Source organism: Pseudonocardia kunmingensis (genome assembly GCF_006716445.1).
Lineage (GTDB): Bacteria > Actinomycetota > Actinomycetes > Mycobacteriales > Pseudonocardiaceae > Pseudonocardia > Pseudonocardia kunmingensis.
This window is the reverse complement of record NZ_VFPA01000001.1, coordinates 682,501-910,373: the sequence shown is the minus strand read 5'-3', so window position 1 is coordinate 910,373 and position 227,873 is coordinate 682,501. Positions and strand designations below refer to the sequence as shown.

Annotated in this window: 215 protein-coding genes and 1 pseudogene (2 of these 216 only partly in view); 138 read left to right on the top strand and 78 right to left on the bottom strand. The window is 74.7% G+C overall.

The window, feature by feature from the left end; translation table 11 throughout:
* From FB558_RS04285 to FB558_RS04275, 3 genes are all read left to right on the top strand, one after another.
* A protein-coding gene (locus FB558_RS04285) for a lysophospholipid acyltransferase family protein (protein WP_142048300.1) crosses the window boundary here: on the top strand, positions 1-419 show its 3' portion. Its footprint begins 349 nt before the window's first position; only the last 419 of its 768 coding nucleotides appear in the window; the start codon falls outside the window, past its left edge; the stop codon is at positions 417-419.
* Positions 420-497: 78 nt separating this feature from the next.
* Entirely contained in the window at positions 498-1,280 is a 783-nt protein-coding gene (locus FB558_RS43070) for a hypothetical protein (RefSeq protein ID WP_211366076.1), read from the top strand.
* 62 nt (positions 1,281-1,342) lie between these two features.
* Entirely contained in the window at positions 1,343-1,831 is a 489-nt protein-coding gene (locus tag FB558_RS04275) for a polyadenylate-specific 3'-exoribonuclease AS (RefSeq protein ID WP_142048298.1), read from the top strand.
* A gap of 23 nt (positions 1,832-1,854) precedes the next feature.
* On the opposite strand, the gene FB558_RS43065 is transcribed toward FB558_RS04275, so the two are convergent.
* The gene (locus FB558_RS43065; RefSeq protein WP_170231178.1) at positions 1,855-1,998 is read right to left on the bottom strand and encodes a GPGG-motif small membrane protein; all 144 of its coding nucleotides are present in this window, start codon (positions 1,996-1,998) and stop codon (positions 1,855-1,857) included.
* Between the two features lie 156 nt (positions 1,999-2,154).
* Here FB558_RS43065 and FB558_RS04270 point away from each other — a divergent pair, with 156 nt between their 5' ends.
* Entirely contained in the window at positions 2,155-3,543 is a 1,389-nt protein-coding gene (locus FB558_RS04270) for a class II 3-deoxy-7-phosphoheptulonate synthase (RefSeq protein WP_142048296.1), read from the top strand.
* A 91-nt stretch (positions 3,544-3,634) separates the two neighbouring features.
* Here FB558_RS04270 and pknB read toward each other — a convergent pair whose 3' ends face one another.
* Positions 3,635-5,392, bottom strand: coding sequence for a Stk1 family PASTA domain-containing Ser/Thr kinase (gene pknB, locus FB558_RS04265; protein ID WP_170231177.1), 1,758 nt, complete (start codon positions 5,390-5,392; stop codon positions 3,635-3,637).
* A 66-nt stretch (positions 5,393-5,458) separates the two neighbouring features.
* Between pknB and FB558_RS04260 the strand changes: the two genes are divergently transcribed.
* A complete protein-coding gene (locus FB558_RS04260) occupies positions 5,459-5,815 on the top strand; it encodes an Rv2175c family DNA-binding protein (protein WP_142048292.1) in 357 nt (118 codons plus the stop codon).
* Between the two features lie 141 nt (positions 5,816-5,956).
* Here the strand turns inward: FB558_RS04260 and FB558_RS04255 are convergent, their stop codons facing one another.
* The 4 genes from FB558_RS04255 to FB558_RS04240 are packed head-to-tail and all read right to left on the bottom strand — an operon-like array spanning position 5,957 to position 11,246.
* Positions 5,957-6,898, bottom strand: a complete 942-nt coding sequence (locus FB558_RS04255) for a phytoene/squalene synthase family protein (RefSeq protein WP_142048290.1) — start codon at positions 6,896-6,898, stop codon at positions 5,957-5,959.
* Positions 6,876-8,519 carry a polyprenol phosphomannose-dependent alpha 1,6 mannosyltransferase MptB gene (gene mptB / locus FB558_RS04250; protein WP_246106244.1) on the bottom strand — a complete coding sequence of 548 codons (1,644 nt, stop codon included), beginning with the start codon at positions 8,517-8,519 and terminating at the stop codon, positions 6,876-6,878. Before mptB ends, FB558_RS04255 begins: the two co-directional genes overlap by 23 nt.
* Positions 8,520-8,547: 28 nt before the next feature.
* Positions 8,548-10,083, bottom strand: a complete 1,536-nt coding sequence (crtI, locus tag FB558_RS04245; protein ID WP_142048288.1) for a phytoene desaturase family protein — start codon at positions 10,081-10,083, stop codon at positions 8,548-8,550.
* Positions 10,080-11,246 carry a polyprenyl synthetase family protein gene (locus tag FB558_RS04240; RefSeq protein WP_142048286.1) on the bottom strand — a complete coding sequence of 389 codons (1,167 nt, stop codon included), beginning with the start codon at positions 11,244-11,246 and terminating at the stop codon, positions 10,080-10,082. The genes crtI and FB558_RS04240 overlap by 4 nt, the downstream gene beginning before the upstream one ends.
* A gap of 247 nt (positions 11,247-11,493) precedes the next feature.
* Here FB558_RS04240 and metF point away from each other — a divergent pair, with 247 nt between their 5' ends.
* A complete protein-coding gene (gene metF / locus FB558_RS04235) occupies positions 11,494-12,405 on the top strand; it encodes a methylenetetrahydrofolate reductase [NAD(P)H] (RefSeq protein ID WP_142048284.1) in 912 nt (303 codons plus the stop codon).
* A gap of 6 nt (positions 12,406-12,411) precedes the next feature.
* Here metF and FB558_RS04230 read toward each other — a convergent pair whose 3' ends face one another.
* Both FB558_RS04230 and FB558_RS04225 read right to left on the bottom strand, forming a co-directional pair.
* Positions 12,412-13,074, bottom strand: a complete 663-nt coding sequence (locus FB558_RS04230) for an LppM family (lipo)protein (protein WP_142048282.1) — start codon at positions 13,072-13,074, stop codon at positions 12,412-12,414.
* Positions 13,075-13,226: 152 nt separating this feature from the next.
* Positions 13,227-13,799 (bottom strand): GNAT family N-acetyltransferase, encoded by a 573-nt coding sequence (locus FB558_RS04225; protein ID WP_246106243.1) that lies wholly within the window; start codon positions 13,797-13,799, stop codon positions 13,227-13,229.
* A gap of 257 nt (positions 13,800-14,056) precedes the next feature.
* On the opposite strand from FB558_RS04225, the gene FB558_RS04220 reads away from it, so the two are divergent.
* Complete coding sequence (locus FB558_RS04220) at positions 14,057-14,371, top strand: hypothetical protein (RefSeq protein ID WP_142048278.1); 315 nt, start codon at positions 14,057-14,059, stop codon at positions 14,369-14,371.
* Positions 14,372-14,390: 19 nt separating this feature from the next.
* Complete coding sequence (locus FB558_RS04215) at positions 14,391-14,930, top strand: SAV_6107 family HEPN domain-containing protein (protein ID WP_142048276.1); 540 nt, start codon at positions 14,391-14,393, stop codon at positions 14,928-14,930.
* Positions 14,931-14,958: 28 nt separating this feature from the next.
* On the opposite strand, the gene FB558_RS04210 is transcribed toward FB558_RS04215, so the two are convergent.
* Positions 14,959-15,834 (bottom strand): ParA family protein, encoded by an 876-nt coding sequence (locus FB558_RS04210; protein ID WP_142048274.1) that lies wholly within the window; start codon positions 15,832-15,834, stop codon positions 14,959-14,961.
* Positions 15,835-15,919: 85 nt separating this feature from the next.
* Between FB558_RS04210 and FB558_RS04205 the strand changes: the two genes are divergently transcribed.
* The gene (locus FB558_RS04205) at positions 15,920-16,684 is read left to right on the top strand and encodes a class I SAM-dependent methyltransferase (protein ID WP_142048272.1); all 765 of its coding nucleotides are present in this window, start codon (positions 15,920-15,922) and stop codon (positions 16,682-16,684) included.
* A 365-nt stretch (positions 16,685-17,049) separates the two neighbouring features.
* Positions 17,050-17,430, top strand: a complete 381-nt coding sequence (locus FB558_RS04200) for a DUF3040 domain-containing protein (RefSeq protein ID WP_142048270.1) — start codon at positions 17,050-17,052, stop codon at positions 17,428-17,430.
* Positions 17,431-17,629: 199 nt separating this feature from the next.
* Here FB558_RS04200 and FB558_RS04195 read toward each other — a convergent pair whose 3' ends face one another.
* From FB558_RS04195 to FB558_RS04185, 3 genes are read right to left on the bottom strand one after another with little or no spacing between them, the layout of a single operon-like run.
* Entirely contained in the window at positions 17,630-19,975 is a 2,346-nt protein-coding gene (locus FB558_RS04195; protein WP_142048268.1) for a transglutaminase TgpA family protein, read from the bottom strand.
* A complete protein-coding gene (locus FB558_RS04190; protein ID WP_142048266.1) occupies positions 19,972-21,231 on the bottom strand; it encodes a DUF58 domain-containing protein in 1,260 nt (419 codons plus the stop codon). The genes FB558_RS04195 and FB558_RS04190 overlap by 4 nt, the downstream gene beginning before the upstream one ends.
* A gap of 2 nt (positions 21,232-21,233) precedes the next feature.
* On the bottom strand, positions 21,234-22,232 hold the full coding sequence (locus FB558_RS04185) for an AAA family ATPase (protein ID WP_142048264.1): 999 nt from the start codon (positions 22,230-22,232) through the stop codon (positions 21,234-21,236).
* A gap of 472 nt (positions 22,233-22,704) precedes the next feature.
* Between FB558_RS04185 and mraZ the strand changes: the two genes are divergently transcribed.
* From mraZ to FB558_RS04075, 22 genes are all read left to right on the top strand, one after another.
* Positions 22,705-23,136 (top strand): division/cell wall cluster transcriptional repressor MraZ, encoded by a 432-nt coding sequence (mraZ, locus tag FB558_RS04180; protein WP_142048262.1) that lies wholly within the window; start codon positions 22,705-22,707, stop codon positions 23,134-23,136.
* 220 nt (positions 23,137-23,356) lie between these two features.
* Positions 23,357-24,337 (top strand): 16S rRNA (cytosine(1402)-N(4))-methyltransferase RsmH, encoded by a 981-nt coding sequence (rsmH, locus tag FB558_RS04175; protein WP_142048260.1) that lies wholly within the window; start codon positions 23,357-23,359, stop codon positions 24,335-24,337.
* Between the two features lie 112 nt (positions 24,338-24,449).
* Positions 24,450-25,334 carry a cell division protein FtsL gene (ftsL, locus tag FB558_RS04170; protein WP_142048258.1) on the top strand — a complete coding sequence of 295 codons (885 nt, stop codon included), beginning with the start codon at positions 24,450-24,452 and terminating at the stop codon, positions 25,332-25,334.
* Positions 25,334-27,175: a peptidoglycan D,D-transpeptidase FtsI family protein gene (locus FB558_RS04165; protein WP_142048257.1), complete on the top strand. Its 1,842-nt coding sequence runs from the start codon at positions 25,334-25,336 to the stop codon at positions 27,173-27,175. The genes ftsL and FB558_RS04165 overlap by 1 nt, the downstream gene beginning before the upstream one ends.
* A 50-nt stretch (positions 27,176-27,225) precedes the next feature.
* Positions 27,226-28,836: a UDP-N-acetylmuramoyl-L-alanyl-D-glutamate--2,6-diaminopimelate ligase gene (locus FB558_RS04160; protein WP_142048255.1), complete on the top strand. Its 1,611-nt coding sequence runs from the start codon at positions 27,226-27,228 to the stop codon at positions 28,834-28,836.
* A gap of 53 nt (positions 28,837-28,889) precedes the next feature.
* Positions 28,890-30,332 (top strand): UDP-N-acetylmuramoyl-tripeptide--D-alanyl-D-alanine ligase, encoded by a 1,443-nt coding sequence (locus tag FB558_RS04155; RefSeq protein WP_142048253.1) that lies wholly within the window; start codon positions 28,890-28,892, stop codon positions 30,330-30,332.
* Complete coding sequence (gene mraY, locus FB558_RS04150; RefSeq protein ID WP_142048251.1) at positions 30,329-31,399, top strand: phospho-N-acetylmuramoyl-pentapeptide-transferase; 1,071 nt, start codon at positions 30,329-30,331, stop codon at positions 31,397-31,399. Before FB558_RS04155 ends, mraY begins: the two co-directional genes overlap by 4 nt.
* A gap of 103 nt (positions 31,400-31,502) precedes the next feature.
* Positions 31,503-32,915, top strand: a complete 1,413-nt coding sequence (gene murD / locus FB558_RS04145; RefSeq protein ID WP_142048249.1) for a UDP-N-acetylmuramoyl-L-alanine--D-glutamate ligase — start codon at positions 31,503-31,505, stop codon at positions 32,913-32,915.
* Positions 32,912-34,240 carry a putative lipid II flippase FtsW gene (gene ftsW, locus FB558_RS04140; RefSeq protein ID WP_246106241.1) on the top strand — a complete coding sequence of 443 codons (1,329 nt, stop codon included), beginning with the start codon at positions 32,912-32,914 and terminating at the stop codon, positions 34,238-34,240. The genes murD and ftsW overlap by 4 nt, the downstream gene beginning before the upstream one ends.
* Entirely contained in the window at positions 34,237-35,355 is a 1,119-nt protein-coding gene (gene murG / locus FB558_RS04135) for an undecaprenyldiphospho-muramoylpentapeptide beta-N-acetylglucosaminyltransferase (RefSeq protein WP_142048246.1), read from the top strand. Before ftsW ends, murG begins: the two co-directional genes overlap by 4 nt.
* Positions 35,352-36,749: a UDP-N-acetylmuramate--L-alanine ligase gene (murC, locus tag FB558_RS04130; protein WP_142048244.1), complete on the top strand. Its 1,398-nt coding sequence runs from the start codon at positions 35,352-35,354 to the stop codon at positions 36,747-36,749. Before murG ends, murC begins: the two co-directional genes overlap by 4 nt.
* Positions 36,746-37,552: a cell division protein FtsQ/DivIB gene (locus FB558_RS04125; RefSeq protein WP_211366074.1), complete on the top strand. Its 807-nt coding sequence runs from the start codon at positions 36,746-36,748 to the stop codon at positions 37,550-37,552. Before murC ends, FB558_RS04125 begins: the two co-directional genes overlap by 4 nt.
* A 230-nt stretch (positions 37,553-37,782) precedes the next feature.
* Positions 37,783-39,327 (top strand): cell division protein FtsZ, encoded by a 1,545-nt coding sequence (gene ftsZ, locus FB558_RS04120; RefSeq protein ID WP_142053672.1) that lies wholly within the window; start codon positions 37,783-37,785, stop codon positions 39,325-39,327.
* A 91-nt stretch (positions 39,328-39,418) separates the two neighbouring features.
* Complete coding sequence (gene pgeF / locus FB558_RS04115; RefSeq protein ID WP_142048242.1) at positions 39,419-40,111, top strand: peptidoglycan editing factor PgeF; 693 nt, start codon at positions 39,419-39,421, stop codon at positions 40,109-40,111.
* An 85-nt stretch (positions 40,112-40,196) separates the two neighbouring features.
* Positions 40,197-40,928, top strand: a complete 732-nt coding sequence (locus tag FB558_RS04110) for a YggS family pyridoxal phosphate-dependent enzyme (RefSeq protein ID WP_142048240.1) — start codon at positions 40,197-40,199, stop codon at positions 40,926-40,928.
* A 61-nt stretch (positions 40,929-40,989) separates the two neighbouring features.
* Entirely contained in the window at positions 40,990-41,730 is a 741-nt protein-coding gene (locus FB558_RS04105) for a cell division protein SepF (RefSeq protein ID WP_142048238.1), read from the top strand.
* 27 nt (positions 41,731-41,757) lie between these two features.
* A complete protein-coding gene (locus tag FB558_RS04100) occupies positions 41,758-42,051 on the top strand; it encodes a YggT family protein (protein ID WP_142048236.1) in 294 nt (97 codons plus the stop codon).
* A gap of 47 nt (positions 42,052-42,098) precedes the next feature.
* Positions 42,099-42,962 (top strand): DivIVA-like cell division protein Wag31, encoded by an 864-nt coding sequence (gene wag31, locus FB558_RS04095; protein WP_142048234.1) that lies wholly within the window; start codon positions 42,099-42,101, stop codon positions 42,960-42,962.
* A 72-nt stretch (positions 42,963-43,034) separates the two neighbouring features.
* A complete protein-coding gene (locus FB558_RS04090; RefSeq protein ID WP_142048232.1) occupies positions 43,035-44,435 on the top strand; it encodes a hypothetical protein in 1,401 nt (466 codons plus the stop codon).
* Between the two features lie 357 nt (positions 44,436-44,792).
* Positions 44,793-47,954 (top strand): isoleucine--tRNA ligase, encoded by a 3,162-nt coding sequence (gene ileS, locus FB558_RS04085; RefSeq protein WP_142048230.1) that lies wholly within the window; start codon positions 44,793-44,795, stop codon positions 47,952-47,954.
* A 333-nt stretch (positions 47,955-48,287) separates the two neighbouring features.
* Positions 48,288-49,046 carry a class I SAM-dependent methyltransferase gene (locus FB558_RS04080; protein ID WP_170231174.1) on the top strand — a complete coding sequence of 253 codons (759 nt, stop codon included), beginning with the start codon at positions 48,288-48,290 and terminating at the stop codon, positions 49,044-49,046.
* A 64-nt stretch (positions 49,047-49,110) separates the two neighbouring features.
* The gene (locus tag FB558_RS04075; RefSeq protein ID WP_142048226.1) at positions 49,111-49,701 is read left to right on the top strand and encodes a TetR/AcrR family transcriptional regulator; all 591 of its coding nucleotides are present in this window, start codon (positions 49,111-49,113) and stop codon (positions 49,699-49,701) included.
* A 40-nt stretch (positions 49,702-49,741) separates the two neighbouring features.
* Here the strand turns inward: FB558_RS04075 and FB558_RS04070 are convergent, their stop codons facing one another.
* Genes FB558_RS04070 through FB558_RS04060 form a run of 3 tightly spaced genes read right to left on the bottom strand, consistent with a single transcriptional unit; the run spans position 49,742 to position 52,494 of the window.
* Complete coding sequence (locus FB558_RS04070) at positions 49,742-50,521, bottom strand: DUF4097 family beta strand repeat-containing protein (RefSeq protein WP_142048225.1); 780 nt, start codon at positions 50,519-50,521, stop codon at positions 49,742-49,744.
* A gap of 3 nt (positions 50,522-50,524) precedes the next feature.
* Entirely contained in the window at positions 50,525-51,169 is a 645-nt protein-coding gene (locus tag FB558_RS04065; RefSeq protein ID WP_211366517.1) for a response regulator, read from the bottom strand.
* Between the two features lie 5 nt (positions 51,170-51,174).
* Positions 51,175-52,494 (bottom strand): sensor histidine kinase, encoded by a 1,320-nt coding sequence (locus FB558_RS04060; protein WP_142048222.1) that lies wholly within the window; start codon positions 52,492-52,494, stop codon positions 51,175-51,177.
* 204 nt (positions 52,495-52,698) lie between these two features.
* Between FB558_RS04060 and FB558_RS04055 the strand changes: the two genes are divergently transcribed.
* The 12 genes from FB558_RS04055 to FB558_RS04000 all read left to right on the top strand — a co-directional run bounded on the left by FB558_RS04055 (position 52,699) and on the right by FB558_RS04000 (position 65,007).
* On the top strand, positions 52,699-53,592 hold the full coding sequence (locus FB558_RS04055; protein ID WP_142048220.1) for a PhnD/SsuA/transferrin family substrate-binding protein: 894 nt from the start codon (positions 52,699-52,701) through the stop codon (positions 53,590-53,592).
* Positions 53,593-53,594: 2 nt separating this feature from the next.
* Complete coding sequence (locus FB558_RS04050; protein WP_142048218.1) at positions 53,595-54,365, top strand: phosphonate ABC transporter ATP-binding protein; 771 nt, start codon at positions 53,595-53,597, stop codon at positions 54,363-54,365.
* Positions 54,365-55,207 (top strand): phosphonate ABC transporter, permease protein PhnE, encoded by an 843-nt coding sequence (gene phnE / locus FB558_RS04045; protein ID WP_142048216.1) that lies wholly within the window; start codon positions 54,365-54,367, stop codon positions 55,205-55,207. Before FB558_RS04050 ends, phnE begins: the two co-directional genes overlap by 1 nt.
* The gene (locus tag FB558_RS04040; RefSeq protein ID WP_142048214.1) at positions 55,204-55,935 is read left to right on the top strand and encodes a GntR family transcriptional regulator; all 732 of its coding nucleotides are present in this window, start codon (positions 55,204-55,206) and stop codon (positions 55,933-55,935) included. The genes phnE and FB558_RS04040 overlap by 4 nt, the downstream gene beginning before the upstream one ends.
* A 399-nt stretch (positions 55,936-56,334) precedes the next feature.
* Positions 56,335-57,561 carry an alpha-D-ribose 1-methylphosphonate 5-triphosphate diphosphatase gene (locus FB558_RS04035; RefSeq protein WP_211366071.1) on the top strand — a complete coding sequence of 409 codons (1,227 nt, stop codon included), beginning with the start codon at positions 56,335-56,337 and terminating at the stop codon, positions 57,559-57,561.
* A 78-nt stretch (positions 57,562-57,639) separates the two neighbouring features.
* On the top strand, positions 57,640-59,133 hold the full coding sequence (locus FB558_RS04030) for a potassium/proton antiporter (protein WP_142048210.1): 1,494 nt from the start codon (positions 57,640-57,642) through the stop codon (positions 59,131-59,133).
* A gap of 7 nt (positions 59,134-59,140) precedes the next feature.
* Complete coding sequence (lspA, locus tag FB558_RS04025) at positions 59,141-59,785, top strand: signal peptidase II (RefSeq protein WP_142048208.1); 645 nt, start codon at positions 59,141-59,143, stop codon at positions 59,783-59,785.
* A gap of 37 nt (positions 59,786-59,822) precedes the next feature.
* Positions 59,823-60,707, top strand: coding sequence for an RluA family pseudouridine synthase (locus FB558_RS04020; RefSeq protein ID WP_246106480.1), 885 nt, complete (start codon positions 59,823-59,825; stop codon positions 60,705-60,707).
* A gap of 569 nt (positions 60,708-61,276) precedes the next feature.
* Complete coding sequence (locus tag FB558_RS04015) at positions 61,277-61,954, top strand: hypothetical protein (protein ID WP_142048204.1); 678 nt, start codon at positions 61,277-61,279, stop codon at positions 61,952-61,954.
* Positions 61,955-62,135: 181 nt separating this feature from the next.
* Positions 62,136-62,777 carry a DUF998 domain-containing protein gene (locus tag FB558_RS04010; protein WP_170231173.1) on the top strand — a complete coding sequence of 214 codons (642 nt, stop codon included), beginning with the start codon at positions 62,136-62,138 and terminating at the stop codon, positions 62,775-62,777.
* Entirely contained in the window at positions 62,774-63,793 is a 1,020-nt protein-coding gene (locus FB558_RS04005) for a DMT family protein (RefSeq protein ID WP_142048201.1), read from the top strand. The genes FB558_RS04010 and FB558_RS04005 overlap by 4 nt, the downstream gene beginning before the upstream one ends.
* A 38-nt stretch (positions 63,794-63,831) precedes the next feature.
* A complete protein-coding gene (locus FB558_RS04000) occupies positions 63,832-65,007 on the top strand; it encodes a glycosyltransferase (RefSeq protein ID WP_142048199.1) in 1,176 nt (391 codons plus the stop codon).
* A gap of 65 nt (positions 65,008-65,072) precedes the next feature.
* Here the strand turns inward: FB558_RS04000 and FB558_RS03995 are convergent, their stop codons facing one another.
* Both FB558_RS03995 and FB558_RS03990 read right to left on the bottom strand, forming a co-directional pair.
* Entirely contained in the window at positions 65,073-66,140 is a 1,068-nt protein-coding gene (locus tag FB558_RS03995) for a glycosyltransferase family 4 protein (protein ID WP_142048197.1), read from the bottom strand.
* Positions 66,137-67,039 carry an alpha/beta fold hydrolase gene (locus FB558_RS03990; protein ID WP_142048195.1) on the bottom strand — a complete coding sequence of 301 codons (903 nt, stop codon included), beginning with the start codon at positions 67,037-67,039 and terminating at the stop codon, positions 66,137-66,139. Before FB558_RS03990 ends, FB558_RS03995 begins: the two co-directional genes overlap by 4 nt.
* Positions 67,040-67,804: 765 nt before the next feature.
* On the opposite strand from FB558_RS03990, the gene dnaE reads away from it, so the two are divergent.
* The gene (gene dnaE / locus FB558_RS03985; RefSeq protein ID WP_142048193.1) at positions 67,805-71,347 is read left to right on the top strand and encodes a DNA polymerase III subunit alpha; all 3,543 of its coding nucleotides are present in this window, start codon (positions 67,805-67,807) and stop codon (positions 71,345-71,347) included.
* 5 nt (positions 71,348-71,352) lie between these two features.
* On the opposite strand, the gene FB558_RS03980 is transcribed toward dnaE, so the two are convergent.
* The 3 genes from FB558_RS03980 to FB558_RS03970 are packed head-to-tail and all read right to left on the bottom strand — an operon-like array spanning position 71,353 to position 72,903.
* Entirely contained in the window at positions 71,353-71,781 is a 429-nt protein-coding gene (locus FB558_RS03980) for a type II toxin-antitoxin system VapC family toxin (RefSeq protein ID WP_211366069.1), read from the bottom strand.
* Positions 71,774-72,001: an AbrB/MazE/SpoVT family DNA-binding domain-containing protein gene (locus FB558_RS03975; protein WP_142048191.1), complete on the bottom strand. Its 228-nt coding sequence runs from the start codon at positions 71,999-72,001 to the stop codon at positions 71,774-71,776. Before FB558_RS03975 ends, FB558_RS03980 begins: the two co-directional genes overlap by 8 nt.
* A 44-nt stretch (positions 72,002-72,045) precedes the next feature.
* Positions 72,046-72,903, bottom strand: a complete 858-nt coding sequence (locus FB558_RS03970; RefSeq protein ID WP_142048189.1) for a PaaX family transcriptional regulator — start codon at positions 72,901-72,903, stop codon at positions 72,046-72,048.
* 366 nt (positions 72,904-73,269) lie between these two features.
* Here FB558_RS03970 and FB558_RS03965 point away from each other — a divergent pair, with 366 nt between their 5' ends.
* Genes FB558_RS03965 through FB558_RS03930 form a run of 8 tightly spaced genes read left to right on the top strand, consistent with a single transcriptional unit; the run spans position 73,270 to position 79,737 of the window.
* A complete protein-coding gene (locus FB558_RS03965) occupies positions 73,270-75,399 on the top strand; it encodes a SulP family inorganic anion transporter (protein WP_142048187.1) in 2,130 nt (709 codons plus the stop codon).
* A gap of 53 nt (positions 75,400-75,452) precedes the next feature.
* Complete coding sequence (locus FB558_RS03960) at positions 75,453-76,604, top strand: 8-amino-7-oxononanoate synthase (protein ID WP_246106240.1); 1,152 nt, start codon at positions 75,453-75,455, stop codon at positions 76,602-76,604.
* Positions 76,601-77,302: a dethiobiotin synthase gene (gene bioD / locus FB558_RS03955; protein WP_211366063.1), complete on the top strand. Its 702-nt coding sequence runs from the start codon at positions 76,601-76,603 to the stop codon at positions 77,300-77,302. Before FB558_RS03960 ends, bioD begins: the two co-directional genes overlap by 4 nt.
* A gap of 2 nt (positions 77,303-77,304) precedes the next feature.
* Positions 77,305-78,306, top strand: coding sequence for a biotin synthase BioB (gene bioB / locus FB558_RS03950; protein ID WP_142048185.1), 1,002 nt, complete (start codon positions 77,305-77,307; stop codon positions 78,304-78,306).
* Positions 78,306-78,497 (top strand): biotin synthase auxiliary protein BsaP, encoded by a 192-nt coding sequence (gene bsaP / locus FB558_RS03945; protein ID WP_425467964.1) that lies wholly within the window; start codon positions 78,306-78,308, stop codon positions 78,495-78,497. The genes bioB and bsaP overlap by 1 nt, the downstream gene beginning before the upstream one ends.
* 42 nt (positions 78,498-78,539) lie before the next feature.
* Complete coding sequence (locus FB558_RS03940) at positions 78,540-79,025, top strand: type II toxin-antitoxin system PemK/MazF family toxin (protein ID WP_142048183.1); 486 nt, start codon at positions 78,540-78,542, stop codon at positions 79,023-79,025.
* Between the two features lie 42 nt (positions 79,026-79,067).
* Positions 79,068-79,337: a type II toxin-antitoxin system Phd/YefM family antitoxin gene (locus FB558_RS03935; RefSeq protein ID WP_142048181.1), complete on the top strand. Its 270-nt coding sequence runs from the start codon at positions 79,068-79,070 to the stop codon at positions 79,335-79,337.
* A 1-nt stretch (position 79,338) separates the two neighbouring features.
* On the top strand, positions 79,339-79,737 hold the full coding sequence (locus FB558_RS03930; protein ID WP_142048179.1) for a type II toxin-antitoxin system VapC family toxin: 399 nt from the start codon (positions 79,339-79,341) through the stop codon (positions 79,735-79,737).
* Here FB558_RS03930 and FB558_RS03925 read toward each other — a convergent pair.
* Both FB558_RS03925 and FB558_RS03920 read right to left on the bottom strand, forming a co-directional pair.
* On the bottom strand, positions 79,730-80,413 hold the full coding sequence (locus FB558_RS03925; protein ID WP_142048177.1) for an LON peptidase substrate-binding domain-containing protein: 684 nt from the start codon (positions 80,411-80,413) through the stop codon (positions 79,730-79,732). The genes FB558_RS03930 and FB558_RS03925 overlap by 8 nt on opposite strands.
* Before the next feature lie 5 nt (positions 80,414-80,418).
* Positions 80,419-81,132, bottom strand: a complete 714-nt coding sequence (locus tag FB558_RS03920; protein ID WP_142048175.1) for an NUDIX hydrolase — start codon at positions 81,130-81,132, stop codon at positions 80,419-80,421.
* A 154-nt stretch (positions 81,133-81,286) separates the two neighbouring features.
* Between FB558_RS03920 and nadA the strand changes: the two genes are divergently transcribed.
* Genes nadA through nadC form a run of 3 tightly spaced genes read left to right on the top strand, consistent with a single transcriptional unit; the run spans position 81,287 to position 84,728 of the window.
* Entirely contained in the window at positions 81,287-82,282 is a 996-nt protein-coding gene (gene nadA, locus FB558_RS03915; protein ID WP_142048173.1) for a quinolinate synthase NadA, read from the top strand.
* Entirely contained in the window at positions 82,279-83,871 is a 1,593-nt protein-coding gene (locus tag FB558_RS03910; RefSeq protein WP_142048171.1) for an L-aspartate oxidase, read from the top strand. The genes nadA and FB558_RS03910 overlap by 4 nt, the downstream gene beginning before the upstream one ends.
* Entirely contained in the window at positions 83,868-84,728 is an 861-nt protein-coding gene (gene nadC / locus FB558_RS03905) for a carboxylating nicotinate-nucleotide diphosphorylase (protein WP_142048169.1), read from the top strand. The genes FB558_RS03910 and nadC overlap by 4 nt, the downstream gene beginning before the upstream one ends.
* A gap of 27 nt (positions 84,729-84,755) precedes the next feature.
* Here the strand turns inward: nadC and FB558_RS03900 are convergent, their stop codons facing one another.
* Positions 84,756-85,559: an SDR family NAD(P)-dependent oxidoreductase gene (locus FB558_RS03900; protein WP_142048167.1), complete on the bottom strand. Its 804-nt coding sequence runs from the start codon at positions 85,557-85,559 to the stop codon at positions 84,756-84,758.
* 120 nt (positions 85,560-85,679) lie between these two features.
* Between FB558_RS03900 and FB558_RS03895 the strand changes: the two genes are divergently transcribed.
* From FB558_RS03895 to FB558_RS03865, 8 genes are read left to right on the top strand one after another with little or no spacing between them, the layout of a single operon-like run.
* Entirely contained in the window at positions 85,680-86,687 is a 1,008-nt protein-coding gene (locus FB558_RS03895; protein ID WP_142048165.1) for an Lrp/AsnC family transcriptional regulator, read from the top strand.
* A complete protein-coding gene (locus FB558_RS03890) occupies positions 86,684-87,595 on the top strand; it encodes a polysaccharide deacetylase family protein (protein ID WP_142048163.1) in 912 nt (303 codons plus the stop codon). Before FB558_RS03895 ends, FB558_RS03890 begins: the two co-directional genes overlap by 4 nt.
* Positions 87,592-88,914, top strand: coding sequence for an MFS transporter (locus FB558_RS03885; RefSeq protein ID WP_142048161.1), 1,323 nt, complete (start codon positions 87,592-87,594; stop codon positions 88,912-88,914). The genes FB558_RS03890 and FB558_RS03885 overlap by 4 nt, the downstream gene beginning before the upstream one ends.
* Entirely contained in the window at positions 88,911-89,432 is a 522-nt protein-coding gene (locus FB558_RS03880; protein ID WP_142048159.1) for an SDR family NAD(P)-dependent oxidoreductase, read from the top strand. Before FB558_RS03885 ends, FB558_RS03880 begins: the two co-directional genes overlap by 4 nt.
* The gene (locus tag FB558_RS43795) at positions 89,429-90,433 is read left to right on the top strand and encodes a ketopantoate reductase family protein (protein WP_211366060.1); all 1,005 of its coding nucleotides are present in this window, start codon (positions 89,429-89,431) and stop codon (positions 90,431-90,433) included. Before FB558_RS03880 ends, FB558_RS43795 begins: the two co-directional genes overlap by 4 nt.
* Positions 90,430-91,614, top strand: a complete 1,185-nt coding sequence (locus tag FB558_RS43790) for a M20/M25/M40 family metallo-hydrolase (RefSeq protein WP_246106239.1) — start codon at positions 90,430-90,432, stop codon at positions 91,612-91,614. The genes FB558_RS43795 and FB558_RS43790 overlap by 4 nt, the downstream gene beginning before the upstream one ends.
* Before the next feature lie 35 nt (positions 91,615-91,649).
* Positions 91,650-91,931 carry a toxin-antitoxin system HicB family antitoxin gene (locus FB558_RS03870; RefSeq protein ID WP_170231172.1) on the top strand — a complete coding sequence of 94 codons (282 nt, stop codon included), beginning with the start codon at positions 91,650-91,652 and terminating at the stop codon, positions 91,929-91,931.
* Complete coding sequence (locus FB558_RS03865) at positions 91,931-92,371, top strand: type II toxin-antitoxin system VapC family toxin (protein WP_142048157.1); 441 nt, start codon at positions 91,931-91,933, stop codon at positions 92,369-92,371. Before FB558_RS03870 ends, FB558_RS03865 begins: the two co-directional genes overlap by 1 nt.
* A 12-nt stretch (positions 92,372-92,383) precedes the next feature.
* Here FB558_RS03865 and FB558_RS03860 read toward each other — a convergent pair whose 3' ends face one another.
* Positions 92,384-93,364: an NADP-dependent oxidoreductase gene (locus tag FB558_RS03860; protein WP_342787279.1), complete on the bottom strand. Its 981-nt coding sequence runs from the start codon at positions 93,362-93,364 to the stop codon at positions 92,384-92,386.
* Positions 93,365-93,406: 42 nt separating this feature from the next.
* On the opposite strand from FB558_RS03860, the gene hisD reads away from it, so the two are divergent.
* From hisD to FB558_RS03840, 4 genes are read left to right on the top strand one after another with little or no spacing between them, the layout of a single operon-like run.
* On the top strand, positions 93,407-94,726 hold the full coding sequence (gene hisD / locus FB558_RS03855) for a histidinol dehydrogenase (RefSeq protein WP_142048156.1): 1,320 nt from the start codon (positions 93,407-93,409) through the stop codon (positions 94,724-94,726).
* Positions 94,723-95,850 (top strand): histidinol-phosphate transaminase, encoded by a 1,128-nt coding sequence (locus FB558_RS03850; RefSeq protein WP_142048154.1) that lies wholly within the window; start codon positions 94,723-94,725, stop codon positions 95,848-95,850. Before hisD ends, FB558_RS03850 begins: the two co-directional genes overlap by 4 nt.
* Positions 95,847-96,446 carry an imidazoleglycerol-phosphate dehydratase HisB gene (hisB, locus tag FB558_RS03845; RefSeq protein WP_142048152.1) on the top strand — a complete coding sequence of 200 codons (600 nt, stop codon included), beginning with the start codon at positions 95,847-95,849 and terminating at the stop codon, positions 96,444-96,446. Before FB558_RS03850 ends, hisB begins: the two co-directional genes overlap by 4 nt.
* Positions 96,443-97,294: a PHP domain-containing protein gene (locus FB558_RS03840; protein ID WP_281288613.1), complete on the top strand. Its 852-nt coding sequence runs from the start codon at positions 96,443-96,445 to the stop codon at positions 97,292-97,294. The genes hisB and FB558_RS03840 overlap by 4 nt, the downstream gene beginning before the upstream one ends.
* Positions 97,295-97,309: 15 nt before the next feature.
* Here the strand turns inward: FB558_RS03840 and FB558_RS03835 are convergent, their stop codons facing one another.
* Entirely contained in the window at positions 97,310-98,890 is a 1,581-nt protein-coding gene (locus tag FB558_RS03835; protein WP_142048148.1) for a BCCT family transporter, read from the bottom strand.
* 278 nt (positions 98,891-99,168) lie between these two features.
* Complete coding sequence (locus FB558_RS03830; protein ID WP_170231171.1) at positions 99,169-100,098, bottom strand: transporter substrate-binding domain-containing protein; 930 nt, start codon at positions 100,096-100,098, stop codon at positions 99,169-99,171.
* 121 nt (positions 100,099-100,219) lie between these two features.
* Between FB558_RS03830 and hisH the strand changes: the two genes are divergently transcribed.
* From hisH to FB558_RS03805, 5 genes are all read left to right on the top strand, one after another.
* A complete protein-coding gene (hisH, locus tag FB558_RS03825) occupies positions 100,220-100,855 on the top strand; it encodes an imidazole glycerol phosphate synthase subunit HisH (RefSeq protein ID WP_142048144.1) in 636 nt (211 codons plus the stop codon).
* Between the two features lie 137 nt (positions 100,856-100,992).
* On the top strand, positions 100,993-101,760 hold the full coding sequence (priA, locus tag FB558_RS03820) for a bifunctional 1-(5-phosphoribosyl)-5-((5-phosphoribosylamino)methylideneamino)imidazole-4-carboxamide isomerase/phosphoribosylanthranilate isomerase PriA (RefSeq protein WP_142048142.1): 768 nt from the start codon (positions 100,993-100,995) through the stop codon (positions 101,758-101,760).
* Positions 101,760-102,533 (top strand): imidazole glycerol phosphate synthase subunit HisF, encoded by a 774-nt coding sequence (gene hisF, locus FB558_RS03815; RefSeq protein ID WP_142048140.1) that lies wholly within the window; start codon positions 101,760-101,762, stop codon positions 102,531-102,533. The genes priA and hisF overlap by 1 nt, the downstream gene beginning before the upstream one ends.
* 11 nt (positions 102,534-102,544) lie before the next feature.
* Positions 102,545-102,895, top strand: coding sequence for a phosphoribosyl-AMP cyclohydrolase (gene hisI, locus FB558_RS03810; RefSeq protein ID WP_142053658.1), 351 nt, complete (start codon positions 102,545-102,547; stop codon positions 102,893-102,895).
* Positions 102,896-103,118: 223 nt separating this feature from the next.
* Complete coding sequence (locus tag FB558_RS03805; RefSeq protein WP_142048138.1) at positions 103,119-103,847, top strand: alanyl-tRNA editing protein; 729 nt, start codon at positions 103,119-103,121, stop codon at positions 103,845-103,847.
* Between the two features lie 30 nt (positions 103,848-103,877).
* On the opposite strand, the gene FB558_RS03800 is transcribed toward FB558_RS03805, so the two are convergent.
* Positions 103,878-104,792 (bottom strand): hypothetical protein, encoded by a 915-nt coding sequence (locus FB558_RS03800; protein WP_142048136.1) that lies wholly within the window; start codon positions 104,790-104,792, stop codon positions 103,878-103,880.
* A 109-nt stretch (positions 104,793-104,901) separates the two neighbouring features.
* Here FB558_RS03800 and FB558_RS03795 point away from each other — a divergent pair, with 109 nt between their 5' ends.
* From FB558_RS03795 to FB558_RS03785, 3 genes are all read left to right on the top strand, one after another.
* The gene (locus FB558_RS03795) at positions 104,902-106,164 is read left to right on the top strand and encodes a sensor histidine kinase (protein WP_246106238.1); all 1,263 of its coding nucleotides are present in this window, start codon (positions 104,902-104,904) and stop codon (positions 106,162-106,164) included.
* Positions 106,165-106,171: 7 nt separating this feature from the next.
* Positions 106,172-106,822 (top strand): response regulator, encoded by a 651-nt coding sequence (locus FB558_RS03790; protein ID WP_142048132.1) that lies wholly within the window; start codon positions 106,172-106,174, stop codon positions 106,820-106,822.
* A gap of 93 nt (positions 106,823-106,915) precedes the next feature.
* Positions 106,916-107,773: a hypothetical protein gene (locus FB558_RS03785; RefSeq protein ID WP_142048130.1), complete on the top strand. Its 858-nt coding sequence runs from the start codon at positions 106,916-106,918 to the stop codon at positions 107,771-107,773.
* Here FB558_RS03785 and FB558_RS03780 read toward each other — a convergent pair.
* Complete coding sequence (locus FB558_RS03780) at positions 107,754-108,374, bottom strand: TetR/AcrR family transcriptional regulator (protein WP_142048128.1); 621 nt, start codon at positions 108,372-108,374, stop codon at positions 107,754-107,756. The genes FB558_RS03785 and FB558_RS03780 overlap by 20 nt on opposite strands.
* A gap of 103 nt (positions 108,375-108,477) precedes the next feature.
* Between FB558_RS03780 and FB558_RS03775 the strand changes: the two genes are divergently transcribed.
* The 8 genes from FB558_RS03775 to pyk all read left to right on the top strand — a co-directional run bounded on the left by FB558_RS03775 (position 108,478) and on the right by pyk (position 116,926).
* Positions 108,478-110,118: an anthranilate synthase component I gene (locus FB558_RS03775; RefSeq protein WP_142048126.1), complete on the top strand. Its 1,641-nt coding sequence runs from the start codon at positions 108,478-108,480 to the stop codon at positions 110,116-110,118.
* Positions 110,115-110,768, top strand: a complete 654-nt coding sequence (locus FB558_RS03770) for a Trp biosynthesis-associated membrane protein (protein ID WP_170231170.1) — start codon at positions 110,115-110,117, stop codon at positions 110,766-110,768. The genes FB558_RS03775 and FB558_RS03770 overlap by 4 nt, the downstream gene beginning before the upstream one ends.
* A gap of 43 nt (positions 110,769-110,811) precedes the next feature.
* Entirely contained in the window at positions 110,812-111,636 is an 825-nt protein-coding gene (gene trpC, locus FB558_RS03765) for an indole-3-glycerol phosphate synthase TrpC (RefSeq protein ID WP_142048123.1), read from the top strand.
* A complete protein-coding gene (gene trpB, locus FB558_RS03760) occupies positions 111,633-112,994 on the top strand; it encodes a tryptophan synthase subunit beta (RefSeq protein WP_246106237.1) in 1,362 nt (453 codons plus the stop codon). The genes trpC and trpB overlap by 4 nt, the downstream gene beginning before the upstream one ends.
* Positions 112,991-113,785: a tryptophan synthase subunit alpha gene (trpA, locus tag FB558_RS03755; RefSeq protein WP_142048121.1), complete on the top strand. Its 795-nt coding sequence runs from the start codon at positions 112,991-112,993 to the stop codon at positions 113,783-113,785. The genes trpB and trpA overlap by 4 nt, the downstream gene beginning before the upstream one ends.
* Positions 113,786-113,812: 27 nt before the next feature.
* On the top strand, positions 113,813-114,802 hold the full coding sequence (gene lgt, locus FB558_RS03750; protein WP_142048118.1) for a prolipoprotein diacylglyceryl transferase: 990 nt from the start codon (positions 113,813-113,815) through the stop codon (positions 114,800-114,802).
* Complete coding sequence (locus tag FB558_RS03745) at positions 114,799-115,434, top strand: DUF2461 domain-containing protein (protein WP_142048117.1); 636 nt, start codon at positions 114,799-114,801, stop codon at positions 115,432-115,434. Before lgt ends, FB558_RS03745 begins: the two co-directional genes overlap by 4 nt.
* A 70-nt stretch (positions 115,435-115,504) precedes the next feature.
* A complete protein-coding gene (gene pyk / locus FB558_RS03740; RefSeq protein WP_142048115.1) occupies positions 115,505-116,926 on the top strand; it encodes a pyruvate kinase in 1,422 nt (473 codons plus the stop codon).
* A 4-nt stretch (positions 116,927-116,930) separates the two neighbouring features.
* Here the strand turns inward: pyk and FB558_RS03735 are convergent, their stop codons facing one another.
* Positions 116,931-118,067 carry a cytochrome P450 gene (locus tag FB558_RS03735; RefSeq protein ID WP_142048113.1) on the bottom strand — a complete coding sequence of 379 codons (1,137 nt, stop codon included), beginning with the start codon at positions 118,065-118,067 and terminating at the stop codon, positions 116,931-116,933.
* A 49-nt stretch (positions 118,068-118,116) separates the two neighbouring features.
* Between FB558_RS03735 and FB558_RS03730 the strand changes: the two genes are divergently transcribed.
* The 6 genes from FB558_RS03730 to FB558_RS03705 all read left to right on the top strand — a co-directional run bounded on the left by FB558_RS03730 (position 118,117) and on the right by FB558_RS03705 (position 123,864).
* A complete protein-coding gene (locus FB558_RS03730) occupies positions 118,117-118,629 on the top strand; it encodes a MarR family transcriptional regulator (protein WP_142048111.1) in 513 nt (170 codons plus the stop codon).
* A gap of 12 nt (positions 118,630-118,641) precedes the next feature.
* Positions 118,642-119,547, top strand: coding sequence for an acyl-CoA thioesterase (locus FB558_RS03725; RefSeq protein ID WP_142048109.1), 906 nt, complete (start codon positions 118,642-118,644; stop codon positions 119,545-119,547).
* Between the two features lie 146 nt (positions 119,548-119,693).
* On the top strand, positions 119,694-121,172 hold the full coding sequence (locus tag FB558_RS03720) for a hypothetical protein (RefSeq protein ID WP_142048107.1): 1,479 nt from the start codon (positions 119,694-119,696) through the stop codon (positions 121,170-121,172).
* A 176-nt stretch (positions 121,173-121,348) separates the two neighbouring features.
* Positions 121,349-122,050, top strand: a complete 702-nt coding sequence (locus tag FB558_RS03715; RefSeq protein WP_142048105.1) for a dienelactone hydrolase family protein — start codon at positions 121,349-121,351, stop codon at positions 122,048-122,050.
* A 33-nt stretch (positions 122,051-122,083) separates the two neighbouring features.
* The gene (locus tag FB558_RS03710) at positions 122,084-123,388 is read left to right on the top strand and encodes an O-acetylhomoserine aminocarboxypropyltransferase/cysteine synthase family protein (protein WP_142048103.1); all 1,305 of its coding nucleotides are present in this window, start codon (positions 122,084-122,086) and stop codon (positions 123,386-123,388) included.
* Positions 123,385-123,864 carry a CoA-binding protein gene (locus tag FB558_RS03705; protein ID WP_142048101.1) on the top strand — a complete coding sequence of 160 codons (480 nt, stop codon included), beginning with the start codon at positions 123,385-123,387 and terminating at the stop codon, positions 123,862-123,864. The genes FB558_RS03710 and FB558_RS03705 overlap by 4 nt, the downstream gene beginning before the upstream one ends.
* On the opposite strand, the gene FB558_RS03700 is transcribed toward FB558_RS03705, so the two are convergent.
* Positions 123,839-124,702, bottom strand: a complete 864-nt coding sequence (locus FB558_RS03700; RefSeq protein ID WP_142048099.1) for an alpha/beta fold hydrolase — start codon at positions 124,700-124,702, stop codon at positions 123,839-123,841. The genes FB558_RS03705 and FB558_RS03700 overlap by 26 nt on opposite strands.
* A gap of 73 nt (positions 124,703-124,775) precedes the next feature.
* Between FB558_RS03700 and FB558_RS03695 the strand changes: the two genes are divergently transcribed.
* Positions 124,776-125,348 (top strand): TetR/AcrR family transcriptional regulator, encoded by a 573-nt coding sequence (locus FB558_RS03695; RefSeq protein WP_142048097.1) that lies wholly within the window; start codon positions 124,776-124,778, stop codon positions 125,346-125,348.
* Positions 125,349-125,369: 21 nt separating this feature from the next.
* Here the strand turns inward: FB558_RS03695 and FB558_RS03690 are convergent, their stop codons facing one another.
* Both FB558_RS03690 and FB558_RS03685 read right to left on the bottom strand, forming a co-directional pair.
* Positions 125,370-125,801: a hypothetical protein gene (locus FB558_RS03690; RefSeq protein ID WP_142048095.1), complete on the bottom strand. Its 432-nt coding sequence runs from the start codon at positions 125,799-125,801 to the stop codon at positions 125,370-125,372.
* Positions 125,802-125,908: 107 nt separating this feature from the next.
* Positions 125,909-127,111, bottom strand: coding sequence for a DUF418 domain-containing protein (locus tag FB558_RS03685; RefSeq protein WP_142048093.1), 1,203 nt, complete (start codon positions 127,109-127,111; stop codon positions 125,909-125,911).
* A 117-nt stretch (positions 127,112-127,228) separates the two neighbouring features.
* Between FB558_RS03685 and FB558_RS03680 the strand changes: the two genes are divergently transcribed.
* Positions 127,229-128,224 (top strand): malate dehydrogenase, encoded by a 996-nt coding sequence (locus tag FB558_RS03680; RefSeq protein ID WP_142048091.1) that lies wholly within the window; start codon positions 127,229-127,231, stop codon positions 128,222-128,224.
* 69 nt (positions 128,225-128,293) lie between these two features.
* Here the strand turns inward: FB558_RS03680 and treZ are convergent, their stop codons facing one another.
* Complete coding sequence (treZ, locus tag FB558_RS03675) at positions 128,294-130,033, bottom strand: malto-oligosyltrehalose trehalohydrolase (protein ID WP_142048089.1); 1,740 nt, start codon at positions 130,031-130,033, stop codon at positions 128,294-128,296.
* Between the two features lie 456 nt (positions 130,034-130,489).
* Here treZ and FB558_RS03665 point away from each other — a divergent pair, with 456 nt between their 5' ends.
* Positions 130,490-130,936 (top strand): type II toxin-antitoxin system VapC family toxin, encoded by a 447-nt coding sequence (locus tag FB558_RS03665; RefSeq protein ID WP_142048085.1) that lies wholly within the window; start codon positions 130,490-130,492, stop codon positions 130,934-130,936.
* Positions 130,937-130,963: 27 nt separating this feature from the next.
* On the opposite strand, the gene treY is transcribed toward FB558_RS03665, so the two are convergent.
* From treY to FB558_RS03650, 3 genes are all read right to left on the bottom strand, one after another.
* Complete coding sequence (gene treY / locus FB558_RS03660; RefSeq protein ID WP_142048083.1) at positions 130,964-133,330, bottom strand: malto-oligosyltrehalose synthase; 2,367 nt, start codon at positions 133,328-133,330, stop codon at positions 130,964-130,966.
* Entirely contained in the window at positions 133,327-135,489 is a 2,163-nt protein-coding gene (glgX, locus tag FB558_RS03655) for a glycogen debranching protein GlgX (protein WP_142048081.1), read from the bottom strand. Before glgX ends, treY begins: the two co-directional genes overlap by 4 nt.
* 142 nt (positions 135,490-135,631) lie before the next feature.
* Complete coding sequence (locus FB558_RS03650; RefSeq protein ID WP_142048079.1) at positions 135,632-136,093, bottom strand: PPOX class F420-dependent oxidoreductase; 462 nt, start codon at positions 136,091-136,093, stop codon at positions 135,632-135,634.
* Positions 136,094-136,134: 41 nt separating this feature from the next.
* On the opposite strand from FB558_RS03650, the gene FB558_RS03645 reads away from it, so the two are divergent.
* From FB558_RS03645 to FB558_RS03595, 11 genes are all read left to right on the top strand, one after another.
* Positions 136,135-136,560, top strand: coding sequence for an HIT family protein (locus FB558_RS03645; RefSeq protein WP_142048077.1), 426 nt, complete (start codon positions 136,135-136,137; stop codon positions 136,558-136,560).
* A 933-nt stretch (positions 136,561-137,493) separates the two neighbouring features.
* The gene (locus tag FB558_RS03640) at positions 137,494-138,132 is read left to right on the top strand and encodes a histidine phosphatase family protein (RefSeq protein ID WP_142048075.1); all 639 of its coding nucleotides are present in this window, start codon (positions 137,494-137,496) and stop codon (positions 138,130-138,132) included.
* A 15-nt stretch (positions 138,133-138,147) separates the two neighbouring features.
* Positions 138,148-139,278: an alanine dehydrogenase gene (gene ald, locus FB558_RS03635; protein ID WP_142048073.1), complete on the top strand. Its 1,131-nt coding sequence runs from the start codon at positions 138,148-138,150 to the stop codon at positions 139,276-139,278.
* A 157-nt stretch (positions 139,279-139,435) separates the two neighbouring features.
* Positions 139,436-140,686 carry an MFS transporter gene (locus FB558_RS03630; protein ID WP_142048071.1) on the top strand — a complete coding sequence of 417 codons (1,251 nt, stop codon included), beginning with the start codon at positions 139,436-139,438 and terminating at the stop codon, positions 140,684-140,686.
* A gap of 759 nt (positions 140,687-141,445) precedes the next feature.
* Positions 141,446-142,720, top strand: coding sequence for a GGDEF domain-containing protein (locus FB558_RS03625; RefSeq protein WP_142048069.1), 1,275 nt, complete (start codon positions 141,446-141,448; stop codon positions 142,718-142,720).
* A gap of 185 nt (positions 142,721-142,905) precedes the next feature.
* The gene (locus tag FB558_RS03620; protein WP_142048067.1) at positions 142,906-144,195 is read left to right on the top strand and encodes a GGDEF domain-containing protein; all 1,290 of its coding nucleotides are present in this window, start codon (positions 142,906-142,908) and stop codon (positions 144,193-144,195) included.
* Positions 144,196-144,665: 470 nt separating this feature from the next.
* Entirely contained in the window at positions 144,666-146,006 is a 1,341-nt protein-coding gene (locus FB558_RS03615; protein WP_170231169.1) for a GGDEF domain-containing protein, read from the top strand.
* 134 nt (positions 146,007-146,140) lie between these two features.
* Positions 146,141-147,445, top strand: a complete 1,305-nt coding sequence (locus FB558_RS03610; protein WP_142048063.1) for a sensor domain-containing diguanylate cyclase — start codon at positions 146,141-146,143, stop codon at positions 147,443-147,445.
* A 48-nt stretch (positions 147,446-147,493) separates the two neighbouring features.
* On the top strand, positions 147,494-149,428 hold the full coding sequence (dxs, locus tag FB558_RS03605; protein ID WP_142048061.1) for a 1-deoxy-D-xylulose-5-phosphate synthase: 1,935 nt from the start codon (positions 147,494-147,496) through the stop codon (positions 149,426-149,428).
* Positions 149,428-150,093: a response regulator transcription factor gene (locus FB558_RS03600; RefSeq protein WP_142048059.1), complete on the top strand. Its 666-nt coding sequence runs from the start codon at positions 149,428-149,430 to the stop codon at positions 150,091-150,093. The genes dxs and FB558_RS03600 overlap by 1 nt, the downstream gene beginning before the upstream one ends.
* 90 nt (positions 150,094-150,183) lie before the next feature.
* Positions 150,184-151,326 (top strand): sensor histidine kinase, encoded by a 1,143-nt coding sequence (locus tag FB558_RS03595; protein WP_142053654.1) that lies wholly within the window; start codon positions 150,184-150,186, stop codon positions 151,324-151,326.
* A 68-nt stretch (positions 151,327-151,394) separates the two neighbouring features.
* Here FB558_RS03595 and FB558_RS03590 read toward each other — a convergent pair whose 3' ends face one another.
* From FB558_RS03590 to FB558_RS03580, 3 genes are all read right to left on the bottom strand, one after another.
* Positions 151,395-152,621, bottom strand: a complete 1,227-nt coding sequence (locus FB558_RS03590) for an HRDC domain-containing protein (RefSeq protein WP_142048057.1) — start codon at positions 152,619-152,621, stop codon at positions 151,395-151,397.
* Positions 152,618-153,271 (bottom strand): LuxR C-terminal-related transcriptional regulator, encoded by a 654-nt coding sequence (locus FB558_RS03585; protein ID WP_075949948.1) that lies wholly within the window; start codon positions 153,269-153,271, stop codon positions 152,618-152,620. Before FB558_RS03585 ends, FB558_RS03590 begins: the two co-directional genes overlap by 4 nt.
* Before the next feature lie 347 nt (positions 153,272-153,618).
* The gene (locus FB558_RS03580) at positions 153,619-154,200 is read right to left on the bottom strand and encodes a DUF3000 domain-containing protein (RefSeq protein ID WP_142048055.1); all 582 of its coding nucleotides are present in this window, start codon (positions 154,198-154,200) and stop codon (positions 153,619-153,621) included.
* Positions 154,201-154,327: 127 nt separating this feature from the next.
* On the opposite strand from FB558_RS03580, the gene hemE reads away from it, so the two are divergent.
* Both hemE and hemG read left to right on the top strand, forming a co-directional pair.
* Positions 154,328-155,392, top strand: a complete 1,065-nt coding sequence (gene hemE / locus FB558_RS03575; protein ID WP_142048053.1) for a uroporphyrinogen decarboxylase — start codon at positions 154,328-154,330, stop codon at positions 155,390-155,392.
* Positions 155,389-156,942: a protoporphyrinogen oxidase gene (gene hemG / locus FB558_RS03570; RefSeq protein WP_142048051.1), complete on the top strand. Its 1,554-nt coding sequence runs from the start codon at positions 155,389-155,391 to the stop codon at positions 156,940-156,942. Before hemE ends, hemG begins: the two co-directional genes overlap by 4 nt.
* 47 nt (positions 156,943-156,989) lie before the next feature.
* On the opposite strand, the gene FB558_RS03565 is transcribed toward hemG, so the two are convergent.
* The 3 genes from FB558_RS03565 to FB558_RS03555 all read right to left on the bottom strand — a co-directional run bounded on the left by FB558_RS03565 (position 156,990) and on the right by FB558_RS03555 (position 159,245).
* The gene (locus FB558_RS03565) at positions 156,990-157,226 is read right to left on the bottom strand and encodes a ketohydroxyglutarate aldolase (protein WP_142048049.1); all 237 of its coding nucleotides are present in this window, start codon (positions 157,224-157,226) and stop codon (positions 156,990-156,992) included.
* 12 nt (positions 157,227-157,238) lie between these two features.
* Positions 157,239-158,525 carry a S8 family serine peptidase gene (locus FB558_RS03560; RefSeq protein WP_246106236.1) on the bottom strand — a complete coding sequence of 429 codons (1,287 nt, stop codon included), beginning with the start codon at positions 158,523-158,525 and terminating at the stop codon, positions 157,239-157,241.
* A gap of 87 nt (positions 158,526-158,612) precedes the next feature.
* Positions 158,613-159,245: an NAD(P)-dependent oxidoreductase gene (locus FB558_RS03555; RefSeq protein ID WP_142048047.1), complete on the bottom strand. Its 633-nt coding sequence runs from the start codon at positions 159,243-159,245 to the stop codon at positions 158,613-158,615.
* A gap of 84 nt (positions 159,246-159,329) precedes the next feature.
* On the opposite strand from FB558_RS03555, the gene FB558_RS03550 reads away from it, so the two are divergent.
* Entirely contained in the window at positions 159,330-159,935 is a 606-nt protein-coding gene (locus FB558_RS03550) for a TetR/AcrR family transcriptional regulator (protein WP_142048045.1), read from the top strand.
* A gap of 24 nt (positions 159,936-159,959) precedes the next feature.
* Entirely contained in the window at positions 159,960-160,655 is a 696-nt protein-coding gene (gene hemQ / locus FB558_RS03545) for a hydrogen peroxide-dependent heme synthase (protein ID WP_142048043.1), read from the top strand.
* 392 nt (positions 160,656-161,047) lie between these two features.
* Here the strand turns inward: hemQ and msrB are convergent, their stop codons facing one another.
* Positions 161,048-161,473: a peptide-methionine (R)-S-oxide reductase MsrB gene (msrB, locus tag FB558_RS03540; RefSeq protein ID WP_142053650.1), complete on the bottom strand. Its 426-nt coding sequence runs from the start codon at positions 161,471-161,473 to the stop codon at positions 161,048-161,050.
* A 1,514-nt stretch (positions 161,474-162,987) separates the two neighbouring features.
* Here msrB and FB558_RS03535 point away from each other — a divergent pair.
* A complete protein-coding gene (locus FB558_RS03535; protein WP_142048040.1) occupies positions 162,988-164,241 on the top strand; it encodes a sensor histidine kinase in 1,254 nt (417 codons plus the stop codon).
* Positions 164,238-164,924: a response regulator gene (locus FB558_RS03530; RefSeq protein WP_142048038.1), complete on the top strand. Its 687-nt coding sequence runs from the start codon at positions 164,238-164,240 to the stop codon at positions 164,922-164,924. Before FB558_RS03535 ends, FB558_RS03530 begins: the two co-directional genes overlap by 4 nt.
* On the opposite strand, the gene FB558_RS03525 is transcribed toward FB558_RS03530, so the two are convergent.
* On the bottom strand, positions 164,908-165,213 hold the full coding sequence (locus FB558_RS03525) for a hypothetical protein (protein ID WP_142048036.1): 306 nt from the start codon (positions 165,211-165,213) through the stop codon (positions 164,908-164,910). The genes FB558_RS03530 and FB558_RS03525 overlap by 17 nt on opposite strands.
* A 32-nt stretch (positions 165,214-165,245) precedes the next feature.
* Between FB558_RS03525 and ligD the strand changes: the two genes are divergently transcribed.
* Both ligD and FB558_RS03515 read left to right on the top strand, forming a co-directional pair.
* The gene (gene ligD / locus FB558_RS03520) at positions 165,246-166,289 is read left to right on the top strand and encodes a non-homologous end-joining DNA ligase (protein ID WP_142048034.1); all 1,044 of its coding nucleotides are present in this window, start codon (positions 165,246-165,248) and stop codon (positions 166,287-166,289) included.
* Positions 166,290-166,463: 174 nt separating this feature from the next.
* Positions 166,464-167,654 carry a zinc-dependent alcohol dehydrogenase gene (locus FB558_RS03515; protein ID WP_142048032.1) on the top strand — a complete coding sequence of 397 codons (1,191 nt, stop codon included), beginning with the start codon at positions 166,464-166,466 and terminating at the stop codon, positions 167,652-167,654.
* A 3-nt stretch (positions 167,655-167,657) separates the two neighbouring features.
* Here FB558_RS03515 and FB558_RS03510 read toward each other — a convergent pair whose 3' ends face one another.
* Positions 167,658-168,278: a maleylpyruvate isomerase family mycothiol-dependent enzyme gene (locus FB558_RS03510; RefSeq protein ID WP_142048030.1), complete on the bottom strand. Its 621-nt coding sequence runs from the start codon at positions 168,276-168,278 to the stop codon at positions 167,658-167,660.
* A gap of 84 nt (positions 168,279-168,362) precedes the next feature.
* Between FB558_RS03510 and FB558_RS03505 the strand changes: the two genes are divergently transcribed.
* Positions 168,363-168,848, top strand: a complete 486-nt coding sequence (locus tag FB558_RS03505) for a flavin reductase family protein (protein ID WP_142048028.1) — start codon at positions 168,363-168,365, stop codon at positions 168,846-168,848.
* A gap of 38 nt (positions 168,849-168,886) precedes the next feature.
* Here the strand turns inward: FB558_RS03505 and FB558_RS03500 are convergent, their stop codons facing one another.
* Together FB558_RS03500 and FB558_RS03495 are read right to left on the bottom strand one after the other, a co-directional pair.
* Entirely contained in the window at positions 168,887-171,175 is a 2,289-nt protein-coding gene (locus tag FB558_RS03500) for a S9 family peptidase (RefSeq protein ID WP_142048026.1), read from the bottom strand.
* A 36-nt stretch (positions 171,176-171,211) separates the two neighbouring features.
* Positions 171,212-171,742 (bottom strand): DUF4097 family beta strand repeat-containing protein, encoded by a 531-nt coding sequence (locus FB558_RS03495; protein ID WP_246106235.1) that lies wholly within the window; start codon positions 171,740-171,742, stop codon positions 171,212-171,214.
* Positions 171,743-172,103: 361 nt separating this feature from the next.
* Between FB558_RS03495 and FB558_RS03490 the strand changes: the two genes are divergently transcribed.
* Positions 172,104-172,886 (top strand): GbsR/MarR family transcriptional regulator, encoded by a 783-nt coding sequence (locus FB558_RS03490; RefSeq protein ID WP_142048022.1) that lies wholly within the window; start codon positions 172,104-172,106, stop codon positions 172,884-172,886.
* Here the strand turns inward: FB558_RS03490 and FB558_RS03485 are convergent.
* From FB558_RS03485 to FB558_RS03470, 4 genes are read right to left on the bottom strand one after another with little or no spacing between them, the layout of a single operon-like run.
* Positions 172,858-174,549, bottom strand: a complete 1,692-nt coding sequence (locus tag FB558_RS03485) for a glycerol-3-phosphate dehydrogenase/oxidase (RefSeq protein WP_142048020.1) — start codon at positions 174,547-174,549, stop codon at positions 172,858-172,860. The two genes, FB558_RS03490 and FB558_RS03485, sit on opposite strands and share 29 nt — an antisense overlap.
* Positions 174,546-176,018 carry an FGGY-family carbohydrate kinase gene (locus FB558_RS03480; RefSeq protein WP_142048018.1) on the bottom strand — a complete coding sequence of 491 codons (1,473 nt, stop codon included), beginning with the start codon at positions 176,016-176,018 and terminating at the stop codon, positions 174,546-174,548. The genes FB558_RS03485 and FB558_RS03480 overlap by 4 nt, the downstream gene beginning before the upstream one ends.
* Positions 176,015-176,662, bottom strand: a complete 648-nt coding sequence (locus FB558_RS03475; protein WP_142048016.1) for a class II aldolase/adducin family protein — start codon at positions 176,660-176,662, stop codon at positions 176,015-176,017. The genes FB558_RS03480 and FB558_RS03475 overlap by 4 nt, the downstream gene beginning before the upstream one ends.
* A gap of 31 nt (positions 176,663-176,693) precedes the next feature.
* Entirely contained in the window at positions 176,694-177,497 is an 804-nt protein-coding gene (locus FB558_RS03470; RefSeq protein WP_246106234.1) for a DeoR/GlpR family DNA-binding transcription regulator, read from the bottom strand.
* 244 nt (positions 177,498-177,741) lie between these two features.
* Between FB558_RS03470 and FB558_RS03465 the strand changes: the two genes are divergently transcribed.
* From FB558_RS03465 to FB558_RS03430, 8 genes are all read left to right on the top strand, one after another.
* On the top strand, positions 177,742-179,286 hold the full coding sequence (locus tag FB558_RS03465; RefSeq protein ID WP_142048012.1) for an FGGY-family carbohydrate kinase: 1,545 nt from the start codon (positions 177,742-177,744) through the stop codon (positions 179,284-179,286).
* Positions 179,283-179,951 (top strand): histidine phosphatase family protein, encoded by a 669-nt coding sequence (locus tag FB558_RS03460; RefSeq protein ID WP_142048010.1) that lies wholly within the window; start codon positions 179,283-179,285, stop codon positions 179,949-179,951. Before FB558_RS03465 ends, FB558_RS03460 begins: the two co-directional genes overlap by 4 nt.
* Positions 179,948-181,381 (top strand): ABC transporter substrate-binding protein, encoded by a 1,434-nt coding sequence (locus FB558_RS03455; protein ID WP_142048008.1) that lies wholly within the window; start codon positions 179,948-179,950, stop codon positions 181,379-181,381. Before FB558_RS03460 ends, FB558_RS03455 begins: the two co-directional genes overlap by 4 nt.
* A gap of 3 nt (positions 181,382-181,384) precedes the next feature.
* Entirely contained in the window at positions 181,385-182,326 is a 942-nt protein-coding gene (locus FB558_RS03450) for a carbohydrate ABC transporter permease (protein WP_142048006.1), read from the top strand.
* Between the two features lie 163 nt (positions 182,327-182,489).
* On the top strand, positions 182,490-183,359 hold the full coding sequence (locus tag FB558_RS03445; RefSeq protein WP_142048004.1) for a carbohydrate ABC transporter permease: 870 nt from the start codon (positions 182,490-182,492) through the stop codon (positions 183,357-183,359).
* Positions 183,360-183,373: 14 nt separating this feature from the next.
* Positions 183,374-184,486, top strand: coding sequence for an ABC transporter ATP-binding protein (locus tag FB558_RS03440; RefSeq protein WP_246106233.1), 1,113 nt, complete (start codon positions 183,374-183,376; stop codon positions 184,484-184,486).
* Positions 184,483-185,565 carry an ABC transporter ATP-binding protein gene (locus FB558_RS03435; protein WP_142048000.1) on the top strand — a complete coding sequence of 361 codons (1,083 nt, stop codon included), beginning with the start codon at positions 184,483-184,485 and terminating at the stop codon, positions 185,563-185,565. The genes FB558_RS03440 and FB558_RS03435 overlap by 4 nt, the downstream gene beginning before the upstream one ends.
* On the top strand, positions 185,562-186,647 hold the full coding sequence (locus FB558_RS03430; protein WP_142047998.1) for an NAD(P)-dependent oxidoreductase: 1,086 nt from the start codon (positions 185,562-185,564) through the stop codon (positions 186,645-186,647). Before FB558_RS03435 ends, FB558_RS03430 begins: the two co-directional genes overlap by 4 nt.
* Positions 186,648-186,665: 18 nt before the next feature.
* Here FB558_RS03430 and FB558_RS03425 read toward each other — a convergent pair whose 3' ends face one another.
* From FB558_RS03425 to FB558_RS03410, 4 genes and pseudogenes are all read right to left on the bottom strand, one after another.
* Positions 186,666-187,082, bottom strand: coding sequence for a globin domain-containing protein (locus FB558_RS03425; protein ID WP_142047996.1), 417 nt, complete (start codon positions 187,080-187,082; stop codon positions 186,666-186,668).
* Positions 187,079-187,927: a phosphotransferase gene (locus FB558_RS03420; protein ID WP_211366057.1), complete on the bottom strand. Its 849-nt coding sequence runs from the start codon at positions 187,925-187,927 to the stop codon at positions 187,079-187,081. The genes FB558_RS03425 and FB558_RS03420 overlap by 4 nt, the downstream gene beginning before the upstream one ends.
* 41 nt (positions 187,928-187,968) lie before the next feature.
* Positions 187,969-189,204, bottom strand: a complete 1,236-nt coding sequence (locus FB558_RS03415) for an NAD(P)/FAD-dependent oxidoreductase (RefSeq protein ID WP_142047994.1) — start codon at positions 189,202-189,204, stop codon at positions 187,969-187,971.
* 28 nt (positions 189,205-189,232) lie between these two features.
* Positions 189,233-189,478: pseudogene (locus FB558_RS03410) on the bottom strand (GTP cyclohydrolase I); the annotation flags it as partial.
* A gap of 37 nt (positions 189,479-189,515) precedes the next feature.
* Here FB558_RS03410 and FB558_RS03405 point away from each other — a divergent pair.
* Both FB558_RS03405 and FB558_RS03400 read left to right on the top strand, forming a co-directional pair.
* A complete protein-coding gene (locus tag FB558_RS03405) occupies positions 189,516-190,226 on the top strand; it encodes a helix-turn-helix transcriptional regulator (protein WP_342787278.1) in 711 nt (236 codons plus the stop codon).
* 99 nt (positions 190,227-190,325) lie between these two features.
* A complete protein-coding gene (locus FB558_RS03400; RefSeq protein WP_142047992.1) occupies positions 190,326-191,198 on the top strand; it encodes an NAD(P)-dependent oxidoreductase in 873 nt (290 codons plus the stop codon).
* Here the strand turns inward: FB558_RS03400 and FB558_RS03395 are convergent.
* The 6 genes from FB558_RS03395 to FB558_RS03370 are packed head-to-tail and all read right to left on the bottom strand — an operon-like array spanning position 191,195 to position 197,187.
* Positions 191,195-192,031 carry a fumarylacetoacetate hydrolase family protein gene (locus tag FB558_RS03395; protein WP_142047990.1) on the bottom strand — a complete coding sequence of 279 codons (837 nt, stop codon included), beginning with the start codon at positions 192,029-192,031 and terminating at the stop codon, positions 191,195-191,197. The genes FB558_RS03400 and FB558_RS03395 overlap by 4 nt on opposite strands.
* Before the next feature lie 38 nt (positions 192,032-192,069).
* A complete protein-coding gene (locus tag FB558_RS03390) occupies positions 192,070-193,590 on the bottom strand; it encodes a tripartite tricarboxylate transporter permease (RefSeq protein ID WP_142047988.1) in 1,521 nt (506 codons plus the stop codon).
* A gap of 15 nt (positions 193,591-193,605) precedes the next feature.
* Positions 193,606-194,154 carry a tripartite tricarboxylate transporter TctB family protein gene (locus FB558_RS03385; RefSeq protein ID WP_170231167.1) on the bottom strand — a complete coding sequence of 183 codons (549 nt, stop codon included), beginning with the start codon at positions 194,152-194,154 and terminating at the stop codon, positions 193,606-193,608.
* A complete protein-coding gene (locus tag FB558_RS03380) occupies positions 194,151-195,140 on the bottom strand; it encodes a Bug family tripartite tricarboxylate transporter substrate binding protein (protein WP_142047984.1) in 990 nt (329 codons plus the stop codon). The genes FB558_RS03385 and FB558_RS03380 overlap by 4 nt, the downstream gene beginning before the upstream one ends.
* A 48-nt stretch (positions 195,141-195,188) precedes the next feature.
* Positions 195,189-195,971 carry an enoyl-CoA hydratase-related protein gene (locus tag FB558_RS03375; RefSeq protein ID WP_142047982.1) on the bottom strand — a complete coding sequence of 261 codons (783 nt, stop codon included), beginning with the start codon at positions 195,969-195,971 and terminating at the stop codon, positions 195,189-195,191.
* A gap of 1 nt (position 195,972) precedes the next feature.
* Positions 195,973-197,187, bottom strand: coding sequence for a CaiB/BaiF CoA transferase family protein (locus FB558_RS03370; protein WP_142047980.1), 1,215 nt, complete (start codon positions 197,185-197,187; stop codon positions 195,973-195,975).
* A gap of 84 nt (positions 197,188-197,271) precedes the next feature.
* Between FB558_RS03370 and FB558_RS03365 the strand changes: the two genes are divergently transcribed.
* From FB558_RS03365 to FB558_RS03350, 4 genes are all read left to right on the top strand, one after another.
* The gene (locus FB558_RS03365; RefSeq protein ID WP_142047978.1) at positions 197,272-198,117 is read left to right on the top strand and encodes an IclR family transcriptional regulator; all 846 of its coding nucleotides are present in this window, start codon (positions 197,272-197,274) and stop codon (positions 198,115-198,117) included.
* Positions 198,118-198,294: 177 nt separating this feature from the next.
* The gene (locus tag FB558_RS03360; RefSeq protein WP_142047976.1) at positions 198,295-199,266 is read left to right on the top strand and encodes a glycosyltransferase family 9 protein; all 972 of its coding nucleotides are present in this window, start codon (positions 198,295-198,297) and stop codon (positions 199,264-199,266) included.
* Between the two features lie 66 nt (positions 199,267-199,332).
* Positions 199,333-200,139 (top strand): ArsR/SmtB family transcription factor, encoded by an 807-nt coding sequence (locus FB558_RS03355; protein WP_142047974.1) that lies wholly within the window; start codon positions 199,333-199,335, stop codon positions 200,137-200,139.
* A 92-nt stretch (positions 200,140-200,231) separates the two neighbouring features.
* Complete coding sequence (locus FB558_RS03350) at positions 200,232-201,017, top strand: IclR family transcriptional regulator (protein ID WP_142047972.1); 786 nt, start codon at positions 200,232-200,234, stop codon at positions 201,015-201,017.
* Here the strand turns inward: FB558_RS03350 and FB558_RS03345 are convergent.
* The 5 genes from FB558_RS03345 to FB558_RS03325 all read right to left on the bottom strand — a co-directional run bounded on the left by FB558_RS03345 (position 200,983) and on the right by FB558_RS03325 (position 207,141).
* Complete coding sequence (locus FB558_RS03345) at positions 200,983-201,933, bottom strand: beta/alpha barrel domain-containing protein (protein ID WP_142047970.1); 951 nt, start codon at positions 201,931-201,933, stop codon at positions 200,983-200,985. The genes FB558_RS03350 and FB558_RS03345 overlap by 35 nt on opposite strands.
* Positions 201,930-203,168 carry a CaiB/BaiF CoA transferase family protein gene (locus FB558_RS03340; RefSeq protein ID WP_142047969.1) on the bottom strand — a complete coding sequence of 413 codons (1,239 nt, stop codon included), beginning with the start codon at positions 203,166-203,168 and terminating at the stop codon, positions 201,930-201,932. Before FB558_RS03340 ends, FB558_RS03345 begins: the two co-directional genes overlap by 4 nt.
* Positions 203,169-203,208: 40 nt before the next feature.
* Positions 203,209-204,666, bottom strand: coding sequence for a GntP family permease (locus FB558_RS03335; RefSeq protein ID WP_142047967.1), 1,458 nt, complete (start codon positions 204,664-204,666; stop codon positions 203,209-203,211).
* Positions 204,667-204,877: 211 nt separating this feature from the next.
* A complete protein-coding gene (locus FB558_RS03330) occupies positions 204,878-206,566 on the bottom strand; it encodes an urease subunit alpha (RefSeq protein ID WP_142047965.1) in 1,689 nt (562 codons plus the stop codon).
* A complete protein-coding gene (locus tag FB558_RS03325; RefSeq protein ID WP_142047963.1) occupies positions 206,563-207,141 on the bottom strand; it encodes an urease subunit gamma in 579 nt (192 codons plus the stop codon). The genes FB558_RS03330 and FB558_RS03325 overlap by 4 nt, the downstream gene beginning before the upstream one ends.
* A gap of 264 nt (positions 207,142-207,405) precedes the next feature.
* Here FB558_RS03325 and FB558_RS03320 point away from each other — a divergent pair, with 264 nt between their 5' ends.
* Together FB558_RS03320 and FB558_RS03315 are read left to right on the top strand one after the other, a co-directional pair.
* A complete protein-coding gene (locus FB558_RS03320) occupies positions 207,406-207,837 on the top strand; it encodes a DUF5709 domain-containing protein (RefSeq protein ID WP_142047961.1) in 432 nt (143 codons plus the stop codon).
* A gap of 21 nt (positions 207,838-207,858) precedes the next feature.
* Positions 207,859-209,118 (top strand): aminotransferase family protein, encoded by a 1,260-nt coding sequence (locus FB558_RS03315; protein ID WP_142047959.1) that lies wholly within the window; start codon positions 207,859-207,861, stop codon positions 209,116-209,118.
* On the opposite strand, the gene FB558_RS03310 is transcribed toward FB558_RS03315, so the two are convergent.
* Positions 209,111-210,031, bottom strand: a complete 921-nt coding sequence (locus tag FB558_RS03310) for a TIGR03564 family F420-dependent LLM class oxidoreductase (RefSeq protein ID WP_142047957.1) — start codon at positions 210,029-210,031, stop codon at positions 209,111-209,113. The genes FB558_RS03315 and FB558_RS03310 overlap by 8 nt on opposite strands.
* Before the next feature lie 94 nt (positions 210,032-210,125).
* On the opposite strand from FB558_RS03310, the gene FB558_RS03305 reads away from it, so the two are divergent.
* Complete coding sequence (locus tag FB558_RS03305; protein WP_142047955.1) at positions 210,126-210,674, top strand: TetR/AcrR family transcriptional regulator; 549 nt, start codon at positions 210,126-210,128, stop codon at positions 210,672-210,674.
* Between the two features lie 93 nt (positions 210,675-210,767).
* Here FB558_RS03305 and FB558_RS03300 read toward each other — a convergent pair whose 3' ends face one another.
* The gene (locus FB558_RS03300; RefSeq protein WP_142047953.1) at positions 210,768-212,408 is read right to left on the bottom strand and encodes a glycoside hydrolase family 13 protein; all 1,641 of its coding nucleotides are present in this window, start codon (positions 212,406-212,408) and stop codon (positions 210,768-210,770) included.
* Positions 212,409-212,488: 80 nt separating this feature from the next.
* Here FB558_RS03300 and FB558_RS03295 point away from each other — a divergent pair, with 80 nt between their 5' ends.
* Both FB558_RS03295 and FB558_RS03290 read left to right on the top strand, forming a co-directional pair.
* Positions 212,489-213,700, top strand: coding sequence for an ROK family transcriptional regulator (locus tag FB558_RS03295; protein WP_142047951.1), 1,212 nt, complete (start codon positions 212,489-212,491; stop codon positions 213,698-213,700).
* Positions 213,701-213,957: 257 nt separating this feature from the next.
* A complete protein-coding gene (locus tag FB558_RS03290; RefSeq protein WP_142047949.1) occupies positions 213,958-216,849 on the top strand; it encodes a DUF732 domain-containing protein in 2,892 nt (963 codons plus the stop codon).
* Positions 216,850-216,948: 99 nt separating this feature from the next.
* Here the strand turns inward: FB558_RS03290 and FB558_RS03285 are convergent, their stop codons facing one another.
* The 9 genes from FB558_RS03285 to FB558_RS03245 form a co-directional block, all read right to left on the bottom strand.
* Positions 216,949-218,541 (bottom strand): alpha/beta hydrolase, encoded by a 1,593-nt coding sequence (locus FB558_RS03285; RefSeq protein ID WP_142047947.1) that lies wholly within the window; start codon positions 218,539-218,541, stop codon positions 216,949-216,951.
* 68 nt (positions 218,542-218,609) lie between these two features.
* A complete protein-coding gene (locus FB558_RS03280; protein WP_246106232.1) occupies positions 218,610-219,275 on the bottom strand; it encodes an alkaline shock response membrane anchor protein AmaP in 666 nt (221 codons plus the stop codon).
* Entirely contained in the window at positions 219,272-219,811 is a 540-nt protein-coding gene (locus FB558_RS03275; RefSeq protein WP_142047945.1) for a DUF6286 domain-containing protein, read from the bottom strand. The genes FB558_RS03280 and FB558_RS03275 overlap by 4 nt, the downstream gene beginning before the upstream one ends.
* 10 nt (positions 219,812-219,821) lie before the next feature.
* Positions 219,822-220,196 carry an Asp23/Gls24 family envelope stress response protein gene (locus FB558_RS03270; RefSeq protein WP_142047944.1) on the bottom strand — a complete coding sequence of 125 codons (375 nt, stop codon included), beginning with the start codon at positions 220,194-220,196 and terminating at the stop codon, positions 219,822-219,824.
* The gene (locus tag FB558_RS03265) at positions 220,193-220,372 is read right to left on the bottom strand and encodes a hypothetical protein (protein ID WP_094926930.1); all 180 of its coding nucleotides are present in this window, start codon (positions 220,370-220,372) and stop codon (positions 220,193-220,195) included. The genes FB558_RS03270 and FB558_RS03265 overlap by 4 nt, the downstream gene beginning before the upstream one ends.
* 19 nt (positions 220,373-220,391) lie before the next feature.
* Positions 220,392-220,637, bottom strand: a complete 246-nt coding sequence (locus tag FB558_RS03260; RefSeq protein WP_142047943.1) for a hypothetical protein — start codon at positions 220,635-220,637, stop codon at positions 220,392-220,394.
* Positions 220,634-220,924 (bottom strand): hypothetical protein, encoded by a 291-nt coding sequence (locus FB558_RS03255; RefSeq protein ID WP_142047942.1) that lies wholly within the window; start codon positions 220,922-220,924, stop codon positions 220,634-220,636. Before FB558_RS03255 ends, FB558_RS03260 begins: the two co-directional genes overlap by 4 nt.
* Entirely contained in the window at positions 220,921-221,412 is a 492-nt protein-coding gene (locus tag FB558_RS03250) for an Asp23/Gls24 family envelope stress response protein (protein WP_142047940.1), read from the bottom strand. The genes FB558_RS03255 and FB558_RS03250 overlap by 4 nt, the downstream gene beginning before the upstream one ends.
* Before the next feature lie 77 nt (positions 221,413-221,489).
* A complete protein-coding gene (locus FB558_RS03245; RefSeq protein ID WP_142047938.1) occupies positions 221,490-222,215 on the bottom strand; it encodes a pyrimidine reductase family protein in 726 nt (241 codons plus the stop codon).
* Between the two features lie 84 nt (positions 222,216-222,299).
* Between FB558_RS03245 and FB558_RS03240 the strand changes: the two genes are divergently transcribed.
* The 5 genes from FB558_RS03240 (at position 222,300) to FB558_RS03220 (ending at position 226,980) form a co-directional block, all read left to right on the top strand.
* Positions 222,300-223,334: a FecCD family ABC transporter permease gene (locus tag FB558_RS03240; RefSeq protein WP_425468017.1), complete on the top strand. Its 1,035-nt coding sequence runs from the start codon at positions 222,300-222,302 to the stop codon at positions 223,332-223,334.
* Positions 223,334-224,422, top strand: coding sequence for a FecCD family ABC transporter permease (locus tag FB558_RS03235; protein WP_142047934.1), 1,089 nt, complete (start codon positions 223,334-223,336; stop codon positions 224,420-224,422). The genes FB558_RS03240 and FB558_RS03235 overlap by 1 nt, the downstream gene beginning before the upstream one ends.
* On the top strand, positions 224,419-225,264 hold the full coding sequence (locus FB558_RS03230) for an ABC transporter ATP-binding protein (RefSeq protein WP_142047932.1): 846 nt from the start codon (positions 224,419-224,421) through the stop codon (positions 225,262-225,264). Before FB558_RS03235 ends, FB558_RS03230 begins: the two co-directional genes overlap by 4 nt.
* 66 nt (positions 225,265-225,330) lie before the next feature.
* Positions 225,331-225,948, top strand: coding sequence for a Uma2 family endonuclease (locus FB558_RS03225; protein WP_170231166.1), 618 nt, complete (start codon positions 225,331-225,333; stop codon positions 225,946-225,948).
* A gap of 174 nt (positions 225,949-226,122) precedes the next feature.
* Positions 226,123-226,980, top strand: coding sequence for a PPK2 family polyphosphate kinase (locus tag FB558_RS03220; protein ID WP_142047928.1), 858 nt, complete (start codon positions 226,123-226,125; stop codon positions 226,978-226,980).
* Positions 226,981-227,435: 455 nt separating this feature from the next.
* Here the strand turns inward: FB558_RS03220 and FB558_RS03215 are convergent, their stop codons facing one another.
* Positions 227,436-227,873, bottom strand: partial view of an acyl-CoA dehydrogenase family protein gene (locus FB558_RS03215; RefSeq protein ID WP_142047926.1) — the 3' portion only. 705 nt of this gene lie beyond the right edge of the window; the window shows 438 of its 1,143 coding nt (coding positions 706-1,143); its start codon lies off the right edge, out of view; its stop codon occupies positions 227,436-227,438.

Below are 227,873 nucleotides of genomic sequence, written 5' to 3'. Positions count from 1 at the left end.
ACCCCGAGGGCACCCGGTCGCCGGACGGGCGGCTGTACAAGGGCAAGACCGGCGTCGCGCGCATGACGCTGGAGGCGGGCGTGCCCGTCATCCCGGTCGCGATGATCGGCACCGACCGCGTCAACCCGATCGGTTCCCGGATCTGGCGGCCGCGGAAGGTGCGCATCAAGATCGGCGCGCCGCTGGACTTCTCGCGGTACGCCGGGATGGCGGGCGACCGGTTCATCGAGCGGTCGATGACCGACGAGATCATGTACGCGCTCATGGAGCTCTCCGGGCAGACCTACGTGGACCTCTACGCGGCCTCGGTGAAGGAGCGGGCGGCCGCGGCGGAGCAGGCGCCCGCCGAGCCCCCGGCCCCCGACGAGGGCGGGGACGGCCGCGACGCAAGCCGCGTCCCGGGGACGCGCGCCGGCTAGCTCCGGGAACCGCCGCCGGCGCTCGGCTCCGCCGAACGCACGATGTAATACGCCGATCGCACGCGGCGATGAGGGGGTGTGGCAGTGTCGGACGATCCGCTCCGGGAGGATGCAGCCGTCCCGGCACCCGCGGAGGACTTCCTCCGCGACGACATCCGCCTCGACGACCTCCGGGACGATCCCGCGGACGACACCCGTGGCGACGCGGTGGGCGAGCCGGGTTACGTCGGGGACGGCCTGGACGAGCCCACGGCCATCGCCGGGGACGACGACCGGCCCACCACGAAGCTCCCGCGGGTCGTGCAGGAGCAGGCCCCCGTCGCGCCGCGCTCCTGGATCGCGGGCGTCGCGCCCTGGGCGGTGTTCGGCGTGGTGGCCGTGGTGGTGGTCGCCGCAACGTCGGCATGGGCGTCCTGGTTGCGCGGTCCCACCACCGACCAGCACGCCGCGACCCCGCGGATCGCACCGGTGCAGACCTCGGCGCCCGCACCGCCCGCCCCCGAGCCGACCGCGGAGCCGAGCCCCGAACCGAGCGCCGAGCCGGAGCCGGTCGCGCGCGCCACGCAGCCGCCGGTCACCCGGGAGCGCACCCGCGCGCCGCGGACGCAGACGCAGGCCCCGCCCCCGCGACCGCCGGCGGCCGCGGACGACGCCGGGCCGACGAACCCACCGCCCGCGGCCTCGAGCGCTGCGACTCCGCCGCCGCCCGCGGCCGAGGCCGCGAGCGGCGCCGCCGCCGCGGAGATGGCGGGCGACGAGGACTCCGACGAGGACGAGAAGTCGAAGGACGCCGCGAAGGACTCCTCGAACGACTCCGCGACCGGCTCGTCCGAGGACTCCTCGGACGAGGGCGACGACTGACGACCGCACCGACCGGCGGCCGCACCCGCAGCGTCGGGAGCGGCGTCCTCTAACCTGCCGACGTGCGGTTCTTCTACGACTGCGAGTTCATCGAGGACGGGACGACGATCGACCTGGTGTCGATCGGCGTGGTCGGGGAGGACGGACGCGAGTTCTACGCCGTCTCCACGGAGTTCGACCCCGACCGGGCCGGCCCGTGGGTGCGCGCCCACGTGCTGCCGAAGCTGCCCTCGCCTGCCGACCGGGCGTGGCGGTCGCGCGCGCGGCTGCGGGCCGACCTGCTGGAGTTCCTCACCGGTGCCCCCGGCGAGGTGGAGCTGTGGGCGTGGATCGCGGCGTACGACCACGTGGCGCTGTGCCAGTTGTGGGGCGCCATGCCGGCGCTGCCGCGGGCGCTGCCCCGGTTCACCCGCGAGCTGCGGCAACGGTGGGAGGACGCCGGGCGTCCTCCCCTCCCGTCACCGACCCCCGACGCCCACGACGCGCTCGCGGACGCCCGGTTGAACCTCAGACGGTGGGACGCGATCGAGGCGGCGGTGGCCGCGCGCTAGGAGCGCAGACCACGCCGCCCGGATCAGGCGAAGATGCTCACCCCACCGGGGCCGACCAGCAGGCCGACGATGATGAGCACGATGCCCCAGATGAGCTGCTTGCGCAGGATCGCGAAGACGCCGGCGACGACGAGGACCACTGCGAGGATCCACAGAAGAGTTGCCATGGCGACGGAGTGCCCCGTGGAGTCCCCTGTGGAATCGGGCCGATCGGGTGATCACGGCCACGTCGGGTCGGCCGGAGGCACCGGGGGAGGGGGCCGTCCGGCCCAGCGCAGGTCCGACGCGGAGGTCTTCCGGCGCACGGCCTACCCTTGGACCTCGTGAACTGGACGGTCGACGCACCTGTCGAGGTGCTGCCCGAGCTGCCCCCGCTGCCCTCGGACCTGCGGGCCCGGCTCGACGACGCGCTCTCCCGTCCGGCCGCTCAGCAGCCCGACTGGCCCGACGCCGCGCACGTCGCGCACGTCCGCACGGTGCTGGAGAGCGTCCCGCCGGTGACGCTGCCGCCGGAGGTCGACCGGCTGCAGGAGCGGCTGGCGGCCGTGGCCAACGGCGAGGCGTTCCTGCTGCAGGGCGGCGACTGCGCCGAGACGTTCGTCGACAACACCGAGCCGCACATCCGCGCCACGATCCGCACGATCCTGCAGATGGCGATCGTGCTGACCTACGGCGCGTCGCTGCCGGTCGTGAAGGTCGGTCGCATCGCGGGGCAGTACGCCAAGCCGCGCAGCGCCCCGCTGGACGCGCTCGGCCTGCCCTCCTACCGCGGTGACATCGTCAACTCGCTGGTGGCCGACCCGGCCGCGCGGGTGCCGGACCCGTCGCGGATGGTCCGGGCGTACGCCAACGCCGGCGCGGCGATGAACCTGGTGCGCGCACTCACCGCCACCGGCATGGCCGACCTCACGATGGTCCACGACTGGAACAAGGACTTCGTGCGCACCTCGCCCGCGGGGGAGCGGTTCGAGGACATCGCCGCGGAGATCGAGCGCGCGCTGCGCTTCATGGACGCGTGCGGTGTGGACGACCACAACCTGCACAGCGTGGAGTTCTACGCCAGCCACGAGGCCCTTCTCCTGGACTACGAGCGGGCCCTGCTGCGCCTGGACGCCTCGCGCCCGGAGCCGCGGCTCTACGACCTGTCCGCGCACTTCCTCTGGATCGGGGAGCGCACCCGCCAGCTCGACGGCGCCCACATCGCGCTGGCCGAGCTGCTGTCCAACCCGATCGGGCTCAAGATCGGCCCGAGCACCACGCCGGAGCTGGCCGTCGAGTACGTCGAGCGGCTCGACCCGCACGCCACGCCGGGCCGCCTCACGCTCGTCAGCCGCATGGGCAACGGGCGCGTCCGCAACGTGCTGCCGGCGATCGTGGAGAAGGTCGAGGCGTCCGGCCACAAGGTCATCTGGCAGTGCGACCCGATGCACGGCAACACCGTCGAGTCCACCACCGGGTACAAGACGCGCCACTTCGACCGGATCGTCGACGAGGTGCAGGGCTTCTTCGAGGTCCACCGCGCGCTGGGCAGCCACCCCGGCGGCATCCACGTCGAAGTCACCGGCGAGGACGTCACCGAGTGCCTCGGCGGCGCGCAGGAGATCTCCGACACCGACCTGGCGGGCCGCTACGAGACGGCCTGCGACCCGCGCCTGAACACCCAGCAGTCGCTGGAGCTGGCCTTCCTGGTGGCGGAGATGCTGCGCGGCTGACGCACCTTCCTGCCCGCACCTTGGAGCCGTACTGCTGTCTTTTCGGCCGCTGAACAGCAGTAAGGCTCCAAGGTGCGAGCTGGGCTGCCGCTTAGACCGTGCTCAGGTGGATCGTCGTTCCCCTGTCGACCGTTGCGCCTGCCGGGGGGTCCTGGCCGATCACCCGGCCGTTCTCGCGGCCGATGAGGAACGCGGTCTCCTCCTCGGCCTCGAGGTCCAGCTCCTCGAGGATGTCGGCCGCGTCCTCGTAGTCCTCGCCGATCACCATCGGCACCCGGACGGTCTCGGGCTCGCCCTCGCCGCTGCTCACCACGATCGTGACGGGTTCACCGGTCGCGACCTCCTCGCCGGCCTCCGGATCGGTGCGCACGACGGCGCCCTCCGGCACCGAGTCGCTGTCCTCGGTGGCCTCGGAGCTGCGGACGGGCGTGAGGCCGGCCTCGCGGATCGCCTGTTCCGCCGCGGCCACCGACGTGCCCGGCGCGACGTCCGGGACCGTCGGGCGACCTGAGGAGACCGTGACGGTCACCGTGCTGCCGCGCAGCAGCCGCGCGTCCGGCGGCGGGTCGGTGGCGCTGACCAGCCCGGCGTCGACGTCGTCGTGGTGGGCCTCGGTGAGGCGCCCGACGAGGTCGGCGTCGGCGAGCACCCGTTGGGCCGCCGACTCCTCGAGGCCGACCAGCCGCGGCATCGCCGTCCACCGGCCGCTGCCCAGCCACCACGCCGAGACGCCGACCAGCATCGCCAGCACGAGGACGATCGCGATCCACACCGCGAAGACCCGCCTGCTGCGCCTGCGGGCACGCAGGTGGGGCGGTGGGCCGTCGTCGACAGGGCGGGGCATCGCGCGGGTGCCCCCTGGCCCCGCGTGCGCGCCGGTCGCGGCACCCGAAGTGAGGCGGCGCGGCGCCGCGGGGACCGTGTCCTGGTCCTCGACGGGTCGGGCGGGTGGCACCGGCGGCGGAACCCGCGGCACGTCGAGCCGCACGGCCACCCGGTGCAGCTCCGCCAGCAGGGCCGCCGCATCGGCGGGGCGGGCGGCCGGGTCGCGGCGGGTGGCGCGCAGCACCAGCGCGTCCAGCTCGGGGGGTACGTCCCCGGCGATCTGCGACGGCGGCGGCACGTCCGAGTTCACGTGCCGGTAGGCCACCGAGATCGCCGTGTCGCCGGTGTAGGGCGGGGCGCCGGTGAGCAGCTCGTAGAGCAGGATGCCGGCGGCGTAGACGTCGCTTCGGGCGTCGGCGGCACCGGTGGCGACCTGCTCGGGGGACAGGTACGCGACCGTCCCCATGATCATTCCCGCGCTGCTGGCGCGCGACTGGGCGGCCGCGGTGACGAGCCCGAAGTCGGCCACCTTGACCTCGCCGGTGCGGCTGATCAGCACGTTCTCCGGCTTGACGTCGCGGTGCACCATCCCGAGGCGGTGCGCCTCCGCGAGCCCCGCCAGTACCGGCTCCATCACCGCGAAGGCGGCCGGCACGCCGAGGGCGCCACGGGCGCGCAGGACGTCGCGCAGCGTGCCGCCCTCCACCAGCTCCATGACCAGGAACAGCAGCGGGCCGTCACCGAGGCCGAGGGCGCTGTCGTGCCCGGTGTCGCTGACGTGCTCGCCCTGGTCGTGGACGTCGACGACGGCGGGGTGGTCGATGCGCGCCGCCGAGCGGGCCTCGCGTTCGAACCGGGCCCGGAATGCGGGGTCGGCCGCGAGTCGCGGCTCCATCACCTTGATCGCGACCGGCCGGTCGAGCCGGATGTCCGTGCCCCGGTAGACCGCGGACATGCCGCCGCGGGCCAGCAGCGGGCCCACCCGGTAGCGCGCGTCGAGCAGCGCGGCGGGCGGGGCGTTCACGCGATGACGGTACCGCTGCGGTGCAGCCTTCTCCGACGCGCCGCGCCTGTGGCAGGCTATCGCCCCGTGAACGAGGTGTTCGGGCTGTCCGAGGATGTTGCGACGCTCCCCGTCGCGGAGGTCGCCCAGCGGTTGGACCAACCCGTGTCACGGGTGCACCAGCTCGTCAAGGACGGCCAGCTGTTGTCCTTCCGGCGCGAGGGCGAGGTCGTCGTCCCGGCCGACTTCCTGGGCGAGGACGGCGTGGTGATCAAGGGTCTGGCCGGGACGATCACCGTGCTGCGCGACGGCGGCTACGCCGACCCCGACATCCTGCGCTGGCTGTTCGAGGAGGACGACTCGCTGCCCGGCACGCCGGTCGCCTCCCTGCGCGCGGGCCGGCACCGGGAGGTCAAGCGCCGAGCCCAGGCCATGGCCTTCTGACCCGGAGGCCGAACGGGAGACTCACCCCGTCCGGACGGGAGACTCGCGCTGTCCGGACGGGAGACTCGCGCCCTCAGAGCGCGAGTCTCCCGTTTCGTCCGGGTGAGTCTCCCGTCTCGACAGGGTGAGTCGCGCGCGGCGTCAGGTGCGGGCGCGGGCGGCGAGGGCGCGGACCAGGCCGGGGACGGCCACGGCGGCGCGGGTGCGGGCCGGGACCGACACGCGGCGGTGCAGGACGTCGTACCCGGCGGACTCGATCTCGTCGAGGATGCCCCGGTAGAGGGTGAACGCGCACGCCACGCAGGCCCGGGAGACCGGCTCCAGCATGCCGACGCCCGGGGCCGCGCGCCGGTAGACCGCCCGCGTGTGCGCCACGAGGTGCGCGAGGGCCCGGCGGACCCGGGGGTCCTGCCGACGCGTGCGCCGGCACCAGGTGAGCAGCTCCCGGTCGACGCCGAACGCGGCCAGCTCGGCGGCGGGCAGGTAGATGCGGCCGCGGTCGAGGTCCTCGCCGACGTCGCGCAGGAAGTTGGTGATCTGGAACGCGACGCCCAGCGCGGCCGCCGGGGCCTCGGCCTCGGCGCGCGGCACCGTCGTGCCCAGTACCGGGAGCATCTGCAGCCCGATCACGGCGGCCGAACCGTGGACGTAGACGGCGAGGTCGTCGAACGTGGCGTAGTCGGTGACCTCGGTGTCCATCCGCATCGACGTCATGAACGCGGTGAAGTGCGCAGGGTCGATCGTGAAGCGCCGGGCCGTGTCGGCCACCGCGGCGAGCACCGGGTGGGCGGCGGGGCCGCCCGCCAGCGCCTGGCGGAGCTCGGCGTCCAGCGCGTCCAGCCGCGCGGCCCGGTCGGGGGCGGGCCGCCCGTCGCGCAGGTCGTCGACGATCTCGTCGGCGAAGCGCGCGAACCCGTAGAGGGCGTGCACGGCCGGCCGCCGCTCCGGCGGGAGCAGGCGGGTGGCCAGGAAGTACGTGCGGCCGTGGTGGGCGTTCAGGGCGCGGCAGGTGGCGTAGGCGGCCCGCAGCCCCGGATCGGTGACGCCGGCGGCGTCGAGCTCAGCGCGCCCCGGGCTCGGCACCGGCGGGCACCGGCTCGGACGCCTCCCGGGGACGCCGGCGGGCGCCCGCGGAGAGCCGCAGCGGGTCCGGCCGTCGCAGCGACACCGCGGCGAGGACGGCCACCAGGGCCCACGTCAGGAGGTAGGGCCCGTCGTAGAGGGCGTCCTCGCCGTGGGAGTAGTACGCGATCGTGAGCATCACCGAGAGGAACACGGTGACGGTCAGGCCGCGCACGGTCCACGCCGCCGCCGCGAGCAGCGCCATGCCCCAGCTCACGTACCACGGCAGGGTGGCGGGGGAGAGCACGGCGACGGCCAGCAGCACGATCCCGGCCCGGCGCACGGCATCGGGCCCGCCGTCCCGGGCCGCCCACCACTGCGTGACGGCGATGTAGGCCAGCAGGAGCCCGCCGAGCGCACGGGCGACGTTGATGAACGGCTGCATCGGCACGTTCACGAGGTTGGCCACGAGGGTGTGCGTGAACTGCCCGACCGCCGTGGGGATCGACATCCAGTTCACGATCATCGACGGTGCGCTGAGGGCGGGAAGCCAGCCGAGCCCGACGCCGGCGGCCACCGTGCAGGCCGCGAACACCACCAGGAACACACCCACGCCCGCCGCGGTGGCCTTCGCGATCCGGACCCGCTGCGAACCGGCCAGGTGGGCCGCCCACACCAGCACGAGGAACGGCAGGGCCACGGCGGCGCTCGCCTTGACCGCCATCGCGGCGGTGACCATCGCGATCCCGCCGATGTGCCCGCCCCGCAGCGCGACCAGCGAGCCCGCGGCGAGCAGGCCGACCACGAGCAGGTCGTTGTGGCCCCCACCGACGAGGTGGATGACCATCAGCGGGTTGGCCACGGCCACCCACAGCGCCACCGGGACGCGCCCGCCGAGACGCCGGGTCAGCTCCGGCAGGGCCCAGATCAGCAGCAGCAGCCCCGGCAGGAGCGCGAGCCGCATCAGGATGACGCCGAGGATCATCGCGTCGCCGGTCAGCCAGGCCACGAACTTGGCGATCAGGATGAACAGCGGCCCGTACGGCGCGGGGGTGTCCTGCCAGAAGTAGTGGACGTTGTCGGCGAAGAGCCCCGGCATCGCCTCGGGGCCCACCGCGTAGGGGTCGAAGCCGGCCAGCGGCAGCCCGCCCTGCGCGAGGTAGCTGTAGACGTCCCGGGTGAAGAGCGGGGGCGACACCAGCATCGGCGCGGTCCACACGCACGCCACGGTGAGGACGGCCCGTCCGCCGATGCGGTGGGCCAGCACGTCGCGGCCCAGGCGCACCCACGCCCACACCATCAGCGCGACACCGGCGTAGACGGTGAAGGCGGCCAGTTCGCGACCGTGGCCGTAGCGCCAGAAGCCCAGCGGCGAGTTCGACAGCAGCGGGTCGTGGACCAGGACGCCGCCCGCGCCGAAGCCGCCGACGACCATCAGCAGGGACGCGGCGAGACCGAGCAGCAGGGGGCCGCGGGGCGGCCGCCCGAAGCGGTCCCGCCAGGACCGCGGCTCGGTGGCGGGCTGGTCGGGGGCCGCGGCGGGCAGCGCGTCGCGCACCGTGGGCGCGTCGTCCTGGGCGGGTGCGCGCTCCGCTGCCGCGTCGGGGAGCGTCGGCCCGTCGACCGGTGGTGGTGGCTTCATGACGCGATCCATGCTCGCATGCCTCGTGTCACGAGCCTGTGGGTACCCTGCGCCCCCGCGGGAGCGGCCCCGTGACGCGCTCGGCCGCCAGCCGACCGGAGATCAACACCGGCGGGATCCCGACGCCGGGAGTGGTGCCGCAGCCTGCGAGCACCGCGTTGGACAGCCCGCGGACGAGGTTGCGCGGCCGGAAGGGGCCGGTCTGCGCGAACGTGTGGGCCGCGGAGAACGGGGTGCCCGCGGCGTGGCCCGCCGCGGCCCAGTCGGCGGGCGTCACGAGGTGGGACACCTCGACCTCGCCCGCCACGTCCAGCCCCCGGTCGGCGAGGACGCCGAGCAGCTCGTCGCGGTAGGCCGGTCCGACGCGGGCCCAGTCGATGCGGCCCCGTTCGAGGTTGGGGCAGGGCGCCAGCACGAACAGCAGGTCCGCACCCACGGGCGCCAGCGCGGGGTCGGTGGCGGTGGGCCGGGTGACCAGCAGCGACGGGTCGCTCATGAGCCGGCCGTCGTCGATGATCTCGCGGAACGTGCGCCGCCACGCCGTCCCGAACGAGATCGTGTGGTGGGCGAGGTCCGGGCGGGCCCGGCGCAGGCCCGCGTGCAGCACCACCGCACTGGGGGACCACCGCAGCGGCACCGGCCGGCGCGGCGCCCGGCCGACGAGGCGGTGCACGACGGGGAGGTCCGGGGTGAGCACCACCGCGTCGCAGGGCAGCCGGTCGCTGTCGCCGCCCGCCACGCCCTCGTGCCGGACCGCGGTGACCCGCCCACCGCGGCGTTCGAGCCCGGTGGCGACGCGCCCGTGGACGATCTCGGCGCCGGCCTCGACGGCCGCGTCGGCCATGGCCCGCCCGACCTGGCGCATCCCCCCGCGGGGGAAGAAGACGCCGCCGATCGTGTCCATGTAGGCGATCACGCCGTACGCGCCGAGCGCGCGGTGCGGCGGCACCCCCGCGTACAGGGCCTGGAAGGAGAAGATCCGCTGCAGCCGCTCGTCGGGCAGCATCCGCGCCACCCGCGGGCCGAGCCTGCCGAAGCCGCCGAGCCGGGCCAGCCGCACCAGGTCCCGGCCGAGCAGGTCGAGCGGCGAGTCGAGGTTGGCGCCGATGAACGAGTCGATCTCGGCGCGGTAGAGCTGCGTGAGCCAGTCGCGCATCCGCACGTACCCCTGCGCGGCCCGCGGCCCGCACACCGCCCGGACCTCCTCGGCCATCGCCTCGCCGTCGGTGTGCACGTCGATCGTGGAGCCGTCGGCGAAGCGCGCGCGGTAGGCGGGGTCGAGCGCGACGAGGTCGAGGCGCTCCTGCACCTTCTCGCCGACGGCGGCGAACGCCTCGTCGAGCAGGTCGGGCATCGTCAGCACGGTCGGCCCGGTGTCCACCCGGTAGGTCCCGCGGACGGTGTGCAGGTCGAGCCGTCCGGCCCGGCCGCCGGGGTGCTCCTCGCGTTCCAGGACCGTGACCCGCCGGCCCGCGCCGAGCAGGTGCAGCGCGGCGGACAGCCCGGCGAGCCCGGCGCCGACGACCACCACGTGGTCGGTGCGCCCCGGGACCCGGTGGGTCAACTCCGGCGCCGCGTCGCCGTGACGGCCAGCTCGGCGAGCTGCGCCGCGGCCGGCTCGGCGACGTCGGCGGCGGACAGCGCGTCGAGTGCCGAGCCGGTGAGCGCCGCGATCCGCTGCTCCACCGCCTGCACGGCGCCGAGCTCGGTGAGCAGGCCGCGCACCCGGTCGACGCCGTCGGCGTCCAGCCTCGGGTCACCGACCGCGTCGAGGATCGCGTCGCGCGCCTCCGGCCTGCCCCGCTGCTCCGCGCGTTCCACGGCGAGCGCCACGAGCAGCGTGCGCTTGCCCTCGCGCAGGTCGTCGCCCGCGGGCTTGCCGGTGACGGCCGGGTCGCCGAACACGCCCAGCAGGTCGTCGCGGAGCTGGAACGCGACGCCGATGTCGGCGCCGAAGCGCCGGTACGCGGCCACCAGCTCGGCCGGCGCGTCGGCGATGGCGGCGCCCAGGTGCAGCGGGCGCTCGACGGTGTACGCGGCGGTCTTGTAGCGGTCGATCTGCAGGGCGGCGCGGGCCGAGGTGTCGCCGGTGGACTGGTGCAGCACGTCGAGGTACTGCCCGCCGAGCACCTCGGTGCGCATCGCGCGCCACGCGGGCGCCGCCCGCCGCTCCGCCGCCGGGGACAGGCCCGCGGCGTGCATCATGTCGTCGGCCCAGGAGAGTGCGAGGTCGCCCAGCAGGATCGCCGCGGCGGCCCCGAAGCGCGCAGGCTGCCCGCGCCAGCGCGCCGCGGCGTGCCTTCGGGCGAACTCGACGTGGACCGTGGGCCGGCCGCGCCGGGTGGCCGAGGCGTCCATCAGGTCGTCGTGGACGAGCGCGCACGCCTGGATGAGCTCCAGGGCGCTGATCGCCCGCAGCACGGCGAGCGCTTCCGGCGACTCGACAACGCCGCCCGCGCCGCGCCAGCCCCACCACGCGAACGTCGGCCGCACCCGCTTCCCGCCGCCGAGGACGAACGAGGCGAGCGCCTCGGCCGCCTCGCCGAACGCCGGGTCGATGCCCGCGGCTTCGGCGGTGCGGGCGTCGAGGTAGGTCGTGAGCGCGGCCTCGACCGCGGCGACGAGCCCGGCGTCGTCGGGCGGCCCGTCGGCGGGTGCGCCCGCTGCGCGGGCCGTCGGACCACCCGGTGTCGAGGCGTCGCCCCGCACCGCCCCCGCGCGGCTCATCGCCCGCCCCCGCCCCCGCCGACGCTCGCGCGGGCGCGGTGTCGATGGTTCGCTCGCCGGCGCTCGCTCACGTGCCCCGTCCGGGCACGTCGTGGGCAGGGGAGCCGAGGTCCTCGTGAGCGGGCCACGGGGGCGAGCCTAACGGCGGGAGCGGCATCCGGCGCGGTGGCTGCGGCCGACCAGGCCCGCGAGCTCGCCGGAGCGGAGCGGAGGCGGGAGCGCGGAGCACCCGACTACGCTGCACGGCGTGAAGGTCACCCAGCGGATCCGCGGCGACCGGCCCGTCTTCTCGGTGGAGTTCTTCCCACCCAAGGACGAGGCCGGTGAGGCCGAGCTGTGGCGCGCGATCCGCCGCCTCGAACCGCTGGACCCCGCGTTCGTCTCCGTCACCTACGGCGCCGGCGGCTCCAGCCGGGACCGCACGATCCGCACCACCGCGCGGATCGCCACCGACACGACGCTCGTGCCGATGGCCCACCTCACGGCCGTCTCGCACTCGGTGGCCGAGCTGCGGCAGGTGATCGGGGCGTACGCCGCCGCGGGGATCCCCAACGTCCTCGCGGTGCGCGGCGACCCGCCCGGCGACCCGCTGGGCGAGTGGGTGGCCCACCCGGAGGGCCTCACCTACGCCGACGAGCTCGTGCGGCTGGTGCGCAGGCTGGGCGACTTCTGCGTGGGGGTGGCGGCCTTCCCGTACGGGCACCCGCGCTCCCCGGGCCCCGAGGCCGACCTGGCCCGGCTCGTCGCCAAGGTTCGCGCGGGCGCAGACTTCGCGATCAGCCAGCTGTTCCTCGAGCCCGAGGGCTTCCTGCGGCTGCGCGACCGGATGGCCGCGGCAGGCTGCGAGGTGCCGTTGCTGCCCGGGATCATGCCGCTCACCACGGTGCGCACGCTGCGCCGCGGCCCGGAGCTCTCGGGCGCGCCGCTGCCGCCCGCCCTCGTCGAGCGGATGGAGCGCTACTCCGACGACCCGACCGCGTTCCGGGCCGCCGGGATGGACGTCACCGCCGAGATGTGCAGCCGCCTGCTCGAGGAGGGCGTGCGCGGCCTGCACTTCTACACGCTGAACCGGTCCACGGCCACCGTGGAGCTGGTGCGGCGACTCGGGCTGGGCGCCCGCCGCGACGAGCTGGTGGACGCCGCGCCCGTCGGTGGGTGACCCCCGTCAGTGGCTGACCGGCGGGTTGCGGGTGCGGTGGGCCAGCAGCACCACCGCACCCGAGGCGAGCGCCACGATGGCGAACAGCCCCAGCGTCCAGTTGACCGGTGACGGTGCGCCCGGGTCGGGGTAGGCCACGACCGCGGAGAAGTCGCCCACCTCGCCCGGGGTGAAGGTCCAGCTCACCTCGCTGGAGTCGCCGTCGCCGTTGGACTCCAGCACCTGGCCGGGGAAGCCCATCTTGAGCTGGAAGTCGGCCCGGTCGACGGCCACCGTGGTGAGGTCCACGGCGCCGTTCACCAGCACGCGGCTGCCGGCCCGGCGCATCTCGAACCGGACCGCGTCGCGCCCGGGGCCCGCCGCCCCGATCAGCTCGCCCATCTGGGCGAAATCCAGCCCGTCGAAGCGCAGGACCGATCCCGCGTAGCCGTCCTGCCGGTACTCCGAGACGTCGACCCGGGACTCCAGGTCCGGGGGCAGCGTGATCGGCGGCCCCGGGTCGTCCGGGCCGGTCTCCGGGGTGGCCACGACGATCTGCCCGGTGACGGTGTCGTCGGGCTGCACCGCGAGCGCGGCGCGCACCCGCGCGCACCCGCTCAGCGCGACGGTGGCCACCAGCAGCACGAGCAGCAGCGACAGGACGCGGTGGCGGGAGGCGGTGGTCGGCACGCGTGCATCGTGCCAAACCCCACCGACGCCTCCCGCGCCGCCGCGCAGCGGCGACCTCGATCGTGCACGTGCAGGACGGTCTCCCACCCCGACGAACGGCACTCTCGTCGGTGCCTAGCCGACGAGAGTGCCGTTCGTCATGCGAATCCTGCTCAGTGGGTCTCGAGGGGGAGGTGGCGGCCGAGCACCGCGAAGGGGCGGGCGTCACCGGTGAAGCGGTGCTGGCGCAGCACGTCCTGGAATCCCGCCCGGCGGTAGAGGCGCCAGGCGCGGCCGGGCGCGTCGGTGCCGTACTCCGGCGTGGAGAGCAGGACGCGCGAGCTGGGCACGCCGGCCAGCAGCGCGCGCAGCAGCGACTCACCGAGCCCGTGACCCTGGGCGTCCGGGCGGACGTGCAGCTCGGTGAGCTCGAAGTAGTCGTGCAGCCAGAGCTGGGCGTCCGGACCTGCGGGGAGCAGCCCGCGGCGCACCTCCTGGTACCACCACTGACCCGGTCCGCCGGTGTACCCGTAGGCGATGCCGAGGAGCGTGTCGGCGGCGTCCACCCAGCCGACCGCCCGCCACCCCGGTCGCTGGACGTGCTCCAGCCAGAGCGTGCGCCGGTGCCGGGCCGTGCTGGGGGGATAGCCCATCGCCGCCACGTAGACGTGCAGCGCCTCGGTGAGCCGGTCGGCGAGGTCGTCCGGCCCGAGCTGGACGAGCTGGCGCGCCGGTGCCCTGGTCACCCGTCCATCACACCACGTCCGGCGCCGCGAGTCCCGCTCCGGTGCCCCGGACTTGACGTGGAGGGCGGAGAGCGCTGTACTGGACATCGATCGAACATGTGTTCGATCTCGACGCCCCGGTCGGTGGGGCGGGGGAAGCGCCCCGCCACCGGGTGCGGCGGAACCGGTCGGGAGGAGCGTATGCCGGTGAACGAGCTGGTGAGGTCACGGTCCGGAGCAGCCGCGCGGTTCCGGCCGAGCGTCGGCGAGGCGGTGCGATGAGCCCGTTCAGCCTGTTCGGATCGCGCCAGCCGACTCCCGTCCAGGTGCGGTGGCAGGACGGCGAGCCCGTCGAGTTCCAGCGCAGGCCGATGCGCCGCAGCCCGCGCTACCTCGTCACCGACGTGCGGGAGCGCTGGATCGAGGAGTCGCCATGGCCGTTCCCGTCCCCGATGCCGGTCGGGGGCGACCGGATGCGCTGCTGGCGGGTCGTCGCCCGGTCGGCGGGGGAGCCGGAGGCTCCGGCCCACGAGTTCGTGTTGCGCATGCGCGCCGGCCCCGGGGTGTGGGACCTCGTGCGGGTTGCGGAGTGAGAGACCTCGGGAGGCGATGATGACGACCGCCACGACCAACGGCAGGGCCACGACCAACGGCAGGACCGGCGGCAGGTCCGCGGCCCCGGCACGGGTGCCGCAGCCGCGCACCCCCGTCGCGCCGCGGTCGCGGGCCGCCGGTGCCGGTCCCGCCCCGGCGCGGCCGGCCCCGCGCGCGGCGCCTGCGCCCACCTCGCGCGCGGCGCTCGGCCTGCTGCGCCAGGCCGCCGACGGGCTCGCCGAGGCCCACCGCGTCGACGACCCGCTGCTGCGTTACCCGGCGGCGTACCTCGCCGCGCTGCGGGCCGGGGCCGCCGTGCTCGCGGTGCGCGCCCGGCCCCGCCCGCGGCGGGGGTCCACGCGCAACGTCTGGCAGCTGCTCGCCGAGGTCGCGCCCGAGTTCGCGGAGTGGGCGCTGTTCTTCGCGTCCTGCTCCGACACGCGCGCTGCGGCCGAGGCCGGCATCGCCCGGCTCGTCGGCCGTCGCGATGCCGATGACCTGCTGCGGCAGGCCGAGCAGTTCGTCGGCATCGTCACGGCGTCGGTGCCGCTGCGCTGAGCGCCGCGCGCCGGCGTGGCCTCCGCGGTCAGCGGGTGGCGGGTGGGGCGATGGGGGCGGCGTCGGGGGCGGCGCCGTCGCGGCGGGCCCGCTCGCTGCGCAGCACCCGGCCGAGCAGCAGAGTGAACACCGCGGACGCCTCGCGGGCGCCGGGGGTGTCCCAGCGTTGGATCGGCAGGCACGCGCCCTGGGCCTGCTGGATCGCCGAACGGTCCGGGAGCACACCGGTGAGCACCAGCGGGCCGAACAGCTCGCGCAGCTCGCCGATGCGGAACTCGTGCTCGGTGTTGCGGGGGCGCACGCGGTTGATGAGCACACCGAGCGGCTGCAGCTCGGAGTTGCCGCGCTGGCGCTCGGTCTGCACGGCGTCGAAGGCGCGTTGCACCCCGGACACGGCGAACATCGTCGGATCCGTCACGAGCACGGCGCGGTGCGCGGCGGCCAGTGCGCTGCGGGTCAGCTGTCCCAGCGACGGCGGGCAGTCGATGATCACCAGCCGGTAGGGGTCCTCGCCGCCGTCGTCGGGGTCCACCGCGTCGCCGAGCAGCCCGTCGTGCTCCACGAGGCGCTGCAGGGCGCGGCGCAACCGGCCCAGCTGCTTGGGGCTGGGGTCGGGGTTGTTGTGGCGCTCGGTCTGCTCGGCGCCCACCAGGACGTCGAGCCCGTCGCCCCACCCGCTGGGGGCGATCGCGCGGTGCAGCACGGAGCGGCGCGGCTCGTCCAGCACGTCGGCCACGGTGGCCGTGGTGGGCGCGGTGTCGAGGGCGATCGTCGAGTTGGCCTGTGGATCGAGGTCCACCAGCAGCGTGCGCACGCCGTGTTGCTGGGCGGCCCCGGCCAGCCCGAGTGCGACGGTGGTCTTGCCGACCCCGCCCTTCAGGCTCAATGTGGCCACCACCAGCACGGCGCCAACCTACCCCCTTTCCGGTGAACGCCCGGCCGTGCCCCGTGATCGGCCGCACGCTCTACGCTGCCGCCGTGAGGCGAGCATGCTGAGTGGTCCGACGGGGGAGGTTCCCGGCGTCGCCGGTGGTGGCCCCGTCCACCGGGCGATCACGGCCGAGGTGTCGCGGGTGCGCGACCGGACACCGGAGCGCGCACCCCGCGTGCTGGACGTCGGTGGTGGCAGCGGGGCGTGGGCGGTGCCGCTCGCCCGGCTGGGCTGCGCGGTCACCGTCGTCGACTACAGCCCCAACGCCCTCGCGGCCCTGCACCGCCGGGCCCGGGACGCCGGCGTGCACGAGCTCGTCACCCCGGTGCAGGGCGACGTCGACGCGCTCGCGGACGTCGCGCCCGCCGGCGGGGCCGACCTGGTGCTGGGTCACGGCCTCCTCGAGGTCGTCGACGACGCGGCCGCCGCCCTCGCCGCGCTCACGGCCGCGACCGTGCGGGGCGGTGCCGTCTCCGTGCTCGTCGCGGGCCGTTTCGCCGCGGTCCTCTCGCGCACGCTCGCCGGCCGGCTCGGCGAGGCGCGGGCGGTGCTCACCGACCCCGACGGGCGGTTCGGCCCGGACGACGCCCTGCGCAGGCGCCTGGACGCCGCCGCGCTGCGCGCGCTCGTGGAAGCGAGCGGGGACCTGCAGGTGGAGGTGCTGCAGGGCGACGGCGTGCTCGAGGGCTGGACGCCGGGGTCGGTGCGCGACGGCGGCCCGGCGACGGTGCGCGAGGTGACCGAGCTGGAGAACCTGGCCGCGGCGGCCACACCGCTGCTGGACGTCGCCGCACGGCTGCACGCGCTGGCCCGCCGGCGCTGAGACCGCGGCGCGCGAGCGCGGTCGCGCCGTGGCCTGCTGATCGTCACGCTCCGGACACCGACGCCATCCTGCTCGTCCAACCGGGTGTGATGAGGTCGGCACGTGCTGTGCGCACGCGCCCGGCCTGCCGCCGCGGTACCCCTCATACCAGCGATGACGTCGTCCGGGTGATCGCGAACCGCCTGTCGCCACGGTCCGCGCACACGGTCCGGGGAAGATCGACCCGTCCGCTCGACGAGTCCGGGTGGTCGCCGGGCCCTCCGACTCGTATCCTCTGCACTAGACGCCCAGCCTGGGCGCTCGTCGCGTCGTTCCGGCACCATGGAAGATGACCCGACAGGATGACCAGTGCCGGAGGTGAAGCCGTGGCCCTCTCCGAGCACGAGCAGCGGCTGCTCGAACAGATCGAGCGCGCGCTCTACGCCGAGGACCCGAAGTTCGCGTCGACCGTCCGCGGTGGGCGGTTGCGCAAACCCACGCGCCGCCGTCGGCTCCAGGGCGTGGCGCTGTTCGTCGTCGGCCTCGTGCTGCTCGTCGTGGGTGTCGCCGTGCCCCAGCTGTGGCTGGGCAGCTTCCCGGTGCTCAGCGTCGTGGGATTCCTGATGATGCTCGGGGGAGCGGTGCTCACCGTGACGTCGGTGGGCTCCGGCGCGCAGGCGCAGGAGGCGAAGCCCGCCGAGCCCGACAAGAACCGGTTCACCGGGCGGATGGAAGAGCGCTTCCGCCGCCGCTTCGAGCAGGAGTAGCACCCAGCGGCACGACCCGCCCCGGGCGGATCGCGCACCCGTAGCGGGGCGCGGCCCCGGCGGCGGGTCTTGGCGCGTCGCCGGGCGGTCGGTCGGCTGCCCGGCCGGAGCGCCCAGGGCCGTCACGGCACGCCGCGGTCACCTCGGTGCACGGACCCGTCCCGGCGCCGTCACCCCGTTCTGGCGTCCGTCACCCGTCTCAGCGCTGGGAGACGACCTCGGCGCGCTCGCGCTCCGGTGTCGCGCCGCCACGCGCCTGCGCCCGCGCCCGTGCCCGCTGCACCACCGAACGGGGCAGCAACCGGCCCCGCAGCGAGAGCGCACTGCCGGCCGCGATCCCCGCCGCGACGGTGCGCACGGGCTCGTCCAGCCGGCCGGGAGCGGGGTGCGTGCCGCCGTACCAGCTCGCTTCCACCGCGCCCACGACGTCGCGCAGCGCCTGCTGGGCGTCCGGGTCCAGGCGGTGCTCGCGCACGAGGCGGCGGGCGGCGGCCCGGACGGTGTCGCTGGGCGGGCTGTCGGCCCCGCGGTCGGCCGACTCGGCCAGCAGCTCGTCCCAGCCGGCTCCGGCGGCGTCCGGCCCGCCTGCGGCCACGGCGGAGAGCCGCCGCCGCCGGTCCCGGGACCGGACGAGGGCGGGCACGAGGGTGGCGAGCACCACGACCAGCGCCGCCCCGAAGGGCCAGAGCGGGATGCCGAGGCCCGTCGACGGCGCCGGGGATGCGGGCTCCTGGGACTGCGGCTGCGGCGAGCTGGGCTCGGGCTGCTGCGCCTCGCCCGGCAGCTCCTCGGGAACGGGCGCCTCCTCGGCGGGCTCGACCTCGTTGCCGGCGAGCTCGGCCTGCGCCTCCTGCACGTAGGGCGGGTCGATGGCGCGCCCGTCGTCGAGCGGGGTGGGGTCGAAGGCGGTCCAGCCGATGCGGGGGAACCACGCCTCGACCCACGCGTGCGCGTCCGCGGTGGTGATCGTGCGGTGGTCGCCGCGGTCGGAGCCCGCGGTGAACCCGACGGCGACCCGCGCCGGCACGCCGACCGTCCGCAACATCACGGCCATCGCGGAGGCGAACTGCTCGCAGTAGCCCGTGCGCCCGACGGTCAGGAACTCGACGAGGGCGTCGTCGCCCCCGCCGGGTGCGGTCTGGAGGCTGTAGGTGAACTGGGATCCCGGCCCGGCGAACCAGTTCTGGATGGCGAAGGCCCGGTCGAAGCCGGGACCCGCGCCGCCGACGACCTCCGACGCGATCTGCCCGACCCGCGGGTCGACGCCGGTCGTGTCGAGGTACTCGAGGCCGACGCCCTCGATGCCCTGGCTGGCGCGCAGCTCCTGCATCGTCGGCATCGGGAGCACGGCGCGCTGGTGCCAGCTGTCCTCCTCGCGGGGGCGCCCGGTGTACCCGGTGCCGGTGCCGACGTCGTAGAGCCACTCGTCGCCGGGCACGCCGGTGACGTCGAGCACCTCGCCGTAGAGGGGGAGCCAGTAGTCGCGGAACGAGAGGTTCGTGATCTCCACGTCGACGAACTCGCCCGGGACGGCCGGCAGCTGCTGCACCGGGCCGGGCAGCGGGATCCCGGGGGCCGGGCGCGTGGCCTGCCACCCGGAGTCGGGGACGTACTGCTGCAGCGTGAGTGCGCGCAGGTAGGCGGGCCGGGTGAGCCCGCTGACCTCGAACAGGTCGACGGGGGCGGCCTGGTCGAGCTGGCCGCGCAGGGCGGTGAACGGGGTGAGCCCGATCGAGCCGGCCGCGGGGCCCGAGCTGCCGCCGCCCGCGAAGCGCCCCGCCGTGCCGATGAAGGGGGTGGCCACGCCGACGCCGAGCGCCAGCACGACGGCCACGGCCACGAGCGCGGCACCGCCGGGCAGCCGGCCCCGCATCCCCCCGGCGGCCACCAGCAGCAGGCCGAACCCGGCGGCCGCGCCGACGATCGTCCACCACGGCAGCAGCTGGTCGGCCAGCGCCGCAGGCACCGCGAACACGGCCAGCAGCGGCACGCCGGCCGCGGCGGGCGCGACGGAGACGACGGCCGCGAGGTGCACGCCCAGCGCGAGCAGCCCGAACGCGGCCGTGACGAGGAAGTGGATCTCGGGAGTGGCGGCGACGGGCGCCGTGCTGGCGTCGATCTGCTGACCGGCCCCGGCGAGGAGCTCCCCGAACCGGCCGAACGTCGCGGGCCCGGGCAGGAAGCCCAGCAGCGCGCCGTCGCCGAAGGAGACGGTGAGCACTGCCACGACGGCCACGGCCTGGGCGAGCGCGGCGACGACCGGACCGGCGCGGTGCGCGAGCAGGCCCGCGGCGACCACGGCGGCGACGGCGGCGACCGCGTGGAGGATCCAGGCGCTGCCCTGCACGACGGAGGAGACGGGGGCACCCGCGAGCAGGACGGCGGCGCCGGCGGCGAGGGACGCGGCCCAGGGCACGGCGGGCCGCGCCGGTGGCTCCGGCTCCGGCTCGGGCGGGGTGGGCGCGGGGGTGCGGGGGCGCGGTACCTCGACCGCAGGTGTGCGGGAGTCCCGCCGGGTGCGCTGCGGGCTGGCGGAGCGCGTCACGACAGGCTCACCCGGACCGCGTCGGGGGCGGCGCCGAGCACGAGGTCGTCCCACACCCGGGCCGGGCTCGTGCCCGCCGTCGCCACGGTGACGCGCCAGCCCGCGCGCCGCAACGCGGCCGCGTGCGCGCCTGCGGAGCCGCGGGCGCGGTCGGCGGCCGGGTCCCACGTGGCGGTGTCGAGCAGCACCGCGTGCCCGACGCCGCTGCTGCGGGCGAGCAGGGCCTCCACCTGCCCGGGGCCGAGCGCCCCCAGCACGGCCAGCACGTCGGTGCCCGCGGCGAGGTCCTGGCCGCTCAGGTCGGTGCGCGCCGAGGGGCGCAGCGCGGCGAGCGCGTCGAGCAGCGGTTCCTGCCCCGCGACGGCGCCGGGCGGCACGAGCGCGGTGCCGTCCTCGGTGACCAGCGTGAACGGCTCGCCGCGACCGACGAGGTGCACGCACACGCTCGCCGCGAGGCTCACCGCGAACTCGAGGCTCGAGTCGGCGCCGCGCCCGCGGTGGGCGGCGTCGCGGCGGTCGAGCAGCAGCGTCATCCCGCCGCGCCACGGCCGCTCCTCGAGCCGCACCATCAGCTCGTCGTGCCGGGCCGAGCTGCGCCAGTGGACGCGGCGCAGCTCGTCGCCCTGCCGGTAGGGGCGGATCAGGACGTCTGACGCGCCCTGGCCCTGGTGGGCGAGCGCCGCGCCGGGGGTGCCCTCACCGGTGCCGACGGCAGGCGGGAGCCCCCGCAGCGGCACGACGCGCGGCAGGACGAGCAGCCGGTCGGGGCCCGCGAGCTCCCGCTCGAACTCGGCGAGCCCCAGCGGGTCGCTCGCCGTGCCCGTGAGCGGACCCACGCGGTGCACGCCGCGCAGCACCGGGCGCAGCGGGTAGGTCAGGGCGGCGGTGCCGCGGCTGGAGAGCCGGTGCACGGTGAACCGCGGGGGAGCATCGGCCTGCGGCCCCGCGGCGTCCGGGACGGCGTCGACGAGCCGCAGCGCCCCGAGCAGCGCCCCGCCCTGCAGCGCCACGGCCACCGAGACCTCCGCGTCGACCGGCACCCTGGCGGGCTCGAGCTCGCGCTCGACGCGGACGATCCGCCGCGTGCGTGCGGCCAGGACCAGCGCCAGCAGCGGCAGCAGCGCGACGAAGACGCCGACGCGCAGCAGGTCGCGCTCGTCGAGCACCACGGCGCACACCGCCGTGGCCCCGCCGCCCGCGAGGAGGCAGCGGCCGCGGGTGGTGAGGCCGGCCAACCGGCCACCGGCGACGGGCACGCTCAGCCCCGCGGCGGTGCGGGCACCGGGTGGCGGCCGAGCAGGCTGCGCACGATGTCGACCGCCGACCGGCGGGAGGCCAGCGCGTCGGGGGTGAGCAGTAGCCGGTGGGCCAGCACCGGCACGGCCACGGCCTGCACGTCGTCGGGCACGACGAACATGCGCCCGGCGAGCGCGGCCTGGGCGCGCGCCGCCCGCACGAGCTGCAGGGTGGCGCGCGGGGAGGCGCCGAGGCGCAGGTCGGGGATGCGGCGGGTGGTGCCGACGAGCTCGACGCAGTACTGGCGCACCTCGGGGCCGACGCGCACCCGCCGCACGGCGTCGATCGCCACCCGCAGGCGGCGCGCGTCGGTGACCGGGCGCAGGACGTCGAGCGGGTCGGTGGCGCTGTGCTCGTCGACCATGGCCAGCTCGGCGGCGAGGTCGGGGTACCCCACGCTGACGCGTGCGGTGAAGCGGTCGCGCTGGGCCTCCGGCAGCGGGTAGGTGCCGTCCATCTCCACCGGGTTCTGGGTGGCGACGACCATGAAGGGGCTCGCGAGCGCGTAGGTGGCGCCGTCGACGGTGACCTGGTGCTCGGCCATGCACTCCAGGAGCGCCGACTGCGTCTTCGGGGACGCGCGGTTGATCTCGTCGGCGATCACCACGTTCGCGAACACCGGGCCGGGGCGGAACTCGAACTCCGAGGTCTGCCGGTTGTAGATGGACAGCCCGGTGATGTCGGCGGGGAGCAGGTCGGGGGTGAACTGCACGCGGCTCACCGAGCAGTCGATCGACCGGGCGAGCGCCTTCGCCAGCGACGTCTTGCCCACGCCGGGCACGTCCTCGACGAGCAGGTGCCCCTCGGCGAGGAGCGTGACGAGGGCGACGCGCACCACCTCCGGCTTGCCGACGAGGACGCGCTGCACGTTGGCGGCGATCCGGCCGCACAGCTCCGTCACCTCGGCCAGTGCGCCCCCGGTGTCGCCGTCCAGTCCGGCACGGCTGCTCGTGGTGGTCACGACCGCTCCTCACCGGCGTTCGTCGCCGTCGTGCCCGACGGGCCTGTGTCCGTCGGTGACCCCGCAAGCTCGGCCACGTGACCTCCTCGCGCTCGTCCTCCTCGTCCCTGGCGGGGCGGGACGAGGCACCAGTGTGTCAAACACCTGCGCAGATACTCCCGTGATGGGGTACCGCGGAGATCCCCCACTGTGCCCCACCGGGCTGTGGGGCGGGCGTGTTGTCCCGGTCGGGGGCCGCTGATCGGGGCGCGGTCCGCCGGTTCCGGCACCCAGCGTCGTCGCGGAGGCACCGTCCGTAGCTGGGCGCGCGTCCCGCGAGCGGGTGGTCCCCCACCTTCCCCCACCGTCGTTGACCTGGGCTTTTCCGCGATCTTTCCGCGAACGGGCCGGGTCTCCCGAGTTGACGGTGGGGGAGAGTGGGGTAATGTGGTGATCGCTGGGGCACAACGGGCCGCAGGTGGAGGTGGGGCCGGTGTTCCTCGGCACCTACACCCCGAAGCTGGACGACAAGGGGCGGCTCACGTTGCCCGCGAAATTCCGCGACGAGCTGCGAGGCGGGCTGATGATCACGAAGGGGCAGGACCACTGCCTGTACGTGTTCACCCGTGACGCCTTCACGGAGCTGGCGCGCAAGGTGGCGTCCGCGCCGCTGACGAGCGAGTCCGCCCGCGTCTTCCAGCGCAACCTCTTCTCCGGCACCGACGAGCAGAACCCCGACTCCCAGGGTCGCATCGCCATCACCCCCGAGCTGCGCCGCTACGCCGGGCTCAGCAAGGAGTGCGTGGTGATCGGCGCGTTCACCCGCGCCGAGATCTGGGACGCCGAGGCCTGGCAGCGGTACCAGGACCAGCACGAGGACACCTACGCGCAGGCGCAGGAGGAGGTGCTCCCCGGACTGATCTGACGCAGGGAGGCGGGACGCGGGGTGGAGATGGACCCGGCGGTGCCCCCACCCGGTGGCCCTGGCGCACCTTCCCCGGTGCCAGGTCTGCCGGGTGGAGGCATCGCCGGCCGGAGGACGGCGGCCGGCGGAGCCTTGCGAAGCCGGCGGGCGGCACGGTGTGGGCCCGGCTGGGAGCCCGGGCCTGCGGGGGTCACGGCGACACGGGGCAGGGAGGTGTGCGGTGGGGCAGCACGACCACGAGGACGGGCCAGCTGGGGCCAGGCACGTCCCCGTGGCCCTGCCCCGGGTCGCCGACCTGCTGCGGCCGGCGCTCGCCGATCGGCCCGCGGTCCTCGTCGACGCCACGCTCGGCCTCGGCGGCCACGCCGCGGCCCTGCTCGCGACGCACCCGCAGCTCACCCTCGTCGGCCTCGACCGGGACCAGGACGCACTCGCGATCGCCCGGCGGCGCCTCGCCGCCCACGCCGATCGCATCCACCTCGTGCACGCCGTGTACGACCAGATCGCCGACGTCATGGGGGAACTGGGGCTCTCCCGGGCCGACGGCGTGCTGTTCGACCTCGGCGTCTCGTCCCTGCAGTTGGACGCCGACGAGCGCGGCTTCTCCTACTCCCGCGACGCGGACCTCGACATGCGGATGGACCCCTCCCGGGGCCCCACCGCGGCCGACGTCCTCAACACCTACCCGGTGCCGCAGCTGGCGCGGGTGCTGCGCGAGTACGGCGAGGAGCGGTTCGCGAGCCGGATCGCCTCCGCCGTCGCGCGCAGGCGGGAGAAGGCGCCGCTGCGCCGCAGCAGCGAGCTCGTCGAGCTGCTGTACGACGCCGTTCCGGCGGCGTCGCGGCGCACCGGCGGCCATCCCGCCAAGCGGACGTTCCAGGCGTTGCGGATCGAGGTCAACGGCGAGCTGGACGCGCTGCGGGCCGCGTTGCCGGCCGCGCTCGACGCGCTGGCCGTCGGCGGGCGGATCGTCGTGCTGGCCTACCACTCGCTGGAGGACCGGATGGTGAAACGGGAGCTGGCGGCGCGGGCGTCGTCCCGGACACCGGTGGACCTCCCGGTGGAGCTGCCGGGACACGGTCCGGAGCTGCGCCTGCTCACCCGCGGGGCCGAGCAGGCGACCGAGGAGGAGATCAGCGAGAACCCGCGGGCGGCGCCGGTCCGCCTGCGTGCCGCGGAACGCATCCGGGAGGTGGCGTGATGGTGCTGGAACGGGTCCGTGCGCGGCACGCCGATCGTCAGGAGGAGCCGATGCTGATCGAGACACCGCTGGTCCGGGCGCTGCAGGTCCGAGCAGGGAACGGGGAGCTGTCGTGAGCGCGCCGGTGACGGAGCGGGTCCGGAGCACCACCCGGTCCCGCACCGCCACGATCCCGGCGCAGCGGGGCACCCCTGCGGGCCTGCGGCCCACGCCGACCGTCGAACCCGCGGGGGGCAGGCGGTCGGCGCAGCAGAAGGCGTACGCGCGCCGCGACGACCGGCTGCGCAGGCTCGTCGGTGGCCGGCCCGCCCGCACCGCCGCGCCGGCCGGGCGGCCGCAGTTCGTGCTGCTGATCATGGTGCTGCTGGCCGTCGGGCTGGTGGCCACCCTGTGGCTGTCGACGGCGGCCGCGGCCGACTCCTACCGGCTCAAGGACGCCACCGCGGAGGCGCGGGCGCTGTCCGAACAGGCCGAGCGACTGCACCGCGAGGTGGCCGTGCTGGAGTCGGCGCCCGAGCTGGCGCGCCGGGCCACCGAGCTCGGCATGACCCCGGTCCAGGACCCGGCCCGGCTCGTGGTGGCGCCGGGCGGCGATGTGGAGGTCGTCGGGGAGCCGCGAGCGGCGGTCGCCCCGGCCCCGCCGGTGCCGGCGCAGCCGCTGGTTCCGGGCACGCAGCAGCCGGGTGCGGCACCGGAGGGCACGGCACCGGAGGGCACGACACCGGGTGCGACCGCCGGGACGGACCCGCTCGCGGCGGCCCAGAGCCAGGTCGGCGCTCCGGTCGACGGCGCCCCGGCCACCGCTGGGGACATCGCTGGGGACACCGCTGGGGACACCGCTGGGGACACCGACGCGTCCGCCCAGGGGACGGGCGCGGCGGCCGGGACGGACACCGGCACCGGGGACACCAGCGCTGAGGACACCGGTGCTGAGGAGAGCAGTGCTGAGGACACCAGTGCCGGTGGGGCCGACGGCGGCGGGACGGACGCCGGCTGATGACGACGGCCCCGCCCCGGCCCCGCGCCGCTGGTGCGGCGGCCCGCAGACCGCCACCCCCGCGCACCCCGGAGGCCGGGATCGCGCTCGGTCAGCGGCGGTTGAAGGTCGGCCGGATCCTGCTCGTGGTCGTGCTGGCGATCGCGACGCTGAAGCTCGTGGCCGTCCAGACCGTGCAGGCGGGCGAGCTCACGGCTGCCTCGGAGCGCCAGTCCACGACGAACATCCGGCTGCCCGCCGAGCGGGGCGCGATCACCGACCGGGACGGCGCCCCGCTCGCGTTCAGCGTCGACGCGCGCGCCCTCGTCACCAACCCGCGGTTGATCGCGCAGAACAAGGGGCCCGAGGCGGAGCGGTACACGGCGGAGATGGCCACCGCCGTCGGGCAGGCCACCGGGCAGGACCCGAACGCGCTGCTCGAGCAGCTGCGCAGCGACCGCGGCTACGTCGTGCTCGCGCGGCTGGTGGCCCCGGAGGTCGCGCGCGACCTCGGTGAGCGGTTCCCCGAGATCGCGCAGGAGCGCCGCGAGGACCGGCAGTACCCGGCCGGCATGCTCGCCGCCAACGTGGTGGGCTCCTCCACCTGGAACGCCGACGAGCGGAAGCTGACCGGCCGGGTGGGCCTGGAGAGCTCCCAGGACAACCTGCTGTCCGGGTTCGAGGGCCTGCGCGTGGTCGACACCGCCGAGGACAGCAACGCCGTCATCCCCGGCAGCACGCGGTTCGAGCGGGCCGCGGTGCAGGGCTCGGACATGCGGCTCACCCTGGACTCCGACCTGCAGTTCACCGTGCAGCAGGCGCTGACCGAGTACGTGGCGCGCACCGGCGCGGACGTGTCGTCGTCCGCCGTGGTGCTCGACGCGCGGACGTCCGAGGTGCTCGCGATGGCGAACGGGCAGACGTTCGACCCGCGCGACCTCTCGTCGGCCACCCCGGAGCAGCTGCGCAACACCGCCGTGCAGGGCACGTTCGAGCCCGGCTCGGTCATCAAGGTCATCACGATGGCCGCGGCGCTGGAGTACGGCGTGGCGAAGCCGGACGACGTGCTCACGGTGCCCGGCAGCATCCGCGTCGCGGACCGCACGATCGGCGACTCGTGGGACCACGGCACCGAGCGCTACACGCTCACCGGCGTGCTGGCGAAGTCCTCGAACGTCGGCACGATCATGACCGCGCAGGAGGTGGGGGAGGAGCGCTTCGCCGACATGCTCTCCCGCTTCGGCCTCGGCGAGCAGACCGGTGTGGGGCTGCCCGGCGAGGAGCCGGGCCAGGTGCCGCCGCGGGAGTCGTGGTCCGGGTCGACGTTCGGCAACCTGCCGATCGGGCAGGGCCTCACCGTCACGACCCTGCAGATGGCGTCGATGCTGCAGACGGTCGCCAACGACGGGGTGCGCGTGCCACCGCGGATCGTCGCGAGCACCACCGGGCCGGACGGCGTCCCGGTGGCGCCGCCCCCGCCGGAGCCGGTGCGGGTGGTCTCCCCGGAGACCGCGCAGCAGCTGCGGACGATGCTCACCGCCGTCACCCAGGACGCCCGCGGCCAGCGGGGCACCGGCCACCAGGCGGCGGTACCCGGCTACGCGGTCGCCGGCAAGACCGGCACCGCGCAGCAGGTCAACCCGGCGTGCGGCTGCTACTCCTCGTCGCTGCACTGGATCAACTTCGCCGGGATGCTGCCCGCCGACGACCCCCGCTACGTCATCGCGATCATGCTGGACGCCCCGGACCCGGGCACGAGCGCGGCGCCGCTGTTCCACGACATCGCGACCTACCTCGCCCAGCGCGAGCGGCTGCCGGTGAGCGACGAGCCCCCGCCCGTCCAGACCCTGCAGCTGCCCTGACCGTGCTCCGGCCGAAGGCCTGCGACGGTCCGTGCTGGTCCGGGGAGCCGATGACGCGGAGGAGTGACGTGCGGGCGGTGCGCGCAGGGCCCGGCGGGGGCCCGCCGGTAGCCTTCCGCGACGTGTCGCCCGCCAGCTCCGCTCCTCCCGTGCCGGCCGCCGCGCCGCCGCGTCCCCGGTCGGTGCGGCCGGTCGAGCTGAGCGCCGTCGGCGCCGCGATCGGCGTCGCCGCCACCCGGTCGGCGACGGTCACCGGCATCACCCAGCGCGCCTCCGACGTGCGGCCGGGGGACCTGTTCGCGGCCCTGCCCGGAGCGCGGGTGCACGGTGCCGACTACGCGGCGGGCGCGCTCGCCGCGGGCGCGGTCGCCGTCCTCACCGACCCGGCCGGGGCCCGGCGGCCCGCGCTCGCCGACGCCCCGCTGCTCGTGCACCCGCATCCCCGGGAGGTGCTGGGCGCGGCCGCCGCGCTCGTCCACGGCGACCCGACGGCGCGGCTGTCCGTGATCGGCGTGACCGGCACCAGCGGCAAGACGACCACCGCGCACCTGGTGGAGGCCGGGCTCACGGCGGCGGGCCGCACCGCGGGGCTGGTCGGCACCGTCGGCACGCGCGTGGCCGGGCGCGTGCTGCCGAGCGCGTTCACCACGCCCGAGGCCCCCGACCTGCAGGCGCTGTTCGCCGCGATGCTCGAGGACGGGGTCACCGACGTCGCGATGGAGGTGTCCAGCCACGCGCTCGCCATGGGGCGCGTCAGCGGCGCCCGGTTCGCCGTGGCCGCGTTCACCAACCTGTCGCAGGACCACCTGGACTTCCACCGCGACATGGAGGACTACTTCGAGGCGAAGGCCGCGCTCTTCGACGGCCGGGCCGAGCACGCGGTGGTGTGCGTCGACGACGAGTGGGGGAGGCGGCTCGCCGCCCGCACGCCGGGCGCGGTGACGGTGTCGACCACCGGCCCCGCGGCGTGGCGCGCGGTCGACGCGAGCACCGGCGCCGACGGCACCCAGACCTTCACGGCGGTCGCGCCGGACGGTGCGCAGCTGCCCGTGCGGCTGCAGCTGCCCGGCTCGTTCAACATCGCCAACGCGCTGGTCGCCCTCGCGTGCCTGGACGCGGCGGGGGTGCCCGCGGCCGTCGCCGCGGAGGGTTTCGCCGCGCTCGCCGTCCCCGGCCGGATGCAACGGGTCGAGGAGGGGCAGCCGTTCCTCGCCGTCGTCGACTACGCCCACAAGCCCGCGGCCGTGGCGGCGCTGCTCGACGCGCTGCGCCCGCAGGTGCCCGGACGGCTTGTCGTGGTGCTCGGCTGCGGCGGCGACCGCGACCGCGGCAAGCGCCCGCTGATGGGCGCGGCCGCCGCGGCGCGCGCGGAGCTGCTGATCGTCACCGACGACAACCCGCGCAGCGAGGACCCGGCCGCCATCCGCGCCGCGATGCTCGCAGGCGCCACCGCGGAGCCGCACGCGGGCGACCTGATGGAGATCGGCGACCGGCGGGCCGCGATCGCGGCAGCGGTGGCCTTCGCGAAGCCCGGGGACGCGGTCGTCGTCGCCGGCAAGGGGCACGAGGCGGGCCAGGAGATCCAGGGCGTGAAGCACCCCTTCGACGACGCCGCCGAGCTCGCCGCCGCGCTGGTCGCGGCCGGGCACGGCACGCGGTAGCGGGCCCCGCGCCCACGGATGATCGGATACTCCCCGATGAGCAGGACGAGAGCATGATCGAGATGCGGCTGGCCGACGTCGCCGCCGTCACCGGTGGCCGGTTGCACCGCGCCACCGGCGAGGAGCGCGTCACCGCCGTCGAGTTCGACTCGCGCGCGGTCGGGCCGGGCGGGCTGTTCGTCGCGCTGCCCGGCGAGCGCGTCGACGGGCACGCGTTCGTGCCCGCTGCGGTCGCCGCCGGGGCCGCGGGCGTGCTCGCGGGGCGCGAGGTCGACGCCCCGGCCGTCGTCGCCGCACCGGTCGCCCGGCAGAGCGGGACGTACCTCGACGCCGCCGACCACGACGGCTCCGGCGCCGCGGTGCTGAGCGCGCTCGCGGCGCTCGCCGGGCACGTGGTGCGGTCGCTGCCGGGCACGGCGGTGGTCGGGATCACCGGCAGCTCCGGCAAGACCTCCACCAAGGACCTGCTCGCCGCCGTGCTCGCCCCGCTGGGCGCCACGGTGGCCCCGCCCGGCTCGTTCAACAACGAGCTCGGCCTGCCCTGGACGGCCCTGCGCGCCGACGCGGGCACCCGCCACCTCGTGCTCGAGTTCTCCGCGCGCGGGCCGGGGCACATCGCGCGGCTGGCCGCCGCCGTCCCGCCGCGGATCGGGCTGGTGCTCAACGTCGGGCGCGCGCACGTCGGCGAGTTCGGCTCGGTGGCCGGCACCGCGGCGGCCAAGGGGGAGCTGGTCGAGGCCCTGCCGGCCGGTGTCGATGCTCGCTCCGCTGACGCTGCGCTCGGCGGGACCGCGGTCCTCAACGCCGACGACCCGCTCGTGGCCGCGATGGCCGCGCGCACGCGGGCGCGCGTGGTGACGTTCGGGCGCGGGACCGCGGACGTCCGCGCCGAGGACGTGACCCTGGACGGCGGGTGCGCCCGCTTCACCCTCGTGACGGCGGCCGGGCGCGCGCCGGTGGCCCTGCGGCTCGTGGGGGAGCACCACGTGAGCAACGCGCTCGGCGCGGCCGCGGTCGCGCTGGAGCTCGGCGGCACGCCCGAGGGGGTCGCCGCGGCCCTGAGCGCCGCGGAGCCGGCCTCGCGGTGGCGGATGGAGGTCACGGAGCGCGAGGACGGCGTCACGGTCGTCAACGACGCCTACAACTCCAACCCGGAGTCGATGCGCGCGGCACTCGCTGCCCTCGCCGCGCTCGGTGGTGGCACGCGGCGCACGTGGGCGGTGCTCGGCCGGATGGCCGAGCTGGGCGATGACGACGCCGCGGTGCACGCCGAGGTCGCCGCCGCGGCCCGCGAGCTCGGCATCGACCGCCTGGTCGACGTCGGCAGCGCGGGCTACCCGGGCGCGCAGAAGGCCGCGGACGTGGACGCGGCGCTCCAGCTGCTCTCGGCCGAGGCCCGCCCCGGTGACGTGGTGCTGGTGAAGGCGTCGCGGGCGATGGGGCTGGAACGCGTGGCCGAGGGTCTGCTGCGGGCGCCGGGAGCGGTGCCGCGGTGAGAGGAGTCTTCATCGCCGCGGGCGTGGCGCTCGCGGTCTCGATCCTGCTGACCCCCTACCTCATCCGGTTCTTCGCCCGGCAGGGCTTCGGCCAGGAGATCCGCGCCGAGGGCCCGCAGAGCCACCAGGCCAAGCGGGGCACGCCCACGATGGGCGGGGTCGCGATCCTGATCGCCATCTGGCTGGGCTACGTGCTCTCGCACCTGCTCACCGGCGACCCGATGTCGGCGTCGGCGCTGCTGGTGCTCTTCCTGACCACCGCGCTGGGCGTCGTCGGGTTCCTCGACGACTTCATCAAGCTGCGCCGCGCCCGCAACCTCGGTCTCAACAAGACCTCCAAGATCGTCGGGCAGGTGCTGACCGCCACGATCTTCGGCATCCTCGCGCTGCGGTTCGCCAACGCCGACGGGCTCACGCCCGCGTCGGACAGCCTGTCGTTCGTCCGCGACATCACGGTGCTCTCGTTCGGCGCCATCGGCTTCGTGCTGCTGGCCAACCTGGTGGTGGCCGCCTGGTCCAACGCGGTGAACCTCACCGACGGCCTCGACGGCCTCGCGGCCGGCACGGCGGCCATGGTGCTGGCCACCTACACGATCATCGGGTTCTGGCAGTTCCGCAACAACTGCGCCATCGCCAGCGCCGCGGGCTGCTACCAGGTGCGGGATCCGCTCGACGTCGCGCTCGTGGCCGCCGCGGCCATGGGCGGCTGCATCGGCTTCCTCTGGTGGAACGCCGCCCCGGCGCGGATCTTCATGGGCGACACCGGCTCGCTCGCACTGGGCGGGCTGCTCGCGGGCCTGTCGATCGTGACGCGCACCGAGCTGCTGCTCGTGGTGATCGGCGGCGTGTTCGTGGTGGAGGCGCTGTCGGTGGCCGTGCAGATCGCGGTGTTCCGCACGACCCGGCGCCGCGTGTTCCGGATGGCGCCCTTCCACCACCACTTCGAGCTCGCCGGCTGGGCCGAGACCACGGTGATCATCCGCTTCTGGCTGCTCGCGGCCATGTGCGCGGCCCTTGGCCTCGGGCTCTTCTACCAGGAGTGGCTGACGGCGGCGGGCGGCAGCTGACCCCGGCCGCCCGCGCCGCCCGGAGTAGGCTCCCCGGCGCCGCTCGCCCTCCTGCAATCCGACCGATCCTCCGACCGACCACCCGCCGGGAGCGTGACCGACGATGACGCCCGACGAGCTGTCCGGCGCGCCGGTGCTCGTGGCCGGGGCCGGGGTCTCCGGTCTCGCCGCCGCCGCCGCGCTGGTCGAGGTCTGTGCCCGCGTCACCGTCACCGACGCGCGCGAGGCCGCGCTCGCCGACCTGCCGCCCGGCGCGCAGCCGGGCGGGGACCCGGACGCCGTGCCGGACGGCACCGCGCTCGTCGTCACCTCCCCGGGGCGCCGTCCCGACCACCCGCTCGTCGCGGCGGCCGCCGCCGCGGGGGTGCCGCTGGTGGGGGAGCCGGAGCTGGCCTGGTGGCTCGGGCAGGCGCGGGAGCGGCCGCCGGTCTGGCTCGCGGTCACCGGCACCAACGGCAAGACCACCACCACCGGGATGCTCGCCGCCATCCTGCGCGCCGCCGGACGTGACGCCGTGGCCTGCGGGAACATCGGGTACCCGGTGGTCGAGGCGGTCCGGATGGGCCACGAGCTGCTCGCCGTGGAGCTGTCGAGCTTCCAGCTGCACTGGTCGCCGTCGATCCGGCCGCACGCGGGCTGCGTCCTCAACGTCGCCGACGACCACCTCGACTGGCACGGCTCGTTCGCCGCCTACGCCGCGGCCAAGGCGCAGGCGCTGCGGGCGGACGTCGCCGTCGCCGGGATCGACGACCCCACGGCGGCGGCCCTGCTCGCCGAGGCACCCGCGCCGCGCCGGGTCGGGGTCACCCTCGGCACGCCCGGACCGGGCCAGCTCGGCGTCGTCGACGGGGTGCTCGTCGACCGCGCCTTCGGCGACCACGGCGACCGCGACGGGCGGGCGCTCGTCGACGCCGCCGCGGTGCACCCGGGCGGGGCGCCCGGCATCGCCGACGCGCTCGCCGCCGCCGCGCTGGCCCGCGCCGCGGGCGTCGGCCCGGACGCCGTGCGCGCCGGCCTGGACGACTTCCGGCCGGGGCCGCACCGCGGCGGCGTGGTCGCCACGGTCGACGGGGTGCGCTACCTCGACGACTCCAAGGCAACCAACCCGCACGCCGCCGCCGCCTCGCTCGCCGCGCAGGCGCCCCACCCCGTCGTCTGGGTCGTGGGCGGCCTGCTGAAGGGCGCCTCCGTGGACGAGCTCGTCGCGCGGCACGCCCGGGGCCTGCGCGCGGCCGTGGTGATCGGCACCGACCGCGCCGAGATCCTCGCCGCCCTCGCGCGACACGCGCCCGACCTCCCCGTCGCGGAGGTGGTGCCGGGTGACGATGACGGCATGAGCGCCGACGTCATGACGACCGCCGTGCGGCGCGCCGCCGCCCTCGCCCGGCCGGGCGACGTCGTCCTGCTCGCCCCGGCCGCCGCGTCGATGGACCAGTTCTCCGACTACGCCGAACGGGGCCGGCGCTTCGCGGAGGCGGCGAGCGCGCTGGGATCCGCGCGGGAACCCGCGTCGTGAGCGTGCCGTGGCCGCGCGGGGGGAGCCGGACCCGGCGGGGCCGCGCCGGCACCCGCCCGCACGGGCTGCGCCTCGCGGTCGGCCGCACCGTCATCGCGCTCGGGCAGTGGCTGCGCCGCCCGCTCACCTCGCTGCACCTCGTGCTCGGCGTGTTCGGCCTGCTCACGCTGTTCGGGCTGGTCATGGTGCTCTCGGCGTCGTCGGTGGAGTCGCTCACCGCGGGCGGGTCGTCCTACTCGGTGTTCACCCGGCAGCTGATGTTCTGCGTGCCCGGCCTGCTGATGTTCTGGCTGGGCCTGCGCATCTCCCCGCGCCGGCTGCGATCGCTCGCGCCCGCCGCGCTCGTCGTCGGCGTGCTGTCGCTGGTGGCGGTGCTGTTCCTCGGCGAGACCCGCAACGGCTCGCGCGCCTGGTTCGCCGTCGGCTCGTTCTCGGTGCAGCCCTCCGAGGCGGTGAAGGTGGCGCTGACGATGTGGGGCGCGCACGTGCTCGTCGCGCGGGTCGCCGTGATGCACCGCTGGAAGTACGCGCTCTCGCCGGTCGTCCCCGTCACGGCAGTGCTGCTCACGCTGCTGGTGCTGCAGCCCGACCTGGGCATGACGATCTCGCTGGGCATCGTGCTGATCGCCCTGCTGTTCTTCGGCGGCGCCCCGATGCGGCTGATCCTCACCCTCAGCGGGGGCGCGCTCGCGGGGGCGGTCGTGCTGGCGCTCACCGCGGAGTACCGGATGAGCCGCATCACCGCCTTCCTCTCGCCGGAGAGCGCCGACCCGCAGGAGGCCGGGTTCCAGGCCCGGCAGGCGCTGTACTCCCTCGCCGACGGCGGGCTGTTCGGCCAGGGGCTGGGGCAGGGCCGCGCCAAGTGGAGCTACCTGCCCAACGCCCACAACGACTTCATCTTCGCGATCGTCACCGAGGAGCTCGGCTTCCTCGGCGCATTCGCGGTGCTGGCGCTGTTCGCCACGCTCGCCTACACCGGCTTCCGGATCGCCGCGCGCAGCAACGACCCGTGGCTGCGCCTGGTCGTGGCGACGTCCACCACCTGGCTGGTGGCGCAGGCCGCCATCAACATCGGCTACGTCGTGGGGCTGCTGCCGGTGACCGGGCTGCAGCTCCCGTTGATCTCCTCGGGAGGCACGTCGCTCGTGGTCACCATGTTCGTCTTCGGGGTGCTCGCCAACGCGGCGCGCCACGAACCCGAGGCCATCGCGGCGCTCAAGCAGCACGGCCAGGGCCGCCTGGCCCGGTTCGTGGGGCTGCCGCTCCCGCAGCCCTACCGGGCGCCGGTCGCGCGCTCGGCCCCGCAGCGGGGGCGGGTCCGATGACCGGCCCTTCCATCGTCATCGCAGGCGGCGGGAGCGGCGGGCACATCGAGCCCGCCCTGGCCGTCGCCGACGCCGTGCGCGCGCTGCGGCCCGACGCCCGGATCACGGCGCTGGGCACCGAGAAGGGCCTCGACACCACGCTGATCCCGGCCCGCGGCTACCCCCTCGAGCTGATCCCGCCGGTGCCGCTGCCCCGCAAGCCCACGGCCGACCTGCTGCGCCTGCCCGGCAAGGTGCGCGCCGCGGTCTCCCGGGTCCGGGAGGTGCTGGCCGCCGTCGACGCGGGCGCGGTGGTCGGCTTCGGCGGCTTCGTCGCGCTACCCGCCTACCTGGGCGCGCGCGGCCGGGTGCCGATCGTCGTGCACGAGGCGAACGCGCGGGCCGGCCTGGCCAACAAGGTCGGCGCCCGTTTCGCCGACATCGTCGCCACCGCCGTGCCGGACACCGGCCTGCCGAAGGAGCAGCTGGTCGGCATGCCGCTGCGGCGCTCGATCACCGGGCTCGATCGCCAGGCGCTGCGCGCGCAGGCCCGGCAGTTCTTCGGGCTGCCGCCGCAGGGGCCGGTGCTGCTGGTGTTCGGCGGCTCGCTCGGCGCGCGCACGCTCAACACCGCCGTCGCCGCCGCGCTGCCCGAGCTGCTGCGCGCCGGCATCGCGGTGCTGCACGCCCACGGCAAGAGCGGCGAGCCGGCCCCGCCGGCCCGCGGGTACCTCGGGGTGCCCTACATCGAGCGGATGGACCTGGCCTACGCGGCGGCCGACGCCGTGCTCTGCCGCGCCGGGGCCACGACCGTCGCCGAGGTGTCGGCCGTCGGGCTGCCCGCGGTCTACGTGCCGCTGCCGCACGGCAACGGCGAGCAGGCGCTCAACGCCCGCCCGGTCGTGGCCGCGGGCGGGGGCGTGCTCGTCGACGACGCCGACCTGACCCCGCAGCGGGTGGCGTCCGAGCTGGTTCCGCTCCTGCACGACCCGCGCCGGCTGGCCGACGCGGGCCGCGCCGCACGCTCGTCCGGGCACGCCGACGCGGCCGACCGGCTGGCGCGCATGGTGCTGGAGCTGGTGGGCGCGGCACCGGAACCGCAGACCGAGGTGATGCGGCCGTGGAGGGAACGATGACAGCCCAGCTCGCGGACCGCGTGCACCTGATCGGGATCGGCGGTGCCGGGATGAGCGGCATCGCGCGGATCCTGCTGGCCAGGGGCACAGCGGTGTCCGGATCGGACGCGAAGGACTCCGGCACCGTGCTCGCGCTGCGCGCCCTGGGCGCCGACGTGGCGGTCGGGCACGACGCCGCGCACCTGCCCGAGGCGCCGGCCACCGTCGTCGTGTCCTCGGCGATCCGCCCCACGAACCCCGAGCTCAGCGCGGCCCGTGAGCGCGGGCTCGCCGTCGTGCACCGGGCGCAGGCGCTGGCCGCTCTCACCACCGGGCGGCGGCTCGCCGCCGTCACGGGCACGGCGGGCAAGACGTCGACCACGTCGATGCTCACCGTCGCGCTGCAGCACAGCGGGCTGGACCCGTCGTTCGCCATCGGCGGGGACCTGGCCGCGTCCGGATCCGGCGCGCACGAGGGCAGCGGTGACGTCTTCGTGGTGGAGGCCGACGAGAGCGACGCGTCGTTCCTCGCCTTCTCGCCGTCGGTCGCGGTGGTCACGAACGTGGAGGCCGACCACCTCGACCACTACGGCAGCGCGGAGGCCTACGTCGCCGCGTTCGACGAGTTCCTGGGCCGCATCGCGCCCGGTGGCGCGCTCGTGGCCTGCGCCGACGACCCGGGCGCCGCCGCGCTCGCCGACCGGGCGCAGGAGCGCGGCATCCGCGTGCGCCGCTACGGGCGGCACGCCGCGGCCGACGCCCAGCTCACCGACTTCCGCCCGGACGGCTCCGGTGCCCGCGTGGCGTTGCACCACGACGGCCGCGAGTACCTCCTGCGCCTGGCCGTGCCCGGCGAGCACATGGCGCTCAACGCGCTGGGTGCCCTGCTCGCCGGTGTGGAGCTGGGCGCCGGGGTCGACGGCCTGCTGGCCGGGCTGGCGGCCTTCGACGGGGTGCGGCGCCGGTTCGAGTTCCGCGGCCGGGCCGCGGGCGTGGCCGTCTACGACGACTACGCCCACCACCCGAGCAAGGTCGCGGCGCAGCTGCGGGCCGCGCGCGAGGTGGCGGACGGGCGCGGGCGCGTCCTCGTGGCGTTCCAGCCGCACCTCTACTCCCGCACCCGCCAGTTCGCCGCCGAGTTCGGGTCCGCGCTCGGGATCGCCGACGAGGTCGTCGTCCTGGACGTGTACGGCGCCCGCGAGGACCCGGTGCCCGGGGTGAGCGGCGCGCTGATCGCCGAGGCCGTGCCCCTCCCGGCGGAGCGGGTCCGGTTCGTGCCCCGGTGGGAGGACGTGCCCGCCGTGGTGGCGGGGCTGGCCGCGCCCGGCGACCTCGTCGTCACGATGGGCGCCGGTGACATCACCGTGCTCGCTCCGGAGATCCTGCGGGAGCTGGAGCAGCGGGAGGGTTCGTGACGCGGCCGGGCGGCACCCGCGGCCGCCGCGGCCCCGAGCGCGCGGTCGCCGAGCGGCCCGCCGCGCGGCCGCCGCGCGACCCGGAGCGCCCCCCGGCCCGCCCGGTGTCGAAGGCGCGGTACCGGCGCAGGCGGCTGGCCGCGCTGCTGATCGGGCTGGTGCTGCTCGTCGGGCTCGGGCTCGGCGCCCGCGTGCTGCTGTACGACGCGGGGCTGTTCGACGTCGAGGAGGTCCGCGTCGCGGGCGCCGCCACGGTGGCGGAGGCGGACGTGCGCGCCGCGGCCGCCGTCGCGCCGGGCGGCCCGCTCGCCGCCGTCGACACCGCCGCCGTGGCCACGCGGGTGGCCCGGCTGCCGCCGGTGGAGTCGGTGCACGTCGATCGGTCCTGGCCGCACACCCTCACGGTCACGATCACCGAGCGGGTGCCGGTGGCCACCGTCACCACGGCGCAGGGCCCCGCGCTCGTCGACCGCACCGGCGTCGTCTACCACGGCGCCGGTCCTGCCGACCTGCCCCGCCTCACGACCGCGCCGCGATCCGGCGACCCCGCCACGGTCGCCGCCGTCGGGGTGCTCGCGGCGCTGCCCGACTCGCTGCGCGCGCAGGTCGACTCCGTGGGCGCCACCGTGTCGGTGCCGGGCGCCCCGGGCCAGGTGACGCTCGTCATGGCCGGTGGGGAGGAGGTGCGCTGGGGCGCCCCGGAGCGGGCGGGCGAGAAGGCGGCCGCGCTCAGCGCCCTGCTCACCCAGCCCGGCACCGTCTACGACGTGACGAGCCCCGACCTGCCCACGATCCGCCGCTGAAGCGAGACCCCTGCGCCCAGCGCCGCACCACCCGACGTGGTGATGACACGCCCCCGCCGGTGCGTCCGCGGCGGGTGCAGGGGAAGATCAGGACGCGAAGATCGACCCGGTTGGGGGCTGGCGCGCGTGCGGCGCGCCTGCTGGACCGAGACCGGTACGAGACCTAGCGTTCCCCCCTGATGGCCCGGACCCCCGGGGACGGACCCGAGCTGGACTGGAAGGTGCGCCATATGACGCCCCCGCACAACTACCTGGCCGTGATCAAGGTCGTCGGCATCGGTGGCGGCGGCGTGAACGCCGTCAACCGCATGATCGAGGTGGGCCTGAAGGGCGTCGAGTTCATCGCGGTGAACACGGACGCACAGGCCCTCCTGATGTCCGACGCCGACGTCAAGCTCGACATCGGTCGCGAGCTCACGCGCGGCCTCGGCGCCGGCGCCAACCCCGAGGTCGGCCGGAAGGCCGCCGAGGACCACCGCGAGGAGATCGAGGAGGTCCTCAAGGGGGCCGACATGGTCTTCGTCACGGCGGGGGAGGGCGGCGGCACCGGCACCGGTGGCGCGCCGGTGGTCGCGTCGATCGCGCGCAAGCTCGGCGCGCTGACGATCGGCGTGGTCACCCGGCCGTTCACGTTCGAGGGTCGCCGTCGCGCCGGGCAGGCCGAGGACGGCGTCCAGTCGCTGCGCAACGAGTGCGACACCCTCATCGTGATCCCGAACGACCGGCTGCTGCAGCTGGGCGACGTGGGCGTGTCCCTGATGGACGCGTTCCGCTCCGCCGACGAGGTGCTGCTCTCCGGTGTCCAGGGCATCACCAACCTGATCACGACGCCGGGTCTGATCAACCTCGACTTCGCCGACGTCAAGTCGGTCATGTCCAACGCGGGCAGCGCGCTGATGGGCATCGGGTCCTCGCGCGGCGAGGGCAGGGCGGTGCAGGCCGCAGGCAAGGCCATCAACTCGCCGTTGCTGGAGGCCTCGATGGACGGCGCGCAGGGCGTGCTGCTCTCCATCGCGGGCGGCTCCGACCTCGGGCTGTTCGAGATCAACGAGGCGGCGTCGCTGGTCCAGGAGGCCGCCCACCCCGAGGCCAACATCATCTTCGGCACGGTGATCGACGACTCCCTCGGCGACGAGGTGCGCGTCACGGTCATCGCGGCCGGGTTCGAGGCAGGCGGTCCCACGCACAAGAAGCTGGAGCCCACCGCGTTCCGGTCCCCGGAGAAGCAGCAGTCCTCCGGTGCGGGCGTGATCGCGTCGGGGGTGAGCGGGAACACCGCGCCCGCGGGCCAGCCCGCCGGCAACGGCGCGGCGCCCGCGGCGGGCGCCTCGGCGTCCACGGGCACGGGGACGCCGCCGGGCACCGCGGCCCAGAACGGGAACCCGGGCGGCACCGGCTACGGGAACGGCAGCCCCGCCACCGCGGGCAACGGGCGTCCCGCTGCCGCGCCGGCGCCGCAGGCCGCACCCGCGCCGCCGACCGCACCGGCCGCCCACGTCCCGCCGCCGGTGCACCAGGCCCCGGCGCCGCCGCCCGCGGCGCCGAGCGCTCCGCCCACGCCGAACCAGGCCGGCACCCTGCCCCCCGCGGCCCCGGCCGCCCAGCCGGGCGGGTACGCCCCTGCGCCCCGCCAGCCGGAGCCGCTGCGCCGGGAGGCCGCGTACGAGCCCGAGCCGCAGCGCCACCCGGCGCCCGAGCGCCCGGTGTACACGCAGCCGGTGGACGTGACCGATCTCGACGACGACGTCGACGTGCCGCCGTTCATGAAGCGCTGAGCGGGTCCGACCGACGACCCCGGGCGAAGCCGTGCGCAGCGAACCGACGACGCCGGGCGGAGGCGTGAGCCGGGGTGGGCGGGTCCGGCGCGTGGTGAGCACGCGTGCGGGCGGCCGGTCCCGGGGAGGCTTCGCCTCGTTCAACCTCTCCGCCTCCGTGGGGGACGAGCCTGCGGCCGTGGCCGCCAACCGGGCACGGCTGCGCGCCGAGCTCGGGGTGCCGGTCGTGTTCCTCGAGCAGGTGCACGGCACGCGCGTGGCCACGATCGACGCCGTGCCCGCCGCCGACGCCGCGGACGTCCCGGCCACCGACGCGGCCGTCACCGCCCTGCCGGGTGTCGGGCTCGCCGTACTGGCGGCCGACTGCGTGCCCGTGCTCCTGGCGGACCCCGGCGCCGGGGTGGTGGGCGCCGCCCACGCCGGGCGCGTCGGGGCGGCGGCCGGGGTGCTGCCGGCCACGGTGGCGGCGATGGAGGCGCTCGGCGCCCGGGCGGGCGCGCTCGAGGTCCTGCTCGGTCCCGCGATCTGCGGTGGCTGCTACGAGGTGCCTGCCGCCCTGCGCGCCGAGGTGGACGCGCGCCTGCCGGGCAGCGCCGTGCGCACGAGGCGCGGTACCCCCGGACTCGACCTGCGGGCCGGCCTGTACCACCAGCTCACCGAGCTCGGCGTGGCCCGCATCGGCGGCGACCCGCGCTGCACCCGCGAGACCCCGGACCTCTACAGCCACCGCCGCGACCCCCGCAGCGGCCGTCAGGCGGCGATCACCTGGCTCGACCCGCGGTGAGGTGCACGCCCGGCGTTGGACGAACGCGCCGCCCGTCCGATAGGTCTGTACGGGTGTGCCGTTCGTACGAGCCGGAGCCCCGCCCGTGAGCGCCGAGCGCCGTGATGAGCTCGCGCGGCGCCTCGCCGCCGTGCGGGAGCGGATCGCCGCCGCCTGCGCTGCCGCGGGCCGTGACCCCGCCTCGGTCGAGATGCTGGCCGTCACGAAGACGGTGCCCGCCGAGGACGTCGCGGTCCTGCTGGACCTCGGTCTCACCGCGTTCGCGGAGAACCGGGTGCAGGAGGCCGGGGCCAAGGTCGAGGCCGTTGCCGGGCTGCGCCCCGACGCGCATCCCCGATGGCACTTCGTCGGGAGCCTGCAGAGGAACAAGGCGCGAGCGGTGGTGCGCTGGGCCGACCGGGTGGAATCGGTCGACTCGGTCCGGCTGGCCGACGCCCTGGACGCGGCCGTACGGCGCGACCAGGAGACCGGTGGGCGCACCGATCGGTTACCGGTTCTGGTGCAGTTCAGCGTCGACGGGGACCCGCAGCGCGGTGGGGTGCCCCGGGACGGGCTCGGCCCGCTCGCCGAACACGTCGCCTCGTGCGCCGGGCTGCAGCTCGCCGGGATGATGGCCGTCGCGCCGCTCGGCGCTGACCCGGACGTGGCGTTCGGAGCCATCGCCGCGGCCGCCGCCCGCCTGCGCGCCGAGTTTCCGCAGGCCACGGTCCTCTCGGCCGGCATGAGCGGCGACCTCGAAGTCGCGATCAGGCACGGATCGGGTGTCGTGCGTGTCGGAACGGCCCTTGTGGGGGACCGACCGTTAACCTCGCGGTGATCGTCGGCCGCCGCCCACCTGCGCGGCCGGCTGTCGGGGGCAGTCGATGATGGGAGCGCGGATGGGCGCGATGTACCGGCTCAAGGCCTACTTCGGCATGGTGCCCGCCGAGGAGCTGGGCGAGTACGCCGACGAGCCGTTCGCCGACCGCTACGCGGATCCGCGCCGCGACCGGAGCCTCCGCGACTACGCCAACGAGCGCTGGGACGACCGGTTCGCCTACGAGGACGAGGCCACCGGTGACCGGCGCGACCGGCAGGACCGGCAGGACCGGCAGGACCGCTACGACGACGAGTGGGACCGGCGCTCGCCGCACCCCGTGGCGGCGGAGCGCGCGGCCTCGCGCGGCCCGTCCGCGGCGGGGCCGTCGCCCGTGCGGGGCGCGCTCGCCATCGACCCCGAGGTCGGGCTGCAGGAGCCCCTGCGGTCGGTGGCGCCGGTGCCGACCGCCGTCCCTGAGCAGCGGGAACGTCCCGCCACCGGGGCCGCCGCCCTGGGGCGCATCACGACGCTGCAGCCCCGCAGCTACCGGGACGCCCGCACCATCGGCGAGCGCTACCGCAGCGGCGTCCCCGTGATCATGAACCTCACCGAGCTCGAGGCGGCCGAGGCCAAGCGCCTGGTCGACTTCGCCGCCGGACTGGTGTTCGCGCTGCACGGCGGGTTCGACAAGGTCACCAACCGGGTATTCCTGCTCACTCCCGCGGACGTCGAGGTGTCGGCCGACGACGCCCGCATGCTCGCGCAGCGCAGCGTCTCGGGCACCCGCGGCGACACGGAGCGCGGCTTCCGGGCGGAGTGACGAGCAGGCGCCGCTAGGATCGGCGACGTGCCCCTCGCCATCCAGTTCGTCCTCTACTACGTGCTGTTCTTCTTCTGGCTCCTGCTCATCGGGCGGATCGTGGTGGAGCTCGTACGGAGCTTCGCGCGCCAGTGGGTGCCGGCGGGTCCGAGCGCCGTCGCTCTCGAGCTGATCTTCACAGCCACCGACCCGCCTGTGAAGTTGTTGCGGAGAGTGATCCCCGTCGTCCGGATCGGCGGCGTGGGGCTGGACTTGTCGATTATGGTTCTACTGCTGGTCGTGTTCATACTGATGAGCGTTGCCCAGCCGACGCCGATGTGAGCCCCAGTCACACGGTGCCGCCGCCGAGGACTGCATGAGGTGATCCGATGCCGCTGACGCCCGCCGACGTTCACAACGTCGCGTTCAGCAAGCCCCCGATTGGGAAGCGGGGGTACAACGAGGACGAGGTCGACGCGTTCCTCGACCTGGTCGAGGCCGAGCTGGCTCGCCTGATCGAGGAGAACGAGGACCTGCGCGAGCAGGTCTCCCAGCTCGAGCAGCGACTCGGGAACGCACAGGCCGACCTGGAGGAGGCGCGGTCGCGGCCGCCGGCGACGATGTCGCCGGTCTCCCCGCCCACGCAGCAGATCCAGCGGCAGGAGCCGCCCCTGCGCCAGATGGAGCCCCCGCGACCGGCCATGGCCGGTCCGTCGCTGGGCGACACCGGCGAGGGGGGTGGCGACAGCCACGTGCAGGTCGCGAAGGTCCTGAGCATGGCCCAGGAGATGGCCGAGCGGCTCACCGCCGAGGCCAAGTCCGAGGCCGACGCGATGCTCACGGACGCGCGCACCAAGTCGGAGCAGCTGCTCTCCGAGGCACGCAGCAAGTCCGACGGCCTCGTCAACGACGCCCGCTCGCGGGCCGAGACGATGCTCAACGACGCCCGCACCCGGGCCGAGACGCTCGAGCGGCAGTCCCGGGACAAGGCCGCCACGCTGGTCGGTGACGCCGAGCGCAAGCAGGCGGAGATCATCGGGACGATCACCAGGGACAAGTCCGTCCTGGAGAAGAAGATCGACGAGCTGCGCACCTTCGAACGCGAGTACCGCACCCGCCTCAAGACCTACCTGGAGTCCCAGCTGCGGGACCTCGGGGAACGCGGCTCCGCGGCTCCGTCCGAAAGCCGGTCCAGCTCGAACGGCGGGTACGCCTCCACCGGTTACGGCCAGCGCGCCGACGCCGGGAGCTGAGCCCCCCTTTCGACGACGACCCCGGGCGGTGCGGGCCTGATGGCGCCGCACCTCCGCAACACGGAGTGAAACGTGCTGCTGCTGGTCCTGATCCTCGTTCTGATCGCCTTCGGCCTGCTGGTGGTGGCGCTGCTGTCCGGCAGCGTCCTGTGGGCCTGGGTGTCCGTCGGTGTGAGCGTCGCCGCCGCGGCGGTGTTGCTCATCGACTGGCTGCAGCGGCGGAGCGCGGTGAGGGCAGGTGCCGATGCAGCCGCCGGGGCATCCTCCGCGGCAGCGCCGCCGCGGGGCCGCACCACGCCTGACCTGGAGCCGGTCACCGAGGTGCTGCCGGTCATCCCGCGGTCCGGCGCGGAACCGGGCGACGCCGAGAAGGAGGAGCCCGGTAACCGGTTCGACCACGTCGGCGACTCCGCGAAGACCGTTGTGATGCCGGTGGTGCAACCGTCCGCCTCTGCGGACCGACCGTCCGGCGCTTCCGGTGACACCACCCCCTCGGGCGGAGATTCATCACCGACCGTAACCAAATCGGGTTCCGATCGTTCTCCGTCCACCCCTCCGGTGGCACGCGGGGAGGACGGCGTCCGAGGCCCCGAGAGCAGCCCCGCCACGGGCGCCGACGCCGCACCGACCACGGCGGCGCCCACGGCCGCCGGTGCGGCCGCGCCACCGACGGCGGCCACGCCCACGGGCGAGGCCCCGGAGGACCCCACCGCACTGGCACCGGCCACACCGCCGACCACGCCACCCCCGGGCGCCCCGTCCGGGTCGAGCGCGGCAGGGGCGAGCACTTCGGAGGCGGGACCGACCGGCTCCCCGTCCGCCGACACCGCGTCGGCCGGATCGACGCCCGCCGGGTCGGCGGCGTCGGGATCCGCGCCAACGGGATCCGCGCCGTCCGGGTCCACGCCGTCCCGGAGCGGTGCCCCTGACGGCGAGCAGCCGGGGGCCACTGCGGCCGAGTCCGGCACGCCGGGCACACGCGGCGCGGACACGGCCGACGGACCGCGCGGGGACACACCGGATCGCGGCACCTCGGAGCGCCCGGCCGACGCCGGGACCGGCGCCGCCACGGCCGGAGCGGCAGGCGCCGCTGCCGCCGGTGCGGCCGCGGCGGCCGGGTCGCCGGAGCGGGCCGCGAACGCAGGCGCCGCGGGCGCCGACACCACGGGCGCGGACGCCCCGGGCGCCGGCGCCACGGGTGGATCCGAGCCCGACGCCGCACCGCCCGCCGCCGACGAAGAGCCTCCGGAGGAGCCGCGTGACCCCGCGGCCGCTGCGCTCGTCGCCAACCTGGAGATCGAGGTGCTCGTGATCGACGAGCAGCCGCGCTACCACGTGGTCGGCTGCCGGTCGCTCACCGGGAAGGCGCTGATCCCGCTGCCCGCCCGGGAAGCCGTGGAGCTGGGATTCACGCCGTGCGGCTGGTGCACGCCCGACCGCACCCTGGCCGCGCAGCAGCCCGCCACGCGCTAGGCGCACGAGCCGGCACCGCCCCCGGCCCCCGCTGACGGACGGCACGCTCGTCGCTACCTAGCCGACGAAGGTGCCGTTCGTCATGCGAATCCCGTTCCGGAGCCCCACATCCGGCCCCGTCGGAATACCGGGTGGCGCGTGGGCGCTACCCTGGTGGCACAGGCACCGATCCGGCCATCACCGGGGAGCCTCCGGAAGAAACGCCCGGCCACCGGGCGGAGTAGAACCGGACGGGAGCGGCCCGTCACAGCCGTCCGATGAGAGGCCGTCCGCAACCGGGCGGCAAGCGGGGTGGTACCGCGGCGTTCACGTCGTCCCCGTGCAGGCAGCAGCACGAGCCAGCACGAGGAGCACCTGATGAGCGAATCCGCGGCACCGCGCGAGGAACGCTACCCGCCCGTCCCGGCACACCCGTCGTTCCCCGCCGTGGAACGCGAGGTCCTCGACGCCTGGGATGCCGACGACACCTTCCGCGCCTCCGTCGAGGCCCGGCCGTCCGGCGAGAACGGCAGCAACGAGTTCGTCTTCTACGACGGCCCGCCCTTCGCCAACGGCCTGCCGCACTACGGGCACCTGCTCACCGGCTACGTCAAGGACGTGGTGCCGCGCTACCAGACGATGCGCGGGCGCCGGGTCGAGCGCCGCTTCGGATGGGACACCCACGGCCTGCCCGCCGAGGTCGAGGCCGAACACCAGCTCGGGATCAAGAGCAAGGCCGAGATCGACGAGATGGGCGTGGCCGCGTTCAACGAGGCCTGCCGCACCTCGGTGCTGCGCTACACCGGCGAGTGGCGCGACTACGTCACGCGCCAGGCGCGCTGGGTCGACTTCGACAACGACTACAAGACGCTCGACCTGGACTACATGGAGAGCGTCATGTGGGCCTTCAAGTCCCTCTGGGACAAGGGCCTGATCTACCAGGGCTTCCGCGTCCTCTGGTACTGCTGGCACGACGGCACGCCGCTGTCGGCCACCGAGACCAAGATGGACGACGTCTACCTCGACCGGCAGGACCCCGCCGTCACCGTCGGGCTGCGGCTGCAGGCGCAGGGGAGCGACCTGGACGGCGCGCTCGCCCTGGTCTGGACCACCACGCCGTGGACGCTGCCGTCCAACCTCGCGATGGCCGTCAACCCCGAGGTGGAGTACTCGCTGGTCGCCGTGAACGGGGAGCGGTACGTCATCGCGAGCGCGCGGGTCGGCGCCTACGCCCGCGAGCTGGGCGAGGAGCCGGAGGTGCTGCGGCGCCTGCCCGGCACCGAGCTGCTCGGGCTCTCCTACACCCCGCCGTTCGACTTCTTCGCCGGCTGGGAGAACGCCCACCGCGTGCTCGCCGCCGACTACGTCACCACCGACGACGGCACCGGGATCGTGCACATCGCGCCCGCGTTCGGTGAGGAGGACAAGGTCGTCACCGACGCGGCCGGGATCCAGGTCGTCGTGCCGGTGGACAGCAAGGGCGAGTTCGACGAGCGGGTGCCCCCGTACGCGGGCATGCAGGTGTTCGACGCCAATCCGCACATCATCGCCGACCTCAAGCGCGGCGCCCCGCACGCGAAGGGTGTGCTGCTGCGCCACGAGACCTACGACCACCCGTACCCGCACTGCTGGCGCTGCGGCAACCCGCTGATCCAGCGCGCCGTGGACTCGTGGTTCGTGCAGGTCACGAAGTTCCGCGACCGGATGGTGGAGCTGAACCAGCAGATCACCTGGGTTCCGGAGCACATCCGGGACGGCCAGTTCGGCAAGTGGCTCGAGAACGCGATCGACTGGTCGATCTCGCGCAACCGGTACTGGGGCTCGCCGATCCCGGTGTGGGTGAGCGACGACCCCACCTACCCGCGGACGGACGTCTACGGCTCGCTCGACGAGCTGGAGCGCGACTTCGGCGTGCGGCCGACGGACCTGCACCGCCCGCACGTCGACGAGCTCACCCGGCCCAACCCGGACGACCCCACCGGGAAGTCCACGATGCGCCGGGTGCCCGAGGTGCTCGACTGCTGGTTCGAGTCCGGCTCGATGCCGTTCGCGCAGGTGCACTACCCGTTCGAGAACCGCGACTGGTTCGAGCACCACTACCCGGGCGACTTCATCGTCGAGTACAACGGGCAGACGCGCGGCTGGTTCTACACGCTGCACGTGCTGGCCACGGCGCTGTTCGACCGGCCGTCGTTCCGCTCCTGCGTGGCGCACGGGATCGTGCTGGGCGACGACGGGCTGAAGATGTCCAAGTCGCGCAAGAACTACCCGGACGTCAACGAGGTGTTCTCCCGCGACGGCTCGGACGCCATGCGGTGGTTCCTCATGGCCTCGCCGATCCTGCGCGGCGGCAACCTGGTCGTCACCGAGCAGGGCATCCGCGAGGGCGTCCGCCAGGCGATCCTGCCGCTGTGGAACACCTGGTACTTCCTGTCGCTCTACGCGGGGCGTCGCGGGGTGCGGCGCACCGACTCGCCGCACGTCCTGGACCGGTACGTGCTCGCGCGCACGGCCGCGCTCGTCGACGACCTCACGGCGGCGATGGACGTCTACGACATCGCCGGCGCGTGCGAGCGGATCCGCGACCACGCCGAGGCGCTGACCAACTGGTACGTGCGGCGGTCGCGCGACCGGTTCTGGGCGGGTGACGCCGACGCGGTCGACACCCTGCACACGGTGCTGGAGGTGACCTGCCGGGTCGCCGCGCCGCTGCTGCCGCTCACCACCGAGCGGATCTGGCAGGGGCTCACCGGGGAGCGGTCGGTGCACCTGACCGACTGGCCGACCTCGGAGGTGCTGCCCCACGACGATGCGCTCGTCGCGGCCATGGAGCGGGTGCGGCAGGTGGCCTCGGCCGCGCTGTCGCTGCGCAAGGCCCGGGGGCTGCGGGTGCGCCTGCCGCTGGCGCGGCTCACCGTGGCCGCGGCCGACGCCGAGTCGCTCGCCCCGTTCGCCGACATCCTGCGCGACGAGGTGAACGTCAAGGACGTCGTGCTCACCACGGACGTCGCCGCGCACGGGCGGTTCGAGGTGGCCGTGAACGCCCGGGCCTGCGGGCCGCGGCTCGGCGGCGACACGCAGAAGGTGATCCGCGCCGTCAAGGCGGGGGAGTGGTCGCGCGCGGACGGCGGCACGGTCGTCGCGGGCGGCATCGAGCTGTTCGAGGGCGAGTTCACCGAGAAGCTCGTGGCCGCCGACCCGGACTCCACCACCGCGCTCCCGGGCAGCACCGGCCTCGTCGTGCTCGACACCGCGCTCACGCCGGAGCTGGGGGCGGAGGGCACGGCCCGCGACGTCGTGCGCGTCGTGCAGCAGGCCCGCCGCGACGCCGGCCTCGATGTCGCCGACCGGATCGCGCTGACCCTGGACGGTCCGGCCGCCGTCCTCGACGCCGTGCGGGTGCACGAGGAGTTCGTGGCGGGGGAGGTGCTCGCGACGTCGGTCGCCTACGCCGGGGCCGCCGACCCGACCCTGCGGGGTGGCGTCGCCGCCCCCGACGGCACGGCCGCGGAGATCGCCGCCCTGGTGGCCAAGGCCTGAGCCCCGCCAGTCTCCCGTCCGAACGGGGCGAGTCTCCCGTGAGCCGCACGTGGTCGTGGCTTCGCCAGCCGCGGTGTGCGGCTCGCACGGATCGTGAGGGGTGATCGTTGCGAGGCGCGCGGGCCGGTTGTCGTGGCAGCGGTGGTGTGCGGGTCGGAGTGATCGTGGGCCGGTGATCGTTCTGGGTCGCGCACCAGCGCTTGTGGCGCGACCGTGGTGTGCGGCTCGGACCGATCAACCGCGGTCGGTGGGCGGAGGCCGAACGTGGGCCGGATCGCCCCTCGTGGGCCGCATCCCGCCCGCGGCTGTGGCGCGCGGGCCATACTCGCGGACGTGGACGACGCAGCCGCGGTGTGGAGGCAGCGGCAGGAGGGCCGGGGCATCCCGGCGGACATCCTGGCGACGGCCGCGACCAACCCCTGGCACCACGACGTGGGCCTCTTCGCCGCACCACCGGAGCCCGTCGACTCCCCGTCGCGGCGGGCCGCCCTCGCGCTGCTGCCCGACGGCGGCACCGTGCTCGACGTCGGCTGCGGTGGGGGGCGCGCGGCGTTCGCGCTGGCGGGCCGGGTCGGCCACGTCACCGCCGTCGACCAGCAGCAGGACATGCTCGACGCCTTCGCCGCCGACGCCCGCGCGCGCGGCGTGCCGCACCGCACGGTCCTGGGCCGCTGGCCCGACGTCGCCGCGGATGCCGGCACCGCGGACGTCGTGACCTGCCACCACGTGCTGCACAACGTCGTCGACCTCGTGCCGTTCGTGCGGGCGCTGACGGAAGCGGCTCGCCGCGGCGTCGTCGTCGAGATGATGGTCGAGCACCCGATGGCCTGGCTCGACCCGCTCTGGCTGCGGTTCCACGGGCTGCGGCGCCCGCCGTCCGCGACCACCGACGACGCGGTCGCGGCGCTGCGGGAGATCGGCGTCGACCCGGCCGTCCAGCGGTGGGAGCGGGGGAGCCCGGGCCCGCGGGACGCCGCGTGGGTGGCGCGGCGGCTGTGCCTGCCGCCGGAGGCGGTGCCCGAGGTCGCCGGTGCGCTGGAGGGACTGGAGCGGCCCGGGGTCGCCGCCACCCTCAGCTGGGCGGCGGCCTGACCGTCCGGGCCTACGGCCCTGTGAGGCCATCGCTCGTTCTCCTAGCGCTGCTAGCATCCCGCGCATGTCCGTGCAGCAACGCCGCGAACGCGAACGGGACCAGCGCCACCGCCTGATCCTGCGGGCGGCTCGCGAGCTGGCCGAGACCGAGGGCTGGGACGCCGTCACGACCCGCCGGCTGTCGGAGCGGATCGAGTACAGCCAGCCGGTGCTCTACAGCCACTTCTCCGGCAAGAACGCGATCGTCGCCGGGGTGGCCCTGGACGGCTTCGCCGAGCTGGCGGCGGCGCTCGCCGCCGCACGGTCGCGAGCGGGCACGCCGAGGGAAGCCGTCGCCGGCGTGTTCGGGGCCTACGTCGAGTTCGCCGGGGCCAACCCGGCGCTGTACGAGGCGATGTTCACCCTCGCCACCGAGCTGCCGTTCGCGCAGCCGACCACCCCGGAGCCGCTGCAGGCGGGGTTCGGGCACATCCAGGAGGTCCTCCGCCCGTTCGCCGGTGACCGCGACCCCGCCACGCTCGCGGAGGTGGCCTGGAGCGCGGTCCACGGCCTGGTGAGCCTCACCCGGGGCGCCCGCCTGTCGGCCGGGGACGAGCAGGAGCGCCTCGGGATGCTGGTTGGCATGCTGGCCGACCCGGGGCACGCGGCGGCGTAGCGCGCCGTGGCACGAGCGGCCACGCCACCCGTGAGCCGGGTCAGCGGGAGGGACGCAGGCTCACGTCGCCGCTGGAGCCCTCGGCGCGGATGATCCGCGGCGATGCCGGGTCGACCGGCACCAGCACGCGCTCATCGCCCGAACGCGTGCGCGCGTCCACGCGGTAGCCCACGTCGCCCGGCACCGCCAGGTCGATCTCGCCGGTCTCGCTGCGCGCGTCGAGCGAACGCGGGGCCGCCAAGAGTTCCAGCCGGACGTCGCCGGTGTCGGACACGGCGCGGACCACCTCGCTGCGCAGGCCTTCCGCGGTGATCTCGCCGGTCGAGGTGCCCAGGTCCACCGGGCCTGCCATGTCGAACACGGCGATGTCGCCCACCCGCCGGTCGATGGTGACCGAGCCGGTGAGCCGGCTGGCGGTGACGTCGCCCGCGACCCCCTCCACCCGCACCTCGAACGCGGGGGGCACCTCCACGACGTACTGGACGTCGCAGTCGTCGGCGAGCGGGGCGTCGCAGTCGACGTCGAGCCGCACGCCGGTGGGCGTGGACTCCTCGACGAGCTCCGGCTCGCCCAGCCCGTGGTGGACGACCGTGCGCACGTGCACCTGCCCGTCCGCGCTGGGGGTGAGCGTGATGTCGCCGACGTCGGCGTCGAGGACGAAGCGGTCGGTGGCGGGGGCGATCGTGCTCGTGCGTTCCAGCGTGGCCCGCGCCACCTGTGACAGCCACTCCACGGCCCCGATGCCGCACACCAGGGCGACCAGCAGGACCGCGGCCGTGACGACCGCGGGGTGCGCCTTCGCGGGCGCGGGGGTGGTCATCGCTCAGCCCCCCAGGTAGCGCAGCACGGCGAGCACGCGGCGGTGGTCGGTGGGGGCGGAGGGGAGCGCGAGCTTGCCGAAGATCCCGCTGATGTGCTTCTCGACCGCTCCTTCGCTGACGACGAGCGCCTCGGCGATCCCCGCGTTCGACCGGCCCTCTGCCATCAGCGCGATGACATCACGCTCCCGCGGGGTGAGCCCGGCCAGCGGCGCGGCGCGGCGCGAGCGGGCGAAGATCTGCGAGACGACCTCCGGGTCGAGGGCCGTGCCGCCGCCCGCGACGCGGTGCAGCGCCTCGACGAACGTCTCGACGTCGGCCACGCGGTCCTTGAGCAGGTAGCCGACCCCGCGGGTGTCACCGGCGAGCAGCTCGGTGGCGTAGCGCTCCTCGACGTACTGGGAGAGCACCAGCACCGCCACCGACGGCCAGCGCGAGCGGATCACCAGTGCCGCGCGCAGGCCCTCGTCGGAGTGGGTGGGTGGCATGCGGACGTCCGCGACGACGACGTCGGGCTGCTGGTCGCCCACGGCCCGCAGCAGCGCCTCACCGTCGCCGACGGCGTCGGCGACGGTGAACCCGGCCTCGGTGAGCAGCCGGCACAGCCCTTCCCGCAGCAGCACCGAGTCCTCGGCGACGGTGACGCGCAGCGCCGTCATCGGGCCTCCGTCCCGGGCCCGCACGGCAGCTCCACCGTGAGCACGGTGGGCCCGCCGACGGGCGAGTCCACCCGCAGCTGGCCGTCGACCCCGGACACCCGGTCGGCCAGCCCGCGCAGGCCGGTGCCGCGGTCGGGATCGGCGCCGCCCACGCCGTCGTCGACGATGGTGATCCAGACCGACCCGCTGCCCTCGCGGCGCACCGTGACCGACGCGTGTGCCGCCCGGGAGTGCCGGGCCACGTTGGTGAGCGCCTCGGCCACCACGAAGTAGCCGATCGCCTCCACGGTGGAGCTCGGGCGCTCGTCGATGTCGACGCTCAGCTGCACCGGCACCGGGCAGCGCACCGCGATCGCCGACAGCGCCGCGTCCAGCCCGCGGTCGCTGAGCACCGGCGGGTGCAGCCCGCGGATCAGGCCGCGCAGCTCCGTGACGGCGTCCTTGGCCTGCTGGTGGGCGTCGTCGAGCAGCGGCCCGATCGCCGTGGGGTCCTGCTTGTAGCGCGTCTTGGCCCGCCCCAGGGTCATGCCGAGGGCCACGAGCCGCTGCTGGGTGCCGTCGTGCAGGTCGCGCTCCAGCTTGCGCCGCTCGACCTCGCCCGCGTCGACGACGCGCGCGCGGCTGCGCTCCAGCTCGTCGACGCGGCGCGCGAGCTCCTCCGGGACCGGCCCGAGCAGCGCGCGGGCGACGGTGACGTCCAGCGTGCCCAGCCCGCGCAGCACGGCGGGTGCGACGAGCAGCAGCACCAGCCCCAGGCCGGCGAGCAGGGCGCGCCCGCCGCCGGTGTCGGCGAACGGGATGGCGTACACGGTGGTGCCGGTGCTCGGCGCGACCCACGTGAGCAGCGGCATCGAGAGCAGCGTGAGCGCGCCGACCAGCAGCGTGTAGGTGATCCCCGCGGTGAGCAGGCCCAGCGGCGCGGCGACCAGCTGGTGCGCGGCGCGCCGCCGGACCCCCGGGTCCTGCCAGAGCGCGGCGCCGTAGCGCAGCGGGTTGCGCTGGGCGGGCGGCATGGGCTGCGCCTCGATCTCGACGCCGAGCAGCAGCCGGTAGCGGGCCCGCTCGATGCGGGCCATCGCGGCGCTCACCCACGTGGTGACGATCCACACCGGCAGCCCGAGCAGCGCGACCGGGAGCAGCACGACGGTGAGGAACAGCCCGAGCCCGAGCGTGAACGCGTAGGCCGCGCCCAGCACGACGTCCAGGAGCAGGTGCGCGGCGGTGAGCCACGTCGACGGCGCCAGCAGGGCGCGCAGCGGGTCCGGCTGCGGCCCGCGCGCCGGCGGGAGGCGCTCCGTGGGGGAGGCGATGACCATGTGAGCAGGCTAGGGAACCCCGACGGGCCGCCACCATCCCGCGAGTCCCCGCACCGGGGTGGGGCTACCCCCCCGGGTCCCGCACAGCACCGTCACGATCTCTTTCGGATGTACGCCGAGCGGCCAGTGCGCCGTCGCCCCTGGTTCATCCTAGATATCTAGACATCTCGTCGTCAGCCTTCTCCTCCTTGAACGGGGCTCACGATGGATCGACAGACGAGGTGGCGGCGCTGGGGCGGGTCGCTGCTGGGCGCGACGCTGGTGGCCGCGACGGCCGCGTGCGGCGCGCCCGCCGAGGGCGGCGGCGCGTCGACGCTGCGCTTCGCGGTGACGGACCTGCAGGGGCTCGAGGAGCTCCAACGGGAGTTCGGTGCCTTCGAGACGACCTTCGAGGAGCGGTCCGGGCTCGACCTGGAGTTCTTCGCCGTGAACGACCGAGCGGCGGCGGCCGCGGCCCTGGACTCCGGTGACGTCGACGTCGTGCTCACCGGCCCGGCCGAGTACGTCGCCATCCACGAGCGCACGAACGCGCAGCCGGTCGTCGCCATCGCGCGGGACGGCTACCGGTCGTGCGTCTACACATCGGCCGGGAGCGGCGCCCGGTCGCTGGCCGACCTGCGGGGCAAGAAGATCGCGATGAGCGACATCGGTTCGACCAGCGGCCACCTGGGCCCGTCGCAGATGCTCGTCGACGCCGGCATCGACCCGCTGGAGGAGGTCGAGGTCCTGACCGTCGGGGACGCCGTGCACCAGGCGCTCGAGCGTGGCGACGTGGACGCGGTCGGCATCGGGTGCCACGACTACGAGGAGTTCATGGCCGGGGAGGTCCGGACCGACTACCCGGTGCTCGCCGAGGGACCTGCGCTCCCGCCCGACCTGCTGGTCGCCCGCGAGGGTCTGAGCGAGGAGACCGTCCGAGTGGTGCGGGCGACGTTCCAGGAGAACTTCGACGCCCTCCTCGCCGCACTCCTCGAGGGCAAGGACAACGCCAAGTTCACCGGTGCCACCCTGGTCGACGTCACCGACCGCGACTACGACGTCGTGCGATCCATGTACCGCGCCATCGGTGCCGACGACTTCTCCGAGTTCGTCGGGTGACGATGACGGCGAAGATCGTCACCACCGGTCTCGCGCTGCGCTACCGCAACGGGCACGAGGCCCTGCGCGGAGTGGACCTGGTCGTCGGTCCCGGTGAGCTCGTGGCGCTCGTCGGGTCCAACGGGGCGGGCAAGTCCTCGCTCCTGCGTTGCCTGGTCCGGCTCCAGGAACCGACCGGTGGGTCGGTCGTGGTGAACGGTGTGAACGTGCGCAAGGCCGGAGCGCGTCAGCTGCGCAGGCTCCGCCAGGACGTCGGCGTCGTGTCCCAGCGCTTCAACCTGGTGGAACGCATCGGCGCCTTCCACAACGTCGTCCACGGCGCGATCGGCCGTGAGGGCAGCCGGTGCCTCGTGCCGGCGTTGTGCACGACGGCGCTGCGCGCGGAGGCGATGGAGTGCCTCGACCGCGTCGGGCTGGCGGATCTCGCCCGCCGGCGGGTGGACACGCTGAGCGGCGGCCAGCGCCAACGGGTCGCGATCGCCAGGGCGCTGATGCAGAAGCCGTGGCTGGTGCTGGCCGACGAGCCGGTCGCGAGCCTCGACCCGTCGGCGGGCCGGGACGTGATGGAGCTCCTGCGATCCATCGCCGTCGAGCGCGAGCTGACGGTCGTGGCGGCCCTGCACCAGGTCGACTTCGCGTTGACCTACACCCAGCGGATCGTCGGCATGCAGGCCGGGAAGGTGGTCCTCGACCGGCCCACGCCCGGGTGCACGGTCGAACAGCTCTCGGCGGTCTACGGCGCCGACCCGGGCCGGTTGGAGGCGGTGAACTGATGCCCCTCCGCCTGGGCAGATCAGCTCCACCACCGGCGGTCACCTCGGGGCCGCCGGAGCGCTTCGCCCGCCCGAGCGCCGCGGGCTTCCTGGCGGTCGTCGTCGTGGTCGCCTTCGTCGTCCACGGCTGGATCGGTGGGGTGGCGCTCCGCCCCGCCGACCTCGTCGAGGGCGTCGGGCGCCTGGGCGAGTTCCTGGCCGACGCCTTCCCCCCGGATCTCGACCGCATCGGCGCGATCGGGTCCGCCCTGCTCGTGACGTTCGAGATCGCCCTGCTCGGGACGCTGATCGGGGTCGTGCTGAGCGTGCCCCTCGCGGTGGCGGCCGCTCGCAACACCACGCCGCACCGCCTGGTCCACCTCGTGACCCGGGCGTTCATCTCGGTCTGCCGCACGATCCCCGACCTCGTGTGGGCGCTGATCTTCGTCGTGTCCGTCGGCCTCGGGCCGCAGGCGGGTGTGCTCGCCGTCGCCGTCGACGTGCTCGGACTGTGCGGGCGGTTCTTCGCCGAGTCCATCGAGGAGATCGACGACGGCGTGCTCGACGGCCTGCGTGCCGGCGGTGCCCCGGGGCACGCGGTCATCGCCGGGGCGGTGCTGCCCACGTGCCTGCCGTCCTTCGCGGGGACGTCGATGTTCGCGATGGAGTCCGCGTTGCGTTCCTCGGTGACCATCGGCCTGGTCGGAGCGGGCGGCATCGGCATCGAGCTGTCGGTGTCGATGTCGCTGCTGCGCTACGACGAGGCGCTCACGATCATCCTCGCGATCTTCGTGGTCGTGCTCTGCGTCGAACGGATCTCGGCCGCGCTGCGGCGCCGCATCATGGATGGAGCCTCCCGATGAAGGGTGTCGCCGGCCTCAACCGCCATTCCGGGGTGCCGCTCTACGGCCAGATCGCCCAGGACCTCGAGGCCCAGTTCGCCGGGGCCTACGAGCCGGGCGACCGGCTGCCGTCGGTGGCCGAGCTGGCGGAGCACTACGCGGTCAACCGGCTCACGGTGCACGAGGCACTGGACGTCCTCGTCCGCCGCGGCCTCGTCACCACCGTCAGGGGCAAGGGCTCGTTCGTCGCGCTGCCGATCATCCGGTGGGACGTCCGCGCCGGCCAGGACGCGAGCCTCACGCAGGTGATGGGGGCGCGTGGGCACGCGGTGGTGAACCGCGTGCTCGGAGTCGTCGAGGACGCCGATCCCGGGCTGACGGGCGAGCTGGGGGCCGCGGGGGCACTGCAGCGGTTCGCGAGCATCCGGTACGTCGACGACGAGCCGTGGTCGATCACGTCGACGTGGTTCGACCCCGACCGGTTCCCGCGCCTGGACGTGCTGTGGCGCGACCGGTCGTCACTGCACCAGGTGCTCCTGCAGGAGTACGGCGTGCAGATGAAGCGCTCGACGCGCACGTTCGCCGCCCTCGCCGCCGACGCGACAGAGGCGGAGATCCTCCGGGTGCCGGTGGCGTCGCCGATCCTGCAGGCCCGAGGCCTCAACGTCGACGAGCACGGGGTGGCGATCGCCGCCGTCGAGCACCGCTTCCGCGGTGACCGGATCCAGTTCTCGGTGGAGCTCGGATGAAGACCGAGCACCGCTGCACGGCGCTCTCGACGGTGGCGTCGGCCGACATCGAGGGACTGGCCGACCGCATCCTCGCGGCGGGCCCGTCGATCCGGGTGATCGCGGGGCCGCAGGTGGTCAGCACGCCGATCCGCTACCCCATGGCGGTGCCGGGCCGTCCGACGTGCGTGGTCGGTCACGTCGCGCCTCACCGCTGTGGCCAGGGCGGCAGGGTCCCTCGCGAGGACGCGGTGCTCGCCCTGGATCGGCTCGGGACGGCTCGGTTCGCCGATGTCGCACTCGGGCGCCTGCGGCCCGCGCAGCGCCACGCGGTCGCACTCGCCGCGGCCCGGCCTGGCCCGGCAGTGCCTCCCACACCTGCGCCACCACGGTGCTCCAGCTCAGCGAAGGGCAACAGCGATGACGGCAACAGCGATGACGGCAACAGCGACGACGGCAACAGCGACGACGGGAACGACCGTCCACGACGTCACCCTCGTGCCGGGCGGCGGACGCGACCCGATCGCGGGCGCCACCGTCGATCTGGACGCGGACGGCACCGTCGTGGCGATCCGGGACGGCGATCCCGCGCGCAGTGATGGCCGGTTCCTCGTCCCCGCGGCGGTCGACCTGCACCTGGACAACCTCGCCGAACGCCGTCGGCCCCGGGCCACCGTCCGGCTCGACCAGGCGGCGGTGATCGCGGTGCTGGACGCCGAGTGCGCGGCGGCCGGCATCGGCACCGTCTGCATCGCGGCCCGGTGCGAGGACGCCCCCGGCAAGGGCGTGGTCGTCGAGGACGCCGTCGAGCTCGCCCGCGTCCTCGAGGACCTGGCCCCCCACCTGGCCTGCGACTGGCGCATCCACGCCCGGGTCGAGGTGACCGACGACCGCGCGCTGGGGGCGCTGGCGTCGATCCTCGAGATCTCCAGCCGGGTCGCGATCATCTCGGTGATGGAGCACTCGGCCGAGCGGAGCCGGTTCGCCTCGCGGGAGGAGCACCGGGCGTTCTACGCGGCCGACTGGGGGGTGTCGCTCGACGAGGTCGACCGGATCCTGGAGGCGAAGGCTGCCGGCGGCACGGATCGCGAGTCGCGGCGGGCGGAGGTCGCGCGGCTCAGCCGGGCCGCCGGCATCGTGCTGGCCAGCCACGACGACCGGTCGCCGAGCGACGTCGACGCCGCGCACGCCCTCGGGGCGACGGTCGCGGAGTTCCCGCTCACGATCGACGCGGCGCTGCACGCGAGGCGACGGGGCATGGCGACCGTCCTGGGCGCCCCGAACGCGATCCGCGGCCGGTCCACCTCGCCGGGCAACGTGCTGGTCGCCGACGCGGTGGCGGCCGGGGCCTGCGACGTCCTGTGCTGCGACTACCTGCCCTTCGCGCTGCAGGCGGCGCCGCACGCCCTCGCGCGGGCGGGAGTCGTCGGCCTGGGGGACGCGGTCGACCTGGTCTCCACGGCGCCCGCCGCCGCCCTCGGCCTGCCGAGCCCCGCCATCGAGGTCGGCAGGCCGCTGACCGCAGCGCTCGGGACCGTCTCGGGTACGACGTTCATCGGGACCGGGCTGTGGCGCGCGGGGCGCCGGACGTTCCGGCGCGACAGCGGGGCGCCGACCGCGCGCGAGCGGACGCCGATGACCACGTGACGGAGGTGCCCGCCGGCCCGATCCCCCGTGAGGAGGCCGCTCACCTGCGCCGATACCGTATCCCGGGCGGAGGTGGGCATGGCGAGCCTGGAGATCACGCTCGGCGTCGTGGCCGCCGTGGTGCTGCTCGGGGTCTTCGCCGTGCGCGTGTCGGTCCGGCTCGGGCTGCCCTCCCTCCTGGTCTACCTCGGCATCGGGATCCTGCTCGGCGAGTCCGTGCTCGGGATCGAGTTCTCCGACGCGAAGCTCACCGAGTCGATCGGGTGGGCGGCGCTGGTGCTGATCCTCGCCGAGGGCGGGCTCACCACGCGCTGGACGGCCGTGCGCCCCTCGCTCGGCGTCGGGGTGGCACTGGCGACGGTGGCCGTCGCGGTGAGCATCGGCGTCGTCGGTGTCGCCCTGCACCTGCTGCTGGGCCTGGACTGGCGGGCCGCGTTCCTGTGGGGCGCGGTGCTCTCCTCCACCGATGCCGCCGCCGTGTTCAGCGTGCTGCGCGGGGTCGGCGTGTCGCCACGGCTGGCCGGGATGCTGGAGCTGGAGTCCGGCACCAACGACGCCCCGGTCGTGCTCACGGTGATCCTGCTGGCCTCCACCGACCCGATCACCTGGCTCACCCCGCTGCTCGTGGCCTACGAGCTGGCGGCGGGCGGGATCATCGGCGGGCTGTTCGGGCTGGGCGGGGCGTGGGCCCTGCGCCGCGCTGCGCTGCCGGCGACGGGCCTCTACCCGGTCGCGGCGCTCGCCGTCTGCGTCCTCGCCTACTCCGCGGGGCAGCTCGCGCACGCGTCCGGCCTGCTCGCGGTGTACGTCGCGGCGCTGGTGCTGGGCAACTCCGACCTCCCGCACCGGGCAGGCGTCCGGTCGTTCGCCGAGGGGATGGGCTGGCTCGCCCAGATCGGGTTGTTCGTGCTGCTGGGGCTGTTCGCCTCGCCCCCGCGGCTGGTCGAGGCGATCGTGCCGGCCCTCGTCGCGGGTGTGGTGCTCATCGTCGCGGCCCGGCCGCTGTCGGTGCTGGCGGCGGCCTCGCCGTTCCGCGTCCCCTGGCGCGAGCAGGCCTTCCTGTCCTGGGCGGGGCTGCGCGGCGCGGTGCCCATCGTGTTCGCGCTGATCGCGTTCATGGAGGGCGCGCCGACCGGGGCGGCGCTGGTGGACGTCGTCTTCGTGCTGGTCGTGGTCCTCACCCTGATCCAGGGCACCACGCTGCCCTGGGTCGCGCGGCGCCTGGGGGTGTCGCGCACGGCCGAACCGCGCCAGATCTCCGTGGAGGTCGCCCCGCTCGACGAGCTGAGCGCCGACCTGCTGCAGGTCCGCGTCCCGGTCGGGTCCCGGCTGCGCGGGGTGTACCTGCGCGAGCTGCGGCTGCCCCGCGGCGCCACCGTCAGCCTCGTCGTGCGCGACGGCGAGGGTTTCACCCCCTCCGCCGAGACCCGGTTGCGCGAGCGCGACCAGCTGCTCGTCGTCACGACGGTGGAGGCGCGGCAGGCCGCGGAGGACCGGATCCGCGCCGTCGACGAGCGCGGGCGCATGGCCCGCTGGCACGCCGGACCGGACGCGGCGGGCGGTAGGGGATGATGGGTCCGTGAGCGAGCACCCGAGTCAGCGGTCCGGGTCCGGCGTGGCGCCGGACCGCGCGACCGGACCCAAGGTCATGCTGCTGTCCCTGATCGCCGTGACCCTGCTCGCCGCCGACATCGTCACGAAGGTGGTCGCGGTCGCGCAGCTGGAGGACCGCGCCCCCGTGGAGCTCCTCGGTGGCCTGGTCTACCTGCAGCTCGTGCGCAACCCCGGGGCGGCGTTCTCGTTCGCCACCGGCTACACGTGGGTGCTCACGCTCGTGGCGTGCGCCGTCGTCGTCGTGATCATCCGGGTGGCCCGGCGGCTGCGCTCCACCGGCTGGGCCGTGGCGCTGGGGATGGTGCTCGGCGGGGCGCTGGGGAACCTGGTCGACCGGTTCTTCCGCTCGCCGGGCCCGATGCGCGGCCACGTCGTCGACGTCGTCTCGGTGTTCGCGCCGGACGGTCGCGTGTTCCCGGTGTTCAACCTCGCCGACTCCGCGATCGTCTGCGGTGGCGCGCTGCTCGTGCTGCTCGCCCTGCTCGGGCGGGAGCTCGACGGCACGCGCGCCCCGGCCCGTGGCGAGAGCAGGCCGGTGCCCGATGCCCCGGACGCGCCGGACCGCGTCGAGGGCCGCTCCGACGAGCGGGGCGGGCCCGCCGGTGGGTGACACCCGACAGCTGCCGGTGCCCGACGGCCTCGACGGCATGCGCCTCGACGCCGGCCTGTCGCGGCTGCTGGGCCTCTCGCGCACCGCCGTGGCCGCCCTCGCCGAGGACGGTCGCGTGGCCCTCGACGGGCGCGCGGCCGGCAAGTCCGACCGGCTGACCGCGGGGTCGTGGCTGGAGGTGGACCTGCCCGAGCCCGAGCGTGCCGCCCCGATCACCGGCCCGCAGGAGGTGGTCGCCGGGCTCACGGTGCTGCACGCCGACGACGACATCGTGGTGGTCGACAAGCCCGTCGGGGTGGCCGCGCACCCCAGCCCGGGCTGGACCGGGCCGACCGTCATCGGCGGGCTCGCCGCGCTCGGCTACCGCGTCTCCACCTCGGGTGCGGCCGAGCGGCAGGGCATCGTGCACCGGCTCGACGTCGGCACCACCGGTGTCATGGTCGTCGCCGCCGCGGAGCACGCCTACACCGCGCTGAAGCGCGCGTTCAAGGAGCGCACGGTCGACAAGCGCTACCACGCGGTGGCGCAGGGCCACCCCGACCCGTCCAGCGGCACGATCGACGCCCCGATCGACCGGCACCCGCGCCACGACTACAAGTTCGCGGTCGTCGCGGGCGGCAGGCCGAGCGTCACGCACTACGACACGATCGAGGCGTTCCGCGCCGCCTCGCTGCTGGACGTGCGGCTGGAGACCGGGCGCACCCACCAGATCCGCGTGCACCTCGCCGCGCTGCGCCACCCGTGCGTCGGCGACATCACCTACGGCGCCGACCCGGTGCTCGCCAAGCGGCTCGGCCTGGCGCGCCAGTGGCTGCACGCCCGCAGGCTCGGCTTCGAGCACCCGGGCGACGGCCGCTGGGTGGAGTACACCAGCCCGTACCCGGCAGACCTGGAGCGCGCGCTCGAGCTGCTGCGCGACTAGGAGAACTCGATCTCCGTGCCTCGAGGCGCGCGGGCGCGCCGTTCCCGGCTCGAGGCGAGCTGCCCCATCCCGTCGCGGCCTTCCGCGCGATCGCTCCGGGCCCGTGCCCGACCCGCCCTGCGGCCACCTCGCCGACGCGCGAGGTCGGGCCGAGGTGGGTGATCGGGCCGCAGACCCTGAGCCGGGGCGGGAGGCAGAGGGAGCGAGCCGGGTACGGCGCGCCCACCGGAACGTGTCCATGGACAGGTAGACCTGACGGTCGTCCAGGCGCGGGGGAACAGGCGCTGAGGTCGATCCGATCATGCATGATCGCGCAAGTGGTGTGAGAGCGACAGATCTGACGCCGTGACACCACTCCTGGCGACCATGCAGCGCGCCGGCCCGCGAGACGTACAGGAGTGCGGTTGCGGGGTCGCTCACGTACGTCTCGCACCGATCACGAAGCCCGTCGGAGCGCCGGGTCCGGACCCGCTGCCACCGCCGTCGGCGCGACCGCCGACACTAGGGGACCGGGCGCGCCGTCGCGCCCGCGCGAGCAGGGGGGCGACGAGAGGCCGCAGGGGGTGGACGTGACCGGGCGAGTTCGAGCGGGTGTGCTGCTCGCCTGCGCGGTCGTCGTGCTGCTCACCGCCTGGTACGCGGGCTCCCGCGTCCCGCAGAGCGCGCCGGCTCCGGCACCGGGCTCGGTGTTCCTCGGCCCCGAGCCGGGGGAGGAGGTGAGCGCCTACCTCGCCCGGCTGCCCGCAGAGCTGCCCGCGCCGGGCACGGTGGCGCTCGCGCTGGTGCAGTTCGAGGCCGCGCTGCCGGTCCCGGACGCGATGGCCGCCGTCGGCGCGGCCACGCCGGTCACCGCGGTCCTGCGGGTGCCCGTGCCCCGCGTCCAGACGGCGCTGCGGTTCGAGCCCCTCGAGACGGGCGCGCCGGCCCCGGCCGCGCTGGCCACCGCGCGCGAGCACGCCCGCCGGGAGGCCGAGGCCGCCGCGCAGCGGCTGTCCGGCCGGCCCGCCGACGTCGCCGCCGTGGAGGCGCGGGCGCTCGCCGACCCGGCCGCACCGTGCGTGCTCGCCCTCGTCGTCCGGGCCGACCGGGCCGGGCTCGACGCGGTGGCCGTCGCGCAGGCGGTGCGCGCCGTGCACGCCGCCCCGGCGGGGGTCACCGCCCGCGAGCTGGCACTGGCCCCGCTGCTCCCCGAGCAGGTCCGGCGGGCCGACCCGCCGCCCGACGACGGGGTGGTGGCCCCCTCGTGAGCGGTGCGGCACCGGTGCCCCCCATCGGGTACTGGGGGATTTCCCCCGGTCGGACTCGGTGGAGATCCTGATGTCCGTCTCAGTGCGGTGCTGGCACGGTGTTCCCATGACGCCGACCGGGGGGTCCGCAGGAGAACCTGCGGGGGGCACGTGGGCGGGTGAGGCGATCGTCATCGCATGCGTGACGGCCGCGCTCCTGCCGCTGGGTCTGCTGCACCTGTCCGGCAGCGGGTCGATCGACCCGATGACCGACGTGATCAGCGACTACGTCTTCCTCCCCGGCGGCTACGCCCTGCTCGGGGCGGCCGCGCTCGGTCTCGCCGTGGCCTGCCTCGCGATCGCCGCCGGCCTGCGCCGGGCCGGGTTGCCCGCCCCGCGCGTGCCGGCCGCGCTGTTCGTCTCCGCCGCCGTGGCGCTGGTGCTCGTGGCCGTGTTCCCGACGCATCCGGCGGGCACCACGCCGGGGCTGGTGTCCACCGTGCACCGGGCCGCAGGGGGCTGGGTGTTCGCGGTCCTGCCTCTGGCCTCGTGGCTGGTGGCGCGCCGCGCCCGGTCGGTCCCGGTGTGGGCGCCCGCCGCACCCGCCCTGTCCCGGGGTGCCGGGGTCGCGGGCGTGATCAGCACGTTCTTCGTGCTGAACCATGTCCCGATCGTTATCGCCGGTTCACCGGTATTTCCACTCATCGGCGGGGTCCAGCGTGTTCTCTGTGCGGCGGTGATGGTGGTACTCGTGATGACGGCCCGGGCGACCCGGCTCGCGGTCGACCGTGTCGACTGCACCGGGCCGGTACCGGTGCCCGGGCAGCTGCGGGGCGCGGCATGATCAGCGCATTGGAAGGCGGCGGCTTCGCGACCGTCCTCGCGATCGTCCTCGCGGTGCTCGGCGCCGGTTGCTTCGCCGGGGCCGCGGTGCTCCAGCACGGTGCGGTGAACGCCGAGTCGCGGCCCGCCACCGACGACCGTCCGGGCAAGGCGGTGTCGATGAGCGGCCTGCGGGCGATCACCCGCAGGCCGGGCTGGCTCGCCGGTCTCGCGCTCGCCGCGGGCGGGTCCGTGCTGCACGCCACGGCGCTCGTGCTGGCGCCGCTGTCGGTCGTGCAGCCGCTGGGCGTGCTGGCGGTCCCGATCGCGGTCCTGCTCACGGCCGTCCGCACCGACCGCAGGCCCGCGCCGGGCGTGCTCGTCGGGGTGCTGCTGAGCGTGGCGGGCGTCGCGGTCTTCGTCGGCGCCACGGCAGGCACCGCCGTGAGCTCGCCCCCGCCCGACCAGGCCACCCTGGTGGCGAGCCTCGTCGTCGCGGGCGTCGTGCTCGTGCTCGCCGGCGTGGGCTTCGCCCGCTCCGGCTGGGTCCGCTGCGTGGCCTGCGCGATGGCGGGCGCCGTGGCGTTCGGCCTCGTCTCCGCCCTCGTCCGGGCGGTGTCGCAGTCGGTGGTCGCCGGCGACGTCGGCCCGCTGGAGCTGCCCGTGCTCGCCGCCGTGGCGGGCATCGCCACCGCCGTGCTCGTCGGCGGCTGGCTCGTGCAGCAGGCGTTCGCCTCCGGTCCGCCGGAGGTGGTCATCGCCTGCCTGACGGTCGTCGACCCGATCGTGGCCGTGCTGCTCGGCGCGGTGCTGCTCGGTGAGGGCGTCGCCACCCCCGCCGAGACGTGGCTGCTGCTCGCGGGCGCGGCGATCACGGCGACGGCGGGCGTGGTCGCGCTCGCCCGCCACCACCCCGACGCGGCGGCCGCCCGTGCCGCCCGCAACGGCCCCGGAGCCGCGGCCGGCCCGCTGCCGGCCCCGCAGACCCCACAGCCGGCCGCGGCGCCGCGACCGGCCGATCCCGTGCACCGCCGGTGAGCCCCAGCGCCGGCACCCACTCGAGAGGACCAGATCCCGTGAAGCCGCTTCGGATCCTGATCGGCGCGGAGACCTACCCACCCGACGTCAACGGCGCGGCGCGCTTCGCCGAGCGCCTCGCCACCGGGCTCGCCGGACGGGGGCACGAGATCCACGTCGTCGCCCCGTCCCCCACCGGGCCCGCGGTCCGCGAGGTCCGCGACGGCGTCGTCGTGCACGGCGTGCGCTCGCACCGCTACTACCAGCACGACGGCTTCCAGGTCTGCATGCCGTGGGAGGCGTTCCCGGCCGTCACCGCGCTGATGGACGAGATCGACCCGGACGTCGTGCACACGAACGCGCACATGGTCGTCGGGCGTGGCGTCGTCCGGGCGGCGCACCGGTCCGGGCGGCCGCTCGTCGCCACCAACCACCTGATGCCGGAGAACCTCATCGGCTACAGCCCGATCCCGAAGCCGCTGCAGCGCGTGTTCAACACGTGGGCGTGGCGCGACCTCGGCCGCGTCTTCGGTAAGGCCGCGGTGGTCACCGCGCCGACGCCCCGTGCGGTCGAGCTGCTCGTCCGGCACGCGGGGCTGGTGGACGCGTTCCCGGTGTCGTGCGGCATCGACGCCGACCGCTACCGCAGCGTGCCGCACTCCCCGGGGCCCGAGCCCACGGTGCTGTTCGTCGGCCGCCTCGACCAGGAGAAGCGGGTCGACGAGCTGGTCAGGGCGTTCGCCGCGCTGCCGGACGGGCTGCCCGGCCGGCTGGAGATCGTCGGCGACGGCGCCCGGCGCGAGGAGTGGACGGCGCTCGCCGACGCGCTCGGCGTCGCCCACCGGGTGCGCTTCCGCGGGTTCGTCTCCGAGCAGGAGCTGCTCGAGGCGTACGCCGGCGCGGACCTGTTCTGCATGCCCGGCGTCGCCGAGCTGCAGAGCCTCGTCACGCTCGAGGCGATGGCCGCCGGGCTCCCGGTGGTGGCCGCCGACGCGATGGCGCTGCCGCACCTGGTGCGCCCGGGCCGCAACGGCTGGCTCTACACACCGGGCGACGTGCCGGAGCTGACCACCCGGCTGGCGGCCCTGCTGGGCGACGCGGACACGCGGCGGCGGATGGGCGCGGCCAGCCGCGACATCGTCGCCGCGCACGCGATCGACGCCACCCTGGACCGGTTCGAGGGCATCTACGACCAGGTCCTGGGCCGCGAGCAGGTGACGGCCCGGGCGGCCTGACCCCGTCCCGTGCAGCAAAGCCACTTCCATGCCACGTAGTTGCGTGGAAGTGGCTTTGCTGCAAATCAGGGGCGAGCGGGCGTCACTCGCTCCAGCAGGGCCAGCAGGATCCTCGCCGAGGCCTCCCAGGTGTAGTGCTGCGCGCGGGTCCTCGCCGCTGCCGAGCGCCGGTCCCAGACCTCCGGGTCGTCCAGCTCGCGGACGGCGCGGGCGAACCCGCCGACGTCGTCGGGCTCGACGTAGGCCGCGGCGTCGCCGCCGACCTCGCGGAACACCGGGATGTCGCTGACGACCAGCGGCGTGCCGAGCGCCATCGCCTCGACCAGGGGGATGCCGAACCCCTCGTCGCGGGAGGCGGAGACGAGGGCGGTGGCGCCGCGCAGCACGTCGCGGTAGGTCTCGTCGCTCGCGCCGTCGTGGAAGACGATCCGCCCGCCGGGGGCGAGCGCGGGGAGCCGGGCCCGCTCCTCCGGTGGGACGCGGCTCATCAGGTGCAGCTCGTGGTCGGGCAGCGACGGCATCGCGCTCGCCAGCGTCGCCACGTTCTTGTAGGGCATGAACGAGCCCATGTAGACCAGCGCCCCGGTGCGTGGGAGGCGGGGCAGGTCCGGCGCCGGCTCGGGGGCGTTCGGCACGACCGTGACGGGGCGGCGGGTGAGGCGGTGCGCCGCGATGAGCCCGGCGGTCGTCTCCGAGACCGTGACGACGGCGTCGGCCCGGTTCAGCAGCACGCGCTGCGGCCACCACGCCAGGTGGTAGAGCCGCCACAGCAGCCGGATCGGGAGCGCGAACTCCGGGGGCGGGGTGCGGTTGCGGTAGTAGATGAGGTCGTGCAGCGTCAGGACCAGGGCGTAGTCGCGGCCCCAGCTGCCCATCGTCTGCATCGGGGAGAACACCACGTCGGCGCCGATCCGGCGCACCTGCCGCGCCACCAGCGGCTCGCGGATGCTCGTGGGGGCGCTCACCCGGTGCCACGGCAGGTCGGGCAGCGCGGCCAGCTGGCGCTCGTCGCTCACGAGCAGCTCGACGCCGGGGTGCAGCCGTGCGAGCTCGCCGACGAGCCCGACGGTGTAGCGGCTGATGCCGTCGTGGTGCCCGGTGCGGACGTACCGGCAGTCGAACAGGACCTTCACCGCAGGGCCGCGAGGAAGGCGTCGACCTCGCGGGCGACGGCGGCCGGCGCCTCGTAGTGGGCCAGGTGCCCGGTGGTCGGCACCACGGCGAGGCGGGCGTCGGCGAACCGCCCGGCCAGCGCCTGCTGGGCGGGAAGCGGGGCGATGTCGTCGCGCTCGGCCGCCACCAGCAGCGTCGGCACCCCGATCGCGGCGGCCGACTCTCCGACGTCGTGGCGCACCGACGCGTGGAACGCCTCCAGCAGCGTGCGCCGGTCGGCGAACGTGGAGAAGTAGCGGTCGTGCTCGGCGTGGATCCAGCGGCGCAGCTCCGCATCCCGCGTGGTGGCCATGGCGACGCTCGCGATGCGCGTGACCAGCGGGTGGCGCAGCAGCCACGTGCCCGCGCGCTCCGGCAGGGCGGCGGCGACGCGGTGGTGCAGGACGGTCAGCCCGGTCATGACGCGGCGCGGCCCGGTGAGCGCCGACGCGGCGATCGGGTTCACCAGGACCAGGCCGCGCACCGCGGGTGCGGCGTCGCCCGCCAGCGCGGCCGCGGCGACGATCGAGCCGAACGAGTGCCCGGCCAGCACGGCGTCCCCGCTCGGGGCGACCGCGATCAGCAGGTCGCGGGCCCAGGCGGCGTAGCCGGCGACGTCGTGCCGGTCGCCCGGCAGCGGCGGGGAGGCCCCGAACGCCGGCAGGTCCGGCACGAGCACCCGCACCCCGTCCAGGTGGGCGAGGATCGGCTCGAGGCCGTGGTGGTCGCCGCGCAGGCCGTGCAGGAACACCACCCGGTGCGCGGCGTCCTCGGGCCCGTACACCCACAGCCGCGTACGCCCGCCCCGCACCGCGATCTCGTCCTCGCGGACCGGGACGCGCGCGACCCGTTCGGCGTAGGGGGAGGGTTGGGCAGCCATCACGGGGAGTCTAGAGCTGCGTCGACCACGTACGTTCGGCGGCTTTGATCATGTGGCGAGCCGTCGCGCCCCAGGGTCCTTGTGGTCGCGCCCGTTCCACCCATTGCCTGTGATCATCGGCCCGGTCCGAGGTCGTTCCAGGCTCTTGATCGGCGGAAATGGGACATGCCCTGCGTGGGCGCGGTTGCCAAGTCCGTGTCGGAGGGGTTCTTGAACGGGACCCGGGCCGCGCGGCGGCCGGTCCGCGCCCGCCGCCCACGCCCCCCGAGTTCGGTCCGGTGCCGCGTCCTGCTTCCGTGGCCGGGGTGGCTGGGGTGGCACAACTACTGGGTGACGTGGTCGCCCAGCCGACCACGATGTTCGGTGGTTCCACCAACCCGGCCGTCCCGCTGACGGGGAGGTTCGGGCGGAACGGGGTGACCGCGACGAAGACCCCGGGCGCGGGGCGAGAGGCGGTGGTCGCGAGCCGGGAACGGCGCGCCCACAGGAGAATCCACCGCCACACGGTCGGTCACGCACCCGGTCTCGGCTCGCGCTACGCGTCGGCCGGAGGAGGCGCCTGGCGCCTCCGACACGCCGGTCGGCGGGATGAGCAGGGGGTTCGGCGCAGGCCCGGACCGGGTTCGCGGAACTGTCGGGGGCCGGAGCTAATCTGAGCCGTCCCCAGCGTCCTCGTCGGCCGACGGCTCTTCAGGGCTGGCGACGTAGGCAGGTTCTGCGTGATCGCGCGCCGCCCCGGCGGTGCCAGGAGGGAGCTCCCCACCCATGGCGGCCGGCAGCACCGACAGCTTCGTCCACCTGCACACCCACACCGAGTTCTCCATGCTCGACGGGGCGGCGCGGCTCGACGACCTGTTCAAGGAAGCGTCCCGGATGGAGATGCCGGCGCTGGCCATGACCGACCACGGCAACGTGTTCGGTGCCTACGAGTTCTGGCGCAAGGCGAAGGCGCACGGCGTCAAGCCGATCATCGGTATGGAGGGCTACCTCGCGCCGGGCAGCCGCCACGAGCGCAAGCGCGCCACGCTCGGCGGGCAACAGGTCAGCGACGACAACCCGGGTGAGATGTACACCCACATGACGCTGCTGGCCGAGAACCAGGAGGGGCTGCACAACCTCTTCCGGCTCTCGTCGCTGGCGTCGCTGGAGGGCTACTACTACAAGCCCCGCATGGACCGCGAGCTGCTGGAGACCTACGGCAAGGGGATCATCGCCACCACCGGCTGCCCGTCCGGTGAGGTGCAGCGGCTGCTGCAGCAGGACCGCTTCGACGACGCCTGCCAGGCCGCGAGCGACTACCGCGACATCTTCGGCAAGGACAACTTCTTCTGCGAGCTGATGGACCACGGCATCGAGATCGAGAAGAGGGTGCAGGACGACCTCTTCCGGCTCAAGAAGCTGCTGGACCTGCCGGGCCTGGCCACCAACGACCTGCACTACACCTACGCCGAGGACGCCAAGCCGCACGAGGTGCTGCTCTGCGTGCAGACCGGTAAGACCCTCGCCGACCCGGGTCGGTTCAAGTTCGACGCGCAGGACTTCTACCTCAAGTCGGCCGCCGAGATGCGGGCCCAGTGGGACCCGCAGTTCCCGGAGGCCTGCGACAACACGCTCCTCGTCGCCGAGCGGGTGGACGTCGGCTTCGTCGAGGGCCAGGACCTCATGCCGCGCGCCCCCGTCCCCGAGGGGGAGACGGAGGAGAGCTGGCTCGTCAAGGAGGTCGAGCGCGGCCTGCACATGCGGTTCCCGAAGGGGATCACCGAGCGGTACCGCAAGCAGGCCGAGTACGAGGTCGGCGTCATCATCCAGATGGGGTTCCCCGGCTACTTCCTCGTCACGGCCGACCTCATCCAGCACGCCAAGTCCGTCGGCATCCGGTGCGGCCCCGGTCGCGGTTCGGCCGCGGGCTCGCTGGTGGCCTACGTCCTCGGGATCACCGACCTCGACCCGATCGAGCACAAGCTGATCTTCGAGCGGTTCCTCAACCCCGAGCGCATCTCGATGCCCGACATCGACATGGACTTCGACGAGCGCAGGCGCGGCGAGATGATCCGCTACACCACCGAGAAGTACGGTGAGGACCGCATCGCGCAGATCATCACCTACTCCACGATCAAGGCGAAGGCCGCGATCAAGGACTCGGCGCGCGTGCTCTACGGCCAGCCCGGCTACGCGGTGGCCGACCGGATCTCCAAGGCCATGCCGCCCGCCGTCATGGGCAAGGACATCCCGCTCTCGGGCGTGTTCGACCCGTCGCACAAGCGGTACTCCGAGGCCACCGAGGTCCGGGCGCTGTACGAGGTCGACCCGCAGGTCAAGGAGATCATCGACACCGCCCGGGGGCTGGAGGGCCTCAAGCGGCAATGGGGCGTGCACGCCGCCGGCGTGATCATGTCGAGCAAGCCGCTGATCGACGTCATCCCGATCCAGCGCCGCGAGGCCGACGGCGCCATCATCACGCAGTTCGACATGGGCGCCTGCGAGACGCTCGGGCTGCTGAAGATGGACTTCCTCGGCCTGCGCAACCTCACGATCATCGACGACGCGCTGGAGAACATCGAGCTCAACGGCAAGCCGAAGCTCGAGATCGAGTCCGTCCCGCTCGACGACCCGAAGACCTACGAGCTGCTCGGCCGCGGCGACACGCTCGGCGTGTTCCAGCTGGACGGCGGGCCGATGCGCGACCTGCTGCGCCGCATGGCACCCACCGAGTTCGACGACATCTCCGCGGTCGGCGCGCTGTACCGGCCGGGTCCGATGGGCGCCAACGCCCACAACGACTACGCCGACCGCAAGAACGGGCGCCAAGAGGTCACGCCCATCCACCCGGAGCTGGCGGAGCCGCTCAAGGACATCCTCGGCGAGACCTACGGCCTGATCGTCTACCAGGAACAGGTCATGGCGATCGCCCAGAAGCTCGCGGGCTACACGCTCGGCAAGGCCGACCTGCTGCGCCGCGCCATGGGCAAGAAGAAGAAGGAGATCCTCGACAAGGAGTACGAGGGTTTCGCCCAGGGCATGAAGGACCACGGCTACTCGGCCGCCGCGGTCAAGACGCTGTGGGACATCCTGCTGCCGTTCTCCGACTACGCGTTCAACCGCGCCCACTCGGCGGCCTACGGCCTGGTCTCGTACTGGACGGCCTACCTCAAGTCCAACTACCCGGCCGAGTACATGGCGGCCGTCCTCACGTCCGTGCGCGACGACAAGGACAAGGCCGCCGTCTACCTGGCCGAGTGCCGGCGCATGGGCATCACGGTGCTGCCGCCCGACGTCAACGACTCGGTGCGCAACTTCGCCCCGGTCGGCGACGACATCCGGTTCGGGCTGGGCGGCATCCGCAACGTCGGTGTCAACGTCGTCGACGCCATCGTCGCCGCCCGCCGGGAGAAGGGCGCGTACACCGACTTCTCCGACTTCCTGCGCAAGGTCGACGCCGTCGTCTGCAACAAGAAGGTCATCGAGTCGCTGATCAAGGCGGGCGCGTTCGACTCGCTCGGCCACCCCCGCAAGGGCCTGCTGCTCGTGCACGCCGACGCCATCGACGCGGTGATGAGCACGAAACGCGCGGCGTCGATGGGGCAGTTCGACCTGTTCGGGTCGATGGACGGCTCGGCCCCCTCCGAGCTCGACTCCGTGTTCGACGTGAAGGTGCCCGAGGACGAGTGGGACACCAAGCACGAGCTCGCCGTCGAGCGGGAGATGCTGGGCCTGTACGTGTCCGGGCATCCGCTGCACGGCGTGGAGCAGGCGCTGCTGTCCAAGTCGGACATGTCGATCTCCACGATCCTCGAGGGCAACGTGCCCGACGGCCACCAGGTCACCATCGGCGGCATCCTCACCGGCGTGAACCGGCGGGTGAACAAGAACGGCGAGCCGTGGGCGTCGGCGCAGCTGGAGGACCTCGCCGGCGGCATCGAGGTGCTGTTCTTCCCGCGGTGCTACCAGGTGGTCGGCGTCGACGTCGCCGAGGACGCCATCGTGCTGGTGAAGGCACGGGTCAACAAGCGCGACGACCGGCTGTCGCTGATCGTCAACGACCTCGCGGTCCCGGACCTCTCCCAGGCCGCGGGCGGCGCGGGCGCGCCGGTGAAGGTGAGCATGCGCACCGAGCTGGTCACCCCGCAGCGGGTGTCGAAGCTCAAGGAGGTGCTCACCAACCACCCGGGCACCTCCGAGGTGCACCTGTCGCTGGTCAACGGCTCACGCAGCACGATGCTGCGCCTCGACGACAAGCTGAAGGTCACCCAGTCCTCGGCGCTGATGGGTGACCTCAAGGCGCTGCTGGGTCCGGGCTGCTTCGGCTGAGGCCGTCAGGCGTTCTCCGGCGCCACGAGCTGCACGGACGGGAAGTACGTCCGGTAGCGGGCGGTGTCGCGGGTGAGCACAGTGAGGCCGAGCACCGCGGCATGCGCGCCGATGAGGAAGTCCGGCAGCGTCGACGTGCGGGTGCCGCCGCGACCGCGGTAGGTGCGGAAGCAGCGGGCGGCGAGGAACGCCGCTGCCCACGGCAGATTGGCCCGCACGAACCGGTCGGGCGCGAGCACCGCGTCGAGGTCTTCGATGCGCGAGAACCTCAGGGAGACCTCGCCGTACACGACCTGGTTGATCACTACGGGGCCCTGGTCGAGGGCTTCTGCCAGCCGCTCGGCCGACCACTGCGCCCACACCGGGTCCTGGGTGAAGATGTCGAGCAGGACGTTCGAGTCGACCAGTGTGCCGCCCCGCGCCACCTCAGTCACCGCGGGTGAGCGCCATGATCTCGTCGGTGGTCAGATCGACGTCCCCGCGGCCGAGGAGCGCGTCCACGACGCGTCGCCCGCGGCCGGAAGGCCCACGAGCAGGCACGATCTTGGCAGCCCCGTCCTGCACGACGATCTCCACCTCGTCGCCCGGCTCGAGCCCCAGCTCCCGACGCACCTCCTGCGGGATCGTCACCTGGCCTTTGCTCGTGATGCGCACCCGGTAAGAATAGCGCCAGTATTACCAGCTGCCCCGTGGATCGCTCACGGGGAGGAACTCCTCGCGAGGTGCTCCCACTGTCGCTGGGCGGTCTCGGCCCACCGGTCGTGCAGCGTGTCGAACAATGCGGCGGCCCGGGCGCCTGCCCAGCCGTCGGGCAGCAGCTCGGCCGGCAGCTTCGGGTCGAGGAACGGGAACCGGCGCCAGGCGTGCACCAGGTGGATCTGGTGGGTGAGCACGTCCGCGGGGGTCACCGGCGAGGCGTCGGTGAACGCGTCGAGGAACTCCTCGTAAGCGGCCTCCACCTCGGCGAGGTCCCAGGCCTGCTCCACCACCTGCCGGGGGGTGCCGATCCCGCCGAAGGGCCCGACGAACGAGCTCGTGACGGCGCCGAGCCCGAGGTCGTCCACCACGCCGGCCACCTCGTCCTGCTTGTCCGGGTCGGGCGTCAGCCACACGCCGGGGGCCGGTGAGCCCAGGCCGGCCCATGCCAGGCGGGTCCGCAGCCGGTGCCGCAGCCGGCGGCGCGACTCCGGCACGCTGACGAGCAGCACCAGCCACCGCCCGTCCCAGGCGTGCCCGGCGGCGCCGAAGCCGTAGATCCGCTGCGCGCCGTCGGACAGCAGGCGGCGGCCCTTCGCGGTGAGCGACCACCGGACGCGGCGACCGGCGCGGTCCGATGCGAGCATGCCCTCGGCGGCGGTGCGCGCGAGTGCCTGGCGGGCGGACTTGGCCTCCACGCCGAGGCGGCCCAGCACGTCGACGAGCACCTGGGTCCAGACGGGCTCGTCACGGGGCAGCACGAACTCGCCGAGCACCGTCAGCAGCAGCGAGCGGGCGCTGGTGGCCCCGAGCTCGCGACGGCGCGAGAACGCCGGGTGAGCGGTGTCGGCTGCGGTCATGGCGGCCCAGAGTAGTGCGACGGGGTGTGCGGACGGAGCAGCGCCGACGTGGCGCGCACTCGGCCGTCGCGCGGGTCATGCGCAGCGCAGGGCGCACACCACCCGACCGAGTGTTCCGGCAATACGCCCGAAAGGGGCAAAGCGCCCGGCTTCCCGCCTTCCGGCCCGCGCTCCCGACCAGTATGGATCACGCCATCCAGATGAACATGAATGCCGGGTTACGGCGGGTGCGGTGAGCGCGGATCGGACGAAACCGGCGGAACGGACAGCCGATGGAGATCGTTGCCCCACCGCCGCGCACTGCCGCCGGTTGTCCCCGACTCGCGCACCGCCGCCGGTCGTCCCGACGTCTGTCCGGAGCCTGAGATGACCACCTCCCCGCCCCGCCCCGACCAGCACTCCCCGCCGCGCCGCCGCGACACCGTCCGCGCGGACGTGCTCGCCTCGCTCGTCGTCTTCCTCGTCGCCGTGCCCCTCTCGTTGGGCATCGCCCTCGCCTCCGGCGCGCCGCTCATGGCCGGGCTGATCGCCGCTGTCGTCGGCGGGATCGTCGCCGGCCTGCTCGGCGGCACACCGCTGCAGGTCAGCGGGCCGGCCGCCGGTCTCACCGTGGTGGTCGCCGAGATGGTGGCCCGGTTCGGCTGGCAGGTCACCTGCCTGATCACCGCCGGTGCCGGGCTGCTGCAGATCCTGTTCGGCCTCGTGCGCATCGCGCGGTTCAGCCAGGCCATCCCGCCTGCCGTCGTGCACGGCATGCTGGCCGGGATCGGCGTCACGATCGCGCTCTCCCAGCTGCACGTCGTGCTGGGCGGTTCGCCGCCGACGGGCGCGGTGGCCGCGCTCGTCGAGCTGCCGGGCGCGCTCGCGGGGATCGCCCCGGGCCCCGCGCTGGCCGGTCTCGCCACGATCGCGCTGCTGCTGCTGTGGCCCCGGCTGCCGCGGCGGATGCGGCTGGTCCCGGGGCACCTCGTCGCCGTCACGGCGGTCACCGCGCTCGCCCTGCCGTTCACCGGCATCCCCCGGGTCGACCTGCCCGGCGGGCTGCTCGAGGCGGTCACGCTGCCGACGCTGCTCCCCGACGTGCCGTGGGCCGCCGTGCTCGGCGGCATGCTGACGATCGCGCTCGTCGCGAGCGTCGAGAGCCTCCTGTCCGCCGTCGCGGTCGACCGCATGCACTCCGGCCCGCGGAGCAACCCGGACCGGGAGCTGATCGGGCAGGGCGCGGCCAACACGCTCTCCGGTGTGCTCGGCGGCCTGCCCGTGACCGGCGTGATCGTGCGCAGTTCCACCAACGTCGCGGCCGGGGCGCGCACGCGCGCCTCGGCGGTGCTGCACGGCCTCTGGATCGCCCTGTTCGGGATCGTGCTGGTGGGGGTGATCGAGCTGATCCCGATGGCCGCGCTCGGTGGGCTGCTCGTCGTCGTCGGCGTCCAGCTCGTGAAGCCGTCGGACATCCGCGGGGCCCGCGCGCACGGCGAGCTGCTGGTCTACCTCGGCACGGTCGCCGGCGTGCTCCTGCTGAACCTGCTGGAGGGGGTGATCATCGGGCTGGTCCTCGCCGGCCTGGTGATGCTGCACCGCGCCGCGCGGGCCCGCGTCCGGATCGTCGAACCGGACGGCGCTGCGCCGTGGCGCGTGGTCGTCGAGGGCAGCCTGAGCTTCCTGTCGGTGCCCGCGCTCTCCCGCACGCTGGCCGGGGTGCCCGCCGACGTCCCGGTCCGGCTCGAGCTCGTCGTCGACTACCTCGACCACACCGCCTTCGACCACCTGGACGCCTGGACGGCTCGGCGGCGCGCGAGCGGTGGCGAGGTCACCGTCACCGAGCCCGGAGCGCGGGACGGGCTCGACGGGCCGACCCTGCACCGGTACGCGACGTGGTCGCAGTGGCAGGAGGTCGACCACACGCCGCACGCCCCGCTGCTCGCAGGCGTCGCCGCTTACCACTCCGACGCGGCGGAGCTCGTCCGCCCGACGCTCGAAGGGCTCGCCCACGGCCAGGCGCCGAAGGGGCTGCTGCTGTGCTGCGCCGACTCGCGAGTCCAACCCAACCTGATCACCCGCAGCGGGCCCGGTGACCTGTTCACCGTCCAGAACGTGGGCAACCTCGTGGCAGGCACCTCGGTGCACGCCGCCCTGCAGTACGCCACGGAGGTGCTGCGCGTCCCGCTGATCGCGGTGTGCGGGCACTCCGGGTGCGGGGCGATGCGGGGGCTGCTCGACGGGGCGCCCGAGCCCGGCGACGCCCTCGGGGACTGGCTCAGCGCCGGTGTGTCCAGCCTGGAGGCGCTGCGCGCCGGGCACCCGGTGGCGCGCCACGCGTTCGCGGCCGGGTACGGCGAGGTCGAGGCGCTGGCCATGGTGAACGTCGCGGTGCAGCTCGCGGTGCTGCGCGCCCGCGACGTCGACGCGGCGCTGATGGGGCTGTACTTCGACATCCCCACGGCCCGCGTGCTGGTGCTCGACGAGGAGGCGCAGGAGTTCCGCGCGGCGGAGTGACCTGCACCCGGACGGCGTGTGTCGCGGCGGTTGCCGTGGCTACCGTCTGGTCCGTGACGTCCCCCCATCCCGTGCACCCGCTCGCCTGGCTCGCCCCGCACGCCGCCCGCAGGCGCGCGGCCGGGCTGCGCCGGGAGCTGCGTCCGCGTGCGGCGGACGAGCCGCTGCTCGACCTCGCCGGCAACGACTACCTCGGCCTCGCCACCGACCCCCGCGTGATCGACGGCGCGGTGCGGGCGGCCCGGACCTGGGGGGCGGGCGCCACCGGGTCGCGGCTGGTGACCGGCACCACGGCGCTGCACGCCGAGCTGGAGGCCGAGCTCGCCGCGTTCACCGGGGCCGAGGCGGCGCTCGTGTTCTCCTCCGGCTACGCGGCGAACCTCGGCGTCCTCACGGCGCTGTCCGGGCCGGACGCGCTGATCGTGTCCGACGCGGCCAACCACGCCTCGCTCGTGGACGCCTGCCGGCTCTCGCGGGCGCGGGTCGTGGTGGTGCCGCACGACGATCCGGACGCCGTCGACGCCGCACTCGCGGCCCGGACGGAGGCGCGCGCCCTCGTCGTGACCGAGAGCGTCAACAGCGTCGACGGCGGGCTCGCGCCGCTGCACGCGCTGCACGGCGTCTGCCGCGGGCACGGCACCCTGCTGGTGGTGGACGAGGCGCACGGACTGGGCGTCGTCGGGCCGGGCGGGCGCGGGTTGCTCGCCGAGGCCGGGCTGGCCGGCGCCGACGACGTGGTCGCCACGGTCACGCTGTCGAAGGCGCTCGGGAGCCAGGGGGGCGCCGTGCTCGCGCCGGCGGCCGTCGTCGCGCACCTGGTGGACACGGCGCGCTCGTTCATCTTCGACACCGGCCTCGCGCCCGCGTCCGCAGGCGCCGCGCTGGCCGCCCTGCGCGTCCTGGGCGACGAGCCGCGCCGCCCCGACGCGGTGCTGCGGGCGGCGGCCGCGCTGGCCGCCGCCGCGGGCGTGCCCGCTCCGCCGTCGGCCGTGGTGGCTGTGGTGCTCGGGGAGCCCGACGTCGCCGTGGCCGCGGCCCGGCGCTGCGCCGAGCGCGGCCTGCGGGTGGGCTGCTTCCGCCCACCGTCGGTCCCGGAGGGGACCAGCCGGCTCCGCCTGACCGCCCGGGCCACCCTCACCGAGGCCGACGTCGCGCTCGTCCGCGGCGTGCTCGCGGAGGTGCTGACGCTGGTGGCCGCGCCGTGACCGGCCGCGTCCTGGTCGTCACGGGGACCGGCACGGGGGTCGGGAAGACGGTGGTCACGGCCGCGCTGGCCGCGGTCGCCGCGGCACGGGGGGAACGGGTGGCCGTGCTCAAGCCCGCGCAGACCGGGGTGGCCCCCGGGGAGCCGGGGGACCTGGCGGACGTCGCCCGGCTGGTGCCCGGCACCACCGGGCGCGAGCTGGCGCGCTACCCGGACCCCCTCGCCCCCGACACCGCCGCCCGGCGCGTGGGCGCGGCGCCCGTCACCCCGGCCGCCGCGGCGCAGGCGGCCACCGCGCTCGCCGCGGAGCACGACCTGGTGCTCGTCGAGGGCGCGGGCGGGCTGCTGGTGCGCTTCGACGCCGACGGCACGCTCGCCGACGTCGCCGGGCTGCTCGCCGCGCCGGTGCTCGTGGTGGCCGCCGCCGGGCTCGGCACGCTCAACGCCACGGAGCTCACGGTCGCCGCGCTGCGCTCCCGCGGGCTGGGCTGCGCGGGCGTCGTGATCGGCGCGTGGCCCGCCGAACCGGACCTCGCGGCCCGCTGCAACCTCGCCGACCTGCCCGCCACGAGCGGTGTGCCGCTGCTCGGCGCCCTGCCCGACGGGGCGGGCGCGCTCGCGCCGGAGCGGTTCGCGACGGTCGCGCGTCACAGTCTGGCTGCGGAACTGGGTGGCGTTTGGCAGACTCCGCAGCTGTGACGATGACCCGATTCGACATCCTCGACACCGCACGGCAGCAGGTCCTGGAGGCCGGCGAGGGGCTGTCGGGCGAGCAGGTGCTCGAGGTGCTCCGCCTGCCCGACGACGCGCTCGACCCGCTGCTCGCGCTGGCCCACGAGGTGCGGATGCGCTGGTGCGGCCCGGAGGTCGAGGTCGAGGGCATCATCTCGCTCAAGACCGGCGGCTGCCCGGAGGACTGCCACTTCTGCTCCCAGTCGGGCCTGTTCGACTCGCCGGTGCGCTCGGCGTGGCTGGACGTCCCCTCGCTGGTCGAGGCGGCCAAGCAGACGGCGAAGACGGGCGCCACGGAGTTCTGCATCGTCGCGGCCGTCCGCGGGCCGAACGAGCGGCTGATGGCCCAGGTCGCCGCGGGAATCGCGGCGATCAAGGACGAGGTCGACATCAACATCGCCTGCTCGCTGGGCATGCTCACCCCCGAGCAGGTCGAGCAGCTCGCCGCGATGGGCGTGCACCGCTACAACCACAACCTGGAGACCGCGCGCTCGCACTTCCCGAACGTGGTGACCACCCACACCTGGGAGGAGCGCTGGGAGACGCTGCGGCTGGTGCGCGAGGCCGGCATGGAGGTCTGCTGCGGCGGGATCCTCGGGATGGGGGAGACCCTCGAGCAGCGCGCCGAGTTCGCCGGCCAGCTCGCCTCGCTCACGCCGGACGAGGTGCCGCTGAACTTCCTCAACCCGCGCCCCGGCACCCCGTTCGGTGATCTCGAGCCGGTGTCCGGGCCGGACGCGCTGCGCGCCGTCGCGGCCTTCCGGCTGGCGCTGCCGCGCACGGTGCTCCGCTTCGCCGGCGGGCGCGAGATCACCCTCGGCGACCTCGGCGCCCGGCGCGGCCTGCTCGGCGGCATCAACGCGGTGATCGTCGGCAACTACCTCACCACGCTGGGCCGCCCGGCCGAGACCGACATCGACCTGCTCGGCGAGCTGCAGATGCCGATCAAGGCACTGAGCGAGACGATCTAGTGGAGCTCGTGGTGGCCTTCTGCGACCAGTGCGGGAACCCCGCCGCGGAAGGCGAGCACGCGCGCTGCGCGGACCGACGCGCGCTCGAGCCGCCGCGGTACTGCCCGGACTGCGCGCGCCGGATGGTCGTGCAGGTGACGCCGGACGGCTGGACGGCCCGCTGCAGCCGCCACGGCGAGCGGCACTCCTGACCCACCGTCGGGCCGCCGGGAGCGGGCGTCATGCTGTAGGGCATGGCGGACTGGGGCAGGGTGCTGCGGCAGGCAGTGCGGATCGGTCAGGACCTGCTCTCGGGGCGGTCGTCGGGTACGGCGCAGCGGGCGCGGGCCCGCAGCGCGCCGACGGGCGAGCGCACCCGCACGATCATCTACTCGCCCGACCTCGACGGCGTCGCCGATCCCGGCGAGATCGTCTGGGCCTGGGTGCCGTACGAGGAGGACGACGGCCGCGGCAAGGACCGGCCGCTGCTCGTCGTCGGGCGCGAGGGTGCGGAGCTGGTCGGGCTGATGCTGTCCAGCCAGGAGGACCGGGCCGGGCACCGCGAGTGGGTCTCCGTCGGCACGGGGGACTGGGACCGGCAGGGCCGCGAGTCCTACGTCCGCCTCGACCGCGTGCTGGCGGTGGAGGAGCAGGGCATCCGTCGTGAGGGTGCGGTGCTGGACCGCCCCCGGTTCGACCGGGTGGCGCAGCGGCTGCGGGAGCAGTACGGCTGGCACTGAGGGCCCGCGTCCGCCGTAGCACATTCAGTGCTACGGTGGGGCATGCCCGAGACCATCGGCCAGCGCCAGCTCCGCAACGACAACGCCGAGATCATGCGGCGGGTCGAGGCGGGGGAGGCCTTCGTCATCACCCGCAACGGCAAGCCTGTCGCCGACCTCGTGCCGCACGCTAGTAACCCGAGGAAGCGGCAGTACACCGGTCGTGAGCTGCAGGAGCACTTCCGCACCCTCCCCCCGATCGACGTCGAGCAATGGCGCCGGGATCGTGAGGCAGATGATTTGATCTTCGGCGACGACCGTATCGAGTACTGAGTTGGCGTACGCGCTGCTCGACACGTGCGTGCTGATCGATCTCGAGCGCATTGACCTGGGGGACCACCAGGGCTCGGTCATGGTTGCGAGCGCGATCAGCGTCGGTGAGCTCGCTTTCGGAGCCACCAGCGGACCCGATCCAGGAGCTCGGCAAGCTCGCCTTCGCACCGTGCTGACCGACCTGGAGATCATTCCGTACGGGATCGAGGAGGCGAAGCTCTACGGTGTGCTCGCCACGTTGGTTCGGGCTGCCGGCCGCAACCCGCGGCCCCGTCGTCTCGACCTGCAGATCGCGGCGACCGCGGCCGCGGCCCGTATACCGCTGCTCACGATGAACCCGGACGACTTCCGCGGCATCGATCAGCTTGTCGACGTCGTGTCGGTGCACTGCATCAATTGACGCTGTGATCCACCGCGTAGGTGGTGATCGGCGTCGGCACGGCGCGCAGCTGGGCGAGCAGGCCGGTCTCGCGCGCGAGCAGCACCCGCACCAGCCGCAGCCGCTCCACGGGTGAGGTCTGCTCGAGCAGCCGCTGGCGGTCGCTGATCGGCAGCAGGCAGTCGGCGGCGAGCACGTGCGGCAGGGCGGCGGGCTCGACGTCGGGTTCGGGCTCGGTCCAGTCGCCGGTCTTCCAGGCGGTGCGGCAGTAGCGCCGGTGGGCGGCCCGGGCGGCGGTGGCGAGGACCTCCGTCATCTCCGGAGGGGCCGCGTCGGCAGGCGCGTCGTCGGGCAGGAACTCGACCGAGCCCAGCAGGTAGGGCTTCGAGTCCTCGTCCAGGTCGAGCAGGCGGAACCGCCGGGCGCCGCGCGTGACGACGTCGAACCGCCCGTCGGGCAGCCGGTGCACGTCGCGCAGGTGCGCGGTGCACCCGATCGCGTGCAGGCCGGCGATGCCGTCGTCGTCGGGGACGAAGCCCTCGCGGACGGCGACGACGCCGAACTCCCGGTCGGGGACGGCGCCGGTGACGAGGTCGACGACGAGCTGGCGGTACCGCGGCTCGAAGATGTGCAGCGGCAGCGTGGCCCCGGGGAGCAGCACGGTGCCCAGCGGGAACAGCGGAAGCGACTCGGGCACGGGCGCTACGGTACGGCGGTGCGCGCGCCCTCGCCCGGCGGTCGCAGCACGGCGAAGGCGTCGGTGACGCGCAGGGTGCGCTCGGTGAAGCGGAAGAGCGCGGCGGGGCGGCCGCCCGCGGGCCCGGGCGGGGCCATCGCGCCGGTCGGTTCGAGCACCCGGCGCCGGGTGAGCACGCGCTGCAGGTTCGTGGCCGAGACCGGGTGGCCCAGCGCGGCGGCGTAGAGGTCGCGCAGCGCGGAGATCGTGAACTCGCGCGGCGCCAGTGCGAAGCCGAGGTTGGTGTAGGAGAGCTTGGCCCGCAGCCGGTCCCGGGCGTCGTCGACGATCGCGGCGTGGTCGAACGCCGCCTTCTCGAGCGCCGTGGCGGGGGGTGCCGCCAGCGGGTGCCACGCCGTGTCCGCCGGGACCGCCGGGTCGGCGTCGGACGGGACGAGGCCGAGGAAGGCGGTGGCGATCCGCCGGGTGCCGGGCACCCGGTCCGGCCGGCTGAACACCGCGATCTGCTCGACGTGGGTGACCTCCCGGACGTCGACCTTCTCGGCGAGCTGGCGGCGGACCGACCGCTCGACGTCCTCGTCGTCGCCGAGCAGGCCGCCGGGCAGCGCCCAGCGGCCGGAGTCCGGCGGCCGGGCCCGCTGCCAGGCGAGGACCTGCAGCGCGCCGCACCGGATCTGGAGCACCGCGGCCAGCACCTCGTGCTCGGTCGGGCGCGTCATGTGACGGATCGTAGGGTGCCGACCACCCCGGCGAGCGCGGTGAACGTCGGGTTGCCCCGGGATGAGGTCCCGGTCACGCGGAGGGGTTGCGGTGGCGTTGCCGCTGTTACGATCGCCCTCGTTTACGACTCATAGTCGAAAACCAGGAGGGGTCATGACCGCCAGCCCGACGATCGCCCGGTCCGGGCTCGAGCCCGGATGGGCCGACGAAGTGCGCGCACTGGCCCGTCGCCGCGACGCGGTGCTGCTCGCGCACAACTACCAGCTGCCGGAGATCCAGGACGTCGCCGACCACACCGGCGACTCGCTGGCCCTGTCCCGGATCGCGGCCGAGTCGCAGGCCTCGACGATCGTGTTCTGCGGCGTGCACTTCATGGCCGAGACCGCGAAGATCCTCAGCCCTGGCAAGACGGTGCTGATCCCGGACGCCGCCGCGGGCTGCTCGCTGGCCGACTCGATCACCGTGGACCAGCTGCGGGCGTGGAAGGCCGAGCACCCGGGCGCCGTGGTCGTCTCCTACGTGAACACGACCGCCGCGGTGAAGGCCGAGACCGACATCTGCTGCACCTCCTCCAACGCCGTCGAGGTCGTGGCCTCGATCCCGGCCGGCAAGGAGGTGCTGTTCCTGCCCGACCAGTTCCTCGGCGCGCACGTCCGCCGCGTGCTGCAGCGGGAGAACATGCACGTCTGGGCGGGGGAGTGCCACGTGCACGCCGGGATCAACGGCGCCACCCTCACGGCGCAGGCCGAGGCGAACCCCGACGCCGAGCTGTTCGTCCACCCCGAGTGCGGCTGCGCCACCTCGGCGCTCTACCTCGCCGGGACCGGCGCGGTGCCCGCGGACCGCGTGAAGATCCTCTCGACCGGGGGCATGCTCGACGCGGCGCGGGAGTCGCGGGCCTCCTCGGTGCTCGTGGCCACCGAGGTCGGCATGCTGCACCAGCTGCGCCGGGCCGCGCCCGAGATCGACTTCCGGGCCGTGAACGACCGCGCCTCCTGCCGCTACATGAAGATGATCACTCCGGAGAAGCTGCTGCGCGCGCTGCGCGAGGGCCGCGACGAGGTGCACGTCGACCCCGAGCTCGCCGCCCGCGGCCGCGCCGCCGTCCGGCGGATGATCGAGATCGGGCAGCCGGGGGGTGCGGAGTGACCGCGGTCCTCTGGGAGGCCGAGGCGGACGTCGTCGTCGTCGGGTCCGGGGTCGCGGGGCTCACGGCCGCGCTCGACGCCGCCGAGCTCGGCATGCGCGTCGTCGTCGTGACCAAGGACGCCGTCGACGCCGGTTCCACCGGCTACGCGCAGGGCGGCGTCGCCGTCGTGCTGGGGGACGTGCCGGGCGACAGCGTGGAGGCGCACGTCGCCGACACCCTCACCGCGGGCGCAGGCCTGTCGGACGCCGCCGCCGTCGCGGAGATCCTCGCCGACGGCCCGGCCGCCGTCGCCCGGCTGCGCGCGCGCGGCGCGGTGTTCGACTCCGCTCCCGACGGCCGCCCGGCCCGCACCCGCGAGGGCGGGCACTCGGCGTTCCGCGTGGTGCCCGCAGGCGGTGACGCCACCGGCGCCGAGGTGGAGCGCGCCCTCGTGGCGGCGGCGACCGACCGGCGGCTCCCGCTGCTCGTCGGCCACGTCGCCGTCGACGCGCTGCGGGACGGCAGCGGCACCGTCACCGGGCTCGCGGTGCTCGACGACGCCGGCCGTCCCGGGGTGCTGCGCGCGCCCGCCGTCCTGCTGGCCACCGGCGGGTACGGGCAGCTGTACCTGAGCACGACGAACCCGGCGACGGCCACCGGCGACGGGCTGGCGCTCGCGCTGCGGGCCGGCGCGACGGCAGCCGACCTGGAGTTCGTGCAGTTCCACCCCACGGTGCTCTACACCGGGCCCGCGGTGGGCAGGCGGCCGCTCGTCACCGAAGCCGTGCGCGGCGAGGGCGCGGTGCTGCTCGACCGCGCGGGCCGGCGGTTCATGACCGGCGTGCACCCGCTCGCCGACCTCGCCCCGCGCGACGTCGTGGCGGGCGCGATCACCCGCACGCTCGCCGCCACCGGCGCCGACTGCGTGCACCTGGACGCGACGGCGCTCCCCGACTTCGCCCGGCGGTTCCCGACCGTGCACGCGGCCTGCCGCGCTGCGGGCATCGATCCGGCCCGCGAGCCGATCCCCGTCACCCCGGCGGCGCACTACGCGTGCGGCGGGGTGGTCACCGACCTGCACGGGCGCACCGCCGTGCCGGGGCTCTACGCCGCGGGCGAGGTGGCGCGCACCGGCCTGCACGGCGCCAACCGGCTGGCGTCGAACTCGCTGCTCGAAGGGCTCGTCGTCGGCGCTCGCGCGGCGCGGGCGGTGGCGGCCGACGCGCGCACCCCGCGGCCCGCCGCGGGGGAGTGCCTGGTGGCCGCGCCGGCCGTGCCGCTTGCCCCGCGCGGGGTCGTGCAGCAGGCGATGACCGTGGCCGCCGGGATCGGTCGCGACGCCGCAGGGCTCGCCGCGGCGTCGGACCGCGTCGAGGCCGCCGCCGTGGTGGGGGTGCCGGTCGACCGGGCCGGCGTGGAGGACGCCGCGCTCACCCTGCTCGCGCAGGCCGTGCTCGCGGCGGCCGGCACCCGCACCGAGAGCCGGGGCTGCCACGTGCGCACCGACTTCCCCGAGCGCGACGACGTGTGGCAGCGCGCGAGCCTGGAACTGACCCTCGACGCCGCCGGACAGCCGGTGGTGCGGACCGGAACGGCGGTGGCGGCATGATCGGTGCACTGGTGGAACCGGACGTCGCGGACCTGGACCGCGTCGTCGCGACGGCGCTGGAGGAGGACCTGCGCTACGGCCCCGACGCGACGACCGCGGCCACCGTGCCGGCCGACGCCGTCGCCGTCGCGGCGTTCGCGGCCCGGGAGGCGGGCGTGCTGGCCGGGCTGCCCGCGGTGCGCGCCGTACTGGACGAGGTCGTGGACGGCTACGAGGTGCTCGACGCCCGCGCCGACGGCGAGCGGCTCGCGCCGGGTGACGTGGTGCTGACCGTCCGCGCGCCGGTGCGGGCGCTGCTCACCGCCGAGCGCACGGCCCTGAACCTGCTGTGCCACCTCTCCGGTGTCGCCACGGCCACGGCCGCCTGGGTGGACGCGGTCGCCGGCACCGGCGCGCGGATCCGCGACACCCGCAAGACGCTTCCCGGGCTGCGGCTGCTGGAGAAGTACGCGGTGCGCTGCGGCGGCGGGGTGAACCACCGGCTCGGACTCGGCGACGCCGTCCTGATCAAGGACAACCACGTGGCCGCCGCCGGTTCGGTCGGCGCGGCGCTGACGGCGGCCCGGGCGCAGGCCCCCGACCTGCCGTGCGAGGTGGAGGTGGACACCCTGGAGCAGCTCGACGAGGTGCTGGCCATGGGCGCCGAGCTGGTGCTGCTGGACAACTTCGACGTCGAGCGGACCCGCGAGGCGGTGCGGCGGCGGGGGAACGGGCCCACGCAGCTCGAGTCGTCCGGCGGGCTGGCGCTGGCGAACGCGCGGGCGTACGCGGAGACCGGGGTGGACTTCCTGTCGGTCGGAGCGCTCACCCACTCGGTCCGCGCCCTGGATCTCGGCCTGGACCTGCGCGCCGGCTGAGCTCGGTGGGGTGGGTGCCGGCGCCGGTCAACGCAGGCGCAGCACGCTCCCGTTGAGCAGGTGCGCCTCCTCGGAGGCCACCCAGGCGATCACCTCGGCCACTTCCTCCGGGGTGGCCACGTGGGTGAGCTCCCGGCTCGCCGCGACGCCGGCCCGCACCTCGTCGTTGACCCAGCCGGTGTCGGTCACCGGCGGGTAGACGATGTTGGCGGTGACTCCCAGGTCGGCCAGCTCCACCGACGCCGACATCGTGTAGTTCTCCTGGGCCGCCTTGGCCGCGCCGTAGGACACCTCGTCCGGGAACCCGTGCTGACCGCCGGAGGTGAGCCCGACGATGCGTCCCCAGCTGCCCCCGCGGGCCCGCAACCGGCGGGCGAACTCCGCGATCAGCAGGGCGGGCGCCATCGCGTCGACGGCGAACTGCCGCCGGAAGGTCTGCGCGGTCACCGGTTGCATCGGGCGGCCGAACTTGTCGACCTCGGCGGGGGCGAAGGTGTCCTGCACCCAGCCGCTGGCGTTGTTGACGAGGACGTCCACCGGGCCGAGCCGTTCCTCGGCGGCGTCGAAGAGCCGGGCCGGGGCGTCCGGGTCGGCCAGGTCGGCCTCGACCGCGTGCGCGCGCCCCCCGGCGTCCTCGATCCGCGCCACCACGTCGGCGGCGTCGCCGCGCCGCAGGCGGTTGTACTCGTCGGACTGGCCCGCGTCGTCGCCGGGACGGAAGTAGGACACGAGCACCGCGGTGCCGCGGCGGCCGAGGGCGACGGCGGTGGCGGCGCCGATGCCCTGGTTGGCGCCGGTGACCACGGCGACGTGCGTTCCGCTACCGATCATGCGCCTACCCTGGCAGGTCGGCGCGTTCGACGACATCCGATTGTTGTGCCGGTGCTTTTTGGGAAGATCCACCAGAAGATCGGCTTGACTTGGGAGAATCCGGCAGCAGATAGTGGCGCGGTGAGGGAGACGCCCAAGCTGAGCGAGCTGGACCGGAAGCTCGTCGCCGCGCTGCAGGTGAACGGGCGCGCGTCCTGGAAGCAGGTCGCGCGGGCCCTCGACGCCACCGAGTCCACGGTGGCCCGGCGTGGCCAGCAGCTGCTCGAGTCCGGTGTCGTCGGGGTGACGGGCGTCCTGGACCACCTGCGCTGCGGGCTGGGGATCTCCCTGCAGGTCCGGATGCGGTCCCGGCCGGGCACGGCGAACGCGGTCGCCGAGGCGCTCGCCGTCCTGCCCGAGACGCGCTTCGTCACCGTCGTCACCGGCAGCGCCGACGTGGCCGCAGAGTTCGTGGTCCGCGACCACCACGAGGTCACCCGGGTGCTCGTGGAGGAGCTCCCCCGCCCGGACGACATCGTCGAGACCGAGTCGATGGTGGTCGTCCGCAAGTTCTCCGCGGTCGAGGAGTGGGACACCGGGCTGCTGGCGCCCGAGGCCACGGCCCTGCTCCGGGCGGACCGGGCGCGCACCGGCCACCGGGAGTGGAGCGAGCCCGAGCGGCTCACGCCGCAGGAGTTCGCGATCGCCCGGCTGCTCGCCGACGACGGGCGGGCCGGCTACGCGCAGCTCGCGGCCGCGGTCGGCGTGAGCGAGTCCACGGCGGCCCGGCGCGTCGAGTCGCTGGTGCGCCGGGGCTGCCTGCGGTTCCGCACGCTGTTCGAGACGCCGCTGGTCGGGCTGGACGTCGAGTTCATGCAGTGGCTGGTCGTCGAGCCCGGCGAGCTGGAGAACGTGGGAGCGCGGCTGGCGAGGCTGAGCTCGACGCAGTACGTGAGCGCGACGACCGGCCGGTTCAACCTCTGCCTGCACGGGGTCCTGCCCGGGTACGGGGATCTCTACCACTACATGACCGAGGCGGTCGGGGCGCTCCCCGGGGTGCGCACCGCCGACCTGACGTTGCAGGCCCGCGCGCTGAAGCGGGCCTACGTGCGCATCAGCGCCGATGGGACGAGGGAGCGGAAGACATGACCGAGCAAGGCGCGCCGGAGCCCTGGCAGTGGGACGAGCCGACGTGGCGCGGCCACGTCGACCGGGTCCGCGCCGGGCAGCGGCTGGTGCCGGAGAGCTGGCCGGGCGGGGCGCGGGTCGCCGTCGCGCTGTCCTTCGACTCCGACCACGAGACGATCCCGCTGCGCGACGGCGAGACCCGCCCGGGCAAGCTCGCGCAGGGCGAGTACGGCTCCCGGGTGGCCGCGCCCAAGATCCTCGCGTTGCTGGCCGAGTACGGCGTGCCCGCGAGCTTCTTCATGCCGGCGGTGTCGGCGCTGCTGCACCCGGACGAGGTCGAGTCCTACGTCGCGGGCGGGCACGAGCTGGCCGTGCACGGCTGGATCCACGAGCGGAACATGCTGCTCAGCCGGAACGACGAGCTCGACCTCACCGGTCGCGCGATCGAGACCCTCGAGCGGCTCTCGGGCGTGCGCCCCGTCGGTATCCGCACGCCGAGCTGGGACTTCTCCGACCACACGCTGGAGATCATCGCGCAGCTCGGGCTGCGCTACGACTCCTCGCTGATGGCCGACGACGACCCCTACGAGCTGCTCGCCGACGGTCGCCGCACCGGGATCGTGGAGCTGCCGGTCGAGTGGATCCGCGACGACGCCCCCTACCTGATGATGGAGCGCTACGGCGGGCTGCGGCCCTACACGCCGCCGCGGCGGCTGTTCGAGATCTGGCGCGACGAGTTCGACGCCGCCCACCGCGAGGGCGGGCTCTTCCAGCTCACCCTGCACCCGCACATCATCGGCCACCGCTCCCGGCTGGTCGTCCTGCGCGACCTGCTCACCCACATCAGCGCCCACTCGGACGTCTGGTTCGCCACGCACGCCGAGATCGCCGCCCTTGCGGCCGCCCAGCTCGAGGAGACCCGACCATGACCGACCCGACGACCGACTCGACCACCGGGGCGTCGTTCGAGGCCGGCACCAAGCTCACGCCGCGCCAGCGCAAGGCGATCGTCGCCGGGGCGATCGGCAACACCGTGGAGTGGGTGGACTGGGCCGTCTACGCCACCCTCGCCCCGATCTTCGCCTCGCAGTTCTTCGCGCCAGGGGACGAGACGGTCGCGCTGCTGTCCACGCTGGCGGTGTTCGCGGTGGGCTTCATCATGCGCCCGATCGGCGGCGCCGTCCTCGGCGCCTACGCCGACCGGCACGGCCGCAAGAAGGGGCTGATGCTCACCATCAGCCTGATGGCCGGCGCCGCGTTCGTCATCGCGATCACCCCGACCTACGCCGCCATCGGCATCGCGGCCCCGTTGATCCTGCTGCTCGCCCGGCTCGTGCAGGGCTTCTCCGCAGGCGGCGAGTTCGGCTCGTCCTCGTCGTTCCTCGTGGAGTCGGCCGCGCCGAAGCGGCGGGCGTTCGCGGGTTCCTGGCAGCAGGTGTCGGTCGGGGCGGGCGCGCTCATCGCGTCGTTCATGGGCTTCGTGCTCACCTCGACGCTCGACGACGCCGCGATGCAGTCCTGGGGGTGGCGCGTCGCCTTCGCCGTGGGCGGCCTGCTCGGCCTGGTCGGGCTGTGGCTGCGGGTGAGCGTGGAGGAGACCGAGAGCTTCCAGCGGGCCAGCGGCGAGGGGCGCACCAGCGGCAAGCACCCGATCATCGGCATGCTCACCGAGCACCCCGTCGCGGCGCTGCGCGTCGTCGGCATCACGATCGCGGGCACGCTGACCTACTACGTGTGGATCAGCTACATGCCCGGCTACGCCAGCACGACCATCGGCATCCCGCTCGAGGAGGCGCTGCTGGCCAACACCATCGCGATCGCCTACTTCCTGTGCCTGCTGCCGTTCGTGGCCCTGCTGTCGGACCGGTACGGGCGCAAGCCCACCCTGCTGGCGTTCGCGATCGGGTTCCTCCTCCTCGCGTGGCCGTTGTTCCAGCTGCTGTCGCTCGGCGGGTTCGGGACGCTGCTGGTGGTGGAGCTGATCGGCGTGACCCTGATCGCCGGGTACTCCGCCAACTGCGCGGTCGTGATGGCCGAGCAGTTCCCCGCCGAGGTCCGCAGCACCGGGATCGGGCTGCCGTACGCGCTCGCCGTCGCGATCTTCGGCGGTACCGCGCCCTACATCCTCACCTGGATGAGCTCGAACGGGCTGGCCGACTACGTGTGGCTCTACGTCGCCGCGGCCGCGCTGATCGGCGTGGCCGTCTACGCGACGATGCCGGAGACGAAGGGCCAGGAGCTGACGTGAGGCACGTCCTCGTCACCGGGGCGGCAGGCGGCATCGGGCTCGCCGTCGCCGAGGCGTTCGCGGCCCGGGGCGACGCGGTCAGCGGAGTCGACGCCCGCGCGCCGGAGTTGGAGGTGGCGATGGCCCGACTCGGCGGCCGGGCGCTCGTCGCCGACCTGGCCGACCCCGGACGTGCCGAGGTCGTGGACCGCGCATCGGCGCTCGCCGGGCCGGTCGACGTGCTGGTCAACGCGGCCGGCCTCTACCCGGCCACCCCGCTCGCCGACATGACGGCGGCCGAGGTCGCGAGCCCGGTCAACCCGGTCACCGACGAGTACGCGTCCGCCGTCGCGGTCAACCCGCTCGGCCGGCCCGGGCAGCCGGACGAGATCGCCGCCGCCGTCGTCTGGCTCGCGGGCGACGACGCCCGGTTCGTCACCGGCGCGGTGCTGCGGGTCGACGGCGGCGCCACGGCGGGCACCACCGCCCTGCCGGTCCACCACCCCACCACCACAGTCCTGCAGGAGGGTTCGCTGTGAACTACGTGATCGTCGGGGCCGGGGCCATCGGCGGCACCCTGGGCCACCACCTCGCCCGCGCCGGGCACGAGGTCACCGTCGTGGACGCCGACGCCGAGCACGTGCGCGCCGTCCGCGAGCACGGGCTGGTCGTGCGGCGCGGCGACGAGCGCACCGCCGTGCCGGTGGCGGCCGCGCTCACCCCCGACGAGCCCGGCCCGGAGCGGATCGGGCGCGTGCTGCTCGCGGTGAAGGCGCAGGCCACGGGCCGGGCGCTGGACTGGATCGCGCCCCGGCTCGCCCCCGACGGGTTCGTGGTGTCGCTGCAGAACGGGCTCAACGAGCAGGCGATCGCCGACCGGGTCGGTGCGGAGCGCACCGTCGGCGCGTTCGTCAACCTGTTCGCCGACGTCGTCGGTCCGGGGGAGATCCGCGACGGCGGCCTCGGCGCGCTGGTCGTCGGGGAGCTCTCCGGGCGGGACTCGGCGCGGGTGCGCGAGGTCGTCGCGGACCTGCAGGCGTGGGGGCCCGCGCAGGCCACGGCGAACGTGTCGGGCTACCTGTGGTCGAAGCTCGGGTTCGGCGCGATGCTCGTGGCCACCGCGCTCGCCGACGCCCCGATGGCCGAGCTGATCGACCGGCACCGCGGCGTGATGCACGCGCTCGCCGCCGAGGTCTACGCGGTCGCGGCGGCGGAGGGGATCGCGCTGGAGCCCTTCGACGCGTTCGACCCGCTGCCCTACGCGGGCGACGACGCGGCCGCCAAGGACGCCGCCACCGACGCCCTCGTCGCGTGGCTGCGCACGCAGGCCAAGGACCGCAGCGGCATCTGGCGCGACATCGCCGTGCGGCACCGGCCCACCGAGGTGCCCACCCACTACGGCCCGGTGCTGGAGCGCGCCGCGCGGCTGGGGATCGCCGTTCCCGGCCTGGAGCGGCTCGTGGCGCAGATCGGCGAGCTGGAGGCCGGGGCGGCGATGGCCGAGCACCGGATCGCCGACCTCGCGGGGGCGCGGCGGTGAGCGGTGTTCCCGACCCGTCGGTGCTCGGCGGCCTCGACGTCCCCGCCCTGCACCGGTGGCTCGCGCAGCAGCGGGCCGACCTCGTCGCGGACCTCGTCGCCTACGCCGAGCACGAGACCCCCAGCGACGACCTCGACCTGCTCGCCGCCGGTCTGGCGTACCTCGAGGGGTGGCTGGGTGAGCGGCTCGGGGCGCCCGCCCGGCGGACCCACCACGGCTCGGACGAGCGCGGCGACGTCGTGGTCCTCGACCACGACGGGGTGGGCGACCGCACGCTCACCGTGCTGGCCCACTACGACACCGTGTGGAGCGCAGGCACCCTCGCGCAGCGGCCGGTCGGGGTCGACAGCGACGTGGTGCGCGGGCCCGGCGTGTTCGACATGAAGGCAGGGCTCGTCCAGGCCGTCTGGGCCGTCCGCGCGCTGCGCGCCGCCGGGCTCCCGCACCCGCCGCTGCGCCTGGTGCTCACCGGCGACGAGGAGATCGGCAGCCCGTTCTCCCGCCCGCACATCGAGGCGGCCTGCGCGGACGCCGCGGCCGTGCTGGTGTTCGAGGCGAGCGCCGACGGCGGCGCGGTCAAGACCGCGCGCAAGGGCGTGGGGCTGTTCGACGTGCACGCCGACGGGCTCGAGTCGCACGCCGGCCTGGACCCGACGGCAGGGGCCAGCGCGATCGACGAGATCGCCCGCGCCGTCCGCACCCTGCACGACGCCACCGACCTCGGCGAGGGCACCACCGTCAACGTCGGGGTGCTGCGCGGAGGCACCCGGCCGAACGTCGTCGCGGGCTCGGCCGAGGCGCGGATCGACGTGCGCGTGCCGTCGGTGGCCGCGCAGGACCGCATCGACGCGCTGCTCGCCGGCCTGCGCCCGCACGACCCCCGCGCCGCGATCCGCGTCGAGGGCCGCTGGAACCGGCCGGTGATGGAGCGCAGCGCCCCGATCGCGGCGATGTACGCGCTCGCGCGGGCGGCCGCCGCCCCGCTGGGCGTGGACCTGCCCGAGACCGCGGTCGGCGGCGCCAGCGACGGCAACTTCGCCGCGGCGCTGGGCCGGCCCGTGCTCGACGGCCTCGGTGCGGTCGGCGGTGGGGCGCACGCGCGGCACGAGCACGTCAGCATCGACGGGATGGTGGAGCGGGCGGCCGTGGCGGCCGGGGTGGTGGCGGCGTTCGCGAGCTGATAGCACTTCGGCTTCAGATTGCTATCATCGTCGCCGTGAAGCAGCTGATCGCCCGGATCGACGACGACCTGCACCGTCGCCTCAAGCAGTGCGCGGCGGAGCAGGACCGTTCCCTGAACGACCTCGTCGCCGGCGTGCTCGCGGCCGCGGTGGAGGACGACGCGCAGTCCGTCCGGCGCCGGATCGACCGGTCCGGGCTGCGGGTCCTCCCGCCCCGGCCCGTCACCGCGCGTCCGCGGCAGGAGGTGCTCGCCGGCCTGGAGGGGCTGGGGACGCCGGTGAGCGACGCGCTCGCCGCCGACCGCGACGCCCGCTGATGCTGCGCTATGCCGACACGTCGGCGCTCGTGCGCTGCTACTTCCCCGACGAGCCGGACCACGAGGAGCTGCGCGCCCTGCTCCTGGAGGGGGCCGATCCGGTCGTGACGAGCGAGCTGACCCGGCTGGAGCTGGCGAGCGCGGCCCACGCCGCCCACCGGGCCGGCCGACTGCCGGACCCGGCGGCGCTGCTCACCGTGGTCGACGCCGACTGCGCCGAGGACGGCCCGGTCGCGCTGCTGCGCCTGCAGCCCGAGGCCGTGTTCGGGCTCGCCACCGCGCTCGTGGCGCAGCACCCGCTGCGCAGCCCCGATGCCCTGCACCTCGCCGTCGCCCGCACCACGGCAGCCGAGCTGGCGGGGGGAGAACCGGTGGTGCTCGTGACGCGGGACCACCGCCAGGCCGCCGCAGCCGCAGCCCTCGGGATGGCGGTCGAGTAGCGCAGAGCCGCGTCAGATCGTCAGCACCACCTTGCCCTGCACCTCGCCCGCCTCCTGCACCCGCTGCGCCTCCGCGGCCTCGGCGAGCGGCAGCGTGGCCCCGACGTCGATCTGCAGGTGCCCCTCGTCCACCCACTCGGCCAGCCGGGTCAGGTGCTCGCGGTCGGGTCGCACGAACAGGTACTGCCCGCCCATGTCGAGCACGCCCGGATCGACGACCGAGGTGATCCGGAAGCGGTCGCGGACGACCTCCGGGCTGTCCTCGAGGGCCCGGCCACCGGCGAGGTCGAGCACGGCGTCCACGCCGTCGGGTCGCAGCGCCCGCACGCGGTCGACGAGCCCGTCGCCGTAGGTCACCGGAGTGGCGCCCAGCTCGCGCAGCCGCTCGTGGTTGCGCCCACCCGCCGTCCCGATCACCTCGGCGCCGAGCACGCGCGCGATCTGCACCGCCATCCGCCCGACGCCGCCGGACGCGGCGTGCACGAGCACGGTCTCGCCCGCCCGCACCTCGAGCCGCTCGACGAGTGCCTGGTAGGCGGTGAGGCCGGCCAGGGGGAGCGCCCCGGCCTGCTCCCAGGTCGCCGCGGACGGTGCCGGGGCCACGGTGCGCAGCGGGGCGGCCACCAGCTCGGCGTACGTGCCCCACTGCAGGTGGTCCTGGCGGTTGTAGGCGACCACCTCCTCGCCAGGGCGCAGGCCCGTCACCGCGGGCCCGACCCGCTCGACGACCCCAGCCACGTCCCAGCCGGGGACCACCGGGAAGTGCGCCGGGATGAGGGCGTCGAGCCCGCCCTCGCGGACCTTCCAGTCCACCGGGTTCACCGACGCCGCCTTCGCGCGGATCAACACCCAGTCCGGGCCGACCTTCGGCTCCGGGAGCTCCATCGGCTCGAGCACCTCGGGGCCGCCGTACCGCCGGAACGCGATCGCCTTCATGCCCGCGGCGTACCCGCGGGGCGGGCCGCGACGCGTGATCAGCCACCCCCGGCGCACGTCACGCCGGTACGCCCGCTGGACCGCATTACCCTGGGGCCCATGCTCCGTCGCCTCGACCTGCGCTCCGCACCCCTGCCCCGCACCGCCCGCCTCCGGGGGCTGCTGCCGCGGGCCGAGCAGGACGTCGACGCCGTGCTGCACCAGGTGCGGCCGATCGTGGAGGACGTGCGCGAGCGCGGCGCCGAGGCGGCGCTGGAGCTCGCGGAGAGGTTCGACCGGGTGCGGCCGAGCGCGGTGCGGGTGCCGGCCCAGACGCTGCAGGGCGCGCTGTCGGCGCTCGACCCGGGCGTGCGGGAGGCGCTGCAGACCTCGATCGCGCGGGCGCGGGCCGTGCACGGCGACCAGCGCCGCACCGACCTCGTCACGCAGGTGGCGCCGGGCGGCACCGTCACCGAGCGGTTCGTGCCGGTGCGCCGGGTGGGCCTCTACGCCCCGGGTGGGCTGGCCGTCTACCCGTCCAGCGTCGTGATGAACGTGGTGCCTGCGCAGGCCGCGGGCGTCGAGTCGATCGTGCTCGCGTCCCCGCCGCAGGCCGAGCACGGCGGGCTGCCCCACCCCACGGTCCTGGCCGCGGCCGCGATGCTGGGCGTCGAGGAGGTCTGGGCGGTCGGCGGAGCGCAGGCCGTCGCGCTGCTCGCCCACGGCGGCACCGACACCGACGGCGCCGAGCTGGAGCCGGTCGACATGGTCACCGGCCCGGGCAACATCTACGTCACCGCGGCCAAGCGGCTGCTGCGCGGCCTGATCGGCATCGACGCCGAGGCCGGCACCACCGAGATCGCCGTGCTCGCCGACGACACCGCCGACCCGGTGCACGTCGCCGTCGACCTGATCAGCCAGGCCGAGCACGACCCGGCCGCCGCGTCGGTGCTGGTCACCGACTCCGTCGAGCTGGCCGACGCGGTCGACCGCGAGCTGGCCACCCGGGTCGCGGCCACCAAGCACACCGAGCGCATCCGGGAGGCGCTCGGCGGGCCGCAGTCGGGCACCGTGCTCGTCGACGACATCGACGCCGGGCTCACCGTCGTGGACGCCTACGCCGCCGAGCACCTGGAGATCCAGACCCGCGACGCGCGCGAGGTCGGCTTCCGGGTGCGCAACGCGGGCGCGATCTTCATCGGCCCCTACGCCCCGGTGTCGCTGGGCGACTACTGCGCCGGCTCCAACCACGTGCTGCCCACCGGTGGGTGCGCGCGGCACTCCGCGGGCCTGTCGGTGCAGACCTTCCTGCGCGGCGTGCACGTCGTGGAGTACACGGAGGAGGCGCTGCGCGAGGTGGCCGACCAGGTCGTCACCCTCGCCGGCGCCGAGGACCTGCCCGCGCACGGGGAAGCGGTCACGGCGAGGTTCGCCCGATGACCGCGGTCCAGAACGCGGTCGGGGGCGAGGTCACCCTCGACGACCTGCCGCTGCGCGAGGACCTGCGCGGTCGCAGCCCGTACGGCGCCCCGCAGCTGGACGTCGCGGTGCGGCTCAACACCAACGAGAACCCCTACCCGCCGCCGCCGGAGCTGGTCGCCGACATCACCAAGGCCGTGCACACGGTCGCGGAGGAGCTGCACCGCTACCCGGACCGCAACGCGGTCGGGTTGCGCACGGACCTCGCCGCGTACCTGTCCGGGGCCACCGACGTGGCGCTGTCCTGCGCCAACATCTGGGTCGCGAACGGTTCGAACGAGGTCCTGCAGCAGCTCATGCAGGCGTTCGGCGGGCCGGGCCGGGTAGCCGTCGGGTTCGAGCCGTCGTACTCGATGCACCCGATCATCGCCTCGGGCACGCGCACCGAGTGGCTGCCCGCGCCCCGCCGCTCGGACTTCTCCCTCGACGTCCGCGAGGCCGCGTCCGTACTGCGCGAGCAGGCTCCCGACCTGACGTTCCTCACCAGCCCGAACAACCCCACCGGGCAGAGCATCGAGCCCGACGAGCTGGCCGTGCTGGTCGACGCCGCCCCCGGGCTCGTGGTCGTCGACGAGGCCTACGCCGAGTTCTCCGACCGGCCCAGCGCCATCTCCCTGCTGGCCGGCCACGGCCACAAGCTCGTGGTGTGCCGCACGATGAGCAAGGCGTTCGCCTTCGCCGGGGGGCGGCTGGGCTACCTGGCCGCCGCGCCCGCCGTCGTCGACGCGCTGCAGCTGGTGCGCCTGCCCTACCACCTGTCCGCGCCCACGCAGGCCGCGGCGCGGGCCGCCCTGCGCCACGCGGACGCCACCCTGGGTTCGGTGGCGCTGCTGCGCGCGGAGCGCGACCGCGTGGTCCCGGCGCTGGCCGCGGCGGGCTACTCCGTGGTGCCCAGCGACGCCAACTTCGTGCTGTTCGGCCGCTTCGCCGACGCCCCGCGCGCCTGGCGCGCCTTCCTCGACCGCGGGGTGCTCATCCGCGACGTCGGGATCGCCGAGCACCTGCGCGTCACGATCGGCACGCCGGAGGAGAACGACGCGTTCCTGCAGATCGCAGTCGACGTCGCGGACAAGGAGCTGATGTGAGTCGGATCGGGCGCGTCGAGCGCGTCACCAAGGAGTCGAAGGTGCTCGTCGAGATCGACCTCGACGGCTCCGGCACCACCGAGATCAGCACCGGCGTCCCGTTCTACGACCACATGCTCGACGCGTTCGGCAAGCACGGCGCGTTCGACCTCACCGTCCGCGCCACCGGTGACATCGAGATCGACGTCCACCACACCGTCGAGGACGTCGCGATCGTGCTCGGCCAGGCGATCCGGGAGGCGCTGGGGGACAAGAAGGGCATCCGCCGCTTCGGCGACGCCTGGATCCCGATGGACGAGGCGCTCGCGCAGGCCGTCGTCGACGTGTCCGGGCGCCCGTACACGCTGCACACCGGCGAGCCGGACGTGATGCAGGGCTTCGTCGTCGGCGGGCACTACCCCACGGTGCTCAACCGGCACGTCTTCGAGTCGCTGGCCTTCCACGGCCACCTCGCGCTGCACGTGCGCGTGGCGGGCGGGCGGGACCCGCACCACGTCACCGAGGCCGAGTTCAAGGCGATCGCCCGCGCCCTGCGCGCGGCGGTGGAGCCGGACACCCGGCTGACCGGGATCGCCTCGACGAAGGGCACGCTCTGAGCGAGGTACCGGATCTCCCCGGTGACAATCACGTCCACACCGAGTGGTCCTGGGACGCCGTCGAGGGCGCCATGGACGCCACCTGCGCGCGGGCGGAGCAGCTGCGGCTGCCGTCGGTGGCGTTCACCGAGCACGCCGACCTGACGCCCTGGGTCGTGCGGCCCGGCGACGCGATGCCCGACGTGCTGGCGCGCTGGTTGCGTCCGGACGGCCGGGTGGCGCCGCGCCCGCTCGACGTCGAGGGCTACCTGGCGTGCCTGCAGCGCTGCCGCGAGCGGTATCCCGAGCTGCGGATCCTGTCCGGCGTCGAGCTGTCGGAGCCGCACTGGCACCCGGAGCAGACGGCGGCACTGCTCGCCGGCGGGCGGTTCCACCGCGTGCTCGGGTCGGTGCACTCGGTCGGCGGGCGCGCTGAGCCGCGCCTGGTCGACCACGCGATGGGCGACACCGCGGCCGCCGACGTGGTGCGCTCCTACCTGGCGGAGGCCGCGGTGATGGCCGCCTCGGACGCCCCGTTCTCCGTGCTCGCCCACATCGACTACCCGGTGCGGCACTGGCCCGTGGACGCCGGCCCGTTCCGGCCGGCGGACTTCGAGGAGGAGTTCCGCGCGGTCCTGACCGTGCTCGCGGCGAGCGGGCGCGCCCTGGAGATCAACACCCGGGTGCCGCTCGCGCCCGAGCTGGTGGCCTGGTGGGCCGACGCCGGCGGCGACGCGGTGTCCTTCGGCAGCGACGCGCACCGGCCCGCCGACCTCGCGAACGGGTTCGCCGCCGCCGCGGACGTGGCGTTGGGCTGCGGGTTCCGGCCCGGCACCGACGCGGCGGGCCTCTGGTCCCGCCGGGCCTGACCGGCCGCCGGCCCCTCAGGCCCGCCCGCGGGTCCGCGGGGCGAGCGCCGGATCCGCCCGCACGTCGCGGCGCAGGTCGACCATCAACCCGGCGCACATCGCGACCAGGATCAGCACGAACGGTGACGCCGCCACGATCGCGCCCCACTGCAGGGCGTCCAGGCCGCCGATGACCAGCAGCGCGAGCGCCACGAGACCGATCAGGGTGCCGAACACCAGCACCAGCCACCGGTGCGGGTCGGGATCGCCCTTCGAGGAGAACGTGCCGAGCACGATCGCGCCCGCGTCGGCACCGCTGACGAAGAAGACCGCGGCGAGGATGATCACGGCGATGCTCGTGACGGTGCTCGCGGGGAACTCCTCGAGCACGGTGAACAGCGCAGCCTGCGGGCTCTCCGCCGCCGCGGCGCCCACGTCGCGCTGCCCGGTCAGCTGCAGGTTCAGCGCCGTGCCACCGACGACCGCGAACCACACCACCGTGGCCACCGTCGGAGCCACCAGCACGCCGAGGACGTACTCCTTGATCGTGCGTCCCCGGGAGATCTTGGCGAGGAACGAGCCGACGTAGGGCGCCCAGGAGATGCCCCACGCCCAGAAGAAGACGGTCCAGTTCTGCATCCACGTGCCGTCGTCGAACGCGCCGGTCTCGAAGGCCATCGGGATGAGGTTGAACAGGTAGCCGCCGATCACCTCGGACATCAGGTTGAGGATGAACGCGATCGGACCGAGCACGAACAGGTACACCAGCAGCGCCATGGCCAGCAGTGAGTTGAAGTCCGCGAGCCGCTTGATCCCCCGGTCCACGCCGGCCACGGCGGAGAACAGGAAGCCGACCGTGAGGACACCGACGACGACCACCAGCAGCCACGTCGATCTCTGGAGGCCCGCGACGAACCCGAGCCCGGCCACGATCTGCAGGGTCCCCAGCCCCAGTGTCACCGCGTTGCCGACGAGCGTGGTCACGATGACCCAGGTGTCGATCGCGCGGCCCGTCGCCGTCTCCGTGCGGGACCCGAGCAGCGACCGCAGCGTCGAGGTCACCAGCGACGGCCTGCCCTTGTTGTGGACGGAGTAGGCCAGCGCGAGCCCGGCCACCCCGAAGAACGCCCACACGTGCAGGCCCCAGTGGAACAGCGAGTACTGCATCGCCACGGTCGCGGCCTCGTCGGTGCGCGGCGCCGGGCCGCCGGGCGGGGGCGCGGTGTAGAGCAGGGCGGGTTCGGCGGCCCCGTAGAAGATCAGTCCGATGCCGACGCCGAGCGCGAACATCATCGAGATCCAGGAGAACGACGAGTACTCCGGCCTGCTGTCCGCGCTGCCGAGCCGGATCCGCCCGTACCGGCTGAACCCGATGAACAGGATGAAGGCGACGAACCCCGCCGTGGACAGGACGTAGACCCAGCCGAACTTCTCGGCGATGAACGTGTAGATGTGCGAGGCACCGACCCGGACCTCGTCGGTGAACAGCAGCCCCGCCAGCAGGAACAGCAACGTCAGCGCGACGGCGGCCACCGCGACCGGGAGGTCGACGCCCGAGCGCCACCCCGCGGCTGCGGGGCGCTGCGGGGCGCCCTGCTCGGACTCCTCCACGCTCATGGAGCGAGGTTAGGCAGCCGGGGTGGCGGGCGCAGCGCGGCGTGTCACCCGGTCGCAGTGCGGATGTTGCGCGCTCCGCATCCAGGAGGGGCGAGACCGGCTCCCCAAGCTCATGATCGGCAAATCGGAGGGCTCCCACCCGGACGAACGGCACTCTCGTCGGTACCTAGCCGACGAAAGTGCCGTTCGTCATGCGGATCCCGTTCCGGAGCGGCTCCCCGGCGCGCGCCCCGCCCGCGCGCTGACCTCCGGCGAGCGGATTCACGGGTGGTCACCCGCTAGCGCGGTAGCGGGTCCAGCTCCGTCCCCGCGCCGTGCTCGACCCGGCAGAGCTGTTCGGTGGTCACCCCCGGATCCGGCATCTCGTCCCGGGTGAACCCGAACGGCGCCATCAGCTCCAGCAGGGCGCCCTCGTCCCGCAGCGCGGCCAGTACGTCGTCGAACTCGGCGCGCAGCGTCTCGTCGGGCCTGCGGAAGGCGGCCGCTCCGCAGCCGAGCCGCGGTTCTCCACCGATCACGGGCGCGAACGGCGCGAGCAGCTCGACCCCGGTCGGTGCCGGACCACCGGGGGGTGCGAGCAGGCTGCGCAGGGAGATGGCGGTCAGGGCGAGCGCGTCGACATCGCCGTCCGCGACGGCCGCCAGCCCGTCCTCGGGTGTCCCGACCAGGATGATCCTGTCCGCCGGCACTCCGGCGGCCAGGGCGTACTCCCGCTCGACGGCACCGGCGAGCACGGCCAGCGACGCCCCGGTGCGGGCCACGGACCCGAGGTCGTCCAGCCCGAGCGGGTTGCCGGCCGCGACCAGCAGACCCGTCGGGGCGCAGTAGACGGGTGCGGAGAACGCCACCAGCTCGCAGCGGTCGGCGGTGACGAACATGCCGGCCGCGACGACGTCGACCGTGCCTCCGTTGAGCGCCTCGACGAGTTCGCCGAACGGCGTGACCACCGCGTCGATCTCGATGTCGCCGATCCGCCGGAACACCTCGCGGTGCACCGCCGCGATCGCACCCTCGACCCGGTCGCCCTCCAGGTAGGAGTAGGGGCGTTCGTCCGCGATCCCGATCCGGACCACCTGCTCGTCCCTGATCCGGGCCAGGGTGTCGCCGAGCCCGAGGGCCGAGCAACCGCCGGTGACCGCGAGGGAACCGGTGAGGAGGGTGCCCCGCAGGAACCCGCGCCGCGAGCAGCGGCCCGTCCGCTCGTCCACACCGTGAACGGTCGTCCATCCGACCGGATCCCGCCACCGCAGCGATCGTCCGTTCGGTGGTCCGCCGGGTTGCGGCTCCGGCCCGCTCGCCGGTCCCGGGCGACGCCGTACCCTGGAGGGCGTGTCGAGGATCGTCGTGCTGGACTACGGATCGGGCAACCTGCGTTCCGCGGAACGCGCGCTGCAGCGCGTGGGTGCCGATGTCACGGTCACGGCCGATCCGCATGCCGCGCTGGAGGCCGACGGCCTCGTCGTCCCCGGGGTCGGCGCCTTCGCCGCCTGCATGGCGGGCCTGGCCGGGGTCGGCGGTCCGCGGATCATCGAGCGCCGACTCGCGGGCGGCCGCCCGGTGCTGGGGATCTGCGTGGGCATGCAGGTGCTGTTCGACCTGGGCGTCGAGTGGGGCGAGCGCACCGAGGGGTGCGGGCAGTGGCCCGGCACCGTCGAGCAGATCAAGGCCGACGTGCTGCCGCACATGGGCTGGAACACCGTGCGGGCCCCGGCCGGCTCCACGCTCTTCGCCGGCATGGACCCCGACACGCGCTTCTACTTCGTGCACTCCTTCGGCGTGCGGCGCTGGGAGCTGGAGGAGTCCGACGTCTTGGCGCCGCCGCTGGTCACCTGGGCCCACCACGGCGAGGACTTCGTGGCCGCGGTGGAGAACGGCCCGCTCGCGGCCACGCAGTTCCACCCGGAGAAGTCCGGCGACGCCGGCGCCACGGTGCTGCGCAACTGGCTGCGCGACGTCGTCGGATAGCCCTCTCCATCGGACGAACGGCGCGCTCGTCCGACAGGGCTGTACGGGTGTGCCGCTCGTCCAACGGCTTGCCCCCTTTGCGCGCAGCCACGGCGCGCGGCCCGGGTCGCCGCGTACCCGGTCGGTAGGCTTGACCGGTGAGTTTCACGTTGCTTCCCGCCGTCGACGTCGCCGACGGTCAGGCCGTCCGCCTGGTGCAGGGCGAGGCCGGCACCGAGACCGGTTACGGCGCCCCCCGTGAGGCGGCGCTGCAGTGGCAGCGCGACGGCGCGGAGTGGATCCACCTCGTCGACCTCGACGCGGCGTTCGGCCGCGGGTCCAACGCCGAGCTGCTCGCCGGGGTCGTCGGTGAGCTGGACGTCGCCGTGGAGCTCTCCGGTGGCATCCGCGACGACGCGTCCCTGGAGCGCGCGCTGGGCACCGGATGCGCCCGGGTCAACCTGGGCACCGCCGCGCTCGAGGACCCGCAGTGGTGTGCGCGGGCGATCGCGCGGCACGGCGAGCGGATCGCGGTCGGGCTGGACGTGCGGATCGTCGACGGGCAGCACCGGCTCGCCGCCCGCGGCTGGACCCGCGACGGCGGTGACCTGTGGGAGGTGCTGGAGCGGCTGGACCGCGACGGTTGCGCCCGCTACGTCGTCACCGACGTCAGCAAGGACGGCATGCTGCGCGGCCCCAACCTCGACCTGATGCGCGACGTCGCCGCGGCCACGTCCGCACCGGTGATCGCCTCCGGCGGCATCTCGGAGGTGGCCGACCTGGTGGCGCTGGCCGAGCTGGCGGCCACCGGCGTCAACGTGGAGGGCTCGATCGTGGGGAAGGCGCTCTACGCCGGCCGGTTCACCCTCCCCGAGGCCCTCGAAGCGGTGCGCGCGGTGCGGCCGGCGGGACGGGCGGCGGGCTGATGGGGGTCGCCGTCCGCGTCATCCCCTGCCTGGACGTCGACGCCGGGCGGGTGGTCAAGGGCGTCAACTTCACCGACCTGCGCGATGCGGGCGATCCCGTCGAGATGGCCGCGGTCTACGACGCCGAGGGCGCCGACGAGCTGACCTTCCTCGACGTCACCGCCTCCTCCGGGGAGCGGGCCACGATGCTCGACGTCGTGCGGCGCACCGCCGAGCAGGTGTTCATCCCGCTCACGGTCGGCGGTGGCGTGCGGTCCGCCGACGACGTCGACACGCTGCTGCGGGCCGGCGCCGACAAGGTCGGCATCAACACCGCGGCGATCCTGCGCCCGGAGCTGCTGCACGAGGCCAGCCGCCGGTTCGGGGCCCAGTGCATCGTGCTGTCGGTCGACGCCCGCAAGGTGCCCGAGGGCGGTGAGCCCACGCCGTCGGGCTGGGAGGTCACCACGCACGGCGGGCGCCGCGGCACCGGCATCGACGCCGTCGACTGGGCGGCCCGCGGCCAGGAGCTGGGCGTGGGGGAGATCCTGCTCAACTCGATGGACGCCGACGGCACCCGGGCCGGCTTCGACCTGGAGATGATCGCCGCGGTGCGCGCCCGGGTGGACGTGCCGGTGATCGCGAGCGGTGGGGCGGGCGCTCCTGCGCACTTCCCGCCCGCGGTCCGCGCCGGGGCCGACGCGGTGCTCGCCGCGAGCGTCTTCCACTTCGGACAGCTGCGGATCAAGGACGTCAAGGACGGCCTGCGCGCCGCGGACGTGGAGGTGCGGTGATGCCGCGCGTGGTGGAGTCGGCGCTCGACGCCGGGATCGCCGCCCGGCTCAAGCGCACCCCGGACGGCCTGGTCTGCGCGGTCGTCCAGCAGCGCGGCACCGGCGAGGTGCTGATGGTCGCCTGGATGGACGACGAGGCGCTGCACCGCACCCTGACCACCGGCCGGGCCACGTACTGGTCGCGCTCCCGCGAGGAGTACTGGGTGAAGGGCGCGACCTCCGGCAACGTCCAGCACGTGCACGAGGTGCGCCTGGACTGCGACGGCGACGCCCTGCTCGTGGTCGTCGACCAGACCGGCGCGGCCTGCCACACCGGCACCCGCACCTGCTTCGACACCGACGTCCTGCTCGCCGCCGGCTGACCGCGGCCACGCGGCGCGCTCGCACACCGACTTCAGCCCTCACGCACCGACTGCAGTCGGTGCGTGAGCACCACGATCGGTGTGCGACCGGCGTCGGCCGTCGCGTCCGCGCCGCGCCGATCGCTCGCACACCGACTTCAGCGCTCGCACACCGACTGCAGTCGGTGCGTGAGCACCACAACCGGTGTGCGAGCCGGGGTGGCCGACGTCCTAGTGTCGCGGCGTGACCGAGGAGCTCTTCGCCACCGACGCCTACCGCCGCTCGTTCGAGGCCGCGATCACCGAGGTCGACCGGGACGCCGGGCGCGTCGCGCTCGCCCGCACGGCGTTCTACCCGGGCGGCGGCGGCCAGCCGCACGACCTCGGCACGCTCGACTGGGGTGGCGGCGCGGTCGCCGTCACGAGGGTGAAGCGCGAGGGCGGCCGGATCTGGCACTGGGTCGACGCGCCCGAGCTGCCGGGCACGGGCGCCGAGCTGGCCGGGGAGATCGACTGGTCGCGCCGGCACCTGCTCATGCGCACCCACACGGCCCTGCACGTGCTGTGCGGGGTGGTGTGGTCGGAGTTCGCGATCCCGGTCACCGGCGGCAACATGGAGCCCGGGTCCGGCCGCCTGGACTTCCCGCTCGAGTCGATCTCGACCGAGCTGGGCAAGCGGCTGGAGAGCCGGATCAACGAGGAGCTGGCGGCGGCGCGGGCCGTGGTGGTCGAGTTCCTCGGCCGCGACGCCGCGGACGCCGACCCGGCGCTGATCCGCACGGCCGCGAACCTGATCCCCCGGGAGATCGACCCGCTGCGCGTGATCGACATCGTCGGGCTGGACAAGCAGGCCGACGGCGGCACGCACGTGGCGAGCACCGCCGAGGTCGGGGCCGTCCGCGTGACGGGCACCGAGTCGAAGGGCAAGGGGAACAAGCGGGTGCGCCTGCAGGTGGTGGACGCGCCGGCCTGACCGCTGCGGGAGTGGGCGACGTTCCCCCCGCTACCCGCGCCGGCCCTCCCCGGAACCGACGAGGGCGAGCATTCCGGCCACGGCGAGGGCGAAACCGCCGAGCAGGCCGGTGACCTGCGCTACGCCGCCCGCCGCGTCGAGTTCGGTGAAGCCGTCCGCGGTGAGCCGCACGACCACCGTGTAGAGGCCCCAGGAGAACATCGCGGCGCTGCCGGTCCAGGCGGCGGCGGTGGCGGCCCACCGCCTCGAGGCCCGGGCGCGGACGAGCGCGACCACGCCGACCGCGCCGGCGACCGCGAGCGCGGCGTCGACGGTCTGCATCCCCAGCGTCACGGCCGAACCGGCGGTCAGGCCGACGCCGAGGTGCGCCGCGGCGCTGGCACCGGCCATCACGCAGCCCCCGACGGCGATCACGCGCAGCAGGGGGAGGAACGGCGGGGCGGGCGGTGCGGACGCCGTGACCACGCCCGCCCACCGCCGTACCGCGTACGCGACGAACGCGGCCCCGAGGAAGACGCCCTGCCAGGCGAAGCCGCCGTAGACCACCGGCTGCAGCCACGGCTCGAACACCGTGGGCTCCGGCGTGGTGGTGAGCACCGTGACCGCGGTGGCCGGCAGGACGGACACGGCCATCGGCACCAGGAACCCGGTACCGACCCACACCGGCAGCAGGACCAGCCACGCCGGGAGCCGCTCGCCCCAGCGGGAGGTGAGGGCGAACGCCAGCCCGATCACGGCGAGGTCCATCGCGAAGGTGACGGCGTTGGCGACCACGACGGCCGGCTCGGCGAGGAACGCGGGTTCGCGCGCGCCGAGCGTGGCGCCGGACAGCCAGCCGAGCTTGATCGTGAGATAGGGCAGGGTCCCGGCGGCGGCGAGCCGGCCCAGTACCCGGACGCCGACGGGGACCGCGGTCGGCGGTGCGGTTGCCGCTCCGGTGGTCATGGCGATGACGATCCGGGACCGGATCGTCGCGCGACTCCCGCCGCGGGACGATCCCGCTCCCTCTGGCGGGGGAGGGGTGCGCCGGGGGTGCTCTGCGACGATCGGTGGCGTGCCCCGCCCGCTCCGGCGCTTCCTCGCCCCGCTCACCGACGGGCTGACCTACCGCCGGTTCGTGCACCTGCTGCTGGGTGCCGTGATCCTGCTGCCCTACGTGGGGCTGGGTGCGCTCATCACCACCAGCATGACCAGCGGCGACCTCGACGTGTTCGGTGCGTTGCTCGTCGTGGTCCCGGGGGTGGTGATCGCGTTCGGGGTCGCGCTGGTGCCCGGTGTGCGGGCGCTGGCGATCACCGCCGCCCGCGCGCTGCTGGGTGCGACCGTGCCCGAGCCGGACCCGGCGACGGCCGACAGCTGGCCGGCGCGGCGCCGGGCCGCGGGCTGGCTGGTGCTCAACGCCGCCGCGGGCGCGGTGACCGCGCTCGTCACGCTCGCCGTGCTGCCCATCACGATCGGCTTCCTGTTCGCGCCGTGGCTCGCACTGCGGCCGTTCCCGACCGGCGGCGGGGCGTGGTGGCTGCCGCCGGTGGGGCTGGTGCTGCCGGTGCTGCTGCTGCACGCGGCGTCGGCGTCGGGTGCGGCGCTGGCCCGGCTCGCCCCCCGCGTGCTCGGGCCCACGCCCACCGAGCGGATGGCGGCCGAGCTCGCCGAGGCGCACGCCGCGGAGCGTGCACTGGCCGAGCGCAACCGGCTCGCGCGCGAGCTGCACGACTCCGTGGGCCACGCGTTGACGATCACGACGCTGCAGGCCGGGGCGGCGGCCCGGGTGCTGGAGACCGACCCCGCGTTCGTCGCCCGCGCGCTGGACGCGATCGCCGAGGCGGGGCGATCCGCGCTGGCCGACCTCGACCACGTGCTCGGGCTGCTGCGCAACGGGTCGGACGGGACCGACGGCGCCGACGACCGCGCCCCGCAGCCCGACCTCGGCGACCTCGACGCGCTCGTCGACGGGGCCCGCTCGGCGGGCGTGGCCGTCGAGCTGCACCGCGACGGCGCGACCGACGCGGTGCCGCGGGCGGTGTCGCGCGAGGCGTACCGGATCGTGCAGGAGGGGTTGACCAACGCGTTGCGCCACGCCGGGCCGGTGCCGGTGGCCGTGCGGGTGGCGGTGCGCGACGACGCCGTGGAGCTGGAGCTGACCAACCCGCTCGGCGACGCCCGGGCGCGGCCCCGCACCGGCGGCGGTCGCGGGCTCGCCGGGATGCGCGAGCGGGTCACCGTGCTGCGCGGCGAGCTGTGCGCCGGCGGCGACGAGGAACGCTGGCGGGTGACCGCGCGGCTGCCGCTGGCCGGGACGCGGCGGATGCCGGGATGATGTCGCGATGATCGGCGTGCTGCTGGTGGACGACGAGGAGCTGGTGCGGGCCGGGCTCAAGGCGATCCTCGACGCCGAGCCGGACATCGAGGTCCGCGGCGAGGCGTCGGACGGTGCCGAGGTGCCCGGGCTCGTGCGCCGGTTCGCGCCCGAGGTCGTGCTGATGGACGTGCGGATGCAGGCCGTCGACGGCATCACCGCCACCCGGCACCTGGTGACGGCGCTGACGCACCCGCCCCGCGTGCTGGTGCTCACCACGTTCGGCAACGACGGCTACGTCTACGAGGCGCTGCAGGCGGGGGCCACCGGCTTCCTGCTCAAGCGGGCCCGCCCGGCCGAGATCGTGCAGGCCGTGCGCACGGTCGCGCAGGGGGAGTCGCTGCTGTTCCCGGCGGCGGTGCGCGACCTCGTCGCCACCCGCGGCACCCGCGGCGGGGACGCGCTGCGCGGCGCGGGGCTCACCGAGCGCGAGGGTGAGGTGCTGCGCTGGATGGCGCGGGGCCTGTCCAACGCCGAGATCGCGCGCGAGCTGGTGGTGGGCGTGGAGACGGTCAAGACCCACGTGGGCAACGTGCTCGCCAAGGTCGGGGCGCGTGACCGGACCCAGGCCGTGGTGGCCGCCTACGAGTCCGGCTTCATCGACCCCCGCCACCCGTGAGTGGATACGAGTGCGGGAGCACTCGTATCCACTCACGACCGGTGGGGGCCCGGGGCCTTTCGCGGCCCGCGTCGATCAGGTTAGCCTCGCCTCATGAGTGCGTTGGCTGCCACGACCGCGCGGCTGCGCGAGCTGCGCCCGGCCTACCCGGACGCCTACGCCGTGCGGATCGGGGTGCCCGCAGAACCCGGCTGGCGGTCGCTGGCCGTCGCGGTGCCGGACGTCGCCGAGTGGTGCGCGCGTGCGCGGCAGGAGGACAACCCGGCCGGGCTGGCCTCGGTGGCGGCCACCTCCGTGGCCGGCACGCTCGTGCACGCCGTGCTCGGCCGGGTGAGCGCCGCGCTCCTGCTCGAGCGCCGGGCATGGGACGTGCGCGCCGGGAACCTCCTCGTGCACCCCGGCACCGGCGGGGTCGCCGTGCGGGACGCCACGCTGCTCGTGCTGCCCGACGACCCTGCGGCGGGTGACCGGGACGTGGAGGTCGTGGCCGACACCACCGTGCTGCTCGACCGCGTCGCCGAGGCAGCCGTCGCGACCCTCGGACCGCTGCTGGACGCCGTGCGCGCCGCCACCCGCTACGGCCTGGTGCCGCTGTGGAACGGCGTCGCCGACTCGGTCCGCAGCGCCGCGACCTACGTCCCCCTCTACGCCGGCACGGACCGCACCGCCGCCGCCGAGCTCGGAGCCGCGCTGGTGGACGCGCTCGTCGCCCACGGGGCCCGCATCCGGCACCGCGGCGGCACCGAGGCGGTGCAGCGCGGGGCCGACACCTACGCGGTGCCGGTCCGCGCCGCCTGCTGCCTGTACTACAAGACCGAGCCGCAGGTGGAACGCGCGTCCGACGCGTACTGCATGACGTGCCCGTTCCTGTGCTCGCCGGAGCGCGCGCAGCGGTTCGGCGCGTTCGTGGACGGGCTCGCGCCCGCCGCCGTCACGGCAGGGGGCCCGTGAGGTAGCGCTGCAGGTTCGGGGCCACCGCGGACACGATCGTGGCGTGGTCGGCGGAGGCCAGCGGCTCCACCTTCAGCACGTACCGCACGAACGCCAGCCCGAACATCTGCGTGCCGCACAGGGTGGCGCGCAGCTCGGGGCGATCCGGGGCGACCTCCCGCAGCACCTTGCCCACCAGGACGCGGGCGATGAACTCGCGCAGCAGCGCCGCCGCGACGTCCTGGGTGGCGATGCTCTGCAGCAGCGCCGCGAACTGCGCGCCGCCGGTGCTGTCCCAGACCTCCAGGAGCCGGCAGAGGATCCGCTCGGCCAGCTCGTCGGGATCGCCGGACACCGCCTCGCCGAGGATCGTGGCCGGGTCGGCCGGGAGGTTCAGCGCGGCGACGAACAGCGGTTCCTTGCCGCCGAACCAGTGGTTGACCATCGCCGGGTCCACGCCCGCGCGCTCCGCGATCACGCGCACCGTCGCGCCGTCGTAGCCGCGCTCGGCGAAGACGGCGCGGGCCGCGTCCAGCAGCGACGTCCGCGTGTCGGCGCCGCCGGGCCTGCGCCCGCGGCGTCGGGGGGCGGTGTTCTCGTCGGCTGCGGCCACGATTCCCATTCTCCCGGTCCCCGGCTGAGAACCCGGTGGGTGGTGCCGCGACCGGCGTGGCGGCGCCGAACGCCGCGGTGGCCGCCGGGAGGGCGTGCCGCACAATGGCGCCATGACCGTCACCGCGCCTGCCGGCGCCCTCGGCACTGCGGCGAAGGGCGCCCTCGGCACGGTCACCCCCAGCCGCGAGGAGTTCCGCGCGCTGGCCGCCGGGCACCGGGTGATCCCGGTGACCCGGCGGCTGCTCGCCGACGACGAGACCCCCGTCGGGGTCTACCGCAAGCTGGCCGGTGACCGGCCCGGCACGTTCCTGTTCGAGTCGGCGGAGAACGGGCGGTCCTGGTCGCGGTGGTCGTTCGTGGGTGCGCGCAGCCGGGCGACCATGACCGCGGTGGACGGCGAGCTCACCTGGACCGGCGAGGTGCCGGTGGGCCTGCCCACGAGCGGCGACCCGCTCGCGGCCCTGCGCACCGTCGTCGACGAGCTGCGCAGCGAGCGGCTGCCCGGGCTGCCGCCGCTCACCGGGGGCATGGTCGGCTACCTCGCCTACGACGCGGTGCGGCGCCTGGAGCGGCTGCCCGAGCTGGCCGAGGACGACCTGCGGGTGCCCGAGCTGGTGATGCTGCTGGCCACCGACCTCGCCGCGGTCGACCACCACGAGGGCACGATCACGCTGATCGCCAACGCCATCAACTGGGACGCCAGCGACGAGCGGGTGGACGAGGCCTACGACGACGCGGTGGCCCGGCTGGACCGGATGACCGCCGACCTCGCCGCCCCGTCGGCGTCGACCGTGGCGGTCTACCGGCCCGTGCAGCCGGAGTTCACGCGCCGCCGCTCGCCCGCCCAGCACCACGCCGCGATCGAGGAGGCGAAGGAGCAGATCCGCGCGGGCGAGGCGTTCCAGGTGGTGGTGTCGCAGCGGTTCGAGGCCGAGTGCGAGGCCGACGCGCTCGACGTCTACCGGGTGCTGCGCGCCACCAACCCGAGCCCGTACCTCTACCTCCTGCGCCTGGAGTCTGCCGACGGTGAGCGGTTCGAGATCGTCGGCTCGAGTCCCGAGGCGTTGGTCACGGTGCGGGACGGCCGGGCCACAACGCACCCCATCGCCGGCACGCGGTGGCGCGGCGAGACCGAGGAGGAGGACCTGCTCCTGGAGAAGGAGCTGCGCACCGACGAGAAGGAGCGCGCCGAGCACGTCATGCTCGTCGACCTGGGCCGCAACGACCTGGGCCGGGTCTGCGAGCCGGGCACGGTGAAGGTGCACAGCTTCTTCTCGGTGGAGCGCTACAGCCACGTCATGCACCTGGTCTCCACGGTCACCGGCGTGCTGCGCGGCGACTGCACGGCGTTCGACGCCGTGGCGGCCTGCTTCCCGGCGGGCACCCTGTCGGGCGCGCCCAAGCCGCGGGCGATGGCGATCATCGAGGAGCTGGAGCCGACGCGGCGCGGGCTCTACGGCGGGATCGTGGGCTACCTCGACTTCGCGGGCGACGCCGACACCGCGATCGCGATCCGCACGGCCCTGGTCCGCGACGGGGTGGCGTACGTGCAGGCGGGCGGCGGCATCGTCGCCGACTCCGACCCCGTCGCCGAGGACACCGAGTGCCTCAACAAGGCGCGGGCGGTGCTGTCGGCGGTGGCGACCGCGGGGACGCTCGCGGACCCGCGCACGGGCGCGGGAGCGGGGCCGGCCGAGCCGCTGGCGGCCCGACCGGGCGTGGCCTCGTCGGCGTCCAGCACGCCGCGGTGACCGCACGCCCCCGCCCGCGGGCGCTCGTGACGGCGTGCGCGGGCCTCGCGCTGGCGGCCGGCCTGCTGTGGATCGGCGGGACGGCGGTCTGGTACCGCGTGCCGTCCGCGACCGGCGCCCCCGACTCGGTGACCGGCGCCCAGGTCGCGCCGTGGCTGGGCGGGGTGGCGCTGCTGGCGCTGGCGGGGATCGCGGGGCTGGTGGCCAGCGGCGGTGTGCTGCGCCGCGTGGTGGGGGTGGTGCTGGCGCTGGCCGGCGCGGGCGTGCTGGCGTTCGCGCTGACCGCGTTGTTCGCCGACCCCGGCGCCACGGACGTGCCCGCGTCGGCGCTGCCGCAGTCGCCGCACGGGGAGTCCGTCGACGACCTGCGCCGGCAGACCGCGCAGGGCACCCCGGCACCGCTGCTGCCTGCGGCGGGCGGGCTCCTGCTGCTCGGGGTGGGAGCGCTGGTCGCGGTGCGGGAGAGGAGCCTGCCGCGGCTCGGCGCGCGCTACGCGGCACCGGGGGAGCGGCGGGTCGTGCAGGACCCGGACCGCGCCGCCTGGCAGGCGCTGGACGCAGGGCAGGACCCCACCACGGACCCCCCCGACGGCAGGCCGGAGGACAGGGGAGACGATCCTGGCGACGGGCCGCGGAACGCGGCTGTCTAGCATGATTCGCGCCCGGCCCTATCCGGAGAGGGGGACAGCTGCCATGGCGAACGGCGGAGCGAGTGTCCTCGATTCCATCGTGGACGGTGTCAGGGCCGATCTCGCGGTGCGTGAGGCGGAGGTCGACTTCGCGGAGATCAAGCGGCGGGCGGCAGCGGCCGCGCCCCCGCGGGACGTGATGGCCGCGCTGCGCGCGCCGGGCATCGGGGTGATCGCGGAGGTGAAGCGGCGCAGCCCGTCGAAGGGCGACCTCGCCGCGATCGCCGACCCGGCCGACCTGGCCGCGTCCTACGCCGAGGGTGGGGCACGCGTGATCAGCGTGCTCACCGAGCAGCGCCGGTTCGGCGGGTCGCTGGCCGACCTCGCGGCCGTGCGCGCCGTGGTGGACGTGCCGGTGCTGCGCAAGGACTTCGTGGTCAGCCCGTACCAGGTGCACGAGGCGCGGGCGTACGGTGCCGACCTGGTGCTGCTGATCGTCGCCGCGCTGGAGCAGAACGCGCTCGACGCGCTGCTCGACCGCGTCGAGTCGCTCGGGATGACCGCGCTGGTCGAGGTGCACACCGAGGAGGAGGCCGACCGCGCGCTGGAGGCGGGCGCGCGGCTGATCGGCGTCAACGCGCGTGACCTGCACACGCTCGAGGTCGATCGCACGGTCTTCGGTCGGATCGCGCCCGGCCTGCCCAACGACGTGCTGCGGGTGGCCGAGTCCGGCGTCCGCGGGCCCGGTGACCTGCTCACCTACGCGGGCTGGGGCGCCGACGCGGTGCTCGTCGGCGAGGGGCTCGTCACCAGCGGCGACCCGGGCGGAGCGGTGCGCAGCCTGGTGGCTGCGGGCTTCCATCCGTCGTGCTCCAGAATGGTGCGGTGACGACGAGCAAGGCGGGCACCGCCCGAGCGAGCGACGGGATCGAGACCCCGTCCGGGCACGAGCCGGACGCGCGGGGCCACTTCGGGCGCTACGGCGGGCGGTTCGTCCCGGAGGCGCTGATCGCGGCGCTCGACGAGCTGGAGACCGCCTACGACAAGGCGCGTGGCGACCGGGAGTTCCTCGACGAGCTCGACCGGCTGCACCGCGACTACTCGGGGCGCCCGTCCCCGCTCACCGACGCGCCGAAGCTGGGTGGGCACGCGGGCGGCGCGCGCATCCTGCTCAAGCGCGAGGACCTCAACCACACCGGCTCGCACAAGATCAATAATGTGCTGGGTCAGGCGCTGCTCACCAAGCGGATGGGCAAGACGCGGGTCATCGCCGAGACCGGTGCGGGGCAGCACGGCGTGGCCACGGCCACGGCCTGCGCGCTGCTCGGCCTCGAGTGCGTGGTCTACATGGGCGAGGTCGACACCGAGCGGCAGGCCCTCAACGTCGCCCGGATGCGCCTGCTCGGCGCGCAGGTGGTGCCGGTGAAGACCGGCTCCCGCACGTTGAAGGACGCGATCAACGAGGCGCTGCGCGACTGGGTCACCAACGTCGACGAGACCCACTACCTGCTCGGCACGGTCGCGGGCCCGCACCCGTTCCCGGTGATGGTGCGCGACTTCCACCGCATCATCGGCCTGGAGGCGCGCGAGCAGGTGCTGGAGCGCACCGGGCGGCTGCCGGACGCGGTGGCCGCGTGCGTCGGAGGCGGCTCGAACGCGATCGGGATCTTCCACGCCTTCCTCGACGACCCCGGCGTGCGGCTGGTCGGCTTCGAGCCCGGCGGCGACGGCATCGAGACCGGCCGGCACGGCGCCACCCTGACGGAGGGGTCGCCGGGCGCGCTGCACGGGGCGCTGTCCTACCTGCTGCAGGACGAGGACGGGCAGACCTCGGAGTCGCACTCGATCTCCGCGGGCCTGGACTACCCGGGCGTCGGCCCGGAGCACGCCCTGCTCAAGGACCTCGGCCGTGCCGAGTACCGGCCGATCACCGACGCCGAGGCGATGGACGCGTTCGCGCTGCTCACGCGCACCGAGGGGATCATCCCGGCGATCGAGTCCGCCCACGCCGTGGCCGGCGCGCTGCGGCTGGGCCGCGAGCTCGGGCCGGACGCGGTGATCCTCGTGAACCTGTCCGGGCGCGGGGACAAGGACGTCGACACCGCGGCGAAGTGGTTCGGCATGATCGCGAGCGACGAGAGCGCCGAGGACGCGAGCGGCACCGCCATCGCCGAGGCCTCGCTCGCGGGTCCCGGTGCCGACGCGCCGGAGGACCGGCCCAGCGGCGTGACGGAGGAGTCCCGATGAGTGGCGTGCAGGAGATCTTCGCGTCCGCGAAGGCGGAGGGTCGCGCCGCGCTCGTCGGCTACCTGCCCGCCGGCTACCCCACCGTCGACGGCTCGGTGGAGCTGCTCACCGCGATGAGCGAGGGCGGCTGCGACCTGCTCGAGGTCGGCATCCCGTACTCGGACCCGGTGATGGACGGGCCCACGGTCCAGGCGGCCGCCGACACCGCGCTGCGCGCCGGGTTCCGGCTGCGCGACCTGTTCTCGGTCGTGGAGCGGGTCAGCGCGGCGGGTGGGCGCGCGGTCGTCATGACCTACATCAACCCGGTGCTGCGCTACGGCGTCGACGCGTTCGCCCGCGACCTCGCCGCGGCGGGCGGCCTGGGCGTGATCACCCCGGACCTCGTGCCCGACGAGGCCGACGACTGGCTCGCCGCGTCCGACGCGCACGGGCTGGACCGGGTGTTCCTGGTCGCGCCGTCCTCCACGGAGGAGCGCATCGCCTCCACCGCGGCGGCCACGCGCGGGTTCCTCTACGCCGCCTCGACGATGGGGGTCACCGGGGCCCGCGACACCGTCGCGAACGCGGCTCCGGCACTCGTCTCCCGCTGCCGCGCGCACACCTCGCTGCCGATCGGGGTGGGGCTCGGGATCCGTTCGGCCGCGCAGGCCAGCGAGGTCGCGGGGTTCGCCGACGGCGTCATCGTCGGCTCGGCGTTCGTCACGGCGGCCGAGGCGGCCGGCGCGGACGGGGTGCGCCGGCTCGCAGCCGAGCTCGCGGACGGCGTCCGCCGGGCTCCCGCCCCCGCCTGAGCGGCCGGCACTCGCTACCGTGGCGTCGTGAGTCCTGCCGTCGTCACCGTGCTGGCGAACATCCCGAGTCCGGACCGCGGTGTCTGGATGCTCGGGCCCGTCCCGATCCGGGCCTACGCGCTCTGCATCATCGCCGGCATCGTCGTGGCGGTGCTCTGGGGCGAGCGGCGCTTCGTGGCGCGCGGCGGCGAGCCGGGCACGGTCACCGACGTCGCCGTGTTCGCGGTGCCGTTCGGCCTGGTCGGCGGCCGGCTCTACCACGTCATGACCGACTGGCAGACCTACTTCGGCCCCGGCGGCGACCCGTGGGGCGCGCTGCGGATCTGGCAGGGCGGCCTGGGGATCTGGGGCGCTGTCGCCCTCGGCGCGGTCGGGGCGTGGATCGGCTGCCGGCGCCGCGGCGTGCCGCTCGGGGCCTTCGCCGACGCCGTGGCGCCCGGGATCGTGGTGGCCCAGGCCATCGGGCGGCTGGGCAACTGGTTCAACCAGGAGCTGTACGGCGCTCCCACCACCCTGCCGTGGGGCCTAGAGATCTACGAGCGGGTCGACCCGGCCACCGGGCTGCCCGACGCGCTCGGCGGCGTCGCGGTCGACCACACGCCGGTGGAGGTCGTGCACCCCACGTTCCTCTACGAGCTGCTGTGGAACCTCGCCGTCGCGGGCCTCGTGGTCTGGGCCGACCGCCGGTTCCGGCTCGGTCACGGCCGCGCGTTCGCCGTCTACGTCGCGGGCTACACCGCGGGGCGGTTCTTCATCGAGCAGATGCGCACGGACTACGCCACCCGCGTCTTCGGCGACATCCGCATCAATGTGGTGGTCTCCGTCGTCGTGTTCGTGGCCGCGGTGCTCTACATCGCGCTGGTCCGCAAGCCGCGGGAGGTGCTCGAACCGCCCGAGCCCGCGGCCGGGAAGGCGGCGGCCGAGCCCGCGGGCGCCGGCACGGAGGAGAGCGATGAGGAGCCCGCCGATGCCGACGCCGGCGTCCACCGCCCGTCCTCGGGAGACCGCAGCACGTGAGTTTCACCGGCTTCGGTGACGGCGCCGTCGAGTTCTACGACGGGCTCATCGCCGACAACTCGAAGGCCTACTGGACCGACCAGCGCGCGGTGTACGAGGCCGACGTCCGCGCCCCGATGCTGGCGCTGCTCGCCGCGCTCGAGCCCGAGTTCGGGCCCGGCAAGATCTTCCGGCCCTACCGGGACGTCCGCTTCTCGCACGACAAGACCCCGTACAAGACCCACTGCGGGGCCACCGCCGGGCCGTTCTACGTCGAGGTCGGCGCCGACGGGCTGATGGCCGCAGGCGGGTACTACCGGATGGCCCCCGACCAGCTCACCCGCTACCGCACCGCCGTCGACGACGAGCGCCGCGGCACCGACCTGGAGAAGCGCCTGGCCGCGCTCACCGCCGAGGGGCTCGAGGTGGCGGGGGAGACGCTCAAGACCGCTCCCCGCGGGTTCGACCGCGACCACCCCCGCATCGGACTCCTGCGGCACAAGGGCCTCTACGCGTGGCGCGGCTGGGAACCCGACGACGTGCTGCACGAGCCGGGGACCCAGGAGCGCGTGGCGGCGACGTGGCGCGCGCTGCGCCCGCTCGTCGAGTGGCTCGCCGACCACGTCGGACCGAGCGAGTTGCCCCGGCGGTAACGCCGAAGGATGCGAGATTTAAGGCAAACCTCAACCTGATCGTTTCAGTAGCCGCGCTAGACTGCCCCGCGTGAGCCGACGTACCAAGATCGTCTGCACCATCGGTCCCGCGACCGCGTCGCCGGACCGGATCCGCGAGCTCGTGCAGGCCGGGATGGACGTCGCCCGCCTGAACTTCAGCCACGGCAACCGCGACGACCACAAGCGCGTGTACGAGATGGTCCGCAACGCGGCCGACGCCGAGGGCCGTGCCGTCGGGATCATGGGCGACCTGCAGGGCCCCAAGATCCGGCTCGGCCGCTTCGCCGCGGGCCCCGTCGAGTGGCGCACCGGCGAGGAGGTGCGGATCACCGTCGAGGACGTCGCCGGCACCCACGACCGCGTGTCCACCACCTACTCGGGCCTGGCCAACGACGCGCGCCCGGACGACCGGCTGCTCGTCGACGACGGGAAGGTCGGCCTGCGCGTCGTCGGCGTCGACGGCCTCGACGTCGTCTGCAAGGTCACCGAGGGCGGCCCGGTCAGCGACAACAAGGGCATCTCCCTGCCCGGGATGAACGTCTCGGTGCCGGCGCTGACCGACAAGGACTGCTCCGACCTCGAGTTCGCCCTCGACCTGCGCGTCGACACGGTCGCGCTGTCGTTCGTGCGCAGCCCGGCCGACATCGACATCGTGCACAAGATCATGGACGGCCGCGGAGGGCGGCTGCCGGTGATCGCCAAGCTGGAGAAGCCCGAGGCGGTCGACAACCTCGAGGCCATCGTGCTGGCGTTCGACGGCGTGATGGTCGCCCGCGGCGACCTCGGCGTCGAGCTGCCGCTGGAGCACGTGCCGCTGGTGCAGAAGCGCGCCATCCAGATCGCGCGCGAGAACGCCAAGCCGGTCATCGTCGCCACCCAGATGCTCGACTCGATGATCACCAACTCGCGTCCGACGCGGGCGGAGGCCTCCGACGTCGCCAACGCCGTGCTCGACGGCGCCGACTGCGTGATGCTGTCCGGCGAGACGAGCGTGGGCCGTTACCCGATCAAGTCGGTCAGCACGATGGCCACGATCATCGAGGCCGTCGAGGACGGGCCGGTCAACGTCCCGCCGCTCAACCACGTGCCGCGCACCAAGCGGGGCGTGCTGTCCTACGCCGCCCGCGACATCGGCGAGCGGCTCTCGGCCCGCGCGCTCGTGGCGTTCACGCAGTCCGGCGACACCGTCCGGCGGCTCGCCCGCCTGCACACCCGGCTGCCGCTGCTCGCGTTCACGCCGGCCGCCGAGGTGCGCAGCCAGCTCGCGATGAGCTGGGGCGTGGAGACGTTCCTCGTCGACCAGGTCGACTCCACCGACGCGATGGTGCGCCAGGTCGACCACGCGATGCTCTCGATCGAGCGCTTCCAGCCCGGCGACCTCGTGGTGATCGTCGCCGGCTCGCCCCCCGGCACCGTCGGCTCCACCAACCTCATCCGGGTGCACCGCCTGGGCGAGGAGGACCACGCGTGACGGATCAACCGCGCAGGAGCACGGGCAGCGTGATCAACCTGCTGCCCTGCATCCCGCGGTCGGTCCGCCGCAGGTCCGCGTAGGGCACGGCGAGCCGCGCGTCCGGGAAGTCGGCCGCCAGCACCTCGGCCACGGCGCGCAGCTCCAGCTGGGCGAGCTGCGCGCCCACGCAGAAGTGCGCGCCGGCACCGAACGTCAGGTCCGGCCCGCCGGCCGCGCCCGGGGCGGTGTTGATGCCCGCGATGTCGACGAGCACCGGCGCGCGCTCCGGTAGCGCCACCCCGCCCAGCTCGACGGAGGTGCGCGTGAACCGCCAGAGCGTGAACGGTGCCGGGGGGTGGCGGCGCAGGCCGTCGCGGACGATGTCGTCGATCTTGTCGGGACCGGCCGGGCGGTCGCCGAGCACCCGGGCGAGCAGGAAGCCGAGCGCGGCGTCCGTGGTGATCTGGCTGGCGAAGATCAGCCCGAACAGCAGGTAGTGCAGCTGCCGGTCGTCGATCTCCTCCGGCGTGCGCTCGCGCAGCTCCACGGCCGTGCCGCCGCCGCTCGCCAGCGCGGCCGCGGCCAGCTCCGAGAAGGCCGCCATCGCCGCGGCGAACGCCGCCGGGTCGGTGCCGTTCAACCGCCGGCACGCCGCCACCGCCTGGTCGAGGCGCTCGCCGGGCACCCCGAGCACTTCGCAGATCACGGCGAGCGGGAACCGGGTCGTGAACTCCACCATCAGGTCCACCGGACCGGGCGCCTCCGCCGTGAGCAGTTCGCGCGCGAGCGTGGCGATGCGGTCGGCGTAGCCCTGCACGCGGCGGGCCGTGAGCAGCGGCGTGTGGGCCCGGCGCAGCATGGTGTGCGCGGGCCCGTCGAGGGTGGTGAGCGACGGTTGCTCCGCCGCCGTGGGCTCGAGGCCCGCCGACCAGCGGTCCCAGGACAGGGGTGCCCAGGCGGGGTCCTTCACCAGCCGCTCGTCGGACAGTGCCCGCCGCGCGAGCGCGTCCTCGGTGATGATCCAGACCGGCCCTCCGGCGGGCGCCTCGGCCCGGACGATCGGCCCGGCGGCGCGCAGCGCGGCGGAGGTGCCGGGCTCGTCCAGGGCGCGGACGGCGGGGGTGAAGGGATCGACGGGGGCGAGCGGCGAGTCCGACATCTGCGGCTCCTCAGATAGCTAGGCAGCCTAGCTACCGTAGCGTGGCCGGGTGGCCGACGAGATCGAGACGCGGGAACGCAGGCGCTGGCAGGCGGCCGAGGCGACCTGGGCGCTGTGGGAGGTCCTGCGCGCGGCCGACGACGCGGGGCACGTGCTCGCGCAGCGGCTGGGCCTGCCCGACAACGACGTGCGCGCGATGAGCCTGCTCGTCGAGTCCGAGGCCCCGCTCGGCCCGGTCGAGCTGGGGAACCGGCTCGGGATGCGGTCGGCGTCGGCCACCGAGCTCGTCGACCGGCTCGAGGGCGCGGGTCACGTCCGGCGCGTGCGCCACCCGCGCGACCGGCGGCGGGTCGTCGTCGAGGTCACCGAGTCCGGACGGAGCGCCGTCCTGGCCGAGCTCGGCCCGCTGCTCGCCCGGTTCGACCGGGTCGCGGAGGAGCTGGGCGCCGAGGGCAGCGCGACGGTGGTGTCCTACCTGCGCGCCATCGCGGGGGAGCAGCGGGCGTTCGGCACGCGGGGCAGCTCCGGAGGGAGGCGGGACCGCGCGCCCGGCACGTCCTGAGAGGATGCCGCGGTGACCCGTCCGCCCGCTCCCGAGACCGCTCCCGACGGCGACCTGCACGGCCAGGCCGTCCTGGACGGGCTGGTGCAGCTGCTCGACCTCGAGCAGCTCGAGGTCAACCTGTTCCGCGGCGTGAGCCCGCCGCAGAGCCCCACGCGCGTGTTCGGCGGCCAGGTGGCGGGCCAGGCGCTCGTCGCCGCGGGCCGCACGGTGCCCGACGACCGGCTCGTCCACTCCCTGCACGCCTACTTCATCCGGCCCGGCGATCCGCGCGTGCCGATCGTCTACGAGTCCGAGCGCGTGCGCGACGGCCGCTCGTTCACCACCCGTCGGGTCCTCGCGATCCAGCACGGTGAGGCGATCTTCTCGCTGTCGGCGTCGTTCCAGCTGCCCCAGGACGGGCTGGAGCACAGCGAACCCGCGCCCGCGGACGTGCCCGCCCCCGACGAGCTCCCGACGATCAGCGAACGGATCGCGCGCGGCGACGACGCGGGCTGGCACGCCCGGGCTCCGCGACCGATCGACATGCGCTTCGTCGACGAGCCGGTCTGGTCGTCGGCCCGCACCGGCTCCGACGCGCCGGTGCGGGTGTGGATGCGCGCCGACGGCTCCCTGCCCGACGACCAGCTCCTGCACGTCTGCCTGCTGACCTACGCGAGCGACATGACGCTGCTGGGCTCGGTCGTCGCCCGCCACGACCTCGCGGGCCAGCCCCTGCAGATGGCCAGCCTCGACCACGCCATGTGGTTCCACCGCCCCTTCCGCGCCGACGAGTGGCTGCTCTACACCTGCTACTCGCCCACCGCGTCCGGGTCGCGCGGGCTCGCCACCGGCCGGTTCACCACGCAGGACGGCCGCCTCGTCGCCACCACCGTCCAGGAGGGCCTGGTCCGGCTGCCCCGCAAGGGCAGGGCCTGACCGGCCGCCGCACCCGAGGCGTCACCGGAGCGGAGCAACTCCGTTCGCGATCGCACACGAAACAGGGCGATCGGGCCTGTTCGGCGCCCCTGCCCTCGTAGCGTTGCCGACGTCGCGGACCGAGGGGGCGCAATGGGCAGGCCGGCGTGAGCGACGTGCGGTGGGAGGGCTTCAGCCACCAGGAGATCTACGACGCCGTGCACCGCGGTCCTGGCCGGGGGATCTCCGAGACCGCGGAGCTGGCGTGGGCGGAGTCCGAGGCGTTGATCCAGCGGATCGACCAGCGGATCGCCGGCGCCGTGGCGGCGGGGGCCTCGGCGGGCTGGGAGGGGGCGGCGGCCGACGCCACGCGGGGCGCGATGACCCCGTTGGGCCGGTGGGCCCTCGACGCGGCCAACGACGCCAGGATCACCGCGCAGGCGGTGTCGGCGCAGGGGGAGCAGGCGCGGGAGCTGCGCGTCACGATGCCGGAGCCGCTCACGGCGCAGCGCGACGCCGAGATGGTGAAGGCGCAGACCGATCCGCTGTACCTCTTCCACGGGCTCGACGACCTGCACGCGGTCGAGCAGGACGCGGCCAACCGGTCGGCGCGGGCCGTCGAGCTGATGAACACCTACACGCAGAACTCCTACGAGAACCGCCGCAACATGGACTACTGGACGTTGCCGCCGCAGGTCACGGTCGTCTCCGGGGTGGCGGGTGCGGCCGGTGCCCCCGCGGGCCCCGGCGTCGCGGAGGCCACTCCGGGCGCTCCCGCGGCGGCGGGGCTCGCTGCGGCGCCGTCGGCGCCCGCGGCCCTCGACGCCGGTGCCGCCCCCGCGTCGGTGCCCGGCCCGCCGTCCGGGCCCGGCACCGGCCCGGCGGGCACCGCGCCCGGGGGGAGTGTGCCCGTGCCGGCGCCGGCCGGCGCGCCCGGCGGTAGCGGACCCGCAGGCGCGGGTCCTACCGGCGGTGGGCCGGGCGCGGGTCCGGGGAGCGTCGTGCCACCGGTGCCGGGCACGGTGCCGAACGCTCCCGGCGCGGCGACGCCTGCTGCCCGGACGCCCGCACCGGCGCCGCGTCCACCGGCCGCCCCGGCGCCGTCGCGGTCGGGCGGCGCCGCACCCGCGGGCGAACCGGGGCGTCCGAACGGCACGTCGCCTCCGCCGAGTCCCCGCCCGGTCGTTCCGGCCCCGCCGCCCCGTGGCGCCCCGCCGCCGAGCTGGCGCGACCTCGTCCCCCGGCCCGCGGCGCCGGGGGAGGGCGCAGGCCGCCCGCCCGTCCCCGGCGCGCACCCGGAGCGCGCCCTGCCGCCGGGCGGCGGCCGCCCCGTGCCCGAGAGCGCGCCGCCACCCGGCGGCGTCCGGAGCGCTCCCGAGGCGCCGCTGCGCGGCGGCCCGGCCCCGTCCACCGTCGGCACCGAGCCGGCGCCGCGTGCCGCGCCCCGCTCCCCGCTGACGGGGCACCCGGCCGGGCTCTACCCGCCGCCGATCGCGCCGGGGATGGCCGGCGGGCAGGAGCGCGAGCACCGCAGGCCCGACTACCTGCTCGACGACTCCGACGCCTTCACCGACGACCGCTGGTTCCCGCCCGCGGTGATCACCCCGGACGACGACCCGCCGATCCGGAAAGCAGGATTCGCATGACGAACGGCACTTTCGTCGGCTAGGTACCGACGAGAGTGCCGCTCGTCCGGGTGGGAGCGATTCCGCCCGTGCCGCGTCGACGGGGTGCGTCGGCGCTCGCGGACCGCCGGCTGCGTTGCTCGGCGAACCCACCGATCCCCGACGAACTCCCGGCGGGAAGCGCTAGCGTCGGCACGGTGCAGACCGAGATCAGCTTCCCCGCCGACGACGGGACGTCGCTGCCCGGCGTGCTGACCGTCCCGGACGCCGCGGGCGCGCCGGGTCCCGCGCTCGTGATGATCTACGAGGCGTTCGGGATGACCGACGAGATGCGCCGTGTCGCCCGTGACCTCGCCGCCGAGGGGTTCGCGGTCCTGATCCCCGACCTGTTCGCGCGCGGCCGGATCACCGCGCTGTGCGTCGCGCGTGCGGTGCGCACCGTGCGGCGGGGCGCGGGACGGGAGCTGGAGGACATCGAGGCGGGTCGTCGCTGGCTGGCCCGGCGGGCCGAGGTCGATGCGGACCGCATCGGCACGATCGGGTTCTGCATGGGCGGCGGCTTCGCGCTCCTGCTCGCCGGCACCGGGCGGTACAAGGTGAGCGCCCCGTTCTACAACCTCCCCCTGCCGGTCGCGAGGGCGTGCCCCGTGGTCGCCAGCTACGGCGGGCGCGACGTCTCCACCCGCGGCTACCCCGAGCGGCTCGAGGCGCGCCTCGACGAGCTCGGCGTGCCGCACGACGTCGCGACCTACCCCGAGGCGGGCCACTCGTTCTTCACCCGCACACCCGGTGTCAAGGGCGCGATCGCGGCCCGCTCGCCCATCCACGCGGAGTACCACGCGGAGAGCGCCGCCGACGCCCATCGCCGCGTCGTCGCGTTCTTCCGCGAGCACCTCTGACGACCCCGGGGATCGAGGGGGCAGGATGGGGGCATGAGCGAGCAGGACCGGAGCTGGGGCTTCCGTACCCGTGCCGTCCACGCCGGCCACGTCCCCGACGCGGCGACCGGCGCGCGAGCGGTGCCGATCTACCAGTCCACGAGCTTCGTGTTCGAGGACACCACCGACGCGGCCAGCCTGTTCGCGCTGCAGAAGTACGGGCTGATCTACAGCCGGATCGCGAACCCCACCGTGGCCATCCTCGAGGAGCGGCTGGCGAGCCTCGAGGGCGGGCTCGGAGCCGTCGCGACCGCCACCGGGCAGGCCGCGGAGTTCCTCACCTTCGCCTCCCTCGCCGGCGCGGGGGACCACATCGTGGCGTCCGCCGGCCTGTACGGCGGCACGATCACCCAGCTCGACGTGACGCTGCGCCGCTTCGGTGTCGAGACCACGTTCGTGTCGGGCGGGAACCCCGAGTCGTTCGCGGCGGCCCTCACGCCCCGGACGAAGCTGCTGTTCACCGAGGTGGTCTCCAACCCGGGCGGGGAGGTCGCGGACATCGCCGCGCTCGCCGACGTCGCCCACGCCGCCGGGGTGCCGCTGATCGTCGACGCCACGCTCGCCACGCCGTACCTGTGCCGTCCGCTCGAGCACGGCGCCGACATCGTGATCCACTCCGCCACCAAGTTCATCGGCGGGCACGGCACCACGCTCGGTGGGGTCGTGATCGAGTCGGGCCGCTTCCCGTGGGGCAACGGCAACTTCCCGCAGATGACCGAGCCGGTCGCCTCCTACGGGGGGCTCACCTGGTGGGGCAACTTCCAGGAGTTCGGCTTCCTCACCAAGCTGCGCGCCGAGCAGCTGCGCGACGTCGGCGCCTCGCTGTCGCCGCACAGCGCGTTCCTGCTGCTGCAGGGCGTGGAGACGCTGCCGCAGCGCATGGAGGCGCACGTGGCGAACGCGCGGGCGGTCGCGGAGTGGCTGGACGCCGACCCGCGCGTGTCGTACGTGCGGTGGGCGGGCCTGCCGGATCACCCCCACCACGATCTCGCCGCGCGCTACCTGCCGCTCGGGCCCGGCGCCGTCTTCGCGTTCGGGGTGCGGGGCGGGCGCGAGGCCGGGCAGCGGTTCATCGAGTCGGTGCGCCTGTGCAGCCACCTGGCCAACGTGGGCGACGCCCGCACGCTCGTCATCCACCCGGGCTCGACCACCCACCAGCAGCTCACCGACGACCAGCTGCGCGACGCGGGAGTGCCACCGGACCTGATCAGGATCAGCGTCGGGCTCGAGGACGTCGAGGACATCCTCTGGGACCTCGACCAGGCCCTCGCCGCGGCCGAGAAGGGAGCATCGGCATGACCTGGGAGAACCCGTCCGCCTCGCGGCGCCAGCAGATCCTGCGCGGGACCCGGACCGTCGCGGTGGTCGGAGCGTCCCCGAACCCGTCGCGCGCGAGCAACTTCGTGGCCACCTACCTGCTGGCCAGCACCGACTACGACGTGTACTTCGTCAACCCGAACGCCAGCGAGATCCTCGGCCGGCCCGTGCACAAGAGCCTGGCCGACCTGCCTGTGGCGCCCGACCTCGTCGACGTGTTCCGCCGTCGCGAGGACCTCCCCGGGGTGCTCGACGAGGTGCTGGCGGTCGAGGGGGTCCGCACCTTCTGGACGCAGTTCGGCCTGTTCGACGAGGAGGTGGCGCACCGCGCCGAGGCCGCGGGGCTGGAGGTCGTGATGGACCGCTGCCTGAAGGTCGAGCACGCGCGCTTCCACGGAGGGCTGCACATCGCGGGCTTCGACACCGGCGTGATCAGCTCGCGGCGGCGGGCCCGGTGACGGCGGTCTCGGCGAGGAACCCGCGCATCGCGGAGGTGAGGGCCGCGGGCTGGTCCTCGGGCACGAGCGTGTAGCTGTCGCTGAGGGTCACGAGCCGGCCCTGCGGGTAGAGCGCCGCGAGCCGCTCCCCGTGCGCGACGGGCATCACCCGGTCCTCGGCGGCCCAGGCGACGAGGACCGGGCCGGTGAACGCGCGGTTGCGCTCGGCCCACTCCAGGAGCACCTCGCGCGACGGGAGGCCGAGCCCGTACGCGGCGAGGTCGCGGCGGACACCTGCCTGCTCCCGCAGCGGGCGGAACCACTCGTCCATGATCTCGTCGGGCACCGGGCGCTTGCTCATCCAGCCCCATCCGCCGGGAGCGCGCCGGCTCGCGCGCAGCCGCAGCAGCTGTGCCAGTGCCGCGAGCCCGCCCGGCACCCGGGCGGTGAGCGTCAGCAGGCGGCCGGGCAGTCCCGGCGGGTAGTTGTCGAAGGCCTCGCACGGGGTGAGCACCATGCGGGAGACCCGTTCGGCACCGCCGTGGGCGACCAGGACCTGGGCCCCGCCCCAGTCGTTCTGCACGAGGGTCACCTCGCGCAGGTCGAGCCGCTCCAGGAACTCGCCGATGAGCATCGCGATACCGCGCAGGGACAGGTCCGCGCCGGGCCGCATCGGACGGCGGTGCGACCCGAGCGGCAGGTGGGGGAGGACGCAGCGGTACTCGCCGCGCAGCTCGGCGACGACGTGCCGCCACACCGAGGGAGCCACCGCGACGCCGTGCAGGAAGACGAGGACGGGCCCGTCGCCCCCCGTGTCGGTGTACTCGATGGTGCCGGCCGACAGCTCGATCTTCGTCATGACGCCCTCCGACTTGATAGATCGCTCTACTGAGAGGCTAGGGTGTGGGGAGCGGACGGGCAAGGAGGAACGGGTGGCGGACACGAAGGCGCGGATCCTGCACGCCACGGGCGAGCTGTTCCGGCGGCAGGGCTACACGGGCACCGGGCTGAAGCAGATCGTGGCGGAGGCGGGGGCGCCGTTCGGCTCGATCTACCACTTCTTCCCGGGCGGGAAGCAGCAGCTCGCCGCCGAGGTGATCCGCTCCTCGGGGCGCGCCTACCAGGACCTGGTGGTGGCGCTGCTCGACGCGTCACCGGACCCGGTCGTCGCGATCGAGACGTCGTTCGCCGCGGCCGCCGAGACGCTGGTGGCCACCGGCTACGCCGACGCCTGTCCGATCGCGACGGTCGCCCTGGAAGTCGCGAGCACCGACGAGACGCTGCGCGCGGCCACGGCCGAGGTCTTCGCGGGCTGGGTCGACGCGGGCACCGACCGGTTCGTGCGGTGGGGCTTCGCCACGCCGGACGCCCGGCGCCTCGCGATCGCGCTGATCACCAGCCTGGAGGGCGCGTTCCTCCTGTGCCGGGCGGCACGCAGCACCGAGGCGCTCGACGCCGCCGCGGGCGCGGTCGTCGCCGCGGTCCGGGCCGCGCAGCAGACCTGAGGTGGCGAGCGAACCGGAGGGTCAGGTCGTCGCCGATGCCGCGAGCAGGACCGCGCGCAGCACCCAGAACAGCGGGGCGGCCACGACGACGAGCATCCAGAACGACCACGTGCGGCGGCGCGCGACCAGCCAGAGGGCGAGTGCGGCCGCCGACGTGACCACCAGCAGCCCGCCCACGAACCGCCCGAGCGCCTCCGCGCCGTCGGGCGCGCCGGAGACGAGCAGGACCAGCACGACGTTCACCGCGGCCCACACGGCGGTGGCGCCCAGCGCGGCCCGGAACCGCGTGCGCGCCCGCGGCCGCGCGACCGGCGCCCGTCCCGGGTCCGGGGCCGCCGGGTAGGGCGGCGCGCCGGGCATCGGGGCGTGCGGCGGCAGGTCGTCGGAGTAGGGGGAGTAGCCGGGCGCACCCGCCCACGAGGGCGGCCGCGGCTCCGGGGGCGGTTCGGCCATCGTCCGACGGTAGCCCCGCCCCTCGTCGCACACCGGTTCTGTCGCTCGCACACCGACTGCAGTCGGTGTGCGAGCACCACGATCGGTGTGCGAGCGCGCTCGGTGAGTCAGGTGGGTTGGGTGGCGCGGCGGCGCGGGCCGTAGGTGAGGCGCCGGAGGAGCAGCTCGGCGGGCCCCCGCGAGCCTCGCCGGTCGGCCACGGCGGCGACGGCGAGGATCACCAGCCACGTTCCGATCGCGTAGAGCGCGCTCTGCCAGAGGTGCGCACCGTCCCCGAGACCGAACGTCCACGCCGGCAGCAGCAGCGCGAACGCGACCGACTGGGCCAGGTAGCAGGAGAGCGAGCGCTGCCCGCACGCCTGCAGCGCTCGCACCACGGGGTGGTGCGGGGCTCCCCGGCCGAGGCGGACGGCGAGCAGCCCGAACAGCGCGGCGTAGCCGAGGCCGCCCGCGTACCCGCCGAGCGCGTGGAGGAAGCCGCCGAGCGCCAGGGCGAGCAGCGGGGGGTCCACCCACAGCTGCGCCGTCATGAGGGCGAACGGCAGACCGCCGAGGATCGCGGCGGCGATGCCGATGACCGCGACGCGGACCAGCAGCCCGCGGTGCCGCTCCGGCTCGTCGAGGAACCGCCGGCGCGCGGCCCACGCACCGAGGGCGACCGCGGCGAACACGGAGAAGGCCTGCAGCAGGAAGCCCACCCCGACCCACTCCACGGCCCGCACCAGGAGGGCGGAGACCGGATCCGCGATGGTCATGGAGGGCAGCAGCGGTGTGTCCGCGCCCTGCGGGGCCAGACCCGATCCGGAGTAGAGCACCGAGACCAGGAACACCCCCACCGCCGAGGTGACCAGCAGGGACACGTCGCTCCCGCGCACCAGCAGCCCGGCCAGCGCCACGGCGATCAGGCCGTAGGCGCCGACGATGTCGCCCGACCACAGCAGCACCCCGTGCACGAGGCCGATGAGGACCATCCAGCCGCCGCGCCGGCGGACCAGCCGCGTCACCGCGTCGACCGGGAGCCCCACCTCCCCGCGGCGACGGGAGAGCTGCACGATCCCGTAGCCGAACAGGAACCCGAAGAGCGGGTACGCGCGGCCGTCCACCAGCAGCATCTGCACGAGCGCGACCACCTGGTCGGCGCCGTCGAGGTCCTGCGGGTAGCCCCGGACGCCTGCCGGGTGGCCGTAGATCCAGAGGTGCACGTTCGCCAGCGCGATGAGCAGCAGCATGCCGCCGCGGGCGAGATCGGGCGCGAGAGAGCGTGCGGTGGTGGGCGTGGCGCCCGGGTCGACGGGCGGCGGCGCGGTCATACCCGACAAAATAGGCCGTGGGCCCCCGGCCGCGGATCAGTCGATGGGTGGAGGGTCACCCACCATCCTGTGGTCCCCGTCGCGGCGCGAATCGGCGACGAGGGCTAGCCTGCCCGCGTGTCTGCGTCGACCTCGTCCCCCGTCACCGTCACCGTCACCGGAGCTGCCGGCCAGATCGGCTACGCGCTGCTGTTCCGGATCGCCTCCGGGCAGCTGCTCGGGCCGGACACCCCGGTCCGCCTGCGCCTGCTGGAGATCCCGCAGGCGGTGAAGGCTGCGGAGGGCACGGCGATGGAGCTCGACGACTGCGCCTTCCCGCTGCTTCAGGGCATCGACATCACCGACGACGCGAACACCGCGTTCGCCGGCACGAACGTCGCTCTGCTCGTCGGCGCCCGCCCGCGCACCAAGGGCATGGAGCGCGGCGACCTGCTCGAGGCCAACGGCGGCATCTTCGCCCCGCAGGGCAAGGCCATCAACGACCACGCCGCCGACGACGTGCGCGTGCTCGTGGTCGGCAACCCGGCCAACACCAACGCCCTGATCGCCCAGGCCGCGGCGCCCGACGTCCCGGCCGAGCGGTTCACCGCGATGACCCGCCTCGACCACAACCGCGCGGTCGCGCAGCTGTCGAAGAAGCTGTCGGTGCCGGTCACCGAGATCAAGAAGCTCACGATCTGGGGCAACCACTCCGCCACCCAGTACCCCGACCTCTACCACGCCGAGGTCGGCGGCAAGGTCGCCGCCGAGCAGGTCGACGACGCCTGGCTGCGCGACGAGTTCATCCCCACCGTCGCCAAGCGTGGCGCGGCCATCATCGAGGCCCGCGGCGCGTCGTCGGCGGCCTCGGCCGCCAACGCGGCCATCGACCACGTGTACGACTGGGTGAACGGCACGCCCGAGGGCGACTGGACGTCGGCCGCCATCCCGTCCGACGGCTCCTACGGCGTGGCCGAGGGCATCATCTCGTCCTTCCCGGTGACGTCGAAGAACGGGAAGTGGGAGATCGTGCAGGGCCTGGAGATCGACGAGTTCTCCCGCGGCAAGATCGACGCTTCGGTGAACGAGCTCGTCGAGGAGCGCGAGGCCGTGAAGGGCCTCGGCCTGCTCTGACCTCGTTGCAGCAAAGCCACTTTCCCGCCACCAGGTGGCAGGAAAGTGGCTTTGCTGCATCAGGGGCCCTTACGCCAGCAGGACGACCGCGAACGACTCCGCCGGGAGCGTGAGCGACGACTCGTCGCCCTCCACCGGCTCCGACGCCAGCAGGATCCGGCCGATCGGGGCGTCCAGGCCCAGTGCGGCCGGCTCCGCGCCGAGGTTGCAGGCCACCCGCAGCGCGCCGCGGTGCAGCACCACCGTGCGGGCGGCCTCGTCGACCGCCACCTCCACCTCGTCCAGCCACGGGTCGGACAGCTGCGGCCAGGCCTTGCGCAGCGCGATCAGCTCGCGGTGCAGGCGCAGCAGGGTGGTGTGCGGCTCCTGGGTGGGCTCGTCCCAGTCGAGCTTCGAGTTCAGGAAGGTGCTCTCGGCGTTGGGGTCCGGGACCTCCACGTCTCCCCAGCCGTGCTCCGCGAACTCGGCGGTGCGCCCCGCCCGCACGGCCTCGCGCAGGTTCTCGTCGGGGAAGTAGGAGAAGAACTGCCACGGCGTGCGCGCGCCCCACTCCTCGCCCATGAACAGCATCGGCGTGAACGGCGAGCACAGCACGAGCGCCGCCCCGCAGGCCAGCAGGCCGGGGGAGAGGCTCTGGGTGAGCCGGTCCCCGGTGGCGCGGTTGCCGATCTGGTCGTGGTTCTGCAGGTAGGCGAGGAACCGGTGACCGGGTGTGCGGCGGGTGTCCACGGGGGCGCCGTGGGTGCGCTGCCGGAAGCTCGACCAGGTGCCCTCGTGCAGGAACGCGCGGGTGAACACGTGCGCGAGGCCGGTGAAGCCGGCGGCCGCGAAGTCGGCGTAGTAGCCCTGGGACTCGCCGGTGAGCACCGTGTGCAGGGTGTGGTGGATGTCGTCGGCCCACTGCGCGTGCAGGCCGTAGCCGCCCGCCTCCCGCGCGGTGATCAGCCGGGGGTCGTTGAGGTCGGACTCCGCGATCAGCGACAGCGGCCGTCCCACGTGCGCCGAGAGCGCCTCCACCTCGACGGCCATCTGCTCGAGCAGGTGGGTGGCGCGGCTGTCGCGCAGCGCGTGCACGGCGTCCAGGCGCAGCGCGTCGACGTGGAAGTCCCGCAGCCACATCAGCGCGTTGTCGATCGCGTAGCGGCGCACCTGGTCCGAGTGCGCGCCGTCCAGGTTCAGCGACGGACCCCAGATGTTGCTGCCGGCGAAGTACGGGCCGAACCTGTCGAGGTAGGCGCCGGAGGGCCCGAGGTGGTTGTGCACCACGTCGAGGACGACGCCCAGTCCGCGCGCGTGGCAGGCGTCGACGAACCGCTTGAACGCGTCCGGGCCGCCGTAGTTCTCGGTGACGGCGTACCAGCCGACGCCGTCGTAGCCCCAGTTGCGAGGGCCGTCGACCGCGTTGACCGGCAGCACCTCGACCATGTCGACGCCCAGGGCGGCGAGGTGGTCGAGGCGCGCGATCGCGGCGTCGAAGGTGCCCTCGGGTGTGAAGGTGCCGATGTGCAGCTCATAGAGCACGCTGCCGGGCAGCTGCCGGCCGGTCCAGTGCTGGTCGGTCCAGAAGAACGCGGTGTCGTCGTAGACGCGTGACGCGCCGTGCACACCGGTGGGCTGCCACCGCGAGCGCGGGTCCGGCAGCGGTTCCTCCTCCTCGCCGAGGAGGAAGGCATAGGCGGTGCCGGGCGCCGCGTCCGGGACGGCGGCGAGCCACCACCCGGCGGCGTCGGCGGTCATCTCGTGCGGGGTGCCGTCCACGAGCACCCGGACGCGGTCGTGCTGCGGCGCCCACACGGCGAAATCGGTCACGCCCGACGATCCTGCCCGCCGCGGCTCCGACACGCCCGCCGCAGCGGTGTGACGCCTCCCATCCCGCCCATGGGCGGGATGGGAGGGCAGCGTGCAGCCGTTCCGAGGACGGTCTCGAGTTCGGGGCGATCGGCAGGCTGATTCTGCCTGCTAGCATGCCTGCATGACTCAGGTCACCTGGAGGGCCCCGGACGAAGTCGTGGACCGCGTCCGGGCGGCCGCCGTGCGCGAGGGGCGAAGCCTCAACGACTACCTCACGAGGTTGGCCCGCGCTGCTACGGATCCCGAGCTCGCCGGTACCGATCTGGAGCAGTTGAGGGAGCGGCTAGGTCGCGCGGGCCTCCTGGCACCTGCAGGAGCGCCGCGACAGCGGCCCGATCCCGACGCGCTCTCGGATGCGCGGCAGAGAGCCGGTCACGGCACCCCGCTTGCGGATCTGGTCACCGAGGGGCGTGGGTGACCGCGACTGTCTTCGCTGACAGTTCGGCGCTGGTGAAGCTGTACGCCGACGAGGCCGGTGCCGCGGACGTGCGAAGGATTGCCCATCTCGTCGTCTCGCAACTGGCCAGGGTCGAGGTGCCGGCGGCACTGTGGCGCAAGCATCGTCTGGGGGAGATCGACGTCGCCGACACCGCCGTGCTGGTCGCTGCGTTCGAGGCCGACTACTTCGGGGGCACCGACCGGGATCCGAGGCTCGTCGCGCTGGCCGTGACGCCCGGATTGCTGGACGCCGCGGCCAGGCTGGCCGGCGTCCATGGGCTACGGGCGTACGACGCCGTGCAGTTGGCCAGCGCGGTGGCGACGCGCGCGGCAGTGGGAGACGGCACTGTGATGGCGTCGTTCGACAACGCGCTGTCGACGGCCGCCGCAGCGGAAGGCCTTGCCCTCCTGCCTCGGGGCTGAACCGGCCCGGCGCACAGCCGGCTGCCGCTAGGCGGGACGCACCAGCAGAGCCACCGGGTAACGGTTCAGCAGCTGCCCCAGCCTCGGCGCCGCGCCGTCGACGGGGGTGTCTGTGATGACGTCGTGCCAGTCCGCCGTGCCCTCGGGCAGGGGGAGCACCGTGTCGGCCCAGCCGCCCCGCTCGGCGAGGCCGACCGGCAGCCGCGTGGCCACCGCCACCAGCGACGCCGAACGCGCGAACGCCACGGCGTGCCTCGCCGCCGGACCCTGAGCGGGGAGCGGGCGGTAGCCGGTGAACACCTCGGGGCGGTAGCGGCGCAGCCGCAGGGCGCTGGCCGTGACCAGCAGCTTCGCCGCGCCCGCTGAATCGATCCCGGCGTCGACGTCCGGCAGCCAGCCGTCGTCCAGCCGGGCGAGCAGCTCCCGCCGGGCCGCCCAGTCGACGGGCCTGCGGTTGTCCGGGTCGACGAGCGAGTACTCGAACAGCTCGGTGCCCTGGTAGACGTCGGGCACGCCGGGGCCTGCGATCTGCAGCAGCTTCTGGCCCAGCGAGTTGGCCCGGCCGGGGCCCGCGATGCGGGTGACGAACTCCTCGATCTCCGCGACGATCTCCGTGTCGCCCAGCACCTGCTCCGGCCACGCGGCGATCGCCTCGTCGACCTCGGGCACGGCCTCGACGTGGCTGGTGACGAGCTTGGCCTCCTTGGCCGCCTTCGTCAGGTAGCCCGACATCCGCTCGGCCGGGATCGGCCACGCGCCCACGAGGTTCTGCCAGGCCAGCAGCTCCAGCGACCGGTCGGGGAGCGGGTGCGCGGCGGCCCAGCGGCGCAGCCGGTCGGCCCACTCGCCCGGGATCTCGGCGAGGACGGCCAGGCGTGCGCGGACGTCCTCGGAGCGCTTGGTGTCGTGGGTGGAGAGCGTGGTCATCGTGACCGGCCAGGACGCCTCGCGCGCGGCGAGCGCGCGGTGGAACTCCTGCGGCGCCACCCCGAACCGGGACGGGTCGCCGCCGACCTCGTTGAGCGCGACGAAGCGGTTCCAGCGGTAGAACGCGGTGTCCTCGACGCCCTTGGCCATCACCATCCCCGACGTCTGCTGCACCCGGGTGGCCAGCAGCCCCGCCGGGTCGGCGAGCATCGCGGCCCGGATCGCCTCCAGCAGGTCGGCGAGATCGGGCCGGTGGGTGCGCGCCACGGTGACCGCCGTGTCCAGCGCGTCCCGGCCCTCGGGCAGGTAGCTGCGGTAGACCGGGAAGCCGCAGAGGAGCTCCGCGACGGCGGCCCGGACGCGCTCGGCCGCCTCTCCGGGGTCCGGCTCGGTGGACGGCGCGGTCTCCGGCACCGGCACGAGCGCGGCGATGCGACGCACCTCCGCGGCCAGGATCGTGTCGGCCACCTCCCGGCGCGCGGCGTGCTCGGCCGCGTGCGCCGACTCCTTGCGCCCCGTGTGCTCGGCCGCCAGCTGGGTGAGCACGCCGGCGCCGTCGGGATCGACGAAGACGCCCTGGATCTCGCGCAGCGCCTCGTAGCCCGACGTGCCGTTCACCGGCCAGGACGCCGGCAGCTCCTCACCGACCGCGAGGATCTTCTCCACGAGCAGCCAGCGCTGGGGCCCGAGTGCGGCGCGCAGCCTGCGGGCGTAGGCACCGGGGTCGGACAGCCCGTCCGGGTGGTCCACCCGGATGCCGTCGACCTCGCCCGCCTCGACCCAGCGCAGCACCTCGCGGTGGGTCTTCTCGAAGATCTCCGGAAGCTCGACGCGCACCGCGGCGAGGGTGGAGACGTCGAAGAAGCGGCGGTAGGTCAGCTCCGCCGCCCCGCGCTTCCAGGACACGAGCCGGTAGTGCTGGCGCTCGTGCACCTCCTGCGCGGTGCCGGCATCGCCGGTGCCGGGCGCGATCGGGAAGGCGCGCTCGTAGTAGCGCAGCTGCGTGCGGTCGTCGGAGAGGCTCAGCTCGGAGAGGGCCTTCTCCTCGTCGGCGTCCAGCACCGGCAGCAGCACCGGCCCGGCGTCCCAGTCGATGTCGAACGTGCCCGCGTGCTCCGAGGCGCGGCCGTGCGCGAGCACGTCCCACCACCACGGGTTGGCCTGCGGCACGTCGACACCGACGTGGTTGGGCACGATGTCCAGCACGAACCCCAGCCCGCGTTCCCGCACCGCGGCCACCAGGGCCCGCCTGCCCTCCTCGCCGCCCCGCTCCTGCGACACCCGCGTGGGGTCGACGACGTCGTAGCCGTGGTTGGAGCCGGCACCGGACTCCAGCAGCGGTGACGCGTAGAGCGCCCCGGCGCCGAGGGCGTCGAGGTAGGGCAGCAGCGCGATCGCGTCGGTGAACGTGGTGTCCCGGGAGAACTGCAACCGGTAGGTGGAGCTCGGTGCGGCGGACGGCCTCACGAGCCCGCCGCTTCCATGCGCTGCAGGACCAGCACGGACCGGGCCGCCACCGGGTGCACGGCGCCGCCGGCCACCATGTGCGGCTCGGCGGCCGTGACGCCGGGAGCGGTGGACAGCGTGGTGACCTCGCCGGCCGCGGTGTCGACGACGACGGCCCACTGCGTGCCGTACTCCGCGGCGGGCAGGGTGACGTCGATGTCCTCGTAGTGGGCGTTGAGGCAGATCAGGAACGAGTCGTCGCTCACGCGTTCACCGCGGGTGTCGGCCTCGTCGATGCCCTGGCCGTTGAGGAACACGGTGACGCACTTGCCGAAGCCGGAGTCCCAGTCCTGCTCGGTCATCTCCACCCCGGACGGGGTGAACCAGGCGATGTCGGCGAGCGCGCCCGCCCGGCGCCTGCCCACCACCTTGCCCGCGAAGAACTTGCGCCGCCGGAACACCGGGTGCGCGTGGCGCAGCGCCGTGACGCCCGCCGTGAAGTGCACCAGCGCGGCGTTCTTGCCGGCCAGCGACCAGTCGACCCATGCGATGTCGCTGTCCTGGCAGTAGACGTTGTTGTTGCCCCGCTGGGTGCGGCCCAGTTCGTCGCCGTGCAGGAGCATCGGGACGCCCTGGCTCAGCATCAGGGTGGTGATGAAGTTGCGCTGCTGGCGCGCCCGCAGCGCGAGCACGGCTTCGTCGTCGGTGGGGCCCTCCACACCGCAGTTCCACGAGCGGTTGTGGCTCTCGCCGTCGTTGCCGCCCTCGAGGTTGGCCTCGTTGTGCTTGTCGTTGTAGGAGACCAGGTCGGCGAGGGTGAACCCGTCGTGCGCGGTGACGAAGTTGATCGATGCGTAGGGGCGGCGGCCGTCGTCCTGGTAGAGGTCGGAGCTGCCCGTGATGCGCGAGGCGACCTCGCCGAGGGTGCCCGGCTCGCCCCGCCAGAAGTCGCGGACGGTGTCGCGGTACTTGCCGTTCCACTCCGTCCACAGCGGCGGGAAGTTGCCCACCTGGTAGCCGCCGGGCCCGACGTCCCACGGCTCCGCGATCAGCTTGACCTGGCTGATCACCGGGTCCTGCTGCACGAGGTCGAAGAACACCGACAGCCGGTCGACGTCGTAGAACTCGCGGGCGAGGGTGGAGGCGAGGTCGAACCGGAAGCCGTCGACGTGCATCTCGGTGACCCAGTACCGCAGCGAGTCCATGATCAGCTGCAGGGTGTGCGGGTTGCGCACGTTCAGCGAGTTGCCGGTGCCGGTGTAGTCCATGTAGTACCGCGGGTCGTCCTCGACGAGGCGGTAGTAGGCGGCGTTGTCGATGCCGCGCAGCGACAGCGTGGGGCCCATGTGGTTGCCCTCGGCGGTGTGGTTGTAGACCACGTCGAGGATGACCTCGATGCCCGCGTCGTGCAGGTCGCGGACCATCGCCTTGAACTCCTGCACCTGGTTGCCCGCGCGCCCGGAGTCCCGCGCGTAGGCGTGGTGCGGGGCCAGGAAGGCGATGGTGTTGTAGCCCCAGTAGTTGGAGAGGCCCTTCTCCTGCAGGTGGTGGTCGTTGAGGAACTCGTGCACCGGCATGAGCTCGACCGCGGTGACGCCGAGCGTCTTGAGGTGCTCGATCATCACCGGGTGGGCGAGGCCGGTGTAGGTGCCGCGCAGCTCGGCCGGGATCTCCGGGTGGGCGATGGTGAGGCCCCGCACGTGCGCCTCGTAGATCACCGACTCGTGGTAGGGGATGCGCGGGGCGCGGTCGGTGCCCCAGTCGAAGAACGGGTTGACCACCACCGACTTCGGCACGTACGGCGCGGAGTCGACGTCGTTGCGCGCCTCCGCCTGCCCGAACGGGTAGCCGAACACGGCCTCGTCCCACCGCACGGGGCCGTCGACGGCCTTCGCGTACGGGTCGATGAGCAGCTTCTGCGGGTTGCACCGCAGACCCTGCGCGGGATCGTAGGGCCCGTGGACCCGGTAGCCGTAGCGCTGGCCGGGTTCGACGCTCGGGAGGTAGCCGTGGTGGACGAAGCCGTCGACCTCCGTGAGCGCGACGCGCGTCTCCTTGCCCCGCGGGCTGAACAGGCAGAGCTCGACCTTCTCGGCGACCTCGGAGAAGAGCGCGAAGTTGGTGCCCGACCCGTCGTAGGTGGAGCCCAGGGGATAGGCGTGGCCCGGCCACGGCCGCATGGTTCCTCCGCGTCTGGTGAGTGACCGCCCGGCCGCGGCCGTACGTACTCGCTGTCGTCCCGGTGAGGAGCCGGTGCCCGGCCCTCCTGACGAGCAGAGGTTACCGGGGTACCCCGACAGCGCGCCGGGTCGCGGGCGTCGCTCAGGCCAGGCGGGCGGGGAACCCGCCGGTGGCCACGGGGCTCCACCGGGTGGGGGTGAGCCGGATCAGCGCCTTGCCCTGCTCCTGCATCGCGCGGCGGTACTCGTCCCAGTCCGGGTGCTCCCCTGAGATGCAGCGGAAGTACTCGACCAGCGGCTCGACCGCGTCGGGCAGGGTGAGCAGCTCCGCGTCGCCGTCGACCTGCACCCAGGCCCCGCCGAAGTCGTCGGAGAGCACGATCACCGACGCCTTCCCGTGCCGGGCGACGTTGACCGCCTTCGCGCGCTCGGGGTAGGTGGAGATGACGATCCGGCCCTCCGGGTCGACGCCCGCGGTGACCGGCGAGCCCTGCCAGCCGCCGTCCGCGCGCGGGGTGAGCAGGACCATCTTGTGCCGGCAGCGGATGAACTCGAGGAGGCCGTCGCGGTCGACGGCGGTGTTCGTGGCGATGCTCCGGGCCATGGCCGCCGAGCGTAGTGCGCGCCGGGCTAGGCTCCCCGGTGATGAGCACCCTGTTCACCCGGATCATCGACGGCGAGCTGCCCGGACGCTTCGTCTGGTCCGACGACCGCGCCGTCGGCTTCCTCTCGATCAACCCGCTCGGACCGGGGCACACCCTCGTGGTGCCCCGCGCCGAGGTCGACCACTGGGTCGACGCGGATCCCGAGCTGGTCGCGCACCTCACCACGGTCGCCCACGCCGTGGGCGCGGCCGTGCGCGAGGTGTGGCAGCCGCCGCGCGTCGGGCTCCTCGTCGCCGGCTTCGAGGTGCCGCACCTGCACGTGCACGTGTTCCCGGCCTGGGACATGGCCGCCTTCGACTTCGCGAACGCGGCCCCGTCGGTGGAGGCGCAGGAGCAGGAGGGGCACGCGGAGAAGCTGCGCGCCGCGCTGCGGGCCGCGGGCCACGGGGACTCCGTCCCCGACTGACGGATGCCCACGTGCGTTCGCAGGCGTTGATCACAGGGCGGCGCGTGCGAGTCGCGCGCCATGGCCCTCACGACCGCGCTGACGTACTTCTCGCACGCCGCCTCGCCGTCATGATCGCCAAGAGTGGTGTGAGAGCGTCAGATCTGTCGCTCTGATGTTCCCGGCTCGAGGCCACGGCCTTCCGCCTCGGCCCGTGTGCTCGGCGCAGTCGGCCGGTTCCCCTGCCCCCGGCCCGTGGGCGAGGTGGCCGGGTGGGGTCAACTACCGAATATCGTGGCCGGCCGGGCGGCCGTCCCCGACCTGGCCCAGGCCTGTTCCGGACGAGATCGTCGCTGCTGGGTGGGTGCGCACCTGGCTGTGGTCCCGTCCCGCCCCGTCCCGGTGATCATCGGACCGGTCCGATGCCGTCCAGGCGCTCTTGACCGGCGGAAACGGGACATGTGCTGCACGGGTGCGGCTCAGGTCCCTGCTTCGCTGATCAAGTTCGCTTCGATGGGGTCGGGGAACGGCACCACAGCCGGATGAGTGGCACCCGGCGGGGACGATCTCGTCGTGGACCGGCCGGGGCTCTCGTCGGGGACGGTCGCCCGGGCGACCACGTCACTCGGTCGTTTCTGCCCACCCGGCCACCTTCGGTACCGGCGATCGGGTACGCCGCCGGACCGGCTGCGACCTCTCGGCAGGAGCGGCCGCGGTGCTCGCGCACCCCGTGTCCGCCGCACGCACCCCGATTCGCCCAACGCCACCCGTCGACGGGGTGCGTCGGCGCAGACGGGGTGTGTCGGCTCGGGTACCGGAGGCCGGCCGCTGCATGACCCGGTGAAGGTTCGCAGGCGAGATCGACGTGCGGGATTCGATCAAGAGCGTGACGCCCACCACGTCGGTCTCGCGCGTGCGGGCCCGTGGATGGAACCTTTCGGTGGAGGTGTGACCGTGCAGCTCGTCCTCGTCCGGCACGCGTTGCCGGAGCGCATCCATCCCGCCGACGCCGCTGCGGCCGACCGGCCGGGCGGACCTGCCGACCCGCCGCTCACCACGCTCGGACGCGAGCAGGCGCAGCGGCTCGTCGAGGCGCTGGCGGGGGACGAGGTCGCCGGGCTCTACACCAGCCCGCTGGCCCGGGCGCGGGAGACCGCGGCGCCGCTCGCGACCGCGCTCGCGCGCGAGCCGGTGGTCGTCGACGAGCTGCGGGAGTACGACGCCGACTCCACCCATTACGTGCCCGTCCACGAGATGGCCCGGCTCGACCCGGCGGCCTGGCAGCGGATGCTCGCCGGGCTGCTGCCCGAGAGCGTCGACCTGCCGGCCTTCACGCGCCGGGTCGCCGGCGGATTCGAGCGGGTCGTCGCCGCGCACCCGGGCCGGGAGACCGCCGTCGTCGTCGCCCACGCCGGCGTCGTGAACGCCTGGCTCGCCCACCTGCTCGGGCTGGACCGCCCCTTGGTGTTCCCGCTCGACTACACCGGTGTCACGCGCGTGCTCGCCGGGCGCGACGGGCGCCGCGTCGTCCGCACGGTCAACGAGATCGCCCACGTGGCCGACCTGCTCGCCATGACGGCGGGCGCCGGGTAGGGCAGGATCACCGGGATGCTGGTCGGGGTCCCGCGCGAGGTCAAGAACCACGAGTACCGGGTGGCGATCACCCCGGCCGGCGTGCGGGAGCTGACCGGCCGCGGCCACCAGGTGCTGGTCGAACGCGACGCCGGGGCGGGTGCCGGCCTGCGCGACGAGGAGTTCGTCGAGGCCGGGGCGCGGATCAGCGCCGACCCCGACGAGGTGTGGGCCGCGGCGGGTCTGGTGCTGAAGGTCAAGGAGCCGGTGCCCGAGGAGCACCACCGGCTGCGCCCCGACCAGGTGCTCTTCACCTACCTGCACCTCGCGGCGTCCAAGGAGTGCACCGACGCGCTGGTCACGGCCGGCGCCACGGCCGTCGCCTACGAGACGGTGCGGCTGCCCGACGGGTCGCTGCCGCTGCTCGCGCCGATGAGCGAGGTGGCAGGCCGGATGGCCCCGCAGGTCGGGGCCCACCACCTGCAGCGCACCGCGGGCGGGCGCGGCGTGCTGCTCGGCGGGGTGTCCGGCGTCCCCGCCGGGAAGATCGCCGTGATCGGCGCGGGGGTGTCGGGGATGAACGCCGCGACGATCGCGCTCGGCTTCCAGGCCGAGGTCATGGTGCTCGACACCAACATCAACCGGCTGCGGCAGATCGACTTCACCTACCGCGGACACCTGCAGACGATCATGAGCAACGCCTACGAGGTGGAGCGCGCCTGCCTGTGGGCCGACCTGGTCATCGGCGCCGTGCTCGTGCCCGGTGCGAAGGCCCCGACGCTCGTCTCGAACGAGCTCGTCTCCCGCATGCGACCGGGTTCCGTGCTCGTCGACATCGCGATCGACCAGGGCGGCTGCTTCGCCGACTCCCGCCCCACCACCCACGACGAGCCGGTGTTCGGCGTGCACGAGTCGATCTTCTACTGCGTCGCGAACATGCCCGGCGCCGTCCCGAACACCTCGACCCGCGCTCTCACCAACGTCACGCTCCCGTACGCGGTCGCGCTCGCCGACCGGGGGATCGCGGGCGCCGTCGACGACCCGGCGCTCGAGGCCGGCGTCAACGTGGCGGCCGGGCACGTGGTCCAACCCGAGGTCGCCGCCGCCCACGGCCTGCCCGCCGTCGCGCTGAGCGACGTCCTCGGCGATCTGCCGGACCCCCGGTGAGCGACCGGGCGGCCCGGCACCGGGGTCGTCGCACAGCATTTGCACAGGAGAGGCAGGACGCGGCAGCATGCCCGACGGGCTGACGCGCTGCGCATGATCCATGACGTTCGGTACACCGAACGGCTCAGCCGGCGCGGGCTGAAGGGGGAACGACCGGATGGCGGGTAGCGGACTCGGTTCCGTCTTCCGCGTCCCCGAGTTCCGGATCGTATGGGGAGCGGAGCTGTTCTCCGTCGTGGGCGACCAGCTCGCGCGCGTCGCCCTCGCGGTGCTCGTCTACGGCCGCACCGGATCGGCCCTGTGGGCCACGGTGACCTACGCCCTGACCTTCCTGCCGGCCCTGCTCGGCGGGGTGCTGCTGTCCGGGCTCGCCGACCGGTACCGGCGCCGCGAGGTCATGATCGTCTCCGACCTGGCCCGCGCCGTGCTCGTCGCGACGATGGCGATCCCAGGGCTCCCGCTGTGGGCGCTGTGCGGGCTCCTGGTCGCCGTCGTCCTGCTCGGCTCCCCGCACACCGCCGCCCAGGGGGCGCTGTACCCGGAGATCCTGCGCGGCGAGCTCTACGAGCGCGGCCTCGCCGTCCGGCAGATCACCAGCCAGACCGCCCAGCTCGTGGGCTTCGCGAGCGGCGGGCTCCTGGTCGCCGCCGTCAGCCCGGCCGGCGCACTGCTGGGCAACGCCGTGTCGTTCGCGTTGTCGGCGCTCGTCGTGCGGCTCGGCGTGAAGGACCGGCCCCGGCCGGGCAGCGCCGCCGACGCCCCCGCCGAGGCGCCGGTCGGGGGCCTGCGCGGTGTCGTCGCCGGCCTCGTCGAGATCGCCACCGACCCGCGCCGGCGTGCTCTCGTCGCCCTCGCATGGCTCGTCGGCTGGTACGTCGTGCCGGAGGCGCTCGCCGCCCCCTACGCCGACCAGCTGGGCGCCGGACCCGCCGTGGTCGGCCTGCTGATGGCCGCCGACCCCCTCGGCAGCGTCCTCGGCGCCTGGTTGTTCGTCCGGTTCGTCCCCGCCGCGACGAGGGCGCGGCTGGTCGGGGTGCTGGCGGTGGCGGCCGGCGTGCCGCTGGTGCTGTGCGCGTTCCGCCCCGGCCTGGCGCTCACCCTGGTGCTGTGGGGCGTGTCGGGGATGCTGTCCACCGCATACCTCCTGCAGACCCAGGCCGGTTTCGTGCGCGCGACCCCGGACGCCGGCCGTGGCCGGGCCATCGGCGTCGCGGCGTCCGGGATCATCGCTTCCCAGGGCGGTGCCGTGCTCGTCGGCGGGCTGCTCGCCGACGCGTGGGATCCGGCCACGGCGGTGGCCGTGGCCGGCGCGATCGGGGCGGTGCTGTCGGTCGGCGGGGCCGTCGCGTGGCACCGGGCCGACGTCACCGCCTCACCGGGGACGCGACGTTCGACCCCCGCTCGGTAGCGCTGACCGGGGGCGCGTCGTCGCCGGGCTCCGCGGAGGGGCTCGGCGGTCGGGTGGTGGGTGGGTCACCAGCTGCGGTTGCGCACGGGGGTTCCTTTCGTGGTGGGTGGTCGGGTGGTGGGTGGGTCACCAGCTGCGGTTGCGCACGGGGGTTCCTTTCGTGGTGGGTGGTCGGGTGGTGGGTGGGTCACCAGCTGCGGTTGCGCACGGGTGCTCCTTTCGTGGTGGGTGGTCGGGTGGTGGGTGGGTCACCAGCTGCGGTTGCGCACGGGTGCTCCTTTCGTGGTGGGTGGTCGGGTGGTGGGTGGGTCACCAGCTGCGGTTGCGCACGGGTGCTCCTTTCGTGGTGGGTGGTCGGGTGGTGGGTGGGTCACCAGCTGCGGTTGCGCACGGGTGCTCCTTTCGAGGTGGGCGGTCGAGCGGCGGGTACGACCCTCGGCTCCGGTTCCGGGTGGGAGGGCCTCCTGCCCGAGGGCGCCTGGTGGGCGACACACTGGGGGCCCGGCAGGGGCGGCAGAGCCACCTCCTTCGTCAGCGAGGGCCGCTCGTGTTCGTGGGCTGTGTCACGGCCGCCCCGGCAGGGGCGCCGTCGCCCGTGACAGCCCTGGGCGGGTCCACTAGCCTTGCGTCCCTCGATAGGGGAGATGGCTGAGAGTATGAATGTCTAGGGGCGCGCGCCAGGACGCTGCCTCGGGCGTCTCCGACCCGGACACCGAGGTCAGCTCCGCATGGAGACCCTCGTCCTGGGCCGTCTGGTCGATGCCCCGGCGGCTGCTCGGCCCCATCCTCGTCGTGGAGCTCACCGCGGCTCTGCTCACGGTCCTCAGCATCGCGCCCGGCGACTTCGACCGCCGGACGATCATGATGAGCCTTCTCGTGTGCGGGCTCGGCATCGTGCACTCCGAGGTCGCGCTGCGCGTCGAGCGCGTTCGTCGTCGGATCATCGACACGCTGCACGTGGACCTGAGCTCGGTGTGGACGTTCGCCGCAGCCGTCCTGGTGCCGCCGGTCCTCGCCGTGGCGGTGGCGGCCGTCGTCTTCACCCACCTCTGGTGGCGGTCCTGGCGTCCGCGGGTGGCGGTCTACCGGCACGTCTTCAGCACGGCGACGATCGTTCTCTCCTGCCTCGCCGCGGCCGCGGTGGCGGGGGTGCACCGCGACGGCGGGAGCGGGCTGGACGGCGAGGGAGCCGGAGTGCTCCTGCTCGCCGGCGCGATCCTGGTCTACACCACGGTGAACACCGCACTGGTCGCCGGCGCGGTCGCGATGAGCAACCCGCAGCCCGACATCAGCAAGGCCCTCGGCCGCTGGGACGACATACTGCTCGAGTTCGCCACGCTGTCCCTCGGAGCGATCACCGCGGTCGCGCTGTCGATCAACCCGATGCTCGTGGTCCTCGTGCTGCCCCCGCTGCTGGTGCTGCACAGAGCGGTCCTGGTCAAGCACCTGGAGGAAGCCGCCAACACCGACGGCAAGACCGGGTTGCTCAACGCCGCCGCCTGGCACGTGCAGGCCGAGCGCGTCCTGCACCGGCGGCGGCGGGCCGACGGCATGCGCGGTGTGCTGGTGCTCGATCTCGACCACTTCAAGGCGGTCAACGACACCCACGGCCACCTCGCAGGGGACCACGTGCTCGCCGCGGTGGCCGACATCCTGCGCACCGAGGTCAGGGAACGCGACCTCGTCGGCCGCTTCGGGGGCGAGGAGTTCGTCGTGATGCTGGCCGGGCTGGAGGGCAGCGGGTCGGCGGAGCTGGAGGCGGTCGCCGACCGGATCCGGCGGCGCGTGGCCGACCTGCGCGTCGAGATCCCGACCCCGGACGGGCCGCTGAGCGTGATGGGCCTCTCCGTGTCCATCGGTTGCGCGCTCTCCCCGGACACCGGCGTGGACCTGCGTGACCTGTTGCAGGCGGCGGACAAGGCGCTGTACGTGGCGAAGGGCGCCGGGCGCAACGCCGTGCGGATGGGCAGCGTGCAGCTGGGACGGGCCCCGCTGCGGCCCGTGACCACGACCGGCCCGGAAGCCGGCGACTGAGCACCCCGATCGCGTCGCGCAGCGCACCAGAGCTGTCCTGACGCTCGCGGTGCGCCGCTCGGACCGATCACTCCCGCCGTCCCGGGACCGTTCTGGCTCCATGGTCATCGCGTCACCGCCTGCACTACGCTCCGCAACGGGTCGACTCGATCGAGGACACGGACGAGACCGGTGGAGCGCATGCGGTGAGCGTGGAGGCTTCCGAACCGCAGCGGCCCGGCGTCCGCGGCTGGGCGGTGTGGACGCTCCCGCCCCGTGTGCTCGCCACGGTCCTGTTCGTGGAGGTCGTCGCGGTCGTGCTCGTGGTCGGCGGTCTCGCCCGCCGTCCGCCGCCCTCGCCGGAGGACCTCACGGCCGCGGCTGTGCTCGTGCTGCTGGGTGTCGCGTACACCGAGCTGTCGGTCGGCGTGGAGCGGATGCGGCGCCGGCTCGTCGACGCCAATCACGTCGACCTCAACTCGGTGTGGACGTTCGCGAGCATCGTCGTCCTCACCGGCCCGCACGCCGCGGTGGTGGCGGTGGTCATGCTGATGCACCTCTGGGCGCGGGCGTGGCGGCCGTCCGTTCCGCTGTACCGCCAGCTGTTCAGCGTCGCCACCGTGGTGCTGGCCTGCCTCGCCACCGGCGCCTTCCTCGAGCGCGTCGGGCCGCCGGAGTATCGGCTGTGGGTGCTCCTCGTCGCGATCGGCCTGTATGCGGCGGTCAACACCGGGCTCATCGCGGCGGTCGTCCGGGTGAGCACGCCGGACGCCGTCCCGTCGGCGCTCCTCGGGCCGTGGGACGAGAACGTCCTGGAGATCGGCATGCTCTGCATGGGCGCGTTGACGGCCATCGCGCTCGTGCTGAACCCGTGGTCCGTCCTGCTCGTGCTGCCCCCGCTGTTCGCCGTGCTCCGGGCCGTGCAGGTCCGGCCGCTGGAGGTCGCGGCCAGCACGGACGGCAAGACCGGCCTGCTCAACGCGGCGGCCTGGCTCACGGAGGCGGAACGGGTCCTGGTCCGTCCGGGCGCCGCCGAACGCGCCGGTGGCGTGCTGGTGCTCGACCTCGACCACTTCAAGGCGGTCAACGACACCTACGGCCACGTGGTCGGGGACCGCGTACTGGCCGCGGTCGCGGACGCGCTGCGCCGCGTCGTCCGGGCGCACGACCTCGTCGGCCGTCTCGGCGGTGAGGAGTTCGTCGTGATGCCACGGCGCATGGCGCACGGGGCCCGGTCGGTCGAGCTCGATGCCGTGGAGCTCGAGGTGGTGGCGGAGCGGATCCGGGCCCGGGTCGCCGATCTGCGCCTCACCCTCCCGGCGGCGGGCGGTGCCCGGACCGTCGTCGGCCTGACGGTCTCGATCGGCGGCGCGGTGCTCCCGGCGAACGGCAGCGATCTCGCCTCCCTCCTGCAGACGGCGGACACCGCGCTCTACGCCGCCAAGCGGGCCGGCCGCAACACCGTGCGCATCGAGGTGGCCCCGGTCCGGCGCTGATCGCCGGACGTGGGCGGGCGGGCGATCTGCCGCAGATCCGTCGCGGATCCGTCGTAGATCGAGCCGTAGATCGAGTCGCAAGATCCTGCCCTGCCCCACTTCCGGCGATCAGCACCGGAGCCGTGATCATTCGGTTCCCTGATCAGTTCCAGTCCTTGTTGCGCATCCGTCATCCCTCCTCCCCGGCTCGATGGGATTCGATCTCCTGCGATGGGACGGACATCACCCCCGCTTCCGCGGAGGAAGCGGCGGCACCCCGGAGGCGTGGTGAGGGCGCGTGTGCCATCCGCTCCATCCCGCGGACTGCATTCGGTGGCAACTGGGTCGTCAATTCGGTGGAATCGTGTGTTCTGCGCACTCGGACCATCTCACTGTGTCACGACCCCTCCTCCCGTGCGGTCGTACGAATGACGCCGCGATCGGTCTGCACTACCCTCGGGAGAGACGCCGAACAGCGATCGAGAGCGCAGATGTCCACACACCCCGAGGGAGCTCACGGCGCGCTTCGCCGGGCCCGGGAGTGGACGGTCCGCAGCTGGCCACTGTGGGAGATGCCGCGCCGGCTCGTGGCGGCGGTGCTCGTCGTCGAGGCCACGGCGCTCGGTCTCGTCGTGGCCGTCGCGACGCGCACGCCACTCCCGGACGGCACCCAGGTCCTGCACACGGCGCTGCTCGCCGGCCTCGGCCTGCTGCACACCGAGGCCGCGATCGGCGTCGAACGGATCCGTCGCCGGGCCACGGCGGGCGGCAGCCACGCGAACCTCAGCTCCGTGTGGACCTTCGCCGGGGCGCTCGTGCTGCCGCCGGTGTGCGCCGCCGCCGTCGCCGTGGTGGTGCACCTGCACGTGTGGGCGCGCACCGGGCGTCCCCGCGTGCCGCTGTACCGCGGGGCCTACAGCACCGCCACGATCGTGCTGGCCTGCCTCGCCGCGGCCGGGGTGGTCGCGCTCCTCGGTCGTGGCCTCTCCGCGGCCGGGCTCCCGGGGATCGTGCTCGCGCTCGGTGTCTACACCACGATCAACAACGGCCTCGTCGCCGGTGCCGTCGCCATGAGCGCGCCGCAGCCGGACCTGGCGCGCGTGCTGGGCGACTGGGACGACAACCTGCTCGAGGTGGCCACGCTCTCGCTCGGGGCGCTCACCGCGGTGGCGGTGCTCGTCAACCCGTGGCTGGTGCTCCTCGCGCTGCCGCCCCTGCTGGTCCTGCACCGCGCCGTGCTGGTCAAGCACCTGGAGGAGGCCGCGAGCACCGACGGCAAGACCGGGCTGCTCAACGCCGCGGCGTGGCACGCGCGGGCCGAGCAGGTGCTGCGCCGCGGTGGCCGGCGGCAGGGGCCGGGTGCGGTCCTCGTGCTGGACCTCGACCACTTCAAGACCGTCAACGACACGCACGGACACCTCGCGGGCGACCGCGTGCTCGCCGCCGTGGCCGGTGCGCTGCGCGGCGAGGTCCGCGAGCAGGACCTCGTCGGCCGCTTCGGCGGGGAGGAGTTCGTCGTGATGCTCGGCGGGGCCGGGCCCGCCGAGTTCGAGGCGGTGGCCGAGCGGATCCGCAGGCGGGTGGCCGACCTGCGGGTCGAGATGCCCACGCCGGACGGCCCGCTCACCGTCAGTGGGCTCACCGTGTCCATCGGGGGAGCCCTCTCCCCGGACGAGGGGGCCGACCTGCGCACGCTGCTGCAGATCGCCGACACCGCGCTGTACGCGGCCAAGCGCGGGGGCCGCAACGCCGTGCGCATGGGCGTGCCGGTGCCCGCTCCGCCGCCGGTGGTGCCGCTGCACCCCATCGGCCGGCCGCCCGACCCCACCTGAGGGTGTGACGCTGCGTGACGGCTCGGTCGCGTACTCCACCCCGATGAGCGATCGTCGTCCTCCTGACACGCCACGCAGGCCTCACTAATCTCGCCGACAGGCGCAAGCCGGTCGCGCGAGAGGAGGGGGCGGGCGTGGATGAGCCGTCACCACCGGCCGGCTGGGACCCGGCGAGCTGGGAGCTCTGGCGCCGGCCCGCCCGAGCCGTCGGGCTGGTGCTCGTCGTCGAGGTCGCGGCCGTGGCGCTCGTCGCCGCCCACCTCGCCGTGCCCACGCCGGAGGCGGTGGCCCTCGCCGCGTTCCTGACCCTGCTGAGCGTCGTGCACACCGAGCTCGCCACCGGCATCGAGCGGATCCGCAGGCGGGCGGCCCAGACCTCCTACTTCGACCTCAGCTCGGTGTGGACGTTCGCGGCCGCGCTGCTCCTGCCGCCCGCGCTCGCCGCCGCCGTCATCGCCGTGGTGTACCTGCACCTGTGGCAGCGGGTGTGGCGGCCGGCGAAGGTGCCGGTGCACCGGCACGTCTACACGACGGCCACCGTCGTCCTCGCCGCAGCCGCCGCGCACGGCGTCGTCACCGCCGCGGGCGGGTTGCCCAGTGGCCCGGAGGACGTCGCGGGCGTCGCAGGCATGGCCGCGGCCGTGCTGGCCTACGTCGTGGTCAACACGCTCCTCGTCGCCGGCGTGATCGCGCTGACCCACGAGTGGCCCGGGGTGCGCGAGCTCGTCGGGCGCTGGGACGACAACGCGCTCGAGGTCGCCACGCTCTGCATGGGCGGCCTCGCGGCCGTCACGATCGGGGCGACGCCGTGGCTGGTCGCGCTCGTCCTCCCGCCGATCCTCGTGCTGCACCGCGCCGTGCTGGTGCGCCACCTCGAGGAGGTGGCCAGCACCGACGCCAAGACCGGGCTGCTCAACTCGGCGGGCTGGCAGGCCGAGGCCACGCGGACGCTGCGGCGCACGCAGCGCGTCCGCGCCACCGCGGCCGTGCTCATCCTCGACCTCGACCACTTCAAGCTGGTCAACGACGCGCACGGGCACCTCGCGGGCGACGACGTGCTGGCCGCGGTCGCGGCGGAGCTGCGGGCCGGCGTGCGCGAGCAGGACCTCGTGGGCCGGTTCGGCGGTGAGGAGTTCGTCGTCCTGCTGCCCGAGCTCCCGCCCGGCCCGCTGGGCCGGGCCGAGATGCGCGCGGTGGCGGAGCGGCTGCGCCGGCTGGTCGCCGAGCTCGACGTGCCCGTCTGCACCCCCGACGGGAACCTGACGATCTCCGGGCTGAGCGTGTCGATCGGCGGTGCCGCCATCCCCGTCGACGGGGCCACCCTCGAGCAGGCGCTGAAGGTGGCCGACGCCTCGCTGTACGCCGCCAAGCGCAGCGGGCGCAACCTGGTGCGGATCGCGGGTCCGGTGCAGATCCCGGCCCCGCGGACCGCGGGCTGATCGAGCACGCCGGGTGGCCGGTTCCCCGGGCTTCCGTAAGCTGGCCCGGTGACCGTGTTGCGATCCGTCCGTGGCCCGGCCGATCTGAAACGGCTCGCGGCGCACGAGCTGCCGACGCTGGCCGCCGAGATCCGCCGGGAGCTGGTGGCGTCGGTCTCCCGGACCGGCGGGCACCTCGGGCCCAACCTCGGCGTCGTCGAGCTGACCATCGCCCTGCACCGGGTGTTCGACTCCCCCCGGGACACCCTGATCTGGGACACCGGGCACCAGGCCTACGTGCACAAGATGCTCACCGGCCGCCAGGACGGCTGGGAGGCGCTGAAGAAGACCGGCGGGTTGTCGGGCTACCCGAGCCGCGCCGAGAGCGAGCACGACCACGTCGAGAACAGCCACGCGTCCACCTCGCTGTCGTGGGCGGACGGGGTGGCGCGCGCCTACGCGCTCACCGGGCAGCAGCGCCACGTCGTCGCCGTGATCGGCGACGGAGCGCTCACCGGGGGGATGGCCTGGGAGGCGCTGAACAACATCGCGGCAGGCAAGGACCGCAACGTCGTCATCGTGGTCAACGACAACGGCCGCTCCTACGCGCCGACCATCGGCGGGCTCGCCGACCGGCTCGCCACGCTGCGGCTGCAGCCCGGCTACGAGCGCGTGCTGGAGGCCGGCAAGCAGGCGCTGGCGCGCACCCCCCTGGTCGGCGGCCCGCTCTACGCGGGCCTGCACGCGCTCAAGGCGGGCGTGAAGGACGCGCTGAGCCCGCAGGAGCTGTTCTCCGACCTGGGCCTGAAGTACTTCGGCCCGGTCGACGGGCACGACGTCGTGGCGATGGAGTCGGCGTTGCGGCGCGCCCGGCACTTCGGCGGGCCGGTGATCGTCCACGCCGTCACGCGCAAGGGCAACGGCTACTCGCCCGCGGAGAACGACGAGGCCGAGCAGATGCACAGCCCGTCGGCGTTCGACCCGGAGACCGGCAGGCCCACGGGCCCACCCTCGGTCGGGTGGACGAGCGTGTTCTCCGACGAGCTGCTGGCCATCGGGGCGCGCAGGCCCGACGTCGTCGCGATCACCGCGGCGATGCTCGGGCCCACCGGGCTCGCGCCGTTCGCCCGGGCCTTCCCGGAGCGTTGCATCGACGTCGGGATCGCCGAGCAGCACGCGCTGACCTCGGCGGCGGGCCTCGCCGCGGGCGGGCTGCACCCGGTCGTGGCGCTGTACTCGACCTTCCTCAACCGCGCGTTCGACCAGCTGCTGATGGACGTGGCGCTGCACGACAAGGGCGTCACGCTCGTGCTGGACCGCGCCGGCGTCACCGGCAACGACGGGCCGTCGCACAACGGCATGTGGGACCTGTCGCTGCTGGGCATCGTGCCCGGCATGCGGGTGGCGGCGCCCCGTGACGCCGCCACGCTGCGCGAGGAGCTCGGCGAGGCCGTCGCGGTCGAGGACGGGCCCACCGCGATCCGGTTCCCCAAGGGCTCGGTGATCGAGTCGGTGCCCGCGCTGCGCCGCGTGGACGGCGTGGACGTGCTGCACGAGCCGGGCGCGGGTGCGCGCGACGAGCCCTCGGTGCTGCTGGTGTGCGCCGGCGCGTTCGGCGAGCTGGGTGTGGCGGTGGCGCAGCGGCTGGAGCGCCAGGGCGTGCCCGTCACGGTGGTCGACCCGCGCTGGGTGCTGCCGGTGCCCGACGCGCTGGTCGGCCTCGCGCGCGCCCACCGGCTCGTCGTCACGGTCACCGACTGCGGGCGCCACGGCGGGTTCGGCTCGGCGCTCGCGCAGGTGCTGCGGGACGCGGAGTGCGACGTGCCGCTGCGCGACCTCGCCATCCCGCAGCGGTTCCTCGACCACGGGAGCCGGGCCGACGTGCTGGCCGAGGCCGGCCTCACCGCGCAGGACGTCGCGCGCCGCGTCACCGAGTGGGCGGCCGCGCTTCCCGCCGAGCCCGGCGTCGTGGAGCAGGCCCCCTCGCAGGAGGAGGCCCGCTGATGCGGGTTCTGATCGTCGAGGACGAGCGGCCGCTGGCCGACGCCGTGGCGCGCGGGCTGCGTCGCGAGGGGATGGCCGTCGACGTCGCCTACGACGGCGACAGCGGTCACGAGAAGGCCGTGGTCACCCGCTACGACGTGGTGGTGCTCGACCGCGACCTGCCCGGCATGTCCGGCGACCGGCTGTGCGCGGAGATCGTCGCGTCCGCGTCGACGACGCGCGTGATCATGCTGACGGCCAGCGGCACCCTCGCCGACAAGGTCGACGGGCTGTCCCGGGGCGCCGACGACTACCTCGCCAAGCCGTTCGACTTCCCCGAGCTCGTCGCGCGCTGCCGGGCGCTGGGCCGCCGGGCCACCCCGGCCGTGCCCCCGATGCTCGTGGCGGGCGACGTCGCGCTGGACCCGGCGCGCCGCACCGTGCACCGCGGCGAGCGCCCCGTGGAGCTCACCCGCAAGGAGTTCGGGGTGCTGGAGGTGCTGCTGGCCGCGGGTGGCGCCGTGGTGAGCAGCGAGGAGCTCCTGGAGCGGGTCTGGGACGAGAACGCCGACCCGTTCACCACCACCGTGCGGGTGACGGTGATGACGCTGCGCAAGAAGCTGGGCGAGCCAGGGGTGATCGAGACCGTGGTGGGCGCCGGGTACCGGGTGCCCGCCGCCGGCTGAGCCGAGGGGGCGGGCGTGGCCGAGCCTGCGCCACCGACGGTCCGCGAGACGGGCCGGCAGCCGGACTGGGCACCGGCGCCGCCGCCCCCGGTGCCCGCGCGGGTCCGCCGCGGGTCGCGGGGCGTCGGGCTGCGCCCACGGCTCACGCTGGTCTGCACGGCGGTGGTCGCGCTCGTGAGCGCGCTGCTGCTCTGGCTGGGCTGGCTGCTGGTGGGCGGCGTCGCGCGCAGCGTCCCGTCGCTGCCGGCCGGCACGACCGTGCGCGTCGGCGGGGTCGCGGTCCCGGCGGAACAGCTCAACGAGGCGATCGGGGCCGCCGCCCGTGCCGACGTGCTGCGGGCGGGGCTGATCGCGTTCCCGCTGGTCGTCGCCGCGGCCGCGGTCGTTTCCTGGGTCCTCGTCGGGCACGTTCTCGGCCCGCTGCACGCCGTCACGGCCACCGCGCGCCGGCTCACCGTCGAGTCCCTGGACACCCGCACGGGGCTGCAGGACGCCCGCGGCGAGGTGGCCGAGCTGGCTGCGGGCTTCGACGCGATGCTCGACCGGCTGCAGGCGGCGTTCGACGCGCAGCGCCGCTTCGTCGCCAACGCCAGCCACGAGCTGCGCACCCCACTGTCGGTGCTGCGCACCGAGGTCGACGTCACGCTCGCCGACCCGGCGGCCGACGTCGAGGAGCTGCGGCGCATGGCGTCCGTGGTGCGCGACGCCACCCGCCGCGCCGACGACCTCATCGCGGGGTTGCTGCTGCTCGCCCGCACCGAGGGCGCGGAGCTGGCCGACGTGCGCCCGGTCGACCTCGCCGACGTCGTGGTGCCCGCGCTCGCCGCCGTGCGGGCCGAGGCGGGTCGGCGCGGCCTGCGCACGCAGCTGCGGGCGAACCCGGCACCGACGCGGGGTGACCCGGTCCTGCTCGAGCGCGTCGCCGGCAACCTCGTGGAGAACGCCGTGCGGCACAACGTGACCGGCGGCTGGCTGGAGGTGTCCACGGGTGCGACCGACGGGCTGGCCTGCCTGCAGGTGTCCTCCTCCGGCCCGGAGATCCCGGGGGACCGGGTCGTCGAGCTGTTCGAACCGTTCCGGCGCGGGCCGGTCGCCCGCACCGCCGACACCCCCGGCTCCGGGCTGGGCCTGTCGATCGTGCGCGCCGTCGTCCACGCCCACGGCGGCACCGTGCGGGCCGAACCGGTGCCCGGTGGTGGCCTGGTGGTGACGGTCCGGCTGCCGGGCCCCTGACGCTCGCACACCGATCCTGGTGCCGGCACACCGACTGCAGTCGGTGTGCCGGCACCGATGTCGGTGTGTCAGGGGGTCGCGCGCGTCGCCAGTGCCTTCTCCAGGTCGGCGCCCAGCAGGTCGACCTGCCACTCGCGGGCGCCGCCTGCGCGCATCGCCGCGCGGACGTCGCCGTCGGCGGGCGGGCTCCAGCACAGGCGGCGCAGCAGGTCGGGCAGCAGCAGGTTCTCGACCGGGACGTTCCACTGCTCGCCGACCGCGGCCACGGCGGCGCGGGCGGCCGCCAGGCGGGCGGCGGCGTCGGGGTCGCGGTCCGCCCAGCGCGAGACCGGCGGGGGCCCGTCGCTGGGCGGGGACGCGCGGGGGTACTCGGCGGGGTCGAGCGCGGCGGCCTGTGCCAGGGCCGCGAACCAGTAGGAGGTGAGCCGGCGCTGGGCGCGGCCGCGGAACGTCGGCATGGCCGCGAGCGCCTGGGGTGACTCCGGCTGCGCGGCGGCGGCCGCGACGATCGCGGCGTCGGGCAGGATGCGCCCCGGGGCGATGTCCCGCTCGGCGGCCAGCCGGTCGCGCGCCTCCCACAGGGTCCGGGCGGCGGCGAGCAGCTTCGGCTTGCGCAGCTTGTGGACGCCCGACAGACGCCGCCACGGCTCGGCGCGGGGGAGGGGCGGCGGTGCGGTGCGGACGGCCTCGAACTCCTGCAAGGCCCACTCGAGCTTGCCCTGCTCGGTCAGCAGCCCCGCGAGCACGTCCCGCAGCTCGACGAGCACCTCCACGTCGAGCGCCGCGTACACGAGCCAGTCCTCGGGAAGCGGGCGGCGCGACCAGTCGGCCGCGCCGTGCCCCTTCTCCAGGCTCAGCCCCAGCAGCTGCTCCACGAGCGGGCCGAGCCCGACCCGGGGGAGCCCGGCCAGCCGTCCGGCCAGCTCGGTGTCGAAGAGGGCCGAGGGCCTGAGCCCGGTCTCGGCGAGGCAGGCGAGGTCCTGGTTGGCCGCGTGCAGGACCCACTCCGGCCCGCTGAGGGCCGGCGCGAGCGCGGACAGGTCGCTGCCCAGCGGGATGGGGTCGACCAGGGCCGTGCCCGCGCCGGCCCGACGCAGCTGGACCAGGTAGGCCCGCTGCGAGTACCGGAAGCCGGAGGCGCGTTCGGCGTCGACGGCGACCGGCCCGGTCCCGGCCGCCACGGCCTCGGCCGTGCGGGCCAGGGCCGCGCCGTCGGCGACGACCGGCGGTAGCCCGTCGGCGGGCCGCAGCAGCGGGACCGGCCCCTGGTGGTCTTCGAGTGTTTCTCCTGTCAGCGGATGACCCCGGCTCGCATCGCCAGCGCGACCATCTGCGCGCGGTCACCCGTGCCGAGCTTGCGCCCGATGCGCGACAGGTGGCTCTTCACCGTGAGCGCGGAGAGGCTCAGCGCCTCGCCGATCTCCTTGTTGGACTGCCCGTCGGCCACGAGCTGCAGCACCTCGACCTCGCGCGCCGAGAGCTCGCGCGGAGTGTTGTCGGTGCCCGGCACGCGGGTGCCGGTGGCGAGCAGCGGCGCGACCGTCGGGTCGGCGTAGACGCCGCCGTCCAGCACCCGCTTCACGCCGTCGGTGACGATCGCCGCCGACGCCGACTTGAGCAGGTAGGCCTGCGCGCCCGCCTGGAACGCCGAACGCACCGCGTACGGGTCGTCGGAGGAGGCGAGCACGACGAGGCGGTTCCAACCCAGTGACCGCAGCTCGGTGACCAGGTCGAGCCCGCTGCCGTCGGGCAGGCCGAGATCGAGGATCGCGAGATCGCACGGCCCGTTGGCATGGGCCCGCGCCCGCGCCTCGGCCACCGAGGCGGCCTCGTAGACCGTACCGGCGCCCATGGAGCGCAGCCGCGCGGCGATCGCCTCGCGTAGGAGCGGGTGGTCGTCGACCACCAGCACCGAGAACAGCTCTTCCCGCGGGTGCGGGACCATCGCGGGCGACAGCACAGCATGGGCGGGTGAATGACCCGCAGTGCCGCGCACTGGTGCGCCCTGGCCCACAACGGCCACGTCGTTACCTCCTGGAGTCGGTCGTTGCCCCCCGACCGGCACCAGACCCCCGGTCGATGGAGCTACTCGCCCGACCGCCCGAGGAGGTGTCGTGGAGGAAGCGTAGCCCCCCAAGCGGTCTAACGTCGTGTATCGGATCGAACTTCTCCGGGTGAAAGTTACAGCGTTGTCGATGCCCGACCACTCGTCCGGGTGACGATGGTGATCACTGGGAGCGTCGAACACGCTGGTGAACCCCCCGATCGGCGTTCGTTGACGGGTTGTGACCGTCAGACCGTCCGATGGGCGAGGGGGAGCACTCCGACCGGCGGAAGACCGGCCGCCGATGCGATCAGGGCGCAGAACGCCTCGGCGTGTCGGGACAGGTCGGTGCCGACCGGGCTCCAGGACGCGCGCAGCTCCACGTCGTCGTCGCGGCGGGGGCCGGCGATGTCGCCGAACCGCACCGACGACGTCTGCGTGACGGTGCCGCCCAGCGCCACGTGCTCCGCACCGGCGAACTCGAGCGCCTCGGTCAGCCACGACCAGCCCACCACCGGCAGCATCTCGTCACCCAGCTGCTCGGGCTCCAGGCGGGCCTGGACGAAGCAGACGAGCCGGAAGGTGCCCTCCCAGGCGTCCTGTCCGGCCGGGTCGTGCAGCAGGATCAGACGGCCGGAGGTGTCCGGCTCGTCCGTGTCGTCACCGTGCTCCCGGGCCGGGTCGGCCTCCACGCTGAACGCCCACGTCCACGGCGCGAGCCGGGGTGGCGCCTCCAGGGGCGCGAGGGCGAGCTCGGGGCGTGGCCGTACCGTGCGCATCGAGGTGACGGCCTGCTGGAACTCCAGTGGTGGGGCGGGCGCGTCGGACACGAGCGAGGACTCTAGGTCGCTCTGGGTGATCCGCAGGCGAGGCGCGCCGCACACGAGGCAACCCGTCCGGGGGACACCGACCGCCCGGCGGTGACCCGGTGGTGGCGCGTGGGAGGATGGAGGGGCCATGACGCTCTCGCCCGCCTCCGCCGTCCACCCCCGCCGGCAGCTGCCCGACGCGCCGCTCCTCGTCGCCGCGCGCGGCGAGCGCCCGTCGCGGGTGCCGGTGTGGTTCATGCGCCAGGCCGGGCGCTCGCTGCCGGAGTACCGGGCGCTGCGCGCCGGCACCGGGATGATCCAGGCCTGCCTCACGCCCGACCTCACGTGCGAGATCACGCTGCAGCCGGTGCGCCGCCACGGCGTCGACGCCGCGATCCTGTTCAGCGACATCGTCGTGCCCCTCTACGTGGCGGGCGTCGGCGTCGACATCGTCGCCGGCACGGGTCCGGTCGTCGCCCGTCCCGTGCGCACGATGGCCGACGTCGAGCGGATCCCCGCGCTGCACGTCGAGCAGGTCGCCCCGGTCACCGACGCGATCGGGCTGCTCCTGCCCGAGCTGGGCGACACCCCGCTGATCGGCTTCGCCGGCGCCCCCTTCACCCTCGCCTCCTACCTCGTCGAGGGCGGGCCGAGCCGCAACCACGAGCGCACCAAGGCCCTGATGCGCTCGGCGCCGGACGTCTGGCACGCGCTGATGGAACGCCTCGCCGGCATCACGGGCACGTTCCTGCGCGCCCAGGTCGCCGCGGGCGTCGACGCCGTGCAGCTGTTCGACTCCTGGGCGGGCGCGCTGTCCGAGCGCGACTACCGCGAGTACGTCCTGCCGCACTCCACCCGCGTCCTCGCCGGTCTCGCGGGCGCGGGCGTGCCCCGCATCCACTTCGGCGTCGGCACCGGCGAACTGCTCGGCGCGATGGCCGAGGCCGGCGCCGACGTCGTGGGCGCCGACTGGCGGGTGCCGCTGGACGAGGCCGCGCGCCGCACCGGCGGCCGCGTCGCCGTGCAGGGCAACCTCGACCCGGCCGTGCTGTTCGCCGACACCGCCTCGATCGCGGCGGAGGCGCGCCGCATCGTCGACGAGGGCCGCCGCGCCCCGGGCCACGTGTTCAACCTCGGCCACGGCGTGCTCCCCGACACCGACCCGGACGCCCTCACCAGGCTCGTCGAGCTGGTGCACTCCCTGCGGCCGTGACACCGCGGGTCGCCCCCCGTGTCGCCGTCGTCGGCGGCGGGATCTCCGGGCTGGCCGCCGCCCACCGGCTGCGCACCCTGCTCGGGCCGTCGGCCGCGATCACCGTCCTCGAGCAGCGCGACCGCCTCGGTGGCGTGCTGCGCACCGTCGACCTCGCCGGGGTGGCGTTCGACGTCGGGGCTGAGGCGTTCCTGGCCCGCCGCCCGGAGGTCCCGGCGCTGCTCGCCGAGCTCGGCCTCACCGCCGAGCTGGTGCACCCGACCGGCGCGACGGCGTCGGTGCGGGCGGGCGGGCGCACCGGGCCGCTCCCCGGCGGCACCCTGCTCGGCGTCCCCACGAGCGCGGCGCGCCTGGACGGCCTGCTGTCCGCCGCCGGGCTCACCGCCGTCGCCGCCGAGCCGGAACGCCCCGTGTCCTGGCAGCCGGGCGAGGACGTCGCGCTGGGCGGGCTGCTGCGCTCCCGCTTCGGCGACGAGGTCGCCGACCGGCTCGCCGACCCCCTGCTGGGCGGGGTCTACGCGGGCCGGGTCGACGCGCTCGGCCTGCGCGCCACCGTGCCGGCCCTCGCCGCGGCCCTCGACGCCGGCGCCCCGAGCCTGACGGCCGCCGCCGACGCGGCGACGGCCCCACCCGCGAGTCTCCCGAACGGACAGCGCGAGTCTCCCGAACGAGCAGGGCGAGTCCCCCGAACCGACAGCGCGAGTCTCCCGTCCCACCCCGGCGAGTCCCCCGTTCCGGCCGGGCGAGTGCCGCGAACGAGCAGGGCGAGCCGCGCGGGTGCGCCCGGGACTCCGGTGTTCGGCGCCGTGCGGGGCGGCTACCGGGTGCTGCTGGACGCGCTCACGGCAGCGGCCGGGGCGGACGTGCGCCTGCGCACCACGGTGCGGGAGCTGCGGCGCCGGGATGCGGGCTGGCGGCTGGTGCTCGGGCCCACCACGGCGCCCGAGGCCCTCGACGTCGACGCGGTCGTGCTCGCCGTCCCGGCGCCCGCGGCGGCGCGGCTGCTCGCCGGTGCGGCGCCGACGGTCGCGCGGGCGGCGGGGGAGATCGAGCTGGCGTCCTCCGTCGTGGTCGCCCTGGCCTACCGGGCGCAGGACGCCGGGACGCTGCCAGCGACGTCGGGCGTGCTCGTGGCCGCGGACGAGCCGCTCCCGGTCAAGGCGGTGACCCACTCCTCGAACAAGTGGGCGCACCTGGGCGCGGACGGCCTCGTGCGGCTGCGCGCGTCGCTCGGCCGCTTCGGCGAGGCCGCCTCCCTGCAGGTGGACGACGCGGAGCTGGTCGCCCGCGCCCGGGCCGGGCTGGCCGCACTCGCCGGGCTCACCGCGGCCCCGGTGGCCGTGCACGTCCAGCGGTGGGGCGGCGGGCTCCCGCAGTACGCGGTCGGGCACCTGGACCGGGTGCGCACGATCGAGGACGGCCTGCCACCCGGCCTCGCGGTGGCGGGGTCGGCGCTGCACGGCGTCGGGGTGCCGGCATGCGTGGCGACGGGCCGCGCGGCCGCCGAGCGGGTGGCCCCCTTCGCGACGAACGGCACTTCCGTCGGCTAGGTACCGACGCCATGCACTGGGTGAACAGTGCCGTTCGTCGGTGGCTCCTACTGCACGTCCGACTCCGGGGGAGGCAGCTGCACCGTTCGCTGCGGCTCCACCGCGGCCACTCCCGTCACCGCGCCCAGCGCCTGCAGCTGCGTGTCCTCGGCAGAGCCGGTGATCACCCCCAGCGGGCGCAGTACGTGCTCGACGCGCATCCCGCCGCCCTCCAGCGCCGTGACGACGTCGTCGATCCGGTCCAGCGCGTCGTCGGCGACGGAGACCGTGATCTTCTCGGGCATCGTGGTCCCCTCTCAGGCCCCGGGCGCGCGGACCAGGCCGGCCCCGACGTCCGTGGCGGGCAGCGGCAGCCGTTGCGCGGCCTGCAGGAGCTGGGTCCACAGCTCCTGCCCGGTGGCCCCCGTGCGCTGGGACCACAGCGCCGCGATGCCGGACACGTGCGGTGTGGCCATGCTGGTGCCGGAGATCGTGTTCGTGTTCTGCGGCGACGGCCATGACGAGTAGACGTCGACGCCGGGCGCGGCGATGTCGACCTGCCCGCCCTCGACCGGCGAGCTCGCGGCGGAGAAGTCGGCGATCGCCAGCGCGACGTCCACCGCGCCGACCGCCATGATCGACGGGCTGTTGGCCGGCACCCCCACGAAACCGGGGTTGCCCGCGCTCCGTTCGGCGTTGTTGCCGGCCGCGGCCACGACCAGGGTGCCCGCCTCGAGCGCCCGGCGGCCCGCGGTCTCGTAGGCGGTGGAGACCTCCTGCATGTCGGCGCCCAGCGACATCGAGATCACGCGGGCGCCGGCGGCGACGGCCCAGCTCATGCCGGCGAGGATGTCGGCGTCGGTGCCCGACCCGTCGTCGCCGAGGACCTTGCCGACGAGGATGCGCGCCCCGTGTGCGACCCCGTAGCGGCGGCCCGTGCCCGGCGCCAGCGCGCCGCAGGCCGTGCCGGCGACGTGCGTGCCGTGCCCCTGCACGTCCTGGGGCTCCTGCCCCTCGACGAACGAGCGGGCCTCGATGTCGCGGCCGGCGAAGTCGGGGTGGGTGAGGTCGAGGCCGGTGTCGAGCACCGCGATCGCCACGCCCGCGCCGGTCTCCGGGGCCACGGCGACGCCCGTGGCCTGCAGTCCCCAGGTCAGCTCCTCGGTGTCGCCGAACTGCGCGGGTGCCACCCGGGCCCCGGGCCCCGCGGCCCGGGCGTAGAGGAACTGCGCCGCGTCGCGGAAGCCCCGCAGGTACTCCTCGGACAGGGACCCGCCGGGCGCCGCGTCGAAGCGGGGCACGCCGATGGCCCGCTGCACCCGCTCCCGCTCCACCCCCAGCAGCCGACGGTCGGCCCGCGCGGCGTCCAGCTGCTGCGCGGTGAGGTCCGCGACGGCCACCCCCAGCTCGGCGAAGAAGGTCGGGTGGGTGCGGGCCGCGGCGCCGCGGTCGGAGTCGCGGGTGTTCGTGACCTCCTCGGCGCCGCTCAGCTCCCGTATCGCGGTGCAGGCGGCGTCGTCGTCGCTCCGCAGATCGTCGCCCAGCACCAGCAGGTAGCGGCCGGTGTACCGCTCACCGGACCCGACCTCGACGGCTCGCGCCACGTCGCCTCCCCGATCATCGCCACTCGTCAGGGGCACATCGTGCCGGGGTGGGGCGGGCGCGTCACGTCGGACCGGAGCGACGCGCCGTCAACCGGCGGCCACCGACAGCGACGCGTGCCGCACGCCGTCGTCGCCCACGGCGTCCAGGACGGCCGCCGCGAGGTCGGCGCGGGCGAGCCGGTACGAGCCGCGCACGTTCGCGCCCACGCGGCGGCGCACCGCGCCGGTGCGGGGGCCGTCGGTGAGCTGCGGCGGGAGCACGATCGTCCAGTCCAGGTCGCTCGCGCGCACGACCTCCTCCATCGCGCGCATGTCGGCGAAGGGGTGCCGCAGGACGTATCCGAGCACGGGCTTGACGACGAACCGGACGAACGCGGTGTCGCCCGTCGTGTGGGCGCCTGCCGCGCTCACCACCACGAGCCGGCGCACCCCGGCGTCGCGCATCGCGGCGACGATGACGCGGGCGGCGTCGGTCCGGACCGTCGTGGGGCCGGAGCCGGAACCGAGGGCGTCGACGACGGCGTCCGCGCCGGCGACGGCTGCGCGGACCGCGGCCCGATCGTCGAGCTGCACGGTCACGACGTCCAGGCGATCGGCGGCGGGCAGTCCCAGCCGGGCGGGGTCGCGTACGACCGCGGTGACGTGGTGCCCGGCGTCGAGCGCCTGCTCGACGACGTGCCGACCGGTGCCGCCGGTCGCCCCGAACACGGTGATGCGCATGGGTCCTCCTGGGTTGAGTGAACACTCACCACTAGGGTGGGTGAGTACTCACTCACCTGTCAAGCGGGCTCGCCAGGGGGACGCATGGGGACGCGGGAGGACATCGTCGGGGCGGCAGCGCAGATCATGCGCACCGAGGGCTTCGCGCGCGCGACGACGAAGGAGATCGCGCGCGCGGCCGGCTACTCGGAGGCCACGCTCTACAAGCACTTCCGGGACAAGACCGAGATCTTCCTGCACGTGCTCGACGGCCGGCTGCCCGGTCTCGGCGCCCTGCTCGCCGAGCTCGAGGAGCACCCGGGGCGGGGCGAGGTGCGGGCGAACCTCGAGGAGTTGGTCACCACCGCGCTGCGGTTCTACGCCGACGCGTTCCCCCTCGCGGTCTCGCTCTTCTCGTCGCGCCGGTTGCTCGACGCCCACCGCGCCCGCATCGACGAGCTCGGCGCCGGTGGGCCCCGCTACCCGCTCGTGGCGCTGGCCCGCTACCTCGCCGCGGAGCAGCGGCGCGGCCGGGTCCGCGCAGGCGCCGACCCCGACGCGATGGCAGGGCTCCTGCTCGGCGCGTGCTTCCAGCACGCGTTCCTGGTCACGTTCTCCGGGGAGACGCCGTCGTCCGGGCAGCTGTCCGCGCTCGCGGCCCGGCTGGTGGCCACCGTGCTGGAGCCCACGGCCTCGGACGCCGGGAGCTGACGGGGTGCGTGGCAGGATGGGGACGTGGCACGTCTGGACTACGCCGAGCTGAACAGCGCCATCCGCTACACCATGTGGTCGGTGTTCCGGGTCGAACCCGGTCGGCTCGGCGACGAGCGTGCCGGCGCTGCCGGTGAGTTCGCCGAGTTCCTCGACGCCCTGCGCGGCAAGGGCGTCACCGTGCGCGGGGTCTACGACGTGGCGGGCCTGCGGGCCGACGCCGACTTCATGGTGTGGTGGCACGCCGACAACGTCGAGGCACTGCAGGCGGCGTACTCGAGGCTGCGCCGCACCACCGCGCTCGGCCGGGCGAGCAGCCCGGTCTGGAGCCAGGTGGCCCTGCACCGGCCGGCCGAGTTCAACAAGAGCCACCTGCCGGCGTTCGTCGCGGGGGAGGCGCCGCGGCGCTACATCTGCGTCTACCCGTTCGTCCGTTCCTACGAGTGGTACCTGCTCCCCGACGAGGAGCGCCGGTGGATGCTCGCCGAGCACGGCAAGGAGGCGCGCGACTACCCGGACGTGCGCGCGAACACCGTGCCCGCGTTCGCGCTCGGCGACTACGAGTGGATCCTCGCGTTCGAGGCCGACGAGCTGGACCGGATCGTCGACCTCATGCGCCACCTGCGCGGCACCGACGCGCGCCGGCACGTCCGCGAGGAGACCCCGTTCTTCACCGGCCCCCGGGTGGAACCCGGGGACCTGGTGGCGACACTGCCGTGACCGAGTAGCGCTGAATCAGCGCTACTCGGCGAGCTGATGGCGCGAGACCGCGGGACCGCTGTGACGACGGAGCAGCTCGTCGCCGACATTCGCGAGGAGCGCGACAGGTGATCGATCTCGTCGTCGACGCCTCAGTCGCCGCGCGGGCGGTGACGGCGGCTTCGGCCAGAGATCGAGGACTGCGCGACCGGCTGACGAGCTCTGTCTGCCACGCTCCCCACCTCGTCGATGCGGAGGTCGGCAACGCCCTGCGTCAGCAGGTTGCCGCTGGTGCGATCGAAGCCGACACCGCGGAAGCAGCGCTCCGTGCGTTGGAGCCCTTGATCGCGACGCGATATCCGCCGACAAGAGGCTCGCGAACGCTCCCGGCCTCCCGTGCGAGGTCGAGGTGATCAGCTAGCGTCCGGCTCCAGGCGCAGGGAGACCGAGTTGATGCAGTACCGCAGGTCGGTCGGCGTCTGGTAGCCCTCCCCCTCGAAGACGTGCCCCAGGTGGCTGTGGCAGGCGGCGCACAGCACCTCGACCCGGCGCATGCCGAGGCTGGTGTCGACGCGCTCGATCACGGCGTCGCCGGCGAGCGGGGTGAAGAACGACGGCCAGCCGCAGTGCGACTCGAACTTCGTGTCGGAGCGGAACAGCTCGGCGCCGCACGCGCGGCAGGAGTAGACGCCCTGGGTCTTCGTGTCGGTGTACTCACCGGTGAAGGGCCGCTCGGTGCCGGCCTGGCGCAGGACCTGGTACTCGGCGGGCGTGAGCTGGGCGCGCCACTCGGCGTCGGACTTGACGACCTTCGGTGCGGGTTCGGTGGCGGGATCCATGCGCTCCACACTATGTCGCCCGCGGGGCCGGTGCAGCGACCCGGCACCGGCGAGCAGCAGCGGCACGACGAACCAGCCCACCCGGCTCGACGGCGCGAGGAGCACGGCGGCCGCGAGGCTCGCCGCCGCGAACCGGGCGGCCGCGGGGCCGTCGAGCGGCGGGCGGGCGAGCAGGCGCGCGAGGGCGATCACCGCGGCGGCGAGCAGGAGCCCCAGCGCGAGCGCCCGGCCACCGGGCAGCGCCGCCAGCCACGCTCCCGGCACCGGGCTCGCCGCGGGCGTCGGCACGGTGGCCAGGCCGGCGGGGAACACCACGAGGTGCTCGAGCACCAGCCGCGGCGCCCGCAGGAGGTCGGGCAGGGCGAGCAGCAGCGCAGGTCCCGCCGCGGCGCAGGCGAAGCGCAGTGCCGGGCGACGGCCGCCGGTGCCGGCCAGTACGACGAGCAGGACGACCACGACCGGCCACGCCGACGGCTTCGTCCCGGCCGCGATCCCGGCCAGGGCACCGGCGGCGAGGACCGGGCGCAGCTCGTCGTCGGGCCGCGACCGTCGCACCACAGCCGCGTGCGTGAGGCCGACCGCCGCGACGAGGAGGCCGGCGAGGGCCAGGTCGTGGCCGCCGGTTGCGAGCGTGAGCGTGACGAGCGGGTTTCCGGCGAGCAGCCAGCCCGCAGCGGTGCCGGGCCGGGCGCTGCCCGCGAGCGCGCGCAGGCCGAGCGCGCACCCGCCCACGGCCACCGCGGCGAACGCGAGCCGGGCGTCGGTCCACCACACGTCCCCGAACACCGCGCGGGGCAGGCCGAACACCGCCATCCCGGGCAGGTAGGGGAAGAAACCGTCCGGTCCGGCGGCGGCCGCCACCGGGGACGGGTACGGGCTCCCGGTGGCGAGCCAGCGGCGGGCCGCCTCCTCGACCACCCACACCTCGGGCTGTGCGAAGGGGCCGGGACCGCGCGTGCCACCGCGGGCGAGCACCAGCACCGCCAGCGGCACGAGCCCGCACAGCGCGCCCGCGACCCAGGGGGCGGGCGGCCGGCGGGCCGTCGGCGTCACCGCGAGCAGCAGGTAGCCGGCGCCCGCGACGAGGCCCCACACGCGGTACGCGGGCTGGTCGGTGACGGCCGCGAGGCCGAGGGCACCTGCCGCGCACGCGACGAGCAGCATGCGGGGACCGGGCCGGCGTCCGGTGGCCGGCCCAGGTCTCCCGTCCGGCCGCGGAACCCGCCCCGCGCCCGTGCGGGACCCGCCCGGACCGGACGGGGGACGCGGCCGTGGTGGTGTCCCACCGGGCGCGGCACTGTCCGGATGCGGGACTCGCCCTGTCGGAACGGGAGACTCGCCGGGTGTGGCTGCGGGACTCGCCGGCGGGGGTCCGGGGCGGGTGCGGGGCATGGCGACCGACGCTAGGAACGGCGCGGCCGCGGGCCGTCCCGCTGCGGAGCGGTTCCGGCGGGCGCGGACGTGGCTCTGCAGGGGGACGGCGTCGGCGCCGCCCGTCCGTAGCATCGGCGCCGATGCCTGCCGTGCCGACCCGATCCGCCGCCGGCGCCTCCCGCGCCGTGCCGGTGCTCGCGGGTGCCCGCCGCGCGGCCCGGCACCTGCTGGCCGGGGCCGACGAGCCGGTGGGGGTCGTCGACGGGCTGGGCCGTGGGGTCCGCATCGGGCTCCAGGTCGCGGTCGTCGCCGCGATCGGGGTCGACCTCGTGCAGCTGGTCGGTGACGGGCACAACGACCAGCTCGTCGCCCTGCTGCTGGCGCTGGCCCACGCCGGGGCCGTCGGGCTGGCGCTGCGGCAGCCGCTGATGGGGTGGCGCCTGTCGTTCCTCACGACCGTCCTGACGCCCCTGCTGGTCACGACGAGCACGGTGCCCGGGCCCACCTCCACCCTCGTGCTGCACCTGGCGACGCTGTTCCTGCTGGCCGTCGCCGTCCCGGCGCCGGTCGCCGCGCTGGCGGCGGTCGCCGCTCTCGTTGCCGGGGCCGCGTGGACGCTCGTGGGCGGGGCGGCTCCGGCGTTGATCGCGGGTGTCACCGGGGTACTGGTGCTGGTCGCCGGGCTGGGCACCGCGCTGCGGGCCTTGCGCGGCACCACCGGCCGGCTCGCGGAGGCCCAGCGCGGCACGGCCGAGGAACAGGCGCGGCGCGCGGTGCTGGAGGAGCGCACGCGCATCGCCCGCGAGATGCACGACGTGATCGCCCACCACCTGTCCGCGATCGCGGTGCGCGCGGAGAGCGCGACGCAGCGGGTGCCGGGGACCGGCCCCGGCGCCGTCGCCGAGTTCGCGACGATCGCCGGTGCCGCGCGCGACGCGCTCACCGACATGCGCCGGCTGCTCGGCGTGCTGCGGGCCGACGACCCGGACCGGCCCAGCGCCCCCGTCCCCGACCTGGACGGGATCGCCGGGCTCGTCGAGGGTCTGCGCGGCTCCGGCGTGCCGGTCGAGCTGGACGTGACCGGTACGGCGCGGCCGGTGCCCGACGACGTCGGGCTCACCGCGTACCGCGTGGTGCAGGAGGCGCTGTCCAACGCGGCGCGCCACGCGACCGGCGCACCGGTGGCGGTGCACGTGCGGTGGTTGCCGGCGGCGGTGCGCGTGCAGGTCGAGAGCGGGATGCCCGCCGCGGTGGGGGGCGGTGCGTCCCCCGGCGTCGGCACCGGGCTCGTCGGGATGCGGGAACGGGTGGCTGCCGTCGGCGGGTTCCTGGTGGCGGGCGCGGGCCCGGGCGGCTACACCGTGGACGCCACGTTGCCGACGGAGCCGGCGTGACCACCGTGCTCGTCGCCGACGACCAGGACATCGTGCGTGACGGCCTGGCCGCCATCCTCGACGCCGCACCGGGCATCCGGGTGCTCGACACCGCCGCGGACGGCCGGCAGGCCGTCGACCGCGCGCGCCGGCTCCGGGCTCTCGGCACGCCCGTCGACGTCGTGCTGATGGACGTCCGGATGCCCGTGCTCGACGGCCTCGCCGCCACGCGCGCGCTGCTCGCCGAGGCCGCCCACCCACCGACGCGCGTGCTGGTGCTGACCACGTTCGACCTGGACGAGTACGTCTACGAGGCGCTGCGGGCCGGGGCGAGCGGGTTCCTGCTGAAGGACGCGCCCACCGCGGAGCTCGCGGCCGCGGTCCGGGTGGTGGCGGCGGGGGAGGCGCTGCTGGCCCCGAGCGTGACCCGCCGCCTCATCGCCGAGGTGGCCGCCCGCGGGCGCACCGGTGGCCGGGAGCGGCTCGCCGTGCTGACCGCGCGGGAGCGGGAGGTGCTCGGGCTGGTGGCGCGGGGCCTGGCCAACCGGGAGATCGCCGCGGAGCTGGTCGTCGCCGAGGAGACGGTCAAGACGCACGTGGGGCGCATCCTCGCCAAGCTGGGGCTGCGCGACCGCGTGCAGGCCGTGGTGCTGGCCTACGAGTGCGGCCTCGTGGTGCCCGGCGCCACTACGCCAGCGTGGTGAGCACGAACACCAGCGCGTTCCACACCACGTAGACCACGCCGACGAGCAGCAGGACGACCACCAGCACGGCAGCCCACCGCCTGCCGCCCTCGGCGCGGTTGGCGGAGTCGGCGAAGTCGCTGACCCCGTCCAGGTAGCCCTCGACGGTGAACGCGGGGGTCTGGCGCTGCATGCGGTCCAGGTGCGCGGCGAACGCCTGCGCCTCCGGGTCGTCGGGGTCGAGCCCGAGCAGCTCGTCGTCGAACTGCCGGGACCATCCCGGGCGGTCCGGTTCGTGGAGATCGGGCACCTCGGGAAGGGTAGCGGGTACGGTCCGGTTCCGTGGCGAGCAAGAGCGCGGTGGAGTTGCTGAGCGTCCCCGGGCCTGACGGCGACCGTGAGGTACGGCTGACCAGCGCCGACAAGGTGTACTTCCCGGAGCGGGGGATCGCCAAGGGCGAGCTGGTGCGGTACTACCGGGCGGTGGCCGAGCCGCTGCTGCGCGCGCTGCACGAGCGGCCCACCAACCTCAAGCGCTACCCGGACGGCGTCGAGGGCGAGGCGTTCTTCGCCAAGCGGCTGCCCAAGGGCGCTCCGCCGTACGTCGAGACGGCGCGCGTGACGTTCCCGAGCGGCCGGACCGCCGACTCGCTGTGCCCCACCGAGCAGGCCGTGCTGGTCTGGGCGGCCAACATGGGCACGTTCGACTTCCACCCGTGGCCGGTCCGCCGCGCCGACCCCGACCGTCCCGACGAGCTGCGCATCGACCTCGACCCGCAGCCGGGCACCGACTTCGCCGTCGCCGTCGCCGTCGCCGGCGTGCTGCACGAGGTGCTCGACGAGGCCGGCCTCGTCGGATGGCCCAAGACCTCGGGCGGTCGCGGCGTCCACGTGTTCTGCCGGATCCGCCCCGAGTGGGACTTCGTCGCCGTCCGGCACGCCGTGATCGCGATCGCCCGCCGGGTGGCCGACCGGCTGCCCGAGCGGGCCACGGTCGCGTGGTGGAAGGAGGAGCGCGGCGAGCGGGTGTTCCTCGACTACAACCAGGCGGCCCGGGACCGCACGGTGGCGTCGGCCTGGTCGGTGCGCGGGCGCCCGCGGGCAACGGTGTCGATGCCGGTGACCTGGGAGTCGCTGCCCGACGTCGAGCCCGAGGACTTCGACGTGCGCACCGTCCCCGGTCTGCTGGCCGAGCACGGCGACCCGCACGCCGGCATGGACGACGCGGTCGGCGGCCTGGAGGTGGTGCTGGACTGGTACGCCGCCGACGAGCGCGACCGCGGCCTCGGCGACCTGCCCTACCCGCCCGAGTACCCGAAGATGCCGGGCGAGCCGATGCGGGTGCAGCCGAGCCGGGCGAAGGCCCCGGCCGCCGAGGAGACCTGACCCGCGGGCTCCGCACACCGTGCATGCACTTCGCACACCGCCGGCCTTGCGCGAAGTGCATGCTGGGTGTGCGACGTGGGGTGGCGCGCGCTACTGCGGCGCCGAGTCCGGCTCGGTTTCCGCCAACCGGGGGCGGGAAGGCCTGGGGGAACCGACCGGCCCCGAGGAGGCACCATGCGAGCGGTCACCTGGCACGGCAAGCGCGACGTGCGCGTCGACACCGTGCCCGACCCGACGATCCAGGCCCCGACCGACGTCGTCGTGCGCATCACGTCCACCGGCGTGTGCGGCTCGGACCTGCACCTGTACGAGGTGCTCGGCCCGTTCCTGTCCGAGGGCGACATCCTCGGGCACGAGCCGATGGGCGTCGTGCAGGAGGTGGGACCGGACGTCACGGCCGTCGCGCCCGGGGACCGCGTCGTCATCCCGTTCAACGTCTCCTGCGGCACCTGCTGGATGTGCTCCCAGGGGTTGCACTCCCAGTGCGAGACGACGCAGGTGCGGGCGCAGGGCAAGGGCGGGTCGCTCTTCGGCTACACCAGGCTCTACGGCCAGGTGCCCGGTGGGCAGGCGGAGTACCTGCGCGTGCCGTTCGGCAACACGCTGCCGATCCCGGTGCCGGACGGCCCGCCGGACGACCGGTTCGTCTACCTCTCCGACGTGCTGCCGACGTCGTGGCAGGCCGTGGAGTACGCCGCCGTGCCCGACGGCGGCTCGCTCGCCGTCCTCGGGCTCGGGCCGATCGGTGACATGTCCACGCGCGTCGCGCAGCACCGCGGGGTGGAGAACGTGATCGGCATCGACCTCGTGCCGGAGCGGCTGGAACGGGCCCGCGCGCACGGCGTGACGGTGCTCGACCTGTCCGAGCACGGCCGCGACCTCGCCGACCACGTCCGGGAGCTCACCGGCGGCCGCGGCCCGGACGCGGTGATCGACGCCGTCGGGATGGAGGCGCACGGCTCGCCCGTCGGCAAGCTCGGGCACCAGCTCGCCGGCCTGCTGCCCGACGCCGTGGCGGCGAAGTTCATGGAGACGGCGGGCACGGACCGGCTCAACGCGCTCTACTCGGCGATCGAGCTGGTGCGCCGCGGCGGCACGATCTCGCTCAGCGGCGTGTACGGGGGCATGGCCGACCCGCTGCCGATGCTGACGATGTTCGACAAGCAGATCCAGCTGCGCATGGGCCAGGCCAACGTGCACCGTTGGGTGCCCGACATCCTCCCGCTGCTCACCGACGACGACCCCCTCGGCGTCGACTCCTTCGCCACGCACCGCCTCCCGCTGGACGCCGCGCCGCAGGCCTACGCCACGTTCCAGGCCAAGGAGGACGGGATGGTGAAGACCCTGCTGCAGCCCGCGGGGTAGGGCTCAGCCGATCCGGGCGGCGAGGACGTCGCGGCCGGGACCCGTGAGCTCGTCGACGACGCCGCGCCGCCCGGCCATCGCCATCAGCAGCGCCTCGCCGGGCCCGCGCAGCTCGGGCCCGCGGCCCGCGGCCCAGACGAGGTCCGTGGCGACCAGCCGCAGCCCGCGGGCCCGCCAGAACGCCCCGATCGGCGGCGCGAACCGGGCGAACTCGAGGGCCGGGCGGAGCCGTTCGGCGGGGACGGCGCGCGGGAGGCCGAGCGGCCGGCGGATGTCCTGGTGGTGGATCACGCCGTCGAGCAGCGCGACGCGGCCGCCGAAGCCGGCCGTCAGCCCCGTCGGTTCGAGCTGCTCGCGCAACCGCGCGAGCAGCTCCGCCGGGTCCTCGTCGCCGCGCTCGATGACGCCGAGGGTGTTGAGGCGGCTCGGGCGGAACCCGGCCCGGAGAGCTCGCCGGGCAACGTCCCGGTGGCGCAGCCCCTCGTAACTGATCATGTGCGTGACCACGTCGCGCACCCGCCACTCCGTGCACAACGTGGGTGCGTCCCACTGCTGCGGCGTCAGCTCGGCGAGCAGCTCGGCGAGGTCGGCGCGCTCGTCGCGGGCCAGCTGCATGCAGCTCATGGCACGAGTCTCGACCAGAGGACGAGCGGGAGGCAACGCCCTCGTCGACGCGCGACCCGCGCCGATCCCGGCGAGGATGGTCGGGTGCCCGCGCCACCCGCCTTCCACGACCTCGTCGACCGGCTGGACCACCCCGTCCTCGTCGTCACCGCCGCGGCGGGCGGCGAGCGCAGCGGCTGCCTCGTCGGCTTCCACACCGAGTGCAGCATGGACCCGCCGCGCTACCTGGTCTGCATCTCCCGGGAGAACCACACGTTCACCGTGGCCGCGCGCAGTGCCCACCTCGCCGTGCACGTCCTGGACCGCGCCGACACCTTCCTCGCGCGGCTGTTCGGCGGGCGCACCGGCGACGAGGTCGACAAGTTCGCCGCCTGCGACTGGCAGGACCACCACGGCGTCCCGGTCCTCGGCGGAGCCGCGGCGTGGTTCGTCGGGCGGGTGCACGAGCGCATCCCGCTCGGCGACCACGTCGGCCACCTGCTGGAGCCGGTCGAGGCGGAGGTCGCCTGCGGCGCGGAACCGATGGCGTACGGGCAGGTGCGGACGATGCCGCCGGGGCACCCGGCCTGAGCGCGTGCCTCCGCGGGCCGCACCGGTCGTGGTCGCGCTCACGCGAACAGCTCGCCGAGCAACTCGGGGCCGATGGCGATGGGGGCAGGACGGTGGGCGGGTGGCTGCGCGCCCATCAGCTCGCGCACCAGGAAGTCCCAGCAGCGCGTGCGGACGTAGGCGAGGCAGTCGAGGAACGTGTGCTCGGCCCCGGGCACGACGAGCAGCTCGAAGTCCTTGCCCGCGGCGACGAGCCGGTCGGCCAGCCGCAGCGTGTGGTGCGGGTGGACCTGGTCGTCCATCTCGCCGTGGACGAGCAGCAGCCTGCCCGCCAACCGGTCGGCGAGCTCCACGTTGGAGGCACGGGCCCACGCCTCGGGGTTGTCCGCGCCGTCGTAGGCCTCCACGAAGCCCGGGCTGAAGCAGCGGGCGTCGTGCGAGCCGGCGAGGGCGACCCCCACCCGGTAGGTCTCGGGGAAGTCGAGCATCGCCCGCACCGCGGCGAACCCGCCTCCGGAGTGGCCGAACGCGCCCACCCGGTCCAGGTCCATCCACGGCCGGGTCCGGGCCAGCTGCCGCAGCGCCGCGACGTGGTCGGCCAGGCCGCCCGCGTCGGCCAGCCGGCCGTAGGAGGCGTCGTGGAAGGACTTGCTCCGCCCCGGGGTGCCCCGCCCGTCCAGGGCCACCACCACGAATCCCAGCGCCGCGAGGGGTTCGGCGTCCAGCCCCATCCCACCGGGGTCGAAGCCCGGGGCGACCCGGTCGACCTGCGGGCCGGGGTAGACGGTGTCCACCACCGGGTAGCTCCGGGCGGGGTCGAACCCCCGCGGCCGGTACAGCACCCCGTAGACGTCGGTCACCCCGTCGGCCGCCGTGACGCGGAACCGTTCCGGCGGCGTCCAGCCGGTGGCGGTGAGTGCGCTGATGTCGGCGCGCTCCAGCTCGACCAGCACCCGCCCGGTCCAGTCGCGGACCGTGGTCACCGGCGGGGTGTCGACGGTGGACGCGGAGTCGAGGAAGTACTCCTGGTGGTCCGGCACGGTGACGACGTGGTCCAGCGCGTCGTCGGTGACCGTGGCGAAGCCGGAGCCGTCCAGGCCGACCCGGCACACCGTGCGCCGGTAGGGATCGTCGTCCACGAGCCCGGAGGCCGTGAAGTACACGACCCGTTCGACCTCGTCCACGCGCAGGATCTGCCGCACCGCCCACCGCCCGGCGGTGACCTGCCCGAGCAGCGCGCCCGTGTTCAGGTCGTACCGGTACAGGTGGCCCCAGCCGTCCCGCTGCGAGTACCACAGCACCTCGTCGACCAGCACCCGCACGATCGGCGGCTCGAACATCCACTGGTTGGGCTCCACGCGGGTGGCACCGGTCTCGCTGAGCACGACCGCGACCTCGCCGGTGGCCGGGTCCAGCCGGTGCAGGGTGAGCGAGCGCCGGTCGCGGGGCTGGCCGAGGTAGTAGACCGCCGAGCCGTCCGGGGCCCACCACGCCCACCTGGCCGAGATCGGCGACATCGTCGGCATGAGCAGCGGCTCGGCCTGCGCGCGGACCACCGTGGCCTCGGCGACGTCCAGCACGACCAGCTCGGCCTGCGGCAGGTTCTCGTCCCCGGGGTAGGCGTACCGCTGGGTGTGCAGCGCCGGGGCGCCGCCGTCGGCCGGTCCGGCCTCCACGAGGTGGGTCTGCCGGACGCGGCGCTCGTCGGTCCGGTGCGCCAGCACCTTCGTCGAGTCGGGCGACCAGGCCACCGCGGGCGGCAGGTGCGGCAGGCCGAGCTTGCGCAGCAGGGTGGCGTTGCTCGTGCAGGCCGGGCCGGTGCCGTACTGGTGGTCGGGCTCGCCGTCGGTGGTCAGCGCCCACTCGCGGCCGTCGGGCAGCGAGTGCGCCCACAGATCGTGCCCCCGCCGGGACACCGCGACCTTCCCGTCGGGCGACGGCACCGCCAGGGGGGTGCCGGGCGGCGTGGGCTCGACCCGCTCGCAGGCGTAGCTGTCGAGGCGGCAGCACCAGCGCTCGCCGAACGCGTCGAACTCCACGGCGTTCCCGGTCGGTTCGATGGCCGGGAACGGCAAGGCCTCGGGGTCGACCTGTTGCCCGGACGCGCCGGCCAGCGCGGCGGCGAGCCGGGCGTGGTCGAAGGCCGGCCCGCGGGTGCCCGCCGCCGGGTCGACCAGCACGAACCGCCTGCCGGCACCACCCGGCACCGCGTACCAGAAGCGGGCGCCGCCGTCGATCCACTGCGGTCGGACCTTGTCGCCGACGACGAGCTCGCCGGGGCGGGCGGGTCGGCGCAGGAGCTGCTCCGCGGCGCGGTAGTCCTCGCTGGTGCTGACGGTGCCGGCCATGTCGTGCGCTCCTTCGAATCCGTGGTGACGTGCGGGTCAGAGGCTGCGGGCGGTGATGTCGCCCTGGGCGGTGGTCGCGTGGATGGTCAGATCGGCGGCGCCGTCGGCGTTCCGGAGCGCGTTGTGGATCCGGCCGGAGGAGGTGCCGGCGTCCAGGGAGGCGGAGACGCCGGCGGCGGCGCCGACGGTCACGTCGCCCACCTGGGTGCGCAGCACGACCGTGCCGTGCACGGCCTCGGTGATGCCGATGTCGCCCTTCGCGACAGCGATCTCCGCGGGGCCGGTGAGACGTCCCACCGAGACGTCACCGGCGGCGGTGGTGAGGTGGGCGCTCGCGGCCTCGTCGAGCGTGATCGGGCCGTGCGAGCTCTCGACGGTGACGTCGCCGAGCCGCCCGACGCCGCGGATCTCGGCGCCGGCCGCGGTCGCCTCGATGCGGGACCCGGCGGGCAGCTGGACGGTCACCTCGAGGGAGCCGGAGGCGCCGAGGACCTGGTTCGTCGGCGGGGCCGCGATCCGCAGGACGCCCTCGCCGTACTCGACCGTGGTCCGCGCCGCCACCTGCACGTCACGACGCCTCGCGGCGTCGGCCGGCAGGACCTCGACCGCGGTGTCGGTCCGGTCGGCGGCGATGAACCGGACGTACCCCGCGGGGATGTCGAGGACGGCGGCGATCGGGGTGGGGTGTCGAACGTCTGCATCGTGCTCTCCTCATTGCGCCTCGTGTTTCTGACATCGCGAACGCTACGTTGCGTTCGCGGACCGTACAACTAGATCGTTGCGAAATGATGATGTTTATGCAGGTCAAAAAGCGCATATCGTTGCAACGGATTGGATTTCAACGCAACGGACGATGCGCTGACCGTTGCATCGAGTGTGGGATGAACGCTAGGTTGGGGCTTCGACGAGGTGGGGAAGGGAGATCGCGGTGCCCGGAGGCAGGCTCACCCAGCAGGACCGCCGGCAGATCGCGCTGGGGCTGGCCGAGGGCCTCGCCTACGCGGAGATCGCCAGAGGACTCGACCGCCCCACCTCGACGATCACGCGTGAGGTGATGCGCAACGGCGGGCCCACCGCCTACCGTGCCGACCTGGCCCACCGCGCCACCGAACGCCGCGCCCAGCGGCGCAGGCAGGCCGCACCCCGAGGGTCGCGGGCGTCCCCGCAGGCCGACGGGCGCGACGCCGAGGCCCTACGCGAGTACGAGGAGGCGTTCGCGACCCTGCTCGTGGAGCAGGGCCTGCCCACGATGACGTCCCGGGTGCTGGTCTGCCTCTACACCACCGACGCGGGCAGCCTCACCGCGGCCGAGCTCGTCCGGCGCCTCCAGGTCAGCCCGGCGTCGGTCTCCAAGGCGGTCGCGTTCCTCGAGAGCCAGGGCCTCATCCGCCGGGAACGCGACGAACGCCGCCGCGAGCGCTACATCGTCGACGACGACGTCTGGTACCAGTCGATGATCGCCGGCGCCCGGTCCCACGCCCGGCTCGCCGAGACCGCGCGGCAGGGGGTCGGCGTCCTCGGACCCGACACCCCGGCCGCCGCCCGCCTCGAGGGCATCGCCCGCTTCCTCGACTTCGTCGGTGAGAGCATCACCCGCGCCGCGGGGCAGGCCCGCGAGGTCCTCTCCACGACAGCCGCGACGGCGTCGGGCGGCACCGCCACGACGCCCGCCACGACCGACCTCAGCGGCCGGGCGGAACAGCCGCGGTAGCACCGTCGTCGGCGAGGCCCGCCCGGTCGCGCTCGACCTCGGCGCGGTACGCCGCCACCTCCCGCGCCTGCCGGTCGGCGTCCCAGCCGAGCAGCGGGGCGAGCAGGGCGGCGACGGCCGGCGCCGCGGGGAGCCCTGCGTCCGGCCGCTCGATCGCGAGGTGCGTGCGCCGGTGCAGCACGTCGGCGAGCGTGAGCGCACCCTCGTGCGTGACGGCGCGCCGGAACTCCACCGGCAGGTAGTCGTCGGCCCCGGGCAGGGGACGGCCGAGCGCCGCGTCGTCGCGGACGGGCGCGAGGACGTCGGCGAGCTCGTCGCCGTAGCGGTGCAGCATCCGACGCACGTGCTCCTCGCCGACGCCGTGCTCGGCCGCCAGGCGCACCACCCGGTTCCCGGTCGCCCGCCAGCCCGCGGCGCCGACGAGGGGGAGCTGCGCGGTCGGCGTCGGGGGCAGGTCGGCGCCCAGTGCCCGGCCTGCCGCGTCGACCGCGTCGCGCGCCATCCGCCGGTAGGTCGTGTACTTGCCGCCGACCACGGTGACCATGCCGGCGGGCTCCTCGATCACGGCGTGGTCGCGGGAGAGCGCCGAGGTCGTCTGCGCGTCGCGGGCCACCGGTGCGAGCAGCGGGCGCAACCCGGCGAACGTGCCCAGCACGTCGGCGCGCGACAGCGGCCGGGCGAGGTAGCGGTTGACGTTGCGCAGGAGGTAGTCGACGTCCTCGCGCGCGACGGTGGGCGCGCGCCGCTCACCGGTCCACGCGGTGTCGGTGGTGCCGAGCAGCCAGTGCCCGAACCACCTGCGCAGGATGATCACCGAGTCCTCGGCGCGGGCGAGGATGCCCGTGCGGGAGTCGAACGCCGACCGCTCCACGAGCAGGTGCACGCCCTTGGCCGGGCGCACCGCGAACGTCGCCGCGCCTGCCATCGCCTGCACGTCGGCGGCCCACACACCGGCGGCGTTGACCACGACGGACGCGCCGACCTCGAACCGCTCGCCCGACATCGCGTCCTCGACGCGGACACCGCCGACGCGGGGCCCCTCGCGCAGGACGTCCACGACCGGTGCGTGGCTGAGCACGAGCGCCCCGTGCGCCGCGGCCGTCCGGGCGACGGCGAGGGTGTGGCGGGCGTCGTCCATGCGGCCGTCGTAGTACTGCAGCGCGCCCGTGACGACGTCCGGGTCCAGCCCGGGCGCCTCGCGCAGCACGCCGCGCCTGCTCAGGTGGCGGTGGTGCGGGACCCCGCCGCGCCCGCCGGTCCGCCCCGCCGCGGCCATGAGGTCGTAGAGCAGCACGCCGGCGCCGACGTAGGGCCGCTCCCAGCGCCGGGTCAACGGGAACAGGAACGGCTCGGGCGTCACGAGGTGCGGGGCGAGGGTGCGGACCATCAGGTCGCGCTCGTGCAGCGCCTCGGCCACCAGCCGGAAGTTGAGCTGCTCGAGGTAGCGCAGGCCCCCGTGCACGGTCTTGCCCGAGCGCGACGACGTGCCGGAGGCGAGGTCGCCGGCCTCGAGCAGCACCACCGACAGCCCGCGCGCGGCCGCGTCGAGGGCGACGCCGGCCCCGGTGACGCCCCCGCCGACGACCGCGACGTCGAACCGGTGGGCCCGGGCCGCGGCGAGCGCGCCGGCCCGCCCGGCGGGGGAGAGGTCCGCGGCGGTCACGCCGGCACCACCGCCGACGCCTGCCGGGTGGCCCAGAACGGCTGCGCGGCCCGCACGTGGTCGAGGTAGCGCGCGTAGCCCTCGGCGTAGCGCTCGCGCACCGAGGGATCCGGCTCGACGACGCCCTCGGCGGCCGTCCACGTCGCGACGTCGAGGTCCTCCCCGTGCGCTGCCGCCGCGGCGAGCACGGCGCCGCGCGCCCCGACCTCCGGGGTGCGGGCCAGCTCGAGGGGCACGCCGAGCACGTCGGCGAACACCTGCAGCCATGGCCGGGAGCGGGTGCCACCTCCGGCCGCGACGAGCCGGGAAAGTCCGCCGGCGGTGTCGAAGCAGTGCCGCGCGGCGTAGGCGAGGCCCTCGCAGACCGCGCGCAGCAGGTCGTCGCGGGTGGTGGTCAGGCGCACCCCGGTGACCTGCCCGGACGCGTGCGGATCGACGAACGGCGCGCGCTCGCCCGACGTCGCGAAGTAGGGCAGCACCTCGACCCCGCCCGCGCCGGGCGGGCTGGCGGCGAGGGCGGCGTCGATCGCGGTGACCGGGAGGCCGAGCGTGCGGAGCATCCAGTCCACCGAGGCCGTGCCGACCATGGCAGGCATCGCCTGCAGCCACCGGCCCGGCTCGCCGGTGGCGACGGAGAAGCCGGCGGGATCACCGCTGGTGGCGAGCCGGTCCACGTGCACCATGCAGCCCAGCGTGGTGCCGACGATCAGCAGCGCGTCGCCGACCTCGCGGACTCCGCCACCGCGCGCGCAGGCCGGGAAGTCGAAGGGGCCCGAGCTGACCGGCGTGCCGGCCGGGAGCCCCAGCACCCCGGCGCCGGCGGCCGAGAGCGGCGCCCGGGGCACGGGCACGGTGATGGGCGCGAGCAGGTCGCGGCGGTGGGCGAGCCCCATCGCCTCGAGCACGGCGTCGCTGTAGCCGGTGCCGGTGCCGTCGCCGAAGGGCATCGAGCTGTCGCTCGGGTCGGTGGCGCGCTCGCCGGTGAGCCGGGTGAACACGGCGTCCTTGCAGCTGCCTGCGGTGGCCGCGCGGTCGAGCGCGTCCGGCTCGTGCGCGTCGAGCCAGGCGAGCAGCGGGCCGGGGGCGCCGGGGAAGAGGGTGGATCCGTTGGCGCGGAACACGCGCTCGGTGACGCCGTCGGCGGTCCAGCGCGCGAGCAGCGCGCCGGCCCGCCCGTCCAGCCACGACAGCGCAGGGCGCACCGGGGCGCCGCCTGCGTCGGTGAGCCAGCAGCCGTCGCCCTGCCCGGTGAGCGCCACGACGTGCGGCACGCGCCCCGCGCAGACCTCGCGCGTGACCTCGCCGACCGCCGCCACGACCGCGTCGAGGTCCTGCTCCACGGCGTCGTCCGCCCCGTGCCGCAGCTCCAGCGGGCGGCCCGCGACGGCGAGCGCCTGCCCGTCGTCGTCGAACAGGGCGGCCTTCACGACCGACGTCCCGGCGTCGATGCCGAGCCAGGTGCGCGTCATGACCGGGCCGGCACCGTCTGCCCGTAGCTGTTCAGCTTGTCGGCGACGCGGGCGATCTCGTCGGCGGGCAGGATGTTCGGCTCCCCGAGCAGCCGGGCCTGGTAGTACATCCGGCAGACCCACTCCAGGTAGATGCTGCGCGTGTAGGCCTTCGCGAGCGTCTCGCCGTAGGTCGTGGCGCCGTGGTTCTGGAGGATCGCGCCGAAGCGGCCCTCCATCGCCTTCACGCTGTTGTCGGCCAGTTCCGGGCTGCCGAACGTCGCGTAGGGCGCCACCCGCACCGGCCCGCCGAGCAGCGCCACCATGTAGTGCACCGCGGGCAGCTCGTCGACCACGGCCGAGAGCGTGCTCGCGTAGAGCGGGTGGGTGTGCACGACGGCGCGCGCGTCCGTCTGCCGGTAGACCGAGGTGTGCATCGGCACCTCGGAGGACGGGTCGAGCCCGTCCTCGACGCGGTTGCCGTCCAGGTCGATCACGCAGATCGACTCCGGGGTGAGGTCCTCGTAGGCCGCGCCGCTGGGCGTGATCGCGATGTGGTCCCCCGAGCGGACCGAGAGGTTGCCCGAGGTGCCGACGGTGAGCTCGTCGGCCTGCATCCGGCGGCAGTACTCCACGAGCTGGACGCGTTCGTCGTGCAGGAGCATGGGCGGGTCCTTCCTGTCGGGGGAGGCGGGGTCACTCGGCGCGGCCCGCGACCTCCACGAGCACGTCGTTCTCCCGCAGCGCGGCCAGGTCCCGGGCGGGGACGCCCGGGTCGACGACGACGGAGGCGAACCGGTGCAGGGGCAGCAGCCGGTGCAGGGCGCTGCGGGTGAGCTTGGTGTGGTCGATGAGCAGGTGGCTGCGTGCGGCGACGTCGACCATCGCGCGCTTCACCGCGACGATCTTGTCCTCCTGGTGGAAGGCGTAGCCGTCGCTCACCGCGGACGTGCTGACGAACGCGGCGTCGAAGCGCATGGACTGCACGGCGTCCACGCAGGTGGAGCCGAGGAACGAGTCGTGCTGGATGTCGTAGCCGCCGCCGAGCGCCACCACGTGCACGTCGCGCAGCTTGGCCAGCTCGACCAGCGCGGTGAGGTAGTTGGTGGCCACCGTGAGCGGGGCCAGCGCGGCGAGGTGGGGGAGCATCTGCAGTGCGGTCGTGGAGTCGTCGAGCAGCACCGACATCCCGGGCTCGACGTGGCGGCAGGCGTGCTGGGCGATGAGGCGCTTGGCCTCGACGTTGGCCTTGGCGCGGTACTCGACGTTGGACTCGAAGGTGCCGCTGGGCTGCGCTGTGGCGATGCCGCGGGACTTGCGCAGCACGCCCTGGCGCTGCAGCTCGTCGAGGTCGCGGTGGATGGTCATCACCGAGACCCCGAAGTCCTCCGCGAGCTCCTGGGCCGACACCGATCCCGCGCTCAGCACGCGGTCGGTGATCCGGGACTGGCGGCCCTCTGGCCCGAGCGTCCGGGTCGCGTCCACCTCCCGCTCGGTCACCGCTCGCCTCCTCCGTCGCGCTGCTGCGGTTGGCATCACAGCGCGCGGATCGCGATTCGTCAAGCTTCGATGTGAACAACGCTGCTTTCGCTGTGAAGTTGGGTCCGAGGTCGGTCGTGCTCGCCGCAGACTTCACGGGTATCGCTGTGACAACAACGTGTTGACGTGAGATGTCGCTCGCCATACTGTGTCGCCGCGCACAGCAGCGCCGCCGCGTCGAGCAGCGGCCGAGGAGGGAGAACCGGTGCCCGGACCTGCGGACGCCCCGCTCTGGCTGGGGGTCGACCTCGGCACGCAGGGCGTGCGTGCCGTGCTCGTGGACGGCACGGGTGCGGTGCTCGGCAGCGGCGCGGCGCCACTGGAGCGCGACGTGCGCGAGGGCGAGCGGCACGAGCAGGACCCCGCGGAGTGGTGGAGCGCCACCTGCACCGCCACCCGGGCAGCGCTCGCCGGACGCGGTGGGCGACCCGTCGCAGGGGTGAGCATCGACGCGACGTCGGGCACGCTCGTCGTCCAGGACGCGCGGGGTCGCGCCGCCGGGCCCGCGCTCATGTACGACGACCGGCGTGCCGCGCGCGAGGCGCTCCTCGCACAGGACGCAGGCGCCGCGCTCTGGAACGAGCTCGGCTACCGGATGCAGGCGAGCTGGGCGCTGCCGAAGGCGGCGTGGCTGTCCGCGCGGAACGCGGTGCCGGCCGGGCACCGCCTCGCCCACCAGGCCGACCACGTCGGCGCGCGGCTGGCAGGCCACCCGGTGCCCACCGACTGGAGCCACGCGCTCAAGACCGGGTACGACCTGCTCCGCGACGCGTGGCCGGACGCCGTGCTGGAGCGGCTCGGCGTCGATCCCGCGGTCCTGCCCCCGGTGGTCGCGCCCGGCACGCGCGTGGCCGTGGTGTCGGCGTCCGCCGCCCAGGAGTCGGGCGTCCCCGCGGGCACGCCGATCGTCGCCGGCATGACCGACGGCTGTGCCGCGCAGGTGGCCACGGCGGCGCTGGCGCCGGGGCAGTGGTGCTCGGCGCTCGGCACGACGCTGGTGCTCAAGGGCTCCACACCCGACCTGCTGCACGACCCGAGCGGCGCGGTGTACTGCCACCGCAACCCCGACGGCGGGTGGCTGCCCGGCGGGGCGTCGAGCACGGGGGCCGGCGTCCTCGCCACCGACCTGCCCGGTGCGGACCTGGACGTCCTCACGGCGCGCGCGCGGGAGCGCGGGGTTCCCGCGGGCGCGACCTATCCTCTGGCCGGGCGGGGCGAGCGGTTCCCGTTCGTCGCCGACGACGCCGAGGGCTTCGACCTCGGGGGCCCGCCCGGCGGGGATGCGGCGGACCGGCTGCAGCGCGTCGCGCACGGCGTCGCCTACGTCGAGCGGCTGGCATTCGACGTGCTCGCCGGCCTGGGTGCCGACGTCTCGGGCCCGGTGGTCGCCACCGGCGGGGCCGGCCGCAACGACTGGTGGACGCAGCTGCGCGCCGACGTGCTGCAGCGCCCGGTGGCCGTGCCGGAGGAGTCCGGTTCCGCGCTCGGGTCGGCCGTGCTGGCCGCCGCCCCACCCGGGCGCCTCGCGGAGACGGCGCGGTCGATGGTCCGCATCCGCCGCCGCTTCGACCCGGACCCGGCCCGGGCGGACGAGCTGACGGAGGGATACGCGCGCCTGGTGGCCGCCCTGGACGACCGGGGCTGGCTCGGAAGCGTGCCCCCGGGGTTCAGGAAAGCCACTTTCATGAACGTGCAGGACAGGAATGTGGCTTTCCTGAACTCCGCGGGCGAGGGCGAGGGCCCTTCGTGAGCGCCACCGAACTCACCCTCGTCCGGCACGGCCGCACCGTGTGGCACGCCGAGAACCGGTATGCCGGTGTCAGCGACGTGCCGCTCGACGACACCGGGCGCGCACAGGCCGCTGCCCTCGCCGACTGGGCGCGCCACCAGGGCTTCGACGTGCTGGTCTGCTCGCCGGTGTCGCGGGCGCGGATCACCGCCGCACCGGTGGCCGCGGCGCTGGGCCTGGAACCGGAGGTCGTGCCCGAGCTTCGCGAGACCGACTTCGGCGTCGCCGAGGGGCGCACCCTCGCCGAGCTGCGCGCGAGCCACCCGGAGGCCGCGGCGGCGTTCGTCGCCGATCCGGTGGCGCACCCGTTCCCCGGCGCCGAGCCGCCTGCCGCCGCCGCCGCGCGGGCCGTGGACGCGCTGCGCGCCGTGGCCGAGCGCCACCGCGGGGCGAACGTGCTGGTGGTCGCGCACAACACGCTGCTGCGCCTGGCGCTCTGCGCGTGGCTGGGCATCCCGCTCTCCCGCTACCGCGACGTGCTGCCGCGGCTGGAGAACGCCGCCGCCACCCGGCTGCGCGTGCCCGCCGATCCCGGCCGGCCGCCCGCGCTGCTGGCCCTGAACGTCCCCACCTCACCGGCCGTCACCGCCGACGCGCCGGATCCGATCGCAGGGAGGACCGCATGACCCGCCGCGAGCTCTGGACCCCCACCCGCCGAGACGTGCTGCGCATGCTCGGAGTCGGTGGTGCCACCGTCGGTGCCACGTCCCTTCTGTCCGCGTGCGGGATCGGCACCGGCGGCGGCCCCGTCGCCGAGAACGGCGCCGCCGAGGTCACGGGCGGGTTCGACTGGCGCAAGGCCGAGGGCACCGAGATCTCGGTGCTGCAGACCCCGCACCCCTACCAGGTGGCGTTCCAGCCGCTGCTGGCCGAGTTCACCGAGCTCACCGGCATCACCGTCCGCGCCGACCTGGTGGCCGAGGCCGACTACTTCACCCGCCTCAACACCGAGCTGGCCAGCGGCGCCGGCAACTACGACGCGTTCATGACCGGCGCCTACTTCATCTGGACCTACGGCCCGCCCGGGTGGATGGAGGACCTGAAGCCCTGGCTGGACAACACCTCCGCCACGAACCCCGAGTACGACTTCGAGGACATCTACGAGGGCCTGCGCCGCTCCACGTCCTGGGACTTCCAGGTGGGCAGCCCGCTGGGCACCGGCGGGCAGTGGGCGATCCCGTGGGGCTTCGAGACCAACGTGATCTGCTACAACAAGTCGGAGTTCGACCGGCGCGGCATCCGGCCCGCGGAGACCTTCGACGAGCTCATCCAGCTCTCGACCGATCTCACCGACCGGGCGAACAACACCTACGGCATCGCGTTCCGCGGCTCGCGCTCATGGGCGACCATCCACCCGGGCTTCATGACGCAGTTCACCCGCGAGGGCTGCAAGGACTACGAGCTGCAGGGCGATCAGCTCACGGCGACCATGAACTCCCCGCAGGCGGTCGACTTCACGCGCAAGTGGGTCGAGCTCGCCCGCACGGCCGGCCCGACGTCGTGGACCACGTACGACTACCCGGACTGCACGGCCGACCTCGGCGCCGGGACGGCGATGATGGTCTACGACGCCGACTCCGCGACCTACCCGCAGAACATCTCCGGCAACAGTGCGCAGGCCGGCAACCTGGCCTGGCACCCGGGACCCGCCGGCCCGGACGGCAACTACGACACGAACCTGTGGACGTGGTCGCTGGCGATGAACTCGGCGTCGCAGAAGAAGCTCGCGGCGTGGCTGTTCATCCAGTGGGCCACCGGCAAGGAGGCCCAGACCAAGGCCGTGCAGACCGGGCAGCTCGGCTTCGCCGACCCCACCCGCGCCTCGGTCTTCGACGGCGCCTTCAAGCAGACGCTCGGCGACTTCCCCGGCTACCAGGAGACGTTCGAGAAGGTCATCGGCTCCACCGACATCAAGTTCACGCCGCAGACCCAGTTCTTCGAGACGACCGAGGAGTGGGCGGTCGCGCTGCAGGACATCTACGCCGGCCAGGACGCGCAGACCCGGCTCGACGCACTGGCGGAGGCGAACACGACGGCCGTCAACCGGGCGGGCTGACGCGTGACGACCACTGCCGTCCCACCGACGAAGGGACCGGCCGCCGCCGACCGCGCCCCGCGCGCGGTGCCGGCGTGGCGGCGGGGACTGCGGCCCTACCTGCTCTCGATCCCGGCCGTCCTGATCATCGTCGGGATCCTCTACCCGTTCGTGCTCGGCGCCTACTACGCGTTCCTCAACTACGCCGCCGTGGTGCCGCGCCCGTCGTTCGTCGGGTTCGAGAACTTCGCCGAGATCCTCTCCGATCCGACGTTCTGGACGAGCGTGCGCGTCACGCTGTTCTACGCCGTGGCCGCCACCGTGATCGAGACGGTGCTGGGCGTCGCGATCGCGCTCCTGCTCAACCGCTCCAGCCTGATCGGGCGGGTCTTCGAGCGGGTGCTGATCCTGCCGCTGATGATCGCGCCGGTGATCGCGGGCGTGATCTGGGGGCTGATGTTCAACCCGCAGTTCGGCGTGCTCAACCACGTGCTCGGCCTGGGCTCGACGTTCGACTGGCTCGGTGAGAGCACCGCGATCTGGTCGGTGGTGCTCGTCGACGTCTGGATCTTCACGCCGTTCGTGGCGATCCTCGTGCTGGCCGGGATCCGGTCGCTGCCCAAGGAGCCCTTCGAGGCCTCCGCGGTGGACGGCGCCGGCTGGTTCTACATGTTCCGCCGCCTGATGCTGCCGATGATGTGGCCCTACATCCTGGTCGCGGTGATCTTCCGGTTCATGGACTCGCTGAAGATCTTCGACCACGTGTACGTGCTGACGGCGGGCGGGCCCGGCGACGCCACGCGCACCCTGCAGATCGGCGCGTACCAGAACTCGATCGTCAACCTCAACTACAGCCAGGGCAGCACGTACATGTTCCTGCTCTGGGTGATCGTCTTCCTGACCGCCCGCTACCTGGTCAGCGTGCTGGGCAAGGCCCAGCGGCGCGCCGCCGGATCGGAGGATTGATGCCCCCCACCGGGAGTGCAGTGCGTATATCGGCGGATCCAGGTTTCCGCTGGGCGTGCCGGCGGGCCGACCTCGTATTGGACATACTCGGCCGGTTCGCCGGTGCGGCCAGCGGGGAGCTGGGCCGTCGAGATATGTGCGGCACTCCCGGTGGGGGGCATTAATGGCTTCGAAGGAGCTTTCGCCGGGTCAGCGGCGGTTCTCGCCGGCGTCGGTCGGCGCGGACGCCGCGCTGCTGGTGTGGTTCGTGTTCTCGCTGTTCCCGCTGGTCTGGATGGTGCTGCTGGCGCTGAAGACCGACGCGGAGCAGATCAGCACCTACTTCGCGTTCACGCCGACGCTGGAGAACTTCGCCACGGTGCTGTCGGACGAGGGCACCCGGCTGACCAGCGTCGACTTCACCCAGGCGATCTTCACGAGCGTCGTCAACTGCGTGGGCGCGGTGCTGGTGTCGCTGGTGATCGGCCTCCCGGCCGCATACGCGGCGGGGCGCTGGCAGTACCGCGGGAGCAATGACGTGATGTTCACGATCCTGTCGTTCCGGTTCGCGCCGGAGCTGATGGTGATCGTCCCGCTGTTCGTGATCTACAACCAGCTGGGGCTGTTCGACACGAACGTCGGCATGATCTGGGTGCTGCAGCTGGTGACGATGCCGCTGATCGTCTGGATCCTGCGCTCCTACTTCCAGGACATGCCCGCCGAGCTGGAGCAGGCCGCGCTGCTCGACGGCTACACCCGGCGCCGCGCGTTCGTCATGGTGGCGCTGCCGCTCGTGCGCCCGGGGATCGCCGCCGCGGCGCTGCTGGCGTTCATCTTCGCCTGGAACAACTACGTGTTCCCGCTGATCCTCACCGGCAGCGAGCACACGCCGGTGACGGTGGCCGTCACCCGGTTCCTGGGCGGCGGCGGGCAGGCCTACTACAACCTGACGGCCGCGGCCGCGCTGATCGCCGCGCTGCCACCGCTGCTGGTGGCCCTGTCGATCCAGCGCTACCTCGTGCGCGGGCTGTCCTTCGGGGCGGTGAAGTCCTAGTGGGTTCCCTCTCGGTGAAGGGCCTGACCGCCCGCTACGGGAAGACGGTCGCGCTGCACGGGATCGACCTCGAGCTGGCCGACGGCGAGTTCTTCGTGGTCCTCGGCCCGTCCGGCGCCGGCAAGACCACCACGCTGAAGAGCGTCGCGGGTCTCGTCGACGGCGCGCAGGGCGAGATCCGCATCGCCGGGCGCGACATGACCGGCGTGGAGCCCTACGACCGCGGCGTCGCGATGGCCTTCGAGAGCTACGCGCTCTACCCGCAGAAGACGGTGGAGCAGAACCTCGCCTCCCCGCTGCGCTCGGGCCGCAACGGCACCTGGACGCCGGCGCAGCAGGCCGAGCGGATCAAGGAGGTCACCACCACCCTCGGCATCGACCACCTGCTGGCCCGCTTCCCCCGCGAGCTGTCCAACGGGCAGCGCCAGCGCACGGCGCTGGGCCGGGTGCTGGTGCGCCCCGCCGAGGTCTACCTGCTCGACGAGCCCCTCTCGCACCTGGACGCCAAGCTGCGCGCGGCCATGCGGGCCGAGCTGAAGCAGCTCGGCGAGCTGTCGGGCACCACGACGCTCTACGTGACGCACGACTACCAGGAGGCGCTCGCGCTCGGCGACCGGATCGGGGTGCTGCGGGAGGGCCGGCTGGTGCAGGTGGGCACCCCGGCGCAGGTCTGGGCCGAGCCGGTGGACACGTTCGTCGCCCGCGCGCTGGGCCAGCCGGAGATGAACCTGCTGGACGCGGCGGTGGATGCGGGCGTGGCGCGGGTCGGGAAGGCCTTCACCGCCGGGACGCCCGCGGCGCAGGGCCCGGTGCGGATCGGGATCCGGCCGCGGGACCTCGAGATCGTGGACGGGCCGCCGCCCGCCGAGCGGCTGGTGCTGCGCGGCCGGGTCGTGCTCGCCGAGCGCCTCGGCCGGTCGGTCGAGCTGTCCGTGGACGTGGCCGGGGTGTCCGTCATCGCGGTCACCTCCGACCACCGGGTGCACGAGGGCGACGAGGTCGTGCTGGCCGTCGACTGGGAGCGGGTCCACGTGTTCGCGGCCGACGGCGCCGGGCTCCGGCTCGGCGCGGCCCGCTGCCCGGAGGCCGCTCGGTCCAGTTCTGCGCCGGCGGGAGGCGCCCGATGACCGCGACGGCCCAGAGCCTGCGGCTGGAGTCGCTGCGCAAGACCTACACCGCGCGCGGCCGCGAGCCGTTCGAGGCGGTGAAGGGCATCGACCTGGACATCGAGCCGGGCGAGCTGGTGGCCCTGCTCGGCCCGTCCGGCTGCGGGAAGACCACGACATTGCGGATGATCGCCGGCCTGGAGACCGTGACCGGCGGGAAGATCATGATCGGGGACCGCTCGGTCGGTGACCTGCCGCCGGGGAAGCGGAACGTGGGCGTCGGGTTCGAGAGCTACGCGCTCTACCCGCCGCTGACGGTCCGGGAGAACCTCGCGTACGGGCTCAAGGCGCGCCGCGCGAAGGACGCGACGGCGCGGGTGGACGCGATCGCCGAGCGGCTGGAGATGACCGAGCTGCTGGGCCTGCGGCCCGCGAACCTGTCCAGCGGGCAGAAGCAGCGCGTCGCGCTGGCCCGCGCGCTGGTGCGCAACCCGCCGGTGCTCCTGCTCGACGAGCCGCTCTCGCACCTGGACGCGGGGCAGCGCCAGCGGGTGCGCCGGGAGCTGAAGGTGCTGCAGCGCGAGTTCGGCTACACCACGATCGTCGTCACCCACGACCAGCTGGAGGCGCTCAGCCTCGCCGACCGGATGGCCGTGATGGACGCCGGCGTGATCAAGCAGTTCGGCACGCCCGACGAGGTCTTCGACGCGCCGGCCGACCGGTTCGTCGCCGACTTCGTGGGGGAGCCGTCGATCACGTTGCTGCCCGGCACCGGCACGGGCGACGGTGTGCGGGTCGGCGACGCCGGCGGGCTGCGCGCGGCGGTGCGGGTGGCCGAGGGGCGCGACGTCGTGGTCGGGCTGCGCCCGCAGGACTGCCACCCCGCCGACGGGGGCCCGGGGCTGGAAGGGACGGTGCTGGTGTTCGAGGACCTGCTCGAGTTCGGGCTGGCCACGGTGGAGCTGCGCGGGGTCGACACCCGCGTGGTCGCGCAGGTGGAGCCGGGGCACCCGGTGCGCGCGGGCGACCGCATCACGCTGGCCGCCCCGCCCGAGCGCGTGCACGTGTTCGACCCGGCGAGCGGGGAGCGGCTGCGATGACCCCCCTCACCCACCCCGCCGGCTCCGCAGGCTTCCGTCCCCCGGTGATCGTGTGCGCGGGGGACGAGTTCATCTCCGCCGACCTGCTCGCGCGCGCCCTGGAGGGCGCGGGGGTGGAGGCGGAGTTCCGCAGGATCGACTCGCGCTGGCCCACGGAGCCGTTCGCGGCGTTCGACGGTGTGCGCGAGGCAGCGGGGGACCCGGCCCGGCTCGCCGAACTGGTCCGCGGCGCCGACGCGCTGGTCACCCACCTCGCCCCGCTGACCGCCGACGTGCTGGCCGCCGGGGGACTGCGGGTGGTCGGCGTGACGCGCGGCGGCCCCGTGAACGTCGACGTGCCCGCGGCGACCGCGGCCGGCACGCTGGTCGTGCACCTGCCCGGGCGCAACCTGGGCGCGGTGGCCGAGTTCTGCGTCGGCACCATGATCTGCGCGATGCGCGGCCTGCCGTCCGCGGCGATCCGGCTCGCGTCCGGGCACTGGGACGCAGGCGGGTTCCGCTACGAGCGCACCGGCCTGGAGCTGCGGGCCGCCACGGTCGGGCTCGTCGGGCTGGGCGCGGTCGGGCTGCGGGTGGCGGAGCTGCTGCGCGCGTTCGGCTCGACGGTGCTCGCCCACGACCCGTACGCCTCTGCCGAGGCGGCCGAGCGCGTGGGCGTCCGGCTGGTGGAGCTGCCCGAGCTGCTGAGCGGCTCGGACGTCGTCAGCGTGCACGCCCGGCTCACCCCGGAGACGAAGCAGATGGTCGACGCCGCCGCGCTGGCCGCGATGCGCCCGGGCGCGGTGCTGGTGAACACCGCTCGCGGGGAGCTGGTGGACACCCGAGCGGTGGACGCGGCACTGGAGTCGGGACACCTGCGGGCGGCGGTGCTGGACGTGTTCGACCCCGAGCCCCCCGCTCCGGACGACCCGCTGCTGCGCAGACCGAACGTCTTCGCCACCCCGCACCTGGCGGGCGCGTCCCGGCAGGTGGCGGAGGAGTCGGCCGCGCGGATCGCGGCGGAGGTGGCGACGGTCCTGTCCGGCGGCGCGCCCACGAACTGCGTGAACCCGGAGGTGCTGGACGCCGGTGCGGCCCCGTAGGGCGGCGCGGATGCGGGTTCACGCCAGGGGGAAGGGCAACCCGTCCGGCACCTGGTCGGGGCTCTCCCGGTAGGCGTGCTGCGCGAGCGTGGCCGCGCGGAAGTAGCCCGCGACGCGGGCCGCCGTTGCGCCCGCCACGCCGGCGTCGGCGAGCGCCTGGTCGAAGAACGCGAGGCAGATCCCGTCGAGCTCCGCGTGCTCGCCGTTCCCGGCGTGCAGGCGCATCATCGACGACTCGTCCCCGTAGCCGCCCGTGTAGAGGTGCGGCCCACCGAACGCCTCGGCGAGGTAGGCGGCCAGCCGCTCGTCGTGGCGGGGATGCATCGGGCGCTCGAACGGGTGCGCCGAGACCGGGTCGGTGAGGCAGAGCTCGTGCCAGCGGCGGCACACGGCGAGGAGGACGTCGAAGCCGCCGATCTCGTCGTAGAGCGTCATGCGCCCAGTCTGGCGGTCGCGCCGGCGGCGGTCGTGGAGGAAACGGAAGCAGCACGCCGACCGATCAGGCGAGCAGGGCGGCGAGCCAGTCCTGCTCGTGCCGGGCGATGTACGCGGTGTCGCGCCGCCAGACCGCGCCGTGGCCCTCGTCCCACAGCCGCGCCCACGGCTGGGCGCCCGTCGCGTGCCCGCCGGCGAGCAGGTCGTACATGGCGCTTGGAGCGGCGGGCGAGCATCGGGGCCAGCCGGCGGCGCCGGGCCTCGTCGAGGCCGTAGGCGTCGGCGACGAGCCGCACGCGGGCGGCCGCGTCGGGGCGCTGCCAGGCCGGGTCGGCCGAGAGCGGGACGAAGGCGCGCACCGCGTAGGCAAGGTCCCACAGCCGCGAGCCCGGGCCCGCGACGTTCCAGTCGATGAACGTCCAGGCGTCGCCCTCCGCGACGAGGTTCCACGGCGCCAGGTCGTGGTGGGCGATGATCTCGCCGCCGCCGTCGTCCTCGGGCGGGATCACCACCTGCCACACCGCGTCCGGTGGCAGGGTGAACCCGGCGACGGCGTCGTGGAACGCGCGGATCAGGCGCGCGACCCGCGCCAACCGGTCTGCGGGTCCCACCTCGTCGAAGTGGTCGGGCCAGATCGTGCGGCCCGGCACGAACTCCAGGACCTCCCGGCCGCGCTCGTCGAGGCCGAGCGGGCGCGGCGCCCCGTCGAAGGCCACCTCGTGCAGGTGGGCCAGCAGGGCGTGCACGGCCGGCGTCCACGGGCCGGCCGGGCGGCGGACGGTGTCGCCGACGCGAACGACCCCGTCGCTGACGTTGCCCCCGGCGAGCGGGATCTCCTGCGGCACGTGGCCATCCTGCTCGCGACGGCCGGTGGGCGCCCCCGATTTCACACCTCGGTCAGCGGCACGGCCGGGTCGGCCAGGCGCGCGGGGTCCACGTCGGCCTGCGCCCGGATGAGCCGCTCGATGTCCTCGGCGACGTCCCAGACGTTGACGTTCATGCCGGCGAGGACCCGGTCGCCGGCGAGCCAGAACGCGACGAACTCGCGGGTGGCGAGGTCCCCGCGCACGACGACCCGGTCGGTGACGTCGGGATGGGCGTAGCCGGTGTACTCCATGCCGAGGTCGTACTGGTCGGTGAAGAAGTAGGGCAGCCGGTCGTAGGTGGCGTCGCGGCCGAGCATGGTCCGCGCGGCCACGGCCGGCTGGTGCAGCGCGGTGGACCAGTGCTCGATGCGCAGCTGGCGGCACAGCAACGGGTGGTAGGCGTTGGCGACGTCGCCGGCGGCGAGGATGTCGGCGTCGGAGGAGCGCAGGTGCCGGTCGACGAGGACGCCGTCGTCGACGTTGAGCCCGCACGACCGCGCGAGATCGACGTTCGGTGCGGCGCCGATGCCGACGACCACGGCGTCGGCGGCGAGCTCCGTGCCGTCGGCGAGCAGCACGGCGCCGACGCGCGCGGGATCGTCGGCCGCGGGCCGGACGGCGGCGACGGTGACGCCGCAGCGCAGGTCGACCCCGTGCGCGGTGTGCAGGTCGGCGAACACCTCGGCCAGCTGCGGTCCGAGCACCGCCGGCAGCGGCAGCCGGGCGTGCTCGAGCACGGTCACCTCGGCGCCCGCCGTGCGGGCCGCGGCGGCGGTCTCGAGCCCGATCCAGCCCGCCCCCACGACGACGATGCGGGCGTCGGCGCGCAGGGCGGCCCCGAGGTCGTCGCTGTCGTCGAGGCTGCGCAGGTAGTGCACGCCGGCGAGGTCCGCGCCGGGGACGGGGAGCCGGCGCGCGGCCGAACCGGTGGTGAGCAGCAGCTTGTCGTAGCGCTCCCGTTGCCCGGTGCCGGTCACGACCTCGTGGGCGCTCCGGTCGATCTCCGCGACCGTGGTGCCCGGCCGGAGGTCGATCGCGTTCTCGGCGTACCAGCCCTCCGGGTGCACGAACACCGAGTCCCGGGGGTGGATGCCCTGCAGGTACCCCTTCGACAGCGGGGGCCGCTCGTACGGGCGGTGCGGCTCGGCGCCGAACAGGACGACGCGTCCGTCGAAGCCCTCGGCGCGCAGCGCCTCGGCCGCCTTGGCGCCGGCCAGTCCCGCCCCGACGACGGCGAAGGTGGGTGATCCGCTCATGTCCGCTCCTGTCCTCGTGCGCCGCGTTCTACAGGTGCCGATGCGCGCGGCCGGACGCGTCGCCTGCCGTGGTGAGGGCGAGGAACTCCGCGCGCGATCGGGGGTCCTCCCGCAGGGTCCCCAGCAGGGTCGAGGTGACCGTGCTGGCGCCGCCCGCGCGGACGCCGCGGACGGTCATGCACATGTGCTCGGCCTCGATGACCACCCCGACGCCGTCATGATGTCGCATCCTCCGCGTTCTAAAGGATAATACTCTTGACGTTAGAACTTGGGGGGTGCGCCGTCAACGGCCGGCGTCCCGGGAGAAGGTGGTGGACCCGTTGGACGACTTCGTCGCGCAGGTCAGCAGCGTGGGCGCGCTCGCCGAGCCGGCCCGCCGCGCGCTGTACCTCCACGTGGCCGCGCAGCCGGGGCCGGTGAGCCGTGACCAGGCCGCCGCGGCCGTCGGGGTGCCGCGGCACACGGCGAAGTTCCACCTGGACAAGCTGGTCGCCGACGGGTTGCTCGACGTCGAGTTCCGGCGGCTGTCCGGGCGGCGCGGACCGGGAGCCGGGCGGCCGGCGAAGCTGTACCGGCGCTCCGCCCGCCAGCTCGCGGTCTCGCTCCCACCGCGGCACTACGACCTGGCCGGGCGGATCTTGGCCGGCGCCGTGGACGAGTCGGCCCGGGACGGGGTGCCGGTGCGGGAGGCGGTGCAGCGCGCCGCCGCCGCGGCGGGCCGCCGCCTCGCCGCCGACGAGGACGTGCGCGTCGCCGACCCGTCCGCGTCGGTCCTCGACGAGGTCGCCCGGGTGCTCGCCGGTCACGGGTACGAACCGCGCGTCGAGGGCGACGGGGTCGTGCTCGCGAACTGCCCCTTCCACACGCTGGCGCGCGAGCACACCGAGCTCGTCTGCGGCATGAACCTGCACCTCGTCGCCGCCCTGCTCGACGAGCTCGGGTGCTCCGACCTGCTGGAGGCCGCGCTGCGGCCGGCACCGGCGCACTGCTGCGTGCGGGTGGTCGACCGGCGACACGGGTAGGGCGCCGTCCGTCCCGGCGTGCGCCGGTCGTAGGAAAAGCGTGCGCCCGCGTCCGGAGGGTGGGTGTCCGGGAACGGAGCACGAGGAGAGGCGGCGGACGTGGGCACGAGCGCGAGTGGGGTGACCGTCATCGGCCTGGGGCCGATGGGGCGGGCGATGGCGAGGTCGTTCCTCGCGGCGGGTCATCCGGTCACGGTGTGGAACCGGACGGCGTCGCGGGCGGACGAGCTGGTGGCGGCCGGTGCACGGCGGGCGGCGACGGCGGCGGACGCGGTGCGGGCCAACGAGCTGGTGGTGCTGAGCCTCACCGACTACCGCGCGATGTACGACATCCTGGGCGGCGCCGGGGACGCGCTGGCCGGGCGGGTGGTCGCGAACCTCGGCTCGGACACGCCCGAAGTCACGCGCGGCGCGGCGACGTGGCTGGCCGAGCGCGGCGCGGAGCTGGTGACCGGCGGTGTGATGGCTCCCGCCGACCTGGTGGGCAAGGACGGCGCGTACGTGTTCTACAGCGGTTCCCGGCAGGCGTTCGACGCCCACGCCGCGACGCTGCAGGTGATCGGCCGGACCGAGTTCCTCGGCGCGGACCACGGCCTCGCGCAGCTGTACTACCAGGCCATGCTGCAGGTGTTCCTCACGTCGCTGGCCACGCACCTGCAGACGTTCGCGATGGTCGCGGCGGCCGGCGTGCCGGCGGCGGACTTCCTGTCGCACGCCGTGGCCAACGCCCACGACATCGCGGCGTACCTGCCCGACGCGGCGCGGGCGGTGGACGAGGGCCGCCATCCCGGCGACCTCGCCTCCGTGATCATGATGGGGGCGTCGGCCGACCACGTCGCCGGGGCGAGCCGTGACCTCGGGCTCGACACGGCCCTGCCGGACGCCGTCAGGTCGCTCTACGACCGGGCGATCGCCCGCGGCCACGGCGAGGACAGCTGGACGAGCCTGGTCGAGGTGATGCGGAAGCCCTAACCCCGCACCACCGGGTTGCTCAACACCCCGACGCCGGGGATGCGGCACTCGGCCGTGTCGCCGGGTCGGATGTGGGCCGCTCCGGGGGTGCCGGTGGAGAGGATGTCGCCGGGCTGCAGCGGCATCACCGCGCTGTGGAAGCTCACCAGGAACGCGGGGGAGTAGCGCATCCGCGCCACCGTGTTCGTCCGGTGCTCCTGACCGTTCAGCACGGTGCTGACCTCGAGCTCGGCGAGGTCGGGCAGCTCGGCGAGCGGCACGATCTCGGGCCCGAAGGAGAAGAAGCCGGGGAAGTTCTTCGAGCGGGTGAGGAAGCGGGGGTTGCGCTCGAGGATGTCCTCGGCGGTCTGGTCGAGCACGGCGACCACGCCCGCGACGTACTCGAGGGCGTCGGCCTCGGAGACGTTGCGGCAGTGCCGGCCGATGACGAGCGCGACCTCGGCCTCGGCGGTGGTGCGGGAGCTCTGCGGCGGCACCGGGATCGGCTCGCCGGGCCCGATCACGGTGTGGTCGCCCTTGACGAAGGAGGCGGGTTCGTCCGGGACCTGCTCGGACAGGTCGGCGGCGTGGTCGACGTAGTTCAGCCCGATGCCCCAGATCAACCGGGGGTGGCGGTAGGGCGCGCCGAACTCGACGGACGCCCGGTCGGCGAACACGCGGTCCGGGGCGTCCGCGGCGAGCTTCTCCAGCTCCGCCCACCGCCCGTCGACGAGGATCGACAGCGCGTCGCCGGAGAACCCGGGCACGAGATCGGCGACGCGGACGACCCCGCGGCGGGCGTCGACGAGGGCGGGGACCTCGGTGCCGTCGTGGCGGATGCTGGCCAGGCGCATGGTGATCCTCTCGGGGAAGCGTGCCGTCAGTGGCGAACCTAAGGGACGAGCGTGCGGTCGCGGGCGGCGCGGCGCACGCGAGGCAGCACGAACGGCACCAGCACCAGCAGCGCGATCACGATCAGCAGGACCAGGCTCGTGGTGCGCTGTAGGAAGATCGACGGGTCGCCACCGGAGATGATCATCGTCTGGCGCAGCGTCTCCTCGGCCAGCGGCCCGAGCACCAGCGCGATCACCAGCGCCGCGGGGGACATGCCGAACCGGCGCATGAAGAACCCGAGCACCCCGCAGGCCAGCATGATCCCGACCTCGACGATGCTGCCGTTCACCGTGTAGGTCCCGGCGACGCAGAGCGCGATGACGACCGGCGCGAGCACCCGGAACGGCACCCGCGCGATGGAGGCGAAGACCGGGATGCAGAACAGGTTGACCAGCAGCAGCATCACGTTGCCCAGGTACATGCTCGCGATCAGGCCCCAGGCGAACTCGGGGTTCTGCTCCATCAGCAGCGGGCCCGGCTGCAGACCCCACATGAGGAACCCGCCGACCAGCACGGCGGTGGACGCCGAGCCAGGGATGCCGAGCGTCAGCAGCGGCACCATCGCGCCCGCCGACGCGCCGTTGTTGGCGGCCTCCGGGCCGGCCAGCCCGGCCATCGCGCCCTTCCCGAAGCGCTCGGGCCTGCGGGAGAGGGACTTCTCGAGGTTGTAGGACATCAGCGACGCCACCGTGGCCCCGGCGCCGGGCGCGGTGCCGACGAGGAAGCCGAGGAACGAGCCGCGCACGATCGGACCGCGCGACTCGCGGTAGTCCTCCCGGTTCGGCCAGAACCCGCGAGCGCGGCTGCTGACACGCACGTAGCCCAGGCGCTCCAGGTGCCCGCCGCGCCACAGGGTGTGCAGGATCTCGCCGATCCCGAACAGGCCGATGGCCACCGGGACGAAGTCGATCCCGTTGATCAGCTCCGTCGAGCCGAACGTGTAGCGCTGCTCCCCGCCGCCGACGTCGACGCCCACGGTCGCGAGGCCGAAGCCGAGCAGCGCGGACAGCGCGCCGAGCAGCCGGTGGCGTCCGATGACCACGATCAGGGTGAGCAGCCCGGCGATCACGACCAGGAACAGCTCGGGTGGCCCGAAGCTCGCGGCGACGGCTGCGGTGGCCGGAGCGGCGACGCTGATCAGGACGGCGCCGATCGTGCCGGCGACGAACGAGGCGACGGCCGCCATCACCAGCGCGGGCCCGGCCCGGCCCTTGCGGGCCAGCGGGTAGCCGTCGAAGGTGCTGGCCACGGTGGCCGACTCGCCCGGCGTGTTGATCAGGACGGAGGTGATCGTGCCGCCGTACATCGCGCCGTAGTAGACGGCGGCCAGCATGATGATCGCGCCGGTGGGCTCGAGGGCGAAGGTCAGCGGCAGCAGGATCGCGAGGCCGGCCGACGGCCCGAGCCCCGGCATGACGCCGACGACCATCCCGAGCAGCACGCCCGCGCCGAGCAGCAGCACGTTCTGCAGGGTGAGCAGGGCCAGGATGCCCTGGCCGAGGTCCGCGAAGACGTCCACGGTCGCGCCTCCTCCTCAGGGCAGCGGCAGGACGCCCGCGGGCAGGCCGGCGCCGAGCAGGGTCTCGAACAGCAGGTACAACCCCAGCGCCAGGCCGACGCTGACCAGGGTGTTGAGCACCGGGCGCGGGCGGTTGAGCAGCCACAGGCAGCCGAACAGGAACAGCGCGCAGGCGAGCACCGCCCCCAGGGTCACGAACGCGGCGGCGAACACGGCGCTCGCGCCCACGACGACCGCCATCGTGCGCGGGTGGCGTCCGAGTTCGGCCTCGCCCGCCTCCTCGCCGTCGGCGCCGGTGTCGGGGTCGGTGTCGGGGGCGGCGGCCTCCGGCGCCCGCAGGCTCTGCACCAGCGCGACGAGCGCGAGCGCCACCCCGAGCGCGCCGATCACCCGCGGGAAGAACCCGGGCCCGATGCGGCCCGCCGCGGTACGCCACTCCATGCCCATGGCGAGCTGCAGGTAGGCCGCCAGCAGGACGAGCAGCACCCCGAAGAAGACGGTGCGGGGCCCCACGCGGAGCCCGCCGCTGCCGGCGGTGGCGCGCTCGGCCTCCACGGCAGTCACAGCGCTCCCTGCTCGGTGAGGATGCGCCGGAACTCGCCCTGCGTCTGCTCCAGGTAGGCGGTGAAGTCCGCGCCCCAGCGCAGGTCGACCGACAGGTGGTTCTCTGCGACGTAGGCCTGCCACTCCGGGGTCTCGACGACCTTCTGCATCGTCGCGATCCACCACTGCTGGGCGTACTCGGGCGCGTCCGGGGGGAGGATCAGCCCGCGCGGCATGGACGGGATGCCGGTGAAGCCCAGGCTCGCGTCCGTCGGCACGTCGGGCAGCTCGGGCAGCGGCTTCTCGGCCGTGCTGAGCAGTGCGCGCAGCTGGCCGGCCTGCACCTGGCCGAGGACGGTGCCGGGGTTGGAGACGGCGGCGTCGAGCGCGCCGGACAGCAGCGCGGTCTGCATCTGCCCCTCGTCGTTGAAGGGCACGTACTCGATGGGGTAGCCGGCCTTCTCGGCGAGCATCGAGTGCACGATGAAGTCGACGTTGACGGTGCCGATGCCGCCGACCACGGCACCGCCCTTCGCCTTCGCGAACTCCACCCACCCCGCCCAGTCGGTGACCGGGCTCGTGCCCGGGAGCAGGAACAGCGCGTCGTCGGTGGCGAAGAGCCCGACCGGCGTGAAGTCCTGCGGCTGCCAGCCGGTGTCGGCCTGCAGCGGGGTGGTGATGAACGAGCCGGACGTCGTGGAGATGGCGTAGCCGCTGCCCTCCTCGGCGAAGACGTGCCCCCACCCGGTGGAGCCACTGCCGCCCTCCCGGTTCTCCACGACGATGTCGTGCGGGTAGAGCTGGTGGCCCTGCAGGATCTCGACGATCTTGCGGGCCATGATGTCGTTGCCCCCGCCCGGACCGAAGGCGATGGTCCACTCCAGCTCCTGGGAGGGGTACTGCTCGGGCGGTTCGTCGGTGGCCCCGGCCGAACAGGCGGTGGCTGCCGCGGCCACGACCGCCGCGGCCGCGGCCGCGCAGGCCCTCCTGAGGATCGCGCTGGACATGCCGTGCCTCCCTTCCCCGGCGGCGTTGCCGGGTACGTGCGGGGCGGTTCAGGACCAGGTGAATCGGGGTGGGCGCTTCTCGAGGAACGCGCGCACGCCCTCGGCGTAGTCGGGGGTGTCGAAGGAGGAGTTGCGGATGCGCCGCGTCTCCTCGTCGTCGGTGAGCTGGCCGGCCACGACGCGGCGGACCATCTCCTTGCCACCGCGCACGCTGAACTGCGCGCGCGTGCTCACCAGGTCGGCGAACCCGTAGGTGTGCGCGGCGAGCTCGTCGGTGGGCAGCACCTCGTCGAACAGGCCGAGGGCGCACGCCCGCTCGGCCGGGATCTGCTGGCCGGAGACGAGGATCCAGGTCGCCCGCGACGGGCCGACGAGGTCGACGACGCGCTTGGTCGACGCGAGGCCGTAGACGAGCCCCAGCTTGGACGGGGTGATCGCGAAGCGCGCCCGCTCGTCGGCGAAGCGCAGGTCGCAGGCGAGTGCGAGACCGGCGCCGCCCCCGATGCAGTACCCGTGCACCATCGCGACGGTCGGCTTGGTCATTGCGGCGAGCGCGTGCTCGGCCGCGGCGACGTGCTCGTTGTAGCCGCGGGCGCTCTCGGCGTCGCCGCGCTCGCGCTCGAACTCGCTGATGTCCGCACCCGACGCGAAGGCCTTCTGCCCGGCGCCGCGCAGCACGACGACCTTCACCGCGCGGTCGGCGTCCAGCCCGCCGAGGACCTCCGGCAGCGACCGGTACATGTCGATGGTGATCGCGTTGTGGCTCTGCGGCCGGTTCAGCACGACGGTGGCCACCGCGCCGACCTGTTCCACCAGGATCTGGTCGGACATCTCAGTCCCTCTCGTGGTCGGGGTGGGCGTCGTAGGCGACGCCGGTGGCGAACAGCTGCGCCAGCTCCGCGTCGTCGACGCCGGACTCGCGCAGCAGCTGCGCGGTGTGCTGGCCGAGCCACGGGGCGGGGGAGCGGACGCGCTGGTCGAGCCCGGAGAACTTCGTGGGCGGCGCGATCGTGCGCATCGCCCCGATCAGCGGGTGCTCCAGCTCGGTGACCATCCCGCGGGCGACGACGTGCTGGTCGGCCAGCGCCTCGTCGTAGGTCAGGACCGGCCCGCCCGGTACGCCGGCGCGGTCCAGCAGCTTGATCCACTCGTCGGTGCCGCGGGTGGTGGTGAGGCGCTCGATCTCCACCTCGAGCTCGTCGATGTGGTCCATCCGGTCGGGGAGCGTCGCGAAACGCGGATCGGTGAGCCAGTCGGGCCGGTCCAGCACGTCGGTGACGAGCCGCGCCCACAGCCGGTCGTTGTTGGCGCCGATCGTGACGTAGCCGTCGGCGGTGCGGTAGGCCTGGTAGGGCGTCGAACGGCGGTGCCGGGTGCCCGTCTGCTGCGGGACCTCGCCGGCGCCGAAGAAGGCCCCCGACTCCCAGACCGTCCACGCGAGCCCGGCGTCGACGAGGGAGATGTCCATGTACTGGCCCTCGCCGGTGCGGGAGCGCTGGATCTGCGCGGCGAGGATCGAGTAGATCGCGGTGGCGCCCGCGGCGATGTCGTTGATCGCGATGCCGACCTTCGCCGGCCGCCCGCCCGGCTCCCCGGTCATCCGCATGAGCCCGATGGCGCCCTGGGCCATGATGTCGAACCCCGGCCGGTCGCGGTACGGGCCGGTCTGCCCGAAGCCGCTGATCGCGCAGTACAGGACGTCGGGACGCACGGCGCGCACGGCCTCGTAGTCGATGCCGAGCCTGCGGACGACGCCGGGCCGGAAGTTCTCGATCACGAGGTCGGCCTCGCGGGCGAGGTGCAGGAACAGCTCGCGGCCGCGGTCGGTCTTGAGGTCCAGGGAGATGCTGCGCTTGCTGCGGTTGGGCATCGCGAAGGGATAGCTCTCGCCGTTGACCTTCGGCGCGAGCCGTCGCGAGTCGTCGCCGGTCTGCGGCTGCTCGACCTTGATCACGTCGGCACCGAGCTCGGCAAGCACCATCGTCGCGTAGGGCCCGGAGAGGAAGCGGGTGAGATCGAGGACGCGGAAGCCGTCGAGAGGGAGCATCGCCTGCCTTCCCGTGATACGGGATAACATCCCGTTGAACGGGAAGATTAGGATCCGTTGTGACCCAGGTCAAGGAAACGAGAGATGTCGATCACAGATGAGCGGGGTGCCCGCACCGGCGTGCAGGCCGTCGACCGCGCGGTGGCGATCCTGCGTTGCTTCGACGCGCGACGTCCTGACCTGGGGATCAGCGAGATCGCCCGGATGACGGGCCTGTCCACCAGCACCACCCACCGGCTGCTGGTGGCGATGCAGACCAACCGCCTGGTGCGCCAGACCGCCGACCGCCGCTACGGGCTCGGGCCGCTGCTGGTCCAGCTCGCCCGCAGCGGTGCGGTGCCCACCACGCTGCGCGACGCGGCCCTGCCGGTGCTGCACGCCCTGCGCGACGAGATCGACGAGACGGTGGCGGTACACGAGCTGTTGCCCAGCGGCGAGCGCGTCGTCCTCGACCAGGTGGAGAGCCGCCAGGTCCTGCGCCGCACCTACACCGACATCGGCGTGCCCATCGACCTCCCGCTCGGCGCCCCCGGCAAGGCGATCCTCGCCATGCTGCCGGTCGAGCGGCAGGAGTGGTGGCTGCGGCGGCCGGTCCCGCCGGTGGCGCCGGGCACCGTCACCGATCCCGACGAGCTGCGCGCCCAGCTCGGGCTCATCCGGCAGCGCGGCTTCAGCGAGTCGCGCGCCGAGCGCGTCGTGGGCATCCGCGCGGTGGCCGCGCCCCTGTTCGACCACACCGGCGTGGTCGGTGCGGTGGGCACCTCGGTCCCGGAGGTGCGGATGGACGATCGGCGCGCCGCCCAGCTCGGCGAGCGCCTGCGGGAGGTGGCGTGGCAGGTCTCGGAGACGCTCGGCGCCACCGACGAGGTCGTGGCACGCACGCTGGAGGCGGCGCGCCGGCCCGGCGACACCGGGTCCGCCGAAGGCTGACGGCCGTGCGCCGACCTGCTCCCTTCCGAGCTCGCACACCGATCGCTGCACCCGCACACCGACTGCAGTCGGTGCGGGAGCGCCATTGTCGGTGTGCGACGCCCTGCGCCGTCGCCCGGACGGCGGATGCGGTGCCGTCCGCTGCGTGGGGCGCGGTGGCCGGGGTACGGCGGCCCCATGAGCCGTCCCCGGCGCCTGGTGGCGCTGCGCGCGCTGAACCTCGGTGACCTGCTCGTCGTGGTCCCGGCGCTGCGGGCCCTGCGGCGGCACTTCGCCGACCACGAGATCACCCTCGTGTCGCACGCGTGGCTGGAGCCGCTCGCCGAGCTGATCGGGGGCATCGACCGGTTCCGCGCGACCCGTGGCCTCGCCCCGCTGACCGCCCCGCTGCGTCCCGACGTCGCGGTGGACCTGCACGGCGCCGGGGCCGGGAGCGCCGCGGCGCTCGCCGCGCTGGTCCCGCGGCGCCACCTCGGCTATGCGGCGCCGGGACGGCCGGGGCCGGCGTGGCCCGACGGCGGCCACGAGCGCGGGCGCTGGTGCGAGCTGCTGGTGGCCCACGGCATCCCCGCCGACCCGGACGACCTGCTGCTGCGCCCGCCGCCGCTCCAGGCGCCCGTGCCCGCCGCCACGGTCGTGCACGTCGGGGCCGGGTACGGGGCGAAGGAGTGGCCGCTTGAGCGGTTCGCCGCGGTGGCCGCCCGGTTGCGGGTGGACGGGCACCGGGTCGTCGTCACCGGGTCGGCGGCGCAGCGTCCCAGGGCGCTCACCGTGGCGGAGCGGGCCGGCCTGCCGGCCTCCGACGTGCTGGCCGGGTGCACGGGCCTGTCCGAGCTCGCGGCCCTGGTCGCCGGCGCCCGCCTGCTCGTCGCGGGCGACACCGGGGTGGCGCACCTGGCGTCGGCCTACCGGACGCCGTCGGTGGTCCTGTTCGGCCCGGCGCCGATCGAGGAGTGGGGTCCGCCGGGGAGCGGGCCGCACCGGGCGCTCACCGTCGCGGAGCGCCGCCGCGGCGACCCGTTCGCCGCTGACCCCGATCCGGCGCTGCTGGGTGTCACGGTGGCGGACGTGCTCGACGCGGTCGGGGAGGTGCTCGTGGTGCCCGCCCGGTCGCCCCGGTGCGGCGTTGCGGACGGGATTGACAGGTAGCCGCTTGGCTGCCTATCGTTCAACATGCAGCCAAGAGGCTGCGTATTGGTCGATCGGGACGGCGGCATGGACGAGGTCTTCAGGGCGCTGGCGGATCCGAGCCGGCGCCGGCTGCTCGACAGCCTCAACTCCCGCAACGGGCAGCGGCTGCGCGAGCTGTGCGCCGGCCTGGACATGGCCCGCCAGTCGGTGAGCAAGCACCTCGCGGTGCTGGAGGAGGCGAACCTCGTCACCGCGGTGCGCCGTGGGCGGGACAAGCTGCACTACCTCAACGCCGCGCCGATCCACGCGATCGCCGACCGCTGGATCCACCAGTACGACCGCAGGCGGGTGGAGGCACTCGCCGACCTCAAGAACGCGTTGGAGTCATCGATGGACGCACCGGCCTTCGTGTACACGACCTTCATCCGGACCACGCCCGAGAAGCTGTGGCAGGCGCTCACCGAGCCGGCGTTCACGCGCCGGTACTGGGGCGTCGCCTTCGAGACCGACTGGACGCCGGGGTCGCCCATGGTCTGGGAGGAGAACGGACGGCGCACGGCCGACCCCGAGCAGGTCGTGCTGCAGGCCGAGCCGCACCGCAGGCTCGCCTACACCTGGCACACCCCCACACCCGAGTGGGCGGCGGCCGCCGGCATCGGCGACGACGTGCGCGCCACGCTCGCCGCCGAGGACCGGTCGACGGTGACGTTCGAGATCGAGCCGCTGGGTGAGATCGTCAAGCTCACGGTCGTGCACGACGGCTTCCCCGAGGGCAGCACGATGCGCGAGATGGTCAGCGGTGGCTGGCCGCACCTGCTCTCCGACCTCAAGACCCTGCTGGAGACCGGCGACACGCTGCCCGCGGTGCCGGCCGCGGCCTGGAGCGGGTGACATCGGCGCGACGAGCGTCCTCCCGACCGGTCGCGCGGCAGGGCTGATCAACCGCAGGTCTCGACCTCGAGGTGGCTGTTAGGTTCGGCGCCATGCCGGCGGACGACGGCGCCACCTCGGCGTCCCAGAAGCCCCTGCTCGTGCTGGGGAAGATCACCGAGATCCTCGACGCGTTCTCGCTCGCCCGCCCCTCGCTCACGCTCGGCGAGATCCAGCAGGCCACCGGCCTGCCGACGTCCACCGTGCAGCGGCTGGTGACGAACATGGTGGCGCAGGGGCTGCTGGACCGCACCGGTGACCAGATCCGGGTGGGGCTGCGCATGGCCTACTGGGCGGCCGCCGCCCGCAAGGGCGTGGACGTGCTCACGATCGTCAACCCGGTGCTGCGCGAGGTGCGCGACGCCACCGGGGAGACCGCGTGCTTCTTCCGGGAGGAGCAGGGCTACCGCGTCTGCGTCGCGATGGCGGAGACGCGCCACGCCCTGCGGCGCGACATGTACGTGGGCAAGCTCCTCCCGCTGCACGCGGGCTCGGCCGGGCGCGTGCTCCTGGCCTGGGACGACGGGCTGGCCGAGCGCACGCTGTCGCGCCCGCTGGAACCGATCACGGGCACGACGGTCACCGACCCGGAGGTGCTGCGCGAGCTGGTCGCGCAGACCCGCAAGGACGGGTACGCGATCACCACGGCCGAGCGCGAGGACGGGTCGTCCGGGCTCGCCGCGCCCGTCTTCGACTCGGCCACCGAGCTCGTCGGGGCGATCGCGGTCAGCGGGCCCACGATCCGGATGCCCCGGGCCCGCTGCGAGGAGTGGGTCGACCTGCTCGTCGGGGCGGCCGAGCAGCTCACGCGGACGCTGGGCGGTCGCTTCCCGTTGTAGCGCCGGCGGCGATCGTCCACGGGAAGGCGGTGGCCTTCGACCGCGCGCCCTGCGCGGCCTTCGACCGGTTCGGCTCACCCAGTTCGGCGAGCAGGTCCTCGCCCAGCTCGACGAGCCGGGCCAGCCGGTCGGGGGTGAGCCACTCCGGCCGGGTGCCGAACAGGAGGTCCTCGGTGGCGGTGTTGCCGCTCGCGCCGGGCGCGAACGGGCAGCCGCCGAGCCCGCCGAGGCACCCGTCGACGACGTCCGCGCCCGCGGCCGCCGCGGCGAGGCTGTTGGCGACGCCCTGCCCCCAGGTGTCGTGGCCGTGGAAGACGATGCGCCGCGGCGGGGTCTCGGCGCGGACGCGCGCGACCAGGTCCGCGACCTCCCCGGGTGCGGCCTGGCCGAGGGTGTCGCAGACGACGACGTCATCGGCGCCCGCGGTGCGCGCGTCGTTCGCGATCGCGAGCACCCGCTCCGGCGGCACCGGTCCGTCGAACGGGCAGGTGAACGAGGTGGCGATGCACAGCTGGATCCGCCCGCCCGCCGCGCGCGCCAGCTCGACCGCTGCCGGCATCGCGTCGAGGCTCGCCTCGGTGCTCCGGCCGATGTTGGCCCGGTTGTGCGCGTCGGAGGCGGAGAAGCAGTACTGGACGTTGCGCGCTCCCGCGTCGAGCGCCCGCTCCACGTGCCTCGGGGTGGCCACCCAGACCCAGCAGCGCTCGAGCTCCTCCGGGGTCAGCGCCGCGATCACGTCCAGCGTGCCGCTCATCGGCGGCACCAGGTCGGGGCGGGCCATCGAGCCGATCTCCAGGCTCGGGACGCCGAGGCGCAGCAGCGCGCGGGCGAGGCGCACCTTCCGCACCGTCGGCAGCACCTTCCCCGTGAGCTGCAACCCGTCCCGCAGCGTGACGTCCCGCAGCTCCACCGTCATGCCCGCACCCCGCTCGCCGTCGTGATCGCTTCCTCGTCCATTCCCAGCAGCTCCCCGAGCACCTCGGCGGTGTGCTCGCCGAGGTCCGGGCCGACGCTGCGCACCGGCAGCGACGCGCCGCCGATCACCGGGACGACCCCCGGGAAGCCGACCTCGCGCGGCTCGCCGTCGCCGGTGTCGACCGGCAGGTACTGGATCATGTTGCGGGCCCGGTACTGCTCGTCGGCCACGATGTCGGCCGCCGTGTACACGGGGCCCGCGGGCACCCCGGCCGCGTCGAGGGCGGCGAGCACCTCCGGGCGGGGCAGCGACGCGGTCCAGGCCCCGATCGCCTCGTCGAGGCGGTCGCGCTGGGCCCAGCGGCCAGCGTTCGTGGCGAGGTCGGGGTCCTCGGCCAGCTCCGGCCGCCCGATCACCGCGCTCAGGCGGCGGAAGATGCCGTCCGCGTTGCCGGCGATGATCACGCTCGTGCCGTCCGCGCACGGGTAGGCGTTGGAGGGCGCGATCCCCTCCATCCGGCCCCCGGAGCGCGTGCGGTGCACGCCGTGGGCGAGGTGGTCGGGGACCAGCGACTCCATCATCGACAGGATCGCCTCGTTGAGCGCGACGTCGACGACCCGCTCGGCGAGCGCGGGTGCCCCCGCGGTGCCGCCGCGGCGGGCCTCGCGCTGGAAGAGCCCCATCACCGCGCCGAAGCCCGCGTAGAGCCCGGCGATCGAGTCCCCGATCGACACCCCGACCCGCGACGGCGGCCGGTCCGGGTCGCCGACGAGCTCGCGCAGCCCGCCGACGGCCTCGGCGACCGCGGCGAACCCCGGCCGCTGGGCCAGCGGTCCGGTCTGCCCGAACGCCGAGACCCGCACGATGACGAGCTCCGGGTTGGCCGCGTCGAGCACCTCGGGCCCGAGGCCCCACTTCTCGAGGGTGCCCGGGCGGAAGTTCTCCAGCAGGACGTCGCAGTGCCGCACGAGGTCGAGCGCCGCGTCGCGGCCCTCGGGCGAGCGCAGGTCGAGGGTGATGGACTTCTTCCCGCGGTTGATCGTGCGGTAGAGCATCGAGGTCGACCCGCTGTACAGCCGCCAGCCGCGCAGCTCGTCGCCGGTGCCGGGGCGCTCGACCTTGATCACCTCGGCGCCGAAGTCGGCGAGCAGCCGCCCGGCCGTCGGTGCGGCGATGTAGTTGCCGAGCTCGAGCACCCGCACTCCGTGCAGGGGCTGGATCGGGCCTTCGTCCACTTCCGTCCTTCCTGGATCTTCGACGACTGCGGGTGCGCCGCTACACGACGAGGCTCAGCGGCAGGATCAGCAGGATCGCGACCACGGAGGCGACCGAGACGCCCACCGAGCAGCTCTTCAGGGTGCCCCGGGTGGTCTGGCCCATGAGCGACTGGAGCAGCCAGAACGTGTTGCTCGTGACGTGCACGGCGAAGAGCGACCCGGCGCCCGCGGCCAGCGCGATCAGCACCGGGTCGAGGCCGATGACGGGCGCGATCGGGGCGAGGATGCCGGCCGCGGTGATGGCCGAGATCGTCACCGAGCCGACGGCGATGTGCAGGACCGCGGCGATGACCCACACCATCAGCAGTGGCGCCGCGGTCTGCGCGGTGAAGTAGTGGCCGAGGATGTCGCCGAGGCCCGCCTTGTCGATGGTGGCGGCGAGCGAACCGCCGACGGCGGTGAGGATGAGGATCTGGCCGCTCTCGCGGAAGCCGGTGGCGATGGCGCGCTCGACGCGCCTGCGCCCGGCCGTGTAGCGCCCGACGAGGCTGGTGCCGACCATCCCCGCCAGCAGGGCGACCACGGGCTGCGACAGGAAGTCGACCACCGGGTTCTGGAAGCCGGTGATGTCGAGCACCGCGCCGGCCGCGATGAGCAGCAGCGCGCCGAGCAGCGGCGCGAACAGGACGATCAGCTTGACGTGGTGCGGATCCCGGACCGGGCGCGGGTCCACCACGGTCCCGGTGGCGGTCGCCGCGACACGGCCCTGCTCGGAGGCGCCGTCCGGGGCGGACGGGGACGGCTCCGCGTCCCCGCGCGGCCCGGGGTTCCCGGGGGTCGCGTCGTCGCCGGCCGGGCCCGCCGCGTCGATGCGGCCCTCGTCCTTGGCGGGGTCCCACCAGCCCTTCCGGAAGAGGAAGGACATGATCGCCACGGCGATGATCACCGTCGGCACCACCAGGAGCAGGCCGAAGAGCAGCATCCGGCCGAGCGGGACGCCGAGCAGCCCGGCCAGCGCGAGCGTGCCGACGCCGGGGACCATCAGCACGATCCCGCACTCGAGGCCGATGGCCAGCGCGGTCGCCATGCGCGCGGTGCCGAGCCGGCCGAGCCGCGGCGCGAGGTTGCGGGCGAGCGGGGCGGAGATCACGAGCAGCACGTCGAGGTAGATCGACTGGAGTGCGGTCGCGATCGTGACGGACATGGCATAGGGCATCCGCTTCGGCCCGAACACGCGCAGCAGCGTCGCGACCAGGCGTTCGATGGCGCCGATCTCCTGCAGGATCGCGCCGGTCAGCACGCCGAAAGCGATCAGGAGTCCGACCTCGGCCATGATGTCGCCGAAGCCGCCGGTGATCGCCTCGACGGTGCCGTCGACGCCCAGCCCGGTGCTGAGCCCCAGGTAGGCCGACCCCAGCACGAGGGCGACGACGGGGTTGAGCTTGAAGCGGACGATCAGCAGGACCACCGCCAGCACGGCGACGCCCGTATTGATCAATATCGCGGTGTCGGACAACGGCGCGTTCCCCTCTTCGGGCGCTCGGCGGTGAGCGAGCGAGGTGTCGACGGCTCCCGGCGAAGGCCGGTCGAGCCCAGGTTGCTCACCATACGAACACACCTTCATGATGTGAGCAATGTGAGCTGCGCACGCCGCCGCTTCCGCTCTTGGTCCCGCGACGAACGGCACTTTCGTCGGTACCTAGCCGACGAAGGTGCCGTTCGTCCGGTCAGCCGAGGTGGTGCAGCTGCGTGAGGGGTAGCGTCGCCGCGCGGTGCAGCGGGATCTCCCGCCCGTCCACGCGCACCGGCACCGGCTCGGGCGCCACCTCGACCTCCGGTGTGGCGGTGTTGTGCAGCATGTCCGCGCAACCGAGGCCACGGCTGCCGGCGATGGGGGAGTAGGTGCGCCCGGCGGGCAGCGCGGCCCGCGCCTCGGCGTCGTCCAGGCAGGCGCCCGCGACGAACACGTGCGCCAGCCGGGCCGGTGCCGCCCCGTGCCCGCCGTAGAACGCGCGCATCCGGCGCGGCTGGGTGAGCCGGGTGGAGCCCGAGCCCGAGCCCGCGGCGCCCCACGCCACGAAGCCGGACTTGATCACCAGCTCCGGCTGGGCGCCGAACCAGGCCGGGTTCCACAGCACGATGTCGGCCAGGCGCCCGGGCAGCAGCGACCCGACCTGCCCCGCGATCCCGTGCGCGACGGCCGGGTTGGCCGTCAGCTTGGCCAGGTAGCGCAGCACGCGGGCGTTGTTGGCGACGTCCGGGCCGGTCTCGCCGGCCAGCGCGGCCTGCACGGAGGCCAGCTGCCAGGTGCGCCGCGCGCTCTCGGCGATGCGGCCCATGCCCAGCGCGTCGGAGTTGACGATGCTGATCGCGCCCAGGTCGTGCAGGTGGTTCTCGCCGGCGATCGCGTGCTCCCGGATCCGGCTCGCCGCGATCGCGGTGTCGCTGGGCAGCAGGGCGTGCCCGCGGTGCACGGTGAGCGTCATCGGGCCCAGCTCCGCCACCGTCGAGGTGGTGAGCGGCAGCGTGGGCGTGGTCGAGCTGGTGAGCACGTTCTCCCGCGAGACGATCGAGAGCAGGTCGGGGTGCCCGCCGCCGCCCTCCACGTGGTAGGCGTGCACGGTGCGCCCGCCCACGGCGTCGAGGGTGTCGGCCAGGTAGCCGGACTCGTTGAGCGTGTCGGTGTGCAGCGCCACCGGCAGGTCCGCGGCCTCCGCCACGCCGAGGCAGGTGTCGATGACGCCCGGCGTGGCGCCCCAGTCCTCGTGCACCTTGAACCCGCCGCAGCCGGACAGCACCGCCTGCTCGAGCAGCGCGGGCGACGTGGACGAGCCGCGGGCCAGGAACGCGGCGTTGATCGGCACGTCCGCCCACCCGGCGATGAGCGAATGCAGGTTGTGGGCCGGGTTCGCGCCGACGTCCCAGACCCCGCCGATGCCCATCCCGACGATCGTCGTGACGCCCGCCGACAGGGCCGCGGCGGCGAGGTCGGCGTTGGACAGGTGCACGTGCGAGTCGACGATGCCGGGCGTGGCGATCAGGCCCTCGCCGGTGATCATGGCGGTGTGCGCGTCGACCTCGAGCTGCACGCCGTCGAGCACGTCCGGGTTGCCCGCGCGACCGACGCCGACGACGCGGCCGTCCTTGATGCCGATGTTGGTCTTGCGGATGCCGAGCACCGGGTCCAGCAGCACGACGCCGAGCACCACCATGTCCAGCGCGCTCGCGCGGTCGGCCGAGCTCGACACCAGCGCGCCGTGCCGGGCGGTCTTGCCGCAGCCGCCGAGCAGCTCCTCGCCGGGTTCGGTGTCGTCGGCCTCGACCTCGACCCACAGCCCGGTGTCGGCGAGCCGGATCCGGTCGCCCGTGGTCGGGCCGTAGACGCGGGCGTAGGTCCCGCGGTCGACGATCGTCATGCCCCTCCTCCGATCCGCACGACCTCCACCTGGCGCTCGGCGCCCGGCTCCACCCGCAGCGCGGTGCCTGCGGGCACGTCGAGGCGGAACCGGCCCTCGCCGGGGACCTCCACCTGGACGGCGGGGTTGAGCTGGTCGAGCGGCACGTGCGAGGACACCCAGATCGGCAGCTCCCCGGTGTTGCGCAGCAGCGCGGTGGCCCGCTCGCGGCCGGGCGCCAGCTCGACGCCGCCGTGACCGGTGCGGACCGAGCCCGGTCCTTCCAGGGGAGGTTCCCCGAACGGCGCGTCGACGTGCACGAGCACGCTGCCGTGCGGGAACAGCGCCTCCACCTGCAGCGCGGGCACCGCCGAGGCAACGCCGTCGACGAGCTGCCCGGGCGAGACCACCTTCCGGGCGCGGCTCACGACCTCCTCGTAGGGCACGCCGTCCCAGGCCAGCTCGCAGATCTCGTCGCAGACCAGCGCGACGGCGTCCGGCGCGCCGAGGCGGGCGCCGCGCGCGAGCCGGCGCCGCGCCAGGTCGGCGCCCGCCGCGAGCAGGAGCCGCTCGTGTTCGCGGGGCGTCAGGTGCATGGCCGCTCGGGGATCGACATCTCTACAGCATGAACGGCGGGAGCGGAGCGGGAAAGCCGGGGCGCCAGGCCGTGTCCCGCGGATCTCGACCGCGGTGTTCGCGCCCACATCGCTCCTGGCTGCGTCGTCGGCCCGACCGGGTATGCGCGTACAACGGCTCGGGCGTCCGCCTCGCCAGGAGCGATGTGGATCACGAATCCCGGCGCCCGAGATCCACGGGACACGGCCTGGCCCGCCGGGAGCGGCCGTGCCAGGGTGGCCCGCATGGATCCCGAGAACCGGTCCGACGAGGACGAATCCGGTGTCCTCGAACCGGAGGACAGCCTGGACGACCGCGGCGTGCGCGACGTCCTGGACGAGGGCTGGTCACCGCCGGAACGCCCCTGGGCGGTCACGGGCTGGGGCACCACGGCCCGGGAGGAGGCCGGCGGCGAGTCCCTCGAGGCGCGGCTGGCCCGCGAGCTGCCCGACGGCGTGGTGTGGGACGGCGACGGGCTCGGCGACACCTCCGACACCGACGGCGAGCTGCGCGACGACGAGGTCGGCGACGTCCGCGCGGGGCGGCTGGTCGCGGCGGACGGCGCGTACGGCGACGAGCTGTTCGCGCGCGACGCCGGCATCGACGGCGGCGCCGCCTCCGCCGAGGAGGCCGCGGTGCACCTTGTGACAGAACGGAACGGGCTGGACGACGACTGAGCGATGGGTACCGTCGCCGTCATGGACGCTGCCGTCACCGATACCTCCTTCTGGCACCCCTTCGCGGCGATGGGAGCGGTGCGCCGCTCCGAGTTCGTGGTCGCCCGGGGCGAGGACGTCTGGCTCTGGGACGACGCCGGGCACCGCTACCTGGACGCGACCGCGAGCCTGTGGTGCGTCAACGCCGGGCACGGGCGGGCCGAGATCGCCGACGCCGTCGCCGCGCAGATGCGCGAGCTCGCGACCTACCAGACCTTCGCCGACGTCGCGAACCCCCCGGCGCTGGAGCTGACCCGCAGGCTCGCCGCGCTCGCGCCGGTGCCCGGCGCCAAGGTGTTCCTGGTCAGCGGTGGTGGTGAGGCGATCGACACCGCGGCCAAGATCGCCCGGGAGTACTTCGCCCGCACCGGGCAGCCCGAGCGCACGGTGCTGGTGAGCCGCCGGCACGCCTACCACGGCACGCACGGGTTCGGCACGGCGCTGGGCGGGATGCCGGCGAACCGGCTGGCGGCGCCGTTCGTCCCGGACGTGGTGCAGGTGGAGTGGGACGACCCGGCTGCGCTGGAGGCCGAGTTCGAGCGGATCGGCCCGGAGCGGGTGGCGGCGTTCTTCGCCGAGCCGGTGATCGGGGCCGGCGGGGTGCTGCCCCCGCCGCCGGGCTACGTCGAGCGCGTCCGGGAGATCTGCACCCGGCACGGGGTGCTGTTCGTGGCCGACAGCGTGATCTGCGGGTTCGGGCGCCTCGGTGACTGGTTCGGGCTGGACCGCTTCGGCGTCGAGCCCGACCTGATCACCTTCGCCAAGGGCGTCACCAGCGGGTACGTGCCGCTGGGCGGCGTCGTGGCGCACGAGCGGGTGGCGGCGCCGTTCTTCGCGGACGGGGCACCGGCGTTCCGCCACGGGCCGACCTACGCCGGGCACCCCACGGCCTGCGCCGCGGCGCTGGCGAACCTCGACGTCCTGGAGAACGAGGGGCTGCTCAAGCGGGCCGACGCGCTCGAGGGCTCCCTGCACGCGGCGGTGCGCTCGCTCGCCGACCACCCGCTCGTCGTCGAGGCCCGCGGCGGCACGGGCGCGCTCGCGGCGATCGAGCTCGACCCGCAGCGACTGGCCGCCGATCCCGCGCTGCCCGCCGCCGTGGCCCGCGCCGCGCGCGACCGCGGCGTCCTGGTGCGGCCGATGATCTCCGCGATCGCGGTCTCGCCGCCCCTCACCATGACCGACGAGCACGTCGAACTGCTGGTCGACGCGCTGCGCGGCGGGCTGGACGCGGTCAGCTGACGGCGACCCGGCGGCCCACCAGGTCGGCCAGCAGTGCGCGGGTGCGGGCCTGCTCGTGCTCGTCGCCGACGGCGAGCACGAGCAGCTCGGTCACCCCGGCGTCGGCGAACCGCCGGATCTCCGCATCGAGGGCGGCCTCGTCGCCCGCGACGACGGTGTCCTGCGGTCCGGCCAGGCCCTGCAGGTCGAGCAGGCGCCGGTAGCTGTCCATCTCGCCTGCGGCACCGAACACGGCGCCGAGCTCCTCGCGCAGCTGCGCGGGCCGGGACGTCACAGCCGCCATCACGGTGGCGAGGACCCGCGGCGCGGGCCTGCCCGCCGCCTCCGCGGAGCGCGTGAGGGCGGGCACGATCCGTTCGGCGACGACCTCGGGGCCGGCCCACGCCGTGACGGTGCCGTCGGTCAGCTCGCCTGCGATGCGCAGCATCACCGGGCCGAGGGCGGACAGCAGGATCGACGGCGGCGGTGCGTCGGGGACGTCGACGGACCCGGCCGCGGCGAGCGTCTCGCCCCGGTACTGCACGGTCTCGCCGCGCAGCAGCGGCCCCAGTGCCTCCAGGTACTCGCGGACGTGCCGGGCCGGGCGGTCGAAGGACATCCCGTACTGGCCCTCGATGATCTGCCGGTGGCTGGGGCCCAGGCCCAGCGTGAGCCGGCCGCCCGTGGCCGCCTGGGCGGTGAGCGCCTGACCGGCCATGGCCAGCGGGTGCACCGGGTAGGTGCGCACGACCGCCGTGCCCAGGCCGATGCGCGGCACCTCGCGGCCCGCCAGTGCCACCAGCGTCAGCGCGTCCCAGGACGTCTGCTGCGTGAGGTACACGCTGTCGAGCCCCGCGGCCTCGGCCGCCCTGACCTGCGCGAGCAGCGCGTCGAGGCCGAGGCCGGGCCCGAAGGCCGCCGTTCCGATCAACATCCTGGTCCCCTATCCGGAAGGTGAATCTCGAGTTCCGATTTCCGGTCGAGGTTATCATGAAGATCGGGTTCCGGATGTGGGTGAGGAGGCGGCGATGCGAGCGGACGCGCGCCGCAACCGCGAGCGGATCGTCGCCGCCGCGCTGGAGCGGTTCGCCGCGTGCGGGCCGGCCGCCTCGATGGAGGACATCGCCCGATCCGCCGGGCTCGGTGTCGGGACGCTCTACCGCCACTTCCCGGACCGCCGTGCGCTGGCGGGTGAGATCGCCGCGGACGCGGCCGCCGAGCTCGTGGAGTTCGTCCGGGGTGCCGCCGGGGGTGGGGCGAGTGCGTGGGAGGTGCTGCGCGACATCACCCACCACGCCGCGGGCCTCCCGCTCGCGCTCGCCAAGAAGATCACCGAGGAGCTGCCGTCCTCGGACCGGCTCGAGGCGCTCGCCGCGGAGAGCGACGCCCTGCTCACACAGGTGATCGGACGGGGGCGCGCCGAGGGCAGCATCCGCGCCGACCTCACGACAGCGGACATCCTCGCGCTGTTCAGCGTGGTGGCCTGCCGGCCGGGGGCGACGCCCGGCGACCCGGTCACCACGGTGATGCTCGACGGCCTGCGTCCCCAGCCGCCGCACCGAGCGGACGTGGGCTGACGAGCGCCGTGCGAGGCCTCGCACACCGATAGTGGCGCCGGCACACCGACTGCAGTCGGTGTGCCGGCGCGGAAGTCGGTGTGCCGGCGGTGCTCAGGCCTCGGGCTCGAGCCAGGCCGTCGTGTCGCCCGGCAACTGCCCGTCCGGCAGGGGCGCGCTCGCCACCACCACCCGCCCGGCGGGCAGCGGCACCGGGTCCGTGCCGAAGTTGGTGATCGAGATCCAGCCTCCGGGCCGGGAGAAGCGGACGACGTCGGCCGGGGCGTCCGGCGCCCACTCGAGGCTCTCGGCCGTCTGCAGCCGGCGGCGCTCGGCGAGCGCGCGGGTGTAGAAGGCGAGCGTCGACTCCTCGTCCGCGCGCTGGCGCTCCACCGACAGCTCCGCGAAGCCGGCGGGCTGGGGCAGGTGCGCGGGGCCCGGACCGAAGCCCAGCGACGGGCCGGTCGCGGTCCAGGGCAGCGGCACGCGGCAGCCGTCCCGGCCCTTCCTCGTGCCCCCCGAGCGGACCCACGTCGGGTCCTGCAGCACATCCGGCGGCAGGTCGGCGACCTCGGGCAGGCCCAGCTCCTCGCCCTGGTAGACGTAGGTGGAGCCGGGCAGCGCGAGCGCGAGCAGGGTGGCCGCCCGGGCACGGCGCAGCCCGGCCTCGGCGTCCGGCTTCGGGTCGGTGCCGTCGCTGCGCAGCCACGCCTTGAGGTCCGTGCCGGCAGGCAGGGCGTAACGCGTGGCGTGGCGCACCACGTCGTGGTTGGAGAACACCCACGTGGACGACGTCCCGGAGGTGCGCGACAGCGCCAGGTTCTCCTCGATCACCTCGCGGAACTCCGCCGCGTCCCACGCGGCGAGCAGGAGGTCGAAGTTGAAGGCCTGCCCGAGCCCCTCGGGGGACGCGTAGCGGGCGCGGCGTGGCGCGGAGTCGACCCACGCCTCGGCCACGGCGGTGCGGGGCGGGTCGTAGGAGTCGAAGACCTCGCGCCACTCCTCGTAGATCTCGTGGACCTCGTCGCGGTCCTCCAGGCGGTGCATGCCGTGGGGCAGGTCCTCGGCGTCCAGTTCCGCCTGGCTGGGCAGCGGCGGCGTGAGGTCCTTCGCGAGCCCGTGGGCGACGTCCACCCGGAAACCGTCGACCCCGCGGTCGGCCCAGAACCGCAGCGTCTCCAGGAAGTCGGCCCGCACCTCCGGGTTCTGCCAGTTCAGGTCGGGCTGCTCGGGCGCGAACATGTGCAGGTACCACTGCCCGTCGCCGACCGGCTCCCAGGCCGAGCCGCCGAAGTTCGCGATCCAGTCGCTCGGCGGCCGTTCGCCGTCCGGGCCCTCGCCGCGGCGGAACACGTAGCGGTCGCGCGCGGGCGAGCCGGGCGCGGCGGCCAGGGCCTCGCGGAACCAGACGTGCCGGTTCGACGTGTGGTTGGGAACGATGTCGACGATCAGCCGGATGCCGGCCGCCTTCAGCGCGGCGACCATGTCGTCGAACTCCGCGAGCGTGCCGATCTTCGGGTCGACGTCGCGGTGGTCGTCGACGTCGTAGCCGCCGTCGGCGAGCGCGGACGGGTAGAAGGGGGAGAGCCACACCGCGTCGACCCCGAGGTCGCGCAGGTGGTCCACGCGGCTGGTGATCCCGCGCAGGTCACCGATGCCGTCGCCGTTCGCGTCCGCGAAGCTGCGCGGGTAGATCTGGTACACGACCGCCTGCCGCCACCACGACGCCTCGTCCGTCGCGCGCAGTTCCGACACGAGCCCTCCTTTTGTGTAGCGATTAAATAAACTCTCTGGTCTTAAGCTAGGCCGGTCGCCGGGAGGAGGTCAAGGAGCGCATGGAGGCGATCCCCACGTCGTCGCGATGGGTGCGCGAGGCCAACGCGCGGGTGGTCCTCGAGCACGTGTGGGACGCCGACGCGGTCACCGGGTCGGACCTGATCGCGGCCACCGGGCTCTCCCGCGCCACCGTGCACGACGTCTGCGAGGAGCTCATCGCGCGCGGCTGGGTGCACGAGGTCGCGAACCAGCGCGAGCACGGCGGCTACCGGAAGGGGAGGCCGGCCCGGCGCTACGCGTTCGCGCCCCGCGCCGGCGTCGTCGTCGGGGTGGACGCGGGGCAGCACCGCGTGAGCGCCACCGTCACCGACCTGCGCGGCGACGTGCGCGGTCGCGCCACCCGCGGGACGGGGGGCGGCCGGTCCCGGTCCACCGAGCGGCAGGAGATCGTCTCCCGGACCGTCCTCGAGGCGCTGGCCGCGGTGCCGGCCCCCGCGCCCGCCGTCCTCGCGGTCACCGTCGGCGTCCCGGCGCCGGTCGCCGGCGCGAGCCGTACCGCGTTCGGCGGCAACGAGTACTGGGACCGCATGAACCCCGCGCTCGCCGAGCACCTCGCCGGGCGCCACGGGTGGACGGTGCTCGTCGACAACGACGCCAACCTCGCCGCGCTCGCCGAGGGGTGGCGCGGGCACGGGAGGGGTGTGCGCAGCCACGTGACGCTGCTCGCGGGGGAGCGGCTCGGTGCCGGCATCGTCGACGACGGGCGGCTGCTGCGCGGGGCGCACGGCGGTGCGGGGGAGATGCGCTACCTGGGCCTCGTCGAGGGCGTCGGCTCGGCGGCCGGCATCGCGGCACTCGCGCGCGACGGCGCGCGGGCCGCGTTGGCCGGCCCGGGCGGCGCCGGGTCGGTGCTGGGTGCCCTCGACCCGGCGGCCGTCGACGCGGAGGCCGTCTTCGCCGCCGCCCGGGACGGCGACCCGCTCGCCGCCGCCGTGGTCGGGCGCGTGGGGCAGCGGATGGCGCGCGTCGTCGCCACGGTCGCGAGCATCGTGGACACCGAGCAGGTCGTGATCGCGGGCGGGGTGGCGGACTCGTGCGGGCCGATCGTCGACATCGTCACCCGCGAACTGCCCCTCTACTTCGACGACGCCAGGCCACGGGTGCTCGCCTCCCGGCTCGGCGGTGAGATCGTGGCGCTCGGCGCGGTCAAGGCCGCGCTCGACCACGTCCGCAGGCACGCCCTGGAGATCGCGTTGCCGGTCCGCGGGTGAGGCCGCGGACCCGTGACCCGGACGGGTGTATTCTCTGCTACCGAACGGGGCAGCCGGCGGCGGGGACCGACCCGACCGGGGTACCGGGCGGCTCCGGCGGGGGCCGGAAACCGGACCTGCGGAAGACGTGCTGTGAGCGAACTCACTCACGCGGGCGCCGTGACGCGTCTGACCGCTCCCTCGTCGACACCTGCTCGTTGTACAGGTCACGGCAGCCCGATGAGTGTCGACGATGTCTCGGACGACGGGAGCGCGCGATGGCCGGTGAGGCGGTGGGTGGGCGTGACGGTGCAGCCCGGCACGCCGTGGCCGACGACCCGGGGGGTCGCAGGCCCGAGCGGACGGAGCGGCCCACGACCGACGACCGGTCGCTCGTGGACCGGCTGCTGGCCGCGGACGAGCAGGTCTTCGACTGGGGATGGGGTGAACCGCCCGCGGCGCACGACATCCCCGAACTGTGGGGCCCGGACCGCCGGCCCGAGCCCGGTGAGCGGGACGTCGCGGCCCCGGACCCCGACGACGCGGTGAGCACCGTGCCCGAGGCCGCGTCCGGCGCCGCATCGCCCACCCGCCCGGGGTTCACGATCTTCGACGACCTCGTCGCCGGCACCCGCAACGGCGCCGCGGGCCCCGACCCGGACGACGGCGCCGGCCACGCGTCCACCGGCTGGGTCCCCGGGGTTGCCGCCGGCCTGCTCGAGGGCAGCGGGAACGACGAGCGTGCCGAGGACCCGGAGCGCGGGGCGGAGGACCGGGACTCCCGCGGCCTCGGGGGCCCGGACGGCGACGAGCCCGACCGCGGCAGGCCGGAGGTCCACGGGCCGGACGGCGACCTGCGGGACGAGGACCGAGGTGCCGCCGACCCGCAGGACGGGGAGCCGCGGATCGGGGACCCGGGCGACACGCCTCCTGGTGACGTGTCCCCGGATGACGACTCCCTGGATGACGGCTCCCCGGACGGTGCGGACATGCGGGCGGCGGACGCGCGTGACGCCGACCGGCGGAACGGGGACGGTCCGCACGATGCGGGTCGACGCGACGACGACGCATGGGACGACGAGGCCTGGACCGCCGCCGCGCGTGGCCTCGACCTCCTCGGCACCCGTGCCACCGACCATCGCGGCGCCGACCATCGCGGCACCGACCTCCTCGGCAGCAGCCTGTCCGGGCGTGCGGCGCCGGACGAGGACGGCGTCCGCGCCTTCGGCCCGAGCCCGCGGGACTCCGACCTGGACGACTCCGACCTGCACGACTCCGACCTGCACGACCGGGACCTCGACGACGGTCACCGCGACCCGCGCGACCCGCGCGACCCGGACGTTCGTGAGCCGGACTTGCGTGACCCGGACGTTCGTGACCGGGACGTTCGTGACCGGGACTTGCGTGACTGGGACCCGCGTGATCGGGAAGTTCGTGAGCGGGACCTTCGTGACTGGGACCCGCGTGAGCGGGACCTGCGTGACCGGGATCTTCGTGAGCGGGACCTCCGTGACTGGGACCCGTGGTACGGGCGCACCAACGGGCACGCGCCGGGGGGCCCGGACCGTGGTCCGGCCGACCGGGTCCTGCCCGACCGGGACCCGCGTGATCGCGATCCGCTCGGCTTCGGCTCGCAGGCCGACGTGCCCCGCGAACACACGCGGTTCGACCGGCGCGACGGTCCCGCCGCCTCCCGGCGCGACGGGCTGGGCGGCGGGTTGGACGTGCGTGCTCCGTTCGGAGAGGTGACCGTCGAGCGGCGCCCGAGCGGTGGCACCCCTGCATGGGGTCCGGCCCGCCGGGTTCCGCACGGGAGCGGCGGCTCCGAGGCCCTCGACGCTCCCGACGACCTGGGTCCCGACCCGACCACCGTGCTCGACGTCGTGCCCAGGGACGGCGGTGCCGAGTCCCGGGACCGTGATCTGCCGGCGGTGGCGCGAGGGCCCGAGACCGGCGGTTCCACGCCTCGGCTGGAGGAGTACCGCGCCCGCCGTCGCGCCACCGAGCAGGCGGCCGCGGCAGCCGAAGCCGCCGCGGCGGCCGCGGCGGAACGCGCGTCCGCGGCCATCGCGGCGGCGGCACGGGCGGCGGACGAGGCCGAGGCGGCCGCGGAGGCGGCGGCGCGGGCGGCGGAGGACGCCGAGGCCGCAGCCGCGGCGGAAGCGCGCGCGATCGCCGACGCGGGCGGTGCGGACCCGGCGGACCGACAGGTCGGCCCGGGGGACGTCGCCGGGCCCGACCCCGCCGGATCCGATCTGGCGGGCCCCGATCTCGCCGGTCCCGATCTCGAGGGTCCCGATCTCGAGGGCCCTGATCCCTCCGGCCCCGCCCCGGCGGGCCCCGGGCCGGCCGGTCCGGACCCGGCCGAGTCGCCGACACAGGCGGTCCCGCTGGTGGCGGCCCCCGTTCGTCCGCAGGCCGCGCGGCCGCCGGTGCGCCTGGCCGGGCCACCGCCTCGCGGTGCGCGGCCGGACGACGGCTCCCCGCCCGGGGCGCCGCGCGGCCGGGCCGCCCACCGCGCCGGCAGCCCGCGTGACGAGGGTGACGCCGAGGTCACCGAGGTGATGTCGGGGCTGCGCGCCCTGCGTGCACCGGGTCGCGCCCGCCCGCCGGAGCCGCCTTCGGCCGCGGAGGCCACGACGGTCGCGCCACCGCTGCCCGCCGAGGCGGACGCTCGCGAGGACGAGGTCGACGCCGAGCACGCGCGGGACACCGGTCGCGCCGAGCCCGGTGGCGGAGAGGAGACCGACGCCGCCCCGCGCCGCGGATGGCTGAGCCGCCGGTCCGTGCTCGCGGGTGGCGCGGTGGCCGTCGTGCTCGCCGTGGCCGGGGTCGTCGCGACCCTGACGGCCACCGGCGCGGACCCGGCGCCCGCCGCCGTGACGGCGGCGGCCGTGCCCCCGCCGGTCGAACCGCCCGCCGTGGCGCAGCCGGGGATCGACCCGGAGAGCGCGGAGGCCATCGCCTACCTCACGGCCCTCCGCGACGCCGACGTCCCGACCAGCCGCAGCGGTCAGGCCGAGACGGAGGCGGCCGCGGCGATCTGCTCGCAACTGGACCAGGGCGCCGACGAGACCCAGCTCGAGCGCTCGGTGCCGGCCGTCCTGCCGGACGTGGACCGGAACCAGGCCGGCGACGTCGTCGAGCTCGCCCAGGAGCACTACTGCTAGTGCGCTGACGGGATTCGCATGACGAACGGCACTTTCGTCGGCTAGGTACCGACGAGAGTGCCGTTCGTCCGGTGGGAGCCTCGCGCCCGCCGCCGGTCGTCAGGGCGGGCAGAGGGTGCCGGACTCCGGCACCAGACCCTCCACCAGCATCGCGTCCACCATCCGCCGCACGCAGGAGGTGCGCGGGTAGGCGCCGGTGCCGGCGCCCTGCCAGCCGAGGAAGCGGGCGGTGGCCAGGGAGTCGGCGGTGCGGCGCGATCCGTCGAGGGCGCCGCGGGGGTCGGCGGCGGTGCCGATGACGAGGATCGGGGGCGCGCCCTCGGCCTGCCCGACGACGGGCGCGGCGCGTCCCGTCGGCCAGGGCGCGCAGGCCAGCAGCCGCATGGCGAACGTGCTGCCGAACACCGGGTAGGCGGTGTCCCAGCGTTCGGCGATGTCGGCGATCTCGCCCGGGGCGAGCCGGCGCTGGCTGTCGTTGCAGCTGGTGGCGAGCATGCCGTCGAACAGCCCGCGCGGGCCGGTCAGCGGTTCCAGGATCGTGAGGAGGGGGAGCGGGTCACCCGCGCCCGCCGCGGCCAGGGCCGCCGCGAGCCCGGGCCACCGACGGGGCTCGCCCAGTCCGGCGAGCAGTGCGGTGACGGTGGCGCCCGCGGTGAGCCTGCGCCCGTCGGCGGCGAGGAGGGGTTGGCGCTCGAGCTGTTCGAGCAACGCCGTGACGGTGGCCCGGGGATCGGCGCCCAGGGGGCAGCCGGGTGTCGCCGTGCACGCGACGCCGAACGCGCCCAGCGCGGCCTCGGCGGCGCCTGCGCGCGCGTCGGTGATGTCGGGCTCGTCCAGGGCGGGGTGCGGGGGGCCGTCGAGCACCAGCCGCCCGACCGAGCCCGGCGAGGTCCGGGCCCAGGAGGCCAGCGCCGCGGCCCCGTCGCCCACTCCGACGGCTGACAGCCGGTCCACCCCGAGCGCCGCGCGCAGCAGTTCGACGTCGGCCGCGCTCGCGGCCGTGCGGTAGCTGCCGAGCCCGCTGTCGAGGGTGAGGTTGCACTCCTGCACGACGGCGCGGGCGCGTTCGAGCAGCAGCGCGAGCTGGGCGTCGCTGGTGGCGGTGAGGTCGGCGTCGACGAGGGCGGCGCGGGCGTCGTCGGGGGCGCAGTCGAGGATGTCCAGCCCCGCGCCCCGGCGGTCGAGGCCGATCAGCGTGTAGCGCTCCAGCAGGGCGGGGTCGACCTGCCCGCCCAGGATCGCGGCGTGGCGGGTGGACGGCTCCTGGGTGCTGTCGCCGAGCACGAGCAGCGGGGGCCGGTCCTCGGGCGCTCCGGCCGTGCCGACGCGGATCACGTTGAGGGTGACCGCGCCGAGGCCGGGCTGGTCGGGGTCGGCGGGGACGGTGAGCTCGCCGCAGTCCACCTGCAGGTTGCGGTCGGCGGGTACCGGCTCGACGAGGGTGACGAGGGTGTCCTCGGTGCACTCGAAGAACGGGATGCTCGCCTGCTGCGGCTCGGGGGCGGGCAGCGCCGGTGCCGGGGTGGGGGCGGGTGGCGTCGGCGGGGCCGCGGGCACGTTCTCGCCGAGCACCGCCACCGGTGGCCGCTGCGAGGGCCCGACGGTGCAGCCCGCGAGCAGCGCGGCCAGGCACAGGAACGCGGTCAGGCGGGGCAGGGCACCCGTGACCGCATGACGCGGTGGTCGTGCCACGTGCCCTCCCGGTCGTGCTGGTCCACCGACCAGCCTGCCGCACCGCCGGTGTGGCGCCCGTGAACGGGTCAGGCGACGCGTGGCCCCGCGGGGGCGGAGTCCAGCTCGAGCCGGACGGCGGCGGGCAGCGCGGTGAGGCCGAGCGAGCTGCGCGCGGTGGCGAGGACCTCGCCGTCAAGGCGGGCCAGCACGTCGCGGACGTCGGCGTCGTCGGCCAGCCACAGCGTGACGCGCAGCGCGGGCGCGGCCTCGGTGCCGACCAGCCGCGCCCGGACCCGGCCCACGCCCGGCAGCTCCCCGGCCTGCATCGCGACCGCGTCGGCCGCGGCGGCCGCGTTGACGACGATCGACGTGTCCTGGCCCCCGTCGAGCACGAGGTCGGGCCGCGGTTCCGGGCGCAGGGACCGGGCCGCCCACAGCAGCCCGAGCACCACGAGCAGCAGCCCGACGGCGACGGCCACCAGGCGCGCCGCGAACTGCTGGGTGCGCAGCACCTCGAGGATCATCGGGTCCAGCAGCGGCCGCCCGGCGCGGGCGGCGCCGAACACGCCGTAGGACAGCAGCGCGACCAGGGTGCCCGCGACGAGCAGCAGCGTGCCGATCAGCACGGCGAGCGAGCGGTCGCCCGCGGCCGAGCGGGCGATCGCCGCGTGGGCCCTGCGGCGCAACGTGGCCGGACGGACGCCCGGCGCGGTGCTCTTCTGCAGGTCGGCCTTGCGCAGGTCGGCGGTCATCGGGGTCCCTCCCGGTCCTGCACCGACACGGCGACCCGGGGGCGGCGGTGCAGGGGCAGCTCGTCGAGCAGCTCGTCGACGCGGCCGCGGACGGAGTCGCGCAGCTCGGGGCCCGCGTCGTTCCAGGCCTGCGCGGCCACCCGCACCTTGCGCGCGGACGCGGTGACCGACGCGGCCGCGACGTCGTCGGTGGAGCGCACGCGGCGCCCTACGAGGCGGGCGAGCACGCGCGGCGACGTCGTGACCGTGATCTCGGGGGCCGGCCCGTCGACCGCGATGTCGGCGCGCCGGGCCAGCAGTCCGACGAGCACCAGCAGCAGCCCGAGGACCGCGAGGCCGATCGCGACGCCCGCGACCGGCGTGTCGGTCCAGGTGGTCGCCCCGAGCGAGGAGTACCAGTCCGGCCAGGGCACCACGAGGCCGCGCGTGGTGTCGGGGCGCACCCAGGCGGCGACGACCTCGAGCACCAGCAGCACCCCCGTCCCGGCGACGGCGAGGCCGAGCAGCGGGGCGAGCACCCGTAGCAGGACGCGCACGGCTCCTCCTCTACTGCAGCCGGGCTGCGGTGGGCCGGGCCGGGCGCAGCCCGGCGACCGTGACGGTCATTGCCCGGACGCGGCGCCCGGCGACGCGGGCGAGCTCCTCGCCCACCTTCGCGCGCACGGCGTCGACGACGGTGCGCACCGAGGCGGGGTACTGCAGGGTGATCTCGAGCCGGACGTCGACGGCGGCCGGGTCGCCGGAGCCGGTGCTGATCCGCGCGCTCGCCCCGGCCTCCCCGATGTCGATGCCGGCGAGCCTGCGCTCGTGGCGCAGCGTGCCCGGCACCTGGTCGGCGGCGTGCTCGACGACCTTGCGCAGCACCGCGGGGTGGATCTCCAGCCGGCCGCGCTCGGCGGGCGGCGCGAGCTCGCGGATCACCGGTCCCGGCCCCGGCCGAGCACCGCGTTCAGGTCGAGCTGCCCGTCGAGCACCCGGCCGACGATGAGGCCGATCGCCCCGAGGACCAGCACGATCAGGAAGGCGCCGAGGCCGCCGAACGCGCCGGCGAGCCCGAGGGCGAGACCCGCCAGCAGGCCGGTCTGGGTGGCGTTCATCTGCTTCTCCTCATGTCACTCACTCGACTCGCGTGTTCCGCCTGCGGTGCCAGGTGCGGATCAGGGCGACGCCGACCCGCACCGGGAACGGTAGCGGCGTCACCACCTCGATGGGGGCGTCGAAGCGCGGGTCGTCGGGCGGCGGCTCCGGGGGAGCCTGCCCGAACCGCGCCAGACCCGCGACGAAGACCTCGGGATCGCCGCCCCGGTCCGGGTGGTGCTCGCGGACGAACGCGCGGAAGGCGGCCCGCTCCTGCTCGTTCACGCGTCTTCCGGGAGCGCCAGGTCGGAGACCGTGATGTCGACGGCCGCGCCGCCGCACATCCGGGAGACGTCGCGGCGCAGCGCGCGCACGACGCCCGGGATGGGGCGGTCCGGGTGCAGCACGACCGCGACCTCCACGGGCTCGTCCCCCTCGCCGATCCGGACACCGACCAGCCTGCGCCCCGGCAGGTACGTCGCCACCGCACCGAACACCCCGCCGTCGAGGCGGGCGACGGCGGGGTGCGCGCGGACGGCGGCGGCGACCTGCTCGGCCAGCTCCTGGGTCACTCGACGCGGGCCTGCTGCACGGTGGGCAGCGCCTCCTCGTCGCCGCCCAGCGCCTCGGGCAGGTGGATGTCGTTGACCGCGATGTTGACCTCGATGACCTCGAGGCCGGTCATCCGCTCCACAGCCGTGATGACGTTGCGGCGCACGGCGCGGGCCAGCTCGACGATCGACGCGCCGTACTCCACGACGATGTCGAGGTCGACCGCGGCCTGCTTCTCGCCGACCTCGACCTGAACGCCGGCGACGTTGGCGGCCCCGGTGCTGGCTCCTCCCGGGATGCGCTCGCGGATGGCGCCGAAGGCGCGGGACACGCCGCCGCCCATCGAGTGCACGCCCGAGATCTCGCGTGCGGCGATGCCGGCGATCTTCTGGACCACCGAGGCGGCGATCGTGGTCTTGCCCTGGGAGGTGTCGTCGGCGAGGCGGGCCGGCGACGACACCGTGGTGGTGGGCGTCTTCGTCGTGGTGGTCGCGGTGCTCTCGCTCATGCAGCTGATCCTTGTCGGTCGGTTGTCGGGAGTGTTCGCCAGTGGGACGCGGATACCCGGGGTGCCCTCCCGGCAAGTCACCCGATCGGATTAGCTCGGCGGTACCGGAGCAGGAGGACCCCGTCCTCGTGCAGCGCGTCGGCGAGCTCGAGCGGGCGCGGGTGAGCGCCCTGCGGGCCCACCGCGATCCGGCCGGCCGGGCCGCCCGCGAGCAGGGGGGCGACGGTGAGGCAGAGCTCGTCGACGGCGTCGGCGGCCACGAGCTCGCCGAGCAGGGTCGGGCCGCCTTCGCAGAGCACCCGGTGCAATCCGCGGCGCGCCAGCTCGGCGAGCACCAGGTCCGGGGTGAGCCGTTCGAGCGCGACGACGTCACCGCCGGCGGCCGTGAGCCGCTCCCGCCGCCGCGGCGACGCCGAGGTGAGGGAGAGGACGATCGGGGGAACGCGCGTGTCGGTGAACAGCTTGCCGGCGGGGTCGAGGTCCGCCGAGCCGGTCACGACGGCCACCGGCGGCGGCCGTTCGGTACCGCGGACGGGCCGGCGCGCGCCCCCGTAGTCCTCCGCCCGCACCGTCCCCGCGCCGACGAGCAGCACATCGGCGAGCTCGCGCAGCAGCAGGAACACGCGCCGGTCGGCCGGTGAGCCCAGGCCCGCAGAGCGGCCCTCCACCGACACGGCGCCGTCGGCGCTCGCCACGACGTCGACGCGCACGAACGGGGCGGCGAGGTCGTCGGGGTAGGCGTAGCGGGCCGCGAGCCGCGCGTCGTCGAGATCGTCACCCGAAGCGGGGAGCAGGGGTCGCACGGACCCATCCCAACACAGTGAGTCCTGCCCCACTGAGGACTGCGCTATCGAGTGAAGGGCAGCCTCACTTATGGTGTGGGCGTGCTGACAACGGTGGCCGCCTCCGCGCCCTCGGTCGGTGGGTTGCGTCGCCGGCGGCTCGCCGGGCTCGCGCTCCTGACCGTGTTCCTGGTGGCCTGCGCGCTCGCGAGCATCGCGGTCGGGGCGAAGGCGATCCCGCTCGACGCCGTGTGGCACGCGCTGTTCGCGCCGACCGGCACCGAGGACGACATCGTCGTGCGCTCGCTGCGCATGCCCCGCACCCTGCTCGGGATCCTCGCCGGTGGTGCGCTGGGCCTGGCCGGTGCACTGATCCAGGGCCACACCCGCAACCCGCTCGCCGACCCCGGGCTGCTCGGGGTGAACAACGGGGCGGCGTTCTTCGTCGTCATCGGGATCTACGCGTTCGGCGTCACCAGCCTGTACGGCTACGTCTGGTTCGCCTTCGCGGGTGCGCTGGTCGCGAGCGTCGTGGTGTTCGTGCTCGGCTCCGTCGGGCGCGGCGGGCCCACGCCGGTGACGCTGGCGCTGGCCGGCGCCGCGGTGTCGGCGCTGCTCGCCGCGCTCACCTCGGCGGTCGTCCTCATCGACGTCCAGACCCTCGACGCCTACCGCTTCTGGGCCGTCGGCTCCCTCGCCGGGCGCGAGCCGGAGATCGCCGGGCAGGTGCAGTGGTTCCTGCTCGTCGGCGCCCTCATCGGGCTGGCGAGCGCCCCGGCCCTCAACGCGCTCTCGCTCGGTGACGACGTCGCGCGCTCGCTCGGGCACTCGGTGCGCCGCACGCGGGTCCTGGGGATCGTCGCGATCACGTTGCTGGCCGGGTCCGCCACGGCCGCGTGCGGGCCGATCGCGTTCGTCGGCCTCGTCGTGCCGCACATCGTGCGGTCGTTCACCGGCCCGGACTACCGGTGGCTGCTGCCCGCGTCCGCGCTGGCGGGCGGCGCACTGCTGCTGCTGGCCGACGTGATCGGCCGCGTGGTCGTGCGACCGGGTGAGCTGCAGGTCGGCATCGTGCTCGCGCTGATCGGCGGGCCGTTCTTCATCTGGTTGGTCCGGCGCCGGAAGATGGTGGCGATCTGATGGCGGTCCTCGACCGCGCCCCGGCCCGGGTGGCGGGGCGGCCCGCACTGCGGATGCGGCGCGCGTCGGTGGTGTGGCGACCGCGCTACGTGCTCGTGCTCTCGCTCGGCCTCGCCGCGCTCGTGCTCGGGATGGCCGTGAACATCGGCCGTGGCGAGTACCCGATCAGCATCCCCGAGGTGCTCGCCGTGCTGTTCGGCGGCGGCGACTCGGGCCAGCAGTTCATCATCCTCGAGCTGCGGCTGCCGCGGTCGCTCACCGGCGCGCTGGTCGGTGGCGCGCTCGCCGTGGCGGGCGCGATCACCCAGTCGATCGCGCGCAACCCGCTGGCCAGCCCCGACATGATCGGCCTCACGGCCGGTGCCAGCGCCGCGGCGGTGTTCGTCATCGTGATCGGCGGCGGGTTCGGCGTGCTCGGCGGGTTCCTCGCCGCGGCGGGGCTCCCGGTGGCCGCCCTGATCGGTGGCCTGATCACGGCGTCGATCATCTACGGCCTGGCGTGGCGCAAGGGCGTGCACGGTTTCCGCCTGGTGCTGGTCGGGATCGGGCTGCAGGCGATGCTGCTGGCCATCGTGCACTGGCTGCTCGTCGTGGCCGAGGTGTTCGAGGCGGCGCGCGCGTACGTCTGGCTCAACGGCAGCCTCAACGCCCGCGGCTGGGAGCACGTCGTCCCCGTCGCGATCGCGCTGGCCGTGCTGCTGCCCGCCGCCTTCCTGCTCGCGCACGTGCTGGGCGCGCTGCAGTACGGCGACGACACCGCGCGCGGGCTCGGCGTCCCCGTCGACCGCGCGCGCAGCCTGCTGCTGATCGTCGCCGTCGGCCTGGCCTCGGTGGCCACCGCGTCGGCGGGGCCCATCGCGTTCGTCGCGCTGGTGTCACCCCAGATCGCGCAGCGCCTCGTCGGGGGAGCGCGCCCGCCGATCGCGATGTCCCTCGTCGTCGGTGCGGCCCTCACCGTGATCGCCGACGTCGTCGCGCGCACCGCGTTCGGCGGCACCGAGCTGCCGGTCGGCATCGTCACCGCGGTGCTCGGCGCGCCCTACCTGCTCTACCTGCTCGCCCGATACGGCCGGGAGGCCCGCGCATGACCCCCCTCACGAAGGCAGACGTCCGCGACGCCGAGCCGGCCGCCCCCACCGTGCGCCTGCGCGCCGAGGACGTCCGGCTGGCGTACGGCGAGTGCACCGTCGTCGACGGGCTGGACCTCGACGTGGTCGCCGGCACGATCACGGCTGTGATCGGCCCCAACGGGTGCGGCAAGTCCACGCTGCTGCGGGCCCTGGGCAGGCTGCTGAAGCCCAAGAACGGGCACGTGCTGCTCGACGGGGCGCGGATCGACCGCATGGCCACGCGCGAGGTGGCCAAGGTGCTCGGCCTGCTGCCGCAGGCGCCCACCGCGCCCGAGGGGCTCACGGTGGCCGACCTCGTCGCCCGCGGCAGGCACCCGCACCAGGCCTGGTACCGGCAGTGGTCGGCCGACGACGAGGAGGCCGTCGCACTGGCCCTGGAGTGGACCGGGATCGCCGACCTCGCCGAGCGGCCGGTCGACGAGCTGTCCGGCGGGCAGCGCCAGCGCGCGTGGATCTCGATGGCACTCGCCCAGGGCACCGACCTGCTGCTGCTCGACGAGCCCACCACGTTCCTCGACCTCGCCCACCAGGTCGACGTGCTCGAGCTCGTGCGGCGGCTGCACCAGGAGGCGGGCCGCACGGTCGTGATGGTCCTGCACGACCTCAACCTCGCCGCCCGCTACGCCGACCGGCTCGTCGCGATGCGCGACGGGCGGATCGTCGCGGCGGGGAAGCCGGCCGAGGTCATCACCGAGTCCTTGCTCGCCGAGGTGTTCGGGCTCGCCGCGCGGGTGATCCCCGACCCGGTGGCGGGCACCCCGCTCGTCGTGCCGATGGGCGGTCACGCTCCGTCGTCCTGAGCTCCCCTGCTGTCACGTGCCACGATGTGGCCTGCGACGACCGGGAACGAGCGAGAGGAGGCCGTGGTGGACCTGTTCGACCACGAGGGCCCCTGGACCGAGGACGCCTACCTCACGCTGACGCACGACGGGCGCGTCGAGGTCGTCGACGGCACGCTGCTCGTCGGACCCGCGGCGGGCCCGCAGCGGGTGCGGGTGATCGAGCGCGTGCGCGCGGCGGTCGCGGCCGCCCTGCCCGCGGGGCTGCGGGTGCGCGGTCCGCAGCCGCTGCGGCTGGGCACCGACTGCGTGCTGGTGCCGGACCTGGTGATCACGGCGGCTCCCGGCGCTGAGGGCGAGGAACCGCCCGCCGAGGAGGAGGACGCCCCCGCGGTCCTCGACGCGGCCGCCGCGCTCATGGTGATCGAGGTGGTCGGCTGCGACCACGGCGCCACCGACCGGACGTTCAAGCCGCAGCTCTACGCCCGCAGCCGCATCCCGTACTCGCTGCTCATCGACCACGACGGCCCGTTCGCGGTGGCTGAGATGATCATCGGCGGCCGGTACCACGAGTACGCCCACGGCGGCGAGCGGCTGCAGATCGAGGAGCCCTTCGCGCTCGACCTCGACCTCACCGCGGTCACCGCGGACGAGGAGCCCCCGGCCGAGGCGCCCGTCGAGACGCCGGCCGAAGCGGGGGCCTAGCGCACCGGCCACGGGCGTTCACGGTTCGTGCCCCGGGGAAGCGGGATTCACATGACGAACGGCACTTTCGTCGGCTGGGTTCCGACGAAAGTGCCGTTAGTCGGGTGGGGAGCCTGGCGCGCCGACCCGATCCGGGAGCGGTTCGACGGGCCCGTCGGCCAGTAGGCTCGCCGCATGGGGAAGACCGTGCGCGAGACGTTCCGGATACCTGCCGACCTGCGGACCGGTGCCGACCTCGCCACCCTCGACCCGCGCGCGCGTCCGATCGGGCCGCGGGACAAGACCGCGGCGGCCGAGGAGATGAACGACCTCGCCGACCGCCTGGACCACCTGCAGGAGGCCCTGTACGCCGAGGCCATCGGCGGGGGCACGCGCGCGGTGCTGCTCGTCCTGCAGGGCATGGACACCTCAGGCAAGGGCGGCGTGATCCGCCACGTCGGCGGGCTGGTCAACCCGCAGGGGTTGCAGATCGCCACGTTCAAGAAGCCCACCGAGGAGGAGCTCGCCCATCACTTCCTGTGGCGGGTGCGCAGCCAGGTGCCCGAGCCCGGCCGGATCGGCATCTTCGACCGCTCGCACTACGAGGACGTCCTCATCGGCCGCGTCGACGAGCTGGTGCCCGAGGACGTGTGGCGCCACCGCTACACCGAGATCACCGACTTCGAGGCCGAGCTCGCCGGCCAGGGCGTCACCCTCGTGAAGTGCATGCTGCACATCTCGCCGAAGGAGCAGGCCGAGCGCCTGCTGGCCCGCCTCGACGACCCCGCGAAGCGCTGGAAGTACAACACCGGCGACCTGGACGCCCGCGCGAAGTGGCCCGCCTACCAGGACGCCTACGCCGAGGCGCTGCACCGCACCGACGCCGACGCCGCCCCGTGGTACGTCATCCCGTCCGACCGCAAGTGGTACCGCAACTGGGCCATCGCGGCGCTGCTCGCCGAGACCCTCGCCGACCTCGACCCGCGGTTCCCGGAGCCGGGCATCGACGTCGACGCCGAGCGCGCCCGGCTGGCCGCGAGCGTCGTGGGTTGACCGCTGGGTGCCGAGATGGCACTCAGCAGTTCGATCACCCGCGAACCGCGCTCACTGCCATCTCGGGGCCCGAAATCATGATCCGGCCTCGCCGAGGCGGCTCGCGCGCGACGCTCGGGGCGTGTCCAGCTCCCCACAGCGCATGCCGGTCCCCGGCTGGCCCGGGTTCTTCCGCGGGTCCGAGGCGGTGCGGGACGGGCTCGTCACACCGGGTGAACTGCGCGGCCCGCGCTATCTGCGTCTCTTCCCCGACACCTATTCGACCCCGAGGAGGTGCTGTGGCTCGCCGAGCGCTACCCGGGGGCTCGGGGGCTGGGGCAGCTGCCGCGCGTGGTCGACCTGGCCGCGCGCTGGTCGGGATCGCCGCGACGATCGACCGCGCGCTCACCTGATGGTCGAGATGGCACTGAGCGTTGCCCGGGCGAGGTCGAACAGCGCTGAATGCCACCTCGGCGTCACTTCAGCAGCTCCCGGCCGATGATCTCCTTCATGATCTCGTTGGTGCCGCCGAAGATCGACTGCACCCGCGCGTCGACGAAGGCCTTCGCGATGGGGTACTCGAGCATGTACCCGTAGCCGCCGTGCAGTTGCACGCAGCGGTCCACCACGCGCTTGAGCACGTCGCTGGCCCACCACTTGGCCTTGGCCGCGTCGGCGGGGGAGAGCCGGCCCGCGACGTGCTCGGCGATGCACCGGTCCACGAACGCCTGCGTGACGCTGACCTCGGTGTCCATCTCCGCGAGCTCGAAGCGGCTGTTCTGGAAGCCCGCCACCGGCCGGCCGAAGGCGGTGCGCTCCTTGGTGTAGTCCACGGTCAGCGCGAGGGCCCGCGCGGCGCCTGCCGCGCTGCCGACGGCGATGGAGAGCCGTTCCTGCGCGAGGTTCTGCATGAG

Excerpts from the sequence above, each read along its gene's own strand:
- FB558_RS43065 (WP_170231178.1), bottom strand. The coding sequence starts at position 1,998 with ATGGCAACTCTTCTGTGGATCCTCGCAGTGGTCCTCGTCGTCGCCGGC.
- mptB (WP_246106244.1), bottom strand. The coding sequence starts at position 8,519 with ATGAAGCCACCACCACCGGTCGACGGGCCGACGCTCCCCGACGCGGCA.
- FB558_RS04240 (WP_142048286.1), bottom strand. The coding sequence starts at position 11,246 with ATGAGCCGCGCGGGGGCGGTGCGGGGCGACGCCTCGACACCGGGTGGT.
- FB558_RS04220 (WP_142048278.1), top strand. The coding sequence starts at position 14,057 with ATGAGCCCGTTCAGCCTGTTCGGATCGCGCCAGCCGACTCCCGTCCAG.
- FB558_RS04215 (WP_142048276.1), top strand. The coding sequence starts at position 14,391 with ATGACGACCGCCACGACCAACGGCAGGGCCACGACCAACGGCAGGACC.
- FB558_RS04205 (WP_142048272.1), top strand. The coding sequence starts at position 15,920 with ATGCTGAGTGGTCCGACGGGGGAGGTTCCCGGCGTCGCCGGTGGTGGC.
- FB558_RS04165 (WP_142048257.1), top strand. The coding sequence starts at position 25,334 with ATGACGACGGCCCCGCCCCGGCCCCGCGCCGCTGGTGCGGCGGCCCGC.
- FB558_RS04160 (WP_142048255.1), top strand. The coding sequence starts at position 27,226 with ATGACGCGGAGGAGTGACGTGCGGGCGGTGCGCGCAGGGCCCGGCGGG.
- FB558_RS04155 (WP_142048253.1), top strand. The coding sequence starts at position 28,890 with ATGATCGAGATGCGGCTGGCCGACGTCGCCGCCGTCACCGGTGGCCGG.
- murD (WP_142048249.1), top strand. The coding sequence starts at position 31,503 with ATGACGCCCGACGAGCTGTCCGGCGCGCCGGTGCTCGTGGCCGGGGCC.
- murG (WP_142048246.1), top strand. The coding sequence starts at position 34,237 with ATGACCGGCCCTTCCATCGTCATCGCAGGCGGCGGGAGCGGCGGGCAC.
- murC (WP_142048244.1), top strand. The coding sequence starts at position 35,352 with ATGACAGCCCAGCTCGCGGACCGCGTGCACCTGATCGGGATCGGCGGT.
- ftsZ (WP_142053672.1), top strand. The coding sequence starts at position 37,783 with ATGACGCCCCCGCACAACTACCTGGCCGTGATCAAGGTCGTCGGCATC.
- FB558_RS04105 (WP_142048238.1), top strand. The coding sequence starts at position 40,990 with ATGGGCGCGATGTACCGGCTCAAGGCCTACTTCGGCATGGTGCCCGCC.
- wag31 (WP_142048234.1), top strand. The coding sequence starts at position 42,099 with ATGCCGCTGACGCCCGCCGACGTTCACAACGTCGCGTTCAGCAAGCCC.
- ileS (WP_142048230.1), top strand. The coding sequence starts at position 44,793 with ATGAGCGAATCCGCGGCACCGCGCGAGGAACGCTACCCGCCCGTCCCG.
- FB558_RS04075 (WP_142048226.1), top strand. The coding sequence starts at position 49,111 with ATGTCCGTGCAGCAACGCCGCGAACGCGAACGGGACCAGCGCCACCGC.
- FB558_RS04070 (WP_142048225.1), bottom strand. The coding sequence starts at position 50,521 with ATGACCACCCCCGCGCCCGCGAAGGCGCACCCCGCGGTCGTCACGGCC.
- FB558_RS04060 (WP_142048222.1), bottom strand. The coding sequence starts at position 52,494 with ATGGTCATCGCCTCCCCCACGGAGCGCCTCCCGCCGGCGCGCGGGCCG.
- FB558_RS04055 (WP_142048220.1), top strand. The coding sequence starts at position 52,699 with ATGGATCGACAGACGAGGTGGCGGCGCTGGGGCGGGTCGCTGCTGGGC.
- FB558_RS04050 (WP_142048218.1), top strand. The coding sequence starts at position 53,595 with ATGACGGCGAAGATCGTCACCACCGGTCTCGCGCTGCGCTACCGCAAC.
- phnE (WP_142048216.1), top strand. The coding sequence starts at position 54,365 with ATGCCCCTCCGCCTGGGCAGATCAGCTCCACCACCGGCGGTCACCTCG.
- FB558_RS04040 (WP_142048214.1), top strand. The coding sequence starts at position 55,204 with ATGAAGGGTGTCGCCGGCCTCAACCGCCATTCCGGGGTGCCGCTCTAC.
- FB558_RS04035 (WP_211366071.1), top strand. The coding sequence starts at position 56,335 with ATGACGGCAACAGCGATGACGGCAACAGCGACGACGGCAACAGCGACG.
- FB558_RS04030 (WP_142048210.1), top strand. The coding sequence starts at position 57,640 with ATGGCGAGCCTGGAGATCACGCTCGGCGTCGTGGCCGCCGTGGTGCTG.
- FB558_RS04020 (WP_246106480.1), top strand. The coding sequence starts at position 59,823 with ATGCGCCTCGACGCCGGCCTGTCGCGGCTGCTGGGCCTCTCGCGCACC.
- FB558_RS04005 (WP_142048201.1), top strand. The coding sequence starts at position 62,774 with ATGATCAGCGCATTGGAAGGCGGCGGCTTCGCGACCGTCCTCGCGATC.
- FB558_RS03990 (WP_142048195.1), bottom strand. The coding sequence starts at position 67,039 with ATGGCTGCCCAACCCTCCCCCTACGCCGAACGGGTCGCGCGCGTCCCG.
- dnaE (WP_142048193.1), top strand. The coding sequence starts at position 67,805 with ATGGCGGCCGGCAGCACCGACAGCTTCGTCCACCTGCACACCCACACC.
- FB558_RS03970 (WP_142048189.1), bottom strand. The coding sequence starts at position 72,903 with ATGACCGCAGCCGACACCGCTCACCCGGCGTTCTCGCGCCGTCGCGAG.
- FB558_RS03965 (WP_142048187.1), top strand. The coding sequence starts at position 73,270 with ATGACCACCTCCCCGCCCCGCCCCGACCAGCACTCCCCGCCGCGCCGC.
- bioB (WP_142048185.1), top strand. The coding sequence starts at position 77,305 with ATGACCCGATTCGACATCCTCGACACCGCACGGCAGCAGGTCCTGGAG.
- FB558_RS03940 (WP_142048183.1), top strand. The coding sequence starts at position 78,540 with ATGGCGGACTGGGGCAGGGTGCTGCGGCAGGCAGTGCGGATCGGTCAG.
- FB558_RS03935 (WP_142048181.1), top strand. The coding sequence starts at position 79,068 with ATGCCCGAGACCATCGGCCAGCGCCAGCTCCGCAACGACAACGCCGAG.
- FB558_RS03920 (WP_142048175.1), bottom strand. The coding sequence starts at position 81,132 with ATGACGCGCCCGACCGAGCACGAGGTGCTGGCCGCGGTGCTCCAGATC.
- nadA (WP_142048173.1), top strand. The coding sequence starts at position 81,287 with ATGACCGCCAGCCCGACGATCGCCCGGTCCGGGCTCGAGCCCGGATGG.
- nadC (WP_142048169.1), top strand. The coding sequence starts at position 83,868 with ATGATCGGTGCACTGGTGGAACCGGACGTCGCGGACCTGGACCGCGTC.
- FB558_RS03900 (WP_142048167.1), bottom strand. The coding sequence starts at position 85,559 with ATGATCGGTAGCGGAACGCACGTCGCCGTGGTCACCGGCGCCAACCAG.
- FB558_RS03890 (WP_142048163.1), top strand. The coding sequence starts at position 86,684 with ATGACCGAGCAAGGCGCGCCGGAGCCCTGGCAGTGGGACGAGCCGACG.
- FB558_RS03885 (WP_142048161.1), top strand. The coding sequence starts at position 87,592 with ATGACCGACCCGACGACCGACTCGACCACCGGGGCGTCGTTCGAGGCC.
- FB558_RS03865 (WP_142048157.1), top strand. The coding sequence starts at position 91,931 with ATGCTGCGCTATGCCGACACGTCGGCGCTCGTGCGCTGCTACTTCCCC.
- hisD (WP_142048156.1), top strand. The coding sequence starts at position 93,407 with ATGCTCCGTCGCCTCGACCTGCGCTCCGCACCCCTGCCCCGCACCGCC.
- FB558_RS03850 (WP_142048154.1), top strand. The coding sequence starts at position 94,723 with ATGACCGCGGTCCAGAACGCGGTCGGGGGCGAGGTCACCCTCGACGAC.
- FB558_RS03835 (WP_142048148.1), bottom strand. The coding sequence starts at position 98,890 with ATGAGCGTGGAGGAGTCCGAGCAGGGCGCCCCGCAGCGCCCCGCAGCC.
- hisF (WP_142048140.1), top strand. The coding sequence starts at position 101,760 with ATGGGGGTCGCCGTCCGCGTCATCCCCTGCCTGGACGTCGACGCCGGG.
- FB558_RS03800 (WP_142048136.1), bottom strand. The coding sequence starts at position 104,792 with ATGACCACCGGAGCGGCAACCGCACCGCCGACCGCGGTCCCCGTCGGC.
- FB558_RS03790 (WP_142048132.1), top strand. The coding sequence starts at position 106,172 with ATGATCGGCGTGCTGCTGGTGGACGACGAGGAGCTGGTGCGGGCCGGG.
- FB558_RS03785 (WP_142048130.1), top strand. The coding sequence starts at position 106,916 with ATGAGTGCGTTGGCTGCCACGACCGCGCGGCTGCGCGAGCTGCGCCCG.
- FB558_RS03780 (WP_142048128.1), bottom strand. The coding sequence starts at position 108,374 with ATGGGAATCGTGGCCGCAGCCGACGAGAACACCGCCCCCCGACGCCGC.
- FB558_RS03775 (WP_142048126.1), top strand. The coding sequence starts at position 108,478 with ATGACCGTCACCGCGCCTGCCGGCGCCCTCGGCACTGCGGCGAAGGGC.
- trpC (WP_142048123.1), top strand. The coding sequence starts at position 110,812 with ATGGCGAACGGCGGAGCGAGTGTCCTCGATTCCATCGTGGACGGTGTC.
- trpA (WP_142048121.1), top strand. The coding sequence starts at position 112,991 with ATGAGTGGCGTGCAGGAGATCTTCGCGTCCGCGAAGGCGGAGGGTCGC.
- FB558_RS03735 (WP_142048113.1), bottom strand. The coding sequence starts at position 118,067 with ATGTCGGACTCGCCGCTCGCCCCCGTCGATCCCTTCACCCCCGCCGTC.
- FB558_RS03710 (WP_142048103.1), top strand. The coding sequence starts at position 122,084 with ATGAGCGAGCAGGACCGGAGCTGGGGCTTCCGTACCCGTGCCGTCCAC.
- FB558_RS03705 (WP_142048101.1), top strand. The coding sequence starts at position 123,385 with ATGACCTGGGAGAACCCGTCCGCCTCGCGGCGCCAGCAGATCCTGCGC.
- FB558_RS03700 (WP_142048099.1), bottom strand. The coding sequence starts at position 124,702 with ATGACGAAGATCGAGCTGTCGGCCGGCACCATCGAGTACACCGACACG.
- FB558_RS03690 (WP_142048095.1), bottom strand. The coding sequence starts at position 125,801 with ATGGCCGAACCGCCCCCGGAGCCGCGGCCGCCCTCGTGGGCGGGTGCG.
- FB558_RS03685 (WP_142048093.1), bottom strand. The coding sequence starts at position 127,111 with ATGACCGCGCCGCCGCCCGTCGACCCGGGCGCCACGCCCACCACCGCA.
- glgX (WP_142048081.1), bottom strand. The coding sequence starts at position 135,489 with ATGCGGCCGTGGCCGGGCCACGCCTATCCCCTGGGCTCCACCTACGAC.
- FB558_RS03650 (WP_142048079.1), bottom strand. The coding sequence starts at position 136,093 with ATGGCCCGGAGCATCGCCACGAACACCGCCGTCGACCGCGACGGCCTC.
- FB558_RS03645 (WP_142048077.1), top strand. The coding sequence starts at position 136,135 with ATGAGCACCCTGTTCACCCGGATCATCGACGGCGAGCTGCCCGGACGC.
- ald (WP_142048073.1), top strand. The coding sequence starts at position 138,148 with ATGCTGGTCGGGGTCCCGCGCGAGGTCAAGAACCACGAGTACCGGGTG.
- FB558_RS03630 (WP_142048071.1), top strand. The coding sequence starts at position 139,436 with ATGGCGGGTAGCGGACTCGGTTCCGTCTTCCGCGTCCCCGAGTTCCGG.
- FB558_RS03625 (WP_142048069.1), top strand. The coding sequence starts at position 141,446 with ATGCCCCGGCGGCTGCTCGGCCCCATCCTCGTCGTGGAGCTCACCGCG.
- FB558_RS03615 (WP_170231169.1), top strand. The coding sequence starts at position 144,666 with ATGTCCACACACCCCGAGGGAGCTCACGGCGCGCTTCGCCGGGCCCGG.
- FB558_RS03600 (WP_142048059.1), top strand. The coding sequence starts at position 149,428 with ATGCGGGTTCTGATCGTCGAGGACGAGCGGCCGCTGGCCGACGCCGTG.
- FB558_RS03585 (WP_075949948.1), bottom strand. The coding sequence starts at position 153,271 with ATGGTCCCGCACCCGCGGGAAGAGCTGTTCTCGGTGCTGGTGGTCGAC.
- hemE (WP_142048053.1), top strand. The coding sequence starts at position 154,328 with ATGACGCTCTCGCCCGCCTCCGCCGTCCACCCCCGCCGGCAGCTGCCC.
- FB558_RS03565 (WP_142048049.1), bottom strand. The coding sequence starts at position 157,226 with ATGCCCGAGAAGATCACGGTCTCCGTCGCCGACGACGCGCTGGACCGG.
- FB558_RS03555 (WP_142048047.1), bottom strand. The coding sequence starts at position 159,245 with ATGCGCATCACCGTGTTCGGGGCGACCGGCGGCACCGGTCGGCACGTC.
- FB558_RS03550 (WP_142048045.1), top strand. The coding sequence starts at position 159,330 with ATGGGGACGCGGGAGGACATCGTCGGGGCGGCAGCGCAGATCATGCGC.
- msrB (WP_142053650.1), bottom strand. The coding sequence starts at position 161,473 with ATGGATCCCGCCACCGAACCCGCACCGAAGGTCGTCAAGTCCGACGCC.
- FB558_RS03535 (WP_142048040.1), top strand. The coding sequence starts at position 162,988 with ATGCCTGCCGTGCCGACCCGATCCGCCGCCGGCGCCTCCCGCGCCGTG.
- FB558_RS03515 (WP_142048032.1), top strand. The coding sequence starts at position 166,464 with ATGCGAGCGGTCACCTGGCACGGCAAGCGCGACGTGCGCGTCGACACC.
- FB558_RS03510 (WP_142048030.1), bottom strand. The coding sequence starts at position 168,278 with ATGAGCTGCATGCAGCTGGCCCGCGACGAGCGCGCCGACCTCGCCGAG.
- FB558_RS03500 (WP_142048026.1), bottom strand. The coding sequence starts at position 171,175 with ATGGCCGGCACCGTCAGCACCAGCGAGGACTACCGCGCCGCGGAGCAG.
- FB558_RS03480 (WP_142048018.1), bottom strand. The coding sequence starts at position 176,018 with ATGACGCGCACCTGGCTCGGCATCGACGCCGGGACGTCGGTCGTGAAG.
- FB558_RS03475 (WP_142048016.1), bottom strand. The coding sequence starts at position 176,662 with ATGCTCCTGCACGACGAACGCGTCCAGCTCGTGGAGTACTGCCGCCGG.
- FB558_RS03455 (WP_142048008.1), top strand. The coding sequence starts at position 179,948 with ATGACCCGCCGCGAGCTCTGGACCCCCACCCGCCGAGACGTGCTGCGC.
- FB558_RS03445 (WP_142048004.1), top strand. The coding sequence starts at position 182,490 with ATGGCTTCGAAGGAGCTTTCGCCGGGTCAGCGGCGGTTCTCGCCGGCG.
- FB558_RS03435 (WP_142048000.1), top strand. The coding sequence starts at position 184,483 with ATGACCGCGACGGCCCAGAGCCTGCGGCTGGAGTCGCTGCGCAAGACC.
- FB558_RS03430 (WP_142047998.1), top strand. The coding sequence starts at position 185,562 with ATGACCCCCCTCACCCACCCCGCCGGCTCCGCAGGCTTCCGTCCCCCG.
- FB558_RS03425 (WP_142047996.1), bottom strand. The coding sequence starts at position 187,082 with ATGACGCTCTACGACGAGATCGGCGGCTTCGACGTCCTCCTCGCCGTG.
- FB558_RS03415 (WP_142047994.1), bottom strand. The coding sequence starts at position 189,204 with ATGAGCGGATCACCCACCTTCGCCGTCGTCGGGGCGGGACTGGCCGGC.
- FB558_RS03395 (WP_142047990.1), bottom strand. The coding sequence starts at position 192,031 with ATGCGCCTGGCCAGCATCCGCCACGACGGCACCGAGGTCCCCGCCCTC.
- FB558_RS03380 (WP_142047984.1), bottom strand. The coding sequence starts at position 195,140 with ATGTCCAGCGCGATCCTCAGGAGGGCCTGCGCGGCCGCGGCCGCGGCG.
- FB558_RS03375 (WP_142047982.1), bottom strand. The coding sequence starts at position 195,971 with ATGTCCGACCAGATCCTGGTGGAACAGGTCGGCGCGGTGGCCACCGTC.
- FB558_RS03370 (WP_142047980.1), bottom strand. The coding sequence starts at position 197,187 with ATGCTCCCTCTCGACGGCTTCCGCGTCCTCGATCTCACCCGCTTCCTC.
- FB558_RS03365 (WP_142047978.1), top strand. The coding sequence starts at position 197,272 with ATGTCGATCACAGATGAGCGGGGTGCCCGCACCGGCGTGCAGGCCGTC.
- FB558_RS03360 (WP_142047976.1), top strand. The coding sequence starts at position 198,295 with ATGAGCCGTCCCCGGCGCCTGGTGGCGCTGCGCGCGCTGAACCTCGGT.
- FB558_RS03355 (WP_142047974.1), top strand. The coding sequence starts at position 199,333 with ATGGACGAGGTCTTCAGGGCGCTGGCGGATCCGAGCCGGCGCCGGCTG.
- FB558_RS03350 (WP_142047972.1), top strand. The coding sequence starts at position 200,232 with ATGCCGGCGGACGACGGCGCCACCTCGGCGTCCCAGAAGCCCCTGCTC.
- FB558_RS03345 (WP_142047970.1), bottom strand. The coding sequence starts at position 201,933 with ATGACGGTGGAGCTGCGGGACGTCACGCTGCGGGACGGGTTGCAGCTC.
- FB558_RS03330 (WP_142047965.1), bottom strand. The coding sequence starts at position 206,566 with ATGACGATCGTCGACCGCGGGACCTACGCCCGCGTCTACGGCCCGACC.
- FB558_RS03325 (WP_142047963.1), bottom strand. The coding sequence starts at position 207,141 with ATGCACCTGACGCCCCGCGAACACGAGCGGCTCCTGCTCGCGGCGGGC.
- FB558_RS03320 (WP_142047961.1), top strand. The coding sequence starts at position 207,406 with ATGGATCCCGAGAACCGGTCCGACGAGGACGAATCCGGTGTCCTCGAA.
- FB558_RS03315 (WP_142047959.1), top strand. The coding sequence starts at position 207,859 with ATGGACGCTGCCGTCACCGATACCTCCTTCTGGCACCCCTTCGCGGCG.
- FB558_RS03310 (WP_142047957.1), bottom strand. The coding sequence starts at position 210,031 with ATGTTGATCGGAACGGCGGCCTTCGGGCCCGGCCTCGGCCTCGACGCG.
- FB558_RS03305 (WP_142047955.1), top strand. The coding sequence starts at position 210,126 with ATGCGAGCGGACGCGCGCCGCAACCGCGAGCGGATCGTCGCCGCCGCG.
- FB558_RS03295 (WP_142047951.1), top strand. The coding sequence starts at position 212,489 with ATGGAGGCGATCCCCACGTCGTCGCGATGGGTGCGCGAGGCCAACGCG.
- FB558_RS03290 (WP_142047949.1), top strand. The coding sequence starts at position 213,958 with ATGGCCGGTGAGGCGGTGGGTGGGCGTGACGGTGCAGCCCGGCACGCC.
- FB558_RS03280 (WP_246106232.1), bottom strand. The coding sequence starts at position 219,275 with ATGACCGCCGACCTGCGCAAGGCCGACCTGCAGAAGAGCACCGCGCCG.
- FB558_RS03265 (WP_094926930.1), bottom strand. The coding sequence starts at position 220,372 with ATGAACGCCACCCAGACCGGCCTGCTGGCGGGTCTCGCCCTCGGGCTC.
- FB558_RS03250 (WP_142047940.1), bottom strand. The coding sequence starts at position 221,412 with ATGAGCGAGAGCACCGCGACCACCACGACGAAGACGCCCACCACCACG.
- FB558_RS03235 (WP_142047934.1), top strand. The coding sequence starts at position 223,334 with ATGGCGGTCCTCGACCGCGCCCCGGCCCGGGTGGCGGGGCGGCCCGCA.
- FB558_RS03230 (WP_142047932.1), top strand. The coding sequence starts at position 224,419 with ATGACCCCCCTCACGAAGGCAGACGTCCGCGACGCCGAGCCGGCCGCC.
- FB558_RS03220 (WP_142047928.1), top strand. The coding sequence starts at position 226,123 with ATGGGGAAGACCGTGCGCGAGACGTTCCGGATACCTGCCGACCTGCGG.